Below are 227547 nucleotides of genomic sequence, written 5' to 3'. Positions count from 1 at the left end.
CCTACAAGCAATTGGCTTTTGCCCTACATTCTCAACGCTTTATTTGGCGACGAATTCGGGTATCCACGAGTAGTTTCCGTCTAAACTAACGCCCTGCCGGGATAACTCTATCGAGGGTGAAATTTACAACGGTCACCGGTTTACCTCTCAGGCTCGCTTAACCATTCATGCTTCGCCAAACGACCATCACCGCAAGCTTTACAAGTGGTTGACACAAGGAAGTACCATAACGACCGACCACCCCCTCTCGAATCCGCTCTACCCTCTGGGACAAAAGGATTTCATTCTGGTTTTTCCTGTCGGGTCCGGCATAAAGCCGGTTTATGCCGTGACTGGTTTTCGGTCCCTTTTAAAACGACTGACCTGCCGGCCTCTACGCTTAAGCCAGATTGAGGCTCAGTTCGTCGGCCAGTTGCTCCATCTCCTGTTGCAATGCATCCACCACCCCAGCCAATTGGGAGTCGTCTCGGCCAGCGCAGACCGCTTCAAGATGCTCGCAGCACTGGATCAGTCGTTGAGCCTTGATGATGCGCGCGCCCCCCTTCACCCGGTGAGCCAGGTCAGACAATGCTTTGAGGTCGTGCTTGGTGAACAACCGAATCAACCGCGCCATGTCCTCTTGATTCGCGGTGGACAGTTCATCAATCAGGCTGTTGATCGCCGCTTTATCTCCCCGAGTCAGTTGCTTGAGGCTGCCCAGGTCAATCTCATTGCTCCTCTGCACGGAGGTCTCCACCTCGCTGCGCACCACAGGCACTACGGCATCCAGGCACGCCTTCAACTCCTCCAGCCCGATGGGCTTGAACAGACAATCGTCCATGCCTGCCTCGATGCAGCGGATCCGCTCTTCCTGTTGGGCGTTTGCGGTAAACCCCAGGATCAAACACGGTACGAGGCCTTTGGCGCGCTCCTCTTCACGAATGGCATGAGTCAACTGGTAGCCGTTCATCACCGGCATGTTGCAGTCGGTGATCACCACATCGAAGCATTGATTGCGCCAGGCTTGCAGGCCACGCCCGCCATCTTCGGCATCACTCACCCGGTGTCCGAGGTGGCTTAGTTGCTGAGACATCAGAAGACGATTGGCGGGATAGTCATCGATAACCAACACATTCAGCACATGGTGCTGTGGGGCAATTTCGAGCGGCGTTATCCCGGGCAGTTCAGCCAATGGTTCCAGTGTCGGCAAATTCATGTGTACTTCAACCTTTGTACCCTTGCCGAAAACGCTGCTCATGAGCAAACGCCCGCCCATCATTTCGCACAGCGTCCGACTGATCACCAACCCCAACCCTGAACCACTGCGCCCGGACTGGGTGTTATTACTCGCTTGGGTAAACGGGCTGAACAAACTCTGCTGGTCTTCATCCGAGATGCCAATACCGGTGTCTTCAATGACAAGGACCACGGTCATGAACTGTGGATTTTTGGCGGGGCGTGCCTGCATGCTCAGTCGCACCTGGCCGTCCTGGGTGAACTTGATCGCGTTACTCAGCAGGTTGGAAACAATCTGTTTGAAGCGTAAAGGGTCAATGAGCACATCACTCTGCATTTGGAAGTCCAGATCCAGTAGCAGGCTCAGACGCTTTTGCCGGGCGACACCTTCGAACACCCGCAATACCGACTCCAGAAGCTCACGTAAATTGGCCCGCTCTGGCGACAGGGACAAACGCCCGGACTCGATTCGGGCAATGTCCAGAATATCGCCGATCAGGTCCAGCAGGCCACGAGCAGCGCCAGACGCTACCTCAATCGCAAACCGGTCCGTCACGCCTTGATCAGCCTTTTTCATCGCAAGCTCAAGCATGCCGATGATTGCATTCATGGGCGTGCGGATTTCATGGCTCATCGTGGCCAAAAACAGACTTTTGGCACGATTGGCATCATCGGCACGCTCCTTGGCCTCGTCGGCGACCGCCTTCGCCTCACGCAATTGCCCAACAAGTGCCTGGCGCTCGCTGATGTCAATCCATCCTGCAATCACACCGCCCACTTCGCCCTGACTGTCGCGATACGGCAGCATCCAGTGATAAATCTCCAGTTTACGGCCATCCTGCATCGTTATTTCACGGTCTCGAACCATAGGCGAGCCCTTGCTGATGATCCGCTGGAACTCCTCCTCGTAACTCCTCGCGTCCTCGGGGTAGAGCAACTTCACTGTTGCCTTGCCAATCACCGCCTCGCGCTCTACCCCAAAGGCCTTGAGGTAACTGGAGTTGCAAATCAGCAAAACCCCATTCCGGTCCCGGACATAAATCGGATGGGGTGTACCATCGATCAAGACCCGCATGAATTCCAGTTGCTCGTTGAGTGCACGCTCAGCCTCATCGCGCCTACGCAACGCCATCTTCATATAGGCAATCCATACCAACGCCAGCACCAACAGCACCAGAACCCCACAAATAGCCTGGATGAAGAGCGTTCTGTTACGCGTCCAATAGCTGTCTTCGATCATCACGTCGTTACGCCAGCGATTCGTGACCTCATCCATTTCCTCGGGCGGGATGCTCAACAGTGCCTTGTCGAGAATGGAGTGGAGTTCCAACGCTCCACGGCTTGTCGCGAAGGCCATGCGCGCGAGGTCGTTACCGATGGTGCTGACGACTCGCAACTGTCCGTCAAAGCGATGATTGACCGTGTAATTGCTGACGATCAGCGGACCCACCATGGCGTCAGCCTCCCCGCGTACGACCATACTCATCGCGTGTTCCGAGTCGTCAGCATCCACTAGTTGGATGTTTGGAACGTTGCTCGTCAGCCATTCGTGCATGTCATTATTGCGACTCAGCGCCAAGCGCTTGCCCGCCAGTTTTTCCAGCGAAAAAGAGATGTCGGCATTCGCTTTGGCTATCAGCACATAGGGCGAAGTCAAGTAAGGTCGTGTGAAATGCAGCATACGCTCGCGCTCCGAACTCGGAGTGAGCGTTGCTATGAATTCAGAATCATTGTTGCCAACATTTTCTACCATCGCAGAAACCGCCGGCATTACCCGAATATCAAACTTCAACCCTGTGCGGAGCGATACTTTGCTCAACACATCACTGGCAATACCTACAAACTCGCCATTTTTGTTGAAGAATGACAAAGGCGGATAACCATCCACTACATTGACCCGTACACTCGGATGCTCATCCAGCCATCGCTGCTCACTGCCACTAAAATTCAGGCGCTGTTTACCTGGCATGCTCTCCCCGCCCGCCCCCCAACGGTTCATGATTTCCATGCGAGCACTCACGGGAATCGCGTTGATCGCCGCATTGACGACACGAATCAGGGTTCGGTTTGCGTTATTCATTGCAAAACTGAAATCGCGAACCTCCATGCGGGAGAAGTCCGCCAACTCGACATTGCTAATAAAGTTATTATTGATCAGATAATTGGCGCTGACAGAATCGCCAAGATAAACATCCGCCTGGCCAAACGCAACAGCACCAATGGCGCTCAGCATCGAGGGATAAACTTGCAAGGTCGCATTAGGGTAAAAAGCCCGTACGGTATCGGGAGAAATGTAGTGGTAAAGCATGGCAATGGTCTTGCCTTGCAGGTCAACCGGCAAATCACCGCTGTCACCCTTGCGGGTGATCAATGTGGGTTTGTCATTGGCATAGGGATGACTGAGCACTATGTTCGGAGACTGCGTCTCGAACTCATTGGCCGTCCCGACAAAATCCACTTCTCCTTTTCTGACCGCGTCTAAAACCTCGCCGCGATTGGCATACCGGCGAATTTCAACCCTGACCCCCAAAAGCTCGGCAACCAACTGCGCATAGTCAACCGTCACCCCTTCCATCTGATCATTATTGTTCGTCATATCGAACGCCGCGTAATCAGGAGCGGAGGCACCCAATACCAATACGCCCTTGCCGCGCAACCAACGCCAATCTCTCCCATCGAGCGTTACGTGGTAAGCACCGTTGACGCTCGATCGGCTCAACAAGCTCAGCGTGCTTGGCTCTGCCATTACGGGAGAGCTGAAATTGGCCGCAATAACCAGCACGACCACCGACAGACAGAATGAAAGGGACTTCATCATTTAGAGCAGATCATTGCGTTTGGCGAAATCGGCGAGATACACCACTGACGTCACATTGAGCTTCTCGATCAGCCGAGCCTTGTAAGTACTGACGGTCTTGTTACTCAAGAGCATAATGTCACCAATTTCTTTATTACTGAGCCCATTTGCCAGTTGCTTAAGAATTGCCAGCTCTCTATTCGAGAGAGAATCAATCAGCTCGTCATCGGTTGCACTTCCATCACTGCGACGAACAGAAATGGCCTGCAAGTCTGGAAAATAGCTATAACCGGACATAATGACCTTGACGCCCCTGGCCAGCTCATCAAGACCATCGGTTTTGGAGATGTAACCCGCCGCACCGGCACTCATACACCTCATAGAATAAAATCGTGCAGACAACGAGGTTAATACCATGATCCTGGTGGAGACCTGCAACGCTCGAATACGTCGAATAACTTCCAGACCGTCTAGCTTCGGGATAGTGATATCAAGCACAACTATGTCGGGTTTATGCTCAATAATCAGTTGAACGGCATCGACGCCATTATCGGTTTCCGCGACGACTTCAAAACCTTCATGCGCCAGCAGCATTTTGACTGACGAACGTATAAAAGGATGATCATCTACAACGATTACTTTTAACATATTAGTCCCTGTTGACCCCCAAGATAACCACGGCGCAATGGGTGATTTGAACACCCACATCCAAGCCAACAGACAGCTTCACTACCTCTCTATGATCGGCAGGTGTGAGGCTATCATTAGCGCTTGTTACAATTCATTTACTGGAGTCTTTCGCGCAGCCAGTTTCGAAGTCCCTTGGCGTACATCGGACGTCCCAGGAAAAACCCCTGCCCCTCTTCGCAGCCCATTTGCACCAATGAGTCTCGAACCCATTTGCTGCCGATGCCTTCGATGACCAGGCTCATGTTCAGCGACTGAGCCAGCGCCAGCGTGCTGGTCACCATGGTTTTACTGAAGGGGTGATGGAGGGTATTTACAAATTTCTTATCAAGTTTTATCTGGCTGAAAGGGAGATGGCAGAGCAGTTGCAGTGAAGAAGCCCCCAACCCGAAATCGTCAATTGCCAGACCACAACCGAGCATACGCAAGCGCAAAAGGTTGTCCCGCGCCTTGGGATCCAGATCAAGCAGATCGCTTTCCGCCACCTCGAAAATCAATAACGAGCCTGGAAGTTCATATCGCTTAAGGGCGTACTGTATGTAATCAGCCAAATCGTCCGAGGCCAGCTGCGAGGCATGCAGATTGAACGCGATATCGACATTCGTGTTTTGCCTGCGCACGTCGCTTAAAAAGCTCAGGCCCTGCTCCAGAACCTGCTCGAACATTTCGTCAATCAGGTTGTGTGCCAACACCTCGGCCAGAAAATCACGAGGCAACAACAAGCCCCGCGTCGGATGTTCCCAACGGACCAGCGCCTCGACGCCTGTAAAGGTGCCCTCGCGCAAAGTGAGCTTGGGCTGATACCAAGTCTGGAACTCACCTTGCGCCAATCCCCTGCGGATATCATAGGCGCAAGGTGCTTGTTTCGACTTCTCGGGCTCTACCTTCGATTCCCCCCAGCGTTGCCGGTATTGCTGAATTATCCGATGCAAGGGGCGCATCTGCATGGGTTGGCTCATGACCCCGAGCAGCTCCAGGCCGACTAAAAGCGCCGTTCTCTCAAGTGCACGACTCACCGTAGGCTGCAAGGTGCCGCATAGCGCTACGGCCCGGACCATTCCTGTTCTCGCCGCCTGTTGAAGAAACTCCAGATGATCAAGGTCTCTGCCAGCCAAGTCACACAACACGATATCAACGCCACCGGAGGTCTCTAACTCACGCAATGCCTGCCTGGCATCAGTCGCTTGAAGGATATCTGTCACGCCCAATCGCCGGAGCATCATTACATGGATTCTGCGCGTAAACGCGTAGTCATCCAGCACCAGAACCCTCGGGTATTTCATTTTTGGTCAATCGCTCTACTAGTTCCAGGAAGCGTTGAATACTGGTTAAAAAGAAGTACGTTCGCCGTAGGAAACAGCCCCCTATCTTGTAGGGGTTTTCCCAGAGCACAGCTGCGGCGCGATCAATGAGGTACGGCCGTACGGATTTCACCCTCGACCAAGCGCGCAGCGCTATTGCCCAAAGGGTCCTCGGTATTCAAGTCAGCACCTTTGCTCACCAGGGCATCCAGCAATTCCACCCGCTTAAACAATCCGGCGTACATGGCGGCGGTCTGGCCAGCACCGTTGCGCTGATCCGGGCTGCAATCAGTCGCAAGCAAGCGCCGGGCGATTTTCATCTCGCCCTTGAAGATGCTCCCCATCAGAGCGGTATTACCTCTTTTATCCTGAGCACAGGCATCCGCACCCGCCGCCAACAATTGCTCGACCGCTTGGGCCTGACCGTGATAAGCGGCCAGAATCAACGCGGTGTAGCCCTTATCGTCCTGCGTATCGAGGGAGTAGCCCGCCGCTATAAAGGTGTTGAGCATCTCGACGTCGCCCCGGCGTGCGGCGTCGAAATAGTAAGCCTGTAACTGCGCCTTCATGACGACCGGATTCGTTGGCACCCCCCGTTCAGCACCCGCCCCGGCATAAGCGCCCAGCGACCAACAGGCTAAAAACAGCGAAACATACATGCGCATGAAGTGATTCCTCTGTCTCGGAACGACGTCATGCCCACCACGGCATGGCGTCGGATTGAGTACGATGCGATCAGTCAGTCAGCTTGGTTGCCAGAGCCTTGACTCGAGCCAGGTCGCCCTTGGCGACCTTGGTCACACCGGTGCCGTATTCCGGATCTGCCTTATAGAGGAACGACAGCATGATGTGTTTGCTCTCGTCATCGGTATTGGCCAATGAACCGCCGAAATTTTCGATCAGATCCTTACGCTCCTTCGTCGTGAAAGAACGATACAGATCGCCCGCCTGCTTGAAGTTCTGCTCGCGCTGGATCTTCGCTTGCTGGGTGCTACCCGACAACGCCAGTTGGCTGTAACGTGCGGCGTGCAGCTCCTCACGGGGCATCAGGCGGCTCGGCTGGTAGTTCACACCGGTACCGGTGCTGGCGGTATTCATCGCGCCATCCTGATTACCGTTGTTCACAGCGACTTTCGGCGCGTTGATCGGCAGTTGCAAAGCGTTGGCGCCCAGGCGATACATTTGCGTATCCGCATAGGAGAACACCCGCCCTTGCAGCAGGCGGTCTTCCGACGGTTCAATACCTGGCACCAGGTTGGCCGGAGCCATGGCCACCTGCTCGGTTTGCTGGAAAACGTTGGCTGGATTGCGGTTCAGGACCATCTGACCGACTTTACGCTCAGGCACACCCGGCCAGATTTTTGTGGCATCCAGCGGGTCGAAATCGAATGTCGACAGGTCCTGTGGGTTCAATACCTGAACATACAGATCCCATTTGGGGAAGTCGCCCTTCTTGATATGGGCAACCAGATCGTTAGTCATATGACTGTAATCACGACCTTGAACTTCAGTGACCTGTTTCGGATCAAGATTATTGATGCCCTGCAGACTTTTCCAGTGGAATTTCACGTAATGCACTTCGCCTTTGGCATTAATCAACTTGTAGGCGTGCACTCCATTGCCGTCCATTTCCCGGTAACTGGCCGGAGTCCCCGAGTTTGAATACAGCTCGGTCAAGGTACGGGTAGCTTCCGGTACATGGGAGAAGAAATCGAAACGGCGTGAGTCATCATCCAGATTGGTTTGTGGATCAGGTTTGAACGCGTGGACCATGTCCGGGAACTTGATGGCATCCCGAATGAAGAAGGTTGGGAAGTTATTGCCCACTAGATCCCAATTGCCATCCGCCGTGTAAAACTTGGTGGCGAACCCCCGTGGGTCACGCAGGGTTTCCGGTGAGTGATTGCCATGCACCACTGCCGAGAAGCGCACGAACACCGGTGTAGACTCACCCACAGCGAAAACCTTAGCCTTGGTAAGATCACTCAGGCCGTCGGTGACGGTGAAAGTACCATGGGCACCGGTTCCTCGAGCGTGCACTACCCGCTCGGGGATACGTTCGCGGTCGAAACGCTGAAGCTTCTGGATCAACTGAACATCTTGCAGCAATACCGGACCGACTGTGCCCGCAGTTTGTGAGTTCTGATTATCACCCACCGAGGCACCGTTATCACGGGTCAGCGTAGCGGCCTGTACGGAAAACGAAAGCAGACTCGCGGCAAGAGCGCCAAGTATGCGTCGTTGGGAAAAAGCCCCCAGGCCAGTCGTGGTAGTCATTGGAGTTCCTCTGATTTTATAGGGCGCATCCATATGCGCCCCCCCAGAGACTAATGACCACATGGTCAGACTATAAATTGAAAGACTTGAAGAGCGTGATAGATAAAAACATCTGGCTTGATTAGCCCAACCTGAAAGTATTGCACCACCCCCTTCAGCGCTATCAAGCGCCGCTAGTGGTTTGCGATCAGCCGTTTCCACAAACGCTGATCCTACTCTCGCAGGCAAAGACATTGCCCACTGAGCCGCTGCCAAAACCACGGCAACCCAACGCGCTCAACTTCGATGTCGGCACCCTGCTCTACCAATGGGTCGGTGTCGGTCTGACTTAGATCCACGGCATGGCGTGAATCGGCAAAGCCAAGGCGATCACAGCTACCGCTCGAAAGATCGCGGTCCTGTTCTACGACGCCATGCGTTTGTGCATGAACTATCAAGATCCCGGGGCAGATCACTACGAACGAAAATATCGGGAGCGAGTAGTAAAAGGTCTACATCGACGCGCGACTGAGTTTGGATTCACGCTGCAACCAACCGAGGGGGTTTCTCAGGAGACTGAGAATTGTCCTACAGACCGTGAAAGATTGGTGGACATACACTCGCGAATAATTGCACGGACGCAGGTCAACCATACACCCATGTCTAAGGTAAACGAGACAGAATGTGCTATCTAGTATTCATCGTCATAGCCGTAATCACTTCCACCCTTGGATTATCGCTGTATGGTTGGTATCGCCATCTTCAAGCCGAATAGGATGACGTTGCTCAGCAAGCATGCCTTGGCATCCTGCCAACCGAACACACCCCTCGTATCAGTTAGACTCCCACGTCCAAACGGCATCGGCCAGCAGCACCAACAGCCTATCGAAAATACCTCACCTCGTTTAGATGCAGCCCCCAGAGCGCCCAGACAGCCCGCCCAGTAGAGATGCCCTGCAAAAAACCCTTGGGCATTACCCGCCCTGCCGGCTCCCTGTGACCAAGGGGCTTCGCCATCCAGTAGATGAATACTGATGCCGTCGAATGTATGACGACAGGCGAAATCCAGCAGGTCAATCGGTCGGCATTGGCTGGCCCGCTGCCTTGTGGCGCAGCTATGCAGCAAACGCCACCGGATTAACGGCAGGCCGCCCCCTGGGCCTGGCCCATGACGCAGTGCTCGGCGTTATGCCAACTGCCAGTCATACTGTCGCCATTGATGCTGGTCGCTGACCTGTTTCAGCGCTGGCGCGGGATTGACGACACACGCATGCTGGACCGCGTGCAATAGCGGCAAGTCATTCACCGAGTCACTGTAGCCATAGCTGCCTTGCAAGCTGTTGCCATGGATCTGCAGCCACGCCTGCAAGCGTTCTACCTTGCCTTCCCGAAAACTGAGCACCCCTTCGGTTGCGCCGGTAAAGCTGCCGGCTACCTGTTCAAGTTCGATGGCGATTACCTCGTCCACGCCCAGCATGGCGGCGATACGGCGGACGATAAAGTCAGCCGTCGCCGAGATGATCAAGAGTTTGTTTCCCCGTTGACGATGCCACTCGATTTGTCGACGCGCGGCTGGAAATATGCGCGTGGGAATCATGCTGGAGACAAAGTCATCGGCCCATCGCTCCACTTCGCTGACGGCCACGCCAGACAACGGCTGGAGCGTAAAGTCCATGTACTGCGCCATGGACAGTTCGCCCAGATGATAGGCGTGCATCATCGCCTGCTCGGTGACCAGCATGTCGGCGGCGGCCACTCCGCGCTTCACCAGGTAGCGCAGCCAGAGACTGGAGCTGTCGCAATCGATAAGGGTGTCGTCCATGTCAAAAATAGCCAGCGTCGTCATGCGACCTCCTGCAGTTCTTCCCGATTGAACAGCAAGTCGAGTTGCGCGCCCGCCGGCAGCAAGGACCCAGAACTGCGATTGAGCAGATCGACCATCAACGAACAACCCTGCGCATCGACGTGATAACGGATGACGTTGCCGAGCAGTTGATGGTGACGTACCGTGGCGCGGCACGGTGCGCCCAGATGCGGGCCATAGCTGCGACCGGCTTGCGCCACATGGATCGCTTCCGGCCGGATTGCCAGTTGCCCTTGTATGTGCAGGCCAAGCAGTCGTTGCGCCTGGCTGGCGTCCAGCAGGTTGTAGCTGCCCATGAAACGCGCGACAAAACCATTGGCCGGTCGCGTGTAGATGGTCTCGGCGCTGCCTTCCTGTACGATGCGACCGCCATCCATGACGATGATGCGGTCGGACAGCATCAGCGCTTCTTCCTGATCGTGGGTCACGAAAATGGTCGTCAGTTTCAGCTGCGACTGGATCCGCCTGATCTCTTCCTGCAGGTGCTTGCGGATGCGTGCATCCAGTGCCGACAGCGGTTCATCCAGCAGCAGGATGCGTGGTCGCACCACCAATGCCCGTGCCAGGGCGACTCGCTGACGCTGGCCGCCGGAGAGCTGGCTCACGAATTTGTTCTCGTGCCCCTGCAATTCAACCAGGCTCACCGCTTCGGCCACGCGCTGCAAGGTTTCCTCGACACAGACGCCCTGCATGTTCAGGCCAAAGGCGATATTGCCCGTCACCGTCAGGTTCGGAAACAACGCATAGCTCTGGAACACCATGCCGATGCCACGTTTCTGCGGAGCAACATGGGTAATGTTATTCCCCGCCACATGGATCTGACCGCCATCAACCTCAGTCAACCCTGCGATACAGCGTAACAAGGTCGACTTGCCGCAACCGCTGGGGCCGAGCAGGGTCAACAGTTCGCCTTCCTTGATAGTGAAACTGATGTCGTCAAACACCCGGGTCTTGTCCGGGCTTTTGCCGAAAGATTTAGATAACTTGGAGACTTCAAGATAATTCATCGCACTGTCCTATCGGCTCAAGCGGGTGGCAATCCAGGTCACGCCCAGCGTAAATATGAAATAACTCATCACCACGGCACTCACAAAATGGCCACTGGTGGAGCGCACGGAATAGAGATAGACGTTCAAGGTTTCGTAACGGCTGCCAACCAATATGTTGGCGAACACGAACTCGCCCAGCAGGAAGGAGAAAGAGAGAAACAAGGCGGCCATCAATCCCTTGCGGATATTCGGCAAGACCACTCGTAGAAAAGCTGCGGGAGTACTTGCCCCCAGCAGATGCGCCGCATCCATCAGGTCGCGCACGTTCAGCCCTTGCAGACCATTGGCGAGTGCCCGGTACATGAACGGCAGAACAATCGTGAAATAACACCCTATCAGTACCCACGGCGTGCCAATCAGCGGTAACGGGCCGTCGGCATAAATCTGCAACAAGCCCACCGACGACACCACAGGCGGCACCGCGAACTGGATCAGAATCAGGATGTTCATCCAACGATCCAAGTGCGGAAAATAATAGAACACGACAAAAGTGGCAGGCACGATGACCACTGTGCTGAAGACCAGTGTGCCCAGTGCAATCAACAGGGAATGACTAAATGCGCTCAAGAAGCGCGGCTCTTGCCACAACTTGAGATACCAGTCGAACGTCAGCCCGTCGGGTAATATCGTTGCTCCCCAATGCTGGGAAAACGAATAAACCAGGGTCGCCAGAACAGGGACACTGAGTAGAGCCATCAAGCCATACAGCACGAACTGGTGATAACGGTTAGTGTGCATGGTAGCTTCTCTTCATCAAGAACTGGTTGACCATCGCCACGAACACCAGCATCGACACCAGAAGCACGGACAGTGCGGCCGCCAGGTTCGGTTCCAGCGAAATGTCCCCAGCGACCAGGCTGGAAATCCGGATGGTGACCAGGTTGTAGTTGGAGGTCATCAGTGCGTACGCACTGGCATACGCCCCCATGGCATTGGCCAACAACAAAATGAACGTACCGAAAACCGCCGGCATCAGCACCGGCAACGCAACCCGGCGCCAGTAACTGGCGCGACTGGCACCCAGCAAGGAGGCGGCCTCTTGCCAATCGTCCTGCAGTGCATCAAAGGCTGGATAGAGCAACAGTACCGCCAGCGGTATCTGGAAATAGCTGTAGATCAGCGTCAGCCCAGTCTGCGTGTATAGATCAAAATCAGTCAGCCAACCCCAACGCCGCAAGAGCAACGTCACAGCACCATTGGTTCCCATCACGATAATGAAGGCGAATGCCAATGACACCCCACTCAGGTTGCCCGTCATGTTGGTGAATGCCACCGTTATGTCGCGAACGGTGCAATCCACCCGTTTCAACGAAGCGGCGGCCACCAGCGCGATGGCTAATCCAATCAAGCTGGAGCAGACGGAAACCCAGAGGCTGTTGCCAAAGGCCTGACGGTAAAACGGAGAACTCAGTATTTCGCTGAAGTTCGCCAGCGACCATGCACCATCAACTTGCACGCTGTTGATCAGCAGCCATGCTGTCGGCGCCAGTGAAAACAACGCCAATACACATAACAAGGGCAGCAGGACCAGCGCCGCCCGCCAATGGCGAAAGCGTGGACAATGCCGGGTGTCGATAATCACTGGGGTGGCCAGCGGGTTCGATGCAGCTGTCATACGACTAGCAACTCCGTGTTCCTTGGGTTTTGATAAGTGATAGCGGGGCACTGCGGCAGTAAAGCTTTAGTGCGGCCAATGCCCCGAACACTGTTCTCATGGCCACCTCTAAAAACCGTAGTGAACGAGTAACGTTCGCGCAGTGGTTTGTAGAGGCGACCTAACACCATGGGCATTACTTGTTATAAATCATGACTTGCTCTTGCCACTGGCGCGGTATGGCCTTGGTGGTCCCCTCCCACGCCACGAAGTCCTGGATCGGTTTGGCGTTGCTATATTGCGAAGCAGGCAACATCTTGTCCTTTACATCTTGTGGCAGGACCACGTCGCTACGTATCGGACGCGCGAAACCGCGGGCCAGGTTAATCTGGCCGGCATCACTGAAGATGTATTCACGCACCAGTTTGGCGGCGTTCGGATGCTGCGCGTATTTGTTGATCAGGGTTGAATAGCCGGCACTCACGCTGCCATCTTCTGGAATGGAGACCGTGAACAAGGATGGATCAATCTTGTCGCGGTAGCCCAATGAGGTGAAGTCCCATAACAGCGCGACCTCCACTTCACCTTTTTCCAGGTTGGCAATACTCGCATCGGTCATGGAGAGCCGCCCTTGCTTAGCCAGCTCGGCAAATAACCGATACGCAGGTTGCAGATTCTTTTCGTTGCCGCCATTGGCGATCGCCGCTGCCAGCAGCGCACTGTTGGCCTGTGCCGAAACACCTACTTCGCCTACGGTCACCTTATAGTTGCCTTTGAGCAAATCGCCCCAGGTCTTGGGCGGATCCTTGACCAGCTTGTTATTGCTGATGAAGGAAATGGTCCCGCTGTAAGCCACGACCCAATGGCCATCTTCGTCCTTGGCCCACGCCGGGATTTCGTCCCAGTTGCTCGGTTTGTAGGCTTGGGTTACCCCCTTCCTGACGGCAATCGGACCGAACGATTGGCCAACGTCGCCAATGTCGCCTGATGCGTTCGATTTCTCGGCTTCGAATTTGGCGATTTCCTGCCCGGAGCTCATGTCGGTATCCAGGTGTACCAGGCCATATTTTTGCGTGATCTGGGTCCACGTATCTTTCCAGTTAGCCCAGTTATCCGGCATCCCCAGGCTATTGACCGCGCCTTCCTTTTTGGCTGCGGCGACTAAAGCATCCATGTCCTGTTGCGCATACGCAGCAGGAACTGCAATCGACAAGGCACTTGCAAGCAAACTCGTAATCAGGATTTTTTTCATGACTTAGCCGTGTGGTATAGACCAGATTGGGGCGGAAACTGGATACTACCCAGAGGAAATGACCGAAATATGACACTCGGGATGCTGGGACACTGCCCCCCAATGCGATGAGATATGCGCAATGCAACAGGGCTGTCGTCGCGCCAGGTAATGTCTGCCGATACCACGCTCGTTGCGCGCCCGGCTCGACCAGGAACAGGAAAGACGGCGCAATGCCAAGATGCACCAGAACGCGGACGACGGACGAGCACCCGCTGCGGGAGATCAAACGTCAGGGAGGTAGTGGGCCAGGTGTGCCCGAAGAGCATCAGTTGAGCGTCGTAAAGGGAATGAAATCATTAACTGGGATAACATCAGCGCTCGAAAATCATCCAGACCTTCACCGTGACAAAAAAAATCACCACCCAAGCCGCCACCATCCATCACGCCCTGGCAACGCAGATCATCGATGGCACGCTGGCATCCGGTAGCAAGCTCCCTTCCGAGCGAGAACTGAGCGAGCTGTTTTCCACGACCCGCATCACGCTCAGAGAAGCCCTGCAAAGAATGGAAGCGCAAGGATCGATCTATCGGGAAAGCAGGCGTGGCTGGTTTGTTACCCCTCCCCGACTGGTGTACAACCCCTTCACACACTCACTGTTCCACCAGATGGTCGAGAGTCAGGGGCGCAAGGCGATCACACAGGTCATATCGACCAGTACGGAATTGGCGAGCCCGGAGTTATGCCTGAAGTTGGCAGTGCCACCGTTAAGCAAGTTGCACTGTATACGCCGCCTGCGCTCAGTCGATGGGCGCCCCGTGATGTTTGTAGAACATTATCTGAAACCCGAGTTTTTCCCGGACATATTGAAACTGGACCTGAGTCAGTCGCTGACATTGATTTACCGAAAGCACTATGACATCCATTGCGGCCGCGCCACTTTTGATATTTACCCGACCGCGGCACAGGCCAGCGTGGCGAATTATCTCAATCTGCCAGAAGGCAGCCCGCTGCTAATGATCATTCGCGTCAACTACGATCAACATGGACAGATACTTGATTGCGATCGCGAGTTCTGGCGTCATGACGCAGTCCGAATCACCATGGATAGCCAGGCGCTGCATTCCGACAAGGTCGCTTGACCATGCTCATGGTTGAACAAAAACCATGCGCTTGAGGCTCGCGTTAGCGCTTTATCCACGCATAAAGACAGTGAATCGATACGCCAGGCGTGCCGCGACATCGGCTACTGGCAGTTGATCTTCGGTCACTTGATTGACTGCCTGGATTTTGAATTCTTCGGGATAACGGGGACGGCAGCCTTAAGTCAAATCCAAAGGCAAATACTCGGGTGCAGTCAGACAGGGTTCCCCGCTCGCCTGGCTGCTGGCATGCCTGGCCGCACGGCGCCCGGAAAACACGCAATCCGCGGCAGACAGTCCACTCACATACAGGTTCGATGGAAGTCCGATTGCCGTACGACCGGCCGCATACAAGCCGGTGATCCGGGTGCGGTCCTCGCGCAACACCTGACCGCTGTCCTCATCAACCCGCAGGCCGCCGACCGTCATGGCAGAACAGGGGAAGAGCTTGCTGGAGGCCGAGACATCCACGGCATAGAACGGTCCATCGCTAAGAGCGTGGCATTCCGAGCGACTCTTGCCGAACGCGTCTGGCTCCAGCCCTTCGGCTGCCCGGTTGTAGCGGGCCACGGCCTCCCGAAGGTTGGCCGCCGGCATCCCGAGCTTTTCGGCCAGACCTTGCAGAGTGCTCGCCTTACGGGTCTGGAAGAGCAGTGCCAGCACCAGGGGCAAACGCATGAAGGGAAACAGGTTCTCCAGCACTGCAGACTTCCAGGCACCGCGGTAAAGCGTCCGGTCGAGGATGATGTAGCCCCGGCCCTGCTGATGCTCGTTCATCTTGAGGCCGATAGCCGCGCCATAGAGTTCCTCGTTTACGAAGCGCTGCCCCTGGCTGTTGACGAGAATGCCCTTGGGCCACTGAGAGGGCGGGTTTATGAAGCGCCAGCTGCTCACCCGCTCCATCAGCGCAGCCTCTCCTCCCGCGCTCTGGCCCAGGCGGATGCCACTGCCGTTGTCCCCGCCAGGGGAACCCATCGCCATATTGGAGATGTACTTGGGGGAATGGGCGGCGAGCATCTGCCGGTTCCAGATGAACCCGCCCGCACTCAAGCACACCCCACGCGTCGCCCGGATACGCTGGACGACGCCATGTTCGCGCTGCAGCTCGTCAGCCTTGCGCCAATAACGTTCGGCCTTGCGTTCCAGACGCGCGAATCCCGGCATCGATGAGGGGAGCTTCTGCAGCAGTTGCCGGGCCCTCTCCTGCGCGTCGATGTACGCCTGGGTATGCGGCGAGCCGGGGGGCATCCGGATGACCACCAGCCCAACCACCTCCCCGCTTGCGCAAAGCACCAGGCGGCGAGCTTCGGTTCGTGGCCAGAACTCCACCCCCTGGGCCTGCGCCCGCTGCTGCAGAGGCTCGGTCAGATGAACACCGAAGCCTACCGCCTGGTTGACCGGCGGATGCCAGTACTTGTGACCCCGTGGCGCAGGCTCGGCAACTGCCGCACAGGACGCGGCCAGCGAGCTGTCGGAGTGGTAGAGAAAATAGCCGGAAGGCGGATAGAAGGTCTTCTTCGTGTAGTAGGTGCTGTCGAACCGTACCCCATGCCCCTGCAGCCATTCCAGATCGGCCACACTTCCTTCGCAGAAGCGGCGGAGTGTTTGCGGGCTGACCACGTCCTGTACCTCGAGGTTCAAGTAGCGGTACATAGCCTCGACACTGTCCGTAACGCCTGCCGCACGCTGAATCGGTGTGCCGCCCCCGGCATAGAAAATGCCGCCGTTCATCGCCGTCGCCCCGCCGCCACCAAAGGCATCGACGGCCAGCACTTTCAGACCTTTTTCCGCGGCCTGCAAGGCCGCGCTGATACCTGCGCCTCCATAGCCGACCACGGCGAAATCGGTGGTGACATCCCAGTCGACCTGGTCAGGGCTCTCGACCCGTTCCGGCGCCTCGATACGACTGAACCATTGGGGCGAGTGCGGGCCAAAATCGGACGACATGGCGTTCTCCATGATGCGGCCCCTCTATCGAAGAGGCTGGTGTGAGGATGACCGGCTGCGCTGCAGTGCCCCGCACCGAAGGCCCGCCGGAACCAGGAAATCGGGACACCGCGCTAGCGCGGTGCCCCTCGTACATCAGTCTTGCGACTTGGCTGCCGCCTGAGGTGCGTACTCAGCGAGCTTTTCGGCAGCCTGCTGCTCCCACACGGGTTGTGCGTGGCGGGTGTCGGTTTCGGCCTCGAAGCGGTTGACCATTTCCGGCTTGATATCGGCAATGTCCTCGAAGAACTGCTGGTACCAGCGCCGCAGTTGGTACAACGGGCCGTCGCTGTCGCAGAGCAGCGGATTGTCGATACGGGTCTTGGTTCGCCAGATTGCCACGTCCTGCAGGGTGCCCACGCGATACGCCTCGGCTACGGCAGCGGCGCGAGCGGCATTGTGCTCGGGCGGCAGCATCGGGCTATTGCGGGTGATAAAGCCCATGTGCAGTACGAACTTGTTCGCATGAACCGGGTAGTGCGCGAGGATTTCATAGGTCTCTATCGGCACGTTGCCCGGAATATTGGTCAGCAAGCGCGACACCAGATAGGAGGGACCATGGTAGGTCGTTTCTCCACGTGAAAAGCCATCCAGCTTGCTCAGGTCGCCGGTATAGGCGGCATCCTTCTGATAGCCGGGTTGCTCTGGTTGCGGCCCCATCTCCAGGTACTGAGTGGCGAAATGGTCCTCGAAGACGTTCTTGAAGTAGGTGCTGCCGCCGCCCATGCCCTCGCCATGCACGTAGAAGAAATGCGCGACGTCCACCAGATTGTCGACCAGCTCCCGACTGTTGGTATCGACCTCATGGGTTGACCAGGACCAGCTGCTCCATTCATCACTGAAAGCGCCTTCCAGGTGGGGAATGATCACATCCGGCGGTGGCGGATTGCCCTCGGGGTCGTGCCAGACGAACAGCTGCTTGTTTTCCTCGCAGGTCATGAAACTTTGCGTGCGCGCGCGCGGCGGCACGCGCTTGGCATAGGGGATGGCCGCGCACTTGCCGTCACCGGCCCAACGCCAGTCATGGAAGGGGCAGGCGATGGTGTCGCCCTTGATGGTGCCCTCGCCCAGGTTACCGCCCAGGTGTGGGCAGAAGGCGTTGATGACATTGAGCTGCTTGTTGTGTTCGCCCTCGAACACCACCAGCTTGAGGCCGAATGCCTCGAGGGTATGCGGTTTGCCATCACGGAACTGTTCACTCAGCCCCAGGCAGTGCCAACCGCGGGCAAAACGTTCGCACTGGTCGCTCACGATGATGTGCGGCTTCTCGTTGGCCAGGTTGCTCATAAAGACCTCCAGTCGTTTTTATTGTTTGCAGGCTAAAGACAGTGAATGTCGCTCACCGCCAGGTTGTCGCGAGACCCGTGTCCACCCTCTGTCTATCCCGGGAATACCAGTGGGTCAGGGGTATGTCCCCGACCCCGGGGCGTTACAGGAAAAAATCCAGGCTCTGCTGGCCCAACTGCACCTTGGCCCAGTTCGTGCCGAACATCTGGAACTGATTGGCGGCATGCTGGCGACAGACATTGATGTCGGCCAGAAAGCGCCCATACGGGTTTCGGGTGTAGACCGCCGCACCGCCGGCTGCCTTGAACAGGCGCGAAGCCAGCTCCGCGACGCGCTCCGGCGGGTAGCTGGCCTGGAAGCGATACTTCACCCGCTCCTCGATCGGCGGAACCTCGCCCCGTTCGGCATAACCTTCGAGCGCCTCGAAGTTGCGCTTGAGCACCAGGGTCAGCTCGTCGATGGTGTTGATCGCTTCAGCGATCGCCAGCTGCGCGACCGAGTCGTCGCTAGTCTTGGCACCCACGACGTTGACGCGGGTCTTGGCGGTCTCCACGAAGCTGTCGACCATGCCGCGCAACGCCCCGATTGAGGCCGTGGACACCGCCCGGCTGAATACCTGGCCGAATGGCATGCGATACAACGCCGCGGTATTCAACTGGTTGCCGGGGCTGTTGCAGGTAAAGCCGTCGATCATCTTGTGCGTGCGGTACTCCGGCACAAAGGCATCCTTGATGACGATATCCTTGCTACCGGTCCCCTTCAGGCCCGCGGTATGCCAGGTATCGAGGATTTCGTAGTCCTTGCGTGGAATCAGCCAGGTGCGCGCATCGATAGGTTGCCCCTCGGCGGTTTCCACCAAGCCACCGAGGAACACCCAGTCGCAGTGGTCACAACCACTGGAGTAGCCCCAGCGCCCGCTGAACAGGAAGCCGCCCTCGACAGGCTTGGCACGACCCGTGGGCATATAGGAAGAAGAGATCCGGACATTGCTGTCCTCGCCCCATACCTCCTGCGCCGCACGGTCATCGAACAGCGCCATCTGCCACGCATGTACCGCGACCACCGAGTAGACCCAGCCCACCGACATGTCGCCTTCGGCCAGGGTCATGACGATGTCGTAGAACACCTTGGGGCTCATTTCATAGCCGCCATAGCGCTTGGGCTGCAGGACGCGGAACAGCCCTGCGGCCTGCAGGTCGGCAATGGTCTCCTGCGGCAGACGGCGGTTCTCGTCGCCCAGCACCGCTCGCTCGCGCAACACCGGAACCAGGGCCCGGGCTCGGGCGATCAGCTCTTCGCTGCCGGGAATGTTCGCGGCAGGCTGTTTCATCTCGACTGTTTGCATTGTTCTCGACTTCCCAAGTAGTGAATCCCGCTTTGGCGCAAGGGTGGCCACAGGCTCATGTTCCACAACAAAAGGCCCCCCGCGCGCCCTGCATCAGGAGTAGATAACGCTAAATCACGAGGCCGGCGGAGCGGCCCACTGGTGTCCCCAATGGCTGCCACGGGTCGTTTCGAAAACCGTGTGATCGTTCTCCCAGTCCACAACCATGCCGCCACAGCCGAACTCCAGGGCGAAGCCGCCCGGTGTCCAGACGTAGAACGAAACCATATCGTCGTTGACGTGGCGTCCAAGCGTGGCCGCCAGCGGGACCTTGTGCCGGGCGATGCGGTCCAGCGCGCGCCCCACATCATCGAGCCCAGGCACCTCCATCATGATGTGCACGCAGCCACTGGGCTGGGGCATCTCGGCCAACGCCAGGCTGTGCTGGCGTGGGTTGCAGTGCATGAAGTGGATGCGCGCCCGGTACTCGGGCGAGAGCTGGACATGCAGCATGTCGGACAGTTGGAATCCGCAGACGTCGGTCCAGAACTGCTTCGTTTCTTCGAACTTCATCGACGGCAGCACCACGTGCCCCATACCCATGGGACCGGTGACGAAACGCTCGACGCCGACCGGCGAAACGAAGGGCGCGAAGTCCGAGATCGGTCCCCAGGTCACCTCTTGCCGGTTCCCGGACGGGTCCACAAAGGAAAACAGCCCGGTAACGCAACGAAGATGTCGATCCAACGGTGTCGACTCGACGATCTCCACACCCGCCCTGACGAGCGATTCTCTCGACGCGAGGTACTGCTCCTCGGAGGCCGTCTCCCAGCCCGCCGCATAAAGGCCGTCCCTCGCCCCCGGCACCACCAGGATGCGATAGCGGCGACCATCGGCCTTCAGATACAGCGCGCCGTCCTCGGCCGACTCTTCGGCCAGGCCGATAATCTGGCTGCCAAAGAAGCGCCACTTTTCGATATCAGTGGACTCGACTACCGCGTAAGCGAATTGATTGATGCTCATGACCTACTCCCTGAGTGATTGCTTGATTTCATCTGAACGTCAGCCGTCAAAGCTGACCGAGACCTTGTCGCTGAGTGGTCGAGCCTGGCAGGCCAGCACCCAGCCCTCGGCCAGATCGATGGCACTCAGCACCTCGTTGCTACGCATACTCACCTCGCCCTCCGCCACCCGGCACATGCAGGCACTGCAGCGCCCCTCGCGACAGGAGAAGGGCGCACCGACCCCCGCCCCGAGCAGGGCATCCAGCAGATCGACATCCGGACTCCAGGGCAGCATGTGATGCTCGCCGTCGAGCTGGGCCATGAGTTCAACCCGCGGGCCGTCGGCAGCCGCCGCGGGGGCATCGGCCAAGACGCCAGGGTCGCTGCTCAGCGAAACAAAACGCTCGACATGAATCCGGCTGCGCTCCACATTCAGGTCAAGCAGCGTCTGCTCCACGGCATCCATGAAGGGGCCGGGGCCACAGACGAAGGCGTGCGCATCCAGGCGCCCGCGACAGAAGCCGGCCAGTTGCGCCGCTGTCGGCAACCCCTGAACTGACTCCAGCCAGTGCATGACCGTGAGGCGTTGCGGGTAAGCACGCCCCAGTTGCTGCAACTCATCGCGGAAGATCACCGATCGCTCATCGCGGTTGGCGTAGAACAGCTGAACCCGACCGCTGCCCTGGTGTAGGCAGGACTTGATAATCGACATCACCGGCGTGATGCCGCTGCCGCCAGCGAACAGCAGGAAATCGACATCCAGGGAAGCCGGGCAGAACACCCCGGCTGGCGGCAATACCTCCAAGACATCGCCGGCGCGCAGGTTGTCGCAGATCCAGTTGGAACCCAGGCCATCGCGTACACGCTTGATGGTGACCTTCAGTGCAGCGTCCACAGCCGGCGCACTAGCCAGCGAATAGCATCGGGCGATGCTCTGCCCCTGGACAGGGATGCGCAGAGTCAAGAACTGGCCCGGCTTGTAAGCGAATGCCCGCGGCTCCACGGGAGAGGCAAACACGATCGACTTGCTATCGTGCGTTTCCTCGATGACCTCGGCCACCTGGAGCCGGAGATAAAGGGACGTCGACATAACTTCAACTCTTGCGCTAGCAACGGAGACGAGCTCCATCACGTGCTCCCCGACTGGCGAGCACCCCTGACTCAGCCGAGGAAATCCAGCACTTCCCGGTTGAAGTAGTCCGGTTCCTCGAGCATGAACCAGTGCCCGGAGCGGCCGGAGATCACCACCCGTACATCCTCGACCTGCTCCGCGACGATCAGGGCATGGCGCACCGGCAGGAAGTTGTCCTTCTGCCCCCACAGGCACAGCACTGGCATCTTCAGCTCGGCCAGGCGCTCGGTGAGCACCTCGACCTTGATCGTGGCGTACACCGCCAGGGGCTGTTCGAGCCAGATCGGCAGGCGCGAATCGATTACCTCCTCAGTGATCGTCTGTGGCGAGGCAACAATGTGATGCAGCAGCTCACGAAAGGACTCGCGATCGGTCTTGCGCCCCTGGATCAAGGCGCCCATGCAGCGCAGCCCGCTCATCTGGGCGGCCCATAATGCAGGCTCCTCGACCCCGCCCGGGCCCATCACCACGAGCTTGCTGATCTGCTCCGGGTAGGTCAGGCCGTACTGGAAGGCGATGGCCCCCCCCATGGAATTGCCGATCAGCACCGCACGGGTCACGTTCTTCTTGCTCAGCAGCTCGTGCAGCAGCTCCACTTGCATGGTGGAGGTGTAGTGGATGTCTTGCGGCTTGTCCGAAAGCCCGTAACCCAGGAGATCCGGGATCAGCACGTGAAAGCCCTGCTCGGCGAAGAACGGGAAATTCAGGTGGAAGTTGCTGTAACCGCTCGCGCCTGGACCACTGCCGTGCAGGAAGACCAGCGTCGGGCGCTCCGCCGAGGCCTGGCCAACTTCGTGACAATGCAGGCGATAGGCATCACCCACCTCGATGAAATGGCCCACCGGAATCGGCGATCGAGAAGTTTCTGGTTGCAAGGACATAACCGTTCTCCACAGGTTGTTATGGCCTGACTATGCTGCGGCAACCGCGCGCTCCGCATGATCCGCATGCAGTAGACGTTCAAATTTAGTTCGCTGCGAAAAGCCACCGGGCAGTGCCAGGAGCAGTTCATCGACGGCGGCTGCCAACCGGAGAGGGAAGCCCTACCCTGCTGGCCGATAACTTCGAGGACGGGATTTTCGAGATGAGGGATTGGTCACGGCAGCGGTGCGCGCGAGCGCGCGCACCGCGTCCTTGCCGGTGTTGCAAGTGGTTGTATGCAGGCGGGCGCGGGCCGAAGTTGACGCCGTGCCGCCCCCGCCTACCCGCTAGCCCGCCGGGCTGGGAGTCGAAAGGCAGATCACCCCATTGAGCACCAGCCTGACCAGCTCCGCCTGCCGAGTCACCCCGGCCTTGGCGAAGATCGCACGCAGGTGCGTGCGCGCGGTGTTGCGCCGGATACCCAGCAACTCTGCCGCCTCGTCCAGCGACAGCCCGTTGGCCAGCTCCATCGCCAGGTTCGCTTCAGCGGGGGTGAATTCGAACACCTGGCGCATGATTTCACGCGGTGCCGTGGTTTGTGCATCCGGGTCGCAGACGAAGATCATCCAGGCCGGGCGGCATTTACCTTCGGACCCCTCGCGCAGGGGGATGCTCCTGACCACCAGCCCCAGCTTGCGTTTGCCGGAGGCCCGGGAGATGGACATCACCTGCGCCGCCGGGCCCGCCGAGTTGATGAGCTCCTGGAGCATGCTGCGCTCGTTGCGGTAGTAGGCTTCCACACCATTTCCCGCCCGCTTCAGGCCATCGCTGTCATTGAGCAGCGACTGGGCGACATGGTTGCAGCGCAGCACATGCTGTTTCTCGTCGAGCACGATGGCACCAATGTGCAGCCGGTCCAGTGCCCCTTCGTACAACTCGCTCTGCGTCGCTTGGCACTCGAGCCGGGCCGCCAGGCTCAACGCCTTCCGGAAATGAGCAACCAGCTCGCGCAGGCGATCCTTGTCCACCTGGGTGAACGCGGGTTGCTCGGGCAGGCGGTACAGGCGGATACGGCACAAGGTGCCATTCTCGGAGACTATGTTGATGCCCAGGCCGTAACGCGCTCCGCCCTCGCCGATGATGCGCTGATAGAACTCCGAGGAAAGCCAATTGTCCGCCCCGAGGTGCTCATCGATCGTGAGCACCTGATCGATGGGTATCTCGAGAAACGGATCCTGAGTCCAGAAATGGGCACGATAGGCATGCTCGATTTCCGGATGGCGGGGATGGCAGACCAGAAAGCCAAGATCCGTGCTGGAAGATGGCCGAATCACCATGATCGCAGTGGACGCCATATAGGCGCCCAGGTGCTGGGTCGTTTCGCGCCAGGGCTCTCGACCCAGTACTCCCTGGTAGATCGAGAGGATCATGCGACTCTGGTCGACAGTCCCGAGCGCGGCTTCGACAGCCAGGTCCTCGGCCGTCAGCGCGGCCAGCTCCGGGCGGGGTATGGTAGAGGGAAGAGTGTTCAAAATTTCAATCAGGTTGAGTCTGGAGCTTGCGCCTGCACGAGGCATTTTCGCGGCATGCATCTCATTAACCTCCTGTTATTTTTTTTGTTAGTTCGAAATTATTTACGCCTAACTGACCTTATGGTCAATCTGCCACTGGTCGCCTCGCCAGGGTCGGGTCATTCGGTGCGTTCAGCACGCAGCGCACTCCGTTGGGGTCATAGATACCCATGACGCAACGATTGCAACTGGTGCAACCGGACTGAGTCAGCTCACCACTGGCCAGCTTGTTGACGAAGGCGGGGTCATGAATGAGGGCCCTGGCCAAGGCGATCAACTCAAAGCCCTCGTCGATCACCTGCCTGGCGGCTGCCAGGGACTTCACTCCGCCTACCAGCGCCAGTGGCATGGAAACCTCCCGCCGAATCTTGCGCGCACTCTCGAGGAAGTAGAGTTCACGAAACGCCAGGTCCCTCGGCTGCTGCAGCCCCAGCGCCAGGGGCCCGATACGCGCCAGCCCCCGAGCATGTGCTTGCATGTCGGCAATCGGCATGGGGCTTGCGAAGAGTGCCCAGGGGCTGTACAGGTTGTGCCCGCCACTGAGGGTGAGAATGTCCGCACCGTCACGTTCGAGAATCCTGGCGGTGACCGAGGCCTGCTTCGTATCTATGCCGCCGCGCGCCGCATCGGTCTGGTTGAGCTTGCAGCCCACGGCGAGGCGGCCGCCGACTGCGTCCTTGACCCTGCGCAGGACCATGGCCGGGAAGCGACTGCGGCCCTCGGTGCTGCCGCCGTATTGGTCGCGGCGGCGATTGCTCAGGGGCGAGAGGAACTGGTTGAGCAGATAGCCATGCCCCATGTGAATCTCGACAGCGTCGAATCCCGCCTCCCGCGCCAGTACGGCGGCGCGAGCGAAGTCGTCGGCCACCCGCTGAATCTCGGCCTCCGTCATCGCTTTCTGAAACAGGATGCCGTGCAAGAAGCCGAAGGCATTGAAGCCTGACGACGCCGACCGGGGATAGCTGTGCTCCGGGCGCAACATGGTAAAGGAGCCACCATGGGTAATCTGCAGACAGGCCGCCGCACCCTCGGCATGCACGGCATCAGTCAACACGCGCAGAGGGCGAACCACATCCCGTGACAGGTGGAACTGATGGAGAAAGGTCCGTCCCTCCGGCGATACCGCGCCATAAGCCACCGTGGTCATGCCAACCCCACCTGCGGCAATATCGCGATGATGCTTGACCAGTGCCTGGGTCGGTATGCCATCCGGGGTCATACCCTCGTTGGCGCCGGCCTTGATGAAGCGATTGCGCAGGGTGATGGGGCCAAGCTTCAGCGGCGAGAATGGCGAGATTGCGACTGCCATGCTGCACCCCCATCAACCGTGAGTGCCGCCATCGATTCGCAGGATTGCCCCATTGACGAAAGCGCCGTCGGCAGACGCCAGCATGGCAATCGCACCCGCCACCTCCTGGGGCTCACCCAGCTTTCGATCCGGGCGAGTCAGGTGCATGTACAGGGAGAGATCGGCTCCCGGCGGAAAGCTCTGCGCCTGAGCCGCAACCATCGGCGTGGCAATCCCACCCGGCGCCACGGCATTAACGCGTACACCACGCTTGATGTACTCGCGCGAGAGCGCCTGGGTCAGCGCTGCCACACCGCCCTTGCTGGCCGAGTAGGCGGCCATGTAGGCATGGCCGAAGAAGGCCGAGGTGGAGGCCGCGTTGACGATGTTGCCCTTGCTTTCCAGAAGGAAGGGCAAGGCTTCACGGCAGAAGAGGAAGGTACCGCCCAGGTTGGTCTGGACGACCCGCATGAAGTCTTCGAAGGAGGTGTCGGTGGTATGCGTGGAGCACAGCACCCCCGCCATGTTGACCAGCACATCCAGACTGCCGTGTTCCTGGGCGAAGTTCTGCACCGTGCTGCGCACCGCCTGTTCGTCGGTGATCGACAGCCTTGCCGCGAACGCCCGGCCACCCTTCTCCAGCACATTGGCCTGCGCCAGGGTTTCCTGCAGGCCGGCCTCGTCGAGGTCAACGGCAAGCACCGTGCCCCCTTCGGACACCAGTCGGATCACGGTCGCCCGGCCAATGCCGGACGCCCCGCCGGTAACGATGATGTTCTTGTTCTGGAAGCGAGATGCAAGGGTCATAACAGGTACCTTGTTGTCATTATTGACTTTGCCCGGGGAGCGACGTCGCCCCCCGGTTCCGAAACGTCTTGCTAGCGGCCGGTCAAGGCCGACTGACGCCCCGCTTCCTTGAGGGACTCTGCGGTTCGTTCCGCGTCAGCTACGGCCTGGTCTGCAACCTTGTCGACCGCCGGCTGGCGAGTCTCGCCACGCAGCAGGAAGTACGACAGCGCCGGAGTCAGCACGAGAACCCCGAGCATGTTCCAGAGAAACATGAAGGTCAGCAGGATGCCCATGTCGGCCTGGAACTTGATCGGCGAGAACACCCAGGTCAGCACACCGGTCGCCAGTGTCAAACCGACCAGTGCGACGACCTTGCCAGTAAAGCGCAGGGCGCCGGCATAGGCCTCTTCCAGACTCGCACCGCGTCGTTGCAGGGTCAGCTGTACGCTGATCAGGTAGAGGGCATAGTCCACGCCGGCGCCCACCCCCAGGGCAATGACCGGCAAGGTCGCGATCTTCACACCGATGCCCATTACCACCATGAGTGCTTCGCACAGCAGCGATGTGATGATCAGCGGAATCAGCGCCACCAGCACAGCGCGCCAGCTGCGGAAAGCGATCAGGCAGAGCAGCACCACCGAAGTGTAGAGCAACAGCAGTACCGTCAGGCTGGCGTCGGCAACGACCTGATTGGTCGCGGCTTCGATTCCTGCAGGACCCGCCGCCAGCAGGAACTGGCGGTCGTCGCTGTCGTGCTTCTCTGCAAAGGTTTTTACCGCGTCCACCACGCCCTGCAGCGTCCCGGCGCGATGGTCGGACAGATAGGCGATGACCGGCGATACAGAACAGCTGAAGTTGGCCAGCTCCGGCGATTGCACCGATGCGATCTGTGAGGCCTGTGCCGCCACTTCATCCTGGCGCGGGATGCTCATCCACTTCGGGTTCGCCTCGCCATAGCTGGCATTGATGAAGCGCACGGAACTGGCCAGGCTGGCGACCGTCTGCACGCCGGGTACGTCGCGCAACATCTGGGCGAGTCGGTCGAGCTCGGTCAGGGTCTCGAAGGTGGAGCAGCCGCCCGGCCTGGTCTTGACGATCACGGCGAACTGATCGGTGGAGCGGCCAAAACTCTGGTTGAAGAACGCCACGTCACGGTTGTAGCGAGACTCGGGACGAAGCTCCGGTGCCCCGGCATCCAGATCGCCGATCTGCAGCCCGGAACGCACCTGGTAAGCGCCGATACCCACCAGTAGCGACAGCAGCACCAGCACATGGGCATGTCCTGGTCTGGTGCATTTCACCAGCAGCGTGCCGATGGCTTCGAAGAACCGGCCACTGCCTGCCTGCGCGCCCTCGACTTCGTTGCGTACGCTGCGCCGTGCCGCCGACTGGCTGACGCCCAAGTAGGAGAGCATCACTGGCACCATAATCAGCTGCGTGAAGATCAGCACGCAGACTCCGATGCTGGTGGTAATGGCCAGGTCGCGGATCACCGGGATGTCGATCACCATCAGGACGGCAAAGCCGAAGACGTTGGCCAGCAGGGCCGACAGCCCGGCGATGAACAGGCGGCGGAAGGTATAGCGGGCGGCCACATACTTGTCGGTGCCACGGCCGATGTCCTGCATGATTCCGTTCATCTTCTGGGCGCCATGGGACATGCCGATAGCGAAGATCAGGAACGGTACCAGGATGGAGTAAGGATCGATTTGGTAATCCAGTAGCTGCATCAGGCCGAGCAGCCAGACCACGCTGCTGAGCGAAGCCATCAGGAGCAGCAGTGTGCTGCGCAGGCAGTGGGTGTAGCCAAAGATGATCAGTGCCACGATCACGGCTGAGGCGGCGAAGAAGCCCATGACCAGCGTCAGTCCGTCGATCAGGTCGCCCACCAGTTTGGCGAAGCCAATGATATGGACGCGCACCTTGGGCTGGCCATCGGCACCGGGCACCTCGTACTGCCCACGAATCTCTTTCTCCAGGAAGGTCGCGAACTGCCGGTAGTCAAACGCAACACCGGTGACCGGATCCTTGTCTATCAATGGCACCTGGATTACCGAGGAGTGCATGTCCAGGGACACCAGGTCGCCGATCAGGTTGCCACGCAACACGTTCGCCTGCAGCTGCTGCAGCTGCTGAGGCGAACCGTCGTAGTCGTTAGGCATGACCGGGCCGCCTTCCATGCCAACCTCGGTGACCTCGTTCCAGCGCACCGCCGGCATCCACAGCGAACGCATCCAGGCGCGGTCAACCCCGGGTGCCAGGTTGATCTTGTCGTTGATCTCCTGGAGCGCCTGCAGGTAGTCGGGGTCATAGAGGGTCCCGCGCGGGTTCTCCACCATGACGCGTACGGAGTTGCCCAATGCCGCGAGGTCTATCTTGTTGTTCAGGTAGTTGCGGATGAACTCATGGGAGCTCGGCATCATTCGCTCGAAGCTCGCGTTGATGCGCAGGTCGGTGGCCTTGTAGCCCAGCAGCACCGTGAGAATGAAACACAGCAACACGAAGAACAGGCGATTATTGAAGATCAGTCGCTCGATGAAATTTCCGGAGCGGACATCGAACTGAGCGCGATCCCGCATTACCGGTGTCGCATTGTTATCCTGGGATTTGGCCATTTTGTCCTTCCTCTGAGTCAGGCCCGATTGAGCACGCGCACCCCTTCTGGCCCAGCTCTACTTGAGATTCATGGTGGTAACGCCATTCAGGCCGACCAGTGCCAACTGGTGGTCGGACATCCCCACCACCCCGGAAAACAGGCTTGGGCGCTGGATGTCGAGTGGCGTGAAAGTGCCCCCTTGATCGCGGCTCATGGCTACCTGCGCGGACTGGCTGACCAGCACCACTCCTCGACCTGACAGGGCGGCACCGGCGACCACCCCGGTATTAAAATCACTCTTCACCGGGGACCAGGTGTGCCCCTCATCGGCACTGCGGAACACATGGCCGCGCAGCCCATAGGCCAACAGCGCCCCCTGACCACCCGTGATACCGAACAGGGTGCCCTCGTAACCTGTCTGCAGAGCGCTGAAGCGACCCGTGCCGGGTTCCAGGCTCCAGACATGACCACGCTCGCCGGTGATGAACAGTCGCCCGCCCACCTCGCCGATGGCGGTCAGGTGCAGCAGGTCGTTGTTGTCGATCCGGGTATTCCAGGGCTGCCAGGTCTTGCCGCCATCGTGGCTACCGACGATCAGACCGAAGGGGCCGACGGCAAAGCCGTTGCTGCCAGACTCGTCGAACCACACGCCCATGAAGAACTGGCCGGGTCCCGGCCGGCTCATGGAGAGGATTGCGGACAGGTAGCTTTCGGCTTGCGCAGGCTCCAGGCCGGACTTGTTCTTGAAGTAATCGACAACCAGGGTCTCGAGCTGGCGCCCGTCGAGCTGCTTCGTCCAGGTCTCGCCGCCGTCGCTGCTGTGGAGGATGACTGCGCCGTGGCCGACCGCCCAGCCGTGCTGCTCGTCGGCGAAATGCACCGCATTGAAGTCGACGCTGACCGGGACCTGCGCCTGGCGCCAAGTGCCTGCCTGGTCGTCGGAAAAAATGATCAGCCCGTTGTCGCCGACCGCGATCAGGCGCTTGCCGGTATTGACGATATCCCGCAGGGGCTTCTGCGCGGCCTGGAGCACCGTACTGGCCGGCTGATCAAGGGGATCGACGAAGCTCTTGGCGGTAACGCAGAGAGCGGGCAGGGATAATGCCAGTGCCAGCATTGCCCCTGACGCCAGCTTCAGGCCAGTTGAGGTGATACCCGAACTGGCAAAGGCAGTCCTCATTGCACACATGTTGTTCTCCGCAAGATCAAGTCTGCTGTTGTTATTGTTCAGCTTGCTGCTTTGCCCTTTGACCTGGCGACAGCCCGGTCAGGCATGACTTCAGTCTCGGGAAAAACCTGCTGCCCGGCATGCCCCATCTGCAGTAGGCGTTGAAAAAAAACGCGTATTGCTCAACTGGGCGCATGGACAGTGGAAAGACCGTCCAGGCGCAGGCCCGCGGCACGGGCAGATACGATGAGCTCGGCCAGGCGGCGCACATGAAAAAGCGACACCGGCCGGTGTCGCTGAGGAGGTGACTGGGTGTGGCACCGGATGTCGATGCCACCGCGCATTCAACGAATGCCGCTGCCCGCCATGGAATCCGGTGTCATCTTGCTGTTGGGCCAACGCGGAATACGAATGTAACCAGAACCACCCGCCAGATGCATGGAGCTGCCGTACTGCCCCTTGCCCAGGTCGTAGATGATCATGGGTGTGTTAGGCACGGACTTGGTATTCCAGTCGTAGGTCAGGAGGCCCTGGGCTGAACGCATCATCTTCCCAGCCTGGTCGTAGCCCTCGTAGAGAACGATCGACCAGCTGTCCTCATCCACGTAGAACACCTTCTTGCTCTGTGCATGGCGCATTCCCGGCTTCAGCGTCGCCTCTACTACCCAGACACGATGGGGTTCCCAGCGAACCAGATCAGGGTTGGCAAACTGCTTGCCATAGGCCTGCTCGGGCGAGCTATGCATGATGAACTTGTAGTTGTTGTACGGAACCAACATCTCTTTCTTGCCAACCAGCTTGAAGTCGAAGCGGTCCAGTTGCCCCTCCCACATCCCGAGCTCGTCGAAAAAGTACGCCCCGCCGGCCATGGCCATCGGGATGTCGTAGCCGAAGTCCGGAGTCAGGCGCACACGACGCTGCCCTTGGTTGTAGATCCAGTTCTTGTTGCGCCCATCCTTCTTGAAGTTCGTCACCATATAGTTGAGCGACTTTTCACCCACGCTGCGCGGCGGACCGATGTAGGTGCTCAGACGGCGTTGGAAGTACTGGGCCGGTTCATCCGGGCGCTCGTGATAAGGCGACTCCGTATAGTTCTCCAACTCATGGGTCATGATGCGATTGCCCGACGAGTCGATCAGATAACCCGAGAACGTGGAGCGATATGCCGGTCCGTAGTAGCGCAGATTGTGATTCCAGATCACCTCGGCGCCGCTCTTGGGAATCGGGAACGGATAGCCCCCCATGGCGCCGTTCAGATCGGAGCCGTCGGTCGTGTTCTGCACGCGGGTGGCGTTTTTGACGGTGTCTTCCTTCAGCCAATCGGGGAAGTCGACGACCCGATGACTCTTATAGACCTCGACCTTGAAGTCCGGCCAGCGGGAGAGCAGAACTTTGGTGCCCTCGCTGAGCTTGTCCGCATACTGCGCCATGTTGGCCGCACTGATGCTGTACTGCAGTTTTTCGCTGGGAAAGGGGTCGGGGTAGATCCCGCCCTCCTGGGGCATGTTCGGCCCCTTCCAGTTCGGCGCCCAGGCCGGAATGCTGCCATCGGTACTTCCCGCCCGCTCGGCGCCGATACTGGTCAGTTTGTCACCGCCGAGCTGCGCGGCTTCTTCGGTGGGAACAGTGGCCAGAGCGGACATCGACAGCGGCAGGGACAACGCAAGTGACAAGGCGACTTGACTGATTTTCATCTTTTTCTCCTCTTTGGGCGCGCCCACAAGCACGCGCAACCCCTCCGCCCCGTCGGGGCGCAAGGACCTTACAAACTGGTTTGGAAAGTCAGGGTGATACGACCGCGGTCCGTACTGCCCATCGCACCGAGGCGCTCTTCGGCATCTCCGGCATCCGAGTAGAGGAGGCCAACCTTGTACCGCATGTTGATGTCGGCAGTGACGCCGGTCGACCAGGCATACGCGCGCTCCGCAGACCCTGTCGGGACCGGTGAATTGCCGTGCAGGCCGTAGCCGGCCAAGATCAGGCTGCCGGTCAGGTCGACGCCAGGCAGTACCTGCAACCAGGTTGGCAGCAGGATCAACGAGAAGCTGCTGGCGTCGCGACTGCCGCAGCCAGGGCCGTCCAGGTCGGACGCACACTCGTTGTAGACAGATTGATTGTGCGTCACCTTGTCCAGATAGGTGTAGGAGAGCTCCGCAACCACGACCCCGGTGTCGTACAACGGCAACACTGGCATCGACGCCTGGGTATTGAGCAGGGCATGCCAGGTATTGCCGGTCGCACCGTCGAGGCTGCCATTTGGCAGCGGCCCCCCAGTGCTATCCAGCGCAGTGCCACGGCGATAGGAAACCTCTGCCCCCCAACTGATGTCCTGCCAACTGAAGTTGGTGAAGGCGCCGAAAAGGTCGACACCACGGTTGTACACCTGATGGAAGCGCAGGCCAGTGATTTCGCTCGGGTCAACCGCGAAATTGACCGGCCACGGCTGCATCTCGTCCAGATGGCGATACACCAGGCCGACGGTGCCGCCGTACCACTCCGGACTCAGGCTCAACTGCATGCCTAAATTGCCCTTCTGCTTGTCATCAGGTTCGATGATGTTGCCCTGGTTGATGTAGATATTGCCGAAGCCAGGCGCGGAAGCCACAAAAATCCGGCCATCGTCGCCATACAAAAAGTCTGGTCCGCCCAGGAAGGTACCGCCCTCGCTCTGCCGGTTCGGCTTCCAATCCAGGTGGTAGTAGCCGGACAGGGAAACCGTGTCACTCAGTTGGCTCTGGAACGACAGCTGCGGTAGCGGCAAAGCCAGCTCCTTCGGCGAAGCTCCGGGGATCTCCGCCCCCTTCTGGAAGTTGGCCGGCTGCTGGCTCCAGGAAATCGCATCACTGCCATTCACCTGGGACACCCCCCAAATCAGCGCGTACTGGCCTGCCTTCACCGACACCGGGATGCTGCCCAGATTGAAGGTACCGAACACGAATGCGTCGAGAATCTCGCCAGACGGGCCGTTGTAGTATCGCTGCGCCTGCCGCGAAAGCTTGCCGTCGGCGTAAGCGGAGATCCCTTGCAGGTCGGGATTGCCCTTCAGGTCATGATCGTCGTAAGCGTTGTCGTACCAACCCGTGGCACTGACGCGAACGCCATAATCGTCCTTGTAGATGACGTCCATCTCGGTCAGCACATCGAGGCGCCGCTTCCACATCTCGCCGCTGTGGGTGGAGTAATCAGACTGTTGGTTGATGGGATCGTCGCCGAGATGCGAGTCGATCGACTCCGCGCGCCACCCAAGCCCAAGACGCAAGTCCGTGGTCCAGTTGATCTGCAGGTCGGGATTGCCGGTATCGATGGATATGGCATGGGCCAAGGGGCTGGCCACTGCACCGAGCAACAGCATCGGCGCCAATAGCCTGCGACCGCCATGGGTCGCAGCCTTCTCTGTCTTGTGCATGTTGTGCTCCGCAAGTCCAAGTCTGGTTTTGTTTTTTGTTCAACTTGTCCTGATGACAGCCCTGGCCGGTTCCCCGGGCCGCGACTTCGGAGCCAGTTTCAACACAACGACCCAGTGCCAACATCAACCGTTTGCAGTAGCCAATAAAATAAATTCCCCCCTCATGTCTGCATCGTGCTCAACGAATGAGCTCATCTACTGCATACGGTTGATGATTACGTATAGGCATCGCGGTCAACCTATGTGCATCGAAGGAGCGCAACCAAAAACCGGCGGCGGCCTTCGCTCCCCAGAACAAGAAAGCGCCCCCGCTGGCGCGTGACAACGGAGATCGCATGCCATGAATGCATTCGTCGAGGACAAGCACTGCGCGGTCCTGGTGGTCGGTTCCGGGGCGGGCGCCCTGCTCGCCGCCAACCGTGCCCATGACCTCGGACTGAAGGTCATCGTCATTGAGAAGAGTGATCGCTACGGCGGTACCTCCGCGTTGTCCGGCGGCGGCATCTGGATCCCCAACAACTCAGGAATCCAGGGGCTGGACAACTACGAACAGGCGCTGACCTACTTCAGGGCCTGCACCAAAGGCCGGGTCCCGGAAGGGAAGCTTCGTGCCTATCTCGACTCGGCACCGGAAATGGTCGAGTACATGCGCCAGCGGATTGGGGTGAAGTACAACGCCGTCACCGGCTACGCCGATTACTGCCAGCACCTGCCGGGCGCCTCGGACAACGGCCGTACCATGTTCGTCGAGCCGGTGGATGCCGGAGTGCTGGGAGATGACTTCTTCGCCCTGCGTGAAGCCGATATGGGCGCCAAACTGTTCGGTCGCGTCGCTCTGGACTACTACGACGGCCAATTGCTGGGCGCCCGCGCCACGGGCTGGAAGCGCAAGATCTTCTCGCTGATCTGGAACTACTGGTCGGACATCGGCTGGCGCCTGAAGACCCGCCGTGATCGGCGCGTCACCATGGGCAGCGCCCTCATCGCCGGTCTGCGCATCGGCCTGCAGGAACGCGGGGTTGAGCTGCTGCTCAATACCCGCCTGGAGCATTTCATTGTCGAGAATGGCGTCGTCCAGGGAGCGGTCGTCAGCCAGAACTGCAACGAGTACCGCATCCTGGCCAGCCAGGCGGTGATCGTCGCATCCGGCGGTTTCGAACAGAGCCAGCCGCTGCGCACCGCCCACCTGCCGGGCCAGACACTGGTGGAGTGGAGCGTGACGCCCATGCACAACAACACCGGCGATGCGCTGATTGCCGGCCAGAGCATCGGCGCGGACACTGAGTTCCTCCACGAAGCCTGGTGGGCGCCGACCGTACGCATCCCGGCGGCGGACACGCCGAACGTGAACATGCGCAGCGCGCTTTTCATCGAACGCAGCTATGCCCACAGCCTCTGCGTCAATCGCCAGGGCAGGCGCTTCGCCAACGAGGCCATGTCCTATAACGACTTCGGCCACGCGATGATCAAGGACGGCGCCAGCACCGGCGCAAACACACCCTGCTGGTTCATCTTCGACGCCAACTATCGCAAGAAGAACATCCTCGGCCGGATCATGCCCGGCTCGATCATGCCGGACGCAAGCCTGCCTCCCGAGTGGTGGGACAGTGTGCTCTACCGCGCCGGTTCCATTGGCGAACTGGCCCTCAAGATCGCAATCGATCCCGCCACCCTGGAAGATACCGTGTCGGTCTTCAACGATTACACCAAGACCGGCGTCGACCTCGATTTCAATCGCGGTCACCACAGCTTCGACCGCTTCTACTGCGACCCCCGGCACCAGCCGAATCCGAGCTTGGGCGCGCTCGACCGGGCGCCCTACTACGCCATTCGCGTCGACCTCGGCGACCTCGGCACCAAGGGCGGCCTGAAAGTCGATCGCGACGCCAACGTACTGGACGTCGAGGGTCACCCGATCCCCGGCCTCTACGCCATCGGCAACGCCTCGGGCGCGGTGACGGCGGACTCCTACCCCGGCGCGGGCGGCACACTCGGCCCCGCGCTCACATTCGGCTACCGCGCGGCCAACCACATTGCCCGCTCAACGCAGTTCGCAGCCGCCACGCCGTCTGAGGCTCGCGTCTAGTACTGCGTTTGCGGCATGACACCCAGGCCAGGGCTCATGAAAAATGAGTGCGGCATGGGCAACAAGTGCCAGATACCTCGCAGTCGACCCATCCACGACTCAAAGAAGGAGCCCACCCGTGCTCGCGCTATTCAACGACGAACAGCAGATGTTTGAAAACTCAGCCAAACGCCTGGCGCAGTCCATTGGCATCGCCAACCCGCATGATCTCCAGACCCGCGACTTCCAACGGGACTGGCAGAGGCTCACCGAGGTGGGCCTGCTCGGCCTGCGCCTGCGTGACAACGGCACGCCCCTCGCCTCCGGCGTGGAAGTCATGATCGCCGCCCAGGCCTTGGGCGAAACCCTGGTTCCCCAACCCTTCGCCTCTGCCGTCCTGGCCAGCGAGCTGCTCGCCCAGGCAGACGCCCCGTACGAACTGATTGAAGCACTCGCCGCCGGTGAAACCCGCTATGCGCTGCTGCTGGACCGCACTCTGGAGCGCCTGGCCGCCCCCGACGAAGTCGGCTGCATCGCCTGGGATTGCGAAGGCGCCGACTATGCCCTGGGCCTGGCCGATGGCCGCCTGGTGCGTATCAGTCTGCAACAGGGTTTTGCTGCGGGCCACGACCCAGCCGACCTGACCCGTGCCGTATTGCACCTTCGCACGGTGCATGGCACAGCAGAGGTGCTCGGCCAATCGATAGACGCCGACGCCCTCAAACGCTGGTACGCCCTGGCCCTGACCACCGTGGCGGCGGACATCGTCGGCGCACTCAACGGCGCCCATGCCGGTGCAGTGGCCTACACCAAGGAGCGCGTGCAGTACGGGGCACTGATCGGCAGCTTCCAGGCCATCCAGCACCTGTGCGCGGAAATGCTCGTCCAGGCCCAGGCCGCCCACAGCATTACCTGCTACGCCGCCTGGGCGGTGGACCAGCTGGACGCCGACGAGGCACTGCTGGCCGCACGCACCGCCAAGGCCTACGCCTCTTCCGTGGCACTGCCGGTGACCGAAGCGGTGATGCAGGTCTACGGCGGCATCGGCCAGACCTGGGAGCACATTGCCCACGTCTACACCCGCCGCGCCCTGCTCGACGCCCGACTGTTCGGCGACGAGTCCCATCAATTGCAGCACATCGCCGACGCCCGACTGGGAGCACGCTGAATGGACTACCGAGATAGCCCCGAAGAAGCCAAATTCCGCCTCGAACTGCGCGAGTGGTTCAAGCACAACACTCCCGCCAACTGGCGCGAAGTCAACGACCCGCAAGGCCTGCGCGCGCTCAGCAAGAGCTGGCACAAGGCACTCTACGCCAGCGGCTACATCGGCCTGAACTGGCCGAAGGAGTACGGTGGCCAGGGGCTGTCCCCAACTTTCGACGCCATTCTCAATGACGAAGCGGGCCGTGCCGACTCCCCTCGCCTGCCGGCGATGGTGAACTACCTTGGGCGGGCGATCTTCACCTACGGGACCGAGGAGCAGAAGCAACACTTTCTGCCCACCCTGCTCAGTGGCGAGGTGCAGTGGTGCCAGGGTTTCAGCGAGCCCGGTGCCGGCTCCGACCTGGCCTCGCTACGTACCCGCGCCGAGCAGGACGACGACCACTACGTGGTCAACGGCCAGAAAATGTGGACCAGCGGCGCACTGCAGGCCGACTGGTGCCTGCTGCTGGCACGCACCGACAGCAACGCGGCCAAGCACAAGGGCATCTCCTGCCTGCTGACCCCGCTCGATGCGCCCGGCATCACCGTCAAGCCGATCGTACTGCACAGCGGCGAACCGGAAACCGCCGAGGTGTTCTTCGATGATGTGCGCATTCCCGCGAGCCAGCGCATCGGCGCGCCGGGCGACGGCTGGCGCATCGCGATGACGACGGTGTCCTACGAACGTGGCGCGTCGGACACCGGCTCCATTTCAGCGCTGCGTCGCCAACTGCGCGAGATCGAACAGATCGCCGCCGAGCGCGGCCTGCTCGCCGATACCAGCACCCGCCATAAGCTGGCGCGCGCCCATGTGGACATCGAAGCGCTGAGCCTGAACGTGGCGCAGCAACTGTCGCTGCGCCTGGCCGGACGCGACCCGGGGCCGGAAGGCTCTGTGGGCAAGCTGCTCTGGTCCAAGGCTGCCCAGTACACCCTGCATGTCGCGCTCGACGTACTCGGCGCCGACGCCCTGACCGGCAATGCCCCCCGCTGGCTGGCCGAGTACTTCACCTCGCGCCCGGTCAGCGTCTACGGCGGGTCCTCGCAAATCCAGAAGAACATCCTCGCCCGCATGCTCGACATGCCGCGCTGACCACAAGGAGCCCCATCATGCGTTTGAACAATCGCGTCGCCGTAATCACCGGCGCCTCACAAGGAATCGGTCGCGCCGTGGCCCGCTGCTATGCGGCGGAGGGTGCCAGCGTGGCCATAATCGACATCAACGTCAGTGGCGGTGAAGAAACCGCCGCGCTGATCCATGCCGAGGGCGGCAAAGCCCTGTTCGTGCGCTGCGACATTGCCAACCAGGTCGACGTCAACGCCGCCGCCGCCATCATCAAGGCCGAGCTCGGCCCCATCGATATCCTGGTGAACAACGCGGGCATCACCCGTCCGGCCATGCTGCACAAGATGACCGGCGCCGAGTGGCACCAGGTGATCGATGTGCACATGCACGGTTCCTTCTACTGGCTGCAGGCGGTGGTCCCGGACATGATCGAACGCCAGTGGGGGCGCATCGTCTTCGTCAGTTCCTCCACTGCGCAGAACGGCTCCATCGGCCAGATCAACTACGCCGCGGCCAAGTCCGCGATGCTCGGCATGGTGCGCACCGCCGCCCGCGAGCTGGGCAAGTACAACATCCTGGTCAACGCCATCGCTCCGGCGGCGGCCACCGAGATGACCAAGACCATCATGAACGACCCGAAATTCGCCGATGCCCACGCGGCAGCGCTCAAGCAGCACCCGCTGCGGCGCTCGGCGGAGCCCGAGGAGATAGCCCCGGCCTTCCTCTATCTCGTCAGCGAAGAGTCCTCCTATGTCACCGGCCAGGTTCTGTCGGTGGATGGCGGCTCGATGATGGTGCGTTAAGCGCGCAAACCGCCACGGCACAGGACAACGACAATGACTCGTATCGACACCGCAGCTCCCGATCTCGATCGCCTGCTGGCACCTCGCTCCATCGCCATGGTTGGCGCCTCCAACAACCTCTACAGCATCGGCGGCCTGCTGTTCGCCAACCTCAAGCGCTCCTTCGGCGGCGCGCTCTACCCGATCCATCCCAAGGACGACAGCGTCCAGGGCAGCCCTGCCTACGCCAGCCTGCACGATGTACCGGGAACCGTGGACCTGGTGGTCATCGCGGTGGCCTGCCAGGCCGTCGAAGGCATCATGGAACAGGCCGTGGCCAAGGGCGTGGGTGGCGTCGTGCTGCTCTCTTCCGGCTTCGCCGAGGCCGGTGCCGAAGGGACCGCCCTGCAACAGCGCATCGCAGAGCTGGCCAAGGCTGGCGACGTGCGGGTGATTGGTCCGAACTGCATCGGCTACCTGAACATCGCCGGGGGCGTCATGGCCAACTTCGCCCTGACCCCGGACGAACCTTTGCCGCCGGGCGGCGGTGTGGCGCTGGTTTCCCAGAGCGGTGGCTTTGGCTCCTACCTGACCACCAAGGGACTGCTCACCGGCCTGCGCCTTGGCTGGTTCGTCAGTACCGGCAACGAGCTGGACGTGAACGTCGCGGCCGTTTTGCGCTACCTCGTGGAGCGACCGGAGGTTCGTGTGCTGCTGGCGTTCAGTGAGACCCTGCGTGACCCGGAGGTGTTCATAGAAGCGGCCCGGCGCGCCCAGGCGCTCGACAAGCCACTGGTGGTCCTCAAGGCGGGGCGCTCCGAAGCCGCGGCCAAGGCCGCCATGAGCCACACCGCGTCGGTGGTCGGTGCCGTCGATGTATTCGATGCGGTCTGCCGTCAGTACGGCGTGATCGTGGCTCACAGCCTGGAGGAGATGCTCGATCTGGGCATGATCTTCCAGGACGGTCGCCGGGCGTCCGGCAAACGCCTGGCGATCATCACCGCCTCCGGCGGTACCGGCGTGTTGCTGGCCGACGAAGCCAGTCTCAACGGCCTGGATATCCCGACCTTCCCCGAAGCGGAACAGGCACAGATGCTCAGTGTGCTGCACACGCCCTTCTTCGGCAGCGTGGCCAACCCCATCGACACCACCGCAGCGGTGAAGCAGGAGTCACTTTTCGCACTGCAGAACCTGGTCGCCCAAAGCCCTTCGGTCGACATGCTCACCACGGTCACCTGGGCTCGCGCCATCGAGGCAGCCAGGGAACTGGCCGCGCTCTACCAGCGCACCGACAAACCCATGGCTGTGCTGTCCACCGACCTTGTGGAACCCTTGAAGCAGGCTGGCGTGCCGACCTACACCGATCCGCAGAGGATCGCCCGCTCGCTCGCCGCCCTGCAGCGTTTCTCCTCGCGACAGTCCCTCGCGGCGGATCACGCCCGGGAACCCGATGCCGAACGTGCCCGGCGCGCGCGGCAACACCTGCGGTTGCCCCAGGGGGAGCAGGTGCTGATGGAGGCCCAGGGTAAGCGCCTGTTCGCCGAGTACGGCATTCCCATCACCCGTGAAGAGTGGGTACACAGCGAGGAGGACGCCATCGCGGCGGCGACGCGCATCGGCGGCAAGGTGGTGCTCAAGGTCATGTCCTATCAGCTGCCGCACAAGTCCGACGTGGGCGCCATCCGCCTGGGTCTGCAGGGGCCGGACGCGGTGCGTGAAGCCTATAGAGACATGCTCGACGAAGTGCGGCGCCGGGCACCCCATGCCGTCCTCGACGGCGTGCTGGTGCAGGAGATGGTACCCGCACGCGTGGAACTGACCTGCGGCTTGCAGCGCGACCCGGTGTTCGGCCCCATGGTGGCGGTGGGCCTGGGTGGCGTGCTGATCGAACAGTTGGCGGAAACCACGCTGTTGCGCCCGCCGTTCGGGCTCGACACCGCCCGCGTCGCGCTCGGAAAACTGCTCCAGGGGCGCCTGGTCCAGGGGCGGCGAGGCCTCAGCGCCGAGGAACAGACGCAGATCGCCGCCATCATGATTGGCGTCGGCAACCTGGCCCTGGAGCTCGAGGAGGTCAACGAAATCGACATCAACCCGATCCGGGTCGACGACGGCAAGGTCTTCGCCGCCGACGCACTGGTGGTGCTGGCCGGGTCATCCGGGCCGGCGCACTGAAGGAGTGAACGCGATGGCAGATCAATCCCTGGTCGGTTACCAGTTCCCCTCGTTCCGCTTCAAGGTCGAGGAAGGCAAGATCGCCGAGTTCGCCAAGGCGATCCTCTGTACCGATGCCTGTTACTTCGACCCCGAGGCGGCGCGCCGGCAGGGCTTCTCCGCCCCGCCGGCACCGCCGACCTTCAGCACCGTCTCCATGCACTGGCAACCCCCGCAGGAAGGCAACCCGCTCAACCTCGACCTCAAGCGCGTACTGGCCGGCGGCAATGAATGGGAATACCTGCGACCGGTGCTGGCCGGCGAGGAATTCACCGTCCGCTCGCATATCGCCGACGTGACCTGCAAGCGGGGCGCCAAGGGCGAGATGACCCTGATCGTGCGCGAGATGGGATTCTACGACGAACACGATCGACTGGCGCTGATCGCCCGCAGCACCATCATCGAACTGCCCCCACCGCCGCCCATGGACGAGCACGAGGTACTGCCCACATGAACAGCACAAACCACGACGCTTCGCCTCGTTTCCAGATCGGAGACACCGCCCCCGTGCGCCGTGTCGGGCCGATCACCCGAACCGACATCGTTCGCTACGCCGGCGCCAGTGGCGACCTCAATCCCATCCACCACGACGAGACCTTTGCCCACCGTGCCGGCTACCGCAGCGTATTCGGCCATGGCCTGCTGACGGCGGGCATCCTCTCGGCCTACGCGACTTCCTGGCTGGGCCTGGCGGCGCTGCGCAGGTACTCGGTGCGCTACGTCTCCCAGGTCTGGCCAGGCGACACCCTGATCCTCAGCGGCCGGGTTACCGCCATCGACCCCGAAGGCCCTGACTGCATGCAGGTGAACTGTGAACTGCTGGTGCAGCGCGAAGCAGCCAACGGTCAGCGCCAGGACGTCCTGACGGCAATCGCCGTCGCCACCTACGACACCCCCGGAGGAAGCCAGCATGAATGATGTCCGTGAACCGGCGCCGTACCAGCGCTATCTCGAAGGCCTGGCACGGGGTGCCCTGGCTTATCAGCACTGCCACGACTGCGATCAGGCGGTCTTCTACCTGCGCCCCTGCTGCCCTCATTGCGGCTCGGTGGAACTGGACCTGCGCGACAGCCAAGGGCTGGGCACGCTCTATTCGTCCAGCGTGATCTACGACAAGGAACACCACTACAACCTTGTGCTGGTGGACCTGGACGAAGGCTTTCGCATGATGAGCACTGTACCGGGTTGCGATGCACCGCCTATCGGCGCCCGGGTCCGGGCGCGGGTGGAACGCCTCGAAGGCGAGGAGCCGCGCGTGGTGTTCGACCTCAACGAAGGAGAACGCCCATGACTCGCCATGATCTGCGCGGCGCTGCCGCTATCGTCGGGGTCGCCGAATCGGACCTCGGTGACGTCGGGCCACAGCGCTACCCCATCGAACTGGCCGCCCAGGCGGCGGTTCACGCGCTGAATGACGCGGGCCTGCGCACCCGGGACGTCGATGGCCTGTTCGGCTGTGTCGCCGGCCGTTTCATGTCGAACCTGGACCTGGGTGAATACCTGGGTATCCGCCCCCGTTACAGCGATAGCGGCAATATCGGCGGCAGCTCGTTCCTGTCCTACCTGTTCCACGCGGCGGCGGCCCTCAAGGCCGGGCTCTGCGACACGGCGTTGATCGTCTATGGCAGTACCCCGCGCGCGGATGCCCAACGTCGGCAGCCGCTGACCGGGCCACTGGAGATGCCGAGCTACGAAGCCCCCTACAAGCCACGCCACCCGGTGTCCGGCTACGCCCTGGCCACCGCCCGGCACATGCATCAGTACGGCACCACCCGCGAGCAGTTGGCCGCGGTGGCCGTCGCCGCGCGCGCCTGGGCGCAACTCAACCCCGTCGCCTTCTGCCATGACAAAGGGCCGCTCGGTATTACCGACGTGCTGGGCAGCAAAATGGTCTGCAGCCCACTCAGCATCCGCGATTGCTGTCTGGTCACCGATGGCGGCGGCGCCCTGGTGGTTACCCGTGCCGATCGCGCACGTGACCTGCCAAGGCCGCCGGTCTACCTGCTCGGCGCGGGCGAAGCGCACTCGCACCGCAGCATTTCCCAGATGCCTGATCTGACCACCACCTGTGCAGTCGAGTCCTGCGCCAGAGCCTACGCCATGGCCGGGGTCAGACCGGCGGACATCGGCGTGCTACAGCTCTACGACGCCTTCACTATCAACACCATCATGTTCCTGGAGGACTTGGGCTTCTGCGCCAAGGGCGAAGGCGGTGCCTTCGTCGCCGATGGCCGCATCGCCCCCGGAGGCGTACTGCCGGTCAACACCAACGGCGGCGGCCTGTCCTACTGCCATCCGGGCATGTACGGCATCTTCGCCCTCATCGAAGCCACGCGGCAACTGCGCGGTGAGGCCGGAGCACGGCAGCAGGCCGGCGTGGAGCTGGCGCTGGCCCACGGCAACGGCGGTCAGTTCTCCAGCCAGGTCACCGCCATCCTCGGCACGGGAGCAGCGCTATGAGCGCCGTCCTGCGCGAACGCCAGGGCGCGGTGCTGCTGGTGACACTCAACCGCCCTGAGGCGCTGAACGCATTCAATGCCGAGCTGCACCGCGAGCTCTCCGATGCCTGGCACGAGGCCAGTGATTCGCAGGTTCGCGCGGTGGTGCTGACCGGTTCCGGACGCGGCTTCTGCGCGGGTGCCGACCTCAACGCGCCACCCGCCTCCGGGGCACTGGGTCATAGCACGCTGCGCCATGCACTCAATGCGAACACCCTGGCAATGGCCGCGCTGGACAAGCCTGTCATCGCAGCCGTCAACGGCGCCGCAGCGGGTGCCGGACTCTCGCTGGCTTGCGCCGCCGATATCCGGATCGCGTCCAGCGGCGCCAAGTTCGTACCGGCGTTCGTCGACATAGGGCTGGTCCCGGATGCCGGTGGCAGCTGGTTCATCACCCGGTTGCTGGGTTACGCCCGGGCCTTTTCCTGGCTGGCCAGCAATCGCCGGCTGGGCGCCGAAGAGGCCCGCGAGTGGGGCCTGGTGAGCGAGGTGCTGCCCCCGGAACGGCTGCTTGGACACGCGCTGGAGATGGCCGAGCAACTGGCCACCAAGCCCGGACTCGCGGTAGGGCTGACCAAGCGCCTCCTGGCCCAGGCCGCACGCAACAGCCTGGCCGAGCAACTGGAGGCCGAAGTCACGCTGCAGAGCCTTGCAGTCCTTGATCCCGATCGTGCGCTAGCCCGCGTGGCGATGCTGGAAAAACTCGGGCGCCGCTCAATCCCATAGACAACAAGAACGGAGTTTCCCCATGACCGATTACGGACGTTTTCACAGTATCCTCGCCGAGCGCCGGGACCATGTCCTGGTGCTGACCCTCAATCGGCCCGAACGCCTCAATGCCGTAGGAGCCGACATGCATGAAGGCCTCGAAGCCATTCTTGCCGACCTGCGCCACGACACCAGCGTCCGGGCCGTGGTGCTGCAGGGTGCAGGACGGGCCTTCTGTGTCGGTGGCGACATCAAGGCGTTTGCCGAGACGCCGGCCATCGAGCAGACCCCATGCGAAGCCATGGCCCTGGTCACCCGCGGCGCCGGGAACCTGATCGAGCGCTTCCTCGATGTGCCACAGCCGATTATCGCCGCGGTGCAGGGTTACGCCATGGGGCTGGGGGCGACACTGGCCTTGCTCTGCGATGTGGTGCTTATCGCCGACGACGCCCAGATCGCCGACACCCATGTGCCCATTGGCCTGGTCGCCGGCGATGGTGGCGCGCTGGCCTGGCCCCTGAGCATGCCCCTCGGCGCCGCCAAGTACTACCTGATGACCGGCGAGCGACTCAGTGGCAGCGAAGCGGCCCGGCTGGGCCTGGCCTTGCGGGCCATGCCGGCCACGGAGCTGCATGATCAGGCGCTGCAGATGGCGGAGCGCATGGCCGCCCTCCCTCCTCTCGCGCTGCAGGGCACCAAGCGCGCGCTGAACCAGATCCTGCGCCAGCGCAGCCAGTTGGTGACCGACCTGGGGCTGCAACTGGAAGCGGCGACCTTCCTCAGCGCAGATCACAAGGAAGCCTCCAGCGCCTTCGCGCAAAAGCGCCAGCCGGTCTTTCATGGGCGCTGAGCACAGCATGTCCAGAGGCGCTGGAGACACCGGCTGGCTCGGCGGCATTTCCACGGAAGTGCGCTGCCTGTGCGTCATCAGCTTTATCTCCGCCGTGGGCTTCGGCATCCAGTCACCGGCCATTCCGGTGTTCGGCCAGGCACTAGGGGTGGGCAGCAGCATGATCGGCATGATCATCGCAGCCTTCCCCTTCGCCCGCCTGCTGATGGCTTGGCCAGGCGGCAGGCTGGTCAATCGCTGGGGCGAGTACCGGTTGCTGTGCGGCGGTCTTGGGCTCATGGCACTGGGCAGCGTTGCCGCCGGCTTTTCCGCTTCCGCCGAGCAGTTGCTGGCATTTCGCGGTCTGTGCGGGATGGGCTCGATCCTCTACAGCGTGTCGGCCATGAGCCTCATGCTGCGCACCACCGCCGCCAGCCACCGGGGGCGCGCGGCGGGGCTGTTCATGGGTGCCTATTACGTCGGGACGGTCGCCGGTCCCGCCATCGGCAGCCTGTTCGTGGACATGTCTGTGCGCCTGCCGTTCTTCCTCTATGGAGCCGGAACGGGAGCGGCGGCCCTGGTCGCGGCACTGCTGCTGCGCCACCTGCGCCACAGTCACAGCGCGGCGAGCGACTCCGGGCAAGCGGCGGTCAGCTTTGGCCAGGCGCTACGCCTGGCCTCTTACCGATCCGCGATCGCCAGCAATTTCGCCATCGGCTTTGCCGTTTACGGGGTCAGGGTTTCCGTCCTGCCGCTGTTTCTGCTGACGGTGCTCAACCAGCCGGCGAAATGGATCGGCATCGGTCTGGCCGTCGGTGCACTGACCCAGACACTTCTGCTGCCCAAGGCTGGCCGATGGGTGGACACCTGGGGCCGCAAGCCAAGCCTGATGCTGGGCATGACCCTGGTACTGGGCAGTTTTCTGCTCATCCAGGGCGGGCAAACGCTGGCAACCTACCTGGGCGGGCTCGCGCTGATGGGGCTCGGAACCGCGTTCTGCACCACCGCCGCAGCCGCCGTCGCTGGTGACGCCGCCAATGGCCGTGGGGGTACGGTGATAGCCGGCTACCAGATGGCCGCCGACCTCGGCATGGTCATCGGCCCTATTCTCATCGGGGTGCTCGCCGAGCGGCACTCCTACGCCCTCGCCCTCGGCTGCACCGCCGGCCTGCTGGCACTGGCCGCCTTGACGACACTGACCATCCCCCACGACAAGAACACGGGGAGCAACCCATGAGCGAGCGCAGCCAATCGGTCTTCATCCGCGCCAACCTGCAGTTCGCCCGTGAATTGCGAAGAGGTGGCGGCCTGGTTGTGGGAAGCCTCGGTGCATCTAACCCGAGTGGACTTCCAGCCGCTTACGCAAACTACATCCGCCATAAACCAGCAGGCAATCGCCTGAACAAGGAGCAGACATGTCAACGGAAATCCGAATGAGAAGCGCCCTTCAGGCCTACATCGACGCCTACAACCGCAATGACCTGAAAGCCATCATCGCCCTCTACCACGACGACGCAACGGTGGAAGACCCGTACGGCTCGTCGCCGCGCGAAGGCAAGACGAAAATCGTCGAGTTCTACCGCAACGTCATGGCCAACGGTGCCACCCTGCAGCTTTGCGCACCGATCCGCGCCTCTCACGGCGATGCTGCCGCGATGGCCTTCGATGCCGTGGTGAAGCTACCCCAGGGGGAGGTGCGGGTGCGGGTCATCGATGTGATGACCTTCGACGAAGCGGGGCTCATCACCTCCATGCGCGCCTATTTCGGCCCAGGCGACATCGAGATGAAGGCTTCCACCGACAGCCGCAACGACTAGCCAAAGCGATAAGCCGAGACCGCGACGAGGCCCCCCAGCCGCTCGGCGTACACGCGCCGCGCGGGCTGGTCACCTGCTGCAGCGCAAGCCACCAGCAACGGCAGCAAGTGTTCCTCGCGCGGATGGGCGAAACGCGCCTGCGGTGCCTCGACCCAATGGCGCAGGCGCTGACTTCGTTCCTCCGGCGTCCCCATCAGCGTATCGAGCAACCAGTCATCGAATGCCTGCGCCCGCGCAGCCAGGTCCTCTCCAGATGCACGGACGTTGTGGAAAGACATGCCGCTGCCCACGATCAACACCCCCTCCTCTCGCAACCCTGCCAGCGCCACCCCGGCAGCCAGGTGCGCTGCCGGGTCCAGATCGCTGCAAAGTGACAGCTGCAGCATCGGGATATCCGCCTGCGGATAGATCAGTTTGAACGGGATGAACGCACCGTGATCCAGTCCGCGTGTGTCGTCGAGCGCTGCCGACAGTCCTGCGCCGCGCAAGCGTTCGCACGCATCCCTGGCCAGCCAGGGTGCGCCGGCGACCGGGTATTGCAGTCGATAGGTGTGCGCCGGAAATCCGCTGTAGTCGTAGACCAGGCCTGGGGCCGGACTGGAAGTCAGCGTGAACCGCTCGGCCTCCCAGTGTGCGGAAACGACCAGGATGGCCTTCGGCCGTTCTGGCAGGCTCGACGCCAGGCCCTGCAGCCAGGCCCCCAGTGAATGCCACATTTCGGCCGGGCCGAAGTCCCCGCGCATGAAGAAGCAGGGACCCGCCCCATGGGGAATGAACAGACTCGGAAGGCTCATTGAAGATGCAACCTCAGGCTCAGGAACAGGATTGATGACGCTGCCAGCAGAGAGCGCGCCAGGCTCAGGACGCATGCCAGTAACGGGTTGGTTGGTCACCTGTCATTTGTCGCCAGTGTGCGGTCTTCTCGGCCCCGGACGCCTCGTCCAAACCGATTACCCCGACTCCGTAGAAATGCAGGGATGCAGAAAGAGTGCTGAAACTACTGCATGCGGGTGAGGGCACGCGCCGACACATCCGGCATGATTTGGACACATCCGACAAGAGGAGAGTCCAATGCCCCCCGTAATCGAACCGGTCTCCAGTGCCTCGCAGGACAAGACGCGACTGCGCCAGCGACTCGCCGAGCGTCTCTACAGGGCGCTACGCAATGGCGAGACGATCGAGCCGCTGACCACCACCGACTCGCTGGATATCGAAGACGCGTACCACATCTCACTGGCCATGCTGGAACAGCGTAAAGCCGACGGCGAGCAGATCATCGGCAAGAAAATCGGAGTGACGAGCAAAGCCGTGCAGGAAATGCTCGGCGTCCACCAACCGGACTTCGGCTTCCTCACCGACCGCATGCATTTCGATAACGATGCCTGCGTCAGCCTTAGCCAGGCCAACCTCATCCAGCCCCGTGCAGAAGGTGAGATCGCCTTCATCCTCAAGCACGACCTGATGGGCCCCGGCGTCACCCAGGGGGATGTGCTGGAAGCCACTGACTCGGTCATGGCCTGCTTTGAGATCGTCGATTCGCGCATCTGCGACTGGAAGATATCCATACAGGACACCATCGCCGACAACGCCTCCTGCGGTGTCTTCATCCTGGGTAGCCCGCGCGTCTCCCCTGTCGGCCTCGACCTCGCCAATGTCCGCCTGGATATGAAGCGCAACGGAGAGCCTCACTCCAGCGGGCTTGGCTCGGCCGTGCAAGGGCACCCAGCCGAGGCCGTGGCTTGGCTGGCCAATACCTTGGGCGCCTTCGGCATGCCCCTGCTCGCCGGCGAAATCATCCTGTCGGGATCGCTGGTTCCCCTGGTACCCGTAAAGGCTGGCGACCACTTCGAACTGACCATTACGGATATCGGCTCCGCCTCGATTCGCTTCACCGACTGACTCTGCCCTCCCTAGATGCGAGAGAACTGGCCATGACACGCAAAATCAGATGCGCCCTGATCGGGCCCGGCAACATCGGTACCGACCTGCTCTACAAACTGCAACGCAGCAAAGTGCTGGAGCCGGTCTGGATGGTCGGGATCGACCCCGAATCCGACGGTTTGAAGCGCGCCCGGGAAATGGGCCTGAACGTCACCTGCGAAGGCGTCGATGGGCTCCTGCCCCACGTCAAGGCCGACGACATCCGGATCGTGTTTGACGCGACCTCCGCCTACGTACATGCCGAGAACTCACGCAAGCTCAATGAACTGGGCGTGCTGATGATCGACCTCACGCCTGCGGCCATCGGCCCCTACTGCGTGCCGTCGGTAAACCTGGCCGATCAATTGGGCAAGCAGGTGCTGAACGTCAACATGGTGACCTGCGGGGGACAAGCGACCATTCCCATGATCCACGCGGTGTCACGTGTGCAGCCCGTTGCCTATGGCGAGATCGTGGCGACGGTGTCGTCCCGTTCGGTCGGCCCCGGCACCCGCAAGAATATCGACGAGTTCACCCGCACCACTGCCGGTGCGGTGGTCACGGTCGGTGGGGCCAAGGAAGGCAAGGCGATCATCGTGATCAACCCGGCCGAACCTCCGCTGATCATGCGCGACACCATTCACTGCCTGACCGAAAGCGAACCGGATCGCGAGGCTATCACCCAATCGGTGCACGCAATGATCAAGGACGTACAGAAGTATGTGCCCGGCTACACGCTGAAGAACGGACCGGTATTCGACGGCAATCGCGTGTCGATTTTCATGGAGGTGGAGGGCCTGGGCGACTACCTGCCCAAGTACGCCGGCAATCTGGACATCATGACCGCGGCGGCCGCCCGTACCGCGGAAATGTTTGCCGAAGACATGCTGAACGCCTAACCACTCTCGAATGGAAATTGCCATGACCTCTTTACGCGGCAAGCAAATCAAACTGCACGACATGTCATTGCGCGACGGCATGCACCCAAAGCGCCACCAGATCACCCTGCAGGAGATGGTGGATGTGGCCACCGGTCTGGACGCAGCCGGTGTTCAGCTGATCGAAGTCACCCACGGCGATGGCCTGGGCGGCACCTCCGTCAATTATGGCTTTGCGGCACACAGCGACGAGGAATACCTGCGTGCAGTCATTGCGCAAATGAAACAGGCCAAGGTATCGGCCCTGCTGCTGCCCGGTATCGGCACCGTCGATCACCTGCAGATGGCACATGACTGTGGCGTACACACCATTCGCGTGGCAACCCATTGCACCGAGGCCGACGTTTCCGAGCAGCACATCCAGTACGGCCGCAAGTTGGACATGGATACGGTCGGCTTCCTGATGATGGCACACATGCTCGACGCCGACGGTTTGGTGAAACAGGCCAGGTTGATGGAAAGCTACGGCGCCAACTGCCTCTACATCACGGACTCGGCCGGGTACATGCTCCCCGAAGACGTTCGCGTGCGCATCGACGCGGTTCGCCAGGCGCTGAAACCGGAAACCGAGCTGGGCTTCCACGGCCACCATAACCTCGGCATGGGCATAGCCAACTCGCTGGCAGCCATTGAAGCCGGTGCCAATCGCATCGACGGCTCCGCCGCTGGCCTAGGTGCCGGTGCCGGCAACACGCCGCTGGAAGTCTTCAATGCGGTCTGCGATCGCTTAGGCATCATTACGGGCGTGGACGTGTTCAAGCTCGCTGATGTCGCCGAAGAGAAAGTGTTCCCGATGATGGAGCACATCGTCCGGGTCGACCGTGACTCGCTGATGCTAGGGTACGCTGGCGTCTACTCCTCGTTCCTGCTGTTCGCCAAACGTGCCGCAAAAAAGTACGGCGTGCCCTCCCACGAGATCCTGTTGGAACTGGGCCGACGCAAGACCGTCGGCGGCCAGGAGGACATGATCGAGGACCTGGCGCTGGACATGGCGCGTGAACGCGGAATCAGCCACTAACGCTGACAGGTCCCGACATCAGAGATCGTTTACCCCTGCCCCCTTACGGGGGCTTTTTTTCCCATGGAATCAATGTCCAGCGCACACGAAATCGCGCCGATCAGGTCCATTTCGATCGACATCCAGACTGAGCCACAAAAATCTCATCCATGCCTGCCATCCCTGGCCCTCACGTAGTGTTGCAAACACCGTGATATCAACAAACATCGTCCGTTCTGACCATGCTGGAAAGTGCTGCACGTTAGACAATTCAAGCCACAGATACGGCTCCCAGTACCAGAGGAAAACGGGCATGAATAACAACGCACAACGCTCACAAGCCGGCCAGCAGAAACATGGCAGTACCACACTGGATCCCCGGGAGTTTCGCCACGCTCTGGGGACGTTCACCACGGGTGTCACCATCATTACGGCTCGCGACCAGGACGATGCCCCCGTCGGCGTAACGGCCAATAGTTTCAACTCGGTGTCCCTGGACCCTCCACTGGTGCTCTGGAGCCTGGCTCGCAAATCACAGAGCCTCGCCACCTTCGAAAACGCCAGCCACTGGGCTGTGCATATCCTCGCCCACGACCAGGGCGAACTCTCGGCGCGTTTCGCCCGTAGCGTCTCCGGGCCGGAGAAGTTCGACGGCATCGAGTACGAGGGCGGCCTGGGCTCGGCGCCGCTGCTAGCCGGCTGCACCACTCGGCTGCAGTGCCGCACGGCCCATATCTACGATGGCGGCGACCACATCATCCTGGTGGGCGAAGTACTCAAGTTCGACAAGTCCGATACCCCTCCGCTGGTATTCCAGAGGGGCAACTACGCCATCGCCACCAGCACCGCGCAAACCATCATGCCGCCTCCTGACGAGGACCCTCGTAACGTCAGCGAAGCCAGCCCCCTTGGCTATTTGCTGGCCAGCGCATACCTGCACTTCTCCGCCAGGACGCAGGAACATGCCTCTCAGCTCAAACTCAACAACATCGAGTACCTGGTCCTCAGTGCACTGGGTACGCGGGAAGGACGCACCTACCACGAGCTGATTTCCCTCGCCGCGTACACCGGACGCGAAGTAGGCCCTGAATCGATCAACGACCTGGCAGCGAGAGGGCTGATACGCATCGATGACGAACGCACCTCACCGGACGATGAGGACCACGCGCAAATTTTCCTGACACCCGAAGGCAGGAAATTTGTCGCTCGCATCCTCAGCCAGAGTCAGCAGGAGGAGGAAACGATGATGCGACAGCTCGGAGTCCCCGAGACCATTGCGCTACGTACTCTACTGAGCCGCTTCGTGAGGATCCACAGTCCGCTTATCCCCTATCGCTGGTTCTGAGGCTGTCCCGCGAGCTCTGCGAAAGAGACCTTGATATCACGGTGCACATCGCTGGAGCTCGCAACATTGAGTCTTTATACGAACCTGGTAAGGGGGAAACGGTGTCCTGTCTTTCATGGGGCTCGTTCACAGACCTCTAGCGCCGAGGTAAAGGCGGTAAGGATTGTGCGGGGCAGTGCTGAGTAGAGGGTGCCTAGATTTACTGGCCAGAAAAAACAGACAACAGGATTTGCCCCGTACAAAAAGCCCGCCACTGAGCGCAATACTGTTCAGTTAAGAAAGGCTTGAAGCGGGTGAGAGACCCGTGGCGAGCGAGCTTGCTCGCGCTGGTGCGCGAAGCGCACCCAACAAAGCGACTGCGGTCTTTCAGAACGAACTCGACGACAGTTTTTTGGGCTGCTCTGCAGCCCAGCGCGAGCAAGCTCGCTCGCCACGGGGGATGTATTGAGCAACCCAATCCTTAACTGAACAGCATTGCGCCACTGAGCGGGTTTTTTGCTGCCTGCTACGCTTTTCTTCGACACAGGAGAAGTGGCCATGCCCCTACCAGACGATCCTGCCCCCGCCCTGCTCCACCGCCTCAACCAGAACATCATGCCCCTTCCCTTGCCCTCTTGCGAGTCGAACGGCTAGCTACGCGGGATTCCGGACAGCTCCCTGATGCAGAACCGTATTGCGTCTATTCTGATTGCACGAAATAGCACTCCGGTTTCGTATCGCATTACTTCCTTGATTAGTGGATGTAACAGATATGACCAGCCCGACTGCTATCGCTCTGAGTGGCTTTATTGGGTGGACATTGGCGCTGCTGATTCTCATGGAACTCCTGCGTGGCGGGCTTGCAGTCCTAAAGCGCATTCCCACAAATGAGTTCAAGCCAGACAACTCCAATCTTTCACCCTTCATGCAACGCTTGGCGCGAGCACATGCTAATTGTGTAGAAGGTTTACCCCTGTTCGGCGGCTTACTTCTATTGGCCCTTGCCACGGACCAGACGTCAATTACCGATCCACTTGCCTTTCCCTTGCTTATTGCTCGAGTCGCGCAATCTTCGCTGCACCTATACTCCCTGAGCATCCCGGTAGTGAATGCTCGATTCGGATGTTTTGCCGTTCAGCTGGCTATCGCCGCCTATTGGTTGGTTCAGCTAGTGGCAGGGTGATCTGTAGTGGTCTGATGAAACCGGACACTCATTTGGGCGAGAGCGCTCGCCAGATTGAGGAGTCAGATGACCAAACAACGTCGCTCCTTTTCCGCTGAGTTCAAACGCGAGGCTGCCGACCTCGTGCTCAAGCAAAATTACAGTTTCATCGAAGCCAGTCGTTCACTCGGCGTCGGTGAGTCGGCACTACGCCGCTGGCGTCGACCAGGTTCGGCAAGAGCGCCAAGGCGTTACTCCGCAGAGCAAAGCGCTGACCATGCATATGACCGGGAACGCAGTGCCGCCGCTGGCCGGGCAGAAGATCATCGAGGCAGTGATGTCGGCATCTCAAACCTTAAACCAGGATCAGAACGCTCGCCTGCTGCGAATCAATAGTCGGGATCAATCCTGAACCCTGTTGGTGTGCGAGCCAAATCCGAGTCAGTTTCACGTCGAAGCGCCAGCCGTGGGTTTCCATCCACATAAGCGCTGTATGGGTGACTCGATAGTGTCCGCACTTCGGACAGGCTCTTTCCTGGTAATCATCGCCAACATCGACGTCCGAAGCAGGCTCGTCGCAAATTAAGCACGTCATGACCTTCTCCTTTTGGCTGATCGTTCAACTGTAGTCGATCTCAGCGAGGTATCCCCATGCCCACAGCAAACAACACTGCCGTACAAGACGAGCGGCTGGTCACCCTGCCGATGTGGATCATCGAGGCCGTACGCACAGACATCCGCCTTGAAGTACATGTCTGGTCCGAGATGCAAAAGCGGGTTGAACAGTCGCTAGCCTGCGATGTGAAGCTGCCGCCCGGCACGCTGTTCAGCAAAGGCACCAAGCTCAGCACGTTGATGTTCGGGATCCGGCAGCGACTCGACTTTCCGCCGCACGCCCGCGAATTCGCAAAGCAGTAACTCCCTCCCCCTTCAAAATCAGCCGCTATAGCGGCAAAGGACAGGTGTTGCTCTATGAAAGCACTTTCAATTCGCCAGCCTTGGGCGTGGCTGATCATCCACGGCGGAAAGGATGTTGAGAATCGCAGCTGGCACACGAAGCACCGGGGTCGGTTCCTGGTGCATGCAGCAAAAGGCATGACCAAGCACGAATACCAGGCCGCTCGTGATTACGCCAGAGAGTGCGGCGTTGAGATTCCTGCTCTGAGAGACCTGGAGTGTGGCGGAATCATTGGCTCAGTCTTTCTGGCGGATAGCCGGGATACGAGCAAATCGCCCTGGTACATGGGAGAAAAAGCGTTCCTGCTGGTTGACCCTCAGCCTTTACCGTTCGTGCCACTGAAGGGGCGGCTGAACTTCTTCGAAGTCTCTGACGAACGTGTGGCGCCATGATCATCCCAATAGCCGCCCCGCTCTACATGCTCTGGCTCATCGACAACGGGCCGTGTTGAAGCCGAGAGCCTCACTTTTCCCTCTGTATCCACCCAATCAACAATAGGGTGCACCCTGAGCTTAATACGCCAAAAGAGAGGTAACCGAAGGGCACCCCCCTAATCAAATGGTTCAGACCAACGCCAAGTCCGAAAATCACCATTGGAACGCCGGTAACAAAAATAGGGTTTCGAAACGCCTTTTGCATCGCTGACTCCCTTTCAAGATCAATTTCATTAAACCATAAGCCTGCCGGTGAACGGTTGGCGAGGAATTTCCATGCCTGAAACTAAGTGTCATCTGGGGCACACCCAGCACGTCAGCACCACCGACTGGGTGGCAACGCTGACACTCGATCTGGCGAGCATTCTGGCCCAAATGGGTGTCCGGTTTCATTAGACCACTACACACATCGTATCCCTGTGCGTTTTTCAAGTTAGGCGGCGCCATCATAGGTGCGGATGTTTTGTCGCAATGCTGCCAAGAAGGAGAAAGCATTCTCCACTCGCTCACCCTCGAATCCCTGGTAATAATTTTTCGCGGTCAACACCGTGCCGGCTCCCCGTTTATTATCTGGGTGAAGGCAGTAAGGAATCGATAGAAAACCACTGTCGAATGCGCTGAGAATTGCTTCGGACAAGTCGGCATCACGAGTCAACGTTCCTTCAATCAGCCGCCTCGAGGCGTCTAGAATGCGTGCATGCTCTTGCGCGTCAAACGGGATATCCGGCAAGACACCATCCGTGTGCAGGCAATAACTGGCGTATTCCAATGCAGCGATGTTCTCCTCCACCCGAGGAATACGACGTGACTCCACCGGAGTCTTGATGATCACACGCTGCACGCCCGTAGAGCGAATCATGCCCAGCGCATCGCCAGTGATTCGACAAAACCCGCCCAGGGTTCGTGGGAAAAAACCCATAAACACGTACCCGACGAAGTGATAGCTGCCCGGTGCGAAGTATTCGCTGGCAAGTTGTTGCAAAGCCGTCACCGCGGCACGGTCCTGCACGGGCGAGGTGCCTTGGGCGTAGGAGAACGACAACGTCTTGATCCCGTGAGAGCGCAAAAACAGTCCTTCTAAAATATTGAGCGCAACCAGAATGACCGGGTCGCACATCTGCCCCATCATGCAGCCGGCGAAGCTCTCGATATGACTGTGGTCCAGCCCTCTGGAAAGCACCTGGCAGGCTTTTTCCCAGTGGCCGAAAGCCTCACGCAGCGGCGTACGGCTGTACGGCAAGCAATAGGAAATTGGCCCACCCTCGGTGGTGGCCGAGCCGATTTCGACCATGCGCTTGAAAATGTGCAATGGATCGGGCGAGCCATGGCGAATCTGCACCGGCAGGAGGTAGCGGGCATGAATCTGCTCCAGCATCGCACGGGTTTTCGCCGCCGGATGATTCACAATCGGATAGCCATTTAGCATGGACGCACTATCAATCGCCCGTTGCGCCGCGTCGAGATCATTCACCCGGGTGAACGCATCAAGGGTGATGGTGCATACCGTGTTCGCGCGACTGGCCGCTGTGGCCTCCAGCCCTGCCTGCATCAGGACGGGGTCACTGAAGCCCATTCGCGGCTGGAGTACCGGACCGTGTACGTCAAACCGTTCAAGCACGTGGGTGTTGAAGTCGATCATTTCGACATACCTTTTCCTGTCCCTGCTTTATCTGGATCAGAGTACGCACTCATCGCGCGACCCGCTTTTCCAGGTAATGGGTTGGATACAACTGTGCGGAAACGAGCTCCTGAAAGGCATCAAAACTGTTTGCCACGCTGTCATCGAACACCTCGTCAAAACCCGCTGCCCGAAGCGTATCGCTGTGCCGGGCGATGGTCAGGGCGTCGTTTTCAGTGCAGATTTTTCCGCCGATATAGAGCCCTTTGATGTGATTCGTCTCGTTGCGAATGCGCTGGGCGAGTTCGGCGCCCTCGATGTAGCCGTGACCATTGACAGTACTGATCACAACTATTGCGCAGCCATTGCGGTTAAGCCGCGCAATAACATCATCCATTGGCGTGTTGGGCCCCAGGTTTTCGACCTTATAGCCAAGGTCATTGAGCAGGAACTCCATGAACACTAGGTTCCAGCTATGGGAGTCTGATGGTACAGTGCTGAGAAGAGCGGTTTTGTTGAATGTCACCGTTAAAATCCCTTTTAAGTTTCTGTTCTGCTTGCGTAATACGGAAGTGCCTTCTGGAACTTGCGGAAGTTAGTTGTTACCGCGTTGATATAGCCCCAGTAATCGGCGTAATTAGTGGGAAAAGGTTTCGAGCCTTCGATCCTGTCCCGCTCGCGCGCGGTGATGTAGTTCGGCCAATCCTTGGATCTTGGGCGCCGATGGTGAAAGTCGTGGCACGGTGTATCGCCGACCATCACAAACACGCGGATGAACAAGTGGTAGCCCAGCATTTTGATCAGCCATAAGCAGATGTAGGCAATGCGTCGAACAGCACCCGCAGCCTCCGGTATGCGCAACTCCTCACCAATAAATACACCGGTCGTGCTTTCGCAAATGAAGTCGATACCGCGCCGTTCCAGTACGTCCACGTTGGGCCAGGTGTGCTCGGCAGCCAGGCGGAACGTCGTGCTGATGTGATAGCCGGCGAATACCGGCACGACCCACGCCATGATGAAAAGATCGAAATACCCCATGGCTGCTGCCAGCAAACTGACCGTGGCCCAGAAGATCAGCGTCAGCGCTGCAACTCGGCCGTTCGACGCGGTTGCAGTCGCCTTCAATCGGCTCCAGAAAGAGCGCAGGATCGCTAACGGTGATAGCGCCGTGGAGACCAATTTGGTCCACATCGTGGCAACGCTGTCGGACGGTTTTAATCCCACCACCCCTTGCAGGTAAGACAGAGTGTCGTCATCCTCTGTGAGCAGGGTTTTGGAACTGTGGTGCAGAGCGTGCTCTTGCTTGTAGGTATCGAACGGTTTGAGCATCAATACGCCAGAAATAATCCGGCCTACTGTCAAGTTCATCTCACGCTGTTCAAAAACCATGTCATGAGCACAGTTATGGCAGATCATAACCTGCATCTGCTTGATACCACCGGTCGCCACTACAAAGCCCAGCAGCCAGAAAGTCACACTGCCATGCAAGTAACCGATGCCGGCCAACAACACCCCGAATGCTATTAATCCCGTTGACACAAGGATATGGTGGATGGGTTTCAGAATTCGGACCTGGTTGAGATCCTCAGGCAGAGGCTTGGCTGTCAGCCAGCTCAAAAATGGCTGTATGAACCCTGGAAGGGCGCGCATCGAGTTACGTATCATCCATGTGTCCTCTGCGGGTTTGCTCCAAGCAAAAAACTTTAACGTGACCTCTCGTTATTTCGAATAGAAATAGGTGGAGATCGATTTTCCATTTTTGAGTACTTCATCAACGTGAACTGGGATGATCTGAAAGTTTTTATCTTCGTCGCCAAGTCGAACAACGTGACCGAGGCGGGAAACTCGCTCAAGGTTTCGGCATCGACGGTGTCGCGCAAGATCGCCGCACTTGAGGATTCGCTCAGTACCGTGTTGTTCTTGAAAAAGACCAACGGCTATTTCCTGACGGAAGCTGGCAGGGCGCTGTTTCCACTGGCGTTAGAGACGGAGGAGCGCTTCAAACTCATTGAGCGGCAGATGTCGCAGCCAAGCAATCGGATGGCTGGGCAGGTGCGCATCGATTGCCCGGAGCTGATGGGCACGCACCTGATCATTCCTGGACTGGCGGATTTCCGTGATCAATACCCCGAGATCAGCTTCGACTTCATCAACACGGCGGTGTCTTCAAAACTCACGCAAAGCCATAGCGACATCATTATCCGATTGCGCAGACCCGAAAACGGCAACTTCACCATGCGCCGGGTCGGGACACTGATGCAGGGCCTTTTTTGTTCCGAAGGATATGCCGCCGCCAACAGACTGCCAGCGAAGCCTGACGACTTGAAGCACCATCACTTGATTGGTTGGACTGAGGAAATGTCTTATATGCCGCTCGCGCAATGGCTGAATGAGGTGAGCGGCGACCAGAAGCTCTGGATGCGCGTGTCCAATCTCAATGCCCAGCTCAAGGCGGTAGAAGCTGATCTTGGTATCGCCGCGCTACCGACCTATGTTGCACACCAGTCAGGCTTGCGTCAGGTCCTGGCCGATAGCCCCCTGCACAGCTCCGATATCTGGCTTCTGCGCAATCAGGCTACGCAAGGCGTAGGCCGCGTCGATCAAGTGGTGGATTATCTGACGGAGCTATTCCACAGCAAAACGGCGGAGATGCAATAGCAACCTTTGCATGGAGGGTCATGGCACCAGGATCAGTGAGCCCTGGGTTTGCCTTTCCTGCACGATGCGGTGCGCCTCCGCAGCCATGGCGAGCGGTAAGCGCGTTATCTGGGGCCTACGAATCAAACCTTTGGACAAGGCCATCAGAACCTGTGCCGAGCTGGTGGTGAGTTCGGCGTTCTGACCGATGTAGTGCTTCAAGGACGGCCGCGTCACATGCAGCGAGCCCATTTGTCCAAGCCGCGATAGATTGAACCCCGTTACGTCGCCCGACGCATTGCCAAATAGCACCAGATGACCGCGCTGGCGCAAGCTCGCCAATGACAGCTCCACGGTAGCGCGCCCGACAGAGTCGAACACGGTATGAGCGCCCTTGCCGTCGGTTAATTCACGAATGAACGACAATGTTCCCGGAGCGTCGGAGTCAAGGGCAGCGAAGCAGCCAGCATCCAACGCTTGGCGTCTTTTAGCTTCGGTTGAAGCAAGACCGATGACGCGCACGCCCCTGGCGGCGAGCCAGCCCGTGGCAATGCTCCCCACGCCGCCGGCAGCAGCATGCCAGACGACCCAGTCGTCAGGCTCGAGCGGTACGCAGCGATAAGTCAGGTATTCGGCGGTCAGTCCCTTGAACATCAACGCAGCGGCGATTTCGCTCGGTACGTCATCGGGCAATCGAATCGCGCGCATGGCTGGAAGTACAGCGTGACTGGCGTAGCTGCCCGTCGAGCTGTCGATGAATGCCACCCGGTCGCCGGGGATGAAACCTCGCACTTGCGGTCCACATTCGACGACGCGCCCCGCGCCCTCCACGCCCAAGCTCCTTGGAAAGGGAGAACCATCCTCAAGCGCGCCAGAGCGCCGATGCAAATCAATAAAGTTGACGCCGGCCGCCTCGATAGCGACGGTGATTTCTCCGGGGCCGGCGGCACGCAATTCGTACTCCCGTAGCTCGAGGACGTCCGGCTTCCCAGGAACGGCGAAGACAACAGCATGGGCATGGGTCATGGAGACTCCTTACAGAGAACCGGTACGCAGGAAAATCCAGACCGCTACCGCGATCAGCATCAGTCCAAACATCGCGTTCTGGAACACCAGCAGTTTGGGCCGCGCCTGGATCAGTTTCTGCACGGTCGACCCCATCGATACCCAGATGACGTGCGAGAAGAAATTCAGCGAAATCAGCGCAGCGCTCAAGATCAGCACAACGCTGCTGCTTGTCTCGCCAGAGGGCGTGAAGGTGGAAAACATCACCAGCAACATCACTATTCCTTGCACATTGCCCAACTGCACAACGATGCCGTCTCGAAACTGCAAGTGTATGGCTTTGTCGCCGGGCGCTTTCAGCGGGCGACGCAGCAGCCGCACCCCAAGCCACAAGATGTAGAAGCTGCCTAGCACTTGCAGTACCCAAACCAGCCTCGGGCTGTTCATCAGCGTGTGATAAAGCCCTAACCCGACCAGCACCGCGAGCAAGAAATAAGTGATGTCTAGGCCGACGATAAACCGGAACGAACGACGTACACCGCTTTGTGCGCCGGAGGTCGCAACCATCAAGTTGCCAGGACCTGCGCTCAGGGTCAGCGGTGCCATGGTTGACAGCCAAAGCAGCCAGTTGATGCTGAATATTTCTTGCACGTTTTTATCCTCAATCACGGCATGGACTGCACTCCCTCAAGTCTAATTCGCGGTCGCTTATAAGGTTATAGCGAAGAGCGCAAAGCGATATCCCATAAATGTGGGAAGCGTGACAGCGCTTTTTTTGTGTCTGGGAGGATTGGTTTTGGCACTCCTGGACGGCTGCAGATGCAAAACGACTAGCCGCAAAAATGCGACGCAACATTACGCCTCGTTCATGGACGATTTGCTGCACAGCTCGATGCTGCGCTTCCTGGAAGCCATGAGTCGCCCGGGCGATGCGCAGAAACTTGGACCGTCGCTGATACGGGAAATCTACTACCGGATCCTGACCGGCGAGCAGGGCGGCTCAATGCGTGCCGCGCTCAGTCGCCGGGGGCACTTCGGCAAGAACACCCGGGCGATACGCAAGATCCACAGCTGCTACCACGAACATCTGGACGTCGAAGCGCTCGGCCACGAAGCCAACATGAGTATCCCCAACTTTCACCTGCACTTTCGCAGCGTGACAGACTCCACGCCCATGCAGTACTTGAAATCGACACGCCTGCACCAGACGCGATTGTTTATGCTGCGCAACACCATGAGCGCTTTACGGTGGCTACCGACATCAAGGTCTACTTCTGCGATCCTCATCGTCCTTGGCAACGGGGATCGAATGAGAACACCAACGGGTTGTTAAGGCAGTACTTCCCGAAAGGGACTGACCTGGCGGAGCACTCGCAAGCCACGCTCAATGAAGTGACCAGGTAGCTAAATAGCCGCCCTCGGAAAACACTAAACTACGAAACACCTGCGGAACGATTTAGCCAATCTGTTGCATCGACCGGTTGAATCCACAGTCGATTTCTGACTGTCGTCACCGGCGGCTTTAGATGAAAGCGGTCATTTCAAAACAGCCCTCCTAGCGCTGCTGGCTCCCAGTTCATGATCACCAACTCGCCACTGACCTCGGCCTTGCCCTGTCGCTGGTTGCTCGTGGTGTAGCGGATATCCAGCGTCTCAAAGTGAAAACCTTCGAACACCCGGCGAATGTCCGGGTGGTCGTTGATGCTGACCATTACCCTACCCTTACAGCGACGCATGAAGTCGGCCATGCGTTCGTAGTTCTCGAACGGAAAATCCACCCCATAGCCTGCGGTCTGCCAGTACGGCGGGTCCATGTAGTGGAAGGTATGCGCCCGGTCGTAGCGTTCCGCGCAGTCCAGCCAGGGCAGGTTTTCCACGTAGGTGCCAGACAGACGCTGCCAGGCGGCCGAGAGGTTTTCCTCGATCCGCAGCAGGTTGATTGACGGCGTGGTGGTGGCGGTACCGAAGGTCTGCCCGGAGACCTTGCCAGCGAAGGCATGGTGCTGCAGGTAGAAAAATCGGGCGGCACGCTGGATGTCGGTGAGGGTTTCGACGTGGGTCATCTTCTGCCACTCGAACACCCGGCGTGAGCTGAGCGCCCACTTGAACTGACGCACGAACTCCTCGAGGTGGTTCTGTACCACGCGGTACAACGTCACCAGATCGCCATTGATGTCGTTAAGCACTTCCACGGGCGCAGCCTGGGGGCGCATGAAGTACAGCGCGGCGCCGCCGGCAAAGACTTCGACGTAGCATTCGTGAGGGGGGAACAGCGGGATAAGACGATCGGCCAGGCGGCGTTTGCCGCCCATCCAAGGGATGATGGGTGAAGACATGGATAGCAAGACCATTACTGTATAAATAAACAGGTGTTGGGCTCGCTCCGCTTTGTGCATAGAGCAGGAGCCTTGACTGGACTTGCAGGAACAATCTGCGGGGATGGTGGCCAGGTTGGATGTTGACGCATCCAGCCTGGCTGCTCCTTTTACTTCGAAGTTGAAACCTCTTTGACCTGGGACTACTCACGTTCCTGGGCAATCAATCTGCCACCTCGAGCACGACTTTCTGCGGCTTCCCTGACGCCTTGGCCTTGCCCTCCTTGCCGCCGTTGCACTCAACCGACACCGTCCACCCCGACTGGGTGAAGGTGTGATCCACCGACTCCACCAGGTACTCGCCATCGAGCCCGCGCTTGAAGCCCCGTGCCTCAATTATGATTTCGGCAAACAGATCGGTCCGTCCGGGTAGGTCGAGCCGCACCGAAGCGGTTGAACGGTTGAATGCCGCCAGACGTGCCTTCGCCGCCTCGTCGGCGGCGGTCCTGTCCGGATACAGATGGCGGTCGGTATGCACCGGCGGCATACCCTCGGGCACGTTGGAGAATGCCCTGAATCTCGTCGGCCTTGATGGTGAAACGCTGCGGCAGGTGTACGGTGTTGAACGGGATCATTTGGCGCTTGCTTGCACCCACCACCAGACCCGAGGTCCCGCGCTCAGACGCGACTCATAGAACTCACGGTAGGCGCGAGACTCCTGGAAGTCCGGAATACCCTCGACGGGCAATGGCGCCTGGTGCGAAACAGTGGATGGTGGTCCGTGCTCAATGGCTGGTGCCGGGGTTGGCCGTTCCGGTGTGCGCTGCGTACGTTCGCGCTCATGCCGCGCCGCCACATTGGCTTTGCTCGGGTCCGCGGTACTGAACAAGAGCCGGTCCGTTGCCTCGACATCCACCATGCCGTCCGCCATCAGAACCAGGCGCCCCATCTTGGCCAGCTTCGACACATAGGGTTCTTGAAAGGCGTCGCGCTGGGTTCACAGCAACACACGCTGCTATAAAAGCAGGTCTATCCCGCGCGGAAAAGACTTTTCTGCAGTAAATGCGAAACTGCATCCAACTTGACCATACGTTCGCATTCGCGTCGGCCATCTGATGCATGGAATTAGCCCACGACTCCTCAACCACGATTGGAAGAAAACTATGTGCTTCAGTCCTTCGTGACAGGCCGCGGCCAGGAGCCGCCGTTCACATACGTCGGCCGGAGCTCGCTGCGTTTTTATTCTATATACCACCCATTTCGGCGATTGGCCCACCGTGCGAAGTCGAAATGGTGCAACACATCTATCGATTGTTCGTTGAAGAAGGTATCACCTAGTTGTGCCGCGCCAAGCATCCGTGCCCAGCGCAGCAATTCATTTCATCACCCGCATCTTAAAAGCTGGTGCGCAGTCCGACTTGAATGCTACGACCCTCTGCAGGCGCAATATCCCGCAGGATCGAGCTGGCGTACCGAACCGTCTGATTGGTGAGGTTTTCGGCATTGACGAAGGCCAGCCATTTGCTCTGCCCAACATCGAAGTAATAACCGACATTGGCTCCGAGTGTGGTGTAGCCGTCCGTGCCGCTCTCATTCTCTGGAACGCGGTGTTGAGAACTGGCGTGCTCAACATCAATTCGTGCTTGCCAGCGATCCAGCTCCCACAACAATCCGGTATTCAGTCGCAGCGGTGCGATACGCGGCAGGGCTTCGCCACTGTCAAGGTTCTTAGCTCGGGTGTAATCGCCCGACAGCTCCAGCGCAAATTTACCGAAGGCTCCTTCAGCCAGTCTCCAATGATCCTGCGCCTCAACTCCGCTGAACTGAGCACGCACGCCCGAGTAGGTATATTCAGGCATACCATCCGCATCCTCTTCCCCTTCGTCATTGAGCGTTCGCCCCGTACCGAGCAAGCCGATGTAGTTGGAAAAGTGGCTGTAGAACGCACCGACGCTGCCCTTGTGTGTGCCATTGTCAAAGCGCAGCGCCAAGTCACTGGAGACTGCCTTCTCTTTCGATAGATCAGCATCACCCAACTCGTAGGTGCCGGTGGCGACGTGAGCACCATTGGCGTAAAGCTCATAAAAGGTTGGCGCACGTTCGGTGTAACCCAATGTGGCAGCGACCGACCAGACCGGTGTCAGTGTATAGACCGCGCCGGACGACAGGCTGCCGGCGGTGAAACTGCTGGATCGATCGGCATTGACAAAACGCTCGCTGCCCTTAGCGTCCGGATCTACGGTTGTGTGTTCCAGGCGTCCGCCGAGCGTGAGCAGCAGTCGATCAGTGGCTTGAAGCTCTTCTAGAATAAACAGTGCGCCCGCATCGGTGTCTAAATGCGGAACGAAGGCCTCTTCGCCCAAGGCCGAAAATTCATTGCGGCTGACTTGCGCCCCAACCACTCCGTTGAACGGCCCCAGAGGCTGATGACGGGCCTCGATCCGCGCCTCGTAGCCTTTGTTCTTGAACGTCGTACCGACTTCGCCACCCGCGATTTCACGGTGCTCATAGTCGGTGTGGCCAGCGTCTAGTTTAAGGGAGCTGAACGGACCATCGAGGTTACGTATCTCGGAAGCGAAGGCGTAATGCTCCTGTTCCATACGAATGCGCACGTCGCTTTCGGCCGGCGAACCGTAATTGGAGTCGTAGTTGCTGTACGACAAACCGGCGTATCCATCCTCCCAGGTATGCGAACCACCCACTGCCCCGCCACCGGGTCAGTCAGCGGCAGGTGATGCTCGACGCCAGTCGAGGTGTGCTCGGCAGGGATGTACCACTCGCGCTCAGCCAAACTGATATGCGACCAGCGTGTCTGCCGGGTTGCCGCGAGCAAGAGATCTGCAAATTGAGGTGGGATTGGGAGATTCAGGTGCCGGAACTTGGAGCCAGTGTTTTTCTGATCCCTTCCGACTTTGGCGGCCGGAGCGAACGATCCGGCGTGAAGAATGGCGACGAGCGCCTAGTGGTGCTCAATGCCGTGGCCAAGTCGGTTATCGACAAACAACGTGGGCTGAGCAAAGAGTGGGTGTTCCCGTACAACGGCACGGCCCTGCACAGGATGAACGATTCTGCGTGGAAGAAGGCGCGGGTGAGAGCGGCGAAACTCTGGCAGGAGGAAAACCTTCGCCCCGCTCACCCAGGTTATGCATCCATCAGGATTCATGACCTCAAACACACATTTGGCCGTCGGCTACGCGCAGCAGGTGTCACCGAGGAAGACCGCAAGGCACTTCTGGGCCACAAGAACGGCAGCATCACCAGTCACTACTCGGGCGCTGAGCTCGGGCATCTGATTGAGGCTGCAAATATGGTATCAGCAACTGACTCTCGGGGGCCGGTGCTGACGATCTTGAAGAGGAAAGCCGGATGAAGTCCCGAAAAACTCCCCACCAATGAAAAAGCCCAACTCGCGAAAGTTGGCCTAAGTCATTGAAAAATATGGTCGGGACGGAGTGATTCGAACACTCGACCCCTAGCACCCCATGCTGGGGACCATAGCGGCCTAAGCACTTGTTTTATAAGGATAAAAACCCTTTCTGATCGTGGCAAAACATCCTCTTTTTTGTGCTTATGCAAACGGAAACACGAGGCCTCCAGAGGAGGTTTTGCGCACAAACTTCCGCCGTCCTGCCGAACGCGTCCCTCTCCCTTCAAGCATCGCCGACTACTTCGCTGATTTTTTTTCAATTTGGAGTGAAGATTACTGAAAAGTGTGCCGATTAGCAGTTGAGAACCAGCTGCACACCAGTCGTGCAGCGCTCAAGATCGGAGTATTCATGACCTTCATCAAAATCATCGCGATCATCCTGGTGCTCGCGGCTGCCTGGTACGGCATTGTGTTTTCGGTGCCGCGTAGCAAGCGCGGCATCGCGAGCGTCATTTGCGCGTTCATCTTCGGCTGCATCATGATCGCCATTGCGATCAATCAGCTCAGTTCCTGATGCGATAGAAGCCCCGGAGCCGTGAACCTTCGGGGCTTTACATTTCTGCGCTGGAACAGAATCACACCGCGATTCTAAAGGGGTAAGCCAAAGCACTCTGGGTCAATGAAACCGGGCACTTCCTTACTTTGGAATACCCGGTTCACACACTGATTACACGGTCGGCGGTACAAAAATTGGTACAAGCTTCATCCCCCCTTCGGCGTCCTCCCGACCGTTCGTCAGTTCTTTATATTGCTGCTACGCTGAAGCCTCCATGGAGGATTTCGCGATGCCCAACTCAGACCTGCTCCCTTCCCTGCTCTTCAAGATCAACGAAAACCAGCTTGCCCTGGAGGCTGCCATCATGGAGCTAACGCTTTGGGTTGAGCAGCGCGGAGCGACCGAGGTCGGTGGCAATGTGCGCGGCGCCTTGGAAGCGATCGACAAGAATGAAGAGTTCATCAAAATGACGCTCGCGGTACTGATGACACCAGAGTGATCGCTCAAGGGTAACTATCGACCCAGGCTGTGTGAAAACGCACTGAATACGTCGAAAACTAAATTCACGTGAGCACCGCACGCATCTCGGCGCCGCCGAGGTTCTCCGCAAGGAAGTCGATCAGCTTGCGCACCGCCGGCACTTGCGCCCGGCGCGCCGGAAACATCGCATGGCAGATGCCCCCCGGCGGCCCCCAGCCGGGCAGTAACTCGACCAGTTCGCCACTGCGGATGTGGGGCAAGCACATGTAGTCCGGCAGCACCGATGCGCCGATACCGCCCAGTACCGCGAACGCCAGGGTGGCCAGATCGCCCGCCACATAGCGCGGCGAATGGTGATGCACGTAGCTCGCGCCGCCGGGCCCCTGGAGGTGCCAGCTTTGGCGGCCGTCGCTGCTCGCGGACATCGCCACGCTATCAAGGCGGGCCAGCTCCTCGGGCTTTTCGATCGGCCCGTGCAAGCGCACCAGCTCACTGCTGGCAACCAGTACCGAGCGGATGACGCCGAAGTTCTTGACCACAAGGGTTGCGCTGTTTTCGATCACGGGCCGCACGCGCAGCGCGATGTCCACGCCTTCCTCGATGGGGTCGACCGGACGGTTGACCACCATCATCTCCACACGCACCGCCGGATAACGGCTCATGAACACCGGTAACAAACGCCCCACTCTGCTGTGCGCCAGCGTCACCGGGCAACTGATGCGGATCGTGCCACGGGGCTCGATCTGGGCCTGGGCGACAGCCTCGCCGGCGGCCTGGGCCGCGTCGCGCATCGCGGCGCAATGCCGCAAGTACACCTCGCCGGCCGGGGTGAGCGAGAGACTGCGGGTACTGCGCTGCAACAGCTGTACGCCCAGTTGCGTCTCCAGCTCCGCTACCCGGCGGGACAGGCGCGACTTGGGAATGCCCAGTGCGCGCCCGGCTGCCGCGAAACCGCCGTGCTCGGCTACTTCCGCGAAATAGAACATGTCATTGAGATCCAGCATCTTTTATTGTCCTATTTTTGGAACGACTTAAGTCATTTTTGCCTACTTATCAATGAATCGCCACAAATTTAAACTACGAATCATGCCGCTGCGATTACGGCCCATTTACTTGAAGAAAGGGAAAGATCATGAAACTGCTGCACATTGATTCCAGTGTCTTGGGCGCCTATTCCGTTTCCCGCCTGTTGTCCGCCGAAGTCGTCGCGGAATGGCGCACGGCCAACTCCCAAACCACCGTCGAATACCTCGACCTGGCCGTGGACACCCCCAACCACTTCACCGCCGACGCGATTGGTATCAAGACTGGCCTGCAAGCCGAGCCAACCGAAGCCCAGCGTTTCGAAAATGCGGTGTCGGAGCGCCTGGTGAGCCAGTTCCTCGCTTCGGACGTGATCGTCATCGGCGCGCCCTTCTACAACTTCAGCATCCCGACGCAACTGAAAGCCTGGATCGACCGTCTGGCACAAGCCGGTCGCACCTTCAAGTACACCGAGACGGGCCCCGTGGGCCTAGCAGGCGGCAAAACCGTGATCGTGGTCTCCAGCCGTGGTGGCATGTATTCGACCAGCGAAGGCGGTCAGGCGATGGAACATCAGGAGAGCTACCTCAAGGTGATCTTCGGTTTCTTTGGCATCACCGACGTGCGCTTCGTGCGTGCGGAAGGCCTCAGCAGGGGCGACACCGCCAAGGCTGCCGCTCTGGAATCAGCCCGCTCGGACATCGCGGTAGCGGTGGGTCAGGCTGCAAACTAGGACCGGGCGAAGATCGCTGCCTGAGCGCGCCCCGCTCCCCGATCAATAGCTCACAGGAGCGATAAATATGATTTCCACTCCGGCACCCAACTCCAGCAGCCTGCGCTTTTCCCGCCCGGTCACGCGTGCACCGCATGCAGTTGGTGCGCACTGCGATATCCGCCAGTTTCGCCATACCGACTTCGGCGGCGCGATGAGTCCACTGGTGTTGGTTGACCATTACGTGATGACCGGTCCCACGTTCGAACTGCATCCGCATGCCGGCATGTCGGCCGTGACGGTGCTGTTCGAAGACACCCAGGAGTGGATGAGCAGCCACGACACTGTGCACAACGACCATCGCATCGACCCTGGCGATCTGCACTGGACGCTGGCCGGCAAGGGTATCGTGCATACACAGCAGCCGGAGGGTGATCACCCCCGGTTGCACGGACTGCAGTTGTTCGTCAATCTGCCGCGCCACCTGAAGCGCATCGAACCGGCGACGATGTTGGTGCGTGCCCGCGACGTGCCCGTGATCGAAAGCCCTGGCTTGCGCCTGCGCGTGCTGTCCGGCACATTGGGTGGAAAGACCTCCCCACTGAACCCCCCTGAACCGATCTTGATCGTAGATGGCTGGCTGGATGTCGGCGCCCGTACCGCGTTGCCGATCCCATCCGGCTGGAATCTGTGGCTCTACGCCATCTCCGGGAATCTGACCGCCCGTGACTTTGATGCGCCAGAAAGCAGTATTGGAGCCAAGCTGTCGTCCAGCGAAGCCGTTGCCATCTCGGCTGATGAAGTGGGAACTGTGGAACTGCGCGCTGTAGATGGCGCGGTGAAGTTTGTTGCGATTGCCGGTGCGGCCATCAACGAACCGATTGTGCAGATGGGGCCGTTTGTGATGAACAGCAGAGAAGAAGCCGAACAGGCCGTGGCGGATTTCAAAGCTGGGAAGTTTGGCGCCGTGAAGCCTTTTACGTGATTCACAGTCAAGCATGCAATGCGCTGACGGCCTAACAATTCATTCAAACCGATACCGCTTTGCGGCGCGGCTTAATTCAGGCGCTGGGCGCCTTTCTAAATCGCTCATCAAAATAGACATACACGTTGAAAGGGAATGCACATGAACGCAGGTTCTCTCATTGGGAAGAATGCCTTGGTAACTGGCGCCGGCTCGGGCATTGGGCGACAGGTGGCAATTGCGTTGGCAGCACATGGAGCTCGAGTGGTACTGGTCGGTCGCCGTGCTGTCGAGCTTCGGCTGACCGGCACCGAGATTGACAATCGGGGTGGCAGTCACCTGGTCGTGGAAGCCGACATCACGAACGAGGCCGATGTCAAAGCCTTGCTTGCCAACGCACTTGCAGGTTGCGACCGGCTGGACATTGCCGTCAACGCCGCCGGTGTCTTTCGGGGAGGCGCGATGGACGAAATGGAGCTGGACAGCTTTAGCGAACTTCTGATGACCAACACGATTGGTACATGGCTGTGTCTCAAGCACGAAATGCTTGCCATGAAGAAGCAGGGACACGGTGTTATTGTCAACATCGCCTCGAACATCGGCGATCATTTGACCCGCCCTGGTACAGGTGCCTATGCAGCTTCTAAAGCGGCAGTGTCCGTTCTTACGCGGACCGCCGCACTGGAAGCGATCGGCAATGGAATCCGTATCAATAGCGTCAGCCCGGGCCCCGTCGATACGTCGATGTCTTACCGACCTGGCGAGGACAGAGCCGCACGCGATGCGCGAGTCGCATCGACTAATCCGTCCGGTCGGGTAGCCAAGCTCGATGAGATTTCCTCTGCCGTTTTGTGGTTGTGTTCTGATGGAGCGGGCTACGTAGTCGGTCAGGATCTGGTGGTGGACGGTGGTGCTTCTATTTGATCATCGCAGCATATTGGCGCCTAAACTTGGTGAGTCCGGGCCATGAAGCGCCTACTTGAACAGGCGCCTAACCCCTACTTCCAGCGGGCCGCCTACCGCGGTCCGCTTAAGTCAAACGTTGAACCCCATCCCATGTAGCAGGCGACTGGCTGCTTCTTGAACGTGAGCAGACGCTATCGACCATTTTCGTGACGGCCCGCTTTGGCCGAGTACTTGTCGGTAGGCCGAGGTCCTGAGCGACTGGTTCACTCTCATACCTGCCGTTGAACCTCGGACTGCTTGACCGGCAGCTCAGGGTCGTTTTCTGCCTCTCGCGATGGGTAGAAAACGGCCATAAGCGCCATTCGCAAAGGGCTACTCTGGGTCGCCACAGTCAGAAAACGGCCATCAGCCGCCACTCAAACGTGTCTACGAAACCCGGGGCAGTTCATAACGATGCTTGATCTCAACGACCTGTACTACTTTACGCTCCTTGCAGAACGTGGCAGCTTCACTGCTGCTGCGGAAATGCTCTCCATACCGACCGGTACACTAAGTCGCAGGCTGAAAGCCTTGGAAAACCATCTAAGCCTGCGCCTGATTGACCGTACCACACGCCGGTTCGCTCTCACCGAGGCCGGCGAACAGCTCTATCTCTACGCCCGGAAGATTGTCGAACAGGCCGACTCGGCCGAAGTTCATCTGCGCGGCGTGTTGGGCGAACCCGCAGGGCGTGTCCGGATGACCTGCCCGCAAGGGGTCCTGCGTTCACTGCTTGTGCCACTGCTGCCGGAATTCCTTGCCCGCTATCCCCAAGTCAGCGTCGACATCATCGCAAGCAGCCGTTACACCGATCTAATTGCAGACGGCTTTGATCTTGGCCTGCGTTCGCATGAACAGGACCTGGTCGAGTCGTCGATGGTCGCGCGCCAACTGGCCACCTTGCAGATGGTGCTGGTAGCCAGCCCCAACTACTTTCGCGAGCGTCAGGCTGCCAATCCTGTCAATCCTGCCGATGTAGAAGGAATCGACGGTCTTCACCTGGCGACGCATAGCAGCTTAAGTGTCTGGACGTTGCGGGGGCCGGGCGAAGAACAGGCCACGGTACGGTTAAAAAACCGTCTCGGCTCAGACGATGTTTCGCTGCTCAAGGCAGCAGCTATTGCAGGCCAGGGCGTTGCCGTCGTGCCACTGCATACCTGCCGGACGGAACTGGCCGATGGAACGCTCGTGCGGGTCCTTCCCCAATGGGAGGTTTCTCGACGAACATTGAGCTTGATCCTGCCCTCCGCCAGAGGGCTGATGCCAGCGGTTCGGGCCTTTGCCGATTTTCTGATCGAGCGTTTGCCCCGCGCGGTTGAAGGACCGCCATAGTCGTAATGTCAAATCGGGGGAGATTTCTTCCCAAGGGAAAAAATCTTTCTCGTTTCCCCGTCTTATTCCCATGACATGTTCAAACGTACCCTACGGGCTCTTTCATTCTGGATGCCGGCGGATCATAGAGTCATCGCCGTTGAAGTCCGGTGAATTCCCGATGCGCTAGCCATTCCGCTGGCCCCTTGTTCTTGGTTGTATCCAGCGCATAGATGAGCCAGAAGCAACTTTAGGAGCAAATGATGAAGCTTGTAAACAGAATTGCGGTTGTCACCGGAGGCTCACGTGGCATCGGCGCTGCCATCGCCCGAAAGCTCGCAGCTGAGGGCGCAATCGTTGCGGTTGTCTATCAGTCCGGAGTCGATCAGGCACAGTCGGTGGTTCGGGCGATCAGGGAGGCGGGGGGGGTAGCTGAGGCTTTTGCGGCGGATGTGGCGGACGCATCCGCTGTGCGCAGTGTTATCGCCTCGATCGTCGCACGTTTCGGCCGCATCGATATTCTGGTGAACAACGCCGGCATTTTCGAGGGGCGCACTTTTGCGGACATCGACGCGGACCATGTGAGCCGGCTCTTTGCCGTCAACATGAGCAGCGTATTGCACATGATGCAGGCAGCGGTTCCGCATTTTCCGCCTACCGGCGGGCGCGTGGTGAACGTCTCGACTAACCTGATCTATTCCCCCCGCCCAGGTACAGCCATCTATGCCGCCAGTAAGGCGGCAGTGTCCGTATTGACGAATGGTTTTGCAAAGGAACTCGGCGCACGGGGGATCACGGTGAATGCGGTGGCGCCCTCGATGACAAGCACGGACATGACTGCGGCGACGCCCGACGCGCGCCGGCAAGCTGTGATCGCGGCGACACCGGCAGGGCGTATCGGTGAGCCCGAGGACATCGCGGACGTGGTCGTATTCCTTGCTTCGGACGAATCGCGCTGGATCACGGGGCGCACGCTCCTGACCGATGGCGGCTTGACTGACTCACTTTGAGTTGAACAGTTATGTATGTTCTCACGGTAGAGCTAAAGATCCGGTCTGAGCGTCTGGCGGACTTTCTGCACGAGCTGTCGAATTTGCGCACGCTGATCGAACGTGAGCCTGACTGCCTGGGGTTTGACGTGCTGCAGAGCGAGGATTGTCCCCATCATGTGTTACTCGTTGAAACATGGAGTAGTCGAGCATATTTTGAAAATGTACAGATGAAACGTCCCTATTACGCCCTCTATTTTGCGCGAGTTCACCCTATGTGGAACGCGGAGCGTCAACTGCATCACTGGTCCGCGGTCGCCCCTTGAAGACGTGATCCCGAGGGTCCGCAGGCTGCCGGGGAGGCGTTTTTTAGCATGTTACTTGCGAATGTTATTTGTTCAACCCACAAAAACCATAATAAGAAGGAAATCTTTCATGCTGCACTCTGATCATTCATCAATCGCTGAGAGACGCCGTATTCAGGCGGTGAGGTGCGTTTCGGCACTGATGCTGTCGTTAATTGCTTGTTCGAGCCACGCGGATACAACGAAGCCCTACCTCCATGCACAGGAGCCGATTGGTGACGTCGAGACTATGTACAACGGCAAGCTCAGCGAAGACATGGCCGTTAACACCTTCCGCAACATTGATCGCTTGTTCCCTGTACGCACCATCAAGGCCGGCGGTCATCCCTTTCCATTACCGCGCAGCGGCCAGCCGCTCGGGCCAGTTGCCTTTGACTACAAAGGCAAGCAATACAGCCTCGATGACTACGTCACGCTTAACCATGTAACGGGTCTGTTGGTGCTCAAAGACGGTAAAATCGTTACTGAACGCTATGAAAAGGGCAATACAGCGGACACCCGGTGGATGTCGATGTCGGTGGCCAAGTCCATCACCTCGACGCTGGTGGGCGCCGCGTTGCAGGACGGTTCGATCAAAAGCCTGGATGACAAAGTAACCAACTACCTGCCTTCACTGGCTGGCAGTGGTTACGAACAGGCGACGGTACGTCAGGTGCTGGCAATGCGCTCTGGGGTCAAGTGGAGTGAGAAATACGCCGATCCGACCTCAGACCGGCGGATGATGCTCAAGCTGCAAATCGCGCAAGTACCCGGCTCGGCCCTCAAGTACATGGCCACACGGCCAAGCATCGCGACCCCAGGTACGCTGACCAACTACAGCACCGGGGAAACACAAGTACTGGGGCAATTGGTCAGCGCCGCCACGGGCAAGCCATTGGCGAATTACTTAAGTGAAAAAATCTGGGCACCGTATGGCATGCAAAGCGACGCCAACTGGTGGCTCGACGGCCCCAATGGCAATGAGGTGGGCGGCAGCGGTATCAGTGCGACGCTTGAAGATTACGGGCGCTTCGGACAGTTCGTACTCAGCGGCGGCAAGGCCGGCGACAAGCAGGTACTGCCCAAAGACTGGATGAGTTTCGTCAGTACAACCACTGGCGCGGATGCGGCATATGGCGACTTTGCTTCCATGTGGTGGCCTGCCTGGACAGAGGCTTCGAAGGCAGATAAAGCGTTCACCGCTGCCGGCATTTTTGGTCAGTACGTCTACATCAATCCAACCCACAATGTGGTGATTGTGGTATGGCAAGCACAGACCAAATCCACCGGCGGCGAGGTCATCGACGACATGGTCGCCTTTGACGCCATCACCAAGGCAGCTCAATAAGCGCAATGCTGTTCGCTTAAGGATTGAATCCGGTAAACGAAGTGAAACCCTTGTGGGAGTTGTCGAGCCTCAGCCAGGCTGCAATAGCGGTGGCCAACGCAACATCTATGTTTGCCACGCCGGCCCCATCGCAGCCTAGCTGGGGCTCGACAACTCCCACCTTTGATCTTCGCGGCTTTGAGCGTTATCGCTTAACTGAACATTCAGACCTCCTTGCTCACGCCAATCCGGTTGCAAGCATTCATTAGCGAGATCGTGAACGTCAGGTCGGAAATTTCCTTGTCGCTGAAGTGCTTTCTCAAGTCTTTGTACAGTTCATCCGACACAGGTTGACTCGCCATGTAGGTCAAGGTTCGGCCCAGGCGCGCGGCGCGTTCCCGAGCGTGAACAGTTCGCTGATATGCCAGCCGGCCAGCCGATCCAGTTTGCTTTGTGCTCTACCGGCCTTACGCAAGATTTCAGCGAGCATGCCCAGACAGAAACACCCGTTGATTTGCGAAACCCACAGGCGAACTAACGCAACCAATGAGGCGCCCAGAGGACTTTCGGTCACCGCCTGGCTGTGGGCGAAAAAACACCCGCTTTTTTGTGCTTATGCAAACGGAAACACGCGGCCTCCAGAGGTGGTTTTGCGCACAACCCTCACGGCGTCCTACCGACCGTACACAATCCCCCGCACCCCCAGCACCTCCAGCAACATCCGGAATAATTTCCGGAATATTCTGCGTCGTTTTCTGCGTGACCTGCCTGGTTGACAGATCAGCCAAATCGCCAGGAAATTTGGTTGACGAAATTCTGAATTCGCCATAATGGGATTTTTCCCCAACAATTCCAGATAACGGAATTCGGTCGGAAGCGCCCGATTTATAGTGTTCGTATCAAGCATGTTAATTTTCGCGACCGCTAATGTAGGTCAGTGCACCACAGCTCTGACACAAGACTGGCACGCAGCCAGTGCAATCATTCCTTGGTCGCCGGTGGCGGTGATTCCGATAGTTCGTTGAGCATGCGCCGGGCAAGTCGGGAACCTATGGTTCTGTGCCACCAAGATTGAATCCACAATCAAACGCCTCTCCCTCAAAAGAGGCCACCCAATGCCGCCGGCTCCCAGTTCATGATCACCAGTTCACCACTGACCTCAGCTTTGCCTTGGCGCTGATTGGTCGTGGTGTAACGGATATCCAGCGTCTCAAAGTGAAAGCCCTCGAACACCCGGCGGATGTCCGGGTGGTCGTTGATGCTGACCATCACCCTGCCCTTGCAGCGGCGCATGAAATCCGCCATGCGCTCGTAATTCTCAAACGGAAAATCCACCCCATACCCTGCGGTCTGCCAATACGGTGGGTCCATGTAGTGGAAGGTGTGGGCACGGTCGTAGCGTTCGGCACATTCCAGCCACGGCAGGTTTTCCACATAGGTGCCGGACAGGCGTTGCCAGGCCGCCGAGAGGTTTTCCTCGATGCGCAGCAGGTTAATGGCCGGAGCCGTGGTCGCGGTCCCAAAGGTCTGCCCGGACACCTTGCCGGCGAAAGCGTGGTGCTGCAGGTAGAAAAATCTGGCAGCGCGCTGGATGTCGGTGAGGGTTTCGACGCGGGTCATCTTCTGCCACTCGAACACTTGACGCGAGCTGAGCGCCCATTTGAATTGGCGCACGAACTCTTCGAGGTGGTTCTGCACCACACGATATAGAGTGACCAGGTCGCCGTTGATGTCGTTGAGCACTTCCACCGGCGCAGCCTGGGGACGCATGAAGTACAGCGCGGCGCCGCCAGCAAAGACTTCAACGTAGCATTCGTGAGGCGGGAACAGCGGAATGAGGCGATCGGCCAGGCGGCGTTTGCCGCCCATCCAAGGGATGATGGGTGAAGACATAGATAGCAAGACCTTTACTGTATAAATAAACAGGTGCTAGGCTCGCTCCGCTTTGTGCACAGAGCAGGAGCCTTGGCGGGACTTGCAGGGACAATCTGCGGGGACGGTGGCCAGGCTGGATGTTGACGCATCCAAACTGGCCGCTCCTTTTACTTCGGGGTTAAAACCTTTTTGACCTGGGACAACTCACGCTCCCTGCCAATCAATCTGGCACTTCGAGCACGACTTTCTGCGGCTTCCCTGACGCCTTGGCCTTGCCCTCCTTGCCGCCGTTGCACTCCACCGACACCGTCCACCCGGACGGGGTGAAGGTGTGATCGACCGACTCTGCCAAGTACTCACCATCGAGCCCGCGCTTGAAGCCCTGCGCTTCAATCATGCATTCGGAAAACAGATCAGTACGTCCGGGGAGGTCGAGCCGCACCGAGGCGGTGGATCGGTTGAACGCGGCCAGGCGGGCCTTGGCCGCTTCGTCGGCAGCGCTTTTGTCCGGGTAGAGATGGCGGTCGGTGTGCACTGGCGGTAGCCCTTCCGGCACGTTGGGGTTGTCCAGGTACGATATCTGTAATTCCCCGCTGGCCGGGTCCTGGTACTGGGTGCTGACGCCCTGGTGGGTGCTGCGGTCGCTCACCAGCGCTCACATAGGGAGGTCTGTGTGACGCACCACAAAAGCCCGGGAACCCTCGGGCTTTTTTTCGCCTGCCTTTATCCGTCAGCACTCTCCCCTGCGCCCATCGGCAACCAGCATGTGGTCCGAGTGCTGACGAATACACGCAACCCAAACTGAGGAATCGCCATGAACCAAACGATCAGACAGAGCCAAGCAATCCTCCATGGGTTGCGTCTCCGGACCTCCCTGGCCACTTCCGAGATGTACCAGCACATAGGCCGCGAAGAACCGGATCAAGCACTGCGGTTCACCGTTGTACCGCGCGGCGGCAATACCTTCGAAGTGATTGAGCGCTCCACCGGTACGGCAAAGGGTGAGCTGTTTGGTCATGACAATGCCTGCCGGTTCGCACAACAGCTCGAAGACAACGCCGAGCTCTTCGCTGCCAGCCACAAGACAGCGAAAGCATTCGCTCGCACGCTTCTGCGCTGGACTGCCGGATTGGCGCTCATGTTGTTCCTGTTCGCCTACTTCGGCGCGGGCCATTGAGACCGATCAAGAAGTTGGTACGCCAACGTCGTAGCCAGCCGCAACTCAGTCTTCCCCCCAGCGGCCTAGTGGCCACCCCGGAGAAAAAACCATGTCCATCCCTACCGATACCGCAGAGTTCCTCGAAGAGCTGAACGGTGGTGCATTCGCCAACCAGATAGGCCACGCCCTTTCCGAAGTAGCCGCCGGGGTTGTTGACCACGGTAAGTCCGGGAAGCTGGTCATCACCCTGGATTTCAGCCAGATCGGCGAATCCAGCCAAGTGAAGATCAAGCACAAGCTCGACTACAAGGTGCCGACCAAGCGCGGCACACGCAGCGAGAACACCAGCCTGGATACGCCCATGCATGTCGGCTCCGGCGGCAGGATCACCCTCTTCGCCGAGAAGCACGACCAGCTCTTCAGCCGCGAACAAGCCCCTATCACTCCCCGCACGTAACTACTCAGCCACCAAGGAATCGATAAATGTCTCTGAGCAAAGAAGCGATCCAGCACATCACAGATACCGCGCTCGAAGCACACGGCAAGAGCCTAGGCACCCACACACCGACGGCGGTGCTGCCAGCAGGCTGCCAAGTGATCACCCTGGAAAAATGGCAGGCAGGCCGCAGCCGTTTCCGTGGCATCTACTCCACCCACTCGCTGGCCGACTTCAGTGCGTATGTTGCTGACCGAGCGCTTCCTGATGCCAAGGGTTTTATCGATCAGGATGAAATGACCTGCACGCTGTTGTTCAACCTGGGCAACGATGCAGTGCCAGGCCACGCCGACGACCGCGCGATACTGAAACTAAAACCATCCGCAGGCTACAAGGCGGTCCAGGCGATCGGCAGCCGCGCCATGACACAGAAAGACCTGAGCGACTGGATCGAAGACTGGCACCAGTACCTGAGCGCCATGGATGAGGCAGGCGGCAGCATGAGCATCGCCAAGGCCATCGCTGCGGTTCGCACCATCACCATCAAGGCAGCATCCGAATCGGACCACACCGTCAGCGAGACCAGCGCCAGCCGCAGCACCCTGGACCAGATCGAGGCCCGCAGCAAAGAAACGCTACCAACTTCCCTGCTGTTCAACGTAATTCCCTTCGAAGGTCTGACCGAACAGTGGATCAACCTGCGGGTTTCGGTCATTACCAGCGGCGCCCAGCCAGTGCTGAAGCTGCGCTGGGTCGGCGAAGAAGTTCAGCGCGAAGACATCGCGCAGGAGTTCAAAACGGTCCTGCAGGATAAAATCGGTAGAAATGCAGCCCTTTCGCTGGGAGCCTTCGACCCGAAGTAACCAATCCAGCGGCGCCGCGACACGAAATCACGATATATGAAAGCGTGTCGCGGAAATTGGAGCTCGCCTACTAGCGTGAGGAACTACGTCTAATTCACGATGAGTGATCTACTTGAACTGAGGATTCCAAAACTTTCCTCAGAACACCCATATAGATCTTGATGCTCATGAGGTTGTCGTAGTTGCCACCATTTTGCGCATCGGCATCTGCTAAATCGCCATCCCGGTTGATTCGGAATCGACCAACCTCCGTCTTGCCTCCACTAAGTGCTGGCACAGTCACAATCGCTTCAACACGGCCTTCCGTTTCTACAGCGATTGGAATGATTTCGATGGTAAACGCTTTACCGAGAATGGTACCGCTGTAACCACGCTCATCTGGTAGATGCTCAATTGTCACCAGTTGACCGTAGCTTCGTTCAGCTAGGAGCTTCCAGTGATCAATGTAACTGAGAAAGTTTGTCTTTGCGTGATTAGAGTCACGACCAATTTTGGCCAGATAACTCACAAATGTACCTGGGTCTTGAGCGAAATCCATTTATCAACTCCGATTTTAGGTTTGGTCATAGCTCGACTGAGCCAGATCTTAATAGACCATCCAAACCCAAATTGCCATCATGCCGTTTCCGGTCACGGAGGGCGGCGCCTGACCGAAGATACACCGTGGACAAGAACGCCATGATCCTGATTCCGGAAATCTCCGGCGATTGGAAAGAGCGCACACGCTCCGGCAACACCTGTATCTGGAACTACGCTCCGCACGGCACCTAAAGCGCTGGAGCATGGATATCAGTCGTCGCGACCGGCCTTGTCAATAACATTAGCGCACCAGCCGCAGAATCCTCCATTGTGCTTGGCCTCATATTTTTCGGACCATTCGATACCATTGCGGCATCTCTTGCATGAGCCAGGGTCGTTTTTTCGCAGGACGAAATTATCAAGAACAAATCTTTGGGGTGGCGTTAAGCCGTCGTCGCCTTCTTCCAGAAAGGCTTTTGCTGCACCAATTTCAGGCCCCTGCAAATAGCCACCCTCGAGCAGGTCACTGACGTAACCGCTTTGCCCATCATCTTCTTCGAATGACATAACCCGCTCCCTGTTCAGGCCCCGTGCCGGGCCATTAAGCATTAGCTCACAAACATACTTCACGCCAGCCGGCGAGGATCCCCTATGTCCGACAATCACATCGACGAAAAGAAACTCGAGCGGGCGATCCGTAAGATCAAGCACTGCTTGGCCCTATCCAAAAGCGCCAACGAGAACGAAGCAGCCACAGCACTTCGACAAGCACAAGCGCTGATGCGTGAATATCGACTGACCGAAATGGACGTAAAGCTCAGTGACGTCGGAGAGGTCGACTCTCAATACTCTCGCAACGAGCGTAGGCCAATGTGGGATCAGCAGTTGAGCAGCGCTGTCGCCGAAGTGTTCAGCTGCACCGCGCTGCGCAACAGGCAATGGTGCAAAACCAAGCAACGAATAGTTGAACACGCATCATTCGTCGGAGTAACCCCAGCTCAGAATATAGCGCTGTATGCCTACGAGGCACTACTGACCAAGCTAACCATGGCGCGCAAGGAGTACGCCGCTGGTGTTCGGTCGGGCAGAAATCGTAGCTCTTATTCAGCCGAAACGGCTGGTGACCACTTCGCCCTTGCTTGGGTCGGTCAAGTCTACGGAAAGCTTCGCGCTTTGATCCCGCAAGGCGAGGAAGACAGCATCGCCACGTCAAGTGATGGTCATGATCTAGTAGCTCTGCAATCACAGGACAAGGCGCTGATAGCCGAGTACCTAGCCAACAACGGCGTGGGTAAAGCCCGTAAGGCGCGTGAAACCGAACTCGATTTGAACGCCCAAATTGCGGGCATGCTCGCGGGACGAAATGTAGACCTGCACGCCGGCATTGCGCACGGCGGCGATGACGTTCTCGCTCTATGTGCGATTGCCTGACCACCAGTTCACCACCCTCCACTTCCCGGGTATGCCCCGGCATACATACCAGCCTGCCGGTGAACGGCGGGCGAGGAATTCTCATGACCAAAGAAAACGTGTACGACGAACAAATCAGCCCTCTGGTCCACAAGATCATCGCTATCTGCAGAGAGCATGAGATTGCCTTGCTGCTTTCCGCTCAGCTTGAGGACGAGGATGAGCGAGAGCTGTTCTGCACCACCATCCTGCCAGGCACGGATGAGGTGTCGTGCGAGAGGTTTGTCCAGGCGCTGAATCTCATCCGGCCACCCAGCCGCTCCGTAATGCACATGACAACCACCCATACCGACGGCAGTCAGACGCTGACCGCAATCATCTGACCACCCCCACCTTCTGCCGCCACGCGCGGCGTGGAGCAACAACGCCCAACCCGGGTAGAGGTATTCAATGAAGCGAGAACTGATAAAGATCAGCGAGTTTCAGCGTCGACGCTGGGGCGAAAACGGAACCCCGCAATGCCCCCAAGCTATCCGCAACCACATCCGTAACGGAATAGTGCCCGGCGAGCAGATTGGGAAACTCTGGTACGTTGATTGGACTGCCTTCAACCGGTCAGGCGGAAACGATCTGGTGGCAATGGTATTGAAAGGAGCAGCATGATGGCCCCAAGGCCGCGCAATACTGCGAACAAGAACCTGCCGCAGAATCTGTACTTCGATGCGCGGCGCTCGACCTATCGCTACCGACGGCCGACCGACGGGAAGTGGTTCCAGTTCGGTACCGACCGCATCAAAGCGATCGACGCAGCGAAGCAACTGAACCTTGAGTTTATGCGCGGTGCTGACCTGGTCGGCGCCGTGCTGTCCAGTTCATCGGAGTCATTCACCACCTTCCTCGACAAGTACGAAGCTGACGTACTGCCACCTCGCGAGTTGGCCAAGGGCACACTCGGCCTGTACGCGGTTCACTTTAGGCGCTTCCGCAAGCAGTTCGAGGGTAAGGCGATCGACCAGATCACAATCCGCATGATCGCGGAAATGCTGGATGCACTGACCCCGCGCACGGCGAACCAGTGCAGGGCGCTGTTGATCGATATCTTCAACCACGCCGCGGCCAAAGGCCTGTGCCCTGACAATCCCGCAGCAACCACGATCAACCGCATTGAGAAGAAACAGCGCAAGCGCCACACCGTCGAGGGCTTGAAGGCCATCAGAGAGAAAGCGCCAGCCTGGTTACAGAACGCGATTGACCTAGCCCTGATCACCGCTCAGCGCCGAACAGATATCCTCGATATGCGCTTCGACGGCGTGCGGGAGGGGTACCTGTACGTGGTTCAAAAGAAGACGGCCAAGGCCAGTGACGCGGCATGGATTCGCTTTCGGGTCACCGCGGAGCTGCAGGCGGTCATCAGCCGATGCCGTGACGACACTGCTTCGCCGTTCCTGGTGCACCGTAAGCCTGACCGCCTGAAACAGAAACAGGCGCAGACCAAGGATCACTGGACGAAGATTGAAGAGCGGTATTTGACGCGAGCGTTCAAGAACGCCAGAGAGACGGCGGAATGCTACAAGGGATGGAAAGAAGAGGAAATGCCGGGCTTCCACGAAGTGCGGGCGCTATCACTGCATCTGTACAAGAAAGCCGGAAAGGATGGGCAGAAAATCGCGGGGCATGCGAGCGAAGGTATGACCAAAAACTACCAGCGAGACCATGAGGAAATCGTCTGGTCCGAGGCGATTCCGGACCTGAATATCAGCGAAATAACTGGGTAGTTTTGCGCCAGTTTTGCGCGGGTTTTGCGCAGCCCTGAAACGAGAAAGGGGACCAAGCCGCTAAGTGCTTGATCCCCTTACGAAATATGGTCGGGACGGAGTGATTCGAACACTCGACCCCTAGCACCCCATGCTAGTGCGCTACCGGACTGCGCTACGCCCCGACTAGGCGTGAATCTGTTCCTCTTCTCGAGGGACGTTCAAGAATATAACGCAAGCTTTTGAAAACTGGAAGTATTTAAAAGCAAGAATTTACTTCTTGAGTACCACCAGCACATCTTCGAGCTCGGAGATCATCTGGCGGATCATTTGTTTGTATTGGGTGGTGTCGTCTTTGGCTTCATCGCCGGACAAACGCAGGCGCGCGCCGCCGATGGTGAACCCCTGGTCGTACAGCAACGCGCGGATCTGCCGGATCATCAGCACGTCCTGGCGCTGATAATACCGGCGGTTTCCGCGGCGTTTGACGGGGTTGAGTTGAGGAAACTCCTGCTCCCAGTAGCGTAGTACGTGCGGTTTTACCGCACATAACTCGCTGACTTCACCAATGGTGAAGTAGCGTTTGCCTGGGATGACGGGAAGCTCGTCGTTATGACTTGGTTCCAGCATAAGCCTCAACTCGGGCCTTCAACTTCTGCCCTGGACGAAAGGTGACCACACGGCGAGCCGTGATCGGGATTTCTTCTCCCGTTTTCGGATTGCGGCCAGGCCGCTGGCGTTTGTCCCGAAGGTCGAAGTTGCCGAAACCGGACAACTTGACCTGTTCGTTGTCTTCAAGAGCGTGCCTGATTTCTTCGAAAAACAGTTCGACCAATTCCTTGGCTTCCCGCTTGTTCAGGCCCAGCTCTTCATACAGACGTTCCGCCATCTCAGCTTTCGTCAAAGCCCCCATACGTCACTTCCTTAACGTGGCGTTCAACCTTTGTTCGAGCGAGGTGAGGATGTTTTGCGTCGCGGTATTCACCTCATCGTCATTAAGAGTGCGCGATGGATGCTGCCAGGTCAAGCCAACTGCAAGGCTTTTTCTATCAGGATCAATGCCTTTACCCTGATAAACGTCAAAGAGCCTGAGGTCTGTCAGCCATTCGCCTGCATTTTCACGGATTACGTCCATGACAGCACTGGCTGCAACACCCGCATCGGCCAGCAATGCCAGGTCACGACGCACTTCAGGAAAGCGCGATAACTCGTGGAATTTAGGCATTTTGCCCAAGGCCACTTCGCTCAAAACCAGCTCGAAGACGAAGACCGGACGGTCGAGACCGAGGGTTTTCGACAACTCAGGGTGAAGCGCGCCGACAAAACCGACTTCGCGGCCATCGCGCTCGATGCGCGCGGTTTGACCCGGGTGCAACGCCGGGTGCTTGCCCGGAGTGAACGTGAATGAATCCAGCGCACCGGCAAAGCCCAGCACCGCTTCCACGTCAGCCTTGACGTCGAAGAAATCGACGACATCACGACCCTGTGCCCAACCTTCCGGCAGACGGCTGCCACATACCACGCCGGCAAGCATCGGCTCTTGCTTCAAGCCTTCCAGCTGACCGACGAAGCGCAGGCCGCTTTCGAACAGGCGCACGCGATCCTGTTGACGGTTCAAGTTGTGCTGCAGTGCCTTGACCAGTCCTGGCCACAGGGACGAACGCATCGCCGCCATGTCGTTGGAGATCGGGTTGGCCAGCAGCAGCGGTTCAACACCCGGATTGAACAGTTCGAACTGTTTCGGGTCGATGAAGCTGTACGTGATCGCTTCCTGGTAACCACGCGCCACCAGCAGGCGACGCAGCTCAGGCAGATCGCTGCGCGCTTCAGCCTTGGCTTGCGGCGCCAGGCGGGCTTGCGGGTAGCGAACCGGTAGACGGTTGTAACCGTGCAGGCGGGCCAGTTCTTCGATCAGGTCGACTTCCAGGCTGATATCGAAGCGATGGCTTGGCACTTCGACGCGCCACTGCCCTGCCCCATCGGCAGAAATCTTCAGGCCCAACGCGCTGAGCAGACGCTCGACTTCGGCCGAATCCATTTCCATGCCCAGCATCTGGGTAATGCGCTGGGCACGCAGGGTGACCGGCGCCACGGACGGCAGGTGTTGCTCGCTGACGGCCTCGATGATCGGACCGGCTTCGCCACCGGTGATTTCCAGCAGCAGGCCAGTGGCGCGCTCCATGGCTTCACGGGCCAGTTGCCAATCCACGCCCCGCTCGTAGCGGTGCGAGGCATCAGTGTGCAGGCCGTAGGAACGTGCCTTGCCTGCCACTGCGATCTGGTCGAAGAACGCGCTTTCCAGGAACACATCGCGAGTGGTTGCAGACACGCCGCTGTGCTCGCCACCCATGACACCGGCGATCGCCAGGGCACGGGTATGGTCAGCGATGACCAGGGTATCGGCACGCAGGCTGACTTCCTGGCCATCGAGCAGTACCAGCTTCTCGCCCTCTTCGGCCATGCGCACGCGGATGCCACCGTTGATCTCGGCAAGATCGAAGGCGTGCAGCGGTTGACCCAGCTCCAGCATCACGTAGTTGGTGATGTCGACGGCAGCATCGATGCTGCGCACGTCGGCGCGACGCAGGCGCTCGACCATCCACAGCGGGGTAGGCCTGGACAGGTCGACGTTACGGATAACGCGCCCCAGGTAACGCGGGCAAGCCGCCGGGGCCAGCACTTCAACCGGACGCACTTCATCGTGCATGGCTGGAACACTAGCGACTACCGGACGAGTGACTTCGGCGGCATACAGCGCGCCGACTTCACGGGCCAGGCCGGCCAGGGACAGGCAGTCGCCGCGGTTCGGGGTCAGGTCGACCTCGATGCTGGCGTCTTCCAGGTCCAGGTAGACACGGAAATCCTCGCCCACCGGCGCATCGGCCGGCAGCTCCATCAGGCCATCGTTGCCCTCACCAACCTGCAGCTCGGATTGCGAGCACAGCATGCCGTTGGACTCGACGCCCCGCAGCTTGGCTTTCTTGATCTTGAAGTCACCTGGCAGTTCGGCACCGATCATGGCGAACGGGATCTTCAGGCCCGGACGCACGTTTGGCGCACCGCACACGACCTGGAAGGTTTCCGAACCGCTGCTGACCTGGCAAACGCGCAGTTTGTCGGCATCCGGGTGCTGCTCGGTGCTCAGCACCTCGCCCACCACCACGCCACTGAAAACACCGGCGGCCGGCGTCACGCTATCGACCTCAAGACCGGCCATCGACAGACGAGCAACCAGCTCGTCGCGACTTACCTGCGGGCTTACCCAGCCGCGCAGCCATTGTTCACTGAATTTCATCCTGCTCTCCTAAGAATTCGTTACGACTAGCGAAATTGCGCGAGGAACCGCAAGTCGTTGTCGAAGAACAGACGCAAGTCGTTCACGCCGTAACGCAGCATGGCCAGACGCTCGACGCCCATGCCGAAGGCAAAGCCGGAGAACTCTTCCGGATCGATGCCGGACATGCGCAGCACGTTCGGATGCACCATGCCGCAGCCCATGACTTCCAGCCAGCCGGTCTGCTTGCAGACACGGCAGCCTTTACCGCTGCACATCACGCATTCCATGTCGACTTCAGCGGACGGCTCGGTGAACGGGAAGTACGAAGGGCGGAAACGCACGGCCAGTTCTTTTTCAAAGAACACCCGCAGGAACTCTTCGATGGTGCCTTTCAGGTCGGCGAAATTGATATCGCGATCGACCAGCAGGCCTTCGACCTGGTGGAACATCGGCGAGTGAGTGATATCGGAGTCGCTACGGTACACACGGCCTGGGCAGACGATGCGGATCGGCGGCTGTTTCGACTCCATGGTGCGGACCTGTACCGGCGAGGTATGGGTGCGCAGCAACATATTGGCATTGAAATAGAAGGTGTCATGCATCGACCGGGCCGGGTGATGGCCTGGGATGTTGAGTGCTTCGAAGTTGTGGTAGTCGTCTTCGACCTCAGGGCCTTCGGCAATGCAGTAGCCGATGTGGGTGAAGAACTGTTCAATACGTTCCAGAGTGCGAGTAACCGGATGCAGACCACCGGAGGTCTGGCCACGGCCAGGCAGGGTCACGTCAATGGACTCGGCGGACAGTTTGGCGGCCAGGTCGGCCGCTTCAAACAGTGCCTTGCGGGCATTGAGAACCTCTGTGACACGCTCCTTGGCTACGTTGATCAGGGCGCCGACTTGCGGACGCTCTTCTGCCGGCAAATTCCCCAGGGTCTTCATCACCTGAGTCAATTCGCCCTTTTTGCCAAGGTAGTGAACCCGGATTTGCTCCAGGGCATTGATATCTTCAGCGCTTTGCACAGCCTCTAGTGCTTGAGAGACGAGCGCATCCAGGTTTTCCATGTACAGACTCCAGATACAAAATAGGGGAAGAGCTTGAAGGCTCTTCCCCTATTTATGACGTTTACCACCTTGGGCTACAGGAGTAACCCAGGGTGACTGTCGGGGGTACTTAAGCCAAGGTGGCTTTAGCTTTCTCGACAATCGCAGCAAACACCGCTTTTTCGTTCACGGCCAGTTCAGCCAGAACCTTACGGTCGATTTCGATGGACGCTTTTTTCAGGCCAGCGATGAAACGGCTGTAGGACAGACCGTTAACACGAGCACCAGCGTTGATACGAGCGATCCACAGAGCGCGGAACTGACGTTTTTTCTGACGACGGTCACGGTAGGCGTATTGGCCTGCCTTGATTACCGCTTGCTTGGCAACACGGAATACGCGTGAACGCGCGCCGTAGTAGCCTTTAGCGAGTTTCAGAATTTTTTTGTGACGTTTACGGGCAATGACGCCACGCTTTACACGAGCCATGAGTTACTTCCTCTATTCTTAACCAAAAATTAGCAAAGGCGCAGCATGCGCTTGACTTTTGCCACGTCAGACGGATGCAGCAAGCTGCTACCGCGCAGTTGACGCTTACGCTTAGTCGACATTTTGGTCAGGATGTGGCTCTTGAAAGCGTGCTTGTGCTTGATACCGTTAGCAGTTTTCAGAAACCGCTTAGCAGCACCACTTTTAGTCTTCATCTTTGGCATGTTCGGATACTCCGCATTCAGTTGATAAACATAATCAGAAGGCCTGCCGTGCCCTGTTGATTACTTCTTCTTTTTCGGGGCGATGACCATGATCAGCTGGCGTCCTTCCATCTTAGGATGCTGTTCGACCGAACCGTACTCGAGCAAGTCACCTTCAACCCGCTTGAGGAGTTCCATCCCCAGCTCCTGGTGGGCCATCTCACGGCCGCGGAATCGCAAGGATACCTTGGCCCTGTCCCCATCACTCAGGAAACGTACCAGGTTGCGCAGTTTTACCTGGTAATCCCCTTCCTCCGTCCCTGGACGAAACTTGATTTCTTTAACCTGAATCTGCTTCTGGTTTTTCTTGGCCGCGGCAACCTGCTTCTTCTTCTCGAAGATCGATTTGCCGTAGTCCATCAGCTTGCAAACAGGGGGTACTGCATCGGCGGAAATCTCCACCAAATCGAGCTTGGCTTCTTCAGCCTTAAGAAGCGCGTCTTCAATTGACACAATCCCAAGCTGTTCACCTTCAGCCCCAATTAACCGAACCTCGCGTGCCGAGATATTCTCGTTGATCGGGGCTTTCGGTGCAGCTCGTTTATCTTGTCTCATTTCACGCTTAATAATAATTACTCCGAATCTGGGCGACCACGCCGGGAAACCGCTTGCGCGAGAAACTCAGCGAACTGGGCGACGGGCATCGAGCCCAGGTCAGCACCTTCACGAGTACGCACAGCGACAGTCTGCATCTCGACTTCCCGATCTCCAATAACCAAGAGATAGGGAACCTTGAGCAAAGTATGCTCGCGGATTTTAAAGCCGATCTTTTCATTTCTCAAGTCAGACTTGGCACGAAAACCGCCTTGATTGAGAGTTTTTTCAACTTCAGCGGCAAAATCTGCCTGTTTATCAGTGATATTCATGATCACTGCCTGGGTCGGAGCCAGCCACGCAGGGAACGCGCCCTCGTAATGCTCGATCAGAATCCCGACGAAACGTTCGAAGGAACCCAGGATCGCCCGGTGCAACATGACCGGGTGCTTGCGGCTGTTGTCTTCGGAGACGTATTCGGCTCCCAGACGGATAGGCAGGTTAAAATCGAGCTGCAAGGTACCACATTGCCAGACACGGCCAAGGCAATCTTTTAGCGAGAACTCGATTTTCGGACCGTAGAAAGCGCCCTCGCCCGGCTGCAGATCGTACGGCAGGCCCGCACTGTCTAGGGCCGCGGCCAATGCAGTTTCTGCGCGATCCCACAATTCATCGGAACCGACGCGTTTTTCCGGACGAGTGGACAGCTTCATCTCGATGTCTTTGAAGCCGAAGTCGGCATAGACATCCATGGTCAGCTTGATGAAGGCAGCAGATTCGGCCTGCATCTGCTCTTCGGTGCAGAAGATGTGGGCATCGTCCTGGGTGAAGGCACGCACGCGCATGATGCCGTGCAACGCGCCCGACGGCTCGTTACGGTGGCACGCACCGAACTCGGCCAGACGCATTGGCAGCTCGCGGTAGCTTTTCAGGCCCTGGTTGAACACCTGCACGTGGCAAGGGCAGTTCATTGGCTTGATCGCGTAGTCGCGGCTTTCCGACTCGGTGGTAAACATGTTCTCGGCGTAGTTGGCCCAGTGCCCGGATTTCTCCCACAGGCTACGGTCAACCACTTGCGGCGTCTTGATCTCGAGGTAGCCGTTTTCACGCTGAACCTTGCGCATGTACTGCTCGAGTACCTGGTACAGGGTCCAGCCGTTCGGGTGCCAGAACACCATGCCCGGCGCTTCTTCCTGGGTGTGGAACAGGCCAAGGCGCTTGCCGATCTTGCGATGGTCGCGCTTTTCGGCTTCTTCAATACGCTGGATGTAAGCGGCCAGTTGCTTCTTGTCCGCCCAGGCGGTGCCGTAAACGCGCTGCAATTGCTCGTTCTTGGCATCACCGCGCCAGTAGGCGCCGGACAGCTTGGTCAGCTTGAAGGACTTCAGGAAGCGGGTGTTCGGCACGTGCGGACCGCGGCACATGTCGACATATTCTTCGTGAAAGTACAGGCCCATGGCCTGTTCGTTCGGCATGTCCTCGACCAGGCGCAGCTTGTAGTCTTCGCCACGCTGGGTGAACACGTCGATCACTTCGGCGCGCGGAGTGACTTTCTTGATGACGTCGTAATCTTTCTCGATCAGCAGGTGCATGCGCTGTTCGATGGCCGCCAGGTCGTCCGGAGTGAAAGGACGCTCGTAGGCGATATCGTAATAGAAGCCTTCATCGATGACCGGACCGATCACCATTTTCGCCGTCGGGTACAGCTGCTTGACCGCATGGCCAATCAGGTGCGCGCAAGAGTGGCGAATGATCTCCAGCCCCTCTTCGTCTTTGGGCGTGATGATTTGCAGGGTGGCATCGCTGTCGATGACATCGCAGGCGTCAACCAGCTGGCCATTGACCTTGCCGGCCAGGGTGGCCTTGGCCAGGCCTGCACCAATGGATGCGGCGACCTCGGCTACGGAAACCGGATGATCGAACGAACGTTGACTGCCGTCGGGAAGAGTAATGGTGGGCATGGCGCCTCCTCTCCTAGTGGTGACCCCTACCAAAGGTCACGTGGGTTGGGATGAGCAGCCAGTACGCGATTCAGCCCAGGCCATTCAATGATGAACGCCTGCCTTACAGCGGCAGGAGCCTTGCGGCCAACCGGAAACCGAACCAGAGTGACTGGAGATCAAATCAGGGTTATTCGGGTATCGACCGCGAGCGGAGAACGGATCATCCGGCGCCTGAAAATACCCGAGCACGGGATGCTAGCACAGATGAACGGTCATGGCTGCGCGGTCGTCGCGCAAAGCACCGATTCAGAGGGCGCGCCGCAGAAAAATGAACTTGGCATGTACGCCGGGCCTCAAATAGGCTGAGAATCGCGTCACTTATCGACCTCGAGGAGTTCCTGCCATGCGCCTTACCCGCCTTTTCGCCCTTGCCGCCCCACTGGTCATGTTGCTTCCGCTCAGTGCACAGGCAGCCTGGCCTGCCGGAACGCGCGACGCCTTCATGAAGGATTGCACCCCTGCCGCCGCCCAGACCATCGGCGAGGCAAACGCCAAGAAGCATTGCGCCTGCGGTGCAGACCAGCTCAACGAAAAACTCACGACCGAAGAAATCGGCCAATTGATGAGTAAGCAGACCCCGCCATCACCCCAGCTCGTCGCCAAGGCGCAGGCTGCCATTGCCGTCTGCAAGGCTAAATAACACCGGCTTCGACAGGGTGCCTTGACGCTCAGGACGGTCAAAAAAAGGCCAGGAAACGGCCAAAACCAACAAATTACACAGCTTTTACAGCTTTTTTTATCGCTTTTATTTTTGCCTCAACCCCCCGTAAACAGGGGGTTTCAGCGGTTTTCAGGGCAAAATAACATGCGCCTGGTTGGCAAACAGCGTTGCTGGGGGGGTTCCAAGTCGAACATTTCGACTATGATATCCCGGTGTGCCCAGTTGGCCTGAGCAGCACAGTACTACTGAAAATATATGTTTCTTGGAGATACACCATGTCTAATCGCCAAACCGGCACCGTCAAATGGTTCAACGATGAAAAAGGCTTCGGCTTCATCACTCCTCAAGGTGGCGGTGACGACCTGTTCGTACACTTCAAAGCTATCGAAAGCGACGGTTTCAAAAGCCTGAAAGAAGGCCAGACCGTTTCCTTCGTGGCTGAGAAAGGCCAAAAGGGTATGCAAGCTGCACAGGTTCGCCCAGAGTAATTTCTCGGCGCACTAAAAAAACCCCGTCCATGTGACGGGGTTTTTTATGGGCGCTGTAAAAGCCTGAAGCGGTCAGCCGCAATTGACCCGGGTAATCACCAGGTTGGCATCGGTGTTCAGGTTCAAACGGTCGGAGCGGTACTCCAGGGTCATCATGTCGTGAGGCTTGAGGATCCGGGCATTCTGCGAGCCAGAGCGCGTACGGGCCTCTTCCAGCAATTGCGGCGAAGCCTTCTTGCCCAAGGCAAATTCGGCAGCCTTGGCATCACAGCGACCACTGCCCGCCTGGGCCACCGCGGGGTCTTTTGCCTTCTCGGAGGTGGTGCTGCAACCGCTCAACATGACGGCGGCCAGCAATGTACCCAATGACACGAGCTTCCAAGGCATGACGCCTCCTTTTTTCAAAAAATTTAAACTGAATGCCTGCGACAACCGTTCGGGGGCTTGGTTCATGGTCGCGGCCACTACCTGGCCCTCATACGCGCCAAACGTGCAAGTTTGCCTGAGCCTTGCACACCTGTTCAGCCCACAATCGTGACTGAATATGAACAGGGCTCAGTAGATGTCGATGTAGTCAAAAGGAGGATTGGGCCAGTTCTGCTTCAAGGCGCTGAAGATCTGCATCACCCACACCGCATCACTGGCGGCGACCGCGCCGACGTAGCCCGAGCCCTTGGCCCAGGTTTCCAGCCGGAACAGCAGCCCGTCGATATCCGTTCCGCCCACGGCGCCCGACGAAATGTAGGCAATACCCGAGCGCGTAACCCTCAACTGGGTGTGCTGTTCATCGCTGGCAGACGCCAATAGCTGGCGCACGGCCTCCAGCGTCAAGCCGTCCGGGGTACTCAAATCAATCTGCACAGCCTGTTCCTCGACATCGGTAGATGTCCAAGTGTCGCATAGCTGCACATTCATGCCTAAGTCGCAGTGCCAAACGTCGCGCAAAATGCTTAACTCAACCCACTGACCCTCCCGACTTCGCGAGATTCCCATGAGTACCGTGCACATCGACGCCGACATCAAGGCCAGCTGGCCTGAAGGCCACTGCTCCTACAGCCCGGGCAGTCCGGAAGAACTGGCGATCATTGGTATCGACCTGCTGGTCAAGGAACTGGGGACCCAGGCCGCGCAACGCTTCATCGAACAGATACTCGACAAGCACCCCGCCGACCACAAGGGTGTCACGCACACTGGACAGGCGTAAAAACCCCGCAGGCTGGCACCTGCGGGGCCAGGCTCACTTGAGACGAGCCAGGCGCTCGGTCAGCAGGTCAAAGAAGCCTTGGGCATCGCCGCTTTCGACCCAGAACGCATTCTTCGGCGCCTTCAGGCCGTCATGCCAGTCAACGATGGTCTGGCCGAAGGTTGGCCCTTCACGGCTGTCGACCACCACGTTGACTGCCCGACCGCTGAACAGCTGAGGCTTGAGCAGGTAGGCAATGACCGTCGCGTCGTGCACTGGGCCACCAGGCATACCGTAGTGCTCCATGTCGCCCTTGACGTACTCGTTGAGAATGTCGCCCACCAGCTTGCTGGCATGATTGTTCAGTGCCGCGATCTGCTTGAGCCGGGCATCGCTGGTGAGGATCTTGTGGGTCACGTCCAGCGGCAGATAGGTCAGCTTCACACCGCTCTTGAGCACCACTTCAGCCGCCTGCGGGTCGGCAAACAGGTTGAACTCGGCCACCGGCGTGATATTGCCGCCGTTGAAGTGCGCACCGCCCATGATCACCACCTCCTTGATGCCCTGGGTGATGTCCGGCGCCTGGATCAGCGCCAATGCCAGGTTGGTCTGCGGCCCCAGCATGGCGATGGTGATGCTGTGAGGCCTGGCCGCTCGCAAGGTGTCAATCAGGTAGTTGACGGCATTGCCTTCGGCAAGTCCGGCCTTGGGCTCATGCACCGTGACACCGGACAAGCCCTCCTTGCCATGAATATCCTCGGCATAGATCGGCGCGCGCATCAGCGGCTTCGGCGCACCGGCATAGACCGGCACGTCTTCGCGCCCAGCCCACTCACGGGCCAGCCGCGCATTGCGCGAGGTCTTGTCCAGACGCACGTTACCGGCCACGGTGGTCAACGCGCGAACGCTCAAGGTCTCCGGCGAAGCCAGTGCAAACAGCAACGCCACCACGTCGTCGGCACCAGGGTCGGTATCGATGATCAAGTCGATTTTTTGCGCCGCATGGGCGCCTGTAGCGGTGAGCAGGGACAAAAGCAGCAGGCTCCGGATCAGGTGAGGCAGTCGTTGAGCATAGCGGTGCATAGTGCACTCCTTGTGCGTGGATAGATCCTTTTTGGGCGGGCTAGAACGTCACCCCGGCAATCAGCACGATGTTGCAGTACGGCTGGCATTCACCCGTACGCACTATCGCGCGCGCCTGTCGAGTCAGGTGCTTGAACGCGTCATGGCTGAGTAACTGTCGAGTGCCCAGCACGGCAGTGGCGGTCAACTCGTCGAGGGCTTGCAGCGCAGGCGGCCGCTTGAGCAGGATCTCGTCGGCCAGCACGTGGCTTTCCACCTGCATTTCACTCAACACGACACGCAAGGTGCTGACGAAATCCGGAATGCCCCGGGTCAGGGCCAGGTCGATGAGTTCTACACCGGGGGGCACCGGCAAGCCCGCATCGCCGATCACGAGCATGTCGCCATGCCCCAGCGACGCGATCAGCCGCGACAGCGCCACGTTGAGCAGAGGTGTCTTCTTCATGATGCAGTAAAGGCCTGTACATCGGACAAGGCAGGGATCGAAGGCTGCGCACCCGATCGCGTCACCGACAGGGCGGCGGCGGCCTGACCGAAACGAATGGCATCCGCTTCACTTTCGCCGCTCGCCAGCGCCGCGGCGAAACCACCGACAAAGGTGTCGCCAGCCGCCGTGGTATCGACGGCCTTGACCCTGGGCGCCGGAAAATGCTCGAAGCCTTGTCCGTTGGCGAACACTGCCCCCTGGGCCCCCAAGGTAATGATGACCTTCCCCGCACCCGCGGCGATCAGTTGGCCGGCAGCCCTTTCGGCGCTCTCCAGGGAGTCCACCGGCAAGCCGCTCAGTGCCGAGGCTTCGCTTTCGTTGGGAATCAGGTAGTCGATGCAGGAAAACCAGTCAGCCGGCAACGGGCCGCTGGCCGGCGCCGGATTGAGGATGACCGTCTTGCCCAGCTCACGCCCGCGCTTGAGGATATATCCGACCGTGTGCATCGGTATTTCCAGCTGACAGACGATCACGTCCGCAGCCGCCAGCACGCTGTCGTAGCCGGCAAGCACACCGGGGGTCAGCAGACCGTTGGCACCGGCGACAATCACAATGGCGTTCTGGCCATTGTCATCGACCACAATCAGCGCCACGCCACTGGAACCTTCGACCGAGGTCAGCGCCTGGCAATCGATCTGTTCAGCTCGCAGTGCGGCGCGCAACTGCCCCCCGTAGGCATCTTCGCCGACGCAACCGATCATCGAGACCTGCGCACCAAGCCTGGCCGATGCAACGGCCTGGTTGGCCCCCTTGCCTCCCGGCACGGTGGCGAACGACTCGCCAATCAGTGTCTCACCGCCCCGCGGCAACCTCGGGGCACGGGTCACCAGGTCCATGTTCAGACTGCCTACGACTACTACGCTTGCTGGCATACATCAGTACTCATCAATTCGCTTCAACGGTATTGGTCGAATACGCCGGACAACGGCGCAGTCGATTCGCGCATGACAATGCTGGGCGTCACGATCCGCTGATCGGTCGCCCGTTCCGGGGTCGCGATCCGTCGCAACAGCACTTCTGCCGCCATTTCACCCAGCTGCAGGATTGACTGGCCCACGGTAGTCAGCGCCGGGTAGACATAACGACTCATCTGGATATCGTCAAAACCGATGACCGAGAGCTCGCTGGGTACCCGGATATTGCGCTCGGCCGCCGCGCGCAGCACGCCGATGCCCATCATGTCGTTGCCGGCAAAGATCGCGCTGGGCGGATTGTTCGCCAGTAGCAGCGCGGCCGCGTTGTAACCACCGGTGCTGGTGAAATCGCTTTCGAGCATTCGCTCGGGCAAGACCTCGATGCCCGCCTCTTGCAACGCCCGGCAGAAACCGGCCTGGCGCATCCGGGCCACACTGGTATGCGCCGGGCCGCCAATGCTGGCGATGTCGCGATGACCCAGCTCCAGCAAATGCCGGGTCGCCAGGTAAGCGCCGTATTCATGGTCGATGCGCACCAGGTCCGCATTGACCCCTTCCAGGCCCCGGTCGACGATCACCATCGGCGTGCGCACCCCCGCCAACCCTTGGGCCAGGCTGCTATCTCCCCCCGCCGAAGCCACGATCAACCCGTCGATGCGTTTCTCCAGCAGCACGCGCAAGTAACTGCGCTGCTTGTCCGGGTTGTCATCGGAATTGCAGAGGATCACGCAATAGCCGTTGCGCTCGCAGTAATCCTCGATGCCCCGGGCCAGTTCCGCGAAATACGGGTTGAGACTGTTAGGCACCAACAGGCCGATGGTCGCGGTATTTTTCGCTTTCAGCGAACGGGCGACCGCGCTCGGCACGTAGTCGAGCTGCTCGATGGCGGCCTCGACTTTCACCCTGACCTCTTCACTGACCGGTCGCGTCTTGTTCACCACATGGGACACCGTGGTGTAGGAAATACCCGCGAGCGCTGCCACATCTTTAATCGTTGCCATGGCTCAGCTCCGTCGACTTGCGCGGCGGCTGCGGTAGGTGTCCAGCACCACCGCGACCACGATGACCGCACCGGTGATGATGCGCTTGGTGGGCTCTGTTGCACCGATCTGCGCCAGCCCCGCGGCCAGTACGGAGATGATCAGGACACCGAAGAAGGTGCTGATCACTGAACCGCGACCGCCCATCAGGCTGGTGCCGCCGATCACCACCGCCGCGATGACTTGCAGCTCCAGGCCGGAACCGGCATTCGGGTCCGCCGCTTCCAGGCGTGAGATCTGGAACAGCGCAGCGACACCGGCCAGCAGGCCCATCAGGCTGAACACCAGAATCTTGTAGGGCTTGGGATTGATGCCCGCCAATCGCACGGCTTCTTCGTTGGTGCCGATCCCGATCAGGTAACGACCAAATACGGTGCGGGTCAACACCGCCTGGGCGATGAAGATGATCAGCAGCGCAATCATGAACGAGGGCGAAATGCCAAAGGCGATCGGGTTGGACAGCCAGGCGAAGGCATCGCCGATGTAGGCCGTGCGCGAGCCAGTCATCTGGTAGGCCACACCACGGGCCATTTCCAGCACCCCCAGCGAAACGATGAACGAAGGAATACGCCAGGCCACGGTGATCGAGCCGGTAAGGGTCCCGGCCAATGCCGCCGCCGCCATGCCCAGCAGCGCTGCCGGAAGGACGCTCCAGCCCCAGCCGAGAATCGCCACGCTGACGGTCGATGCCGCCAGGGCCAGCACCGAACCCACCGACAGGTCGATGCCGCCGATGATCAGGATGAAGGTCATGCCGACTGCCAGCACCATCAGGTCCGGGATCTGGTTGGCCAGGGTGCTGAAGGTGTCGTAGGAAAGAAAATGGCTGCTCAGGACCGAGAACAGCGCAATCATCGCCAGCAGGGCACCGGCCAGCCCCAGGTAAGTACCGAGGCCGTAAAAGTTGGCGCTGCGGTTGCCAGCGGACAATGCAGTTGTCATGGGAAATTCCTTGGCGCTGCTTCATTGAGCAACGCATCACGTTGTTGATAGCCGGCAAACGCAGCGGCAAGCAAGTCATCCTGGGTCCAGCTGTCGCGCTCGAAGGTGTCGATCAGACGCCCGTCGGACAGCACACCAATGCGGTCGCAAATCAGCATCAGCTCGCGCAGGTCACTGGAAACCACCACCAGCGCCTTGCCCTGGCGCGTCAGCGCTGCGAGCAATGCGTAAATATCGAACTTGGCGCCCACATCGATACCGCGAGTCGGCTCGTCGAACAACAGCACCGAACACTCGCGCTCAAGCCAGCGACCGATCACGACCTTCTGCTGGTTGCCGCCCGACAACTCGCTGACCAACTGCCCGGGGCTGGAGCTGCGAATGCGCATGGCGTCGATCTGACGCTGGGCCAGCGCCGCCTCGTCACCCGCATTGACGATACCGCCCCTGGAAATGCCCGGCATGTTGCCCAGGGCAATGTTGGCGCTGATCGACTGAGTCAACAGCAGCCCCTCGCCTTTACGATCCTCGGTAATCAGCGCGATCCCATGGCCAACCGCATCGGCAGGCGAGCGAATGCTCACGACCCGCGCCGGCGAACCCAGCGCCACCGTGCCACTGTCCGCCGCATCCGCGCCGAAAATCAGCCGTAGCAGCTCCGTGCGCCCGGCCCCGATCAAGCCGGAAATCCCGAAGATCTCACCGCTGCGCACCTCGAACGACACATCGCGGACCTTGCCTGAACGGCTCAGGCCTTTGACCGTCAAGGCCGGCGCACCCATCGTCCGCGGCCCCAGGTCAATGTGCTCACCCAGCTCACGCCCCACCATCAGGTTGACCAGTTGCTCACTGTTGTAATCCGCCATGGGCTCGACGCAGACCAGGTTACCGTCACGCAACACCGCAATGCGCTGGGCCACCCTCGCCAGCTCTTCCAGGCGATGGGAAATGTAGATGATCGCCACGCCGCGAGCCTGCAGGCGGATGATTTGTTCAAACAGCATCTCGACTTCACGGGCGGTCAGCATCGCCGTCGGCTCGTCGAGAATCAGCACATGGCAATCGCCGATCAGGTTGCGGGCAATCTCGACCATTTGTTGATGGCCAATCCCCAGCTCGCCCACCAGCGTGTCCGGATCGATCCCGTCGAGACCGACATGGGCCATGGCTTCAATCGCGGCCTTGCGCAATTGCTTGCGATTGATCCATCCCGCTTTACCGGGCAGATTGTCGAGAAACAGGTTTTCCGCGACCGACAAGGTCGGCAGCAGATTGAGTTCCTGCATGACCATGCGAATACCCAGCTGTTCCGCCTGGGCCCGACTGGCGGGACGGTAATCGCGCCCCTGGAACTGCATCTGGCCGGTGGTTGGCTCGACCAACCCACCGATGATTTTCGACAGTGTGCTTTTACCGGCACCGTTCTCACCGGTCAGCGCCAGCACTTCGCCGCGCATCAGCGACAGATCAATGCCGGTCAACACCGGCTGCGCATACGTCTTGCCGATACCGCTGACCGAAAGGACTGCGCTCGGGGCACTTGCTGACATAAGTAACGCTCCATGGGCTCGCCCGGACGGGCGAGCGCCTTTGTACTGTCAGAATGATTACTGGGTGACCAGCTCAACCGGCGTTTCGATAACACCGTGGGTACCGCTGTCGACTTGTTCGCCCTTGAGTATTTTCAGTGCGGTCTCGATACCAAACACCGCCTGCCTGGCCGCGAACTGGTCGGCGGTGGCGAGCACACGGCCATCCTTGAGCATCGGCTTGATGGCATTGATGTTGTCGTAGCCGACCACTTGCACCTTGCCTGCCTTGCCCGCCGCACGCACCGCCGACACGGCGCCGACGGCCATGCTGTCGTTACCCGCCAGCAGCGCCTTGAGTTGCGGGTATTCACTGAGCATCGAGGAGGCAACCTGGTTGCCTTTGTTGATTTCCCAATCGCCGGATTGCAGCGACACCACCTTGATCTGCGCGGCCTCCATCGCATCCTTGAAGCCTGCGGTGCGGGCCTGGGCATTGGTGGTGGTGGAAACACCCTCGATGATACCGACTTCGTCGCCAGCCTTCAGCTGCCTGGCCAGGTATTCACCTACCAGGCGCGCGCCCTTGCGGTTGTCAGGGCCAACGAAGGGCACGCTGATGTTTTTGCTTTTGAGCACATCCGGATCGAGCTGGTTATCGATGTTGATGACGGTGATACCGGCATCGACGGCCTTCTTGATGACCGGCACCATCGCTTTCGAATCAGCGGGAGCAATCACCAACGCATTGACCCTGGAAACAATCATCTGCTCGACAATGCGAATCTGGTTGGCGGTGTCGGTTTCGTCCTTGATGCCGTTGGAGACCAGGTCGAAATCGGCGGGGTGTTCTTTCTGGTAAGCCTTGGCGCCATCTTCCATGGTCAGGAAGAATTCGTTGGCCAGGGATTTCATGACCAGTGCGACCTTGGGTTTTTCAGGGGTTTGGGCGAAAGCCGAAGAAAGGGGCAATGCGGTGGAGGCGGCAGCCAGCATAGCGACAGCGAGAAGACGTCCAGCGAATGGCAGCTTCATGGGTTCACTCCGATCTTATGATTATTGTGAGCAACGCTTGCAGTGCGTACGCGTGAAACCCGTTCACCCGCGCCTCATCAGGCGATGAACGAGGGGGTGCCAGCCCATTTAACACGAGCGTTGGCAGGCCGCGCAAACGTTTGCGTAAACCGGACTATGAGAACCCTGCGGGTATTTGTCAACGACTGACTGGACCTGCCGTGAGCCCGCCCACGGGTTACAGGGGCGGCGCACGCGGGCACGATACCTCAACGAAGACGGCCTCACTGACGCGCACCGTTCGCCGAATCAGGCGGTGGTGTTGACCTGCGAACCTACGCTCGAACCCGCCATGAAAAGCGCCTTGAAAATAGTCCTTCAAGTGACATCGGCCGGCATCGGGTTTTCTTTACCCCCTGATGCCCGGCACAAACGCAAGATAAGTCGACACGCACTGTAGGAATTTTCGGTCATCCGAACGCGTAGGCGCCGCATAGTCGGGATCCCGGACGCCGACCTTCTCCACACTCTCCAAAAAACTAAATTAATTCTATATAAATCAATAAGTTAAAAGATATTTCATATTCAGCGACGAATGGTACAGATCCTGCTCTTACAGACGGCCCCCGGCATTCAGATCGGCCTGGGGGCGTATCTGGATGAACCTGCAGACGCACCGTCATCACCAAGAGAGAAAATAATGAAATCTGCCTTCAACACCTTTGTTCCGGGCGCTTTGGCCCTCCTGCTGCTCCTGCCGACCGCACTGCAAGCAAAAGAAGTGGAAAACAAACAAAAGCTGGCCAACGTGGTGATCCTCGCCACCGGCGGCACCATTGCCGGCGCTGGCGCCAGTGCTGCCAACAGCGCTACCTACCAGGCCGCCAAGGTCGGGATCGAACAGTTGATCGCCGGCGTCCCTGAACTGAGCCAACTGGCCAACGTTCGCGGCGAACAAGTGATGCAAATCGCCTCCGAGAGCATCACCAACGAAAACCTGCTGCAACTGGGTCGTCGCGTGGCCGAACTGGCCGACAGCAAAGACGTCGATGGCATCGTCATCACCCACGGCACCGACACCCTGGAAGAGACGGCCTACTTCCTGAACCTGGTGGAAAAAACCGACAAGCCAATCATCGTTGTCGGCTCGATGCGTCCGGGCACCGCCATGTCGGCCGACGGCATGCTCAACCTGTACAACGCCGTGGCTGTTGCCAGCAGCAAAGACGCTCGGGGCAAAGGCGTGCTGGTCACCATGAACGACGAGATTCAGTCGGGTCGTGACGTCAGCAAAACGGTCAATATCAAGACCGAAGCGTTCAAGAGCGCCTGGGGCCCGCTGGGCATGGTGGTCGAAGGCAAATCCTACTGGTTCCGCCAGCCGGCCAAGCGCCACACCATGGATTCGGAATTCGACATCAAAAACATCAAGAGCCTGCCTGCCGTCGAAATCGCCTACTCCTACGGCAACGTAAGCGATACCGCCTACAAGGCCCTGGCCCAGTCTGGCGCCAAAGCCATCATCCATGCCGGCACCGGCAATGGCTCCGTGTCGTCGCGCGTCGTTCCAACCCTGCAAGCCTTGCACAAGGATGGCGTGCAGATCATTCGCTCTTCCCACGTCAATGCCGGCGGTTTTGTCCTGCGCAACGCCGAACAGCCAGACGACAAGTACGACTGGGTCGTGGCTCATGACCTGAACCCGCAAAAAGCCCGCATCCTGGCCATGGTCGCCCTGACCAAGACCTCCGACAGCAAAGAGCTGCAACGGATGTTCTGGGAGTACTGAGTGATTGCGTCCGGCCTGATCCGGTCGGACGCCCACCCTCTTCACTCGCCCGCCCGGGCGAGTGATCCTGCCTCGCCTGCCCCCTCCTTCGTCATTTCGACAGAAAACCTGCACCCGACTTACACCAAATGGAAAAATTCGCTGTCAGAGGATCTTCTTGAATTTTAAGCAGTTGCGAAAATGCCTACAGTTAAATACTGTATACACGTACAGCTTAATAAGGACTATCCCGTGGCCACGACCTCCTCCGCAACAAGCAACCCTCTTGGCTCCTACGAACGACTCGGTTTGCGCGTTCAAAAAATCATCAATTCCCCGACCGCCCAAAAAGCCAAGGCCGCCCTGATCTTCCGCCTCCCCGACGAACCGGTCGAGGAATGGGAGCGCCTGCTCGAGGAGATCGCCGAGAACGACAACGTCACCCTCGCTTATCGCGACGATGGCGGCGTACAGATTTTCTGGGTCGTGCCGAAGGAAGACTGAGTCAATGAGTGTTCGTTGTTTTGCCTTGTTGTTGCTCTTCGTGGCGGCCGGCGCTCACGCGCAGGCGCCACGTACCTTTAACGAGGCCAAGAAGGTCGCCTGGAAGCTCTATGCCCCGCAATCCACGGAGTTCTACTGTGGCTGCAAGTACACGGGCAATCGGGTGGACCTGAAAGCCTGCGGCTACGTACCGCGCAAAAACGCCAGCCGCGCGGCACGCATAGAATGGGAGCACATTGTTCCAGCCTGGCATATCGGCCACCAGCGCCAGTGCTGGCAAGAGGGCGGGCGCAAGAACTGTACCCGCTACGACCCGGCCTACCAGCGTGCAGAGGCCGACCTGCACAACCTGGTTCCCAGCATTGGCGAGGTGAACGGGGACCGCAGCAACTTCAGCTTTGGCTGGCTACCCGTGCAGACCGGCCAGTACGGCTCGTGCCTGACGCAAGTCGATTTCAAGGCAAAGAAAGTCATGCCCCGCCCGTCCATTCGCGGCATGATCGCCCGCACCTACTTCTACATGAGCAAGCAGTATGGCTTGCGCCTGTCCAAACAGGACCGGCAACTGTACGAAGCCTGGAACAAGACCTACCCGGTGCAGGCCTGGGAGCAGCAACGCAACCAGACGGTGGCATGTGTCATGGGGCGCGCCAACGAGTTCGTCGGGCCTGTCGACATGAAGCAGTGTGGCTGACAACTCACCTGTCCGGCCCTGAAACAGGCGCAACGCCGTTTCAGGACCGGACACCGTCACCCCACGCCAAGACGGACGACAATCACCGCCCTTCAGGAAGGTTTCACTGAGCGATCGGGTGCTCGACGACCAGCGCCTCGATGTTCTGCTTCTTCGCCTTGATCAGGGCAGCCGTCACGTCAGCCTGCCGCGCCTCGGCTTCTGCCCTTGAATTGAAAGGCCCCACCAGCACACGCTGTTTGCCATCCTGCGTGACGACGCTGGAAACGAAGCTATGCTCGATCAACCAACCGGTGAGATCACTGACAGCTTGAACAGTCTGACCTTGAACCAGCACATCCCATTGCGGCGCAGCGGCCTCTGCCGGTGCAGAAATGAAGGGGGTCCGAGACTTTTTCGGCTCATCCGCGGCTTGCTGGCCACACCCGGCCAATGCCACTACCGCGATCATCCATATCATTTTGCCCACAGTTTTCCCCTCGGAATGCCAAAACGGAGATTTTATCACTCAAAAATGCCTCGCAACCCAAGCAAACAGGGGATAAAACAACGAGAATGATGGTTGCCGCCTCTGTATAGTCGCACCCCGGGAATTAATGCCGCGTCTGCACGTCAGAAAGAAGCACCCAAACCGCAACACTTCGCACTAATCTATAGGTATCACCGACATCCGCATCGTTTGAGTCAGGTGCCCTAACAAGCTATCAAGGAGAAGATCATGCTGATACTCACCCGTAAAGTCGGTGAAAGCATAAACATCGGTGACGACATTACGATCACCATACTGGGCGTTAGCGGCCAGCAGGTCAGAATTGGTATCAATGCCCCGAAAGACGTCGCGGTGCATCGAGAAGAAATCTACCAGCGCATCCAGGCCGGCCTGACAGCCCCGGACAAACCGCAGACGCCCTGAGCCGCAACTGCAATCAGTAGCCAGCCTGCTTTACCGCCATGGCTGGCTAAAGATTATGCGCCTCCCTCCAACCTGCCCCCGTCAGCCAAACGTCACTGCGCGAGCCATACCCGTCGCGGCCACGACCATCAGCACAATCAACAACGCCTCGATATGACTGATACGGGCAAACAGCCGCGTGCGCCCTGCATCGATCGGCCTGTTGCGGCCCAGTGCGATTCGCCATTTGATCAACGCCACCATGGGTGCGATCTCCAGCAGCAGAATCAGGATGAACAGCGTCAGCTTCAGGTGGAACAATGGCTGGTGCAGATAGTAATCCGTACCTTTCTCATAACCGCCAAAAGCACGCATCCCTCCTGTGATCAACAGAATGAGCGCTGAGAGCCCCCAGACATTATCGGCCAGCAATACATGTCGGGCACCGCCACCCTCCGGGGTGACTCGACGAAAAGCCGCTCCCCGCGCCAACACCACCCAGAGTGCAAGGCCATAGGCCAGAAGATGGACCGCCGCCAGAAACCAGTGAAGCCGCATCGATAAGCCCTCCATTCAGAGCAACAGGAATTTGCCCCGTCAGTAGTAGCCCACATCACCAGGATGCGCCTGCCCCTCCCCATCAAACAACGCAACCCAGTACGCTGGAACCCACCTGCCTGGACAGGCAAAAACCTGCAAGCCGGCTAGACTGATGCCTGTCATGCCAAAACCCGGACTCATTGTGAAACCCCTGAAGCCGAGCGCTTGCCGGACCTTGAAAGCAGCGTAGTATCAGGGACAGATAGAGCTACACCCCATTACAAAATCTCCAGTTTTATCAGAACAATAAAAACAACGCCTGAGGCGAGAGATTGAATGCACACTCTATTGATCACCTGTGCAGCGGCAGCCCTCATCATCCTTTGCGGATCAATGGCCGGCTGGTATCGACACCTGAAAAATGACGAGGCCGAACTGGAGTCGCCCCTCCCCCTCGACCCCAAAATTCGATCACGCCCCCAGATCGATTCACCCTCTGCGCTCCTGCCAGGCAAACACTGACCGAAGAGGCAGGCAGCATTGCTCGCTTGCCGTGCACACCTCATTGTCGCGGGCACACATCGGCATGCGAAGCCGGTTGCTACAGACGCGAATACACTCAAGGGTATTCAGCGTCGACTTGCGCGCCTGAGCGCAAGGGCCAGGCTTGATGTGAGCCCAGCCAACCGCAAAACACCAGACCCGACAAGAGCAAGGCCGCATGCGTTATCTAGCTGCTATCGGCCAATAGCAGGCTCTGAAGACGAACCCTGCCCTTGCACAGTGGTCACAACAAATGATGGCATCGCAACTGATCAGTGGCCTTGGGCCTCCTTCATTCAAGAGCGACGCTTGCAATCCACACATCTAGGGTGCGCCGGATAATTTCAGTAGGTTCGGTTCCTGCCTGACGCAGGCGCTGACTGCTGCTCCCATCCAATGCTCCCTTATCGGAGTACGGAAATGACTCAATCAATGCGGTTCTTCCTATCGATCTTCCTCGCGACAGTATCATTGGCATCGGCGAGCCTCCTGAACAATGCAGGCGCGGCCACCGCCGAGGATCTGAACGCCGAGTCTCGGCAAGCGTTGCAAACTCTCTACAAGGCCACTCCATTTGCCGAAACCATCTCGCAAAAGGCCAAAGCTGTGCTTGTCTTCCCGAAAATCATCAAGGCAGGCCTGGTATTCGGCGGTAGCTATGGCGAAGGCGCATTATTGAGGGGTACGAAAGTAGAGGGTTATTACAACTCCGTCAGCGCGTCATGGGGGCTCCAGGCGGGCGCCCAGTCGTATGGCTATGTGGTTTTTCTGATGACCGATACGGCTGTGAAATATGTAGCTGAAACCAAGGGTTGGGAAATCGGCGTAGGACCAACGGTTGTTGTAGTTGATGAAGGGATTGCGAAGAATCTGTCCAGCTCGACGCTGAAAGACGACGCGTACGCGTTCATCTTCGACCAGCAAGGGTTAATGGCTGGTGTCAGCATCGAAGGAACGAAGATTTCCCTGATCGAACGCTAAAGCCGGTCGTTTGGCTGGGCATCGGGCGAGTGATGGCGACCCATGCCAGCGCAGGTTTGGTTGCCCATTCAGATTAGGTAGCCACTCCGTCCTCGCGCACAGACGCACCAGTACATGAAAAGTACTCTTGGCCGGAGCACGTCCAACACACGCCACGACGATCTCTGTTTTGGTCGATTTTTGCCCGTCGCGACAGGCAGCAATCGGCCAAAAGTGGACGATCACGGAAACTTGCTTTCGCCCAACAGCACCTGGTCAAGTGTCTACGAAATCAGGGTTGATTCATTAGGGCTCACGGATGAAAGTTTCGAGAAATTTTCTTCTGACTCGACGATTTGTCTCTCTGAAGTTGATAAAATCCAACGAATCTGTATTTTTCAACTTAAGGAAGTAGGTAATATGCCAGAGAGCCCAGGAAAGAGAAAGCGGCTAACTGCCGCAGAGAAACAAGACCGAGCTGATTTTGCCAGTAGGGAGGCGCGGACTAAAGAGTGGTTCTCAAGCCAAGCCTTGCGAGCGAATAAGCTTCGCTCTAAGGATAAAGAGTTTCATGGTTTAGAGCGAGAGTTCATAAACTTGCAAAGCAAAATGCTGCGCGATTATGAAATATCAAAAGACATCAAGCACCCAAGGGACGTTGGTACAGTTAGGGAAGTATTGCTCAGAGCTTTCTTTCTAGAAAACAAGCTTTTGCCTCGGCGTTATGCCGTATCAAATACGAGCGTTCGCGTTGCGTCAACTAGCGGGCACTTGAGTAACGAAATCGATATACTTTTCTACAATACCTTCGACTCTTTTACGCTCATGCAGCGGCAAGACGTCTACGAGGTTTTACCTGTAGAATATTGCTATGGAGCTGTTCAGGTTAAGTCAAGACTCTCCAAAAAAGAATTAAAGAGTGCCATTGACAATATTGCCTCATTCAAGCGGTTACGGAGGCTGAATGCCAGTCCAAATCTTGTAAGGCTAGAAGATAAAGTCCAAGATGAAGGGTTTGGAATTATATTTGCCTATGACACTGATATGGACTGGTCTGATCTAGTATCAGAGCTTAGACTTCACGCACAAAACTATGATAAGAACGTGCTACCTAACGCAGTGTTCATTCTTTCCAAGGGATACTTCCTGTTCGGGGATGAGAATTTCGCTAGCACTTATAATTCTGATATAAAGGGATTTGATAAAATACAGATATATGGATACCCGGATCGGCAAGGGTGTTGTCTGTATCAGCTTTATGACATTACTTTCGGCTTGCTTCGTAGAACTCGGACGCAAGAAGCATTTCCACATCAGTACTTTAGGCTGCCCTTAACAGCTGGCGACTACTCGTATCAGTATAATTTTGGTAGTTTTGCAGAGTTTGGGCAATGCGATGAGCATGGGGACTTTGCAAGAATCTATACCCCTGAGAAACTAGAGAAATTAATTACCTGGTGTCAGACTGCCGAACCGATTAACTGGATCAAAGCCACAGATTTAGCGTATGGCAAGCTGGGTGATAACATTGAGGCATATGAAAGGCAGCCGGGCGATGTCAGAATCTACAATCCTGAGGGTTTGGCGCTTAGCGACATTTTGGTCGCTGATAAGGAGCTAATGTTCGAAGGCAAGGAAATTATTACCAAAGCGCTTTCTTTCGATACAATAACAAGTTGCGGGTTGAATATTTTAATCCCTTACTACTACCAGATCACGCAAGATCTAGTTCAAGGGTGCTCCAAGTGTAAAAAGGGCGCAAAGGTTCGGATGGCATCGGTAGCCAAGGACTAACATATATCCGAGCTTTCGCGGTCGCTCCTAGTTTTCTGCGCACAGAGACCGTCCGCTTTGGGTTTTTTGTTGCCCGTCGCGACAGGCAGCAACCGGCCAAAGGCAGTCACTGCAAACCCATCAGCGAATTCGTAATGAGCTTCCCATTGCCCGCTCTACCTTGTTAGAGCAGGCGGGTACGGGATGAGTGACTGCAAAACTCTACTCTGCCAACCGTAACCGCAACCGGCTTCGATGGGATAAGCCTGCTTGCAAGGCAAATGCAACTATCACGGTAGATGGCGCGGAAAAGCTGCTCAGGCCGCCGCCGGAAAACATCAACGCAAGACCCAATGCGGTGGCGCCAAACCAGGCAGTCAAGCCCACCGGGTTAAACGCGACTACCCGTTCAAGCGCTGCCACGTCACTGCGTCCGTAGACAATCTGCGCCAACGCCACTCCCACCCAGGCCACCACGAAAATCCCCTGATAGGCCAACGCCTTGAGGATGTAGGCAAACACGTCCGCGAGCATCAAGCCGTAGACGATCACCCCCACCGCCACTGCCCACATCAGGTACGAACCGCGAAGGCCAAATCGACCAAAGAACGCCTGCATGTTCAGGGTCGCCAAGTAATAGTTGGCGGTGTTGATCCGGGTTTGCGTGGCCCAGACAAACAGCAATCCCCACAGGCCCATCAACTGCAAAATCGCCATCACCACCGAGACTTCGTTCAGCGCGCCTTCGTGGGGAATGCTGCTGACCAGGTAAATGCCCGCCGCGCCGTTGAGCAGAAACGTCACCGCGTAGAACGGCATGCCGAAGTTCCAGCGACCGTGGTACTCGGCGTCTTCAGGCTTGCCGAAACGCGCATAGTCGAAGGTGAACAGCATCAACACCCAGACGCCCATGTAGGCGACAAAACAATCCCACCAGCCGAATGCACTAGGCGTTGCCGGGCCGAAATCCAGCCATTGCGGCTGGTAGCCATAACGGCTGATCGATAGCCCCACCGCCACCAGCAAACCACCGAGGTACACTGGCAGCAACACGCCGTTGAGCTTGTCCAGCCAGTGCTGCACGCTGCCCAGGATCATCGGCACGCTGTAGAGCACCACCGCCAATGCCGCCAGCGGATAGACCAGTTCCGGGTACAGGTGATTGAGCGCGACGGCGATCACCGAACCTTCGAACACCGCGTAATAGATCGCGGTCGAGAAGAAAATCAACGTCGCCAGGCACGCCCCGGTGCTGCCGAATAACAGCCGTGAAAACAACGCCACCGACAAACCGCTGCGAATCGCAAAGCGGCTGAGCACGCTGTTGACCAGTCCATAACTGATCACCGACAGGACCATGCCGATCAGCGCATTGCGCGCACCGAACGACAATGCCAATGAAGCACCCACCACGATGTAAAACATCGCACTGCACACCGCCCACCAGGCCATGGTCAGGGACAGTCGACCCATGCGCGCTTCGGTGGGAACGGGATGATGCGCCGGGTCTTGCCCGGTTTGACTCGATTGCGATAAAGCAGCCATATGCGTGAACTCCAAAACCAGTCAAAGGTTGAAGCGCGGGCAGCCGTCACCGCACCGAAGTGCGGCGTTGGCGTACCGTGGCATGGCCCGCGCTAGACGGCGGGCAGAATCAGGAAGGGAGCAGCTTGCTCAGGCAGCTGAGTTTTTTCTTATAGGAACGTCGCGCTTCCAGCGCCTCTTCGAGGGTTACCGCGACAAAGCGGGCCTTCTGGTTGGGTTGCATCTGGCCGATCAAATCGAGGTCGGCGCTGATCACCGTGCCAATCATCGCGTAGCCGCCACCGGACACCGCATCACGGTGCAGCACAATGGGTTCGAGCCCGGCGGGCACCTGGATCGAGCCGATCGGGTAGCAACTGTCGACGATGTTCGACGGATCGGAACCGGCGCCGAACGGCTGCTCCCGGGGCTGAAAGCTCAGCGCGCTGCCGCCCTTGAAGCGATAGCCGATGCGGTCAGCTTCCGAACCGACCGTCCACGGCTCGGCGAAAAAGCTCTTCGCCGCCGATTCGGTCAAGCGGTGGTAGTACAAACCGGGCACCACCCGCAGGGTGATTTCGCCACCCAATGATTGCCGTAACGCCATGGGCAAACTGGCCCCGGCGCGGCTCTTGCCACTGGCGATGCCCACCGGCAATTCGTCGCCTGCAATCAGGCGTCGCCCCTGAAAACCGCCGAGCGCGCCTAGCGCATAGGTGGAGCGACTGCCGAGCACCACCGGCACATCAATGCCGCCGGCCACCGCCAAATAAGCGCGGGCACCAGCCTTGGGAAAGTCAAAGCGCAACACTTGCCCGGCCTTCACGGTGAACGCGGTGTCGTGGTGCATCTCCACGCCATCGACCCGTGGCGTCATGTGCGCGCCGCTGACCGCCACCAATGCATCCTGCTGAAACTCCAACTCAGGCCCGAGCAGAGTGCATTCCAGCGCCGCCAAACCCGCCGGATTGCCGACCAATTGATTGGCGGCGCTCAAGGCGTATTGATCAAGCGCGCCGGACGGCGGAATGCCCAAGTGGTAATACCCTTCGCGGCCCAGGTCTTGTACCGAAGTGGCGAGGCCGGGTTTGAGGACCTTGATCATGCCAACACCTCCTGCAACGACTTGGGATAGCCAACGGGATCGGCGAGGAACGCGTCCAGCGAAAACTCCACCGGCCGAATCCGCAGATCAAAGCAACCGGCTTCCACTTCGGCCACCGCGTGGTCGTAGGCTTCACGGTCCATCGGTTTGAACTGCACGATGTCGCCTGGACGGAAAAACACCATGTGTTCTTTCAGGTACGCGAGGTTCTGTTGCGGGTCGTAGATTGGCGCGGGGGTGACGCCAAACATCTGATAACCGCCGGCGCCGCGCACCGAGTAAATGCAACCAAAGCAACCGCCGTGACCAAGGGTCAATTTCGGTGTGTCGGTGCGCGGGCGCAGGTACTTGGGCACCTGCAACTGACGCTCGCGCTCGACCATCTGGAACATGAACGGCAGCCCCGCAACGAAGCCGACCATCGAGACAAACCACGGCGCGCCACTGTGGGCCGCGATGAATGCATCGACGTCGGCCAGACCGTTGATTCGTGCGGCGTATTCCAGGTCCGTGGAGCTCGGGTCTTGATGGCGGTCGCGAAAACGCATCAGGGTTTCGTGGGTCCAGGGATCATTGTAGAGCACCGGAATCTCGATAATCCGCGTCTGCAACGTGCGCTCGGCAACGGCTCCGGCCTCGGCGATTTTTACCGCTTCGAGCAAGGTGTGAGGGGCGATGCGATCCGGGTCGAAACGAATCTGGAATGACGCGTTGGCCAGGCATATATCGAGCACGCCATCCAGCGCCAGACGTTCCACGGCGCGGGTGACGGCCAGGCCTTTGAAGAACGCGTCCAGGGACATGCTGTCGCTGACTTCGGCAAACAAATGCTCATCGGCGCCAAAGCTGTAGCGGATGGGAGTACTCATGCTTCACCTCCGCTGCGGCGCTCGGCCAGCCAGGTTTCCAAGGTGCCGGTGTGAAAGTCGGCGCTGTGCAGCCACGGTTGTTCCAGCAATTCACCGTGCAACGCCAAGGTGTTGGCCATGCCGGTGAGCGTGGTGTGTGCCACCGCCATTCGCGCTCGGGCCAGGGCTTCGGCGCGATCCGCACCGTGAATAATCAGTTTGGCCAGCAGCGAGTCATAGTACGGCGGCACACGGTAGCCTTGATACAGATGCGTATCGACGCGAATGCCCTCGCCGTTCGGCCAGATCAGTTCCTCGACCAGGCCTGGACTCGGGAAGAAATCCCGCGCTGGGTCTTCAGCGTTCAGGCGCATTTGCAGGGCGGCGCCGTTGAGTCGGATGTCACTTTGCTTGAAGCCCAGCGGCTCGCCGCCAGCGATGCGCAACATGGCCTGGACCAGGTCGATGCCGGTGATCAGTTCACTGACCGGGTGCTCCACCTGAATCCGCGTGTTCATCTCGATAAAGAAGAACTCGCCAGTGGCGTCGTCATACAGGTATTCCAGGGTGCCGGCGCCCTTGTAGCCCAAAGATTCGGTCAGCCGCACGGCGCTTTCGCAGAGGGTTTCCCGTTGCTGTTGGCTGAGGACTGGCGACGGCGCTTCTTCGAAAATTTTCTGCCGGCGCCGTTGCAGTGAACACTCGCGCTCAAACAAATGCACCGCGTGCTGACCGTCGCCCAACACCTGCACTTCAATATGCCGGGCCCGGCTGATAAACCGCTCCAGATACACCGCGCCATTGCCAAACGCTGCTTGGGCTTCGCGCTGGGAACGGGGAAATTCTTCGCTCAGTTGCTCGGCGTTTTCCGCCAGCCGAATACCGCGCCCGCCACCACCGGCCGAAGCTTTGATCAACAACGGGAAGCCAACGGATTCAGCAGCCTTGAGCGCCGACTCGACGTCGAACAGTTCACCCGGCGAACCCGGTACCACCGGCACGCCAGCGGCGTGTGCGGTACGCCGTGCCTCGGCTTTATCGCCCATGCGCCGGATCGTCTCCGCGCTCGGGCCGACGAAAATGGCGCCGGCAGCCACCACCGCTTCTGCGAAATCGGCGTTCTCCGACAGAAAGCCGTAACCGGGATGCACCGCGTTGGCGCCAGTGGCTTTTAAGGCGCCGAGCAAGGCCTCGACGTTCAGGTAACTTTTGTCGGCACGGGCCGGGCCAAGAATGTGCACCTCATCGGCCATGCGCGCGGCCTGGGAATCGACGTCCGCCTCGCTGCACGCAGCAACGGTGGGAATGCCCAGTTCTTTGGCGGCGCGGATAATCCGCACGGCGATCTCGCCACGGTTGGCGACCAGCAGTTTATGAATGGCTTGGGTCATGATCGCACCCTCACTCGTCGTCTAGTGTTGCGACGACTTGACCCGGCTCCACCGGATCACCGTCTTCTACCAAAAAGGCACTGAGGCGACCGGCCGTCCCGGCGGTCAGTTCGGAGAACTGCTTCATGACCTCGATCAGGCCAATTACCGTGTCGGCGCTGACCTGCGCGCCGACCTCGACGAAGTTCGCCGATTCCGGGGTGGCTTTGCGGTAGAAGGTCCCCGGCAACGGGGTGATTACAGTGTGTTCAGCCATGTCTGTTCCTCTTGGAATAGTTGTAGAAAGGCAGGCAAAAAGTGAATCGCTGGGCAAACCCTGGTATCTGTGTGCCAGGTGTTTTCGTTCGGTCTCAGCGCGGTGCTCGGACCTCTATGCCCGCGCCATCAAGTGCATGACGCGTGGCTTCGACCAACGCCAGGGCACCCGGCGTGTCGCTGTGCAAACAGATGGAATCGAATTCAATCGCCAGGTCTTCGCCCTCGACGGTGCGCACTAAGCCTTGTTGGCAAGCACGCAGCACTCGCTCGGCGACGTGGGCCGGGTCGTAAGCCCGCACGTTGCGGGTGAAGACGATGGAGCCGCTGAGGTCGTATTCGCGGTCGGCGTAGAACTCGCGGATCACCGGTTGGCCGAGTTCCGTGGCAACCCGCCAGATCACCGAATCGGGCATGCAATACAACAGCAACTCCGGCTCCAGGCGCTGGAGGTTTTCCACCAGCAAACGGGCGGCCTCTTCGTCTCGGGCCAGGTGCATGTAGAGCGCGCCGTGGGGTTTGATGTGTTGCAGGGCCACGCCTTGAACCCGGGCGAGTTCACGCAGGGCCCCCAACTGATAGAGCATGTCGTCGACCAGTTCCTGGGCCGGCGCATTGATGTGCCGACGGCCAAAACCAACCAGGTCGCGAAACCCCGGATGCGCGCCGATGGCCACGCCCAGGCGCTTGGCCTGCTCAACGGTGCGGCGCATGGTGCTAGGGTCGCCGGCATGAAAACCGGTGGCGATGTTGGCCGAACTGATAAAGCCCATCAGCTCATTGTCGACGCCATCGCCGATGGTCCAGGGGCCAAAGCCTTCGCCCATGTCCGAGTTGAAATCTACTGCCTGCATGACGCTTGCTCCCGACGCTTGTGACTTCATGCAGGCCAAGTTAGATTCCCCCCAACCCCTTGGGAAGATCTATTATCAGATAGGCTATCTTCTGAAAAACAGATACCTCGTCGCCTGGAGTGCTCATGTCCCTGACCCTGCGCCAAGTCCGCTATTTCGTCGCCACCGCCGAGATCGGGCAAATCTCTCAAGCCGCGATTCATCTGAATATTTCCCAGTCGGCGGTGACCACGGCGATCAAGGAACTGGAAGGCATCCTCGGTACGCTGTTGTTCCAGCGCTCGGCCCAGGGCATGAGCCTGACCGACGCTGGGCGGCACTTCTTGAATCGGGCCTACGTGATTTTGCGCAGCGTCGATGACGCGTTGAACAGCCCGTTGCCGGACATCCGCGCCAGTGGCGTGTTGCGCTTGGCGGCGAGCTACACGGTGATCGGTTATTTCCTGCCGCACCATCTGCAGCGCCTGGAACACTGGCATCCGGACGTGGCCATTGAAGTTCATGAACAGGAACGGCAAGCGATTGAACAAGGCTTGTTGGAAGGTCGTTTTGATATGGCCGTGGTGCTCACCGCCAACCTCACGCACCCGGACATCGTTTCAGAGATTCTCTTCAACTCCGAACGGAGGTTATGGCTGCCAAGCCACCATCCGTTGTGCGAACGCTCGGCAGTCAGCCTCGCCGACGTCGCGAAAGAACCCTACATCCTGCTGACCGTCGACGAAGCCGAACAAAGTGCCATGCGCTACTGGGAACATGCGCATCAGCAGCCAAACGTGCGGGTGCGTACCAGTTCAGTCGAAGCGGTGCGCAGCATGGTCGCCAATGGCAGCGGCGTGGCAATCCTCTCGGACTTGGTGCACCGCCCCTGGTCACTGGAAGGAAAACGCATCGAAACCCTGACTATCACCGACAAGGTGACGCCGATGAGTGTCGGACTGGCGTGGCATCGCGAGCGCGAATTCAGCCCGGCGATGCAGGCGTTTCGTAACTATTTCCACGATGCATTTTTGGCGCCGCAACAGCTGTCCGCGCGTCGCTGAAAACAGCGAAAACCATACCCTCCTTTTGTGGATTTACGATGAGAGCTTTGGGCCATTTCCGGTCTGTTGTGACGGGAAGATTTTGGCCGTTTTCTGCCCGTCACGAATGACCGGTTGAATCCACAGTCGATTTCTGACTGTCGTCACCGGCGGCTTTGGATGAAAGCGGTCATTTCAAAACAGCCCTCCTAGCGCTGCTGGCTCCCAGTTCATGATCACCAACTCGCCACTGACCTCGGCCTTGCCCTGTCGCTGGTTGCTCGTGGTGTAGCGGATATCCAGCGTCTCAAAGTGAAAACCTTCGAACACCCGGCGAATGTCCGGGTGGTCGTTGATGCTGACCATTACCCTACCTGATCCACTATTCACCAAAGGCGCGCAGGCGCACGCAGCTCGACGCAAAGATGCACTGGAACGCGGTGACACCGGACTACCTAACTAAGTCCTTTGCCCAGGCGCGAGACGACTCGAAGGCCTATGCTGATTTACCGGCCGGCGAACGTCCTACCTTCCACGAGATCCGAGCGCTCGGCGCATGGTTGTACGAGCAACAGGGTTTCGAACAGGAATACATTCAGGCACTGATGGGTCACACAGACGTGAAGATGACCGAGCACTACCAGGCGGGGCACGGCGATAACGCGGTGGTTTACATGAAGGTGAAAGCCGATCTGACGCTTTGAGAAGTGGTTCGTTTTTCCAAACCGTTTCCAACGTTTTTCCAAACACCAGACAACAAAAAAGGGCCCACCTTTCGGTGAGCCCTTCTAGACCGCCCAGCAGAGCGGATTTTGTTTGGTAGGCGCGATTGGACTCGAACCAACGACCCCCACCATGTCAAGGTGGTGCTCTAACCAACTGAGCTACGTGCCTGCTGTGAGGCGGCATTCTACGGAATTCCGGAGGGGTGTCAACACCTTTTTTTCACCTAAGCCTATGAATATGCAAAATATTTAATATTGATCCCGCAAAGAGGCCATTCGGGTGGCTGGCAGTGGATTTTTAACTCAGGTAGGATCGGACTAATCGTAAAATATATTAAACAGAGGTTGCAGGATGGCGCACATTCCTTATCCGGAGTCCTATTACGCCGCGTCGGCCAACGCCGCCCCCTCGCGTCCGTCGCTACAGGATGATGTAGAGACGGATGTCTGCGTCATTGGCGCCGGCTATACCGGCCTGTCCAGCGCTCTGTTCCTGCTGGAGAACGGGTTTCGGGTGACGGTCCTGGAAGCGGCCAGGGTTGGCTTTGGCGCTTCGGGCCGCAATGGCGGGCAGATCGTTAACAGCTACAGCCGCGATATCGATGTCATTGAACGCAGTGTCGGCCCCAAGCAGGCGCAACTGCTTGGGCAAATGGCATTCGAAGGCGGCAATATCATTCGTGAGCGCGTGGCCAGGTACCAGATCCAGTGCGACCTGAAGGATGGCGGCGTATTCGCGGCCCTCACCGGTAAGCAGATGGGCCACCTGGAATCACAGAAGCGTCTGTGGGAGCGCTACGGCCACACGCAGCTAGAGTTGCTGGACAAGCGCCGCATCCGCGAAGTCGTGGCCTGTGAACAGTATGTCGGCGGCATGCTCGACATGAGCGGTGGCCACATCCACCCACTCAACCTGGCGCTGGGTGAAGCCGCCGCCGTTGAGTCGCTGGGCGGCACCCTGTATGAGCAGTCACCCGCCCTACGTATCGAGCGCGGCGCCAACCCGGTGGTGCATACCGCCGAAGGCAAGGTGCGGGCCAAATTCGTGATCGTGGCCGGCAACGCTTACTTGGGCAACCTGGTGCCGGAACTCGCCGCCAAGTCGATGCCGTGCGGCACTCAAGTGATTACCACCGAGCCCTTGAGCGAAGAACTCGCCCAGCGCCTGTTGCCACAAGACTACTGCGTCGAAGACTGTAACTACCTGCTCGACTACTACCGCCTCTCGGGGGACAAGCGCCTGATCTTCGGCGGTGGCGTGGTGTATGGCGCGCGCGATCCGGCCAACATCGAAGCCATCATTCGACCGAAGATGCTCAAGGCCTTCCCTGAGCTCAAGGACGTGAAAATCGACTACGCCTGGACCGGAAACTTCCTGCTGACCTTGTCGCGTTTGCCGCAAGTCGGCCGCTTGGGCGACAACATCTACTACTCCCAGGGTTGCAGCGGCCACGGCGTCACCTACACCCACCTGGCCGGCAAAGTCCTGGCCGAGGCCCTGCGCGGCCAGGCCGAGCGCTTTGATGCCTTTGCCGACCTGCCGCACTACCCCTTCCCCGGCGGCCAGCTACTGCGCACGCCTTTCGCGGCACTGGGCGCCTGGTACTACGGCCTGCGGGACAAGTTCGACTTCTGACCTTCCTCAATAGTCGGTGCCGGCCCAACCGGCACCGACGCAATGCTCCGGGGGATCAGGTGTAGACCGGCCAGGTGTCGACGATCTTGCCACCGCGCATCGCGACCAGGTCGCCAAACTGCAGCAACACCGACTCAGTCTGGGTCGGGCGCAGAAACACCTGGTCATCCACCGCCAACCCGACCGCCGCCGAACCATTGACCATCTCCTGGTTGGAACTGCGGCCATAGAGGCCGTTGCTTTGCAAACCGGGCGGCGATTCGAACTCGGCCATCCAGTTGCCACCATAGATGAAATAGGTCTCGCGCTGATTGGTGTCCCACCAGGAAAACAGCCGCGACTTGCCGTCCAGTGCCGGTATCTGCACGGCACCGGTACGTTTCACGACCGGGGTGGCGATGTAGGCTGCCGGTACATGCTCGGCCAGTGACGGCAGATCGTAATGGGTGGGCTTGAGCATCGCGGTGCCTACCGACACTTCGCTGCTCAGCGACTCACGCTCATGCATGCGGTAACTCGGGCTGCCGGCGGTGTTGAGCGTCAAACCGTCATGCCAAAGCCCCGGAAACTGCTGCCGGGTAAAGTCCACGTAGCCGTTGTAGCGCGTCATGACCCTGGCGAACAGCTCGTCCGCCGTCCCCAGAATGCCTGGCACCCCCATGCCGACAAAGGGGTCGTAACCCATGAAGCCGGCAAATTGCAGATGCTGCGCATTAGCACGAATCAGCCCGAGCATTTGCCCCAGCGTGGCAGTGTCCGCCACACCACCGCGATGCAGGCCGACGTCCAGCTCAATGTTCACCCGCAACCGCGTCCCCAGCCCTTGGGCCAATGCAAGGTATTGCTGCATGTGCCCGGGTGTGTCGAGCAGCCACTGCAACTGCCGCGCCGGGTCGAACGGACCTTTGTGCGAGCGATAGAAAAGCTCCGCCGAGCGAACCGGCAACGGCTTGCCCAGCAGGATGTCGGACCCGGGAAACCGCTGTGCGTCATGATTGAGAAAGGGCTGATGAAACGACATCAAGCGTTGTGTGCCCGCGCGCTGGCTGATGTAGGCCAGCAACCCCGGCGATGGCAGGGATTTCTCCACCAGACGCAGCTGTTTGCCGCCACGCTTGACCGACTGCATCACCACGTCGATGTTGTGGTCGAGCCGATCCAGGTCAATCAGCAGCAACGGGCGCATCGGGCCGTTGCGCTGCAGTTCCTGGTTCAAGGCGCGAAAGTAATCGCTGTAGGGGCCGCCACGGTCACCGGGCCGCAATAGCGCTCCGACACCCGCCAGCAACGCGCCAATGCCCACTACACCTCCCAGGAAATTCCGGCGATTGATGGCCATCAGCTGACTCCCAGAATGGACGACAAATGGGCGTTCAAGAACTTTCCACCCGGGTCGAGCTGCTGGCGCACCTGACGAAATTCCTGCCAGCGCGGGTACAGTGCTTGCAGATTACGGGCATTCAAGGTGTGCAGCTTGCCCCAGTGCGGTCGGCCCTCGTACTTCCAGAAAATCGGTTCGATGGCGGCGAAGAAATTGTGATGATCCATCTGGTAGTGCTGGTGGACCGAGATCGAACAGCTGTCGCGCCCCTCGAACATGCTCAAGGCGATGTCATCGGCCTTGACGTAACGGTACTCGATCGGAAACCAGGTGCGCAGGTCCTTGTCGGCGATCAGCTTGATGATCTCCCGCAAGCACGCCGGGCCATGCTCGGCCGGCACCGAATACTCCATTTCGTTGAAACGCACGGTACGCACGTTGGCATAGATGTCGAAGGAGTCGCCCACCCGGTCATCGAAACTGGCGATATGCCGCATGTTATTGAGCAACATGCGCCGGGCGCCAGGAAAGTCGCTGACGTATTTGTCGAACTTCTCGATCAGGTTGACGAATTCGTTGCCACCCTCCTCCTCGGCGCTGATGGGCGGTGTCGCCGGGTCAACGGTTTCGTTGAGGGTCATCGACAGCGCGTAGTCGGAATGAGTCACCACCAGCATCTCCCAGTGCTGGTTCTCCCGGGCGTTCTTTTCCACGTCCTCCAACAGCTCTTCGGTCTTGGCAATCCACTGGTGCTCCCGCAGACGATAGGCCTGGCGGTTCTGCATGCGCACCTTGGTGACGACACCCAGTGCCCCCAATGACACGCGAGCGGCCTTGAATACCTCGCTGTTGCGGGTGCTGTCGCAATCGAGCACCTCACCCCGGGCCGTCACCAACTGCACGCCCGTCACGCAGCCGGAGTAAGACTGGAAGTGCTTCCCGGTGCCATGGGTCGAGGTGGCGATCGCCCCGGCCAGCGTCTGGTAGTCGATGTCTGCCATGTTGGTGAGCGCCTGGCCGACGTCCTTCAATGCCGGGCCCATGCGCGACATCGGTGTGCCGGCGCCAAACTCGGCCTGCAGGGTATTGGGATCATGGCCCAGCAACCCGGTGAAGTTGCTCAGCGACAGCAGCGTGCCGTCGGTGGGCACCAACGCGCTGAACGAATGGGCAGAGCCCACCGGACGCACCTTGCCGGCGGCCTTGGCGACAACCCCGGCCAGTTCGTCCAGGTCCCTGGGCGCCAGCCGTGCCTCGGGCAGGCAGCTCTGGGCACCCGACCAATTGCGCCAGGGAATCACCCGCGGCGCGCGCATCAGTTCGGCCATCACCGGGTGGCTGCCCAAGGCGCCCAGCATGCCTGCAAGGCTGGCCCGCTGCAGTAGCTGACGTCGTGTGAGGTGCATGGTCATCAATCCCACCTTGTGATTGTTATTGGAGTGGTTGGCCGGACATGAAACCGATCAGTGCCAGGAACTCGCTTTCGGAACACTGCATGCACATCCCCATCGGCGGCATGCCGTTGTGACCGTTGATGGTGTGGTCCAGCAAGGTGTCCGCACCTTGCGCGATACGCGGTTGCCAGGCTGGCAGGTCGCCCGTCAGCGGCGCACCCGAGGCCGGGTTGGCATGGCACAATTTGCAACTGCTGTCGTAGGTACGTGCCAATCCTGCATCGATCGGCATGGCATTGGCCGCTGCCGTGCGCGAGGCGCTACTTTCCGGCTTGTCGCCACAGCCACCCAGCGCACCCAGCACCACCAATAATGCAGCCGTCCGGCACACACCACCGGGATCAGTTAACCGCCGCACGTATCGAATCGTTGCCCACATAGCGCTCCCCACGAGTGCAGCGCCTATTGCCCGGCGCATTCTGGTTGTCATTACACACCGCTGAACTCTAAGCCAGTCATCATGGCTGGTTGAGGTCATTGAGGGTCAGCAAGGGGGACTTTCGAGGCCACGCGCATCGCCCACAGACAGGCAGAAAAGCGGGCCGCACCGCTCCACGAACGCCGGGAAACTCGTCTACGCTTGCGACAACACACCACACCTCACCCCCTCTGCTCTGCCCTTCACAGGACGTTTTCAGTTAAAAAAACCTGCCGTTAAGGCGTATAACCCATAGAGCACATTCTTGACTGCAAGCCGCCTGACAACCGAGCGTCTTCAAGCCGCCTTGCACACAGCCAATACGGGGTAGCCTCATGAGTACCGAACACCTCCTCAGCACGTTGTTTCCCACTGCCGCCGAGATCCCGGAGCCATACCGCCCGGGCGAGCTGCTTGAGCAACGCGAGTACCTCGTCGAAGGCCAACTGAAAATCTGGAACGGTCCCCTGGCGGTGGTCCGCAGCCCGGTGTACCTGGCCGGCAAGCACCAGGACCAACAAGTGATTCTGGGCAGCACTCCGCTGCTGGATGCCGACACCGCACTCACCGCACTCGACGCCGCCGTCCGCGCCTACGACCGCGGCCAGGGCAGTTGGCCCACCATGCGCGTCGCGGAACGCATCCAGCATGTCGAAGCCTTCCTCGCGCGCATGCGCGAACAGCGCGCGGCCGTGGTCAAGCTGTTGATGTGGGAGATCGGCAAGAACCTCAAGGACTCGGAAAAAGAGTTCGACCGCACCTGCGACTACATCGTCGACACCATCAATGCCCTCAAGGAACTCGACCGGCGCTCCAGCCGCTTTGAACTGGAACAGGACACCCTGGGCCAGATCCGTCGGGTACCGCTGGGCGTTGCCTTGTGCATGGGGCCTTACAACTATCCGCTGAACGAGACCTTCACCACGCTGATCCCGGCACTGATCATGGGCAACACCGTGGTGTTCAAGCCGGCCAAGCTCGGCGTACTGCTGATTCGTCCGTTGCTCGAAGCATTCCGCGACAGCTTCCCGGCCGGCGTGATCAACGTGATCTACGGCAGCGGCCGTGAGACCGTCAGCGCCCTGATGGCCAGCGGCAAGATCGACATCTTTGCCTTCATCGGCACCAACAAGGCCGCCAGCGACCTGAAAAAGCTTCATCCCAGGCCCCATCGCCTGCGCGCAGCACTGGGACTGGATGCCAAGAACCCCGGTATCGTGCTGCCCCAGGTTGACCTGGACAACGCCGTCAACGAAGCCATCACCGGCTCGCTGTCGTTCAATGGCCAGCGCTGCACCGCGCTGAAAATCCTCTTCGTGCACGAAGACGTGGTCGACCGTTTTATCGAGAAATTCAACCAGAAACTCGCCGCCCTCAAGCCCGGTATGCCGTGGGAAAGCGGCGTGTCGCTAACCCCGTTGCCGGAGTCGGGCAAGGTCGATTACCTGCACGGCCTGGTAGACGACGCCGTCAGCAAAGGCGCCAACGTGGTGAATGCCAACGGCGGCCAGTCGCGCGGTTCGTTCTTTTATCCGGCGGTGCTGTACCCGGTCACCACCGACATGCGCGTGTACCAGGAAGAACAGTTTGGCCCGGTAGTACCGATCGTGCCTTATCGTGATCTGGATACGGTGATCGACTACGTGCTTGAGTCAGACTTCGGTCAGCAGTTGAGCCTGTTTGGCACCGATGCCGCCGAGATCGGGCGACTGGTCGATACCTTCGCCAACCAAGTCGGGCGAATCAACATCAACGCCCAGTGCCAGCGCGGCCCGGATACCTTCCCGTTCAACGGGCGCAAGAATTCGGCCGAAGGCACGTTGTCGGTACACGATGCCCTGCGCACTTTTTCGATTCGTACGCTGGTGGCGACCAAATTCCAGGAGAGCAACAAAGCGTTGATCAGCGACATCATTCGCGGCCGGGAGTCGAGTTTCCTGACCACCGACTACATTTTCTGACACCGCCACCGAGGGAAATCTGCCAACCCGATGACGACCTTTCGATCATCCCGAGTGTCACTGTTGCTGCGGCGCCTGCTACGCCCGGTCCTCGACCCATACCGGCGCTACCGCAACGCCCGGGTCATCCACGCCGTCCGGGTATCGCTGGGGCTGCTGGCGACCATCCTGCTGACCACGGGGATCAACCTGCCCCACGGCGAATGGGCGTCGGTGACCATGCTGGTGGTGATCGGCGGCCTGCAACACCACGGCAATATCGGCAAGAAAGCCGCCGAGCGGGCCTATGGCACCCTTATCGGGGCTGGCGTGGGCTTGCTGCTGGTGGTGCAGCACGCCTGGCTCGGCCTGCCGTGGCTGACCTACTTCGGCATGTCGGTGGTCTGCGGATTTTTCTCCTACCACGCCATCGGCAAGGGCGGTTACACCGCCCTGCTGTCGGCGATCACCGTGTTCATCGTCGCCGGCCATGGCGACAACCCGATCACCGATGGCCTGTGGCGTACGGTCGACATACTGATCGGCATCGCCCTGGCCCTGGCATTTTCCTTCGCCCTGCCGCTGTACGCGGTCTATTCCTGGCGCTACAAACTCGCCAGCGCACTGCGTGACTGCGCCAGCATCTACAGCCGGATCGTCAGCGGCCAGTCGGTAACGGACGACCACTACCTCACGCTGCTGGGCCGTCTCAATGGCGTGATGGTGCAACTGCGCTCACTGATGCCCTCGGTGTCCAAGGAAGTGCGGATATCCATGACGGAACTCGATGGCCTGCAACGCAACCTGCGGATGTGCATCAGCACCCTGGAAATCCTCGCCAACACCCGCCCCGATGCCCGCGATGCGCAGGCCATGGCGCAACTGCAATGGGCATTGAAAGCCGAACACCAACAGATACGACGGATGCTGATCGGCATGGCCCGCGCCCTGCAGTCCGGTACCACCCAGCGCCTGGAGCGCACCCTTGATGAACCGGTCGCGCCAACCGCCATGGACGAACCGGTGTACAGCGCCCTGGACGGCTACCGGCTACTGACCGGGCAACTGGCCGCCAATCTGAGCGACATGAGCCAACGCCTGGTGAAGACCGCACCGCACTGGAAGATTTGAGGCCCGGTCATTGCGTCACGGCCTTGCGCACCCCATTGCCCCAGCCCTGTTGCATGCCAGCAGCGGCCAGCAGAATCGCGATCACGCCAATCCATTGCATCAGCTCAAGTCGATGACCGAAGGCCAGCCAGTCGACGAAGATCGCCGCGATCGGGTAAATAAACGACAGGGCACCGGTCATTGCAGTCGGCAGCTTTTGAATCGCCCCGTACAGCAGTACGTACATCACCCCCGTGTGGACGATACCCAGGGTCAACAGGCTGGCCCAGGCGCCGGGCTGTTGTGGCAATGCGGACAAGTTGGCCCACGGCGCCAGCAAGAGCACGCCGGTGCAGACCTGAATCAGCGCAATCAAATGGGGCGGCGTGCCAGTCAGGCGCTTGATGATCAGCGCAGCAAAGGCGTACAGCAGCGCGGCCCCCAGTGCCAGGCCAATCCCCAACAGGTACTCGCTCCCACTTTCGCCCTGCTCGCCATGGGCGCTGACAATCGCCAGCATCCCGAGAAACGAAATCCCCAGCCAGAACAGCTTTTGCGCGGTGATTTTCTCGCCGAGGAACAGCGCCGCCAACCCCACCAGCATGAACGGCTGCACGTTGTAGACCGCCGTGCCGATGGCAATCGACGCCCTGGAATAGGAGGCAAACAACAACACCCAGTTACCGACAATGGCCACTCCGCTGAGCACGGCGAGCAAGAAGGTGGTACGGCTGAGAATACCGGGGCGCAAAAAGCCGAACCCTGCGCAAATCAGCAGCAAGGTTCCCGCGCCGAACACGCAGCGCCAGAACACCACGTCCAGCACAGGCTGGCCGGAAACCAGCACGAACCATCCGATGGTTCCGGAAATCAGCATGGCGGCGGTCATTTCCAGCGTGCCGCGACGTAAGGTGTTATCCATGATCAGGCTCCTCGAGGTGAGCCCAAAGTATGCCAATCCTCCCTGGCCACTCTCCATGGCCAAATGCAGGCTAAACTGTAAATTCACCTTTATTACCAAGGCAGATACGCGTATTTGCCTAACGGGGCGGGTATGACTGACGACATTGACCAACTGCTGATCGCGGCCCTCATGGAAGACTCACGGCGCTCGCTCAAGGCCCTGGCACAGATCAGCGGCCTGTCGTCACCCAGCGTCGCCGAGCGCCTGCGCCGGCTTGAAGAACGTGGTGTGCTCAAGGGCTACACCGTCGAGATCGACCCCAAGTGTTTTGGTTATCAGCTGCAGGCGATCGTGCGCATCCGCCCGCTGCCCGGGCAGTTGCAGAATGTCGAACGGCAAATCCAGGCCATTGCCGAGTTCACCGAATGCGACAAGGTCACCGGCGATGACTGCTTCATCGCACGCTTGCACGTGCGCTCGATGGAACAGCTGGACACCCTGCTCGACCGCCTGAACAGCTACGCCGAGACCAACACCGCCATCGTCAAGAAGACACCGGTCAAGCGCCGGCTGCCGCCGATGGCCTGAGTGCTGTTTTGACGCAAAGCGGATAGATTGGGGGTTTTCCGGCGAAGGATTGACGGTATGAAAACACAAGCAATGGCCCTGACAGCATTGCTGCTCGCAGGATGCGGCACCCTTCAGACGGTTGTACGCAGCGACGAGGCGGCAGCAAAGAGCCTCAAGGAGCAGAAAAGTTACTGTGGGGCCGTGCCACGTATCTACAGCGGCGTCACCTACGACTTCTGTACCCTGTACGCCCCCCTGAGGGAAGGCGTCGACGAGCAAAAACACGACAACGGCACGATTATCGTATTGATAGACGCGCTCATCTCCGGTGTTCTGGACACCGCGCTGCTGCCCTACACCGTCTACCGGCAACAGGCTGACGGCAGCATCATCGTGACCGAGTGACCGCCCCCGAATCAGAGAAAAAAAAACCCGCCGAAGCGGGTTTTCTGGTTCAAGGACGGCGATCAGTCATCGCGGCTCATGATGCCGAACAGCTGCAACAAGCTGATGAACAGGTTGTAGATCGACACATACAGGCTGATGGTCGCCATGATGTAGTTACGCTCGCCGCCATGAATGATGGCGCTGGTCTGGAACAGGATGCAGACCGAAGAAAACAGCACGAAGCCCGCGCTGATTGCCAGTTGCAGCCCGCTGATCTGGAAGAAGAAGCTCGCCAGCGTTGCCCCCAGCAGCACGAAGAAGCCAGCGGTAATGAAACCACCGAGGAAGCTCATGTCCTTGCGGGTGATCAGCACATAGGCCGACAGGCCACCGAATACCAGCGCGGTCATGGCAAACGCGGAACTGACAACTTCAGCGCCACCCTGCATCCCCAGGTAGCGATTGAGAATCGGGCCGAGCAGGAAGCCCATGAAACCGGTCAGGGCGAACGCCGACACCAGGCCCCAGGCCGAATCACGAAGCTTGTTGGTCAGGAAGAACAGGCCATAGAAGCCGATCAGCACCACGAAAATGTTCGGGTAGCCAACGCGCATCTGCTGCGCGACGTAGGCCATGACACCGCTGAATGCCAGCGTCAGGGCGAGTAAGCCATAAGTGTTGCGCAGGACGCGGCTAACTTCTAGCTGCTCGGCCTGCACGCTGTTGTTGACTGCGTAATCCTGTTCGCGCATGGCGACACTCCTGTAGGTTTGAAACGTTCAGTGGCAAAGATCATAGCAGACGCCCTGTAACAAGCGATGCAGAGAGTTTGACAGTGTGTTTCATTCAGGTATTATGGCGCCCGCAACGCAATACGGAGGTGTGGCCGAGTGGTTTAAGGCAACGGTCTTGAAAACCGTCGACTGTAACAGGTCCATGAGTTCGAATCCCATCGCCTCCGCCATCTTTATACGACAAAGCCCTGATTTTTCAGGGCTTTGTCGTTTCTGGAGTTTGGTTTCGGAATGCAGCGCTGATGCAATCGTTTCCGCATCTTTTTGCCTATTTCCGCAACTCTCGCTCAGAAATCATTTGAAGCAACTGGCTTCACCTCCATCTCCCTGCTGCCTCACCGACTTCAAACGCCCCTGCTACGCTGACCTCATTACCGAGGTTTCGCGATGCCAAACTCTGACCTGCTCCCTTCCCTGCTCTTCAAGATCAACGAAAATCAACTCGCCCTCGAAGCCGCCATTATGGAGCTGTCAAATTGGGTCGAGCAACGCGGCTCGGCTGAGGTCGCCGACAACGTGCGCGCGCCGGAGTAACGGCCAAAGAGGAGCGACAGATGAACAAGCAGCAGGTACCGCCCGGCCATCCGGGAGAAATGGTTATGACTTATGTTGAGATTGACGATGCGGGTACGCCAACAGGGAATCGGCTGTCGTTCACCGGGGTCGAGTTTCGTCCGCTTGGCTATTCAGACCTCGTCGATCAGCGACTGGGTAATACCATCACCATTCCGCTGAATTGGCAGAACTCCAAGGTAGTCGAAAGTACTGTCTCCGGAATCGATATCGATAGTGTTGCCTCTGGCAACGCCACTCTGCGGAGCGTCTATTCGTCCAGGACGATCGGCTTGGTGAAAGGGGGCTGGCTACCATCTGGCCTCGCAATTCAGGGGGGAATGGTCATCCTGCCGGACCGGTGCACGGTCAGCGAGTTGAATCGTCGGTTTCGCAGTGGGACGAAGACGAAGGAGGAGGATAGGGACTTTCTCGACATGTTTGCTGAGCGGGATGTTCGCATCAATCCGTTGTTGTTTGCGCTGGAGGGAAACCTCAGAGCTGAACCGTCAGCAGAAGTCGTTGAACAACAGCTTGAAGAAGCTTATGCAAAGGTTCGGGCTGCGTTGCCACAGGCCAAACTTGTGCCTGAAGGCAAGAGTGGTCTGCAGGGCGTTGTCGGTATCATTCAGGACACGAGCTTAGCCCTAGAGCGTAAGCAGGAGTTCCTGATGCACTTGGCGCCCAAGCTTCAGGCACCAGTCAGCGCTCAAAGGAAAGCGCTACTCTGGGACGAGATTCTTGGCGCTTCAGAGAAATTCGGAATACCCAGGCAGTCGCTTGTTGTACTTGCCGCGCTCAGCGCTATTGCGGTTCCCAATGGGCGTAGTCCTGCCAAGCGCATGCTGAAGTTGACAGCCAATTACACAGTGGCGGATGCCTACAACGCGCTGGCAGATCTTCGCTCATTGGAGCTGCTGATGTGCCTGTTTGCACTGTACCCCAATGAAAAGTTGATGCTTTGTACCGGCGACAGGGATTTGGCGCTTTTCTGGGCAGGCATCCAAGCGTACGAATTCACATGGTGCAATGGATTCGCGAGCTTCAAGATGTCCCCCGTAGACGCTTTGTTACCGGATGTGAGTCCAGCGCAGATGGCCACCTTTCTGGACTGAAATAAGGAGAGTTGCTTGAGAGCTAATCCCTTCACTCAGCCCACCATTGTCGCTGCAGTCGAGTCTCAGCCCAGGCATTCCAGTACAGCAAGCTCAGGAAACGACGTCAGTCTGCGCCACTGACAAAGGCAATCCTAACGATTTCCAATATTAACTCTCTCGATAGTCCTCTTTCGCCCGAAAGAACCCGGACCGACCCTTTTAGCTCGTCGGCGTGGTGTGGAAGCTACTGTATGATCCGGTAACTTTTAGGAGTTTGGGGGAGAGCAATGGGGCAGGCTAAATCACGAGGAACAAGAGAAGAGCGCGTACAGGGAGCATTAGAACGCGAAAAGGAGGCAGAGCGTGATGCTGCTGGGCGTCGGCGAGCCGTCGGTGAGCAAATATCAGAGTTCAACAAGCTGTATAAGACGAAGGTTTGCCTCGCACCTCAAGAAGATCATGAAGGGCCAATCGTCTCAGCGCACACCCTTTCACTCGAAGCATTTCTGAGACCGATCTCAAGAGAGGGTCGCGTTTACGCTATACAGAAGAGCATAAGTAACGATCGATCTAAATTTCCTTTGAGTCTGGAGCTCCAAGGTCTGAGAGACGTGTCAGTCTTCAATGGCTTTTGCCGCACACATGATCGCGATCTATTTGCGTGTGTAGAGACACGACCATTCGACTTCAACCCTGAACAACTTTTCATGCTTGCATACAGAGCTGTAGCTCGCGAAAGCTACCTCAAGCGTAAACAGCATGAGTCCTTTCCTTCGCTCGAAAAGTTTGCTGCAATGCATGGAATCAAAGAAGAATTACAACTGACAGAACTGGCGGAGCAGTACCTTACAGCAATTCTCGACGGAGCATCAGAAATTGAAACGCTGAAGAGTAAACTGGATGAGCTATTGATCGCTAAGGACTGGGGAAAACTTGTGTCTCGTGCATTAATCTTCCCTGAACCACCATCGGTAGTAGCATCTTTTGCTGTCCAGCCATCTGCTGACCTGAACGGAAATCGACTTCAGAATATGGCAGACAGGACTGTCGAACTGTCCCATGTAATGGTTTCGGTCATTCCTCTCAAAGCCGGTAGCGCGGCAATTTTTTCATGGCTAGATACAGCCAATGACGCTCCGCTGCGTCTTTTTGAATCATTGGCCCATTCAGGAGCTCCCACAAAAGCTGTCATACACGCAGCGCTCGATCTTAGTGAAAACGTTGCACTTTCTCCTGAATGGTATGAGTCGCTAGAACCCACGACCAAAAATTACATTAAGTCCCGAATATTTAATCTCTCTCAGGACGAAATCTACGCCATTCGCGGCAACCCATTGGCACGCTCACCAGATCTTGGAGACTGGGGAGAGCCGATTCACTTTTAGAATCAGCGGCCAGGCTCTCTGAGTTACATATAACCCGCGAAATGAACGGAAGGAAGCATGCTTAAGTTGGTTGAGATTGGGGCGTTTATAGAGCTGAAGAATGAGATTCTTTGCGAACGCCTTTTGCAAGGTCAAAACTCCAAGACTCGCCAGTTCACTGCTGTGCTTGAAGATGTGGAGATAGGCCTACTTATATACGAAGATTGGGGACGCCCCGAGGGCTTTATTTATGAAATTTTTGTCCTTCGCGACACTCGGAAATGTGGTGTTGGGACTTGGATTCTTTCTCAAGCTGAACTGTTCGCAGCCCAGCTTGGCCACACGAGCGTCAGATTGACTGCAAGATCTCTTTTTCAAGACGAACTAAGTGACGAAGACCTGATCGCATGGTATGAAAGTAAAGGCTATGTCCGAAGTACTGCTGAAAGAGGTGTGTTAGAGAAATGCCTCTTGCATCGAAATGACAGCGCCGTAGATTAAGGATCAAGCTAGGTTCCAGCAATCCTAACGATGGTCAATTTAGATATGCATTCGGGCGATTGTAGTCTAGAAGCGGCGTCCCACCAAAGGTGATCCTCCGCGTCTCAAAATATCGCTATAGTCTAAGCGAATTAATGCAGAATTAGAAAATGACAGAAGAATTAGAAGGTCAATTGAATACGGCTCGAAATATATTTTTCGGAGTATTAAAAGGTATCGACGCCAGTGTAAAAATAAAGCTGCCGACTCATGTCTATCATTACACCTCTTGGGACAGCTTTTGCTCAATGATAGAGACAAATTCAGTGCGATTGCATACGACCAGTAATTTTACAGACTCTTTAGAGCGAAAACATATTTTCTCTATCGAAAATCGTATCAGCGGAACAATTACAGACAAGGAAACCGGGGAAAACCATGATCTCGCAGCCATTATAAACAACGAACTTTCCAGCCATCACGTTTTCATTCAATCAAATACAACTTCAGACAAAAACGCTTACTTATGGAGAAATTACGGCGACCAAGGAAAAGGAATATGCCTATGCTTCTCCACAAAGCAATACCTAGATCTTTTAAACGAGACACTAACCGATTTTGAGCTGCTTCCAGACTACTTAAAATGTTGCTATGTATCTTACAACAATGAATGGGCTGATCGTTTCATGGAGATGATCTTTCCCGCAATCCAACAAGCCAATGCTCAACTTGGAAATGCAGGCTACTTGGTCTGGTTCTTTTTTCTTGAGTACTGGAGGAACTTCATTAAGGTATCTGACCCATACGAAGCAGAGTCCGAGGTACGATTTGTCGTATCTGATAACTATTCGATATTTCTACAAATGTGCAGCCTGCTGGCAAAGTGGGGGCATTTCACTACATGCCAACCAATTGAGTTATCAGAAGCCTTTAATAAGCAGTATATCGAGAGAAAAAACCAAATCCATACAAAGCTATCGCTTTCAGAAAATAATAAATCCAAGTTTGTATCTATACCATTAGATAAAATATTGCATTCTGTAACCATTGGACCAAATGCATCATTCACGAAAAGTGAAATTAGCATCCAGACGAATGGAAAAATAAAAAAATCCAGAATTAACAAATCCTTTGTAATGTTATAGCGATAGACCACGAAGCCCCGCCCGACTCCATCAGCAAGGCAATCTGCTGCAAGCAGACATAGTGCGCTGGGGATGACTGCCTCATCGAGCCAAGGATCGGGCAGCTCCGATCAATGCTCGCGCGGAGAAAGAAGCCCACGGTCCGTGTTTTCGCGCTATCTGGTCGCATCTGGCCAGGGTAGGTGTTCGACGTAAGTGCCAGATAGGCGCTGCCAGGCGGCCGAGAGATTTTCCTCGATCCGCAGCAGGTTAATTGCAGGGCCCGTGGTCGCGGTACCGAAGGTCTGCCCGGTGACCTTGCCGGCAAAGGCATGGTGCTGCAGGTAGAAGAATCGGGCGGCGCGCTGGATGTCGGTGAGAGTTTCTGGGCGGGTCATCTTCTACCACTCGAACACCTGGCGCGAGCTGAGCGCCCACTTGAACTGGCGCACAAACTCTTCGAGGTGGTTCTGCACGACGCGATACAACGTCACCAAGTCGCCGTTGATGTCGTTGAGCACTTCAACCGGCGCGACCTGGGGCCGCATGAAGTACAGCGCGGCGCCGCCGGCAAAGACCTCGACGTAGCATTCGTGCGGAGGGAACAGCGGAATGAGGCGATCGGCCAGGCGGCGTTTGCCGCCCATCCAAGGGATGATGGGTGAAGACATAGATAGCAAGACCTTTACTGTATAAATAAACAGGTGCTAGGCTCGCTCCGCTTTGTGCACAGAGCAGGAGCCTTGGCGGGACTTGCAGGGATCATCTGCGGGGACGGCGGCCAGGCGGGATGTTGACGCATCCAGTCTGGCCGCTCCTTTTATTTCGAATTTGAAATCTGTTTAAGCTGGGACGACTCACATGCCTGGGTAATCAAACCGGCACGTCGAGCACCACATTCGGCGGCTTGCCCGAGGCCTTGGCCTTGCCCTCCTTGCCGCCGTTGCACTCCACCGACACCGTCCACCCGGACGGAGTGAAGGTGTGATCGACCGACTCTGCCAAGTACTCACCATCGAGCCCGCGCTTGAAGCCCTGCGCTTCAATCATGCATTCGGAAAACAGATCAGTACGTCCGGGGAGGTCGAGGCGCACCGAGGCGGTGGATCGGTTGAACGCGGCCAGGCGGGCCTTCGCCGCTTCGTCGGCAGCGGTTTTGTCCGGGTAGAGATGGCGGTCGGTGTGCACCGGCGGCATACCTTCCGGCACATTGGGGTTGTCCAGGTACGAAATCTGTAATTCCCCGCTGGCCGGGTCCTGGTACTGGGTGCTCACGCCCTGGTGCGTACTGCGGTCGCTCAAACGAAACTGCCAGCGGGTCACGTCACTGCGCTGCAGGATGATGACCGCCAGGGCCTTGCCACTTGCGCTCTGCCCACCCTGTCGCGGCAGCACCAACAGCTTGCCGTCGGCCACCTTGGCGGTGCAGTCGTGCTTTTTGGCCAGGCGGGTGATGAAGTTGAAGTCCGACTCATTGAGCTGATCCATGCGCGGCACGCGGGTGTCGACCGGGCAGGATGACGGCCAGCCATTGCGCGCTGCGACATCGCCGACGATCTGCGCCAGGCTGACGTCCTCCCAGTTGCCGCTGCGGGTGGTTTTGCCGCTGCCACGCATATCGCTGGCCTTGCCACTGATCACCAGCGTGTCCGGTGGGCCGGAAACTGCCACCTCGTCCACGGTGTAGCGGCCCACCCGGCCCGCCGGTTGGGGTGGCCGTAGAGCCCAAGGCAACCAGCAGCTTTTCCCGCGCCATGTCGGCCGAACAGCTCAGGTCATTGAGGCAGGTGGAAGGCGCCAATTTGCGCAGGTCGTGACTGGTCCACTCGCCTGCCCCGAACCGGGAAAAAATGTTGAAGGCCTGGCTGCGTGACATCGGTCGCCCCGCACGTGACGTCGCCGGAAACAGGTAGGCCCCGTCGTAACCATCGGCCAGTTGTCGATCTCGGTAGCGCTCAAGATAGGCCACCACTTGCGTGGTCAATGGCAACAGGTGGTCGCGCTTGGATTTGGTGTCATCGGCCGGAATGAACCACTCCCCCGCGTCCAGGTGAACGTTCTTCCACTTGGCCAGACGGCTTTCGGTGATCCGTGTGGCATGGGTCAGCATCAACACCAGCAGCGTCACGGCCGCCGGATCCTCGGCGAACGCTTCACCCCATTCGGCCAGCAGATCCACCACGGCTACGTGTCGCAAGCGCGCGCCCTTGGGCTTGATTTTGGCCTTGGTGAAGTGACTGAACGACACCCCGAGCAGTGGATTCACGGTGATCTTTTTCAGCGTCAAGGCGGCGCCGAACACTACCTTCAGTACGTCCAACACGGACTTGACGTAGGACAGGCTGTACTCGGCCTGCATGTGCCAGATCAGGTGTCGGTCCAAGGTATCGGCATTGAGTTTGCACAAGGGCAGGTCACTCAGCGCGGGCAGGAGCTGGCAGCGGATAGCTGACAACGACGATCCCCGGCGACTTTTGGACAAGCTGTTATCGGTCTTCAGGCGCGCGGCGTACCATTCCAGCACTTGGCCAACCCGCTCCCAGCCATCCACCGTGGCCGCCGCCGTCGGATCCGCCAACAACCGGGCCTGCACCACTGGCAAGCTGTCGAGCATGACCCGCGCCGGCACATCGGGCCAGTTGGCCGCCTTTTTCCATTTAGCGCCTTTGTCGAAACGCACCAGGTGCCAACTGCCTTTGTTGCGATCGTGACGGTAACGAAAGCGCAGCGGGTGTCGCGGATCCTTCAGCTCGGTAATGCTCGGATCGTTGGCATGCTGTTTAATCGCGGCATCGGACAGTTTTACAGTCAAGGTTTTCAAAGGAGCGGTCATTGCTCATCGCCCTTTTTTGCTAAGCAAGTCGACCACTTCAAATGTCGATGGCCACATCCAAGCGCCGTAGCGCTCGGCCACCCACCATGGCGGCCGGCAAGACTTCGAAAGTGAGACATTCTTTGTGGCGCCGACGCTCGCCGGCGGCGGACGCAAGTCCGGCGGGTACAGCCTTGATGACATCCCTATCACCGCACCCGCACTTCGAGCTCAGTCGCAAAGCAGCCATCGCGCCGACTCGGAAGCGTTCATCGTGGCAGGGACGCTTAACGCCAACGGAAAGGCAGCCGGGAGCGCAACTCAGCAGGATGCAGAATCCGGCCTACTGGTGGTGCATGGAACGCAAGATCCCGGGGTCAGCAACTCAACGGCCTTCGCGCTCGGCCGCAACAACGGTCAGGAAAACGCAGTGCTAGCCTTCTCCTGCAAGGATCACGGTGCAGATGCTGGAGCGATGTCGCCAACGCTTCGAGCCATGAACCATTCGGGCAGTCACGCCAACGCTGGCGGCCAGGTGGCAGTGTGCATCACCGGTGACATCACCCATACGCTTAAGGTCGATGGCTTCGACGGCAGTGAGGACGGAACCGGGCGAGTCCAACCAATCACCCCGGGCGGTTCCGGTGTTCGGCGCTTGCTTCCCCTCGAGTGCGAACGCCTTCAGGGTATGCCCGACGACTACACACTGATCCCTTGGCGCGGCAAGCCAGCCAGCGAATGCCCGGATGGCCCGCGCTACAAGGCGATCGGGAACAGCAAGGCGGTCACCGTCGTGCGTTGGATTGGGATTCGAATTCTTCGACGGCTCGAAGCATGATCAGAGCTTGACGAAATATTCCAGTTTTTCGCCCATGTATTTGGCAATCGCTTCTGCCTGATCAAGGCTTACTCCAGGCTCAAGCTCAAAGCCATAGGTGCCATATGTTAAGGGGCTTTTGGTGGGCCCCTGCTCAATGCATATCCAGTACTGACCATCGTTAATGCTTCTTGACGGCAAAAAAAGGTCTCACATGCATTTTCATAAATAGCACTCCTCAACCAAACCTCGCGAAACTAACTGTAGCCCTGATTAAGGCTGGAGGTATCCCCATGCCCACAGAAAACAAACCGACCGAGCCGATTCCGAGCTTGGCAACCGGTCACGATCTCGACGCAGCGACCTGGACCGACTTCGTGGCGCGTCTGCGCTATGACTGCAACGGACCCCGGGTCCGGGATCACAGCACCGCGGCGGCCATCTTCATCGTGGAGCAGCGGCGCATCGTTTGTGGTCTGGACATGGACTACACCGAGCAACGCCTGGTGTATTTCCACAGCGGCGAGAGCGAATGCTTCAGCCAGAAAGAGTACTGGGGCCAGTGTGATCGGCCTGAAAAGGCCAGACTGAACAAGGCTATGCAGCTCTGGTCGGAATGCCAGTTCATGAAAGCCAGTGAAGATGATCAGTGGCGCGTCCTTGGCGAGCTGGAAGATCACACCGTCACCGGCTGGCAGGAAGAGTGGGTCTATGTGAATGCTCACCTGACCTACGCCGCGGCTGAAGCCTTCATCCAGCGCAAGAAACACGACTATCGTCGCGGTCTGCGCATCTACGTCGACAGTCAGTATTACTGCTGGGAATTCGAGGCCATCAAGGAAGCGATCCTCGACGGCACACTGACCTACACGCCGAAGGTTGCCGCATGAGCCGCTTCATCGCGGTTTTCCACTACTGGTTCGTCGATAGCAAAGGCTTTACCGTTCAAGAGTACGACGGCGACCGCCAGCGCGCCGACGAGCAGGCCGCCAAGTATCTGCGGGATACCGCAGGCGCCTTCAATCGCGGCGACTACACACTGGTCGAGATAGACGACATCGAGCACCTGCCCCGGCGCCTGACCTGGCGCGAACGGATCACCGGCAAGCTCGAACAGCAGTAACTCCCTCCCCCTTCAAAGTCATCTACCTGCTCAAGGGTAACTGGCACGACGCCGATCCTGAAGAAGACCCGGGCAGTCCGATGATAGATCTGCGGCTTTCTTGCGGAACGATCCTGACCAGGTGCGAGCGACGCTCACAGCCTTTCACCTATCACTGGGAATTCGGCGCTATCGACTTCACCAGCAAGGACTTCGGCGCTGACGTCATCGAGTGGCAAGAGTCGCCACCGCCACCCGCCGCAATGCCCTAACCCCTCTCCTACCTACCAGCCTGCCGGTGAACGGCGGGCGAGGAATTCTACATGCTCGACTTTCTTAAAAAACCCTTTCGACGCAAGCCCGCTTTAAAACCTGCGGCACCAACAGCAGCCACCCGGTCGACCAGCAGCTTCGCCGTGTCTTCATCCCAGCCGTCGAGAAGCGATCCGCCGGCAGCTCTGCTCAACCCACTGAATCCTCTCAGCCCGCTGAGTCCAATTAGCCCTTTGAATCAGGTCACCGATAAAGAGAACCCCGCCTCTGGAGTACGCAAGAACAAGGAAACCCCTCGCGATTTTTACGCCGACACGGGCATCTGGAACGCAGTTTACGGGGCGGCGTCTTCTGAATTGAAGGATGCCATGGACTTAGCCTATTTCACTGCTCAGCGCCCTGCTGACGTTCTGTCTATGCGCGCCACGGATGTAATCGACGGTTTCCTGCAAGTTGCCCAGGGAAAGACTTCGAAGAAGTTGCGCATCCGCCTCGACGCTGGGGAAATAATCAACGGCTTAGGTGAACTGATTCAAAGATTGCTCGAGCAACGAAAAGCGCGCGCCGTCCGGAATCCGTACCTGATTGTCACCGAAGATGGTCGACGGGTAACTGCGGCGATGCTTCGTCTGAGATTCGACGACGCACGCAATGTTGCATTTGTTAAAGCACTGGAAGGCGAAGACCCAGCACTTGCAGCGAGCATCCGGCAATTCCAGTTCAGGGACATCCGGCCAAAGGCGGCGAGCGAAATCGACGATCTGGGACATGCCAGCCGCCTACTCGGACATACCGACAAGCGCATCACCGAAACGGTTTATCGGCGTGTGGGAGAGATAGTAAAGCCCACCCGATAATCCCGCAAAATAGGCCAAATTCGTTTCCGCAAGTAAAGTGTCGCCCCTTGATTTTAGCGGCCTGCAGAGCAGCGAAAAACACTTACTTGCGGAAACGAACTCAATCTAACCTATTGAAATATAACGTTTAATCTTCGGACTTGAAAACCGTCGACTGTAACAGGTCCATGAGTTCGAATCCCATCGCCTCCGCCATATTTGTACGTTAGAGCCCTGATCATTCAGGGCTTTTTCGTTTCTGGGGTTTGTACTTCCTTACCAGCCCCACTGATCGCTTGCGTATCTTTTCGGCTATTTTCACACCCCCGCTCGAAAATCCGGCAGGCCCCAGCGCGTCTTTCGCCCCCCCCTTCTTTGACTTCCTGCCAACCGCCCCAATCCTCGAATCAAACCTGACAAGAACGAGCCAACAAGGGCCAAAAGCCACCCTCCTGGCCGGCCCTTCTCGACAAGCGATCCAGCTCTTGAAAAAAACCGACTATCGTTGTATTTGATCGGTCCACGACGGACCGGCGGCACGCTCATGGAGTTCTGATGAATAGGACCAATTTTGCTGCTGTTGTCACGACCTTCCTCGCGGGAACCACACCGACACTCTCAAGTGCCGCACCTCCAACCGACCCTCTCCTTGTATTCGGCGTTCTGGGAAGCTACAGCGAGCTCGAATTCAAAGGCCCTGCAAACACTGACATCGATCGAATGCCGGAAGGAGGATTGTTTCTCAACTATGGCAACAAAATGACTGCTCGGACCGGTCTTGTTTATCATGGCGAAATCAGCGGGCAGTACTCTGAAAAGGATGGTCAGAGAGTGAAGGATGGCCAGTTCGACCTGGACTTCGGCTGGAGGGTTGCGCTGGATGAACGCAATTTTATCGATGTTCTCCTGGGCGGAGGATACAAGTGGAATCGCTTCGATCCGGGCTATAACAAGTACGACATCGATCTCACCAGCCGCACACCGTTTCTTAAAGCGGCTGCTGGCTACAACCATCAGTTCAGCCAGACAACCCTGCGCCTTGAGGTGGGCGTTCGAAAGATCATGAATGGTGAATCAGAGCTCGAAATCCATGACGTCAACAACGAGACTTCCGACCTGAATGACACGACCAATCCTTTTGTCGAACTGAGCTATCTGTTCAATCAGCAAGGGGCGTACCCGCTTGTAGCCTCCCTCTACTACAACCGCTTCAAATATGAGCTGGATGGTCAATTCGAGGAGACCGATTATGACCAGCAGACCCGGGATGAGTACGGCGTCAAAATCGGTCTCGCGTTTTGATGGTGCCTTCAAGCCTTCAATGGCTGAAGCCCTTACCTGACCGAAACGACAAAAAGAATCGCTCATTAGCCCCGACAAAGGGGCTAAGGAGTCAATAGCCCGCTTATCAGGCCGTTTGCGTTCTCGAGGCTGCCCTCGGAACCAAAGGCGTTTCCGCACCTCCTATCGGTGTCCAGTCGCCCCGTCGCCCCATTGGGAAACTGTAAGACAAATGTGAAATTGTGTTAAATTTCACTGATTGCAATATGACATTACGGATGTGGCAGTGGCCATCAGCAAGCATCAGATTGACCGCAAATTCCCATGCACCATCAAGGATCTGCGCTCAACCATACACCTCGACCACACCCCCTCCACCAGCCTGTCCCAGGCACTGTTCGAGCTGATCAATCATCGACGCCACTCGAAAGTCAAAAGGCTGAGCGCTGCGGTCAGCAGTGCCGGGGCCTCTGTGTTTGCCAAAGCGCAAGCGCTGGATAACATCAAGTCCAGGATTCGAGTGACGCTGGGCAAGCCCAAGCGCAGCGGTGACTTTGACTGGCCTGTCGAAGAATTCCTGAACACGGTCGAAGCCAATGATCGCGGCGCGGATGTCGCCCCACTGATCGGCTACGGCTACAAGAAATCGCGCCTGGGGCTGATTGAAGAGTTTTTCATCATTACCCATATGCTCGAAGGCCACACCGATGGCCTCCAATGGCTTGAACGCAATCCGGCACAGATAGAACGCCTGATCAAGAAGTCCTTCGTCCTGTTGCGCTCCCTGAATGAGAGCCACATCACTCACATGGACTTCTGGGCTGCCAATCTCATGCTGTGTGAAAGCGGGGACCTGCCCGCCAAGGGCATCGACCTGGAGAACTGCTTTCACCGCAAACCCCACTACCGCAGCGAGACACTGGGGTTCCAGTTCGGCTTTTTCTATCACCGTGAGATTTACCGCTTTGTCACCGAAGCCCAATACGATGAATGGGTCGAAGAAGCACTCGGCCAATACGAAAACGTCGATCTGGAAAGCTTCAAGCGGTTTTACCAAGCCAGCAAGCACACGAAAATCGGGCGCAAGGAGCGTCGGCGCATTTTCCTTGAGGGCGTCCTGGATTTGAGCTGAGAGCGAGCATGCCGTTACATTTTCGCGGCCCCACTGGGCTAAGCTGAAAACTGGAACGGAGGGCTTTCCCATGTGCGGAAGACTTTCACAGTACCGGGGTATTCACGACTTCGTCGCGACGCTGAGCATGCCCAATGCCTTGGTCAACACCGCGGGTGACGAGGCTCTGGCGCACTACAACGTCGCCCCCACGACTCAGGTTGCGCTGCTGCACCTGGAAGGTGAGACCTTGCACGCCGATCGGGTGCGCTGGGGCTGGCAACCGCACTGGTCCAGGGAGCATTCCATCCCGGTCAACGCCAGGGTCGAGAAAGTCGCCCATGGTCCGTTCTTCCGGGAGATCTGGCCGCACCGCGCCATTGCCCCCATCGACAACTGGTTCGAATGGGTCTACGAAGGCGGCCCAAGCAAACAACCCTACCTGGTTCGCCGCCGCGACCGGGCACCGATTCTGTGCGCCGCTATCGGCCAGTACCCGGCCGGAGGCAGGGACCCGAAAACCGATGACGGTTTCGTGATCATCACCGCCGACAGCGTCGGGGGCATGATCGATCTGCATGACAGGCGTCCTGTGACCCTATCCCCCGAACTGGCTCGCGAATGGCTCAACCTGGCCATGCCCAAGGAGCTCGCCCACCAGATGCTGCTGCACCAGGGGGAGCCCGCCGAAGCCTTTGAATGGTTCAAGGTCGACAATGCCATCGGCAACGTCAGGAACCAGCAACCGGACCTGCTCACCCCCATCGGCAAAGTGTTGCGCGGGGATCGCAAGGGCAACGGTTGAAGGCACGGTTTCCCGACAAAGTGCATGGCCGGCGGCTGGCGATACAGGGCTTTGTCGACTAGGATTTTTGCGGTGCACAAGGACCCTGCCATATCCAAGCACATCTAGTCTGGGAGACGAAGATGAACCCGAATCAATCTGCCGAGCGGACCTATCGAATGTGGTCCAGCCCGATCCTGCTCGAACTCAAGGAGAGAGCTCACCAACTGGCCCCGGCCGACCGCCTGGCCCTTGAAAATGTGCTGGTGGAGCGAAGACTGCTCAATACCGGCAATCCCAACGGCGCGGATCGACGCAAGACCGTACCGCCGCAAAGCGCCAATCCTTGACCTGGGCCTTGACCCAAAGAGCCCGCCCTGCGCGGGCTCCCGGGTTCACCTCACTGGGTATTGGTCGCCCGCGAGGCACGGGGCTTATAAGCCGGTAATGATGCGGCGAATGCCAGGGCCTCCTCGCGAGAACTGAAAGAACCTAACCGGTCACGCTGGGTGCAGACCCGCCAGGGGCCGCCCTTGATGCTCACCAGCTCATAGCCGTTCATGTGCATTTTGCTCAGCATCGAATCACTCATAGCCACCTCCATTGAAGTCGATCAGCCCGACGTCAACTTACACCCGGATCCGCCCGAAGCGAGCGCCATTGGTCGAACCGCCCGCCACGGCCGCATGAAAGATCTTTCACTGTGCCTCCTGGGCCCTGCGCTTATAGTCATACGCGTCTCATTCAAGGAACATTTGGCCCACCCCTCCCGGCGGGTCTTTTTTTGCCCCTGGAAAAGCGCCAGGCCTGGTGCTGCAAAAATTGCCTTCATCACCGCGAGGTTCACAAGGTAATCTGCCCCACTCCCCCCCACCGACACCAGGACGTCGCCAATGACATTGCGCATTGAATTATCGTTGGAGCCCACGCCCGAAGAACGCCAGGCCATTCTCAACCCGCTGCGCGCCTATAACATCGCCAACGCCGGCGAAGGCCACTATCAGGAAATTGCCTTTCTGGTTCGGGATGAGCAGAGCAATGAAGTGCTCGGCGGGCTCTATGCCCGTCTGTTTTACCAGTGGATGTTTATCGATCTACTGTCCGTGCCCGAGCAGGCGCGTGGCCAGGGCTTGGGGGCCAGGTTGATGCAAATGGCCGAAGAGCAGGCACGGGAACTCCGATGCATCGGAATGTACCTCGACACCTTCGAATTCCAGGCGCCGGGGTTCTACAGGAAGATGGGGTTCAGCGAGGTTGGGCAAATAGCCGACTACCCGAGGGGCAGCAAACGCTTCTTCTTTCAGAAACGCCTGGATGGGTGAGGGGCAAGACGCCCGGCCCCTCGACGCGTCACAAACAGGTGGCCATCGCCGCGAGTCGGCGCTTGGCCACCCAGTTGTCTTCAAGGGCGTAGTACTTCAACGTGCCGCCTTGCACATCGATGAAGGACTCGGCCGAACGGGTGTAGACCGTGAAGCCGCCGGTTTCGCCGGGTTGCAGGTAACCGCTGGCATCCACGCCGAACACCGCCTCATCCTGCCAGGCGAACTGCACGCACTGGGCCACCACCAGATCAGCCTTGTTCGAGGCCAGCGTCTTGTAGGGGCTCTGGGAGCGAGCATCCTTCATGGTCGATCCCGCGCAACCGGCCAGCATCACACCGGCCAGCGCCACCATCAAAATCCGCATTGTGCTTCCTCAAGACTCGAAAAACGCAGACTGTATCACCGCCTGTCATTGACCCGAAACGACGCCGCTCTGCTTTACTGCAGATAGGACGCGACAGGCCGCACTAATGCGCGCACGCTATCGCGCCATAATCGGTGCCTCGCGCCGCCTACCCTGCTCTGGAAAGCCAATGACCCCCAATGCCGAGCTCTACAAACCGTCCACCGACTATGCTGACAAACTGATCAGCCAGATCGGCCAGACCCCTTCCTGGATTGCCAAGCGCATTGGCGTGACCGATAAACGCATTCGCTACATCCTCGACGGCGAACGCACCGTCAAAGGCGAAACCACACCGATCCAGATGACCTACACCGAGCAGTTTGCGCTGGAATGCCTGGCGGCAGAGGCCAAGGCCAACAAGAAGAAAACCTCCTGACGCGCGTCAAGGTAAACGCCAGCCAACCGCTCATACTTTCGTTTTGACCAGGATGATCCATGGCTCCGATCGAATCGCAACACGAACTCGCCCTGCAACGGTTTCTCAATGCACGTCCGGCACTGCGCGAGACCCTCGACAACCTCAACCCTCTGGCCGCCCAGGCCAAAGGCGAGACCATGGCCGAGTACCGCAATGAACGACTGCACGAAGCGTTCGAGGCCGAAGCCGAGCAACAGGGCCTGTTTGCCTGGGAGCTGACACTGCAATTGACCGCCGCCACACCGCAAGACTTCGCCGCCCAACGGCGGGAGGTGCACAAGGAAGTGGCGCAGATGGCCGGCATGGACTGGCTGGAGTACTGCGAACTGCATGGTCTCGAGCCCTGATCGATGCTGCCATCCTCCCCCCATCGCACCCCGACAAGCCGCCTTTTGCACACGCAGAAATGGCGTGGCCGGGTCGGACTCTGCCTGGTGGCCAGCCTGTCCGTGCTGGCAGGCATGACCGATGCCATAGGCTTCATGGCCACCGGCGACTTTGTGTCGTTCATGAGCGGCAATACCACGCGCCTCGCGGTGGCGATCAGTGACGGTGACTGGAGCATGACCCTGCGCCTGCTGGTACTGGTTGCCATGTTCGTCGTCGGCAATGCGCTGGGCGTGATCATCACCCGTATCGGCCGACGACACGCCCTGCCGCTGATGCTGAGCATCGCCTCGTTGTTGTGCGCAGCCGCGGCATGGCCATTCGAGGCGCGACTCCCGGCGCTGCTGGCCGCGATCATTGCCATGGGCATGCTCAATGCGGCAGTCGAACAGGTCAATGGCCTGCCCATCGGCCTGACCTACGTCACCGGCGCCCTGTCACGCTTCGGTCGCGGCCTGGGGCGCTGGCTGCTCGGCGAGCGGCGCGACGGTTGGCGAGTGCAACTGATCCCCTGGACCGGCATGTTTGCCGGTGCCGTGCTGGGCGCAATACTGGAGCACCTTTTCGGCCTGCACGCGCTGTACGCCAGCGGCCTGCTGGCGGCGGTGCTGGGGATCGTTGCGCTGAAGATTCCGCGCCGCTGGCAGCTGGGCTACATGCCGCGCTGAATCGCCCTTCGCCGCCCCGCCGATAAAGCATTATCATGGCCACAGATTTGTCGTCAGAGTTCGCCATGAAGTTCGCCATCGCGCTGTTTTCCGCCGCACACGCGCCCTCCTCGCGCCGCGCCCTGCTGTTTGCCCAGGCAGCACTGGCCGGCGGGCACGAGATCGTGCGACTGTTTTTTTATCAGGACGGCGTCTACAACGCCTCGAGCAACGTCGTCACGCCCCAGGACGAGCAGGACATCGCCGCGCAATGGCGCGCCTTCGTCAGCGACCATCAACTGGACGGCGTGGTGTGCATTGCCGCCGCCCTGAGGCGCGGGGTGCTGGATGAGGCTGAAGCCAAGCGTTACCAGCGCACCGCGATCAATGTCAGTGCGCCGTGGGAATTGTCCGGACTCGGCCAGTTGCACGATGCGGTGCAGGACGCCGACCGCCTGATCTGCTTTGGAGGGCCATGAAACATGCCTAAATCCCTGTTGATTATCAGCCGCCAGGCCCCCTGGTCCGGCCCGAGCGCCCGTGAAGCGCTGGACATCGTACTGGCCGGTGGCGCCTTCGATTTGCCGATCGGCCTGCTGTTTCTCGATGACGGTGTGTTCCAGCTGGCCACGCAGCAGAATGCCAAGGCCGTGCAGCAAAAAGACCTCAGCGCCAATCTGCAGGCCCTCGGCCTGTTTGGCATCGAAGACCTGTATGTGTGTGGCGACAGCGCCAGCGCGCGCGGCCTGACGCCGGGCGCCTTGAGCCTTGATCCGCTGAACGTACTGGCCGCCGGAGAGATCCCGGCCGTTATTGACCGTTATGACCAGGTTATTACCCTCTGATGTCGACTTTGCATGTGTTGTCTCACTCGCCGTTCACCGATAACCGGCTGACCAGCTGCCTGCGCCTCCTGGGTGCACAGGACGCCCTGTTGCTCAGCGGCGATGCGGTGTACGCCTTGCAACCCGGCACCGCGCCGTTCGGTGAACTTCAGGCCCGGCATGCCACCTTGCGCCTGTTTGTCCTGGAAGAAGACGTTCAGGCCCGCGGCTTGCACGTGCCCGAGTGGATCAAAAGCCTCGACTACCCGGCCTTCGTCGAACTGTCGATTCACTACGACAAGGTCAATAGCTGGTTATGAACTCACTGACCCTGGGGGCACGTCGCATCGAGCTGGACAAGGACGGCTACCTGGTTGACCTGGCTGACTGGTCGACGGAAGTCGCCACCGCCCTGGCCGCCGCCGAAGAACTTGAGCTGAGCCCCGAACACTGGGAAATCCTCGAGTTGCTGCGCGGCTTCTACCAGGAGTACCAGCTGTCGCCAGCCACCCGCCCGCTGATCAAGTACACCGCGCTCAAACTGGGCCCGGACAAGGGCAACAGCCTGCACCTGAACCGCTTGTTCAAAGGCACTCCCGCCAAACTCGCCGCCAAGCTGGCGGGCCTGCCCAAACCGACGAATTGTCTATGACCGATTTCGCCCCACTGATCACCGAAACACCCGCCGAACACCCGTTTGCACCGTTCGTGCGGATTCTCGGCAAAGGCAAGCGCGGCGCTCGCAGCCTGACCCGTGAAGAGGCTCGCCAAGCCATGGGTATGCTGCTCGACAAGAAAGTCGAAGACACCCAGCTGGGCGCATTCCTCATGTTGTTGCGGCACAAGGAAGAAAGCGCCGAAGAGCTGGCCGGCTTCACTGAAGCATTGCGCGAGCGCTTGCAGGCACCACCATTGGCGGTGGACCTGGACTGGCCGACCTATGCCGGCAAAAAGCGTCACCTGCCGTGGTACCTGCTGGCAGCCAAGTGCCTGGCGCAAAACGGCGTGCGCATCCTGATGCATGGCGGCGGCGCCCATACCGCCGGGCGCCTGTACAGCGAGCAACTGCTCGATCAACTCCACATCCCGTTGTGCCGTACCTGGCAACAAGTGGGCGCGGCGCTGGACCAAGGCAACCTCGCCTTCATGCCGCTGGGCGACTGGGCACCGCAACTGCAACGGATGATCGACCTGCGCAACACCCTGGGGCTGCGCTCGCCGATCCACTCCCTGGCGCGCATTCTCAACCCGCTGGGCGCGCGCTGTGGCCTGCAAAGCATCTTCCACCCCGGCTACCAGGGCGTACACCGCGATGCCAGTGGCTTACTGGGTGACAACGTGATCGTGATCAAGGGCGATGGCGGCGAAATCGAGATCAATCCAGATGCCGACAGCCACCTGTACGGCACCACCGGTGGCGAAAGCTGGGACGAAGAATGGCCGCAGCTGTCGGCGCAGCGCCACGTCAAACCGGCAACTCTCGATCCTGAGCACCTCAAAGCCGTGTGGCGGGGCGATGTGGAGGACAGCTACCCGCAACTGGCGCTGATTGCCACCATGGCCCTGGCCTTGCGCGGCCTCGGCACACCACGTGATGAAGCCTTCGCCAAGGCCCAGCAGTACTGGGAGGCCCGCGATAGATCGATTTAACCGATCATCAACGCCCAACCTTTGCGCTTTTATTTCGAAAGCATCGAAATAGACTGGACTCCAACGTTTAACAACCTTGGAGTTCGAGATGGGTTTGCTGATTGAAGGGCACTGGCGTGACCAGTGGTACGAAAGCAGCAAGGACGGTGCCTTCCAGCGCGAACAAGCGCAGCGCCGCCATTGGCTGACCGCTGACGGCAAGCCAGGCCCCAGCGGCGAAGGCGGCTTCCCCGCCCAAGCCGGGCGCTACCACCTCTACGTCTCGCTGGCTTGCCCCTGGGCCCACCGCACACTGATCCTGCGCAAGCTCAAAGGCCTGGAAACCCTGATCGATGTGTCGGTGGTCAGCTGGCTGATGCTGGAGAACGGCTGGACCTTCGACAAAGAGCTGGGTTCAACCGGCGACAAGCTCGACCACTTCGACTTCATGCACCAGCGCTACACCGCCGATGCCCGCGACTACACCGGTCGCGTCACCGTGCCCGTGCTGTGGGACAACCAGCAAAAGCGCATCGTCAGCAATGAATCGGCGGAGATCATCCGCATGTTCAACAGCGCGTTTGACGGAATGACCGGCAACGACCTGGACTTCTACCCGCAGCCGTTGCGCACGGCCATCGATGAGCTCAACGCGCGCATCTATCCCGCGGTAAACAACGGTGTGTACCGCGCAGGCTTTGCCACCTCTCAAGCGGCTTATGAGGAGGCCTTCGACGAGTTGTTTGCCGAACTGGACTGGCTGGAGGGGCTACTGGGCAATAAACGCTACCTGACCGGTGACTACCTGACCGAGGCCGATATTCGCCTGTTCACCACGCTGATTCGCTTCGACGCGGTGTACTACGGCCACTTCAAGTGCAACCTGCGGCGCATTGCTGACTACCCGAACCTGTCGAACTGGCTGCGCGAGCTGTATCAGTGGCCGGGGATTGCCGAGACCGTGGACTTTACCCACATCAAGCATCACTACTACGCCAGCCACAGGACTATCAATCCGACAGGTGTGGTGCCCAAAGGGCCGGAACAGGACTTCACCCTGCCCCATGATCGGCAGCGGTTGAGCGGAAAAGGGGTTTGGCGCAAGACCGAGGCTTGATACGACAATTGCCACGGGCTTTGAAGACCTCATCGCGGGTGGTCCCTATCGGTTCCTTGATTTGACACTCATTGATTGGGATCACTCGTTATGAGCGGCAATGCTCGGGGCGCTTGTCGGGGGATTTATGCTCTCTTGATAAACCTGTTGCCACTTTTGGCGAGCGCATCTGGGTTTTCAGATTTTCTTGCTGGCCAATGCACAATGGCGCTGCATGCTCTCTAGCCAACCATCAAATTCACAGGTGCTTTCACTTCCTTGACGACAAAGGCGGTGCACACATCCTTGACGCTGGGAAACCCATTGATATTCTTTCTGGCGAACTCACTGAATTCAGCCAGATCCTTTGCCAAGACTGTCAACTGATAATCATAAACACCCGATACACAATGACAGGCTATTACTTGCTCAAACGATGTAATGGATTCCTCGAAAGCGTCCATATGACGAGTGTCCTTTTGATCCAAGGCTACCTGTACAAAAGCAGTGATAGCGTACCCAAGCATCTCAGTGTTTATGTTTGCATGGTAGCCACGTACCAGGCCTACGTCCTCAAGCCTTTTAACCCGTCGCCAGCAGGGTGATGCACTCAGTGACACCACCTCAGCAAGCTCCGCACTCGAAAGCTTCGCATTTTTCTGGAGCGCAGCCAAAATGCGGCGATCCGTCGCGTCTATCTTTACCTTTGGAGTGACCATTTCAAAAACCCCATAAATACAGAACTCACATTCCATATCCTCTTAATAGAGTTTTGGATTCTAGCACACGTTTTTTTCCGGAAAATTGAAGTATCTATCCAACCGTTTGCCTGCTGCTTTGGGTTGGGACCCCGCTACCTTGATGCAACCCCACAAGGGACTCTGGAGGCGACACCGTTACTCACCTAATCGTACAATAAAAATCAATACCAACAGTAACAAGGGCGGATTGAACAGCGTCTTGATCAAGGCAGTACGACCCTTTATCGCACACAATAAATCCAGCTTATTCGCTAGCACCGTAAAACGACATTCATGTTTATTGTTTTTCATCTACGCCCCCCATGACTCTCCAGGCTTTGGGCAGGTTCGCACCTGGCTTTACAAACTGCCTACGACCCGGCCTTTGGTTGAAAGATTTCGAAGACACCCAGCTAAACCAGACATAAGAAGGGGGGAGCGGCACCATCAATGACGCGACGACCATAACCCCACACAACTATCAAACATAAGTCAACCAATGAGCATACGTTTGATTAGTACCCTGTGCTGCGGAGAAGTAGACCTCCTGAAGCTGCTGAGTCACAGGGCCTCGCGAGCCCGCGCCGATTGTCCGGCCATCGAGCTCGCGAATAGGTGTTACTTCAGCAGCCGTACCTGTAAAAAACGCCTCATCGCAGCAATATAGTTCATCGCGAGTGATTCGTTTCTCCCTCACTTCGAAACCCAGGCCTTGAGCGATTACCATCACCGAATCACGTGTTATACCATCAAGGCAGGACGCCAGGTCGGGGGTGTATATAACCCCGTCGCGAACCATGAATATATTCTCGCCGGCACCTTCACTTACATACCCTTCAGTATCCAGCAATAGCGCCTCATCAAACCCAAGCGAAGTAACCTCTCGGCTTGCCAAGATAGAATTTATGTAATAGCCACATGCTTTTGCACGCACCATGGAAACATTGACATGATGGCGGGTGAAGGACGAGGTTTTTACTCGAATACCATTTACCATGCCCTCCTCCCCCAGGTAAGAACCCATGGGCCATGCAGCTATTGCAACATGAATGGTATTGTTCTTTGCCGCGATACTCAGAAAGTCCGAACCGATCCAGACCAAAGGACGCAGATAGCAAGAGTCGTACTTGTTTGCACGAATGACGGCCACACACGCATCACGAATAGTCTCCTCATCAAACGGAATTTCCAACTGAAAAATCCTCGCTGAGTTGAAGAGACGACGAATATGCTCTTTCAGGCGAAAAATAGCCGGGCCTCGCGCAGTTTCGTATGCGCGCATGCCCTCGAACACACCCATGCCGTAATGAAGCGTATGGGTCAAAACATGAGTATTGGCCTCACGCCATTCCACCAACTCTCCATCTTTCCAGATTTTCCCATCACGATCTGACATCGACATTTACAACCGCCCATATAGAAAGTTAAACAACATTATTCGACGAGGCTACGCGATGATCACTCAGGTATTATCTTTTCAAGTCAAGAGCAGCCAAGGCGTCTGTCGCCCCCTTGGCCAACCATCCCGTATCAGAATGAAGTGCGATAAAGGTCACGCCTTTCTCCCTGTATTGGCGGGCTTCCTCCACAGAAGTTGCGAAGATACCTACTGCCTTCGAGTGCTTGCGAGCAGCTGCCAAGACGCTCTCTACCGCTGCCTTGACATCATCGTGCCGGGTCTGCCCCAACAACCCCATGCTGGCTGACAAGTCAGCTGTGCCGATAAACAGGCAGTCAACACCCTCGACTTCAGCTATAGCGTCGACGTTCTCTAGCCCTTCCACTGACTCGATCAGGACAATCGCACAAGCGTGGCTATTTGCAGATTTGACATAGCGGCTGTCCAACCCATAACTCCCCGCCCTGACCATTCCCGCGACGCCCCTCACACCCCTTTGCTCAGGTTGTGGGAATAACATCGATGCCACTGCGGCTTGCGCGTCAGCCGCACTATTAATGTTCGGGAAGACAATGGTCTGAGCCCCGCAATCCATGGCCCGCTTGACCAAAGAAGGATCGTTGGCGGTTACTCGCACGGCACCGGCGGCTTTTGCCCCATTAAAGGCAGCGGCATCAATGGCTCTAAGTTGAGCTGCAATATCCTGGGTATCGCTTGGGCCGTGCTCGCCGTCGATGACCAACCAATCAAAACCGCAATGAGCAATCAACTCGGCGACCGCAGGGCTAGCGAGCGTCAGCCAGCAGCCAACGGTTGGTTTAGCGCTTTTTAAACTGTGCTTGATGGGATTTATGAAACGCACGGCAGGTCTCCTGGCATCGTTGTGCGGCAGTATTCGATGGCTCATGTTAAGCAGGTGCCAGGGGTATTTTTTGCGCATTTTCATTAACAGAAACGACATGCAACAGAACGTTCATGCCACTTTTCCTGCATATGCGGAAGCTTCATGCCGATGTCAGTGAACTCCAGTGAAATTCCACCGAAATGGATTGCACGCTCAATCAGACAGAGACGTTTAAAACCCACGCCCACATTTGATGGGTGTCGTCCGCAAATCCCCTGTGGGAACGGGCTTGAACTGCCCTGATGATTTTTGACACCTCAATCGGGCGCTATGAGACGCCCACATCCGAGGTGCCTGGATATGCAGAAATCTGATTCGAGGGAGTTCAAACTCAAGGCTGCCAAGCATCACCGGACGTCGGGAGCCTCTGCGCGCGCGCACCCTGGTGTGGAGGCCTTGGTGGCGCCGCACGTACTCAAACGCACGTTCGATGTCACGGCGGTCAATCAAGTGTGGTGTGGGGGCGTGACGTAGATCAAAGTCGGTAAGCGGTGGCTGTACTTCGCAGCGGCTCTGGATTTGTACGTATGCAGGATCGTGGCCTGGTCACTGTCGATGATCGCTGATGCCATGCTGACCTGCGAAGCCCTGCGATGGGCTCTCTGGCTTGCACTATGCGGTGTTCACGACATGACTTTTCGTGCCCTGCCTGGGACAACGCTCCAATGGAGCGTTTCGTTGAAAGTTTGAAATCAGAGTGGGCACCCGAGACAGGCTACGAATCGAACATGAGGCCCGGATGGATGTGCGAAACCTTGACCGGCGTCCAAATCTCTCGACCCGTTCAGCTTGCCCGCGATGAAGACGACACAGTCTTCAGACCTGCGACTGTGCCCCTTCAAACCACGCCAGCTTCTCGCGAAGCTGCACCACCTCTCCCACAATCACCAGGGTCGGCGCATGCACTTCATGCTCCGCCACCAGTTGCGGCAGGTTGGCCAGCGTGCCAGTGAAGACGCGCTGGTTGGGGGTGGTGCCCTGCTGGATCAATGCCGCCGGCGTGTCCGCCGAACGACCGTGCCGGATCAGCTGTTCGCAGATGATCGGCAACCCCACCAGGCCCATGTAGAACACCAGGGTTTGCGCCGGTGCGACCAGGTCGCTCCATGGCAAATCCGTGCTGCCGTCTTTCAGGTGGCCGGTAATGAAACGCACCGATTGCGCGTAATCGCGGTGGGTCAGCGGAATCCCGGCATACGCCGCGCAACCGCTGGCCGCCGTGATACCCGGCACCACCTGGAACGGGATGCCCTGGGCCGCCAGTTCCTCGATCTCTTCGCCGCCACGGCCGAAGATGAATGGATCTCCGCCTTTCAACCGCACCACGCGCTTGCCCTGCCTGGCCAGATCCACCAATTGCTGGTTGATCTGGTCTTGCGGGACGGCGTGATCGGCGCGGCGTTTGCCGACGTAGACCCGCTCGGCATCGCGACGGCACAGTTCAAGAATCGCCGGGGCCACCAGACGGTCATACAGCACCACGTCCGCCTGCTGCATCAGGCGCAAGGCGCGGAAGGTCAGCAGATCCGGGTCACCCGGCCCTGCGCCCACCAGATACACCTCACCGGTCGCGCGGGCAGACTCACCGTTGATCTTGGCCTGCAGCAAACGCTCGGCTTCGGCACCCTGCCCGGCCAACTGGCGATCGGCAATCGGCCCCTGGAACACCTCTTCCCAGAACGCCCGACGCTGCTGGACATCCGGAAACAACCCTTTGACCTGATGGCGAAAGCGCGCCGCCAGCCCGGCCAGTTGGCCGTAGGTCGAAGGAATCCAGGTTTCCAGCTTGGCCCGGATCAACCGCGCCAGCACGGGCGCGTCGCCACCGCTGGACACCGCGATCACCAACGGCGAACGGTCGACGATCGCCGGGAAGATCACGCTGCACAGCGCCGGCGCATCCACCACGTTGACCGGCACACAACGCCGATGAGCATCCTGGGAGACTTGCGCATTCAGCGACTCGTCGTCGGTGGCGGCAATGATCAGCCCGCAACCGTCGAGGTCCGACTCAAGATAGCCACGCGCCACCAGCTCGCCGCCGCTGCCTTGCACCAACTCACGCAGCTGGGCTTCGATCTCGGGTGCAACGACCCGCAACAGCGCGCCGGCGTCGGCCAGTAGACGGGATTTGCGCAAGGCAATCTCCCCTCCACCGACGACCAGCACACGGCGCCCGCGCAGGTTGTGAAACAGCGGCAGGAATTCCATTTAGCCGATGACCTCGAGACCGCCCATGTAAGGCTTGAGGACTTCCGGCACACGGATCGAGCCGTCGGCCTGCTGATAGTTCTCCAGCACCGCCACCAGGGTACGGCCAACCGCCAGGCCAGAACCGTTCAGGGTGTGCACCAGCTCCGGCTTGCCGGTTTCCGGGTTGCGGAAACGCGCTTGCATGCGACGGGCCTGGAAATCGCCGCAGTTGGAGCACGACGAAATCTCGCGGTACTTGTCCTGGCTCGGGATCCACACTTCCAGATCGTAGGTCTTGACCGCGCTGAAGCCCATGTCGCCGGTGCACAGGGCCAGGGTACGGTATGGCAGCTCGAGCAATTGCAAGACTTTTTCCGCGTTGGCGGTCAGGCCTTCCAGGGCTTCCATCGAAGTCGATGGCTCGACGATCTGGACCATTTCGACCTTGTCGAACTGGTGCTGGCGGATCATTCCGCGGGTGTCACGACCCGAGGCACCGGCTTCACTGCGGAAGCACGGGGTGTGGGCCACGAACTTGATCGGCAGCTGCTTGGCGTCGACGATTTCGCCCGCCACGATGTTGGTCAGCGACACTTCGGCGGTCGGGATCAGGTACAGGTCGGCCTCGCCTTCGCGAGCGATCTTGAACAGGTCTTCCTCGAACTTTGGCAACTGGCCGGTGCCCTGCAAGGCAGGCGCCTGGACCAGATAAGGCGTATAGGCCTCTTCATAACCGTGTTCGGTGGTGTGCAGGTTGATCATGAACTGCGCCAGGGCGCGGTGCATGCGGGCAATTGGCCCACGCAGCAGGGCGAAACGGGCGCCGGACAGCTTGGCGGCGGTTTCGAAGTCCAGCCAGCCGAATTTCTCGCCCAGCGCGACGTGGTCCTTGACCTCGAAGTCGAAGGCAGTCGGCGTGCCCCAGCGACGCACTTCGACGTTGCCGTCCTCGTCATCGCCCACCGGTACCGATTCGTGCGGCAGGTTCGGGATACACAGCAGGATCGCATCCAGTTCAGTCTGGATCGCATCCAGCTCGACTTTGCCGGCACCCAGCTCGTTCGCCATGCGCTCGACGTCCGCCATCAGCGGCGCGATGTCTTCGCCGCGCTGCTTGGCCTGACCGATGGATTTGGAGCGCGCATTACGTTCGGCCTGCAGTGCTTCGGTGCGGGTCTGGACGATCTTGCGCTGTTCTTCCAGCGCTTCGATGCGCGCAACATCCAGCACAAAGCCACGGGATGCCAGGCGGTCCGCTACGTCCTGAAGGTTGCTACGTAACAGTTTGGAATCGAGCATGTCGGTCTCTCGTTTATCAAAGTTTGGTCAGGGACAGGCCAGCCCAGGTCGCGAGCAGCCCGCCGAATACGCTGATGGCCGCATAGCCCAGGGCCAGCGGCACTTGCCCGCTTTCCAGCAAACGCACCGTATCCAGTGAAAAGGATGAAAAAGTCGTCAGCCCTCCGAGGAAGCCGACGATCAACCCGGAGCGCACCTCGAACGATACCTCCGGACGAATCAGAAACAGGCCGTACAGCACGCCGATCAGCAGACAGCCCACGATATTAACGGCCAGCGTCGCGGTATAGAAGTGCCGCGGCCAATTGGCGTTGATCCAGTTACCGGTGGCGAACCGCAGCAAGGTGCCGGCAACGCCTCCGACGGAGACCGCAACAATCAGTGCAATCAAGGCTTTCTCCGCTGTCGGGGGCTCAGGCGGTCCAGCTGGGCGAGGTGATTGAGCTTCTCGCCGATCTTCAGTTCCAGGCCCCGGGGCACCGGCCGGTAGAACGCTTGCGGCTCGAGCGCTTCCGGGAAATAGTCTTCGCCGGCCGCATAGGCGTCCGGCTCATCGTGGGCGTAACGGTACTCGTCACCGTAGCCGAGCTGCTTCATCAGCTTGGTCGGGGCGTTGCGCAAATGCAGCGGGACTTCCAGCGAGCCGTGTTCGGCGGCACTGCGCATGGCGGCCTTGAACCCCATGTACACCGCGTTGCTTTTCGGCGCACACGCCAGGTAAGTGATCGCCTGCGCCACGGCCAACTCGCCTTCGGGGCTGCCAAGGCGCTCCTGCACATCCCAGGCCGCCAGGCACAGGCTCAGCGCGCGGGGGTCGGCATTGCCGATGTCTTCGCTGGCCATGCGCACCACGCGCCGGGCCAGGTACAATGGGTCGCAACCACCGTCGAGCATGCGCGCGAACCAGTACAACGCGCCGTCCGGATTGGAACCGCGCACCGATTTGTGCAAGGCCGAAATCTGGTCGTAAAACGCCTCGCCGCCCTTATCGAAACGGCGTCGGGTATCACCGAGCAGGCTTTGCAGCAGATCGATACCGATCTCGCTGTGGTCTTCGGCCAGGTCCGAGGCGTTTTCCAGCAGGTTGAGCAGACGCCGGCCATCGCCATCGGCGGCGGACAGCAGCATCTGGAAACCTTCGTCGCTGAGGCTCAGCTGTCGCTTGCCCAGGCCCCGCTCCTCGGTCAGTGCACGCTGCACCAGCTTGTTCAGCGCGGCCTCATCGAGGCTCTTGAGCACGTAGACCCGCGCACGGGACAGCAAGGCGTTGTTCAACTCGAAGGACGGGTTTTCGGTGGTCGCGCCAATGAAAATCAGCGTGCCGTCTTCGACATACGGCAGGAAGGCGTCCTGTTGCGACTTGTTGAAGCGATGCACTTCGTCGACGAACAGAATCGTGCGGCGGCCATACTGCCCGGCCTGCTGCTTGGCCACATCCACCGCCTGGCGGATCTCCTTGACCCCGGCCAGTACGGCCGAGACCGTTTCAAAGTGCGCGTCCGAGACTTCCGCCAGCAGCCGCGCCAAGGTGGTTTTACCCACCCCCGGCGGCCCCCAGAAAATCATCGAGTGCAGGGCACCCTGCTCCAGCGCCTCACGCAATGGCTTGCCGCGGGCCAACAGGTGTTCCTGACCGACGTACTCGTCCAGATTGGCCGCACGCAGACGGGCGGCCAGGGGTTGAGCGATCGGGGCACTGCGAAACAGATCCATCACGTACGTTTGAAACCTCTGTTTATTCCTGGATCACGTCAGCACCCTTGGGGATGTCGAACTTGAACTTGGACGCAGGGATCGGCTCGTTGGCCTTCACCCCAGTGAACAGGATATTGGTACGCTGGCCGACACTGTCGATCAACTGCATGTCATTGACCAGGCCATTACGGAACGACAGGCGCAGGTTGTCGAACAGGGTGTCCTTGGTTTTCGGCTTGAGCGTGAAGTCGATCACGCCACCGGCTTCCTTGGAGCTGATGTCGAAGCTCTGGCTGATCTTCGACACATCGCCGGAGAGCAACAGGGCGGGCGTCTGGGTCAGGCGTTGGTCGAGGGTCTTGATGGTGACCTGCTCCAGGTCCGGGTCCCACAGGGAGACTTTCTTGCCATCAGACACCATCAGTTGTTCCTGTGGCGCGTCGGTATGCCAGTAGAACAGGCCCGGGCGCTGCAGCGACATCTGGCCGGTGGTTTCCTGCAACTGGGTGCCGGTGCCATCGAGGGTCAACTGGGAAAAACGTGCAGTCAGGGTTTGCGACTTTTCGAGCAACTGGGTCAGGCGTGCCACGTCCTTGTCATCGGCATGGGCCGAGAGTGTGGTTAAAGCCAGTACCGGTAACAGCAACATGCGGATAAGACGCATGGGAGTCCTCTTGGATATTCGTGTGAATGGCGCGCCGCGTGAACTCACGCGGCACTGATCAGTCGCGCACCGGGCCCGGGGCCAGAACTTCACGTGAACCGTTGGTATTCATGGAGGTTACGACCCCGGCCATCTCCATGGCCTCGATCATGCGGGCCGCGCGGTTGTAACCGATCTTGAGCTTGCGTTGCACCGCCGAGATCGACGCACGGCGGCTTTCCAGTACGAACTGCACGGCTTCGTCGTAGAGCGCATCGGTTTCAGCGTCATCGTCGCCGCCGCCGCTGCCGCCTTCAAAGCCGCTACCCGCCTCTTCGACACCGTTGAGGATGTCATCGTTGTACTCCGGGGCGCCGCGCAGTTTCCAGGCTTCGACCACCCGATGCACTTCATCGTCGGACACGAACGCGCCGTGAACCCGAATCGGCAGGCTGGTACCCGGCGGCATGTAGAGCATGTCGCCGTGGCCCAGCAGTTGCTCGGCGCCGCCCTGGTCGATGATGGTCCGCGAGTCGATCTTGCTCGATACCTGGAACGCCATGCGGGTCGGAATGTTGGCCTTGATCAGGCCGGTGATCACGTCCACCGACGGACGCTGGGTCGCCAGGATCAAGTGAATGCCGGCCGCCCGCGCCTTCTGGGCGATACGGGCGATCAGTTCCTCGACCTTCTTGCCGACGATCATCATCATGTCGGCGAATTCGTCGACCACCACCACGATGGTCGGCAGCTTCTTCAGCAGCGGCGCTTCGTCGTGGATGCTCTCGCGGTTGTACAGCGGGTCGGTCAGCGGTGTGCCGGCGTCCTCGGCGTCCTTGACCTTCTGGTTGAAGCCGGCCAGGTTACGCACGCCCATCTTCGCCATCAGTTTGTAGCGCCGCTCCATCTCGGCCACGCTCCAGCGCAGGGCGTTGGCCGCGTCCTTCATGTCGGTCACCACCGGGCACAGCAGGTGCGGAATGCCTTCGTAGATCGACAATTCAAGCATTTTCGGGTCGATCATGATCAGCTTGGCGTCTTCCGGGCCCGACTTGAACAGGATCGACAGGATCATCGCGTTCACCCCCACCGACTTACCGGAACCGGTGGTACCGGCCACCAGCAGGTGAGGCATCTTGGCCAAGTCGGTGATCACCGGCTTGCCGCCGATATCATGCCCCAGGGCCAGGGTCACCGGCGACTTGGCGTTGTCGTATTCCGGGGTCGACAGCACTTCGGAGAAACGCACGATCTGGCGGTCTTCGTTCGGGATCTCGATACCGACCGTGGTCTTGCCCGGGATCACTTCCACGACCCGCACGCTGGTCACCGCCAGTGAACGGGCAAGGTCCTTGGCCAGGTTGGAAATACGGCTGACCTTGACCCCCGCCGCCGGCTGGATTTCGTAACGGGTAATCACCGGGCCCGGATGGATCGAGTCCACGGTGACTTCGACGCCGAATTCCTTGAGTTTGATTTCCAGCAGGTGGCCGACCGCCGCCAGCGACTCGGGGGAATAGTTGAGTTGTTTCTTTTCCGCCGGGTCGAGGATCGAGATCGGTGGCAAGGTGCCTTCCACGGCACTGTCGACGAACAGCGGCGCCTGCTTCTCTTTTTCCACGCGCTTGCTCGGTGCCGGCGGCTTCGGCGGCGCGGGCAGGATCACGGGCGGCACCTGTTTTTCGCGCTCGGACATGTGCTTGCTCAGGGCCTGTTCACGCTCGATCAGGCGCTCCTTGACCTTGGCCTGCTCGCGTTTGTCGGTGACGGTTGGCGCCACCACATCGTGCACCCGGTCATCGACTTCACGCAGCTGCGCAACCAGTTGCTTGCGCTCGGTGCGCGCCGCCCACCAGCGATTGGCGGCGCCCTGGAACACCTCGAACAGGTCGAGGGTGATCTTGCCGGTCAGGTCCATCACCTTGAACCATGACAGGTCGGTGAACACGGTCAGGCCGAACAGGAACAGGGCAATGAACATCAGGGTGCTGCCCTGGATGTTCAGCGCGTTCCGCGCCAGATCCCCCAGGCTTTCCCCCAGCGCGCCACCGGCGCCCGCCGGCAGCCCGGTCGGAGCATGGAAATGGATGTGAGCCAGGGCTGCGCCCGACAACACCAGGAACACCAGGCCGATCAGGCGCCAGGAGAACAGCCAGCCACTCCACTGCCACGGCTCGTGGCGCTGGCGGAAGATCTGGTAGGTCTTGACCGCCAGCAACAGCGGGAAGATGTAGGCGAAGTAACCCAGCACCATGAACAGGATATCGGCGCTGTAGGAGCCGGCCGGCCCGCCGAAGTTCTGCACATCGTCAATCTTGCTGTTGTGGCTCCAGCCCGGATCGTCCTTGCCGTAGGTCAGCAAGGCCATCATCAGGAACAGGCACAAGGCGCCAATGGCGATCAGCGCACCTTCCTTGAGCCGGTAGTGCAGGTGCTGACGCCAGAGCGGAACGACTGTTTTAGGTGCTGCGGTGGATTTCTTCAAAACGCTTCTTTTCCTGCGCCCTTGGCGCGTCCATCTGTTGAAAGACTATAAAACTGCCCAATCCAGGCAGGTAAAAAAGTGAACAGGCGCAACTGGGACTACTTTTAACACTGCACTCGGGCTTTTATAAACACGGCATGCACTGCTTTTTTTGATAAATACACTGTAACAGCCCGGTATTGTACGGGTTTGTGCGTCCGATGCCATGCTTCAAGCCTTTGGCTACAGCATAGCCAAAAGCACCGTGCGCGCGCGTCAATTGGAGCATGCATTCTCTTTTGTGACAAAGGCTTATGAGGTGTTTTTATGAGCGAACCCAAGCATTCACGCCTGATCATTCTGGGCTCCGGCCCCGCCGGTTACAGCGCCGCCGTTTATGCCGCCCGCGCCAACCTCAAACCCGTTGTCATCACCGGTATACAAGCTGGCGGCCAACTGACCACCACGGTCGAAGTCGACAACTGGCCCGGGGACGTCGAAGGCCTCACCGGCCCGGTACTCATGGAGCGCATGCAAAAGCATGCCGAGCGCTTTGACACCCGGATCGTCTACGACCACATCCACACCGCCAAGTTGCAGCAGCGTCCATTCGAACTCATCGGCGACAGCGGCACCTACACCTGCGACGCACTGATCATCGCCACCGGCGCCTCGGCCCAATACCTGGGCCTGCCTTCGGAAGAGGCCTTCGCCGGCAAGGGGGTTTCGGCCTGCGCCACCTGCGACGGTTTTTTCTATCGCAACCAGGTAGTCGCGGTGGTCGGCGGCGGCAATACCGCCGTTGAAGAGGCGCTGTACCTGTCCAACATCGCCAAAGAAGTTCACCTGATTCACCGCCGCGACAAACTGCGCTCGGAGAAGATCCTGCAGGACAAACTGTTCGAAAAGGCCGCACAGGGTAATATCCACCTGCACTGGAACCAGAACCTGGACGAGGTGTTGGGCGACGCCAGCGGCGTCACCGGCGCCCGCCTGCGTGACAGCAACACTGGCGAAACCCGCGAACTGCCGCTGGCGGGCGTGTTCATCGCCATTGGCCACAAACCCAATACGGACCTGTTCCAGGGCCAGCTGGAGATGCATAACGGCTACCTGCGGGTGCAGGGCGGCAGCGAAGGCAATGCGACCGCCACCGAAATCAACGGCGTGTTTGCCGCCGGCGATGTCGCCGACCACGTGTACCGCCAGGCAGTGACCTCCGCCGGTGCCGGTTGCATGGCCGCGCTGGACGCTGAAAAATACCTCGACGACAACTGAATCAGAGCCATGGCGGCCGGCCGGACCTGCCGCCGCCCTCCTCTTCTGTAAGCTGGATGCCATGCTGACCTGGTTACAACGCGACTCCCTGAAATTCCCGCCGCTGGAAAAAGCCATGCGCGAGCCCAACGGCCTCCTTGCCGCTGGCGGCGACCTGTCCGCCGATCGACTGATCCACGCCTATCGCCACGGCTGTTTTCCCTGGTTCTCGGAAGGCCAACCGATTCTCTGGTGGTCTCCCGACCCGCGTACCGTGCTGTTTCCCGACGAACTGCATGTTTCTCGCAGCCTCGCCAAACTGCTGCGACAACAACGCTACCAGGTCACCTTCGACCAGGACTTCACCGCGGTTATCAGCGCCTGCGCCGCACCACGGGACTACGCCGACGGCACCTGGATCACCGACGCCATGCAAAGCGCCTACACCGAACTCCATGCCCGCGGCCACGCCCACTCCGTGGAAGTCTGGGATCAAGGCGTCTTGGTGGGCGGTCTCTATGGCCTGGCGATGGGGCAACTGTTTTTTGGCGAGTCGATGTTCAGCTGCGCCGACAACGCCTCCAAGTTCGGCTTTGCCACCCTCGTCAACCACCTCAAGGACGCGGGCTTTGTGCTGATCGACTGCCAGATGCCCACCGGCCACCTGCACAGCCTGGGTGCCCGCTCGATCCCGCGCCGGGAGTTTGCCGGCTACCTGGCGCAGCATCTCGATCTACCCAACCGCGCCACATGGGTTTGCTAGGCGCCTTTGGCGCCCGTGGCTTACACTTAATTGAACAGCAAATCCCGAGGGTTGATTCATGACCGAGTTGGCGCGCCTCAAGTTTTATGCCACTCAGCCCCACTCTTGCAGCTACCTGCCAGAGGAACAGGCGACGACGCTGTTTCTCGACCCTAGCCAGCCCATGGATGTGCATGTCTATGCAGACCTGTCGGAAATGGGCTTTCGTCGCAGTGGCGACCACCTGTACCGACCTCATTGCCAGAACTGCAATGCGTGTGTGCCTGCGCGCATTCCCGTCGCGCAATTCAGCCCAAACCGGCAACAGAAACGCATTTTCAAGCGCAACGCCGACGTGCAGGTACGCCCGGCGAAACCCGGCTTCAGCGAGGAATACTTCGACCTGTACCAACGCTACATTGAACAGCGCCACGCCGACGGCGACATGTACCCGCCCAGCCGTGACCAGTTCTCGACCTTCCTGGTCCGCGACCTGCCCTTTTCGCGCTTCTATGAATTCCGCCTCGAAGGTCGCCTGCTGGCTATCGCCGTGACCGACTTGCTGCCCAACGGCCTGTCCGCGGTATACACCTTCTATGATCCCGACGAAGAGCGCCGCAGCCTGGGACGTTATGCCATCCTCTGGCAAATCGGCGAAGCCCGGCGCTTGGGCCTTGATGCGGTGTACCTTGGATACTGGATCAAGAACTGCAAAAAAATGAGCTACAAGACCCAATATCGCCCCATAGAGCTGCTGATTAACCAGCGCTGGGTGGTCCTGAACTAGCCTGCTCCCTAAATCCCTTGGCTTGAACCCCACTTTTCGGGCACAATGCACGCCGCTTTTGCCTGGCGCAGTTGCACCGGGCCATTCATTGGATACCGAGGGCTTTACTGCATGTCGAAAGAAGACAGCTTCGAAATGGAAGGCACTGTCGTCGACACCCTGCCCAACACCATGTTTCGTGTGGAGTTGGAAAATGGGCACGTCGTAACCGCGCATATTTCCGGCAAGATGCGCAAGAACTACATTCGTATTCTTACCGGTGACAAGGTGCGCGTCGAGCTGACGCCCTATGACTTGAGCAAAGGGCGCATCACTTACCGCGCTCGCTAATCAAGTCAATACAAAACGCCCGGTTTATGCCGGGCGTTTTTGTTCGTCTGTTGTTTGCGTGATCGAGTACATATCCATTTCTGCGGTAACGGCTGCTGGCGGTTTCGCTTTTACAGCTTGGGCTGTGTGCATATCCGTTCCTGCGGTTACGGCCGCTGGCGGTTTCGCTTTTACAGCTTGGGCTGTGTGCATATCCGTTCCTGCGGTTACGGCCGCTGGCGGTTTCGCTTTTACAGGTTGAGCTGTGTACATATCCGTTCCTGCGGTTACGGCCGCTGGCGGTTTCGCTTTTACAGCTTGGGCTGTGTGCATATCCGTTCCTGCGGTTACGGCCGCTGGCGGTTTCGCTTTTACAGCTTGGGCTGTGTACATATCCGTTCTTGCGGTTACGGCCGCTGGCGGTTTCGCTTTTACAGGTTGAGCTGTGTACATATTCGTTCCTGCGGTTACGGCCGCTGGCGGTTTCGCTCTTACAGCGACTCACTTTTCCAAACGCCGAAAAGTAAGCAAAAGGCTTCGCCCCGGCGTACGGTACCTCGCCAAGGCTCGGTATTCCCTCGCTACGGTGCCCATCAGGGGGCATCGCCTCCGGTCTGCTTCGCGACGACCTCCTCTCGATGTGTTCGGCTTCGCCGAACGGCGCTACGCGCCTACCCCCTGATGGCCACCTACACTCGGCCTGCCGATGGGGCGAAAGAGCAAAAGCAAGATCAAAAGCCAAAGCCAAAGCCCCCCCCCCCCGCACAAACGAACTGAACACACCAACAATCAGGCCGGCCGGCAGGCCGCCTCGCTTTTGATTTGCCCGCCCCTTCGGGAGGCTGAGCGTAGGTATTCATCTGGGGATTGGCGCGCAGCGCCGTTCGACGCAGTCGAACACATCGCATGGAGGTGCAGCGAAGCAAACCGGAGGGCGATGCCCCCAGATGGATACCGGAGCGAAGGAACGCCGAGCCTTAGCGAGGGGCCGGACGCTCGGGGCGAAGACCTTTGCTTCCTTTGGGGCGTTTGCCAAAGGGAGTCGTCGTAAGGGCGAAACCGCCAGCGGCCTTAACCGCAGCAACGGATATGCACACCAACCAACACACAACCAGCTTTCACGGACGAGCGCGCACCCACAAACCGCCAGCGGCCTCAACCGCAGCACCGGATACACCCCCCCAACCGAGCAGACAGCAAAAAGGCGCCAACAGGCGCCTTTCGCTTTACAGCAGGTCAACAACCATCAGGCCATTTCAACCGTCGTCTCGAACTCGAAGGTCAGCTCGCCATCCTTGATGTCGATGTGCACCACACCGCCATGCTCGGCCAGTTCGCCAAAGAGAATCTCCTCCGCCAGCGGACGCTTGATCTTGTCCTGGATCAAACGAGCCATCGGTCGAGCCCCCATGGTCGCATCGTAACCACCGGCCGCCAGCCAGCTGCGAGCAGCATCGGTGACCTCCAGCAGCACACGCTTGTCTTCCAACTGCGCCTGAAGCTCGGTAAGGAACTTGTCCACCACACTCTTGATAACCTCATGGCTGAGGCGACCAAACTGGATAATGGTGTCCAGGCGGTTGCGGAACTCTGGCGTGAAGCTCTTCTTGATCACTTCCATCGCATCGGACGAGTGATCCTGATAGGTGAAGCCGATCGAGGCACGGGCCGCGGTTTCAGCACCGGCGTTGGTCGTCATGATCACGATCACGTTACGGAAGTCCGCCTTGCGCCCGTTGTTATCGGTGAGCGTACCGTGATCCATGACCTGCAGCAGCAGGTTGAAGACTTCCGGATGCGCCTTCTCGATTTCATCGAGCAACAACACGCAATGAGGCTGCCGGGTGATGGCCTCGGTCAACAGGCCACCCTGGTCGAACCCGACATAACCTGGAGGCGCACCGATCAGACGCGAAACGGTATGACGCTCCATGTACTCGGACATGTCGAAGCGAACCAGTTCGATCCCCATCGCCTTGGCCAACTGGCGGGCCGCTTCGGTTTTACCGACACCGGTAGGGCCGGCAAACAGGAACGAGCCCACAGGCTTGTCAGGCGACTTGAGGCCGGCACGGGACAGCTTGATCGCGGTAGACAGCGAGTCAATCGCCGCATCCTGACCAAACACCGTCAGCTTCAGATCACGCTCGAGGTTACGCAGCAGTTCCTTGTCGGAACTGGTCACGTGCTTAGGCGGAATCCGCGCGATTTTCGCGACGATGTCCTCGACCTGTGGCACTTCGATGCGTTTCACCCGCTTCTCGACCGGCTGCAAGCGCTGATACGCACCCGCCTCGTCGATGACGTCGATGGCCTTGTCCGGCATGTGCCGGTCGTTGATGTAGCGCGAAGCCAGTTCAGCTGCGGCGCGCAAGGCCTCATCACTGTATTCGATATTGTGATGGAGCTCGAAACGCCCTTTCAGGCCGCGCAGGATGCCGATGGTGTCTTCGACCGAAGGCTCCGATACATCGACTTTCTGGAAGCGTCGGGCCAGGGCACGGTCTTTCTCGAAGATTCCGCGAAATTCCTGGAACGTGGTCGAACCGATGCAGCGGATATCGCCCGACGACAGCAGCGGCTTGAGCAGGTTCGAGGCATCCATGACACCACCGGACGCTGCACCGGCACCAATGATGGTGTGGATCTCGTCGATGAACAGGATGGCCTGCGGACGTTTTTTCAGCTCATTGAGCAGCGCCTTGAAGCGCTTCTCGAAATCGCCGCGGTACTTGGTACCCGCCAGCAGGGCACCCAGGTCAAGGGAATACACCACGCTATTGGCCAACAGGTCAGGCACCTGATTGTCGACAATGCGCTTGGCCAGGCCTTCGGCAATCGCGGTTTTACCCACGCCAGCCTCGCCCACCAGCAGCGGATTGTTCTTGCGTCGACGCGCCAGAATCTGCGCAACGCGCTCAACTTCCATTTCGCGCCCGACCAATGGGTCGATGCGACCCTGGCGCGCCAGTTCGTTGAGATTGCTGGCGTAAGCATCCAGAGGGTTGCTGGAGGAAGAAGACTCTCCGCCCTCGTCGTCCTGCATATCTTGCTCACCCTCGGAGTGATCGCCATGCCCGGGCACTTTCGAGATGCCGTGGGCGATGTAGTTGACGACATCGATACGGGCAACGCTCTGCTGTTTAAGCAGGAACACGGCCTGACTCTCTTGCTCACTGAAGATCGCAACCAGCACGTTGGCGCCGGTCACTTCGCGTTTACCCGAGCTCTGTACATGGAAGACAGCACGTTGCAGTACACGCTGGAAGCCCAGGGTTGGCTGGGTTTCGCGATCCTCGTCGTGAACAGGAATCAAAGGCGTGGTGGAGTCGATGAACTCCTGCAGGTCATGCTTGAGTTTGTCGAGGTTTGCGCCGCAGGCACGCAAAACGGTGGCGGCTGCCTCATTATCCAATAGAGCCAACAGGAGGTGTTCGACGGTCATGAACTCATGACGTTTCGAACGCGCCTCCTTGAAGGCGAGATTGAGGGTGACTTCGAGCTCGCGGTTTAACATAGCTTCACCTCATACCCAAGTGGTCGGCGTTAACCGTCCTTCTCGATTTCACAGAGTAGCGGATGCTGGCTTTCCCTGGCGTACTGGTTGACCTGCATGGCCTTGGTCTCGGCGATGTCGCGGGTAAACAATCCACATACTGCCCGTCCTTCTGTATGGACGGCCAGCATTACCTTGGTCGCCAGCTCTCGATTCAGGTTAAAAAACACCTCGAGCACTTCGACGACGAAATCCATCGGCGTGTAGTCATCGTTGAACAAAACCACCTTGTACATCGGCGGCGCCTGCAGCGCAGGTTTTGCCTCCTGTACAGCAATGCCTGCGGAATCGTCGTCGTGTAAATCCGGGCGATCCTGATTGAATGTTAGTCGAATCTGGCTGATTGCATGCATGGAAAGAAAGGTTCGTCAGTTGAGCTGAATACAGTGGTGGGGGCGGCGCTAGAGCTTTTCAACTCCGAACACCTGGACGCCTTGACTATCGGTAAAACAGTGTTACAACCAATAGAGCCCACGATGGGTAAAAAAGGTCCTTGCCGTCGAATCCAATTATGGAGGATTTGACGAGGATTAACTGGATGATACTCCAGTGATGGAGTCTGTTGCAGAGGGATATGAGCATGGCAGTCGGCAAGGTGAAATGGTTCAACAATGCCAAGGGTTACGGTTTTATCAATGAAGAAGGCAAAACGGAAGACCTGTTTGCCCACTACTCCGCCATCAAGATGGAGGGCTACAAGACCCTGAAGGCCGGCCAACCGGTGATCTTCGAGATCATCCAGGGACCCAAGGGCTTGCATGCCGTCAACATCGACACCGCCAAGGAAACCCAAGCCGTCACCCAGGCAGAGCAGACCCACACCGCCACAGCGTAATCCGACAAGCATCCGATCATAAAAAAACCGGCCGGCTCAATCACTTGAGCCGGCCGGTTTTTTATTTGCTGCCGATCCGCTTACATATGCGAGATCAGTGCATCGCCAAACGCTGAAGAAGACAGCAAGGTGGCGCCTTCCATCAGACGTTCGAAGTCGTAGGTCACGGTCTTGGCCGAGATAGCGCCGTTGGTGCCCTTGATGATCAGGTCGGCCGCTTCGGTCCAGCCCATGTGGCGCAGCATCATTTCGGCAGACAGGATCAGCGAGCCCGGGTTCACCTGGTCTTTGCCGGCATACTTGGGCGCAGTACCGTGGGTCGCTTCAAACATGGCCACGGTGTCGGACAGGTTGGCACCTGGCGCAATACCGATACCACCGACTTCGGCCGCCAGGGCGTCGGACAGGTAGTCGCCGTTCAGGTTCAGGGTGGCAATCACATCGTACTCGGCCGGGCGCAGCAGGATCTGCTGGAGCATGGCATCGGCGATGGCGTCCTTGACGATGACATTCTTGCCGGTTTTCGGGTTCTTGAACTGCATCCACGGGCCACCGTCGAGCAGGGTGGCGCCGAACTCTTGCGCCGCCACTTCGTAGGCCCATTCCTTGAAGGCACCCTCGGTGAACTTCATGATGTTGCCCTTGTGGACGATGGTCAGCGAATCGCGATCATTGTCGACCACATACTGCAGGGCCTTGCGAGCCAGACGCTTGGTGCCCTCGAGGGAAACCGGCTTGACGCCGATGCCGCAGTTCTCGTCGAAACGGATCTTGGTGACGCCCATTTCTTCTTTAAGGAACTTGATGACCTTGGTCGCCTCCGGCGAGCCGGCCTTCCACTCGATACCGGCGTAGATGTCTTCCGAGTTCTCGCGGAAGATCGTCATGTCGACGTCGCCCGGCTTCTTGACCGGGCTAGGTACGCCTTCGAACCAGCGCACAGGGCGCAGGCACACATACAGGTCAAGCTGCTGGCGCATAGCAACGTTGAGGGAGCGGATACCGCCACCGACCGGCGTGGTCAGCGGGCCCTTGATGGAAACCACGTAATCCTTGACTGCGTCCAGGGTTTCCTGAGGCAGCCAGGTGTCCTGATCGTAAACCTGAGTCGCTTTTTCCCCGGCATACACTTCCATCCAGGAAATCTTGCGCTCGCCGCCGTAAGCCTTCTTAACAGCAGCATCGACAACCTTGATCATGACCGGGCTGATATCAACGCCAATACCATCCCCTTCAATGAACGGGATGATCGGGTTGTTAGGAACATTGAGAGAATGGTCTGCGTTGACGGTGATTTTGTCGCCGACTGCTGGAACCTGAATCTTCTTGTATCCCATGCTGAACTCCGTTGTGTGGATTGAACATCTGGCTGCGTCCGAGCGTACCCCAGTTGAATCTGGACGGGAACCTCATGTTCCACTCCCCGTTAGCGAAACCTGTGCAGTTCGCGGCCTACAAGCCTGAAAGCAAAGGGAAAAGCGCCAAACTCAAGCACTTTGACTGACTCCACCCCCGGTTGCGGGTGCGACCTTTAGACCAATGGACGAGAGGAGTTGCGTATGAACCATCGGCGTTTTGCCAGCTACCTATGTATAATGCCGCCGCTGACCACAGAGTCACGACGGCCGACCGCTCTGCGACAGGAAATGTAGCCGAGACCCGAGGCCCGAAAAGCCGGACTGTTACCGCAGTCCACCCGCTTGACGCTCGACTGATGCACCCAACATCACCGCGAAGAAATCTCGACATTCGGCTCATGGATGACTTTGAACGAACGCGCTTACCCGGCGCCCCTCGAGTTTCTGCGCACGCTCTAGCAAAGAAGAGAGTTAATCCGAATATGCCCACCCGCTCGAAGATCATCTACACCTTCACCGACGAAGCTCCCGCCCTCGCCACCTATTCCCTGCTCCCGATCGTTGAAGCCTTCACCGCTTCAGCCGATATCGCTGTCGAAACCCGCGATATCTCGCTGGCAGGTCGTATTCTGGCCAGCTTCCCCGAGCAACTGGGCGACAAAGCCGTAGCCGACCACCTCGCCGAACTGGGCGCCCTGGCCGTTACGCCTGAAGCCAACATCATCAAGTTGCCGAACATCAGCGCTTCGGCTCCACAACTGCAAGCCGCGATCAAAGAGCTGCAAGCCCAGGGCTATGCCCTGCCGGACTACCCGGAAACCGTTACCAGCGATGCCGACAAGGACGCCAAGGCGCGTTACGACAAGATCAAGGGCAGCGCGGTCAACCCGGTTCTGCGCGAAGGCAACTCCGACCGCCGCGCTCCGCTGTCGGTCAAGAACTACGCACGCAAGCACCCGCACAAAATGGGCGCCTGGGCCAAGGACTCCAAGTCCCACGTCGCTCACATGAGCACCGGCGATTTCTACGGCAGCGAAAAAGCCGCCCTGATCGACGCCGCTGACGCCGTCAAAATCGAACTGATCGCCCAGGACGGCACCTCCACCGTCCTGAAGGCCAAAACCACCGTACAAGCCGGTGAGATCCTCGATTGCGCGGTCATGAGCAAAAACGCGCTGCGCAGCTTCATCGCCGCCGAGATCGAAGACGCCAAGGCCAAGGGCGTGCTGCTGTCGGTTCACCTCAAAGCCACCATGATGAAGGTCTCCGACCCGATCATGTTCGGCCAGATCGTTGCCGAGTTCTATAAAGACGCACTGGCCAAGCACGCTGACGTGCTGGCTCAAATCGGCTTCAACCTGAACAACGGCATCGGCGACCTGTACGCTCGCATCAAGGCCTTGCCGGCCGAGCAACAAGCTGCGATCGAAGCCGACATCCAGGCGGTCTACGCCGCTCGTCCGTCGCTGGCCATGGTCAACTCCGACAAAGGCATCACCAACCTGCACGTGCCGAGCGACGTCATCGTCGACGCCTCGATGCCGGCCATGATCCGTGACTCCGGCAAAATGTGGGGCACCGACGGCCAGCTGCACGACACCAAGGCAGTGATCCCGGATCGCTGCTACGCCACCATCTACCAGGCGGTGATCGAAGACTGCAAGCAACACGGCGCCTTCGATCCGACCACCATGGGCAGCGTGCCGAACGTTGGCCTGATGGCGAAAAAAGCCGAAGAGTACGGCTCCCACGACAAGACCTTCCAGATCAAGGCCGACGGCGTGGTTCGCGTTTCCGACAGCGCCGGCCGCACCCTGCTGGAGCAAGCGGTTGAAGCCGGCGACACCTTCCGCATGTGCCAGACCAAGGACGCACCGATCCAGGACTGGGTCAAGCTGGCCGTCAACCGTGCTCGCGCAAGCGGCACCCCGGCGATCTTCTGGCTGGATCCGATGCGCGCCCACGACGGCGTGGTGATCGAGAAAGTTCAGGCCTACCTGAAGGATCACGACACCGCCGGCCTGGACATCCGCATCATGTCGCCTGTCGACGCGATGAAGTTCACCCTGGACCGTACCCGCGAAGGCCTCGACACCATCTCGGTGACCGGCAACGTGCTGCGCGACTACCTGACCGACCTGTTCCCGATCATGGAACTGGGCACCAGTGCCAAGATGCTGTCGATCGTGCCACTGATGAACGGTGGCGGCCTGTTCGAAACCGGCGCTGGCGGTTCGGCTCCGAAGCACGTTCAGCAACTGCTGGAAGAAAACTTCCTGCGCTGGGACTCCCTGGGCGAGTTCCTGGCCCTGGCCGCCTCCCTCGAGCACCTGGGCGTTACCTACAACAACCCCAAGGCGCTGGTTCTGGCCAAGACCCTGGACCAGGCCACCGGCCAGTTCCTGGACAACAACAAGTCGCCATCGCGTAAAGTCGGCAACATCGACAACCGCGGCAGCCACTTCTACCTGGCGCTGTACTGGGCTCAGGCCCTGGCCGCCCAGACCGAAGACGCTGCGCTGCAGGCCCAGTTCACCCAACTGGCCAAGACCCTGACCGAGAACGAGGCGACCATCGTTGCCGAGCTCAACGCCGTGCAGGGCAAGCCAGTGGACATCGGCGGCTACTACCACGCCACCACCGAGCTGATCAGCAAGGCCATGCGCCCGAGCAACACCTTCAACGCGGCGATTGCTGCGCTGGTGTAAGGTTGTAAGGGAACATCACAAACCCCGGCCCTGTGCCGGGGTTTGTGTTTCTGGCCTTTCACAAAACCGAATGAACACACAATCCCACAGGTAAAGAATTTCAACATTCAAAATCGAGGGCACCTTATGGATTGGCTACCCCACATCACCGTCGCCACTATCGTCGAGGACAACGGCCGCTTCCTGATGGTCGAAGAACTCAAGGCCGGGCGCACAGTGCTCAATCAACCCGCCGGCCACCTGGACCCGGACGAAACCCTGATCGAAGCCGCCGTGCGCGAAACCCTTGAGGAAACCGGCTGGGACGTCGAACCGACCGGCGTGATCGGCATTTACCTCTACACCGCCCCCAGTAACGGCGTAACCTATCAACGGGTCTGCTTCAGCGCCAAACCGCTGCAACACCATCCGGACCTTCAACTGGACGACGGCATCGTCGGCGCCAAGTGGCTGACCCGCGACGAGCTCATGAATCAGCGCGACCACTGGCGCAGCGAGCTGATCATCCGCTGTATCGACGATTATCTGGACGGCCAGCACTTCGACCTCGAACTGATCCGCCCTTCTCTTTAGCCTTGTGGGCCCGGGCCTGCTAGAATCGCGTCCTTTTTCAAGACACTCATTAAACTCCTATGCGTGATCCAGCCCCTTCTGACACTCAAAAGAAGCGCGTCATTGTCGGCATGTCCGGCGGCGTGGACTCTTCCGTTTCTGCCTTACTGCTGATCGAGCAGGGTTACCAGGTGGAAGGCCTGTTCATGAAGAACTGGGAAGAGGACGACGGTACTGAGTACTGCACCGCCATGGATGACCTGGCAGACGCCCAGGCCGTGTGCGACAGGATTGGCATCAAGCTGCACACCGCCAACTTCGCCGCCGAGTACTGGGACAACGTGTTCGAGCACTTCCTGGCCGAATACAAGGCCGGTCGCACGCCGAACCCGGACATCCTGTGCAACCGTGAAATCAAGTTCAAGGCGTTCCTCGACTACGCCATGGTGCTCGGCGCCGACCTGATCGCCACCGGCCACTATGTGCGCCGCCGCGACATCGATGGCCGCACCGAACTGCTCAAGGGCCTGGACCCGAACAAGGACCAGAGCTACTTCCTGCACGCCGTGGGCGGTGAACAGATCGCCAAGACCCTGTTCCCGGTTGGCGAGCTGGAAAAACCCGAAGTGCGCGCGATCGCCGAGAAACACGACCTGGCCACCGCCAAGAAGAAAGACTCCACCGGCATCTGCTTTATCGGCGAGCGACGCTTCAGCGACTTCCTCAAGCAATACCTGCCGGCCCAGCCAGGCGAAATCAAGACCACCGAAGGTGAAGTGATCGGCCGCCACCATGGCCTGATGTACCACACCATCGGCCAGCGCCAGGGCCTGGGCATCGGCGGCCTGAAAGACGCCAGCGACGAGCCGTGGTACGTGTTGATCAAGGACCTGGAGCACAACGAGCTGATCGTCGGCCAGGGCAACGACCACCCGTGGCTGTTCTCCCGCGCCCTGCTCACCTCCGAGATCTATTGGGTCAACCCGATCGACCTGAGCGAGCCACGCCGCCTGACGGCGAAAGTACGCTACCGCCAGGGCGACCAGCCCTGCACCCTGGAAAAAACCGCCAGCGGCTACCGCGCCATCTTCGACGACCCGCAACGCGCGGTCACCCCGGGCCAGTCGGTCGTCTTCTACGACGGTGAAATCTGCCTCGGTGGCGGCGTCATCGAAGTCGCCGAACCCTGGCACAGCAAGGATTCGCGCCCATGAGCCCGACCCAGGAGCAACTGACGGCGCTGGGCGGCGTGTTTCTGGCCGCCGTGCTGGTGGACAAGATTGCCAAGACCGGCCAGGTCGGCGAGGCCGGCCTGACCTGCATGCTCGGCAGCCTGCTGATCCGCGACCCCAAGGACACCCTGGAAGTCTACGGCGGTGACGACCTCAATTTGCGCGAAGGTTATCGCGCGCTGATCGGCGCCCTCGAACGCGACCCCAACACCCTGCAACGCGAACCACTGCGCTACGCCCTGTCGATGCTGGGCCTTGAGCGACAACTGGCCAAGCGCGAGGACATGCTCGAAGTCATCGGCAAGCGTCTGCCCCAGATCCAGTCCCAGGTGGAACATTTCGGCCCGGCTCACGAAAACGTGATTGCTGCCTGTGGCGCGCTGTACCAGGACACGTTGAGCACCTTGCGCCAACGCATCCAGGTGCACGGTGACATGCGCAACCTGCAGCAACCGAGCAACGCCTCGAAGATCCGTGCCCTGCTGCTGGCCGGCATCCGCTCGGCGCGCCTGTGGCGGCAACTGGGCGGTCATCGCTGGCAGCTGGTGATCAGCCGGCGCAAACTGCTCAAAGAACTGTATCCACTGATGCGCAGCAGCTGAACCGCGCCTGAAACATCGCTCTTTTAGTCTGTAACGCGTAATACGCTGGTCAGTTGGCAACGGACCGGCGGATTTTTTCATGTATGATACGCGCCCCATTTCGTTGCCCGACTGTCCGAGAACACCCCATGCAGCTCTCTTCGCTCACTGCGGTTTCCCCTGTTGACGGCCGCTACGCCGGCAAAACCCAGGCCCTGCGCCCAATTTTCAGCGAGTACGGCCTGATCCGCGCTCGCGTACTGGTTGAAGTGCGCTGGCTCCAGCGCCTGGCCGCTCACCCCGCCATCAGCGAAGTGCCGGCGTTCTCCGCGCAAGCCAACGCTGCACTGAACACCCTGGCGGAAAACTTCTCCCTGGAACACGCCGAGCGTGTCAAAGAGATCGAGCGCACCACCAACCACGACGTCAAGGCCATCGAGTACCTGCTCAAGGAGCAGGCGGCCAAGCTGCCGGAGCTGGCCAAGGTCAGCGAGTTCATCCACTTTGCCTGCACCAGCGAGGACATCAACAACCTGTCCCACGCCCTGATGCTGCGCGAAGGCCGTGATGAAGTGATGCTGCCGCTGATGCGCCAGACCGCCGAGGCCATCCGCGAACTGGCGATCCGTTTCGCCGACGTGTCGATGCTGTCGCGCACCCACGGCCAGCCGGCTTCGCCGACTACCCTGGGCAAGGAACTGGCCAACGTGGTTTACCGCCTGGAGCGCCAGATCGCTCAGGTCGCCGCCGTTCCGCTGCTGGGCAAGATCAACGGCGCCGTGGGCAACTACAACGCCCACCTGTCGGCCTACCCGCAGATCGACTGGGAAGCCAACGCCCGCACCTTCATCGAAGAAGAGCTGGGCCTGGGCTTCAACCCGTACACCACGCAGATCGAGCCGCACGACTACATCGCCGAGCTGTTCGACGCCATCGCGCGCTTCAACACCATCCTGATCGACTTCGACCGCGACATCTGGGGCTACATCTCCCTGGGCTACTTCAAGCAGCGCACCATCGCCGGCGAAATCGGTTCCTCGACCATGCCGCACAAGGTCAACCCGATCGACTTCGAAAACTCCGAAGGCAACCTGGGGATCGCCAACGCACTGTTCCAGCACCTGGCGAGCAAACTGCCAATCTCCCGCTGGCAGCGCGACCTGACCGACTCCACCGTACTGCGCAACCTCGGCGTGGGCTTTGCCCATAGCGTGATCGCGTACGAAGCCAGCCTCAAAGGCATCAGCAAGCTGGAGCTCAACGCCCAGAAGATCGCCGCCGACCTGGACGCTTGCTGGGAAGTACTGGCCGAGCCGATCCAGACCGTGATGCGCCGCTACAACATCGAAAACCCGTACGAAAAGCTGAAAGAACTGACCCGTGGCAAGGGCATCAGCCCTGAAGCACTGCAGACTTTCATCGATGCACTGGACATGCCTGCCTCTGCCCGTGCCGAGCTGAAACTGCTCACCCCGGCCAACTACATCGGCAACGCCGTGGCACAAGCCAAACGCATCTGACTGTCGCTTGACCTCTTGAGACGCCCGGCAGCGCCGGGCGTTTTTATTCCCGTATGAAAAGTGCTTTTTTTCAATAGGTTACACATGAATCCTGACATTCCTCTTCAACTTCTGGGCGGCATCACGGCACGGGAATTCCTGCGCGACTACTGGCAGAAAAAACCCCTGCTGATCCGCCAGGCGATCCCTGACTTCGAAAGCCCGATCGACGCCGACGAACTGGCCGGCCTGGCGCTGGAAGAAGAAGTCGAATCGCGCCTGGTCATCGAACACGGCGAGCGCCCGTGGGAATTGCGCCGCGGCCCGTTCGCCGAAGACGAATTCAGCAAGCTGCCAGAGCGCGAGTGGACCCTGCTGGTACAGGCAGTGGATCAGTTCGTGCCGGAAGTCAGCGAGCTGCTGGAGCACTTCCGCTTCCTGCCGAGCTGGCGCATCGACGACGTAATGATCAGCTTCGCCGCACCAGGTGGCAGCGTCGGCCCGCACTTCGACAACTACGACGTGTTCCTGCTGCAAGGCCATGGCAAGCGCAACTGGAAAATCGGCCAGATGTGCGATTCCGAGAGCCCGCTGCTGCAACACGCCGACCTGCGCATCCTGGCCGAATTCGAAGAAACCGCAGAATGGGTACTGGAACCGGGCGACATGCTGTACCTGCCGCCGCGCCTGGCCCACTGCGGCGTGGCGATCGACGACTGCATGACCTACTCGGTCGGCTTCCGCGCCCCTAGCGCAGCTGAAGTGCTGACCCACTTCACCGACTTCCTCAGCCAGTTCCTGCCTGACGAAGAGCGCTACACCGACGCCGACGCACAGCCAGCCGTCGACCCGCACCAGATCCAGCACGACGCCCTCGACCGCCTGAAAAGCCTGCTGGCCGAGCACATGAGCGACGAACGCCTGCTGCTGACCTGGTTCGGCCAGTTCATGACCGAGCCGCGTTATCCGGAACTGGTGGTTGGCCCGGAACTGGAAGAAGACGACCTGCTGAGCAGCCTGGAACAAGGTGCCGTGCTGATCCGCAACCCGAGCACGCGCCTGGCGTGGTCGGAAGTGGACGACGACCTGCTGCTGTTCGCCAGCGGCCAGAGCCGTTACCTGCCAGGCAAACTGCGCGAACTGTTGAAAATGATCTGCGCCGCCGACTCCCTGCATATCGACAACCTCGGCCAATGGCTGAGCGATGAAGACGGCCGCAGCCTGCTGTGTGAACTGGTCAAGCAAGGAAGCCTGGGGTTTGCCGATGAATAAGATTCACGTAAGTGTCGCAGACTGGCAGAAGGATAACGCCGAGATCCGGCGCATTCGTGAAGCGGTATTCATCGCCGAGCAATCGGTTCCGCCTGAGCTGGAGTGGGATGCCGACGACGCTAGCGCCGTGCATTTCCTCGCCCTTGAAGGCGACTTCCCCATTGGTACCGCCCGCCTGCTGCCCGATGGCCACATCGGCCGGGTATCGGTACTCAAGGACTGGCGCGGCCTGAAAGTCGGCGACGCCTTGATGCAAGCGGTGATCGGCGAAGCCGAGAAACGCGGGCTCAAGCAGCAGATGCTCAGCGCCCAGGTGCAGGCCACGGCGTTCTACGAGCGCCTGGGCTTTCGCATCGTCAGCGAGGAATTCCTGGAAGCAGGGATTCCCCACGTAGACATGGTGCGCGGCGCCTGATCCCCCGTGGCGAGGGAGCTTGCTCCCGCTGGGTCGCGAAGCGGCCCAAAAATTATTAGGGCTGCTACGCAGCCCAGCGGGGGCAAGCCCCCTCGCCACAAATGCACGTCGACAACACCCCAAAACGCCCCGCCATTCTCGGATGCCGGGGCGTTTTGCTGTCTACGATTCAACTTGCCCCACCGCAGGCCGACAAACTGGCACTATCCAGCTATTTGAACGCGGAGATAACGGACATGTCCCTACGCACCCTGCTCACCACGCTGCTGCTGACCTGCAGCCTTTCGGTCATGGCCGCGACCGAGGTGCTACCCCTCAACCATCGCACCAGCGCAGACCTGTTGCCGGTTGCACAGAACTTCATCGGCAAGGACGGCACCGTCAGCGCCTACGGCAATCAACTGATCGTCAACGCCGAACCCGGCAAGATCGACGGACTCAAGGCCCTGCTAGCGCAATTGGACACCGCCCCCAAGCGCCTGCTGATTACCGTCGACAGCAGCGAAAACAACCAGCAAGACAGCGGCGACCCGCAAACCCGGATCATCAGCTACAGCACCGCCAGCCGCGAGGGCGGCATCCAGCAGATTCAGGCCAGCGAAGGCGTTCCCGCGCTGATCCAGACCGGCCAGAGCGTGCCGCTCACCAGCACCCGGACCGACACCGACGGCCGCCTGCTCAGCCAGACCGAATACCGCAACGTCACCCAGGGCTTCTACGTCACCGCCAGCGTCACCGGCGAAACCGTACACCTGGCCATCAGCACCAACCGTGACCACATGAGCCAGGAACGCCCCGATGTAGTGAACGTACAAAGTACCGACACCAGCGTCAGCGGCCGCCTGGGCGAATGGATCACCCTGGCCGGCATCAACCGCCAGAATCAGGCCGGAAAACAAGGCATGACCCGCCACTACGGGACTCAAGGCCGGGATGACATGACCTTGCGGGTGAAAGTCGACACCTTGGACTGAGACACCGAAAACTGACTGATTAGTCGTATTAGACCAAAGATGTAGTGCCTGAAAAAAAGCACTACAAAACGTTTGACGAGGCAAAAAAGCGAAGGCATGATGGCCTCGCTCCCGCTAATCAGAGGCCCTGGCAAGGGCCTTCGGATCGCCGCTCTCACCTTATCGACCTGAGCCGATTCGTGTCTGTACCGCCCACAAGGTGTGTTTGACGAGGTTGCGACTGGAACGAAGTTGTCCCGAGGGACGGAAGCGTAATAGGTAGCCCGGCACCACACTGATGATCGTATGAAGGCCCACGACGCCCGAATGCGCCCGACAGCTCGCCCTTACCTGCTCAGCCTCCTCCTCGAGTCCACCGCTCATCCCGTCGCCTCCTGCGCCAAACCGACTTGAGTCCTCAAGCTTCTGGTCAGCGAGCAGCCATCTACGCCCCACTTTGAATGTGCGTACGTGGCGGAACAGGAATTTTCCACCCAAGACCTATGCGACGAGGTTTATCTCCATGGCACTGACACGCGAACAGCAAATTGCAGCCCTTGAAAAAGACTGGGCTGAAAACCCGCGCTGGAAAGGCGTGACACGCACTTACTCCGCTGCTGACGTCGTCCGTCTGCGTGGCTCGGTTCAACCTGAGCACACCTTTGCAAAAATGGGCGCTGAAAAGCTGTGGAACCTGGTCACCCAGGGTGCCAAGCCAGCCTTCCGTCCTGAGAAAGATTTCGTCAACTGCATGGGCGCCCTGACCGGCGGCCAGGCCGTACAACAGGTCAAGGCCGGTATCCAGGCCATCTACCTGTCGGGCTGGCAGGTTGCTGCGGACAACAACTCTGCAGAATCGATGTACCCGGACCAGTCCCTGTACCCGGTCGACTCGGTTCCGACCGTGGTCAAGCGCATCAACAACGCGTTCCGTCGCGCCGACCAGATCCAGTGGAAAGCCGGCAAGAACCCGGGTGACGCTGGCTACATCGACTACTTCGCGCCAATCGTTGCCGACGCCGAAGCCGGTTTCGGCGGCGTCCTGAACGCCTACGAGCTGATGAAGAGCATGATCGAGGCAGGCGCCGCCGGCGTTCACTTCGAAGACCAACTGGCTTCCGTGAAGAAATGCGGCCACATGGGCGGCAAGGTACTGGTGCCAACCCAGGAAGCCGTACAGAAGCTGACCGCTGCCCGCCTGGCGGCTGACGTTGCCGGCACGCCGACCATCATCCTGGCACGTACCGACGCTAACGCGGCTGACCTGCTGACGTCCGACTGCGACCCGTACGACCAGCCGTTCGTGACTGGCGAACGTACCCAGGAAGGTTTCTACAAAGTACGCGCTGGCCTGGACCAGGCGATCGCTCGCGGCCTGGCCTACGCTCCGTACGCCGACCTGATCTGGTGCGAAACCGCCAAACCGGACCTGGACGAGGCTCGTCGCTTCGCTGAAGCGATCAAGAAGGAATACCCGGACCAACTGCTGTCGTACAACTGCTCGCCTTCCTTCAACTGGAAGAAAAACCTGGACGACGCGACCATCGCCAAGTTCCAGCGTGAACTGTCCGCCATGGGCTACAAGCACCAGTTCATCACCCTGGCCGGCATTCACAACATGTGGCACAGCATGTTCAACCTGGCGCACGACTACGCCCGCAACGACATGACCGCCTACGTGAAGCTGCAGGAGCAGGAATTCGCTGACGCGGCCAAGGGTTACACCTTCGTGGCTCACCAGCAGGAAGTGGGCACCGGCTACTTCGACGACATGACCACCGTGATCCAGGGTGGTTCGTCCTCGGTAACCGCACTGACCGGCTCTACCGAAGAAGAACAGTTCCACTGATCTGCTTCTGAGTAAACGGCCGTTGCGGACCGAGTAGAAAGCTAACCGCAGCGCTGCACATCTGACGCCCCGACTGGTTCGGGGCGTTTTTTTGCGCGTGATTTCTCAGTAACACAGCCCCCCCTGTAGGAGCGAGCGTGCTCGCGAAGGACTCCAACGATAACGCGTCCTGTCTGAACGACCGCGTTTTCCGGACGTTTTTTCGCGAGCAAGCTCGCTCCTACAGGGGACGGTGGCGCATGCAGTAAATCATTGATCCAGAGCGCCATCGCCACCCGAAAAATCAGCTAAAACACACGCCGTCGCTACTTACAGTTACGCGCATGTAAGACAACTTCCCGACTCTTACCTCGTTTAACAGTTTAAAAACCGACCCAAACAATATTGATTATCATTTAGCCATGACGATGTTCGTTACATTCCCTACAAAACAATATTGATGAAAACCCGGCTAATGCCCGCAACGCAAGGGCTGCGGGGGTTTGGAGCAGCGCTATGTCCTTATTCTTATAAATAATTTCGCCACAGAAAATTTACTTGCCCGGTGTTTAGCCATAAAATCAGCGGGATTGATTGCGCTGCGACATATCGTCACTGCTTTATTTCTATATCAAGCTCAGAGACCTTTGCTCTCTGTTAAGGATTACCAGCATGCCCGAAGCGACAGGACTCATGGCCCACAACTGGGGCTTTGCCATTTTCCTTCTGGGTGTCGGCGGCCTTTGTGCCTTCATGCTCGGCGTCTCCAGCCTCCTCGGGTCAAAAGCCTGGGGCCGCAGCAAAAACGAACCGTTCGAGTCCGGCATGCTACCTACAGGTGGCGCCCGCTTGCGGCTCTCAGCCAAATTCTATCTGGTCGCGATGCTGTTCGTGATCTTCGATATCGAAGCCCTCTTTCTCTTTGCATGGTCTGTGTCCGTCCGCGAAAGCGGCTGGACCGGATTCGTCGAAGCTCTCGTTTTCATAGCAATTCTGTTGGCAGGCCTTGTCTACCTATTCCGAGTGGGCGCCCTTGACTGGGCTCCGGCAGCTCGTCGTAAGCGGCAAGCGAAGCTGAAACAATGAGGCTTTGGCAATGCAATACAATCTCACCAGGATCGACCCGGATGCTCCTAACGAGCAGTACCCGATCGGCGAACGGGAAACCGTTTCCGATCCGTTAGAAGATCAAGTCCACAAAAACATCTTCATGGGCAAGCTGGAAGACGTGCTGAACGGCACGATCAACTGGGGGCGCAAGAACTCCCTGTGGCCGTACAACTTCGGTCTTTCGTGCTGCTACGTGGAAATGACCACCGCCTTCACGGCGCCCCACGACATCGCGCGCTTTGGCGCCGAGGTTATCCGGGCATCGCCGCGCCAGGCGGATTTCATGGTTATCGCCGGTACCTGCTTCATCAAGATGGCGCCGATCATTCAGCGTCTCTACGAGCAAATGCTCGAGCCTAAATGGGTTATCTCCATGGGTTCGTGCGCCAACTCCGGTGGCATGTACGACATCTACTCCGTCGTTCAAGGGGTGGACAAGTTCCTGCCCGTGGACGTCTACGTGCCTGGCTGCCCGCCCCGCCCTGAAGCTTTTCTGCAAGGCTTGATGCTTTTGCAGGAGTCGATTGGCCAGGAGCGTCGCCCACTTTCCTGGGTCGTAGGTGATCAAGGCGTCTATCGCGCCGAGATGCCTTCGCAAAAGGATGCGCGCCGCGAACAGCGTATTCAGGTCACCAACCTGCGCAGCCCCGACGAAGTCTGATCCAGATCTGTTCTTACCAAGAAACGAGAAGCTGGCTTCATTCTTTACGTTGACCGAAAGCGAAAAATAACCATGACTACAGGCAGTGCTCTGTACATCCCGCCTTACAAGGCTGACGACCAGGATGTGGTCGTCGAACTGAACAACCGTTTTGGCCCCGAGGCGTTCACCGCCCAGCCTACCCGCACCGGCATGCCGGTGCTTTGGGTTGCCCGTGCCAAACTCGTCGAAGTCCTGACCTTCCTGCGCAGCCTGCCCAAGCCGTACGTCATGCTCTATGACCTGCATGGCGTGGACGAGCGCCTGCGCACCAAGCGTCAAGGGCTGCCGAACGGCGTCGACTTCACCGTGTTCTACCACTTGATGTCGATCGAACGTAATAGTGACGTCATGATCAAGGTCGCCTTGTCCGAGAGCGACCTCAGCGTGCCGACCGTCACCGGTATCTGGCCGAACGCCAACTGGTACGAGCGCGAAGTGTGGGACATGTACGGCATCGACTTTGCCGGTCACCCGCACCTGACCCGCATCATGATGCCGCCGACCTGGGAAGGTCACCCGCTGCGCAAGGACTTCCCGGCCCGTGCCACCGAGTTCGACCCGTTCAGCCTGACCCTGGCCAAGCAACAGCTTGAGGAAGAAGCCGCGCGCTTCAAGCCTGAAGACTGGGGCATGAAGCGTTCTGGCGCGAACGAGGACTACATGTTCCTCAACCTCGGTCCTAACCACCCTTCGGCCCACGGTGCGTTCCGCATCATTCTGCAGCTGGACGGTGAAGAGATCGTCGATTGCGTACCGGACGTCGGTTACCACCACCGTGGTGCCGAGAAGATGGCCGAGCGTCAGTCCTGGCACAGCTTCATTCCGTACACCGACCGTATCGACTACCTCGGCGGCGTGATGAACAACCTGCCGTACGTGCTCTCGGTCGAGAAGCTGGCCGGCATCAAGGTACCTGAGAAGGTCGACGTCATCCGCATCATGATGGCCGAGTTCTTCCGGATCACCAGCCACCTGCTGTTCCTGGGGACTTACATCCAGGACGTCGGCGCCATGACCCCGGTGTTCTTCACGTTCACCGACCGTCAGAAGGCGTACACGGTGATCGAAGCCATTACCGGCTTCCGTCTGCACCCGGCCTGGTACCGCATCGGTGGCGTCGCCCACGACCTGCCGCGCGGCTGGGAAAAGCTGGTCAAGGATTTCGTCGAGTGGATGCCAAAGCGCCTGGACGAATACCAGAAAGCCGCCCTGGACAACAGCATCCTGCGTGGCCGGACCATCGGCGTCGCCGCCTACAACACCAAGGAAGCCCTGGAATGGGGCGTCACCGGTTCCGGCCTGCGTTCGACCGGTTGCGATTTCGACCTGCGTAAAGCTCGCCCGTACTCCGGTTACGAGAACTTCGAATTCGAAGTGCCGCTGGCGGCCAATGGCGATGCCTACGACCGTTGCATCGTGCGTGTCGAAGAAATGCGCCAGAGCCTGAAGATCATCGAGCAGTGCATGCGCAACATGCCGGAAGGCCCGTACAAGGCGGATCACCCGCTGACCACGCCGCCGCCCAAAGAGCGCACGCTGCAGCACATCGAGACCCTGATCACGCACTTCCTGCAAGTTTCGTGGGGCCCGGTCATGCCGGCCAACGAATCCTTCCAGATGATCGAAGCGACCAAGGGCATCAACAGTTATTACCTGACGAGCGATGGCGGCACCATGAGCTACCGCACCCGGATTCGCACCCCAAGCTTCCCGCACCTGCAGCAGATCCCTTCGGTGATCCAAGGCAGCATGGTCGCGGACTTGATCGCGTACCTGGGTAGCATCGATTTCGTTATGGCCGACGTGGACCGCTAAGCATGAACAGCACGCTTATCCAGACAGACCGTTTCGCCCTGAGCGAAACCGAGCGCTCGGCCATCGAGCACGAGCTGCATCACTACGAAGACCCGCGCGCGGCGTCGATCGAAGCCCTGAAGATCGTCCAGAAGGAACGTGGCTGGGTGCCGGACGGCGCCCTGTACGCCATCGGCGAGATCCTCGGCATCCCGGCCAGCGACGTTGAAGGCGTGGCGACGTTCTACAGCCAGATCTTCCGCCAGCCGGTCGGCCGCCACATCATTCGCGTCTGCGACAGCATGGTCTGCTACATCGGTGGCCACGAATCCGTGGTTAGCGAGATCCAGAGCAAGCTGGGCATCGGCCTGGGCCAGACCACCGCCGACGGCCGCTTCACCCTGCTGCCGGTCTGCTGCCTGGGCAACTGCGACAAGGCCCCGGCACTGATGATCGACGACGACACCTTCGGTGACGTACAGCCAGCTGGCGTTGCCAAGCTGTTGGAGGGCTACGTATGACCCTGACTTCCTTCGGCCCTGCCAACCGCATCAAGCGCTCGCCAGAGACTCATCCGCTGACCTGGCGCCTGCGTGACGACGGCGAGGCAGTCTGGCTCGACGAGTACCAGGCCAAGAACGGCTACGCCGCCGCACGCAAGGCCTTCGCCGACATGGCCCAGGACGACATCGTCCAGACCGTGAAAGACGCAGGCTTGAAAGGTCGCGGCGGTGCAGGCTTTCCCACGGGCGTCAAGTGGGGCCTGATGCCCAAGGACGAATCCATCGACATCCGCTACCTGCTATGCAACGCGGACGAGATGGAGCCGAACACCTGGAAAGACCGCATGCTGATGGAGCAACTGCCCCATCTGCTGATCGAAGGCATGCTGATCAGCGCTCGCGCGCTGAAAACCTACCGTGGCTACATCTTCCTGCGTGGCGAGTACACCACCGCCGCCAAGCACCTCAACCGTGCCGTGGAAGAAGCCAAGGCAGCAGGCCTGCTGGGTAAAAACATTCTAGGCAGCGGCTTCGATTTCGAGCTGTTCGTCCACACCGGCGCCGGGCGTTATATCTGCGGTGAAGAAACCGCACTGATCAACTCCCTCGAAGGCCGCCGCGCCAACCCGCGCTCCAAGCCGCCCTTCCCGGCCGCCGTTGGCGTGTGGGGCAAGCCGACGTGCGTGAACAACGTCGAGACCCTGTGCAACGTGCCGGCGATCATCGGCGACGGCGTGGAGTGGTACAAATCGTTGGCCCGCGAAGGCAGTGACGACATGGGCACCAAGCTCATGGGCTTCTCCGGCAAGGTCAAGAACCCGGGTCTGTGGGAACTGCCATTCGGCGTCACCGGCCGTGAGTTGTTCGAAGACTACGCCGGCGGTATGCGCGACGGCTTCAAGCTCAAGTGCTGGCAGCCAGGCGGCGCCGGTACCGGCTTCCTGCTGCCGGAGCACCTGGACGCACAAATGTACGCCGGCGGCATCGCCAAAGTGGGCACCCGCATGGGTACCGGCCTGGCCATGGCGGTGGACGACAGCGTCAACATGGTGTCCCTGCTGCGCAACATGGAGCAGTTCTTCGCCCGCGAGTCCTGTGGTTTCTGCACCCCGTGCCGCGATGGCTTGCCATGGAGCGTCAAGCTCCTGATGGCCATCGAGAACGGCGAAGGTCAGCCCGGCGACATCGAGACCCTGCTGGGTCTGGTCGGCTTCCTCGGCCCAGGCAAGACCTTCTGTGCTCACGCACCGGGCGCCGTGGAGCCGTTGGGCAGCGCAATCAAATACTTCCGCCCAGAGTTCGAAGCCGGCATCGCGCCTACCAGCGCCGCCGTCCCGCCTCTGGCAAGGCCGATCGTAGTCGGCGCGTAACGCTTAAAAAAGCGAAGGGTCCGTGCCCGCAGCTTTTCGTGTGATGACGCCGCAAGCGGCTGTTCTGATTCACGCGGATAACAAGATTCCATTAGCCACGCCCGCTGACACCGGGCCAACGAAGAACTTTGAACCATGGCCACTATCCACGTAGACGGCAAAGAGCTCGAAGTCGATGGGGCAGACAACCTGTTACAGGCATGTCTGTCGCTAGGCCTCGATATCCCTTATTTCTGCTGGCACCCAGCCCTTGGCAGCGTTGGCGCTTGCCGCCAGTGCGCGGTCAAGCAGTACACCGATGAAAACGACACTCGCGGTCGTATCGTGATGTCCTGCATGACCCCTGCCACCGACGGCACCTGGATCTCCATCGAAGATGAAGAATCCAAGGCCTTCCGCGCCAGTGTTGTTGAATGGCTGATGACCAACCACCCTCACGACTGCCCGGTCTGTGAAGAAGGCGGTCACTGCCACCTGCAAGACATGACGGTAATGACCGGCCACAACGAGCGCCGTTACCGCTTCACCAAGCGTACCCACCAGAACCAGCAACTGGGCCCGTTCATTTCCCACGAGATGAACCGCTGCATCGCCTGCTATCGCTGCGTACGCTTCTATAAGGACTACGCCGGCGGCACCGACCTCGGCGTATTCGGCGCCCACGACAACGTGTACTTCGGTCGCGTTGAAGACGGCGTCCTGGAAAGCGAGTTCTCCGGCAACCTCACCGAGGTCTGCCCGACCGGTGTGTTCACCGACAAGACTCACTCCGAGCGCTACAACCGCAAGTGGGACATGCAGTTCTCGCCGAGCATCTGCCATGGCTGCTCCAGCGGTTGCAACATCTCCCCGGGCGAGCGCTACGGCGAATTGCGTCGCATCGAAAACCGTTTCAACGGTTCGGTGAACCAGTACTTCCTGTGCGACCGTGGCCGTTTCGGCTATGGCTACGTCAACCGCGAAGACCGTCCGCGTCAGCCATTGCTGGCCAACGGCGCCAAGCTGAGCCTGGACGAAGCCCTGGATAAAGCCGCCGAGCTGCTGCGCGGTCGCAACATCGTCGGTATCGGTTCTCCGCGCGCCAGCCTTGAAAGCAACTACGCGCTGCGCGAACTGGTCGGCGCCGAGCACTTCTACTCCGGTATCGAAGCGGCCGAGCTGGAACGCATTCGCCTGGTCATGCAGGTGTTGAAAGACAGCCCGCTGCCGATCCCGAACATGCGCGACATCGAAGACCACGACGCCGTGTTCGTCCTCGGTGAAGACCTGACCCAGACCGCTGCGCGCATGGCCCTGTCCCTGCGTCAATCGGTCAAGGGCAAGGCCGAAGACATGGCCGACGCCATGCGCGTTCAGCCTTGGCTCGACGCCGCCGTGAAGAACATCGGCCAGCACGCGATGAACCCGCTGTTCATCGCCAGCCTGGCTGAAACCAAGCTCGACGACATCGCCGAAGAGTGCGTTCACGCCGCGCCGGACGACCTGGCTCGCATCGGTTTCGCCGTGGCTCACGCCCTCGACGCCAGCGCTCCAGCGGTTGAAGACCTGGACAGCGAAGCACTCGAGCTGGCCAAGCGCATTGCCGACGCCCTGCTCGCAGCCAAGCGTCCACTGATCATCGCCGGTACTTCCCTGGGCTCCAAAGCCCTGATCGAAGCTGCTGCGAACATTGCCAAGGCGTTGAAGCTGCGCGAGAAGAACGGTTCCATCAGCCTGATCGTGCCAGAGGCCAATAGCCTCGGCCTTGCCATGCTCGGTGGCGAATCGGTCGACGCCGCGCTGCAAGCCGTGATCGACGGTAAGGCCGACGCCATCGTCGTACTGGAAAACGATCTGTACACCCGTACCGACAAGGCCAAGGTCGATGCTGCCCTGACCGCTGCGAAAGTGCTGATCGTCGCCGACCATCAGAAGACTGCCACCAGCGACCGCGCGCACCTGGTGCTGCCAGCCGCCAGCTTTGCTGAAGGCGACGGTACCCTGGTCAGCCAGGAAGGCCGCGCCCAGCGCTTCTTCCAGGTCTTCGATCCGAAGTACATGGACGCGAGCATCCTGGTTCATGAAGGCTGGCGCTGGCTGCATGCCCTGCGCGCCACCTTGCTGAACCAGCCGATTGACTGGACCCAACTGGACCACGTCACCGCCGCCGTCGCTTCCAGCACCTCGATTCTGAATCGCATTGTCGATGCCGCACCGTCCGCCGCGTTCCGCATCAAGGGCATGAAACTGGCCCGCGAACCGCTGCGTTACTCCGGTCGTACCGCCATGCGCGCCGACATCAGCGTGCACGAGCCGCGTACCCCGCAGGACAACGACACCGCGTTCGCCTTCTCCATGGAAGGTTACTCGGGCTCCGTCGAACCGCGCCAACAGGTGCCGTTCGCCTGGTCGCCGGGCTGGAACTCGCCGCAAGCCTGGAACAAGTTCCAGGACGAAGTCGGTGGTCACATCCGCGCTGGCGACCCGGGCACCCGCCTGATCGAAAGCACCGGTGATTCGCTGAACTGGTTCGCCAATGTTCCGCGCGCGTTCAACCCGGCCCAAGGCACCTGGCAGGTCGTGCCGTTCTTCCACCTGTTCGGCAGCGAAGAGAACTCTTCGAAAGCCGCTCCGGTTCAGGAACGCATTCCGGCTGCTTATGTTGCACTGGCCAAGTCCGAAGCTGACCGCCTGGGTGTCAACGACGGTGCCCTGCTGAGCTTGAACGTCGCTGGCCAGACGCTGCGTCTGCCACTGCGCATCAACGAAGAGCTGGGCGCTGGCCTGGTAGCCCTGCCCGCCGGTATTGCAGGCATTCCGCCAGCAATCTTTGGCAAATCCGTTGACGGTCTGCAGGAGGCAGCTCAATGACCTGGTTTACGCCTGAAGTGATCGACGTGATCATCGCGGTGCTCAAGGCCATCGTGATTCTGCTCGCCGTAGTAGTCTGCGGCGCGCTGCTGAGCTGGGTCGAGCGTCGTCTGCTCGCCCTCTGGCAGGACCGTTACGGTCCGAACCGGGTGGGCCCGTTCGGCGCGTTCCAGATCGCCGCCGACATGATCAAGATGTTCTTCAAGGAAGACTGGACCCCGCCGTTCGCCGACAAAGTGATCTTCACATTGGCGCCGGTCGTGGCCATGAGCGCCTTGCTGATGGCCTTCGCGATCATCCCGATCACCCCGACCTGGGGTGTGGCGGATATCAACATCGGCATCCTGTTCTTCTTCGCCATGGCCGGCCTGTCGGTCTACGCGGTACTGTTCGCCGGCTGGTCGAGTAACAACAAGTTCGCCCTGCTGGGCAGCTTGCGGGCCTCGGCACAGACCGTGTCGTACGAAGTGTTCATGGGCCTGTCGCTGATGGGCATCGTGATCCAGGTTGGCTCGTTCAACATGCGCGACATCGTCGAATACCAGGCGCAGAACCTGTGGTTCGTCATTCCGCAGATCTTCGGTTTCCTGACCTTCTTCATTGCCGGCGTCGCCGTGACTCACCGTCACCCGTTCGACCAGCCGGAAGCGGAGCAGGAACTGGCCGACGGTTACCACATTGAATACGCCGGCATGAAATGGGGCATGTTCTTTGTCGGCGAGTACATCGGCATCGTGTTGATTTCGGCGCTGCTGGTGACCTTGTTCTTCGGTGGCTGGCACGGTCCGTTCGGCATTCTGCCGCAGATCCCGTTCATCTGGTTCGCTCTGAAAACCGCGTTTTTCATCATGTTCTTCATCCTGCTGCGCGCCTCGATTCCGCGCCCACGGTATGACCAAGTGATGGATTTCAGCTGGAAGTTCTGCCTGCCGCTGACCCTCATCAACATGCTGGTGACCGCTGCGATCGTGTTGCTCAACACGCCCGCCGTCGCGGCTCAGTGAGGATAGAGAATCATGAAGTATATTTTTGACATCGTGCATGGCTTCTTCACCCAGCTTCGCAGCCTGGTGATGATCTTCGGCCATGCCTTCCGCAAGCGCGACACGCTGCAGTACCCGGAAGAAGCCGTGTACCTGCCGCCGCGCTTTCGTGGCCGTATCGTCCTGACCCGCGACCCCGACGGTGAAGAGCGTTGTGTAGCCTGCAACCTGTGCGCCGTGGCGTGCCCGGTAGGCTGCATCTCGCTGCAGAAAGCTGAAACCGAAGACGGTCGCTGGTACCCGGAGTTCTTCCGTATCAACTTCTCGCGCTGCATCTTTTGCGGCCTCTGCGAGGAAGCCTGCCCGACCACCGCGATCCAGATGACACCGGATTTCGAAATGGCCGAGTTCAAACGTCAGGACCTGGTCTACGAGAAAGAAGATCTGCTGATCTCCGGCCCCGGCAAAAACCCTGATTACAACTTCTATCGTGTTGCAGGTATGGCGATTGCCGGTAAGCCGAAAGGCGCCGCGCAGAATGAAGCCGAACCGATCAACGTGAAGAGCTTGCTGCCTTAAGGAAGAAAGATGGAATTCGCTTTCTATTTCGCATCGGGTATCGCGGTGGTGTCCACGCTTCGCGTGATCACCAACACCAACCCTGTGCACGCCCTGCTCTACCTGATCATTTCGCTGATTGCCGTGGCGATGACCTTTTTCAGCCTCGGCGCTCCATTTGCCGGTGTCCTGGAAGTGATCGCCTACGCCGGCGCCATCATGGTGCTGTTCGTGTTCGTGGTGATGATGCTGAACCTGGGGCCTGCCTCGGTCCAGCAAGAGCGCGTCTGGCTCAAGCCCGGCATCTGGCTGGGCCCGGTCGTGCTTGCGGCCCTGCTGCTGGCTGAACTGCTGTATGTGCTGTTCAGCCACTCCAGCGGCACCGCCATCGGTCTTACCACCGTAGACGCCAAGGCCGTGGGCATCAGCCTGTTCGGTCCTTACCTGCTGGTGGTCGAACTCGCCTCGATGCTGCTGCTCGCCGCAGCCGTCACGGCGTTCCATTTGGGCCGCACCGAGGCGAAGGAGTAACTCATGCCTGCTATCCCTCTCGAGCATGGTCTTGCCGTTGCCGGCATCCTGTTCTGCCTCGGCCTGGTCGGGCTGATGGTCCGCCGCAACATTCTTTTCGTGTTGATGAGCCTGGAAGTGATGATGAACGCCTCTGCACTGGCGTTCATCGTTGCCGGTGCACGTTGGGCTCAGCCGGATGGACAGATCATGTTCATCCTGGTGATCAGCCTGGCAGCCGCCGAGGCCAGTATTGGCCTGGCGATCCTGCTGCAACTGTATCGCCGCTTCCACACGCTCGATATCGACGCTGCCAGTGAGATGCGCGGATGAACCTTCTCTATCTGACTTTCCTGTTCCCTCTGATCGGTTTTGTGCTGCTGGCGTTCTCACGGGGACGCCTCTCGGAAAACCTCTCGGCGCTGATCGGCGTCGGCTCCATCGGTCTCTCGGCAATCGTCGCGACCTATGTGATCTGGCAGTTCAACGTTGCACCGCCTGAAGGCGGCCACTACACCCAGGTGTTGTGGCAGTGGATGGCGGTAGGCGAGTTCAAGCCGAACTTCGCCCTGTACCTGGACGGCCTTTCGGTCACCATGCTGGGCGTGGTTGTCGGCGTGGGTTTCCTGATCCACCTGTTCGCGTCCTGGTACATGCGCGGTGAAGACGGCTACTCGCGTTTCTTCGCCTACACCAACCTGTTTATCGCCAGCATGCTGTTCCTGGTCCTGGGCGATAACCTGTTGTTCCTGTACTTCGGCTGGGAAGGCGTGGGCCTGTGCTCGTACCTGTTGATCGGTTTCTACTACAGCAACCGCAACAACGGTAACGCCGCACTCAAGGCCTTCATCGTTACCCGTATCGGCGACGTGTTCATGGCCATCGGCCTGTTCATCCTGTTTGCCCAACTGGGCACGCTGAACATCCAGGAACTGCTGGTGCTGGCACCACAGAAATTCCAGGCCGGCGACTTCTGGATGGTCATGGCGACCCTGATGTTGCTGGGCGGCGCTGTCGGTAAATCCGCACAATTGCCACTGCAAACCTGGTTGGCGGATGCAATGGCCGGCCCTACCCCGGTTTCGGCACTGATCCACGCCGCGACCATGGTGACCGCCGGTGTCTACCTGATCGCCCGTACCCACGGTCTGTTCGCCCTGGCGCCGGACGTCCTGCAACTGGTTGGCCTGGTTGGCGGTGTGACCTTGGTGCTGGCCGGTTTCGCCGCCCTGGTGCAAACCGACATCAAGCGCATCCTCGCCTACTCGACCATGAGCCAGATCGGCTACATGTTCCTGGCCCTGGGCGTTGGTGCCTGGGATGGCGCGATCTTCCACCTGATGACCCACGCCTTCTTCAAGGCCCTGCTGTTCCTTGCGTCCGGTTCGGTGATCGTTGCCTGCCACCACGAGCAGAACATCTTCAAGATGGGCGGCCTGTGGAAGAAACTGCCCCTGGCCTACGCCAGCTTCATCGTTGGCGGCGCGGCCCTGGCGGCCCTGCCACTGGTGACCGCCGGTTTCTACTCCAAGGACGAAATCCTCTGGGAAGCCTTCGCCAGCGGTAACCATGGCCTGCTGTACGCCGGCCTGGTGGGTGCCTTCATGACGTCGCTGTACACCTTCCGCCTGATCTTCATCGCGTTCCACGGTGAAGCGAAGACCGAAGCCCATGCCGGCCACGGCGTTGCCCACTGGCTGCCACTGTCGGTACTGATCGTACTGTCGACGGCCATTGGCGCGATGATCGTGCCGCCGCTGCACGGCGTACTGCCACAAAGCGTCGGCCACGCCGGCGGCGATGCCAAGCACAGCCTGGAAATCGCCTCGGGTGCCATCGCCCTGTCCGGTATCCTGCTGGCTGCCCTGCTGTTCCTGGGCAAGCGCCGCTTCGTGACCGCCATTGCCAACAGCGGCATCGGTCGTCTGCTCAGCGCCTGGTGGTTCGCCGCCTGGGGCTTCGACTGGATCTACGACAAACTGTTCGTCAAACCGTACCTGGCAATCGTCCACTTGTTGCGCAACGACCCGTGCGACCAAACCATCGGTTTGATCCCGCGTCTGGCCAAAGGGGGACACAACTCCCTCAGCCGTACCGAAACAGGTCAATTGCGTTGGTATGCCGCCTCGATGGCTGCTGGTGCCGTGCTGGTTATCGGCGCTGTCGTGCTGGTAGCGGTCTGACTATGAACCTTGCGAACTTGCGAAAGGAAACGAGCCCGTCATGATTCTGCCTTGGCTAATCCTGATTCCCTTCATCGGCGGCCTGCTGTGCTGGATGGGTGAGCGCTTCGGCGCCACCCTCCCCCGCTGGATTGCGCTGATCACCATGTCCCTGCTGCTCTCCCTCGGCCTCTGGCTGTGGGCCAACGGTGACTATTCATTTGCCCCGGCGCCTGGCGCCGATCCGACCTGGGCGCTTGAGTTCAAGCACGTCTGGATCGAGCGCTTCGGCATCAACGTGCACCTGGCCCTCGACGGCCTGTCGCTGCTGATGATCCTGCTCACCGGCTTGCTGGGTGTGCTCTCGGTACTGTGTTCGTGGAAAGAGATCCAGCGTCATGTGGGCTTCTTCCACCTGAACCTGATGTGGATCCTGGGCGGTGTCGTCGGCGTGTTCCTGGCCCTCGACCTGTTCATGTTCTTCTTCTTCTGGGAAATGATGCTGGTGCCGATGTATTTCCTCATCGCGCTCTGGGGTCATAGCTCCTCGGACGGCAAGAAGACCCGGATCTACGCAGCCACCAAGTTCTTCATCTTCACTCAGGCTTCCGGCCTGATCATGCTGGTGGCGATCCTGGGCCTGGTACTGGTCAACTACAACAGCACGGGCGTGATCACGTTCAACTACGCCGACCTGTTGAAAACCAAGATGTCGATGACCACCGAGTACATCCTGATGCTCGGTTTCTTCATCGCCTTCGCGGTCAAGCTGCCGGTGGTGCCGTTCCACTCCTGGCTGCCGGATGCCCACGCACAGGCACCGACCGCCGGTTCCGTCGACCTGGCCGGTATTCTGCTGAAGACCGCTGCCTATGGTCTGCTGCGCTTCGCCCTGCCGTTGTTCCCGAATGCATCGGCCGAGTTCGCGCCGGTGGCCATGGCCCTGGGCCTGGTCGGGATCTTCTACGGTGCGTTCCTTGCGTTTGCCCAGACCGACATCAAGCGCCTGATCGCGTTCTCCAGCGTTTCCCACATGGGCTTCGTGCTGATCGGTATCTACTCCGGCAGCCTGCAAGCCCTGCAGGGCGCGGTGATCCAGATGCTGGCCCACGGCCTGTCGGCGGCGGCACTCTTTATCCTCAGCGGCCAGCTCTACGAGCGCACCCACACCCGCGACATGCGTGAAATGGGTGGCCTGTGGTCGAAGATTGCGTACCTGCCCGCCATCAGCCTGTTCTTCGCCGCCGCCTCCCTGGGTCTGCCGGGTACCGGTAACTTCGTCGGTGAATTCCTGATCCTGATCGGCACCTTCGCCAGTGCGCCATGGATCACCGCGATTGCCACCTCGGGCCTGGTGTTCGGTTCGGTCTACTCGCTGATCATGATTCACCGTGCCTACTTCGGCCCGTCCAAGTCGGACGCGGTGCTGCACGGCATGGATGCTCGCGAACTGATCATGGTGCTCGGCCTTGCGTGCCTGCTGATTTACCTCGGCGTCTACCCGCAACCGTTCCTCGATACCTCTGCCGCCACCATGCATGGCGTGCAGCAATGGCTCGGCACCGCCTTCACTCAACTCGCTTCGGCCCGGTAAGAGCGCTATGGAATTCACGATTCAACACTTTATCGCGCTAGCGCCGTTGTTGATCACCAGCGCCACGATCATCGTGGTGATGCTGGCTATCGCATGGCGCCGCAACCACTCACAGACCTTCCTGCTGTCGGTGGCGGGTCTTAACCTGGCGTTGTTGTCGATCCTCCCAGCCTTGAAAGTCGCGCCCCTGGCCGTGACCCCACTGCTGCAAATCGACAGCTTTGCCTGCCTGTACATGGCGCTGATCCTGGTCGCCACCCTCGCCTGCGTCACCCTCGCCCACGCCTACCTCGGCGATGGCGGCACCGGTTACCCGGGCAACCGTGAAGAACTGTACCTGCTGATCCTGATGGCCGCCGCCGGCGGCCTGGTCCTGGTCAGCGCGCAGCACCTGGCCGGCTTGTTCATCGGCCTGGAACTGCTCTCGGTACCGGTCTACGGCCTGGTGGCCTATGCCTTCTTCAATAAGCGCTCGCTGGAAGCCGGCATCAAGTACATGGTGCTGTCGGCCGCCGGCTCCGCGTTCCTGTTGTTCGGCATGGCCCTGCTCTACGCCGAAGCCGGCACCCTGAGCTTCAGCGGCATCGGCATGGCGCTGGAAGCCACCGGCCTGCCTAGCCCGCTGGCCCAACTGGGCCTGGGCATGATGCTGATCGGCCTGGCGTTCAAGTTGTCGCTGGTACCGTTCCACCTCTGGACCCCGGACGTGTACGAAGGTGCTCCGGCACCGGTGGCCGCGTTCCTGGCCACCGCGTCCAAAGTCGCCGTGTTCGCGGTGATGGTGCGCCTGTTCCAGATGTCGCCAGTGGCCAACAGCGGTGTGTTGAGCACCGTGCTGACCGTGATCGCGATTGCCTCGATCCTGTTCGGTAACCTGCTGGCGCTGACCCAGAGCAACCTCAAGCGTCTGCTGGGTTACTCCTCCATCGCCCACTTCGGCTACCTGCTGATTGCCCTGGTGGCGAGCAAGGGCCTGGCACTGGAAGCCATCGGCGTGTACCTGGTCACCTACGTGATCACCAGCCTCGGCGCCTTCGGCGTGATCACCCTGATGTCCTCGCCGTACAAAGGCCGTGACGCAGACGCCCTGTACGAGTACCGCGGCCTGTTCTGGCGTCGTCCGTACCTGACCGCCGTACTGACCGTGATGATGTTGTCCCTGGCCGGTATCCCGCTGACCGCAGGCTTCATCGGCAAGTTCTACATCATTGCCACCGGTGTCGAATCGCACCAGTGGTGGCTGGTCGGCTCGCTGGTACTGGGTAGCGCCATTGGCGTCTTCTACTACCTGCGCGTGATGGTCACCCTGTTCCTGATCGAACCCAACCTGCGTCGCGTCGACGCTCAGCTGCACTGGGAGCAAAAGGCAGGTGGCGTCATGCTGCTGGCCATCGCCGCCCTGGCGTTCTTCCTGGGCGTCTACCCGCAACCGCTGCTGAACCTGGTTCAGCAAACCGGCCTGGTGGGCTGATCGCTCCAGCGACAGGTAGCACCAACAGAAACGGCACCCTCGGGTGCCGTTTTTGCATTCAGGGGATTTGCCTTGAGGTCAGGCGATGGCGTGCAACGCCGGGCCATAACCCTCGATGAACTCGGCCGGCATGCGCTTGGGCTTGCCGCTGGACAGTTCGATACAGACAAAGGTGGTCTGGGCCCGCAGCAGCGTGGCGTTGTCACGGGGACGGATCAGCTGGAAATGGCGCGTCATTTTCAGGCGCTGGTCCCAGTCGACGATCCAGGTCGCCAACTGCAACTCATCACCCTCATAGGCCGCCGCCAGGTAATCGATCTCGTGGCGCACCACCGCCATCGCCCGGTCCAGCCGCCGATATTCGACGAGGTCCAGCCCAAGGCGCTGTGAGTGGCGCCAGGCGCATCGCTCCAGCCAGGTGACATACACCGCGTTGTTGGCATGCCCCAGCCCGTCGATGTCCTCAGCGGCCACCTCAAGGTCAATGATAAACGGCGTTGCCCGATCCCAGCCCATGCCTCACTCCCGGTCAGATTATTCGACCGGGAGGAGTGTAACGGATGATCAGGCCGATTGGCGCGCCTGCAAGCTACGACCGGAGAGCAGCGTCAACACCCCCTCGATCAGTCGAGGGTCGGCCAGCACCCGCTGATGCCCGCCCTCCTCCAGGCGCAACAGGCGACTGTCGAACCAGGCGTCGTGAATCAGCTGCGATTCGTTGACCGGGACAAAGGTGTCGTCCTCGGCGTGCACGATCAGCCCGGGCATATCCAGCTGGTAGTGCGCGACGTCCAGCCGCGAGGCCTGGATACCAACATCCTGTTCGACCTGGCGGATAAACGCCGAGCGCGCCTTGGGCGGCAAGCCGACGTACCGCGCGAAACCGCGCAACACGCCGAGGATCCGCGCCGGCGCGGCGATACTGACCAGGGTCTCGGTGCGCAGGCCCAACTGCACCGCGAGCATGGCGCTGGCCCCGCCCATGGAGTGGCCGATAACCGCCTGCAAGGGAGGCAACTCGGCCGCCGCTTCCAGCATGGCCCGGGCGAACAGCACGACGTTGGCCTCGCGCCCTGGTGAACGACCGTGGGCCGGACCGTCCAGCGCGACGACGGTGTAACCGCTGTCCACCAACGCGCTGATCAGGCTGGCAAACTGGGTGGGCCGTCCTTCCCAGCCGTGCATCATCAGCACCGTCGGCCCCTGCCCCCAACGCAAGGCCGAGAGACCGAAGCGCAGGGTGATCCGCTCGGCCTTCGCCAGCAGCGGCATTTCCCAGTCCCGGGGAGGCAGCTCACGGGGTGTCATGAACGCCTGGCGCATCCTGCTCGCGACCCGCTGTGGTGCAATCCAGCCCAGGGTGCCATTAACGCCACGAACCCAACTTAACGTGCTCATCGCTCATCTCCAAAGGCTTGTGCTTCAGGTCATAGCACCGCCGACTTGGCGGCACGCAGCAATCGATCAGACAACTCTCCGGCACCCAGCGCCCGCGCCAGCGCCAGGCCACCCACCATCAACGCCAGGTCAGCCAGCACCTTGTCGATGTCTTCCGGGCTGTTGGCCAACTGCGCGACCATCAGCTCGACGTGCTCATTGAGCGCCATACGGAAATCATCCGGCAGGCGCCCCATCTCTCCGATCGACGCCGGAATCGGGCAGGCGTGCTCGGTGGAATCACGGTGTTTGCGCGACAGATAAAACGCAGCGACCAACGCCCGGCGCTCCTCCCCTGTCAACTCGGCGTCCATCTCGGCGATCAACGCCCGACGCTGGCCGAGCAACTGGGTGAAGGCCTCCAGCATCATCGCGTCCTTGCTGTCGAAGTGCGCATAGAAGCCACCCACCGTCAGGCCGGCCGCTCCCATCACTTCGCCCACGCTTGGCTCGGCCGGACCCCGCTGGATCAGCGCGGAACTGGCGGCCTGGAGAATGCGTTCACGGGTTTGAGCTTTCTTGTCGTTCATCGTTGCCTCCGAATATTACGATTGAAATATTATTCTCATAATAAATTTACGCAAGTCGTTGATGTGACCGTTGGTCAGAAGGACTGTCGGGGAGAATAGGGGAAAGGGGGAATTGGCCAAACGCCAGACAAACAAAAGGGCCATTCAATAATTGAATGACCCTTATAAAATCCCGCAGAGCGGGTAATCGTGGCGTCCCCTAGGGGACTCGAACCCCTGTTACCGCCGTGAAAGGGCGGTGTCCTAGGCCACTAGACGAAGGGGACACAAACCCTTCTATACACTGATCAGCGCTGAGTACTGATCGATTCAAGGCCGGTGTGGCCAGACCTTGAACTGTAAAATTGGTGGAGCTAGACGGGATCGAACCGTCGACCTCTTGCATGCCATGCAAGCGCTCTCCCAGCTGAGCTATAGCCCCGGATTTTTCGCCTCGCGGCGGAGTGACATCTTGCAACATCACTTCTGTAAAACTGGCGTCCCCTAGGGGACTCGAACCCCTGTTACCGCCGTGAAAGGGCGGTGTCCTAGGCCACTAGACGAAGGGGACACAAACCTTCTATACAACTGATCAACGCTGAGTGTTGATCGCTTCAAGGCCGGTGTGGCCAGGCCTTGAAGTGTAAATTGGTGGAGCTAGACGGGATCGAACCGTCGACCTCTTGCATGCCATGCAAGCGCTCTCCCAGCTGAGCTATAGCCCCTCATCGGTGAGGACGGGGCGAATCTTAAGGGCGTATCGAAACTCTGTCAAACTTATTTTTCAAAATTTTTAAAATTTTTTGCCGACATAACAATCACTTACCGCCCTCCCCCCGTAAATTCGGGGGTCTGGCGACCACTGCGCGCCCAACAACAGGCGTGCGCAATGGCCATCAGTCCTTCAGGTCGCTTCTCAGGCAATCGCGCCCAGCAGCTTTTCCCACTCTTTGTTTTCTTTCTTCGACACGCCACCGAGCAGGTCGATGGCCTGGCGCAGGCGGAAACGGGTCAGGTCCGGACCGAGGATTTCCATGGCATCGAGCACCGACACCGAGCTGGCCTGCCCGGTGATCGCGGCGAACATCAGCGGCATGGCATCACGCAGCTTCAGCTCCAGGGATTCGACCACCGCCTGAATCGTTGCGGTAATGTTGTCCTTCTCCCACTGGCGCAGGCTTTCGAGCTTCCACAGGATCAACTGCATCAGCTGACGCACCTGATCGCCCGAGAGCTTCTTGGATTCGAACAGCCGGGCCTCCGGGTTCACGCCACCGGCGAAGAAGAACCCGGCCAGCGGAGCGACCTGGCTGAAGGTTTCGACGCGGCCCTGTACGTGCGGCGCGATCTTCATCATGTACTCGGGGTTCAGCGCCCAGGTTTGCAGGCGGGAGGCGAACTCCTCCACCGGCAGGTCACGCAGCCACTGGCCGTTGAGCCACGACAGTTTCTCGATGTCGAAAATCGGCCCGCCGAGGGACACGCGCTTGAGGTCGAAGTTATCGACCATTTCCTGCAGGGAGAACTTCTCGCGCTCGTCCGGCATCGACCAGCCCATGCGGCCCAGGTAGTTGAGCATCGCTTCGGGCATGAAGCCCATGCGCTCGTAGAAGGTCACCGAGGTCGGGTTCTTGCGCTTGGACAGCTTGCTCTTGTCCGGGTTACGCAACAGCGGCATGTAGCACAGCTCCGGCTGTTCCCAACCGAAGTACTCGTACAGCAGGATCAGTTTCGGCGCCGAGGGCAGCCATTCTTCACCGCGCAGGACGTGGGTGATGCCCATCAGGTGGTCGTCGACCACGTTGGCCAGGAAGTACGTCGGCAGGCCGTCGGTCTTCATCAGCACTTGCATGTCCATACGATCCCACGGGATCTCGACGTCGCCACGCAGCATGTCCGGCACCACGCACACGCCTTCGCTCGGCACCTTCATGCGGATCACGTGCGGTTCGCCGGCCGCCAGGCGACGGTCGACTTCTTCCTTGGACAACAGCAGCGCGCGGCCGTCGTAACGCGGGGTTTCGCCGCGAGCCATTTGCTCGGCGCGCATCTGGTCCAGTTCTTGCGCGGTGCAGAAGCACGGGAACGCGTGACCCATGTCCACCAGCTGCTGGCAGTACTTCTGGTAGATAGCGCCCCGCTCGCTCTGGCGATACGGGCCGTGGGGGCCGCCGACGTCCGGGCCTTCGCTCCAGTCGATGCCCAGCCAGCGCAAGGCGTCGAAAATCTGCTGTTCGGACTCGCGGGTCGAACGCAGCTGGTCGGTGTCTTCAATGCGCAGGATGAACTCACCGCCATGCTGCTTGGCAAAGCAGTAGTTGAACAAAGCGATGTAAGCGGTGCCGACATGGGGATCGCCGGTAGGCGATGGCGCGATGCGAGTGCGGACGGTGGTCATGGCGTGTCTCGAAATAATATGAAAAGCGGAGATGAAACAAAGGGCGAATGGTAACAGGCGACAGCCGCCCCGCTCCAGTGAGCAGGGCATATAAGCCAAGATTGAGGCTACTGACGGCGTTAACGTCACTGAATGGCGGATTATCAATAGGTGGCATTTACCACTTGTCGGCTATGTGCCAGATTCACCTCCTGTTAAATTCACTTACACTTTATTTCGACTACAAGCCTGCCCATGCCAGCCCAACTCAAGCGTCGCCTGTCCATTTTCCTGTTTATCGCCCTGCTGATTGCCGGCGGCTTCTTTGCCGAATGGTTCTTCAAGGGGCGGTTTTACGAAAGCACCGATAACGCCTATGTCCAGGGCGAAATCACCCGTGTCTCCAGCCAGTTGAGTGCACGCATCGACGAGGTGCTGGTGCAGGACAACCAGCACGTGGAAAAAGGCCAGTTGCTGGTCAAGCTCGAAGGTGACGACTTCCGCCTCGCCGTGGATCGCGCCAATGCCGCCCTCGCCACCCGCGAAGCCGAGCGCCTGCAAGCCCAGAGCAAGCTGACCCAGCAAGCCAGCCTGATTGCCGCCAGTGAAGCTCAGGTCGCCTCCAGCCAGGCCAGCCTGGGTCGCTCGCAAATGGACCTGTCCCGCGCCGAAACCCTGCGCAAGCCCGGCTACGTTTCGGAAGAACGGGTCACGACCTTGTCCGCCGAAAACCACATCGCCCGCTCGCAAGTGACCAAGGCCCAGGCCGATGCCCAGGCGCAGCGCCAGCAGGTCAACGCCCTCAGTGCCGAGATCAAGCGCCTCGACGCGCAAATCGCCAACGCCAGGGCCGACCTGGCCCAGGCGCAGTTGAACCTGACCCGCAGCGAGATCTACGCCCCCATCAGCGGCCTGATCGGCCAGCGCGCCGCCCGCAACGGCCAAGTGGTGCAAGCCGGTGCCTACCTGCTGTCGGTCGTCCCCGACCAGGACATCTGGATTCAGGCCAACTTCAAGGAAACCCAGATCGGCCACATGCAACCCGGGCAAAAGGCCGAGCTGACGTTCGATGCCTACAGCGACACGCCCATCGAAGCCCGGGTCGACAGCCTGTTCGCCGCCTCCGGTGCACAGTTCAGCCTGCTGCCACCGGACAACGCCACCGGCAACTTCACCAAGGTCGTACAACGAATCCCGGTGAAACTGACCTTTGCCGCCAACAATCCACTACACGGCAAGATCCGCCCGGGCATGTCGGTCACCGCCAAAGTGAACATCCAAGCCCCAGCCGATGGCCGGTGATCAACTGATCCGCCCGGTCGGCGAACCGACCCGGCGGGACTGGATTGCGGTGATGAGCGTGATGCTCGGCGCCTTCATGGCGGTGCTCGACATCCAGATCACCAACTCCTCGCTCAAGGACATCCAGGGCGCGCTGTCGGCGACCCTGGAAGAAGGCTCGTGGATCTCCACCTCGTACCTGGTGGCGGAGATCATCATGATCCCGCTCACCGCCTGGCTGGTGCAGTTGCTCTCGGCACGGCGCCTGGCGGTGTGGGTCTCCGTGGGCTTTTTGTTCGCCTCCCTGCTCTGCTCCATGGCCTGGAGCCTGGAGAGCATGATCGTGTTTCGCGCCCTGCAAGGGTTCACCGGCGGTGCGCTGATCCCGCTGGCGTTCACCCTGACCCTGATCAAACTGCCCGAGCACCACCGCGCCAAGGGCATGGCCATGTTCGCCATGACCGCCACCTTCGCGCCCTCCATTGGCCCGACCCTGGGGGGCTGGCTGACGGAAAACTGGGGCTGGGAGTACATCTTCTACATCAACATCCCGCCCGGCCTGCTCATGATCGCCGGCCTGATGTACGGCCTGGAGAAGAAGAGCGCGCACTGGGAACTGCTGAAAAGCACCGACTACGCCGGCATCCTCAGCCTGGGTGTCGGCCTGGGTTGCCTGCAGGTATTCCTGGAGGAAGGCCATCGCAAGGACTGGCTGGAATCGAGCCTGATCGTCACCCTGGGCAGCATCGCCCTGATGAGCCTGATCACCTTCGTCATCGTCCAGGTGTCCAAACCCAATCCGCTGATCAACCTCGGCATCCTGCGCAACCGTAACTTCGGCTTGTCGAGCATCTCCAGCCTGGGCATGGGCGTGGGGTTGTATGGCTCGATCTATCTGCTGCCGCTGTACCTGGCGCAGATCCAGAACTACAACGCCTTGCAGATCGGCGAGGTGATCATGTGGATGGGGGTGCCGCAGCTGTTCCTGATTCCCCTGGTGCCGAAACTGATGAAGTTCGTCTCGCCGAAGTGGTTATGCACCCTGGGCTTTGGCCTGTTCGGCCTGGCGAGTTTTTACTCCGGCGTGCTCAACCCGGATTTCGCCGGGCCGCAGTTCAATCAGGTCCAGCTCGTCCGGGCGCTGGGCCAGCCACTGATCATGGTCACCATCTCGTTGATCGCCACGGCCTACATCCTGCCCCAGGATGCCGGCTCGGCCTCGAGCCTGTTCAACATCCTGCGCAACCTCGGCGGCGCGATCGGCATTGCCCTCCTCGCCACCTTGCTGGACGCACGGACCAAGACCTACTTCGATTACTTGCGTGAGTCGATCGTCCCGACCAACCCGCAAGTGGCCGAGCGCATCGCCAGCCTGACCGATCGCTTCGGCAGCGAAACCGCCGCCTTGGGTAAAATCAGCGAAATCGCCCACCAGCAGGCGTCGATCATGGCCTACAACGATGCATTCCACTTTGTCGGGATTGCGTTGGCGGTGAGCATGCTGGCGATCCTGTTGACCAGGGCATTGCCGGCGGGACTGAAGGCTGGGGAAGCGCACTAAAAGGACCTCTTCGCAGTCCGCGCAATCCGGCGCGAACACTGCCCCGTGGCGAGCGAGCTTGCTCGCGCTGGGGTGCGAAGCGCCCCCAACATGCCTATTGCAGGCTTTCAGGTAAGTCCCGGTGGCCGGTTTGGGGCTGCCATGCAGCCCAGCGGGAGCAAGCTCCCTCGCCACAGGGACCGTGTTCATCTTGTCGTGGTTTTGGGGTAAGCATGCTGGCGATTCTGTAGACCAAGGCTGTTCACGGGCCGCGCAATCCGCCGCGAACACTGCCCCGTGGCGAGCAAGCTTGCTCGCGCTGGGGTGCGAAGCGCCCCCAACACGACGATTGCAGGCTTTCAGATAAGTCCCGGTGGCCGGTTTGGGGCTGCTGTGCAGCCCAGCGGGAGCAAGCTCCCTCGCCACAGGGACCGTGTTCATCTCGTCGTGGGTCTGGGGTAAGCATGCTGGCGATTCTGTTGATCAAGGCTGTTCGCGCGCCGCGCAATCCGGCGCGAACACCGCCCCGTGGCGAGCGAGCTTGCTCGCGCTGGGGTGCGAAGCGCCCCCAACATGCCTATTGCAGGCTTTCAGGTAAGTCCCGGTGGCCGGTTTGGGGCTGCCGTGCAGCCCAGCGGGAGCAAGCTCCCTCGCCACAGGGGCCGCGTTCATCTCGTCGTGGGTCTGGAGTAAGCATGCTGGCGATTCTGCTGATCACGGCTGTTCACGCGCCGCGCAATCCGGCGCGAACACCGCCCCGTGGCGAGCGAGCTTGCTCGCGCTGGGGTGCGAAGCGCCCCCAACATGCCTATTGCAGGCTTTCAGATAAGTCCCGGTGGCCGGTTTGGGGCTGCTGTGCAGCCCAGCGGGAGCAAGCTCCCTCGCCACAGGGACCGTGTTCATCTCGTCGTGGGTCTGGGGCAAGCATGCTGGCGATTCTGTTGATCAAGGCTGTTCGCGCGCCGCGCAATCCGGCGCGAACACTGCCCCGTGGCGAGCGAGCTTGCTCGCGCTGGGGTGCGAAGCGCCCCCAACATGCCTATTGCAGGCTTTCAGATAAGTCCCGGTGGCCGGTTTGGGGCTGCCGTGCAGCCCAGCGGGAGCAAGCTCCCTCGCCACAGGGACCGCGCTCGATCGTCAGACGGTCAACAACCGTTCACGCAGCTTGGCGATCTCGTCGCGGGTCTGGGCGGCGGCTTCGAATTCCAGGTCGCGGGCGAGCTGGTACATCTTCTCTTCCAGCAGGCGGATGCGCTTGGCGATTTCGCTCGGCGAGCGCAGTTCGTTTTCGTAGCGGGCGCTTTCCTCGGCGGCCTTGGCCATGCCCTTGCGCTTCTTGCTGCGCGAGCCCGGCACGGTGGCGCCTTCCATGATGTCGGCAACGTCCTTGAACACACCCTTGGGGGTGATACCGTTGGCCAGGTTGAAGGCGATCTGTTTTTCGCGACGGCGCTCGGTCTCGCCAATCGCCCGTTCCATGGAGCCGGTGATGCGATCGGCATACAGAATCGCCCGGCCGTTGAGGTTGCGCGCGGCCCGGCCAATGGTCTGGATCAGTGAGCGTTCGGAGCGCAGGAAGCCTTCCTTGTCGGCATCGAGAATCGCCACCAGCGACACTTCCGGCATGTCCAGGCCTTCACGCAGCAGGTTGATCCCCACCAGCACGTCGAAGGTCCCCAGGCGCAAATCGCGAATGATCTCGACCCGTTCCACCGTGTCGATGTCCGAGTGCAGGTAACGCACGCGCACCCCGTGATCGGCCAGGTAGTCGGTCAGGTCTTCGGCCATGCGCTTGGTCAGGGTGGTGACCAGCACTCGCTCCTCGACCGCCACGCGCTTGGTGATTTCCGACAGCAAGTCATCGACCTGGGTCAGCGCCGGGCGAATCTCGATTTGCGGGTCCACCAAACCGGTCGGTCGCACCAATTGCTCAATCACGCGACCGGCATGCTCGGCCTCGTAGTTGCCGGGGGTGGCCGAAACAAAAATCGTCTGCGGGCTGATGCTCTCCCATTCGTCGAAACGCATTGGCCGGTTGTCCAGCGCCGAGGGCAGGCGGAAGCCGTATTCCACCAATGTTTCCTTACGGGAACGGTCGCCCTTATACATCGCGCCCACCTGCGGCACGCTGACGTGGGATTCGTCGATCACCAGCAAGGCGTCGGCTGGCAGGTAGTCAAACAAGGTCGGCGGCGGCTCGCCAGAATCACGGCCCGACAGGTAGCGCGAGTAGTTTTCGATACCGTTGCAATAACCCAGCTCGAGAATCATCTCCAGGTCAAAGCGGGTGCGCTGCTCGAGGCGTTGCGCTTCCACCAGTTTATTGTTGGAACGCAGGTAGTCCAGGCGCTCCTGAAGCTCGACCTTGATCCCTTCGATGGCGCCGAGCAGGGTTTCCCGAGGCGTCACGTAGTGGCTTTTCGGATAAAACGTGAAACGCGGCAACTGCCGGGTCACTTCGCCGGTCAACGGGTCGAAGGCGGAAATCTTCTCGACTTCGTCATCGAAGAGTTCGATGCGTATCGCTTCAAAATCGGATTCCGCCGGGTGGATATCAATCACATCGCCGCGAACGCGGAAGGTGGCGCGGGCGAAATCCATGTCGTTACGGGTGTACTGCAGGTCTGCCAGGCGGCGCAGCAAGGCGCGCTGATCGAGCTTGTCGCCGCGATCAACGTGCAGGACCATTTTCAGGTAGGTTTCCGGACTGCCCAGACCGTAGATGCACGACACCGTGGTGACGATGATCGCGTCCTTGCGCTCCAGCAGCGCCTTGGTCGCCGACAGGCGCATCTGCTCGATGTGATCGTTGATCGAAGCGTCTTTCTCGATAAAGGTATCGGACGACGGCACATAGGCTTCGGGCTGGTAGTAGTCGTAGTAGGAAACGAAGTACTCCACCGCGTTGTTCGGGAAAAACCCCTTGAACTCGCCGTACAACTGCGCGGCCAGGGTCTTGTTCGGCGCCAGCACCAGGGTCGGACGCTGCACCTGGGCAATCACGTTGGCGATGCTGAAGGTCTTGCCGGAACCTGTCACACCAAGCAACGTCTGGTGCGCCAGCCCGGCGTCGATACCTTCAACCATCAGGCGGATGGCTTCCGGCTGATCGCCGGCAGGCTCGAAGCGGGTGACTAGCTGGAATTCAGACATAACAGACCTCTGGGTTTGCGCCGAGGGATTCGCTCGGGCGCGGGCAGACACGTCACAACGGCGCAGACCGATTTCAACGGATGTCGCAGGGAAAAATCATGATAACCGTTGATGTGGTGCCCAATGCCTATGGTTTCAAGGTAAACGTCCTGCATACGCCCTAAGCGCCTGACATGACAATAAGACTAACGGTCGAAAAATAATCCGAAAAACTTGGCCGAAAAGCCCAAACGCCTGTCGCCGCGCCCGGTGATGGCCTCTATACTAGCTCCCCGTTTGTGCACCGCTCTAGTGCATTCGGCTGGAGCGCCACACGTCCCTCCACATTCCATTCAGAGCCGCCGCAATAATGAGCCTGTTCTCCGCTGTCGAAATGGCACCACGCGATCCAATCCTGGGCCTCAACGAAGCATTCAACGCTGACACCCGTACCAACAAGGTCAACCTGGGGGTCGGTGTTTACTGCAACGAGGAGGGGCGAATTCCACTCCTGCGAGCCGTTGTCGAAGCCGAGACGATTCGCGCCGCTCAACACGCCTCGCGCGGCTACTTGCCAATTGACGGCATTGCCGCCTACGACCAGGCCGTACAAAAGCTGCTGTTTGGTGCCGAGTCGCCGCTGCTGGCCGCAGGCCGGGTTGTTACCACCCAGTCCGTCGGCGGTACCGGCGCGCTGAAAATCGGTGCCGACTTCCTCAAGCAACTGCTGCCGAACGCCGTTGTGGCCATCAGCGACCCAAGCTGGGAAAACCACCGCGCGCTGTTCGAAACCGCCGGTTTCCCGGTGCAGAACTACCGCTACTACGACGCCGCCACTCACGACGTGAACCGCGCCGGCCTGCTGGAAGACCTGAACGCCCTGCCCGCCGGCTCCATCGTCGTGCTGCACGCCTGCTGCCATAACCCGACCGGCGTCGACCTGAGCCCGGCGGACTGGAACAACATACTGGACGTGGTCAAGGCGAAAAACCTGGTGCCGTTCCTCGACATGGCCTACCAGGGCTTTGGCGACGGCATCGACGAAGACGCCGCCGCCGTGCGCCTGTTCGCCGAGTCGGGCCTGAACTTCTTCGTTTCCAGCTCGTTCTCCAAGTCGTTCTCGCTGTACGGCGAACGCGTGGGCGCACTGTCGATCGTCAGCGAATCGAAAGAAGAAAGCGCGCGCGTCCTGTCGCAAGTCAAGCGCGTGATCCGCACCAACTACTCCAACCCGCCGACCCATGGCGCCGCGATCGTGGCTGCGGTACTGAACAGCCCTGAACTGCGCGCCCAATGGGAACAGGAACTGGCCGAAATGCGCCTGCGTATTCGCGGCATGCGCACGCAGATGGTTGATCTGCTGGCCAAGCACGCCCCGGATCACGACTTCAGCTTCGTCGGCCGCCAGTGTGGCATGTTCTCCTACTCCGGCCTGACCGTCGAACAAGTGACCCGCCTGCGCACCGAGTTCGGCATCTACGCCCTGGACACCGGCCGCATCTGCGTTGCCGCGCTGAACCAGAACAACATCGACGTGGTAACCAAGGCCATCGTTGCGGTGATCTAAGCCACGCCCGCGACAAGCAAAGGGGAAGCCGTCTGGCTTCCCCTTTTCGTTGTCGCCCGGAAAATCACTAGACTAAAAGATCCAGGGGCCCTGATGCTGGTCAGTCAAGAAACGTCTTGAAGTGAGTGAGAGGACCGTGGCGAGGGAGCTTGCTCCCGCTGGGTTGCGCAGCAGCCCCAAAACGATCGCCGAGTTCATTCTGAAAGACCGCAGTAACATTGTTGGGCGCGCTTCGCACACCAGCGGGAGCAAGCTCCCTCGCCACGGGGGATGCATTGAGCAACCCTAGCCTTGACTGACTGGCATAATCCAGTGGCCCGCCCTTTCGAGAGATCCCATGAAGAACGACGATTTACGCGCTGACCGCGACGATGAGCTGGACCACTTCACCCCCCGCCCCCAGGCCAGGCGCGGCAACAACCTGGTGCTGCAAGTGGCGGCCGGGGTGTTTCTCGGCGGCCTGGCCCTGTGGCTGGTGCAACTGGTGGCCACCTCGCTGTATGCCAAATTCCTGCTCGGCACCGTTACCTTCGGAGGTTAAGGCCGATCAGCCCGCCAGTTCGCTCGAGCGCTGACTGGCGGCGTCGTCATACGCCACATACAGCGATTCGGCGACCTGGCTTTTGATCGCCTTGGTGCTTTCCAGTCCCAGCACAAAACCTTCAGCCTTGCCGCCCGCACGGTTCAGTTCGTCAGCGGTGCTGGCCTGAGTGATCGCATCAAAAAGTTTCTCGGCATGCGGGCCGACGCCCTTGGGCAGGCTGATCTGGGCGATGCTCATGCAAACACCTCGCCCGGCAGGATAAACGTGAACAGTGGCTGATGAGTCATGACGCGTACCTTTTCGGCTGAGGGCCGGCAGCGCGTGAAACCACTTCCGGAGGGGCATGGTAGACCTCCATCACGTTTCTGGTAACCGCCAATGGCGGATAACCCCCTTCTCATCCCTGAATCACCACCGCTCACCCGAAAAATCTGCCATTCGAGCAACTCACGCTTGACTTGTCCTTTTTAATCAGTAACATACGGTGCATTCCGCGATAGCTCAGTTGGTAGAGCAAGTGACTGTTAATCACTGGGTCCCTGGTTCGAGTCCAGGTCGTGGAGCCAGACAGCAAGACCCAAAAGCCCCTGAATCGAAAGATCAGGGGCTTTTTTGTGCCTGACAGAAAGGCGACTGACTCCCCCTCTGCCGCTGGCTTGCCGAAGCGCGTGTCGGACAGCACAGACAAAAAAGCCGATCTGCTGACTCAGCAGATCGGCTTTGTTCACTCATGACAACCGTCAGACATGCTCACTGCTTTTGGCATGCACCGGACGCTGTCCTGGCGCGCCATGACCATGATCATCCTCCACCACCACCGGCACTTCGTTGCCGTCACAGTCGTGCAGCTTGCCATCGGCGAAGTAATCGCCTTCGCGCAAGGCGGCCAGGTCCTGGAAGCGCAAGGTGCGCTCGGTGCCGGCGGCGAATACCGATTGTTGGTCCGAGTTGCCGGTCGTGAAGTGGTTGAACGTCAGGTTCAACAGGATCGCCATGATCGCCGATGAACTGATACCGGAATGGAAGATGGTGGCGAACCAGCCAGGGAAGTGATCGTAGAAGTTCGGTGCGGCGATCGGAATCATGCCGAAGCCAATGGAGGTGGCGACGATGATCAGGTTCACGTTGTTACGGTAGTCGACCTTGGACAGGGTACGGATGCCGCTGGCCGCCACGGTCCCGAACAACACGATGCCGGCGCCACCGAGTACGGAGGTCGGCACGGCGGCAATCACCCGGCCCATGAACGGCAGCAGCCCCAGGACCACCAGGAACAGGCCGCCGGTGGCGACCACGTAACGGCTTTTGATCCCGGTCACCGCCACCAGCCCGACGTTCTGGGCGAAGGCACTTTGGGTGAAAGAGCCGAAGATCGGCGCGATCATGCTCGACAGCATGTCGGCGCGCAGGCCGTTGCCCAGGCGCTTGGAGTCCACCTTGGTGTCGATGATTTCACCGACCGCCAGGATGTCCGCGGAGGTTTCCACCAGTGTCACCATGACCACGATGCACATCGACAGGATCGCGGCGAAGTGGAAGGTCGGCATGCCGAAGTGGAAGGGTGTCGGGAAGCCGAACATCGGCCCTTCGCTGACGCTCGAGAAGTCGGCCATGCCGAGGAATACCGCGAGCAACGTACCGATCACCATGGCCAGCAGGATCGACAAGCGAGAGATGGTGGCGCTGCCGATCTTGCTCAGCAGCAATACCAGCATCAGGGTCACGGCCGCCAGACCGATGTTCGCCATGCTGCCGAAATCTTCGGCGTGACTGTTGCCCCCCATGGCCCAGCGTGCGGCCACCGGCATCAGCGTCAGGCCGATGGTGGTGATCACGATACCGGTGACCAGGGGCGGGAAGAACTTGGTGATCCGCGAGAACACCGGGGTGATCAGCAAACCGATCAACGAAGCGGCAATCACCGCCCCCAGGATCGACTGGAAGCCACCCTCGCCGCCACTGCTGACAATCGCCACCATGGTCGCGACACCGGAGAACGACACGCCCTGCACCAGCGGCAACTGACAACCGAAAAACGGTAGACCCAGGGTTTGCAGCAACGTTGCCAGCCCCCCTGCAAACAACGATGCCGCGATCAACAGACCAATGTCTGCCGGAGAAAGCCCGGCCGCCTGGCCGATGATCAGTGGTACCGCAACGATACCGCCATACATGGTCAGAACGTGTTGCAGGCCGTAAGCCATATTCGCGCCGACCCCGAGGTTTTCATCCTCGGGCCGTTGGTGTGAAACAGAGGGCGTTTTCATCGTGGGGGGTTCCCTGGGTTTTTGTTATGCGCACACTGTATTCAAGAGTCCAAACAAATGTCCATAGAGTTGTATACAACTTACCGGTCACATTATCGACAGGCGTCCAGATTCGACCCTTTTAAGCCCTCTGGCACGGGCCTGTGAGGCGATACCCTCTGTCGAAAAAAAAGCTGATCAACTGATCAGCTTTTTTGGTTTTCCCGGGCGATTCACTCCGAGGCGCTGATCAACCCCGCGATCGTCGCCTTGAGCGCCGGATGCTCAGGTACCCGCAATTCGAACTCACTGCGCAGTAATTCAATCAGCTCATCGGGATCGCAGATTTCCCGACGCTCGCTGGCGCCACCCATGTGGTGGATGGCAAAACTGCCGTTGTTCAACGTTCGACGCACGCCCTCCCCGGTACGCGCTGCCATCAAGCGCTGAAGAAAGGGGGATTGGGGATGGGTCGAGACATACCAGTTACCGATCTCGTAATCGATATCGCCCTGGCGCTGCAGGTCGAACACGTACATTGCCCGCCACTCACCGGCGACCCTGGCGCGCAAGGTGTAGCTGTCGCCGTCCCGGGTGATGCGATAGGGCTCGTGGGGCGTGGCTTGCTCTTCGTCGGTGTCGAGCAACAAGGGGGCGGTGGGCACCATGCCGCCGAAGCCGACGTCGGTGATGTAGCGCACCCCGTCCAGGGTCAACAGGGTCAGGCGATGGGTACGCGCCGCCCAGGCGTCTTCAGGCGCGTTCATCACCACGCGGCCGGTGATGCCGCGCACCTCGTACCCCAGGTGCTGCAACAGTGTCATGTAGAGATTATTGAGCTCGTAGCAGTAACCCCCCCGCCCCTCGTGCAACACCTTGCGCTGGATCGATTCAAGGTCCAGTTGCACAGGTATCCGGGCCAGCGGCGACAGGTTTTCAAACACGAAGGTGCTGGTATGGCGTAGCTGCAACGCACGCAGCGTTTCGAGGGTGGGCGCAGGTGGCGCGGCATAGCCCAGGCGTTGCAGATACAACTCGATGTCGTTGAGAACGGGCAAGCTCATCACGGACTCCTTGCTCATGTACGTTAACCGGGCCCCTGAACCTCGCGGCGCCCGACCGATGGGCGAAAGTTATACGGCATGCACCCTTGGCGCCGACAATTGATTTCACCAATCAGCCGGTTTGAAAACGCTCTGGACTCGCCAGAATCCTGGGTGCCAACACCTCAAGCGCTGCTTGCCAACAACCTTCGGCTTGCTTGTAATAGCGCCCAGCAAAGCGCCACCCGCAACCTACTCATTCGAACCCGACGATAAGGACATCGTAATGCCTTCCTCGCTCCACTACCGCCTCGGTGAGCCTTGCGATGCGCTGTGCATCAGCGGCCTGGCCACCCAGGTGTTTCTCGACACTTACGCCACCGACGGCATGCGCGCCGACCTCGCCGAGGAAGCCCTGACGGTGTATGCGCCCACGCAGTTCGACACCCGCCTCAAGCACCCCGACACCCGATTCATCCTGGTGGAACGCGACGTTCACCTGCTGGGCTTTGCCGAAATCGTGGCCCACGCCGAAGGCCCGATGCCGCACCTGTCGGCAGGCGCCGAACTGGTTCGCCTGTACGTACAGCGCCATTGCCATCGACAAGGGCTGGGGCGGACGCTGCTGGAGAAATCCGAAGCCCTGATGCGCGAAGCCGACCTGCCTTGCCTGTGGTTGAAAGCGTGGGCCGGAAACCTCCGCGCCCGGGATTTTTATCACGCGCAAGGATATGAGGACATAGGCGGTACACACTATGAATTTGGCGGTAATGCCTACGAGAACCGGGTCTTCAGTAAGCAGCTATCGACACGGTGACGAATCGACCATGAACATCGACCCACGCTTCATCGTCCACGAAACCGAGCACTGGATTGTCAATCACCGAATCAACTCGGCACTGCCGGGCTACCTCATGCTCGGCGCACGGTCGAATGTCAACGCGCTCCACGAGCTGCCGGACGCGGCATTGGCGCAGTTGGGGGGGCTGATGGCCCGCACCCAGAAAATCGTCGAGACTTGCCTGGCACCGAAACACCTGTACATCGGGCGCTACGGGCACACACCCGGGCAGCCGATCCACTTTCACTTCATCCCGGTTTTCGAGTGGGTTGAAACACTGTTCTGGCAGGACGAACGCTATCGCCTGCTCGAGCACTACGCCTCGCCGAGCCCACAGACCCTCACCGATGGCGCGGAACTCACGCTGTATGTGTGGCGCGAATTTTGTGAACGCCCTGACCCACCTCCAGCACCCGGGCTGTCCACCGGGCAGACCATTGACCTGCTGCGTACGGCCTTCGATACATCGGCGCCCTGACTACAGACGCTTCACCGCTGGCGGATTCCACTTGCCGTTCAGCGCCTCGGGTTTTGGCCCGTACAAACGCATGGTCAGGTTGAACGCCCCCTTGGACGCGAGCAGCCAGGAAAGCGCGGCAACCGTCAGCGCAACAGTCTTGAATGTATTGGGTATCGACATGAGGGTGATCGTCCGTGTCATGAAGAAGGGAGGATAGCGTGGGTAATGCCGATCAGTTAAACCAAAGACCAGCCGAACATAGTACCCGTGGCGAGGGAGCTTGCTCCCGCTGGGGCGCAAAGCGGCCCTGTTTTGGGGCTGCTACGCAGCCCAGCGGGAGCAAGCTCCCTCGCCACGGGCTGCGTGTTCGGCTTTATCTCTCTTAACTGACCGGCATTAGGGTAGCGTGGGGCGCAGTTCAACTGTCGTTGAGAACCCGCAACCTACCGGCAACAGTGACCGCCGGACACACGCCTCACTCCGTGACTGCCGCCCGCTCCTTGACCCGCGAATCGATTTCGACCGACAGCACCACGGTGCGGTTTCTGCCAAAGTTCTTCGCCTGGTACAACGCAGCGTCTGCCCGTTCGATAAACGCTTCAATACTGTCCCCGGCCCTGGGCACGAACGCAAAGCAACCGAGACTGAGCGTCAGATAGCCCGACGGTGCACCGCAATGGATGATGTGCATGTCCTTGATAGCGAGGCGAATGCGCTCGGCAATGGCAAACGCCCCCTTGATGTCGGTGTCGGGCAGCAACACGGCAAACTCTTCACCGCCGTAGCGCACCGCCAGGTCGGACTTGCGCTGGCAATGGCGCTTCACCACACCGGCCACCTGTGCCAGGCACTGGTCCCCCGCCACGTGCCCGTAGGCGTCGTTGAAGCGCTTGAAGAAATCGATATCGAGCATGATCAGGCTCAACGGGCGTTGCTGCCGGGCGCCACGGGAGAACTCGATGTCCAGCGCCCGCTCGAACAAGCGCCGGTTGGCCAACCCGGTCAGGCTGTCGTGGGTGGCGATCACTTCCAGGCGCTCCTGTGCGGCGCGCAAGTCCGCCTCGATACGCTCGCCGTTGCGCACTTGCTGCACGAACACCCAGCCAAACAGACCGACGCCAAGCACTACCAACGCGACAATGACACTCGATTGCACGGCATTGGCGTACCACACCCGAAGGATCGCCTCCTCGGGCACGGCCGCCGAGACCACCAGCGGATAAGCGTCCAGCTGGCGATAACCATACAAGCGCACCACATTATCCAGGACCGAGCGAATCAGCGCATTGCCGGACGGCGCTTGCGGCAGGTACCGGCTGAAAATTTCTCCCTGGGCCAGCGACTCGCCGATACGCTGCTCCTCATACGGACGCCGGGCCAGCAAGGTGCCGTCTGACAGCGCGAGAAACATCGAGCCGTTGTCGTGGAGGTCAAAGCTTTTGAAAAACTGCTCGAAATACGCCATGCGGATCCCGGCCAACAGCACACCCTGGAACTCGCCGTTCCGATCGTTCACGCGCCGCGACAGCGGAATGATCCACTCACCGTTCTGCCGACTGCGAACCGCCGGCCCAATATGGGCCTGCAGCGACGGGTTCTGCTGATGGAACTTGAAGTAGTCACGATCCGCCACCCCTTTGCGACGCGGTAGATCGCTGAACGAGGTCACCACCCACTGCCCGTCGCGGTCGAACAGAAACAGCCCGTGCAACGGTTCGAGGGCCTGCACCCGTCGCGCAAAGGTGTGCTGCAACAGCCCGAATTGTGCCGCGCCAAAGCCATCGGCCGAAATCCAGTCGACCAGACTGGTGACCACCAGGTCGGCTGCCAGGAACGTATCCTGGGCTTGCTGCGCCATTGCCCGGGTGAGGTTCGCCGAGGCCAGTCGAGCCTGGGTCAATTCGTGCTGCCGGGACTGCTCCAGTTGCAAGTAGAGCAAGCCACACAGGCACAAACAGACCCCGACAATGAAAGTCACTGCAGCCTTGCGCAAGGGCAAGCGCTTGAGTGGATCACCGCTGGCGTAATGGAGGTCGTGAATCGGAGTAGGCAAACGCATCATCCTTGACGGTTATGGCATGAGCAATGGCCCAGCCCCCCTAGTGCGCGGAGCTTAGCTTACGGCAGTGACGAGGGGCAAATGGTCACGCTGTCACAGTGCCTGCAATCCGCCGCAGTCCATCGGGTGCCGCCACCCTGCAAATACCGACGACTCGAAACACCTCTGCTAGGATGAGACCGCCCAAGGACGACACGCTCGCCAAGCCGATCAATGGAGGAAAAGCATGAGTACATTGAACCATCCCGCAGCCATCGACACTGTGGTATTCGACCTCGGCAATGTCCTGATCCGCTGGAACCCGAGAAACCTGTACCGCAAGCTCTTCGGCGATGACGTACAGGCCATGGAGACGTTCCTGTCCGAGGTCTGCCCGCCCGCCTGGAACGAACAACAGGACGCCGGCCGATCCTGGGAAGCCGGGATCGCCGAAGCCATCGCGCGCCACCCATCGCAAGCGGCGCTGATTCGCGCCTACCGCGAGCGCTGGGAAGAAACCCTCGGTGGCGTCCTGGAAGGCAGCGTACGGATTCTGGAGGAGTTGCATGCCAAGGGTATCCGCCTGCTGGCCCTGACCAACTGGTCGGCCGAAACCTTCCCCATCGCCCTGGAACGCTTCGCCTTCCTGCACCGGTTCGAAGGCATCCTGGTGTCAGGCGCCGAAGGCATCATCAAGCCGGACCCGGCGATCTTCCAACTGCTGAAATCCCGCTACCAGCTCGAAGGACACCATGCGGTGTTCATCGACGACCACGCCCCGAACATCGAAGGTGCGCGCCGGGAAGGCTTCAACGCACTCCAGTTCAGCAGTGCCGAGCAATTGCGCAAAGACCTGGCGGCGCTGGGCTTGCCTGTCGAACAGGCTTAGGCGGCCTGAATGCAAACAGGGAAGCGTCGCTTGCCGGGCGCTTCCCTGTTCACTTGAAAACGGCGGACCTAGCGAACCGGTGGCACCCGGATATCCCCCGCGCGACACTGGTTTTTCACCCCCTTGCCACAGGCCTGGAACGACAAGTCCTTGCCCATGCACACCCGTACCTCCGACAACTCCGGTCCCCGACAGATCACCGCAATGCCATCCTTGCTCATGCCGGGATTGCTCTGCCGGAACATCTGCGCAATGTCCTGCGCCGAGAAGTAGACCTCCTTGTGGAAGGGTTGCAACTGATCCGGGATTTTCACCGCGCCGACCGCCTTGTCCGCGGCCGCCAGGTAACCCATGGCCCCGAGGCCGCTGCAGGTCCCGTGCTTCGACCACTCATGCTTGAGCAGTGCCGGCGTCACAAACAGCGTCAGACCGCGCGCGCGCTCGGCTTGCGACAACCCCACCTTCGGCTCGCAGGACTGCGGCCAGCCGCCCTGGGCGTACTGCGGCCACAGGCCGTGGAGCACGAAGCCATAGCCCTTGCCCGAGCACTGGGCATTTTCCGGGCGAGTCAGGCAAAAAGTCGGCGACCAGGAGAGCGCCAGCACGTAATAGTCAAACGCCCCCGCCATCGACGCACTCTGCGGCTGACTCTGACGGGATTGCGGCGCCTGGTTCATGAACACACTGACAGCCGTCAGCACACAGAGCACAACCAGGGTGTACAGTTTTTTCATTAACGCACCTGAGGGCGAAACCGGGGTGGGCGTATTGTGACGGCTGGCGGCTGAAGTCCAAGAGAAATTCTTCCTGAACCGAAATCCGCCCGGCGCGAGTGACTGGCAATCGCCCCTCCAGGTGAAGTACCTTGAAGTGACAACGACCACACTTACAGCACGATAGGAAATCGGTATGAGTAAGGCAGATGAGCTCGCCACAAAACTGAAGCAAAAACAGCAGACCCGTGCGGACGCACAGGCCTGTGCGGACCTGGCGATTGAGCACTGGCCAACACAGGTCTATGAAATGTACCACCAGTTGGAGACGTGGCTGGAGCCACTGACCGAAGCCGGCCTGAACATTCGCCGGGTACCCACCCGCGTGTTCGAAAGCCTGCCGTCCGGCGAGACCTTCAACTATGCCATCGACAAGCTGCAGATCGAGGGTAACCACCACACCATCACCCTCGACCCCATTGCCCGCTTCATCATTGGCGGCACGGGCCGGGTCGATATCCTCGGCAAAACCAGGGACCTGTACATCCGCCGCTCCGAGAACGACCACGGCGAGGCGCACTGGCAGATCCTGACCGTTGCCCGTACCGGTCAGGCACGACCGGACCCGGTGGCGCTCAATGAAGACAACTTCCTCTCGGTGATCCAGGAAGGGCTGGCGCTCTAACGCTTCGAGAAGGCCCGCTTGCCGCCCCTCCCTGCCAACCCGAAAAATGAGCGACCCCTGAGGTTAATGCCAGTCAGTTAAGGCTAGGGATTGCTCAATACATCCCCCCGTGGCGAGGGCGCAAGCTCGCGCTGGGCTGCATAGAAGCCCCCCAAAAAACTATCGCCAAGTTCATTCTGAAAGACCGCAATAGCTTTGTTAGGGGCGCTTGCTTCCTGAGCGGGAGCAAGCTCCCTCGCCACGGGCCCCTACTTTTCTTGACTGAACAGAGCACTGGTGCCGCCGCTGGGCAAGCTTCGATATCGGTTACATGGCTGCCAATCCTCCGTGTTGGGTTGGTTGAACAATGCAGGTGGCCGGTATAAGCCGGGGTTTCGTGCCTCGTAACTATCGGTGGCAATATTTCTCTATGGAGGTATCGGTTAGTCCCGCCGGGCATTGAAAGGTGCTCGACGCCTGATTAGACTGCGCGGAAATTAGGACGCACAGATTTATCAAGGACTCTTATGATCAAGAAATGCTTGTTCCCGGCAGCTGGTTACGGCACTCGTTTTCTGCCAGCGACTAAAGCCATGCCCAAGGAAATGCTGCCGGTGGTGAACAAACCACTGATCCAGTACGGCGTCGAAGAAGCACTGGATGCCGGCCTGACCGAAATCTCCATTGTCACCGGCCGTGGCAAACGCGCCCTGGAAGACCACTTCGACATCAGCTACGAGCTGGAAAACCAGATCAAGGGTACTGACAAAGAGAAGTACCTGGTCGGCATCCGCAAGCTGCTGGACGAGTGCTCGTTCTCCTACACCCGTCAAACCGAAATGAAGGGCCTGGGCCACGCGATCCTGACCGGTCGCCCACTGATCGGTGACGAACCCTTCGCCGTGGTACTGGCGGACGACTTGTGCGTCAACCTGGAAGGCGACGGCGTACTGACCCAGATGGTCAAGCTGTACAAGCAGTACCGCTGCACCATCGTGGCGATCCAGGAAGTAGACCCTCAGGAAACCCAGAAGTACGGTGTGATCGCCGGCGACCTGATCGGTGATGACCTGTACCGCGTGCGCAACATGGTCGAGAAGCCAAAGCCTGAAGATGCCCCGTCCAACCTGGCCATCATTGGTCGCTACATCCTGACGCCGGACATCTTCAAACTGATCGAAGAAACCGAGCCAGGCAAAGGCGGCGAGATCCAGATCACCGACGCCCTGATGAAGCAGGCGCAAGACGGTTGCGTGATTGCCTACAAGTTCAAGGGCCAGCGTTTCGACTGCGGTGGCGCTGAAGGCTACATCGAGGCGACCAACTTCTGCTTCGAGCACTTCTACAAGACGGGCAAGGCTTACTGATAGCGGCGTCACCGTCCTGTACTGAAAAGCCACCTTCGCAGGTGGCTTTTTTATGCAAGGTGACCGGCATGTACGTTTTTATGTGGCTTGGTGATGGGAATGCTCCAGCTCCTCGCCCACTGATTGATCTAGGGAAGTTTCATGAAACGTAATTTTGAGGCAGCAAGGAAAATCCTTCTGGCTGTACAGAGTAAGGCGTGCTCAGAAGGTATCGACCAGCTTCATTTAGAAGGGCACGTAACTCGCGAGTTGGGCGTAGATCCTGACGATTATTTCTACAACTCCAAACTTCTGATCAATGACGGCTATCTCCTACTTGATCACGGAACAGTTCAGATGACTTGGTCTGGTCATGATTTGTTGGACAGCTACAGTTAGGAGTTCGGTTTTCCATTGAGCCCCGCCATCGTGCGGGGCTTTAATGAGATGGTCACCCCGACACCCTGCGGGGGCTACGCTTTCGCAGAGTGTTTTGTTTTCGGAGACCATCATCATGAGCGAGTTAGCATTGGTCGGCATCGACCTCGGCAAGCACAGTTTTCATCTTCACGATCAAGATAAATCAGGTCGAGAACTGTTTCGCAAGAAGCTCTCCAGGCAACAGATGATGAGGTTCTTCGGCAACCTTCCCGCCTGCTCGGTGGTGATGAAAGCCTGCGCCGGCGCGCATTTCGTCGCTCGCCAGCTGATAGCTACGAGACATCAATCCAAGCTGATTTCCCCGCAGTTCGTCCGACCTTTCGTCAAGGGCAGCAAAAACGATTTCGTCGATACCGAGGCCCAACAGACGCTTTCAGTACTACATCGCCTGCGTGAGTCGCTGGTGCGTGACCGCACCAAAACCACCAACCAGATGCATGGTTTCCTGCTGGATTCGGTATCAGTCTACTCAAGGGGTTGGCGACACGCTCACTCAGTGAGCAATGGCAGATAGAAAACCGATCTGCGCACGCGACGTATCAAAACAATCCAGTCATATTTGAAGAGCGGCACCGGGTCATTTCAGCGCTCAACTTCGACTGTTAGATCTCTCTCCTCAATCCCTGATACGTGGCATCACCATCAAATCAGGATGACGAATGTAATTGGATCAATACACGCGCATTACTTAACACCTGATCAAGGTTACACAGTCAAAAAATCGCACGCCAAAAAACCGACAAATAGCACACCACTTCCGGGGTTACTTGATCGAGGCGCAATAGTGCACTGACATTGAATGTAGCTCGCATTATGATAAAGTGATTTCAAGGCTGTTACCCCAACAAACCTGACCGGTACAAATCAGTGTGATACACGACAATGCAACGCCGTCATCGCGCGCCAAGCGTAAACGGTACATTCGTACCAATACCGTTCGAATTGAAAAGTCCTGTGCCCTGTAGCCCTGAATCGCCTCCCGTGAGGGGCGCGCCTTTCAGATGTCTATACACCTCAGAATCAGGGGCTTGCAAGGAGTCCACTGGTGCGATGTATCCACTCCCCCACGGCAGTTGTTGGCAATAAACCTGCTGACCGGCAGATTTGCGAACGAACAGCACGTGCACACTTTCAACATAATCAATCAACAACAACCTAATTTGACACAATGATATCACTTTGGTATCATGGTATTTGCGATACGCAACTCTATCATTTATGTGAGACTTGACTTTTCCACATGGAACTTCCTGCCATGAATGTAATACCTCCATATAGGAAAATAGGCAGCTGAATGCAGGTTGTAGGGAATGCTTCTCCCTTGACGCTAATACCACCCAGCGATTAATCTCCCCGCCCCTAGAGCAAGGAAGCTGCCTGAATCCCCCAAAACACCGCGCGGGACACGGGCTTTTCCTGAAATGAATTCACCGGCGTGCCTAGGCACGCTGCTTCGCTGTGCGGTAACTATTCTTGAAGCCTCGTTCCTCCTTCCAGATTCAAAAATCAGTCATCTTTGCCCTGATGCTGCGCGAGGCCCGTGCCCGTTTCGGCGACCGCCGCATGGGCGCGGTCTGGACCCTGATCGAGCCGATCTGCCACCTGCTGATCTTTACCCTGCTGTTCTCGCTGATTCGCGGCCGCACCGTCTCCGGCGTTGAATACCCGGTATTCGTGCTGGTGGGGATGGCACCCTTCCTGCTCTACCGCAATACCGCCCTGCGGCTGATGGACAGCTTGCGGGAAAACCGTTCGCTATTCGCCTATAAACAGATCAAGCCGCTGGATACCTATGTCGCTCGAGTGCTGGTGGAAACCTGCATCAGCGCTACGGTCTACGCGATCCTGGTGTTCGGTTTCGCCTGGTACGGCTTCGACATGTCGATACACAGCCCACTTCAATGGGTGGCGACATTGGCTCTCGGCCTGCTATTTGCCTTTGGCCTGGGCATGTTGTTAGCACTGATCACCCACGCTCTTCCCAGCCTGAAGGTGATCATCCGGATGGCCTTCTTCCCGCTCTACTTCATTTCCGGCGTGCTCTTGCCGGCAGCCTACCTGCCACAAGCCATGATGCCCCTGCTCCTGCTGAACCCGTTCTTGCACCTGGTCGAACTGATCCGTGCCGAAGTACTGCCGCACTACACCCCAGTCGATGGCGTGTCTGAAACCTACGTGATCACGTTCACCATGATCTTGCTATTCGTTGCCCTGGGCAGCTACCGCGCCCGCCGGCTGCACCTCATTTCCACGAAAAACGGCTGAGGACAGGCAACGTGTTCGAACTCAAGAATGTCACCAAATCCTACCTGACCCCTAAAGGGCGTCGGTTTGTGTTCCGCAACCTGTCACTGTCGATTCCACCGGGCAAGAACATTGGCCTGATCGGCCGCAACGGTGCAGGCAAGTCGACCCTGATGCGCCTGCTCGGCGGTGCCGACATCCCGGACTCCGGCACCATCGTCACCGACCAGAGCATTTCCTGGCCAGTGGGCCTGTCAGGTGGTTTTCAGGGCAGCATGACCGGGCGCGACAACATCAAGTTCGTCTGCAGGGTCTACGGCGCCGAAGGCGAAGCCATGCGCGAGAAGGTCCGTTACGTCCAGGAGTTCGCCGAAATCGGCGACTGGATCGATGAACCGATCAAGACCTACTCCTCCGGCATGCGCTCACGCGTGGCCTTCGGCCTGAGCATGGCCTTCGACTTCGACTACTACCTGATCGACGAAGTGATGTCGGTGGGTGACGCGCAGTTCAAGCGCAAATGCGCCGAAGTCTTCCGGGAAAAACTGCAGCAATCGAAAGTGGTGCTGGTTACCCACACCATGCCCGAAGTCGAAAAAATCTGCGACATCGTCCTGCTGGTACGCGATGGCGGCATCCAGATCTACGAGGACGTCGCCGAAGGCATCAAGGCCTACAACACCTGATCCCCCCCCTTATATCGCAGCACCGTTCCACTTCAAGGATGCATCACATATGAGCAGTACGGGTAAACTCAAGGGCTGGCGCCTGGCAATCGGCCTGGTGGTCCTGCCACTGGCCCTGGCGGCCATCTACTACGGCATATTCGCCATCGACCGCTATGTCAGCTCCGCCCAGGTGGTGGTCCGCCAGGATGGCGGCAACCAGGGTGCGGCAGTGCCCGGGCTGGCAACCCTGCTGACCGGCACCAACCCGGCCTCCCGGGAAGAGACCCTCTACCTGCGCGAGTACATCGTGTCCATGGACATGATGCTGCTGCTGGAAGAGCGCCTGCACTGGATCGAGCAATATGCCGCCCAGCGTCGCGACATGTTCTTCTGGCTGGACCAGGACGCCGAGCGCGAAGACCTGCTCAAGTACTACCAGCGCATGGTCTCGGCGCACTATGACGAAACCACCGGCCTGCTGCGGGTCGAGGTGCAAGCCTTTACCCCTGAGCTGTCGGAGCAGATGCTGCGCACCATCCTTGGCGCCAGCGAACACTTCGTCAACGAAGTCAGCCACAGTATCGCCCGCGAGCAAATGGCCTTCGCCCGAAGCGAACTGGAAACGGTGCGGACCAACTACGCCGAGCGCAAGACCGAACTGCTCGACTTCCAGTATGACAACAAGGTATTGGACGGCGGCAACACCGCACAGAGCCGTGCCACCATCATTGCCGACCTGGAAGGCCAGTACACCAAGGAGCAGGCAGTGCTCACCGAAATGCTGTTCAAGCTGCGGGCCGACTCGCCCCAGGTCAGACAGCAAAAGCAGAAAGTCACCGCCATCACCCAGCAACTGGCCAAGGAAAAACGCCTGCTGGTCTCCTCGCCCGATGGCTCCCAGTTGAACGTGGTCGCCTCGCGCTTCCAGCAACTGACCCTGGACGCCGGCATCGCCGAAGAAAGCTACAAGACAGCCGTCGCCGCCCTCGACAACGCTCGTATCGAGGCCAGCAAAAAGATCCGCACCCTGGTCACCGTGGTCAGTCCGAACACCCCACAACTGGCCCTGTACCCAGAGCGTTTGTACAACCTGGCAACCATCCTGCTGGGCCTGCTCATGCTGTACGGCATAACCCGCTTCATCCTGGCTTCGATCGAGGATCATCGTGATTAAATCCCCTGCTGTCTCCCCTAAGTTCAACCTGAAACTGGCAGCGCTGGCCCTGGCAACCCTCGGCCTGGCCGGATGTGGCGGCACGCTGTCGGGCGCAGGCCCGTACAAGGGTGATATCGAAACCAAGAACGAGTCGTACAACCTGGTCGAGATCAACGCCAACACCATCGCGCCCTACATGCGCGGTGCCGAGCGCCCCGTACAGTCGAGCATCGCCAAGCCGGTCGCCCCTTCGGCGCACCTGATGGCTGGCGACACCCTTAGCGTGCTGATCACCGACAACGCACCGGAAGGCTCGGCCCTGTTCGCGCCACTGTCCACCGGCGGCACCCAGCTCAAGACCCGCATCGACGACCAGGGCATGATCTCCCTGCCCTACGTCGGTCGTCAGTTCGTCGCCGGCATGACCCTCAACCAGGTTGAGAACATGATCCGCAAGCAGCTCAAAGGCGTGACCACCGACGTGCAGACCCACGTCGAACTGGTCGGCGACCTGTCGGGCTCGGTACTGGTCGCCGGCGCGGTCAAGTCCCCTGGCCGCTTCAGCACCCTGCAAGGTCCGCTGACCCTGCTCGACGCCGTCAACCAGGCCGGCGGCCCGGTACTGGAACCACACCTGGTCAACGTCACTGTACGCACCGGCAGCCAGGTCCAGCAGTTCAACTATGAAGACGTACTGGCCGGCAACAACATGGTGCTGCGCCCGAACTCGGAAGTGGTCCTGGACCGTGCACGCCAGCGCTTTGTTGCCATGGGCGCCGTCGGTGAGCCCGGCCTGAAGGACATGCCGGCACAGAACACCAGCCTGCTGGATGCATTGGGCAGTGTCGGCGGCCTGCGGGAAGCCAATGCCAACCCGGAAGGTGTATTCGTATTCCGCATGGGTGAAGCGTCCAACCCGAAACCTACGGTTCTTCGCTTGGACATGCGTGATCCGGCGGCAGTGTTCTATGCCCGTCAGATCATGATCAAGCCAGATGACACCATCTATGTAACCAACGCAGCAATTTACGAGTGGCAAAAGGTTATTTCGCCAATTGTGCAGACCATGCTGCTGGGTAACGCCACTGGCGCTTACAAGTAACTTTGATTTTTGATCACCATTAGGGAATTTTCATGATCCCGGCATTAGTTTCTGGCGGCTCCAGCTCCCGGTTCTGGCTGCCGTCTCTTGCGATGCACCCGAAGCACTGCCTGACACTCAGTGCTGGCCGGCTATCGCGCCTGGCGGAAATCTAGGATGGAGCACTACCCCCATTGCGACCAGCAATGAAGAGCATCATTTGCTTGTTGCCGAGCAATGCGGTGCTCTGGGCATTGTACTCAGCACCATCCTACTCGAGGTGACCGGGAGAAATACGGCGCCAGCCATCGCTGGCGCCGTACTGACTGCACTTCACGTTTCGTCCATGCTGGTCCGTCGAATACTGAACAAGGCGCTGTTCCGACCAAACAGACCTATACACCCAACCCAGAATCAGGAAATATAAATGAAGATAGGAATAATAGGGTCGGAAGCTACTCGTGGAATATTTCTGTTCAACTCTATCGGAACAACGCTGTATAAGACGGATATTTTAAGCTACCAAACGACTTGCATCAGCAATGTAAAACCGCCCATTAAAAAAGGCATCGACCTGACATCACTATCAGCTTGGGACAGGAAGATGATCGAGAACAACCTGTACAAAGTATGGATGCAGAGACTGAAAGATTTCTCGCCATCCGTCGTGATCTTCGATTTTGTCTCAGACGTGATGTATTCGAGCATCCCTTATGCAGGCAGCGAGATAACAAAGAACCCTATCATCCTGAAGCACTTTAAAAATGATCTGGCCGACCAGGCATCCATACACCTCAATGAAGAAACTTTCTTCAGTAGCTGGCTGGCTGCCGCGGAACTGCTTATCAAGACCGCCAAGGAGATATGCCCCAAAGCGCTGATTGTCCTGCACAGCGCACAACTGCTTAACACTTACGTTGACAAAGAAGGCATTCCGAGAAAAGTCCGAAACAATGACTACGAAACCAAGAATGGTCTTCTGGCAAGAATAAACATCGAAGCAGAGCGCCTGGCTGACATCACCATCAAAAGTGATCCGCTCAAGTTTCACGGACAAGAACTACATCCGTGGGGAATCGGGGTTGCGAAGTATGAAACCAAGTACAATACGCACATGCTTGGAGTCCTTGCCAACAAATTACTAGAACACAAATTCGGCGAGATTGAATAAGAATGGAAACGACAAAAGTTGCAGTTGTTGGAGCATGTGTAACCAGAGACTGCTTCAACAGGAGCTTCGTCCCTTTCTATCGGGAAAATTTCGAGTGCGTCTCCACTGTCTGGCAATCATCCTTTATTTCTCTTGTCTCGCCGCCGACTAAGGTAGCCGACCAAGAGCTTGCTGGACGACTGAATGACAAGCAGTTGGCTTACCTGAAAGAAGACATCGAGAAGGAGCATATCAGGAAGCTTGTTGCGCAGAAGCCGGATTACATCATCCTGGATCTATATGCCGATACGCATTACGGGACCTGCCTCATCAATGGCACCCCTGTGACATGCAACCCCAACAGCCTAATGAAGACAAATTTCTACAAACTGAACAAGGACAACCTGACCGCTAGCAACCTGCTCAACTCTCCGGAACAATTTTCAAAGGTCAAGGATGCGTTCTACCGATTCATAGAGCTCATGCAGCACTCGCTGCCTAATGCTCGCGTTATCCTTCACCTATTCGAGTTCACGGACGCCTATATCAACAAGAAGGGAGAGAGCATCAAGTTTGAAGGTTCGAAATACGCGTACATAGAGAAAGCCAACACTCTATTGAACAAATTTTATGCTGAAGTTCTTAAGGAGAGAGAAATCACTACCATAGATATGCGCGACAGGTACTACCTGGGTGACGAAGGCTACCCATTTGGCTTGGAGCCCTATCACTTCGAAAGACAGTACCAACTAGATTTCATCAGTAAATTTTCACTCATCTGCCACAAAGATAAACTGAGTAGCGGAAAATAATCGGTGCTCTGGCGAGTTCCAGCTCCGCACCCTTTTGTCCCTGTAATAAAATTTGAAGGATCAAGCATGTCTAATGAAAGCGACTTTTTCGGCGAATTCTCAGCCGTAGGCAACACATTTGACGGAGTACCTCCCACCTTCCATGGCAAAAACTCTCTTAACTTCAAGGGGTTGGATTGCCGCATAATACTAGGTGAAAACGTTACTTTCGAAAATGTTCGCATAGAAATGCTTGGCGGCAGCGCATCCCTAATCGTGGGTGACAACGTCAAACTCAATGGACTGATTCAAATAGCCCCGAACAGTAAGATTGAAATCGGGGAAAATACTGTCTTCAATCGACTGTCTCATCTGAGCGCTTGGGAAGGCGCCTCGATACAGATAGGTAAAAGCTGTCTCTGCTCCAATGTGGAAATCAGAACATCTGATATGCACTCCATCGTGGACCTGATCAGTGGTGACAGGATCAACCCTGCCAAGAGCACCGTCATTGAAGATCACGTTTGGCTCGGTGAAAGCGTAACCGTTTACAAAGGCGTCACTGTCGGCCATGGCTCTATTGTGGGCGGCCATTCCGTCGTAACCTCCTCCGTGCCGAGTTATACAGCGGTTACCGGTGTTCCGGCCAAGATCATCAAAAGCCGGGTGAGTTGGCAGCGAGAGCTGATCCCGACTTTCCCACTGGAGGCCACACCATTGCCTCAGAAGATAGCGAGCAAAGAAGATATGGCGCAGATCATCAAGGATGGTCAGGCCAAAGAGCTCATTTTCGATATCGATTTGTTCATGAAGAACACAGGCACCAACTTCGAGGATCTCGAGGGGTACGCGCAGTTTTATTATGCAAGATCCCAGTATCTTTTCGGAAACTTCAAGACTGCAAGAAAGCTTCTGCAGACCGTCATATACAAAAATCCCAAGCACAAGACCGCCATCGAACTGCTTGGAAAAATACCTGCTGAGCTATAAGCTTCCGAGAGCGAATGCTTGGCGAGTCAATCGCCAAGCATCTCAACGGCATGGAAATCTAAAGTTTCGACAAAGCTAGCGATAGCTCAGAGTTCGGACCAATCCATTGTTCTCAAGAACGGAGTTCTTTAAATATGGGCGAAGTGCTCGGAAAAGCCCCTCTCAGCGCCAAAAGCATAGTAACGTTCGAGTTCACCGCCACGGGGATCAGGATCCTCATCCCATCAGATCAAAAAGCCAAAGATCCAGCTTTGGCTCTTGAGCATACAAAGTCCGGAAAAACCTGGAACATAGAGAAAACGGCAAGTGGCGTACACAGTGAGACCTGGCTAGTACCGTTCAAGGCACTTGAACTCAACGGTTCTTATCAGTTTCGTTATATCGACAAGAGCAGTAGCTCCAGTCGCGTGCTCGGAAAAGAATTAGCACCCTCTTTGAAATCGGATGCCGAGCGCTTTATGCAACGCACGTTTTTCCCGAGAGCGGGCGAACTTCACAATGCGGAATTATATGTTCCCTATACAAAAAAAAGCGCTAGACTGCGCGTCCGCAAAGCCTTCGCTCACGTTGAAAACGTAAAGTCCCTGGAACACCTCACCGTCAAGTCCATCACCCAGAAAAATGACGAATTCAGAATTATCGGAACCGCCTTTGTTCCGGGAATCCCCTCTCTTGATCTGAAGCCCTTTCTTATTTTGAGAAATGAATCGGAAGATGAAGTTCTGCGTATTCCTGGGGAAAGAAAACGCAGCATGGGCAATCAAAATCGATACGGCTTCCCCGATTGTGACTACACCGACTCTGGCTATCTGTTCCGCATCCCCAAGACGGACTTCTCCACCAACGAAAGATTGAAAGCCCCCAGTCGATTGAAGGTCTGCATCTCTCTTGTTTCCGAAGATGGCGCGAGCTACGAAAAGACGCTGAAATCCACACCCGCGTCCTTGAATTCAAAGCTACGCACAATTGTTTCAATGAAAGGTTTTGCAAGCAATCATATTCTATCCGTCATTTCGGCAGCGGCGAACGATGAGATTTTCATCACTCACCGGATTGAAGAAGATGTACTGTCTCGTTTCAACAAATTCAAACGAGCTCTGGCATACAAAGCCTACAACACGCTAGGGAAGCCGGAGTCAGACGCTTGGCTGCTGTATGAATTCGAGTCTTCCGCAGCGCAAGATAATGCCTTGGCACTGTTTGAGAGCCTGCGAAGCAACAGAAAGGACCTGAATGTAAAGTTCATCATTGATCGCCGCAGCCCTGATGCAGCCAAGCTGAAGAGGCATGGGCGTAACGTCATTGCCAAATATAGTCTCAGGCATTACTGGTCACTTCTAACCGCACGAATTCTCGTCTCCTCCCAATCTCGCTACCATGGATACCGCCTAGCCCCGCCCAAGAGTGACCCCATTGGCAGGCAAATGGCCAAAAAGCCTTTCGTCTTTCTGCAGCATGGCGTTATCGCCCTGAAGAAAATCTCGTTCCATAGAAGCAATCCGCGAGTAGCCTGCGACCTATTCTTTTCCTCAACAAAGCTCGAGCAGGGAATCATATGTCGTGAATATGGATATGAGCCACACGAGGTTCCAGTGGTAGGGCTTCCTCGATTTGATAAGCTCGTAGACAGGTCTGACTCGGCCAATGAAATCTTGATCATGCCGACATGGCGGAAATGGCTACAGCGCGCGAATAGCCATAGCTTTAAGTCCAGCGACTTCTTCAGAAACTACATATCCTTCCTAAAGAACAAGGAGCTCTCCGATACTTGCAGCCGCCATGGAATAAAACTCAAGTTTTATCTACACCCCATGATCTCCAAACATATCGACTGCTTTACGGATCTACCTCCACATGTCGAGATCGTGTCAAACGGACAAGAGCCGATCAACGAACTCATGATGAAGGCGAGAATGCTGGTAACCGACTACTCTTCGATTGCCTGGGACTTCATGTATATGAAAAAACCCGTGGCTTTTTTTCACTTCGACTTGCCGGCCTATGACGAAGCCCATGGTGCCTATTTCGACTTGAAAAATGACTTGGGGCGTTCTTCAGCAAAAAACCCGAATGAGTTGACTGCATTAATCAATAGCTGGGCGCACGGTGAAACATGGCCTGCGCCTACGATAAATGAATTCCTTCACACGGACCGAAACAACTGCTCACGGGCGATTGAAGTCATTGAGGAACTGTTGGCAAAAGGCTGACCGCAAACGGGGCAGGTCCGGGATTTGCCCCTCTGACCTGCAAGCGCGCCATACCTCCAATTGTCATGATGGACAGCACAGTCAGCCAAGCATATTGGCAAGTAACTCCATGGCAGTACGCACATCATATATTCCACTGAAGCCATGTGTGGAGTTCGCTCTAGTGCGTGGTCTTGCTCTGCGTATCGTAGATTGTTTCAGTTGCTAGTCAGATAGCCGATGGCATTGCCCAAGGCGTTTTGGGCGGCAACCTGGGGCTAAGCCGCCCTCTCAACTGGCCCAGCACCTGCAGGCTGCGCTCCTGGCGACCGACTTGCCGTAGTACCAACTCTGAACCTTCCACACGGTACCTGCCGTCAGCAGCACTAGCAGCATGCCAGCAATGACCGCCTTCTAGCGCTGCGGAACTCACGGCACACCCTTGAAAAAGATATGGCGACCGAGCTTCAGTATCTGCCTGGTACCGATAACCCAGACCGAGTGCTTTGGGCATGGCGGTAGCGTAATAGTGTGTGACCCCACCGGCACGGTACCGACGATAACCTGGTCAGCAACAATCTTTGTTTGAGCAAACTCGCGGGAGGGATCAGCTTCGACCCGCTAAGATAGGCGCAATCCGGGTCGCTCTTGCTCCAACAACTGAACTGCTACGGCTTCTGACACACACCGGCATAACCTTCCCCCTGCCAGGACCTGCCCGTGCCTTCGTTCAAGCGGCTGCAGATCGTCCAGGTCACTACAAGTCCGACCTGCCACCCCCTCCCCGCGCGCCTAACCCCGCAACGCGCGCGAATGTCCCGCGCACTATCAGTAGAGACCCTGTTTTTCTCCAGACAAAAAATACCACTGAGTGGCGGGCATTGGTCATGACGTGTAATAATCGACCTCAATTATCGACGAACAACATTGGCAATTTAGGGCTTTAAATGAAGCAAAATCCAATCACCTTAAATTCAATCTCATCATACAAAGATGAAAACAACAACGAAATAATATGCGAAGAAGAAATACCAACCTGCAAGGTAGTATTTCTCGGGAAAAACAATAAGCTCATTGTAAAAAAAGGCTCAAGAATAAAAGGGGGTGTTTATTTCGACTGTGACAATGGAGTTTGCAACATAGGAAAAAATCGATTTAAAGGGGTTATAAGACTAGGGCAAGACTGCACAATCAACATAGATGACCAAGTAACATGCACAAATACTTGCTTAATCACCACAGCAGAAGGAATTACTGTAACAATTGGTGAAGACTGCATGCTGGCGTCCGAAATACAGATACGCGCAGATGATGGACATCCAATTTTTGACGTCTCCACTGGAAAGCGTGTGAACATGCCGAAATCGGTTTCTATTGGGCCGCACTCATGGATAGGAGGTAGAGTGGCGATCTTAAGCGGTGCCCAGATTGGCGAAGGGAGCGTAATAGGTTTCGGTAGCGTCGTGAAAGGGAAGATTCCTAATAACTGCGTTGCAGTTGGCGCACCTGCAAAGGTAGTCAGAAAAAACATTGCATGGGAGCGCCCTCACTTGAGCCATGTCGAGCCTTACTACAAACCAGACGCGTCATTCGTCAAGAAGTCGAAGTACTGGAAAAACACCGTTGACAATCCACAATACTCATAAAACTTGGATGAATCACGCTACTATTGAAGAGTTTTGAATTGCACCTGCAGGCGAAGGCGAGTAATTGTCGAACAGCTACAGCACCCCATTGGTACCATTTACAATAAAATTGTAGCTGTCAACCGATCTGCGCAGGTAATCTCTGCCTAGCTCCGACCAGATTAGCAGACCCAGGAAGACGTGCACGTTCCGTGCGCCAGCAGTAGACTTTGAAGTTAATGGCATATACTTACTTCCATGTCTAGTCCTGAAATCGGGTTACATCTGCTTCAGTCGTAAACGCCCGATGCACCGTATCCGATCCATGAACTACACCTACCGCCAGAAGCGCTTCGTGTTTACCGTGGCATTTCTGGCGAGCAGTTCCATGGCAGCAGCGCTTCATAGTCTTCAATCGACTGCGCATGCGGCAAGCGCTCC

Annotated in this window: 213 protein-coding genes, 8 tRNA genes and 18 pseudogenes; 132 read left to right on the top strand and 107 right to left on the bottom strand. The window is 59.0% G+C overall.

Translation table 11 applies throughout. The features are described 5' to 3' along the window. Positions 1-379 precede the first annotated feature (379 nt). From CKW25_RS12375 to CKW25_RS12325, 10 genes are all read right to left on the bottom strand, one after another. A complete protein-coding gene (locus CKW25_RS12375; protein WP_095079524.1) occupies positions 380-4033 on the bottom strand; it encodes a transporter substrate-binding domain-containing protein in 3654 nt (1217 codons plus the stop codon). Next, positions 4034-4660: a response regulator transcription factor gene (locus CKW25_RS12370; protein ID WP_095079522.1), complete on the bottom strand. Its 627-nt coding sequence runs from the start codon at positions 4658-4660 to the stop codon at positions 4034-4036. A 137-nt stretch (positions 4661-4797) separates the two neighbouring features. Continuing rightward, on the bottom strand, positions 4798-5961 hold the full coding sequence (locus tag CKW25_RS12365; RefSeq protein WP_172736495.1) for an EAL domain-containing protein: 1164 nt from the start codon (positions 5959-5961) through the stop codon (positions 4798-4800). Positions 5962-6104: 143 nt separating this feature from the next. Next, on the bottom strand, positions 6105-6665 hold the full coding sequence (locus CKW25_RS12360; protein ID WP_095079520.1) for an ankyrin repeat domain-containing protein: 561 nt from the start codon (positions 6663-6665) through the stop codon (positions 6105-6107). Positions 6666-6735: 70 nt separating this feature from the next. After that, positions 6736-8277, bottom strand: a complete 1542-nt coding sequence (locus tag CKW25_RS12355; RefSeq protein WP_095079518.1) for a catalase — start codon at positions 8275-8277, stop codon at positions 6736-6738. A gap of 1165 nt (positions 8278-9442) precedes the next feature. Then, positions 9443-10102 carry an HAD family phosphatase gene (locus tag CKW25_RS12345; RefSeq protein WP_095079517.1) on the bottom strand — a complete coding sequence of 220 codons (660 nt, stop codon included), beginning with the start codon at positions 10100-10102 and terminating at the stop codon, positions 9443-9445. Continuing rightward, positions 10099-11127, bottom strand: coding sequence for an ABC transporter ATP-binding protein (locus CKW25_RS12340; protein ID WP_095079515.1), 1029 nt, complete (start codon positions 11125-11127; stop codon positions 10099-10101). The genes CKW25_RS12345 and CKW25_RS12340 overlap by 4 nt, the downstream gene beginning before the upstream one ends. 9 nt (positions 11128-11136) lie before the next feature. Further along, positions 11137-11907 (bottom strand): ABC transporter permease, encoded by a 771-nt coding sequence (locus CKW25_RS12335; protein WP_095079514.1) that lies wholly within the window; start codon positions 11905-11907, stop codon positions 11137-11139. Then, positions 11897-12784 (bottom strand): ABC transporter permease subunit, encoded by an 888-nt coding sequence (locus CKW25_RS12330; protein ID WP_095079512.1) that lies wholly within the window; start codon positions 12782-12784, stop codon positions 11897-11899. Before CKW25_RS12330 ends, CKW25_RS12335 begins: the two co-directional genes overlap by 11 nt. 175 nt (positions 12785-12959) lie before the next feature. Next, the gene (locus tag CKW25_RS12325; protein ID WP_095079511.1) at positions 12960-14015 is read right to left on the bottom strand and encodes an ABC transporter substrate-binding protein; all 1056 of its coding nucleotides are present in this window, start codon (positions 14013-14015) and stop codon (positions 12960-12962) included. Positions 14016-14399: 384 nt separating this feature from the next. On the opposite strand from CKW25_RS12325, the gene CKW25_RS12320 reads away from it, so the two are divergent. After that, positions 14400-15137 (top strand): UTRA domain-containing protein, encoded by a 738-nt coding sequence (locus CKW25_RS12320; protein ID WP_095079509.1) that lies wholly within the window; start codon positions 14400-14402, stop codon positions 15135-15137. 46 nt (positions 15138-15183) lie between these two features. On the opposite strand, the pseudogene CKW25_RS12315 reads toward CKW25_RS12320, so the two are convergent. The 14 genes and pseudogenes from CKW25_RS12315 to CKW25_RS12250 all read right to left on the bottom strand — a co-directional run. Beyond that, positions 15184-15284: pseudogene (locus tag CKW25_RS12315) on the bottom strand (transposase); the annotation flags it as partial. A 33-nt stretch (positions 15285-15317) separates the two neighbouring features. Then, entirely contained in the window at positions 15318-17096 is a 1779-nt protein-coding gene (locus tag CKW25_RS12310; RefSeq protein ID WP_095079507.1) for an FAD-binding protein, read from the bottom strand. Between the two features lie 123 nt (positions 17097-17219). Beyond that, positions 17220-18410 (bottom strand): Rieske 2Fe-2S domain-containing protein, encoded by a 1191-nt coding sequence (locus CKW25_RS12305; RefSeq protein ID WP_095079505.1) that lies wholly within the window; start codon positions 18408-18410, stop codon positions 17220-17222. A gap of 142 nt (positions 18411-18552) precedes the next feature. Then, positions 18553-19740: a flavin-dependent monooxygenase gene (locus tag CKW25_RS12300; protein WP_256577966.1), complete on the bottom strand. Its 1188-nt coding sequence runs from the start codon at positions 19738-19740 to the stop codon at positions 18553-18555. A 129-nt stretch (positions 19741-19869) separates the two neighbouring features. Beyond that, positions 19870-20757 (bottom strand): VOC family protein, encoded by an 888-nt coding sequence (locus CKW25_RS12295; protein WP_095079501.1) that lies wholly within the window; start codon positions 20755-20757, stop codon positions 19870-19872. Positions 20758-20796: 39 nt separating this feature from the next. Then, positions 20797-21828, bottom strand: a complete 1032-nt coding sequence (locus CKW25_RS12290; protein WP_095079499.1) for a ferredoxin--NADP reductase — start codon at positions 21826-21828, stop codon at positions 20797-20799. A 71-nt stretch (positions 21829-21899) separates the two neighbouring features. Further along, on the bottom strand, positions 21900-22751 hold the full coding sequence (locus tag CKW25_RS12285) for an alpha/beta fold hydrolase (RefSeq protein ID WP_095079497.1): 852 nt from the start codon (positions 22749-22751) through the stop codon (positions 21900-21902). 327 nt (positions 22752-23078) lie between these two features. After that, positions 23079-24263: a helix-turn-helix transcriptional regulator gene (locus CKW25_RS12280; protein ID WP_143497311.1), complete on the bottom strand. Its 1185-nt coding sequence runs from the start codon at positions 24261-24263 to the stop codon at positions 23079-23081. Positions 24264-24387: 124 nt separating this feature from the next. Beyond that, on the bottom strand, positions 24388-25611 hold the full coding sequence (locus CKW25_RS12275) for an NADH:flavin oxidoreductase (RefSeq protein ID WP_095079494.1): 1224 nt from the start codon (positions 25609-25611) through the stop codon (positions 24388-24390). A 12-nt stretch (positions 25612-25623) separates the two neighbouring features. Next, positions 25624-26397 (bottom strand): SDR family NAD(P)-dependent oxidoreductase, encoded by a 774-nt coding sequence (locus CKW25_RS12270; protein ID WP_095079492.1) that lies wholly within the window; start codon positions 26395-26397, stop codon positions 25624-25626. A 71-nt stretch (positions 26398-26468) separates the two neighbouring features. Next, positions 26469-28994 carry an RND family transporter gene (locus tag CKW25_RS12265; RefSeq protein ID WP_095079491.1) on the bottom strand — a complete coding sequence of 842 codons (2526 nt, stop codon included), beginning with the start codon at positions 28992-28994 and terminating at the stop codon, positions 26469-26471. 57 nt (positions 28995-29051) lie between these two features. After that, positions 29052-30164 carry a YCF48-related protein gene (locus CKW25_RS12260; RefSeq protein WP_095079489.1) on the bottom strand — a complete coding sequence of 371 codons (1113 nt, stop codon included), beginning with the start codon at positions 30162-30164 and terminating at the stop codon, positions 29052-29054. Positions 30165-30487: 323 nt separating this feature from the next. Continuing rightward, complete coding sequence (locus CKW25_RS12255) at positions 30488-31837, bottom strand: DUF1329 domain-containing protein (RefSeq protein WP_095079488.1); 1350 nt, start codon at positions 31835-31837, stop codon at positions 30488-30490. A gap of 68 nt (positions 31838-31905) precedes the next feature. Next, positions 31906-33549: a DUF1302 domain-containing protein gene (locus CKW25_RS12250; RefSeq protein WP_095079486.1), complete on the bottom strand. Its 1644-nt coding sequence runs from the start codon at positions 33547-33549 to the stop codon at positions 31906-31908. A gap of 340 nt (positions 33550-33889) precedes the next feature. Here CKW25_RS12250 and CKW25_RS12245 point away from each other — a divergent pair, with 340 nt between their 5' ends. The 14 genes from CKW25_RS12245 to CKW25_RS12185 all read left to right on the top strand — a co-directional run bounded on the left by CKW25_RS12245 (position 33890) and on the right by CKW25_RS12185 (position 46731). After that, a complete protein-coding gene (locus tag CKW25_RS12245; RefSeq protein ID WP_095079485.1) occupies positions 33890-35635 on the top strand; it encodes an FAD-dependent oxidoreductase in 1746 nt (581 codons plus the stop codon). A 118-nt stretch (positions 35636-35753) separates the two neighbouring features. After that, positions 35754-36782 (top strand): acyl-CoA dehydrogenase, encoded by a 1029-nt coding sequence (locus CKW25_RS12240; protein ID WP_172736494.1) that lies wholly within the window; start codon positions 35754-35756, stop codon positions 36780-36782. Further along, a complete protein-coding gene (locus CKW25_RS12235; protein WP_095079482.1) occupies positions 36783-37913 on the top strand; it encodes an acyl-CoA dehydrogenase family protein in 1131 nt (376 codons plus the stop codon). A gap of 17 nt (positions 37914-37930) precedes the next feature. Beyond that, positions 37931-38689 (top strand): SDR family NAD(P)-dependent oxidoreductase, encoded by a 759-nt coding sequence (locus tag CKW25_RS12230; protein ID WP_095079480.1) that lies wholly within the window; start codon positions 37931-37933, stop codon positions 38687-38689. A 33-nt stretch (positions 38690-38722) separates the two neighbouring features. Continuing rightward, a complete protein-coding gene (locus CKW25_RS12225; protein WP_095079478.1) occupies positions 38723-40840 on the top strand; it encodes an acetate--CoA ligase family protein in 2118 nt (705 codons plus the stop codon). Positions 40841-40853: 13 nt separating this feature from the next. Then, complete coding sequence (locus tag CKW25_RS12220) at positions 40854-41333, top strand: MaoC family dehydratase N-terminal domain-containing protein (protein ID WP_095079476.1); 480 nt, start codon at positions 40854-40856, stop codon at positions 41331-41333. Further along, positions 41330-41797 carry a MaoC/PaaZ C-terminal domain-containing protein gene (locus tag CKW25_RS12215; RefSeq protein ID WP_095079473.1) on the top strand — a complete coding sequence of 156 codons (468 nt, stop codon included), beginning with the start codon at positions 41330-41332 and terminating at the stop codon, positions 41795-41797. The genes CKW25_RS12220 and CKW25_RS12215 overlap by 4 nt, the downstream gene beginning before the upstream one ends. Next, positions 41790-42170 (top strand): Zn-ribbon domain-containing OB-fold protein, encoded by a 381-nt coding sequence (locus CKW25_RS12210; RefSeq protein ID WP_095079470.1) that lies wholly within the window; start codon positions 41790-41792, stop codon positions 42168-42170. Before CKW25_RS12215 ends, CKW25_RS12210 begins: the two co-directional genes overlap by 8 nt. Next, positions 42167-43339: an acetyl-CoA acetyltransferase gene (locus tag CKW25_RS12205; protein WP_095079468.1), complete on the top strand. Its 1173-nt coding sequence runs from the start codon at positions 42167-42169 to the stop codon at positions 43337-43339. The genes CKW25_RS12210 and CKW25_RS12205 overlap by 4 nt, the downstream gene beginning before the upstream one ends. Further along, positions 43336-44103 carry an enoyl-CoA hydratase/isomerase family protein gene (locus CKW25_RS12200; protein WP_095079466.1) on the top strand — a complete coding sequence of 256 codons (768 nt, stop codon included), beginning with the start codon at positions 43336-43338 and terminating at the stop codon, positions 44101-44103. The genes CKW25_RS12205 and CKW25_RS12200 overlap by 4 nt, the downstream gene beginning before the upstream one ends. Before the next feature lie 22 nt (positions 44104-44125). Further along, positions 44126-44935 (top strand): enoyl-CoA hydratase/isomerase family protein, encoded by an 810-nt coding sequence (locus tag CKW25_RS12195; RefSeq protein WP_095079464.1) that lies wholly within the window; start codon positions 44126-44128, stop codon positions 44933-44935. A 7-nt stretch (positions 44936-44942) separates the two neighbouring features. Then, on the top strand, positions 44943-46151 hold the full coding sequence (locus tag CKW25_RS12190) for an MFS transporter (protein WP_172736492.1): 1209 nt from the start codon (positions 44943-44945) through the stop codon (positions 46149-46151). Further along, complete coding sequence (locus tag CKW25_RS26220; protein ID WP_143497309.1) at positions 46148-46351, top strand: hypothetical protein; 204 nt, start codon at positions 46148-46150, stop codon at positions 46349-46351. Before CKW25_RS12190 ends, CKW25_RS26220 begins: the two co-directional genes overlap by 4 nt. Beyond that, positions 46348-46731, top strand: coding sequence for a nuclear transport factor 2 family protein (locus CKW25_RS12185; protein WP_256577965.1), 384 nt, complete (start codon positions 46348-46350; stop codon positions 46729-46731). The genes CKW25_RS26220 and CKW25_RS12185 overlap by 4 nt, the downstream gene beginning before the upstream one ends. Here the strand turns inward: CKW25_RS12185 and CKW25_RS12180 are convergent. Next, entirely contained in the window at positions 46728-47525 is a 798-nt protein-coding gene (locus CKW25_RS12180) for a class III extradiol ring-cleavage dioxygenase (protein ID WP_095079458.1), read from the bottom strand. The two genes, CKW25_RS12185 and CKW25_RS12180, sit on opposite strands and share 4 nt — an antisense overlap. A gap of 277 nt (positions 47526-47802) precedes the next feature. Between CKW25_RS12180 and CKW25_RS12175 the strand changes: the two genes are divergently transcribed. The 8 genes and pseudogenes from CKW25_RS12175 (at position 47803) to CKW25_RS12135 (ending at position 54422) form a co-directional block, all read left to right on the top strand. Next, positions 47803-48630, top strand: coding sequence for a fumarylacetoacetate hydrolase family protein (locus CKW25_RS12175; RefSeq protein WP_095079456.1), 828 nt, complete (start codon positions 47803-47805; stop codon positions 48628-48630). A 32-nt stretch (positions 48631-48662) separates the two neighbouring features. Continuing rightward, entirely contained in the window at positions 48663-49550 is an 888-nt protein-coding gene (locus tag CKW25_RS12170; RefSeq protein ID WP_095079454.1) for an acetaldehyde dehydrogenase (acetylating), read from the top strand. 22 nt (positions 49551-49572) lie between these two features. After that, entirely contained in the window at positions 49573-50607 is a 1035-nt protein-coding gene (dmpG, locus tag CKW25_RS12165; RefSeq protein ID WP_095079452.1) for a 4-hydroxy-2-oxovalerate aldolase, read from the top strand. 292 nt (positions 50608-50899) lie between these two features. Beyond that, positions 50900-51931 carry a flavin reductase gene (locus tag CKW25_RS12160; protein WP_095079450.1) on the top strand — a complete coding sequence of 344 codons (1032 nt, stop codon included), beginning with the start codon at positions 50900-50902 and terminating at the stop codon, positions 51929-51931. Between the two features lie 751 nt (positions 51932-52682). After that, positions 52683-53093 (top strand): MAPEG family protein, encoded by a 411-nt coding sequence (locus CKW25_RS12155; protein ID WP_095079448.1) that lies wholly within the window; start codon positions 52683-52685, stop codon positions 53091-53093. A gap of 66 nt (positions 53094-53159) precedes the next feature. Beyond that, positions 53160-53349: pseudogene (locus CKW25_RS12150) on the top strand (transposase); the annotation flags it as partial. A gap of 374 nt (positions 53350-53723) precedes the next feature. Next, complete coding sequence (locus tag CKW25_RS12140; protein ID WP_095079444.1) at positions 53724-53990, top strand: hypothetical protein; 267 nt, start codon at positions 53724-53726, stop codon at positions 53988-53990. A gap of 54 nt (positions 53991-54044) precedes the next feature. Next, positions 54045-54422 (top strand): ASCH domain-containing protein, encoded by a 378-nt coding sequence (locus CKW25_RS12135; RefSeq protein WP_095079442.1) that lies wholly within the window; start codon positions 54045-54047, stop codon positions 54420-54422. Positions 54423-54897: 475 nt separating this feature from the next. Here CKW25_RS12135 and CKW25_RS12130 read toward each other — a convergent pair whose 3' ends face one another. From CKW25_RS12130 to CKW25_RS12120, 3 genes are read right to left on the bottom strand one after another with little or no spacing between them, the layout of a single operon-like run. Further along, a complete protein-coding gene (locus CKW25_RS12130; RefSeq protein WP_095079440.1) occupies positions 54898-56103 on the bottom strand; it encodes a methylaspartate mutase in 1206 nt (401 codons plus the stop codon). A 49-nt stretch (positions 56104-56152) separates the two neighbouring features. Next, entirely contained in the window at positions 56153-56608 is a 456-nt protein-coding gene (locus CKW25_RS12125; RefSeq protein WP_095079438.1) for a cobalamin-dependent protein, read from the bottom strand. Positions 56609-56622: 14 nt separating this feature from the next. Further along, positions 56623-57747 carry a fatty acid desaturase gene (locus CKW25_RS12120; protein WP_172736490.1) on the bottom strand — a complete coding sequence of 375 codons (1125 nt, stop codon included), beginning with the start codon at positions 57745-57747 and terminating at the stop codon, positions 56623-56625. A 111-nt stretch (positions 57748-57858) separates the two neighbouring features. On the opposite strand from CKW25_RS12120, the gene CKW25_RS12115 reads away from it, so the two are divergent. Then, positions 57859-58740 (top strand): LysR family transcriptional regulator, encoded by an 882-nt coding sequence (locus tag CKW25_RS12115; protein WP_095079437.1) that lies wholly within the window; start codon positions 57859-57861, stop codon positions 58738-58740. 18 nt (positions 58741-58758) lie between these two features. Here the strand turns inward: CKW25_RS12115 and CKW25_RS12110 are convergent, their stop codons facing one another. Next, entirely contained in the window at positions 58759-59745 is a 987-nt protein-coding gene (locus CKW25_RS12110) for a quinone oxidoreductase (RefSeq protein ID WP_256577001.1), read from the bottom strand. A 9-nt stretch (positions 59746-59754) separates the two neighbouring features. Then, positions 59755-60375, bottom strand: a complete 621-nt coding sequence (locus CKW25_RS12105) for a LysE family translocator (RefSeq protein ID WP_095079639.1) — start codon at positions 60373-60375, stop codon at positions 59755-59757. 145 nt (positions 60376-60520) lie between these two features. On the opposite strand from CKW25_RS12105, the pseudogene CKW25_RS12100 reads away from it, so the two are divergent. Together CKW25_RS12100 and CKW25_RS12095 are read left to right on the top strand one after the other, a co-directional pair. Continuing rightward, positions 60521-60967 (top strand): annotated as a pseudogene (locus CKW25_RS12100) (AraC family transcriptional regulator N-terminal domain-containing protein); the annotation flags it as partial. Then, a pseudogene (locus CKW25_RS12095) lies at positions 60958-61209 on the top strand (IS30 family transposase); the annotation flags it as partial. The pseudogenes CKW25_RS12100 and CKW25_RS12095, both read left to right, overlap by 10 nt. 56 nt (positions 61210-61265) lie before the next feature. Here the strand turns inward: CKW25_RS12095 and CKW25_RS12090 are convergent. The 5 genes and pseudogenes from CKW25_RS12090 to CKW25_RS12070 all read right to left on the bottom strand — a co-directional run. Then, positions 61266-62060, bottom strand: coding sequence for a DNA adenine methylase (locus CKW25_RS12090; RefSeq protein ID WP_095079435.1), 795 nt, complete (start codon positions 62058-62060; stop codon positions 61266-61268). A gap of 202 nt (positions 62061-62262) precedes the next feature. Then, positions 62263-62595: pseudogene (locus CKW25_RS12085) on the bottom strand (late control protein); the annotation flags it as partial. A 10-nt stretch (positions 62596-62605) separates the two neighbouring features. Beyond that, positions 62606-62725 (bottom strand): annotated as a pseudogene (locus tag CKW25_RS12080) (major capsid protein); the annotation flags it as partial. Further along, positions 62671-63006: a hypothetical protein gene (locus tag CKW25_RS12075; RefSeq protein ID WP_095079433.1), complete on the bottom strand. Its 336-nt coding sequence runs from the start codon at positions 63004-63006 to the stop codon at positions 62671-62673. The gene CKW25_RS12075 and the pseudogene CKW25_RS12080, both read right to left, overlap by 55 nt. A gap of 427 nt (positions 63007-63433) precedes the next feature. Further along, positions 63434-64750 (bottom strand): annotated as a pseudogene (locus tag CKW25_RS12070) (TonB-dependent receptor domain-containing protein); the annotation flags it as partial. 107 nt (positions 64751-64857) lie between these two features. On the opposite strand from CKW25_RS12070, the pseudogene CKW25_RS12065 reads away from it, so the two are divergent. The 3 genes and pseudogenes from CKW25_RS12065 to CKW25_RS12060 form a co-directional block, all read left to right on the top strand. Next, a pseudogene (locus tag CKW25_RS12065) lies at positions 64858-65409 on the top strand (tyrosine-type recombinase/integrase); the annotation flags it as partial. A 406-nt stretch (positions 65410-65815) separates the two neighbouring features. After that, positions 65816-65980: a hypothetical protein gene (locus tag CKW25_RS26670; protein ID WP_172736489.1), complete on the top strand. Its 165-nt coding sequence runs from the start codon at positions 65816-65818 to the stop codon at positions 65978-65980. Positions 65981-66251: 271 nt separating this feature from the next. Then, positions 66252-66461 (top strand): hypothetical protein, encoded by a 210-nt coding sequence (locus CKW25_RS12060; protein WP_095079431.1) that lies wholly within the window; start codon positions 66252-66254, stop codon positions 66459-66461. A gap of 64 nt (positions 66462-66525) precedes the next feature. Here the strand turns inward: CKW25_RS12060 and CKW25_RS12055 are convergent, their stop codons facing one another. After that, on the bottom strand, positions 66526-67446 hold the full coding sequence (locus tag CKW25_RS12055; RefSeq protein WP_095079429.1) for a LysR family transcriptional regulator: 921 nt from the start codon (positions 67444-67446) through the stop codon (positions 66526-66528). Positions 67447-67574: 128 nt separating this feature from the next. Here CKW25_RS12055 and CKW25_RS12050 point away from each other — a divergent pair, with 128 nt between their 5' ends. The 7 genes from CKW25_RS12050 (at position 67575) to CKW25_RS12020 (ending at position 74078) form a co-directional block, all read left to right on the top strand. Continuing rightward, entirely contained in the window at positions 67575-68198 is a 624-nt protein-coding gene (locus CKW25_RS12050; RefSeq protein ID WP_095079427.1) for an FMN-dependent NADH-azoreductase, read from the top strand. Positions 68199-68265: 67 nt separating this feature from the next. Next, positions 68266-69162, top strand: a complete 897-nt coding sequence (locus CKW25_RS12045; protein WP_095079426.1) for a pirin family protein — start codon at positions 68266-68268, stop codon at positions 69160-69162. Positions 69163-69303: 141 nt separating this feature from the next. After that, on the top strand, positions 69304-70065 hold the full coding sequence (locus tag CKW25_RS12040; protein ID WP_095079637.1) for an SDR family NAD(P)-dependent oxidoreductase: 762 nt from the start codon (positions 69304-69306) through the stop codon (positions 70063-70065). A gap of 435 nt (positions 70066-70500) precedes the next feature. Continuing rightward, positions 70501-71418 carry a LysR substrate-binding domain-containing protein gene (locus CKW25_RS12035; RefSeq protein ID WP_095079424.1) on the top strand — a complete coding sequence of 306 codons (918 nt, stop codon included), beginning with the start codon at positions 70501-70503 and terminating at the stop codon, positions 71416-71418. Between the two features lie 242 nt (positions 71419-71660). Further along, complete coding sequence (locus CKW25_RS12030) at positions 71661-72407, top strand: SDR family NAD(P)-dependent oxidoreductase (RefSeq protein WP_095079422.1); 747 nt, start codon at positions 71661-71663, stop codon at positions 72405-72407. A gap of 11 nt (positions 72408-72418) precedes the next feature. Further along, positions 72419-72712, top strand: a complete 294-nt coding sequence (locus CKW25_RS27400) for an antibiotic biosynthesis monooxygenase (protein WP_095057962.1) — start codon at positions 72419-72421, stop codon at positions 72710-72712. A 109-nt stretch (positions 72713-72821) separates the two neighbouring features. After that, positions 72822-74078: a serine hydrolase gene (locus tag CKW25_RS12020; protein ID WP_095079420.1), complete on the top strand. Its 1257-nt coding sequence runs from the start codon at positions 72822-72824 to the stop codon at positions 74076-74078. A gap of 913 nt (positions 74079-74991) precedes the next feature. Here CKW25_RS12020 and CKW25_RS27030 read toward each other — a convergent pair. From CKW25_RS27030 to CKW25_RS12005, 3 genes and pseudogenes are all read right to left on the bottom strand, one after another. Further along, positions 74992-75093, bottom strand: a pseudogene (locus CKW25_RS27030) (lysis protein); the annotation flags it as partial. A gap of 62 nt (positions 75094-75155) precedes the next feature. Next, on the bottom strand, positions 75156-75950 hold the full coding sequence (locus CKW25_RS12010; RefSeq protein ID WP_095079418.1) for a DNA adenine methylase: 795 nt from the start codon (positions 75948-75950) through the stop codon (positions 75156-75158). Positions 75951-76152: 202 nt separating this feature from the next. Beyond that, positions 76153-76581, bottom strand: a pseudogene (locus tag CKW25_RS12005) (late control protein); the annotation flags it as partial. Positions 76582-76746: 165 nt separating this feature from the next. Here CKW25_RS12005 and CKW25_RS12000 point away from each other — a divergent pair. The 3 genes from CKW25_RS12000 to CKW25_RS11990 all read left to right on the top strand — a co-directional run bounded on the left by CKW25_RS12000 (position 76747) and on the right by CKW25_RS11990 (position 78390). Continuing rightward, on the top strand, positions 76747-77109 hold the full coding sequence (locus CKW25_RS12000) for a hypothetical protein (RefSeq protein WP_095079416.1): 363 nt from the start codon (positions 76747-76749) through the stop codon (positions 77107-77109). A 91-nt stretch (positions 77110-77200) separates the two neighbouring features. After that, the gene (locus CKW25_RS11995; protein ID WP_095079414.1) at positions 77201-77548 is read left to right on the top strand and encodes a hypothetical protein; all 348 of its coding nucleotides are present in this window, start codon (positions 77201-77203) and stop codon (positions 77546-77548) included. Positions 77549-77574: 26 nt separating this feature from the next. Then, a complete protein-coding gene (locus CKW25_RS11990) occupies positions 77575-78390 on the top strand; it encodes a DUF2303 family protein (RefSeq protein ID WP_095079412.1) in 816 nt (271 codons plus the stop codon). A 94-nt stretch (positions 78391-78484) separates the two neighbouring features. On the opposite strand, the gene CKW25_RS11985 is transcribed toward CKW25_RS11990, so the two are convergent. Together CKW25_RS11985 and CKW25_RS11980 are read right to left on the bottom strand one after the other, a co-directional pair. Further along, positions 78485-78928 (bottom strand): hypothetical protein, encoded by a 444-nt coding sequence (locus CKW25_RS11985; protein WP_095079410.1) that lies wholly within the window; start codon positions 78926-78928, stop codon positions 78485-78487. A gap of 251 nt (positions 78929-79179) precedes the next feature. Then, the gene (locus CKW25_RS11980) at positions 79180-79476 is read right to left on the bottom strand and encodes a hypothetical protein (RefSeq protein ID WP_095079408.1); all 297 of its coding nucleotides are present in this window, start codon (positions 79474-79476) and stop codon (positions 79180-79182) included. A gap of 84 nt (positions 79477-79560) precedes the next feature. Here CKW25_RS11980 and CKW25_RS11975 point away from each other — a divergent pair, with 84 nt between their 5' ends. From CKW25_RS11975 to CKW25_RS11960, 4 genes are all read left to right on the top strand, one after another. Next, positions 79561-80340: a DUF2786 domain-containing protein gene (locus CKW25_RS11975; protein WP_095079406.1), complete on the top strand. Its 780-nt coding sequence runs from the start codon at positions 79561-79563 to the stop codon at positions 80338-80340. 83 nt (positions 80341-80423) lie between these two features. Next, positions 80424-80702: a hypothetical protein gene (locus CKW25_RS11970; protein WP_095079404.1), complete on the top strand. Its 279-nt coding sequence runs from the start codon at positions 80424-80426 to the stop codon at positions 80700-80702. Positions 80703-80769: 67 nt separating this feature from the next. Continuing rightward, positions 80770-80982 (top strand): hypothetical protein, encoded by a 213-nt coding sequence (locus CKW25_RS11965; protein ID WP_095079402.1) that lies wholly within the window; start codon positions 80770-80772, stop codon positions 80980-80982. Further along, positions 80982-82094, top strand: a complete 1113-nt coding sequence (locus CKW25_RS11960; protein WP_095079400.1) for a phage integrase Arm DNA-binding domain-containing protein — start codon at positions 80982-80984, stop codon at positions 82092-82094. Before CKW25_RS11965 ends, CKW25_RS11960 begins: the two co-directional genes overlap by 1 nt. 87 nt (positions 82095-82181) lie before the next feature. Here the strand turns inward: CKW25_RS11960 and CKW25_RS11955 are convergent. The 9 genes from CKW25_RS11955 to thrS all read right to left on the bottom strand — a co-directional run bounded on the left by CKW25_RS11955 (position 82182) and on the right by thrS (position 89635). Then, positions 82182-82258: transfer RNA gene (locus CKW25_RS11955), tRNA-Pro, on the bottom strand. 88 nt (positions 82259-82346) lie between these two features. Continuing rightward, the gene (locus CKW25_RS11950; protein ID WP_027620568.1) at positions 82347-82703 is read right to left on the bottom strand and encodes a MerR family transcriptional regulator; all 357 of its coding nucleotides are present in this window, start codon (positions 82701-82703) and stop codon (positions 82347-82349) included. After that, on the bottom strand, positions 82684-82986 hold the full coding sequence (gene ihfA, locus CKW25_RS11945; protein ID WP_002553164.1) for an integration host factor subunit alpha: 303 nt from the start codon (positions 82984-82986) through the stop codon (positions 82684-82686). Before ihfA ends, CKW25_RS11950 begins: the two co-directional genes overlap by 20 nt. A gap of 3 nt (positions 82987-82989) precedes the next feature. After that, positions 82990-85368, bottom strand: coding sequence for a phenylalanine--tRNA ligase subunit beta (pheT, locus tag CKW25_RS11940; protein ID WP_095079398.1), 2379 nt, complete (start codon positions 85366-85368; stop codon positions 82990-82992). A gap of 26 nt (positions 85369-85394) precedes the next feature. Continuing rightward, entirely contained in the window at positions 85395-86411 is a 1017-nt protein-coding gene (gene pheS, locus CKW25_RS11935; RefSeq protein ID WP_095079396.1) for a phenylalanine--tRNA ligase subunit alpha, read from the bottom strand. 109 nt (positions 86412-86520) lie between these two features. Continuing rightward, entirely contained in the window at positions 86521-86877 is a 357-nt protein-coding gene (gene rplT / locus CKW25_RS11930) for a 50S ribosomal protein L20 (RefSeq protein WP_003174975.1), read from the bottom strand. Between the two features lie 29 nt (positions 86878-86906). Next, a complete protein-coding gene (rpmI, locus tag CKW25_RS11925) occupies positions 86907-87101 on the bottom strand; it encodes a 50S ribosomal protein L35 (protein ID WP_003442181.1) in 195 nt (64 codons plus the stop codon). A 60-nt stretch (positions 87102-87161) separates the two neighbouring features. Further along, positions 87162-87713 carry a translation initiation factor IF-3 gene (gene infC / locus CKW25_RS11920; protein ID WP_172668659.1) on the bottom strand — a complete coding sequence of 184 codons (552 nt, stop codon included), beginning with the start codon at positions 87711-87713 and terminating at the stop codon, positions 87162-87164. Then, complete coding sequence (thrS, locus tag CKW25_RS11915) at positions 87713-89635, bottom strand: threonine--tRNA ligase (protein WP_095079394.1); 1923 nt, start codon at positions 89633-89635, stop codon at positions 87713-87715. The genes infC and thrS overlap by 1 nt, the downstream gene beginning before the upstream one ends. Positions 89636-90020: 385 nt before the next feature. Here thrS and CKW25_RS11905 point away from each other — a divergent pair, with 385 nt between their 5' ends. Further along, positions 90021-90317: a hypothetical protein gene (locus CKW25_RS11905; protein ID WP_095079390.1), complete on the top strand. Its 297-nt coding sequence runs from the start codon at positions 90021-90023 to the stop codon at positions 90315-90317. Positions 90318-90613: 296 nt separating this feature from the next. Then, positions 90614-90826 (top strand): cold-shock protein, encoded by a 213-nt coding sequence (locus CKW25_RS11900; RefSeq protein ID WP_003179963.1) that lies wholly within the window; start codon positions 90614-90616, stop codon positions 90824-90826. A 72-nt stretch (positions 90827-90898) separates the two neighbouring features. Here CKW25_RS11900 and CKW25_RS11895 read toward each other — a convergent pair whose 3' ends face one another. Then, a complete protein-coding gene (locus CKW25_RS11895; protein WP_095079388.1) occupies positions 90899-91213 on the bottom strand; it encodes an I78 family peptidase inhibitor in 315 nt (104 codons plus the stop codon). A gap of 168 nt (positions 91214-91381) precedes the next feature. Then, positions 91382-91687: a hypothetical protein gene (locus tag CKW25_RS11890; RefSeq protein ID WP_095079386.1), complete on the bottom strand. Its 306-nt coding sequence runs from the start codon at positions 91685-91687 to the stop codon at positions 91382-91384. A gap of 130 nt (positions 91688-91817) precedes the next feature. Here CKW25_RS11890 and CKW25_RS11885 point away from each other — a divergent pair, with 130 nt between their 5' ends. After that, positions 91818-92030 (top strand): hypothetical protein, encoded by a 213-nt coding sequence (locus CKW25_RS11885; protein WP_095079384.1) that lies wholly within the window; start codon positions 91818-91820, stop codon positions 92028-92030. Positions 92031-92063: 33 nt separating this feature from the next. On the opposite strand, the gene CKW25_RS11880 is transcribed toward CKW25_RS11885, so the two are convergent. The 7 genes from CKW25_RS11880 to CKW25_RS11850 are packed head-to-tail and all read right to left on the bottom strand — an operon-like array spanning position 92064 to position 99039. Beyond that, positions 92064-93092, bottom strand: a complete 1029-nt coding sequence (locus CKW25_RS11880) for a nucleoside hydrolase (RefSeq protein ID WP_095079382.1) — start codon at positions 93090-93092, stop codon at positions 92064-92066. A gap of 40 nt (positions 93093-93132) precedes the next feature. Continuing rightward, entirely contained in the window at positions 93133-93537 is a 405-nt protein-coding gene (rbsD, locus tag CKW25_RS11875; RefSeq protein ID WP_095079380.1) for a D-ribose pyranase, read from the bottom strand. Beyond that, the gene (gene rbsK, locus CKW25_RS11870; RefSeq protein WP_095079378.1) at positions 93534-94451 is read right to left on the bottom strand and encodes a ribokinase; all 918 of its coding nucleotides are present in this window, start codon (positions 94449-94451) and stop codon (positions 93534-93536) included. Before rbsK ends, rbsD begins: the two co-directional genes overlap by 4 nt. 23 nt (positions 94452-94474) lie before the next feature. Beyond that, positions 94475-95494, bottom strand: a complete 1020-nt coding sequence (locus tag CKW25_RS11865) for a LacI family DNA-binding transcriptional regulator (RefSeq protein WP_095079376.1) — start codon at positions 95492-95494, stop codon at positions 94475-94477. A gap of 3 nt (positions 95495-95497) precedes the next feature. Next, complete coding sequence (locus tag CKW25_RS11860) at positions 95498-96475, bottom strand: ABC transporter permease (protein WP_095079374.1); 978 nt, start codon at positions 96473-96475, stop codon at positions 95498-95500. Continuing rightward, positions 96472-98025, bottom strand: a complete 1554-nt coding sequence (locus tag CKW25_RS11855; protein ID WP_095079371.1) for a sugar ABC transporter ATP-binding protein — start codon at positions 98023-98025, stop codon at positions 96472-96474. The genes CKW25_RS11860 and CKW25_RS11855 overlap by 4 nt, the downstream gene beginning before the upstream one ends. Before the next feature lie 57 nt (positions 98026-98082). Next, on the bottom strand, positions 98083-99039 hold the full coding sequence (locus CKW25_RS11850) for a sugar ABC transporter substrate-binding protein (RefSeq protein ID WP_095079369.1): 957 nt from the start codon (positions 99037-99039) through the stop codon (positions 98083-98085). Positions 99040-99718: 679 nt separating this feature from the next. Between CKW25_RS11850 and CKW25_RS11845 the strand changes: the two genes are divergently transcribed. The 3 genes from CKW25_RS11845 to CKW25_RS11835 all read left to right on the top strand — a co-directional run bounded on the left by CKW25_RS11845 (position 99719) and on the right by CKW25_RS11835 (position 101984). Then, a complete protein-coding gene (locus tag CKW25_RS11845) occupies positions 99719-100807 on the top strand; it encodes an asparaginase (protein ID WP_095079367.1) in 1089 nt (362 codons plus the stop codon). Positions 100808-100987: 180 nt separating this feature from the next. Then, positions 100988-101290, top strand: a complete 303-nt coding sequence (locus CKW25_RS11840) for a DUF1654 domain-containing protein (RefSeq protein ID WP_095079366.1) — start codon at positions 100988-100990, stop codon at positions 101288-101290. A gap of 4 nt (positions 101291-101294) precedes the next feature. Then, on the top strand, positions 101295-101984 hold the full coding sequence (locus CKW25_RS11835; protein WP_095079364.1) for an endonuclease: 690 nt from the start codon (positions 101295-101297) through the stop codon (positions 101982-101984). 103 nt (positions 101985-102087) lie between these two features. Here CKW25_RS11835 and CKW25_RS11830 read toward each other — a convergent pair whose 3' ends face one another. Next, the gene (locus tag CKW25_RS11830) at positions 102088-102453 is read right to left on the bottom strand and encodes a penicillin-binding protein activator LpoB (RefSeq protein WP_095079635.1); all 366 of its coding nucleotides are present in this window, start codon (positions 102451-102453) and stop codon (positions 102088-102090) included. Positions 102454-102702: 249 nt separating this feature from the next. Here CKW25_RS11830 and csrA point away from each other — a divergent pair, with 249 nt between their 5' ends. After that, positions 102703-102897 (top strand): carbon storage regulator CsrA, encoded by a 195-nt coding sequence (gene csrA / locus CKW25_RS11825; RefSeq protein ID WP_007938114.1) that lies wholly within the window; start codon positions 102703-102705, stop codon positions 102895-102897. A gap of 81 nt (positions 102898-102978) precedes the next feature. On the opposite strand, the gene CKW25_RS11820 is transcribed toward csrA, so the two are convergent. Further along, entirely contained in the window at positions 102979-103434 is a 456-nt protein-coding gene (locus CKW25_RS11820; RefSeq protein WP_095079362.1) for a DUF2214 family protein, read from the bottom strand. Between the two features lie 945 nt (positions 103435-104379). Between CKW25_RS11820 and CKW25_RS11815 the strand changes: the two genes are divergently transcribed. Beyond that, entirely contained in the window at positions 104380-104940 is a 561-nt protein-coding gene (locus CKW25_RS11815; protein WP_095079360.1) for a YSC84-related protein, read from the top strand. Positions 104941-105054: 114 nt separating this feature from the next. Continuing rightward, complete coding sequence (locus CKW25_RS11810) at positions 105055-106713, top strand: DUF6602 domain-containing protein (RefSeq protein ID WP_218192552.1); 1659 nt, start codon at positions 105055-105057, stop codon at positions 106711-106713. Positions 106714-106914: 201 nt separating this feature from the next. Here the strand turns inward: CKW25_RS11810 and CKW25_RS11805 are convergent, their stop codons facing one another. The 6 genes from CKW25_RS11805 to CKW25_RS11780 all read right to left on the bottom strand — a co-directional run bounded on the left by CKW25_RS11805 (position 106915) and on the right by CKW25_RS11780 (position 112669). Next, the gene (locus tag CKW25_RS11805) at positions 106915-108237 is read right to left on the bottom strand and encodes a cytosine permease (RefSeq protein WP_095079357.1); all 1323 of its coding nucleotides are present in this window, start codon (positions 108235-108237) and stop codon (positions 106915-106917) included. A 109-nt stretch (positions 108238-108346) separates the two neighbouring features. After that, entirely contained in the window at positions 108347-109321 is a 975-nt protein-coding gene (locus tag CKW25_RS11800; protein ID WP_095079355.1) for a biotin-dependent carboxyltransferase family protein, read from the bottom strand. After that, positions 109318-110190, bottom strand: coding sequence for an allophanate hydrolase subunit 1 (locus CKW25_RS11795; RefSeq protein WP_095079354.1), 873 nt, complete (start codon positions 110188-110190; stop codon positions 109318-109320). Before CKW25_RS11795 ends, CKW25_RS11800 begins: the two co-directional genes overlap by 4 nt. Then, positions 110187-111560, bottom strand: coding sequence for an acetyl-CoA carboxylase biotin carboxylase subunit (locus tag CKW25_RS11790; protein ID WP_095079352.1), 1374 nt, complete (start codon positions 111558-111560; stop codon positions 110187-110189). Before CKW25_RS11790 ends, CKW25_RS11795 begins: the two co-directional genes overlap by 4 nt. 10 nt (positions 111561-111570) lie before the next feature. Beyond that, positions 111571-111816: an acetyl-CoA carboxylase gene (locus tag CKW25_RS11785; RefSeq protein WP_095079351.1), complete on the bottom strand. Its 246-nt coding sequence runs from the start codon at positions 111814-111816 to the stop codon at positions 111571-111573. A gap of 94 nt (positions 111817-111910) precedes the next feature. After that, complete coding sequence (locus CKW25_RS11780) at positions 111911-112669, bottom strand: 5-oxoprolinase subunit PxpA (RefSeq protein WP_095079349.1); 759 nt, start codon at positions 112667-112669, stop codon at positions 111911-111913. Between the two features lie 125 nt (positions 112670-112794). Between CKW25_RS11780 and CKW25_RS11775 the strand changes: the two genes are divergently transcribed. Then, positions 112795-113712: a LysR family transcriptional regulator gene (locus CKW25_RS11775; protein ID WP_095079347.1), complete on the top strand. Its 918-nt coding sequence runs from the start codon at positions 112795-112797 to the stop codon at positions 113710-113712. Between the two features lie 174 nt (positions 113713-113886). Here the strand turns inward: CKW25_RS11775 and CKW25_RS11770 are convergent. Continuing rightward, a pseudogene (locus CKW25_RS11770) lies at positions 113887-114066 on the bottom strand (DNA adenine methylase); the annotation flags it as partial. A gap of 50 nt (positions 114067-114116) precedes the next feature. Here CKW25_RS11770 and CKW25_RS11765 point away from each other — a divergent pair. Further along, positions 114117-114395 (top strand): tyrosine-type recombinase/integrase, encoded by a 279-nt coding sequence (locus CKW25_RS11765; protein ID WP_256577964.1) that lies wholly within the window; start codon positions 114117-114119, stop codon positions 114393-114395. A gap of 113 nt (positions 114396-114508) precedes the next feature. Here the strand turns inward: CKW25_RS11765 and CKW25_RS11760 are convergent. Continuing rightward, positions 114509-114585 (bottom strand) — tRNA-Val (locus CKW25_RS11760). Between the two features lie 183 nt (positions 114586-114768). Between CKW25_RS11760 and CKW25_RS11755 the strand changes: the two genes are divergently transcribed. Next, positions 114769-116052 (top strand): FAD-binding oxidoreductase, encoded by a 1284-nt coding sequence (locus CKW25_RS11755; RefSeq protein ID WP_095079345.1) that lies wholly within the window; start codon positions 114769-114771, stop codon positions 116050-116052. Positions 116053-116107: 55 nt separating this feature from the next. Here the strand turns inward: CKW25_RS11755 and CKW25_RS11750 are convergent, their stop codons facing one another. The 3 genes from CKW25_RS11750 to CKW25_RS11740 form a co-directional block, all read right to left on the bottom strand. After that, complete coding sequence (locus CKW25_RS11750; protein ID WP_172736504.1) at positions 116108-117316, bottom strand: DSD1 family PLP-dependent enzyme; 1209 nt, start codon at positions 117314-117316, stop codon at positions 116108-116110. Between the two features lie 74 nt (positions 117317-117390). Continuing rightward, complete coding sequence (locus tag CKW25_RS11745; protein ID WP_371855060.1) at positions 117391-118731, bottom strand: D-arabinono-1,4-lactone oxidase; 1341 nt, start codon at positions 118729-118731, stop codon at positions 117391-117393. Between the two features lie 73 nt (positions 118732-118804). Then, on the bottom strand, positions 118805-119206 hold the full coding sequence (locus CKW25_RS11740; RefSeq protein WP_095079340.1) for a c-type cytochrome: 402 nt from the start codon (positions 119204-119206) through the stop codon (positions 118805-118807). A 374-nt stretch (positions 119207-119580) separates the two neighbouring features. Here CKW25_RS11740 and CKW25_RS11735 point away from each other — a divergent pair, with 374 nt between their 5' ends. Together CKW25_RS11735 and CKW25_RS11730 are read left to right on the top strand one after the other, a co-directional pair. Continuing rightward, positions 119581-121206: an NADP-dependent glyceraldehyde-3-phosphate dehydrogenase gene (locus tag CKW25_RS11735; RefSeq protein WP_095079339.1), complete on the top strand. Its 1626-nt coding sequence runs from the start codon at positions 119581-119583 to the stop codon at positions 121204-121206. A 63-nt stretch (positions 121207-121269) separates the two neighbouring features. After that, positions 121270-122316 (top strand): FUSC family protein, encoded by a 1047-nt coding sequence (locus CKW25_RS11730; RefSeq protein ID WP_095079632.1) that lies wholly within the window; start codon positions 121270-121272, stop codon positions 122314-122316. 7 nt (positions 122317-122323) lie between these two features. Here CKW25_RS11730 and CKW25_RS11725 read toward each other — a convergent pair whose 3' ends face one another. After that, a complete protein-coding gene (locus CKW25_RS11725) occupies positions 122324-123217 on the bottom strand; it encodes a DMT family transporter (protein WP_095079337.1) in 894 nt (297 codons plus the stop codon). A gap of 132 nt (positions 123218-123349) precedes the next feature. Here CKW25_RS11725 and CKW25_RS11720 point away from each other — a divergent pair, with 132 nt between their 5' ends. Together CKW25_RS11720 and CKW25_RS11715 are read left to right on the top strand one after the other, a co-directional pair. Beyond that, entirely contained in the window at positions 123350-123787 is a 438-nt protein-coding gene (locus CKW25_RS11720) for an Lrp/AsnC family transcriptional regulator (RefSeq protein ID WP_095079335.1), read from the top strand. A 57-nt stretch (positions 123788-123844) separates the two neighbouring features. Further along, on the top strand, positions 123845-124174 hold the full coding sequence (locus tag CKW25_RS11715; RefSeq protein ID WP_095079334.1) for a YceK/YidQ family lipoprotein: 330 nt from the start codon (positions 123845-123847) through the stop codon (positions 124172-124174). Positions 124175-124236: 62 nt separating this feature from the next. Here the strand turns inward: CKW25_RS11715 and CKW25_RS11710 are convergent, their stop codons facing one another. Further along, positions 124237-124908, bottom strand: a complete 672-nt coding sequence (locus tag CKW25_RS11710; protein WP_095079332.1) for a Bax inhibitor-1/YccA family protein — start codon at positions 124906-124908, stop codon at positions 124237-124239. Positions 124909-125032: 124 nt separating this feature from the next. Here CKW25_RS11710 and CKW25_RS11705 point away from each other — a divergent pair. The 7 genes and pseudogenes from CKW25_RS11705 to CKW25_RS27395 form a co-directional block, all read left to right on the top strand. After that, positions 125033-125120: transfer RNA gene (locus tag CKW25_RS11705), tRNA-Ser, on the top strand. A 217-nt stretch (positions 125121-125337) separates the two neighbouring features. Continuing rightward, positions 125338-125484, top strand: coding sequence for a hypothetical protein (locus tag CKW25_RS26665; RefSeq protein ID WP_172736487.1), 147 nt, complete (start codon positions 125338-125340; stop codon positions 125482-125484). A gap of 20 nt (positions 125485-125504) precedes the next feature. Continuing rightward, a complete protein-coding gene (locus tag CKW25_RS11700; protein ID WP_095079330.1) occupies positions 125505-126617 on the top strand; it encodes a hypothetical protein in 1113 nt (370 codons plus the stop codon). A 269-nt stretch (positions 126618-126886) separates the two neighbouring features. Further along, positions 126887-127984, top strand: coding sequence for a hypothetical protein (locus CKW25_RS11695; protein ID WP_095079329.1), 1098 nt, complete (start codon positions 126887-126889; stop codon positions 127982-127984). Positions 127985-128041: 57 nt separating this feature from the next. Further along, complete coding sequence (locus CKW25_RS11690) at positions 128042-128464, top strand: N-acetyltransferase (protein ID WP_095079327.1); 423 nt, start codon at positions 128042-128044, stop codon at positions 128462-128464. Between the two features lie 149 nt (positions 128465-128613). Continuing rightward, positions 128614-129588, top strand: coding sequence for a DUF2971 domain-containing protein (locus CKW25_RS11685; protein WP_095079326.1), 975 nt, complete (start codon positions 128614-128616; stop codon positions 129586-129588). Positions 129589-129607: 19 nt separating this feature from the next. Next, positions 129608-129763: pseudogene (locus CKW25_RS27395) on the top strand (DUF159 family protein); the annotation flags it as partial. Here CKW25_RS27395 and CKW25_RS11675 read toward each other — a convergent pair. The 3 pseudogenes from CKW25_RS11675 to CKW25_RS27020 form a co-directional block, all read right to left on the bottom strand. After that, a pseudogene (locus CKW25_RS11675) lies at positions 129762-130238 on the bottom strand (DNA adenine methylase); the annotation flags it as partial. The pseudogenes CKW25_RS27395 and CKW25_RS11675 sit on opposite strands and share 2 nt — an antisense overlap. Before the next feature lie 202 nt (positions 130239-130440). Further along, positions 130441-131277: pseudogene (locus CKW25_RS11670) on the bottom strand (phage late control D family protein); the annotation flags it as partial. 97 nt (positions 131278-131374) lie between these two features. Then, a pseudogene (locus CKW25_RS27020) lies at positions 131375-131926 on the bottom strand (tyrosine-type recombinase/integrase); the annotation flags it as partial. Between the two features lie 568 nt (positions 131927-132494). Between CKW25_RS27020 and CKW25_RS11660 the strand changes: the two are divergent. The 8 genes and pseudogenes from CKW25_RS11660 to CKW25_RS11615 all read left to right on the top strand — a co-directional run. After that, positions 132495-133217, top strand: a pseudogene (locus CKW25_RS11660) (DNA cytosine methyltransferase); the annotation flags it as partial. Positions 133218-133489: 272 nt separating this feature from the next. After that, positions 133490-134086, top strand: a complete 597-nt coding sequence (locus tag CKW25_RS11650; RefSeq protein ID WP_095079323.1) for a hypothetical protein — start codon at positions 133490-133492, stop codon at positions 134084-134086. Then, positions 134083-134319: a hypothetical protein gene (locus tag CKW25_RS11645; RefSeq protein ID WP_095079322.1), complete on the top strand. Its 237-nt coding sequence runs from the start codon at positions 134083-134085 to the stop codon at positions 134317-134319. Before CKW25_RS11650 ends, CKW25_RS11645 begins: the two co-directional genes overlap by 4 nt. Before the next feature lie 494 nt (positions 134320-134813). Next, a pseudogene (locus CKW25_RS11635) lies at positions 134814-135428 on the top strand (tyrosine-type recombinase/integrase); the annotation flags it as partial. 534 nt (positions 135429-135962) lie between these two features. Then, positions 135963-136709 (top strand): hypothetical protein, encoded by a 747-nt coding sequence (locus CKW25_RS11630; protein ID WP_095079321.1) that lies wholly within the window; start codon positions 135963-135965, stop codon positions 136707-136709. A gap of 265 nt (positions 136710-136974) precedes the next feature. Then, the gene (locus CKW25_RS11625) at positions 136975-137820 is read left to right on the top strand and encodes a lipopolysaccharide kinase InaA family protein (protein ID WP_256577962.1); all 846 of its coding nucleotides are present in this window, start codon (positions 136975-136977) and stop codon (positions 137818-137820) included. Between the two features lie 70 nt (positions 137821-137890). Further along, the gene (locus CKW25_RS11620) at positions 137891-138604 is read left to right on the top strand and encodes an SOS response-associated peptidase family protein (RefSeq protein WP_095079320.1); all 714 of its coding nucleotides are present in this window, start codon (positions 137891-137893) and stop codon (positions 138602-138604) included. A 122-nt stretch (positions 138605-138726) separates the two neighbouring features. Beyond that, positions 138727-138933, top strand: a complete 207-nt coding sequence (locus CKW25_RS11615) for a hypothetical protein (RefSeq protein WP_095079319.1) — start codon at positions 138727-138729, stop codon at positions 138931-138933. A gap of 50 nt (positions 138934-138983) precedes the next feature. Here CKW25_RS11615 and CKW25_RS11610 read toward each other — a convergent pair whose 3' ends face one another. Further along, a complete protein-coding gene (locus CKW25_RS11610) occupies positions 138984-139175 on the bottom strand; it encodes an SPOR domain-containing protein (RefSeq protein ID WP_095079318.1) in 192 nt (63 codons plus the stop codon). 301 nt (positions 139176-139476) lie between these two features. On the opposite strand from CKW25_RS11610, the gene CKW25_RS11600 reads away from it, so the two are divergent. Next, on the top strand, positions 139477-139905 hold the full coding sequence (locus CKW25_RS11600) for a GNAT family N-acetyltransferase (RefSeq protein WP_095079316.1): 429 nt from the start codon (positions 139477-139479) through the stop codon (positions 139903-139905). Positions 139906-139933: 28 nt separating this feature from the next. On the opposite strand, the gene CKW25_RS11595 is transcribed toward CKW25_RS11600, so the two are convergent. After that, a complete protein-coding gene (locus CKW25_RS11595; protein WP_095079315.1) occupies positions 139934-140272 on the bottom strand; it encodes a hypothetical protein in 339 nt (112 codons plus the stop codon). 169 nt (positions 140273-140441) lie between these two features. Between CKW25_RS11595 and CKW25_RS11590 the strand changes: the two genes are divergently transcribed. From CKW25_RS11590 to CKW25_RS11550, 9 genes are all read left to right on the top strand, one after another. Next, positions 140442-140690 (top strand): hypothetical protein, encoded by a 249-nt coding sequence (locus tag CKW25_RS11590; RefSeq protein ID WP_095079314.1) that lies wholly within the window; start codon positions 140442-140444, stop codon positions 140688-140690. A gap of 59 nt (positions 140691-140749) precedes the next feature. Continuing rightward, entirely contained in the window at positions 140750-141079 is a 330-nt protein-coding gene (locus CKW25_RS11585; protein ID WP_095079313.1) for a DUF6388 family protein, read from the top strand. Positions 141080-141082: 3 nt separating this feature from the next. Continuing rightward, positions 141083-141787, top strand: coding sequence for a YoaK family protein (locus CKW25_RS11580; protein WP_095079312.1), 705 nt, complete (start codon positions 141083-141085; stop codon positions 141785-141787). A 65-nt stretch (positions 141788-141852) separates the two neighbouring features. Beyond that, on the top strand, positions 141853-142245 hold the full coding sequence (gene tusD / locus CKW25_RS11575) for a sulfurtransferase complex subunit TusD (RefSeq protein ID WP_095079311.1): 393 nt from the start codon (positions 141853-141855) through the stop codon (positions 142243-142245). A gap of 3 nt (positions 142246-142248) precedes the next feature. After that, positions 142249-142611 (top strand): sulfurtransferase complex subunit TusC, encoded by a 363-nt coding sequence (gene tusC, locus CKW25_RS11570; RefSeq protein WP_095079310.1) that lies wholly within the window; start codon positions 142249-142251, stop codon positions 142609-142611. Then, on the top strand, positions 142611-142910 hold the full coding sequence (gene tusB, locus CKW25_RS11565; RefSeq protein ID WP_095079309.1) for a sulfurtransferase complex subunit TusB: 300 nt from the start codon (positions 142611-142613) through the stop codon (positions 142908-142910). Before tusC ends, tusB begins: the two co-directional genes overlap by 1 nt. Further along, a complete protein-coding gene (locus CKW25_RS11560; protein ID WP_095079308.1) occupies positions 142907-143242 on the top strand; it encodes a TusE/DsrC/DsvC family sulfur relay protein in 336 nt (111 codons plus the stop codon). Before tusB ends, CKW25_RS11560 begins: the two co-directional genes overlap by 4 nt. Further along, complete coding sequence (locus CKW25_RS11555) at positions 143239-144240, top strand: glycosyl transferase family protein (RefSeq protein ID WP_095079307.1); 1002 nt, start codon at positions 143239-143241, stop codon at positions 144238-144240. The genes CKW25_RS11560 and CKW25_RS11555 overlap by 4 nt, the downstream gene beginning before the upstream one ends. Positions 144241-144328: 88 nt before the next feature. Next, positions 144329-145336: a glutathione S-transferase family protein gene (locus CKW25_RS11550; RefSeq protein ID WP_095079306.1), complete on the top strand. Its 1008-nt coding sequence runs from the start codon at positions 144329-144331 to the stop codon at positions 145334-145336. 221 nt (positions 145337-145557) lie between these two features. Here the strand turns inward: CKW25_RS11550 and CKW25_RS11545 are convergent, their stop codons facing one another. The 9 genes from CKW25_RS11545 to CKW25_RS11500 form a co-directional block, all read right to left on the bottom strand. Continuing rightward, positions 145558-146034: an Lrp/AsnC family transcriptional regulator gene (locus CKW25_RS11545; RefSeq protein WP_095079305.1), complete on the bottom strand. Its 477-nt coding sequence runs from the start codon at positions 146032-146034 to the stop codon at positions 145558-145560. A 502-nt stretch (positions 146035-146536) separates the two neighbouring features. Continuing rightward, positions 146537-147457, bottom strand: a complete 921-nt coding sequence (locus CKW25_RS11540) for a branched-chain amino acid transaminase (RefSeq protein ID WP_095079304.1) — start codon at positions 147455-147457, stop codon at positions 146537-146539. A 67-nt stretch (positions 147458-147524) separates the two neighbouring features. Then, positions 147525-148415 (bottom strand): HpcH/HpaI aldolase/citrate lyase family protein, encoded by an 891-nt coding sequence (locus CKW25_RS11535; protein ID WP_218192551.1) that lies wholly within the window; start codon positions 148413-148415, stop codon positions 147525-147527. 759 nt (positions 148416-149174) lie between these two features. Further along, entirely contained in the window at positions 149175-150569 is a 1395-nt protein-coding gene (gene cysG, locus CKW25_RS11525) for a siroheme synthase CysG (protein ID WP_095079303.1), read from the bottom strand. After that, the gene (gene serS, locus CKW25_RS11520) at positions 150570-151850 is read right to left on the bottom strand and encodes a serine--tRNA ligase (RefSeq protein WP_095079302.1); all 1281 of its coding nucleotides are present in this window, start codon (positions 151848-151850) and stop codon (positions 150570-150572) included. A gap of 16 nt (positions 151851-151866) precedes the next feature. Further along, positions 151867-152241: a fluoride efflux transporter CrcB gene (gene crcB, locus CKW25_RS11515; protein WP_095079301.1), complete on the bottom strand. Its 375-nt coding sequence runs from the start codon at positions 152239-152241 to the stop codon at positions 151867-151869. Then, positions 152238-153563, bottom strand: coding sequence for a replication-associated recombination protein A (locus CKW25_RS11510; RefSeq protein ID WP_095079300.1), 1326 nt, complete (start codon positions 153561-153563; stop codon positions 152238-152240). Before CKW25_RS11510 ends, crcB begins: the two co-directional genes overlap by 4 nt. 22 nt (positions 153564-153585) lie before the next feature. After that, positions 153586-154209 carry an outer membrane lipoprotein chaperone LolA gene (gene lolA, locus CKW25_RS11505; RefSeq protein ID WP_095079299.1) on the bottom strand — a complete coding sequence of 208 codons (624 nt, stop codon included), beginning with the start codon at positions 154207-154209 and terminating at the stop codon, positions 153586-153588. 58 nt (positions 154210-154267) lie between these two features. Next, complete coding sequence (locus CKW25_RS11500; protein ID WP_095079298.1) at positions 154268-156673, bottom strand: DNA translocase FtsK; 2406 nt, start codon at positions 156671-156673, stop codon at positions 154268-154270. A gap of 306 nt (positions 156674-156979) precedes the next feature. Here CKW25_RS11500 and trxB point away from each other — a divergent pair, with 306 nt between their 5' ends. The 4 genes from trxB to infA all read left to right on the top strand — a co-directional run bounded on the left by trxB (position 156980) and on the right by infA (position 159768). Beyond that, on the top strand, positions 156980-157930 hold the full coding sequence (trxB, locus tag CKW25_RS11495) for a thioredoxin-disulfide reductase (RefSeq protein WP_095079297.1): 951 nt from the start codon (positions 156980-156982) through the stop codon (positions 157928-157930). Positions 157931-157991: 61 nt separating this feature from the next. Further along, complete coding sequence (gene aat / locus CKW25_RS11490; protein ID WP_095079296.1) at positions 157992-158672, top strand: leucyl/phenylalanyl-tRNA--protein transferase; 681 nt, start codon at positions 157992-157994, stop codon at positions 158670-158672. Between the two features lie 58 nt (positions 158673-158730). Next, complete coding sequence (locus CKW25_RS11485; RefSeq protein WP_095079295.1) at positions 158731-159438, top strand: arginyltransferase; 708 nt, start codon at positions 158731-158733, stop codon at positions 159436-159438. A 111-nt stretch (positions 159439-159549) separates the two neighbouring features. After that, entirely contained in the window at positions 159550-159768 is a 219-nt protein-coding gene (infA, locus tag CKW25_RS11480) for a translation initiation factor IF-1 (protein WP_002553999.1), read from the top strand. A gap of 24 nt (positions 159769-159792) precedes the next feature. On the opposite strand, the gene CKW25_RS26205 is transcribed toward infA, so the two are convergent. The 3 genes from CKW25_RS26205 to clpS all read right to left on the bottom strand — a co-directional run bounded on the left by CKW25_RS26205 (position 159793) and on the right by clpS (position 163656). Beyond that, positions 159793-160200, bottom strand: a complete 408-nt coding sequence (locus tag CKW25_RS26205) for a hypothetical protein (protein WP_143497303.1) — start codon at positions 160198-160200, stop codon at positions 159793-159795. Between the two features lie 793 nt (positions 160201-160993). Further along, on the bottom strand, positions 160994-163264 hold the full coding sequence (clpA, locus tag CKW25_RS11475; protein ID WP_095079294.1) for an ATP-dependent Clp protease ATP-binding subunit ClpA: 2271 nt from the start codon (positions 163262-163264) through the stop codon (positions 160994-160996). A gap of 29 nt (positions 163265-163293) precedes the next feature. Then, the gene (gene clpS / locus CKW25_RS11470; RefSeq protein WP_095079293.1) at positions 163294-163656 is read right to left on the bottom strand and encodes an ATP-dependent Clp protease adapter ClpS; all 363 of its coding nucleotides are present in this window, start codon (positions 163654-163656) and stop codon (positions 163294-163296) included. Between the two features lie 227 nt (positions 163657-163883). On the opposite strand from clpS, the gene cspD reads away from it, so the two are divergent. Beyond that, complete coding sequence (gene cspD, locus CKW25_RS11465) at positions 163884-164138, top strand: cold shock domain-containing protein CspD (RefSeq protein ID WP_095079626.1); 255 nt, start codon at positions 163884-163886, stop codon at positions 164136-164138. Between the two features lie 80 nt (positions 164139-164218). On the opposite strand, the gene icd is transcribed toward cspD, so the two are convergent. Further along, complete coding sequence (gene icd, locus CKW25_RS11460) at positions 164219-165475, bottom strand: NADP-dependent isocitrate dehydrogenase (RefSeq protein ID WP_095079292.1); 1257 nt, start codon at positions 165473-165475, stop codon at positions 164219-164221. 503 nt (positions 165476-165978) lie between these two features. Here icd and CKW25_RS11455 point away from each other — a divergent pair. The 22 genes from CKW25_RS11455 (at position 165979) to nuoN (ending at position 192144) form a co-directional block, all read left to right on the top strand. After that, entirely contained in the window at positions 165979-168204 is a 2226-nt protein-coding gene (locus CKW25_RS11455; protein ID WP_095079291.1) for an NADP-dependent isocitrate dehydrogenase, read from the top strand. A 126-nt stretch (positions 168205-168330) separates the two neighbouring features. Continuing rightward, complete coding sequence (locus CKW25_RS11450; RefSeq protein ID WP_095079290.1) at positions 168331-168777, top strand: NUDIX hydrolase; 447 nt, start codon at positions 168331-168333, stop codon at positions 168775-168777. A gap of 59 nt (positions 168778-168836) precedes the next feature. Then, positions 168837-169970, top strand: coding sequence for a tRNA 2-thiouridine(34) synthase MnmA (gene mnmA, locus CKW25_RS11445; RefSeq protein ID WP_095079289.1), 1134 nt, complete (start codon positions 168837-168839; stop codon positions 169968-169970). Beyond that, on the top strand, positions 169967-170590 hold the full coding sequence (gene hflD, locus CKW25_RS11440; protein ID WP_095079288.1) for a high frequency lysogenization protein HflD: 624 nt from the start codon (positions 169967-169969) through the stop codon (positions 170588-170590). The genes mnmA and hflD overlap by 4 nt, the downstream gene beginning before the upstream one ends. Before the next feature lie 128 nt (positions 170591-170718). Then, entirely contained in the window at positions 170719-172089 is a 1371-nt protein-coding gene (purB, locus tag CKW25_RS11435) for an adenylosuccinate lyase (protein WP_095079287.1), read from the top strand. A gap of 84 nt (positions 172090-172173) precedes the next feature. After that, entirely contained in the window at positions 172174-173340 is a 1167-nt protein-coding gene (locus CKW25_RS11430) for a cupin domain-containing protein (protein WP_095079286.1), read from the top strand. Further along, entirely contained in the window at positions 173333-173755 is a 423-nt protein-coding gene (locus CKW25_RS11425; RefSeq protein ID WP_095079285.1) for a GNAT family N-acetyltransferase, read from the top strand. The genes CKW25_RS11430 and CKW25_RS11425 overlap by 8 nt, the downstream gene beginning before the upstream one ends. Before the next feature lie 236 nt (positions 173756-173991). Next, positions 173992-174729, top strand: a complete 738-nt coding sequence (locus CKW25_RS11420; RefSeq protein WP_095079284.1) for a secretin N-terminal domain-containing protein — start codon at positions 173992-173994, stop codon at positions 174727-174729. 502 nt (positions 174730-175231) lie between these two features. After that, positions 175232-176557, top strand: coding sequence for an isocitrate lyase (gene aceA, locus CKW25_RS11415; protein ID WP_095079283.1), 1326 nt, complete (start codon positions 175232-175234; stop codon positions 176555-176557). A gap of 651 nt (positions 176558-177208) precedes the next feature. Then, complete coding sequence (locus CKW25_RS11410) at positions 177209-177622, top strand: NADH-quinone oxidoreductase subunit A (protein ID WP_095079282.1); 414 nt, start codon at positions 177209-177211, stop codon at positions 177620-177622. Positions 177623-177632: 10 nt separating this feature from the next. Beyond that, complete coding sequence (locus CKW25_RS11405) at positions 177633-178307, top strand: NADH-quinone oxidoreductase subunit B family protein (RefSeq protein ID WP_095079281.1); 675 nt, start codon at positions 177633-177635, stop codon at positions 178305-178307. Positions 178308-178379: 72 nt separating this feature from the next. Next, positions 178380-180164 carry an NADH-quinone oxidoreductase subunit C/D gene (nuoC, locus tag CKW25_RS11400; RefSeq protein WP_095079280.1) on the top strand — a complete coding sequence of 595 codons (1785 nt, stop codon included), beginning with the start codon at positions 178380-178382 and terminating at the stop codon, positions 180162-180164. A 2-nt stretch (positions 180165-180166) separates the two neighbouring features. Beyond that, positions 180167-180664, top strand: coding sequence for an NADH-quinone oxidoreductase subunit NuoE (gene nuoE / locus CKW25_RS11395; protein WP_007970445.1), 498 nt, complete (start codon positions 180167-180169; stop codon positions 180662-180664). Next, entirely contained in the window at positions 180661-182016 is a 1356-nt protein-coding gene (nuoF, locus tag CKW25_RS11390) for an NADH-quinone oxidoreductase subunit NuoF (protein ID WP_095079279.1), read from the top strand. Before nuoE ends, nuoF begins: the two co-directional genes overlap by 4 nt. Positions 182017-182151: 135 nt before the next feature. Next, positions 182152-184866: an NADH-quinone oxidoreductase subunit NuoG gene (nuoG, locus tag CKW25_RS11385; protein WP_095079278.1), complete on the top strand. Its 2715-nt coding sequence runs from the start codon at positions 182152-182154 to the stop codon at positions 184864-184866. Further along, entirely contained in the window at positions 184863-185870 is a 1008-nt protein-coding gene (gene nuoH, locus CKW25_RS11380) for an NADH-quinone oxidoreductase subunit NuoH (protein WP_095079277.1), read from the top strand. Before nuoG ends, nuoH begins: the two co-directional genes overlap by 4 nt. A gap of 12 nt (positions 185871-185882) precedes the next feature. Further along, positions 185883-186428: an NADH-quinone oxidoreductase subunit NuoI gene (gene nuoI / locus CKW25_RS11375; protein ID WP_218192550.1), complete on the top strand. Its 546-nt coding sequence runs from the start codon at positions 185883-185885 to the stop codon at positions 186426-186428. A 9-nt stretch (positions 186429-186437) separates the two neighbouring features. Further along, positions 186438-186938, top strand: coding sequence for an NADH-quinone oxidoreductase subunit J (nuoJ, locus tag CKW25_RS11370; protein WP_095079275.1), 501 nt, complete (start codon positions 186438-186440; stop codon positions 186936-186938). A 3-nt stretch (positions 186939-186941) separates the two neighbouring features. Next, on the top strand, positions 186942-187250 hold the full coding sequence (gene nuoK, locus CKW25_RS11365) for an NADH-quinone oxidoreductase subunit NuoK (protein ID WP_003180046.1): 309 nt from the start codon (positions 186942-186944) through the stop codon (positions 187248-187250). Further along, positions 187247-189100 carry an NADH-quinone oxidoreductase subunit L gene (gene nuoL, locus CKW25_RS11360; RefSeq protein WP_095079274.1) on the top strand — a complete coding sequence of 618 codons (1854 nt, stop codon included), beginning with the start codon at positions 187247-187249 and terminating at the stop codon, positions 189098-189100. The genes nuoK and nuoL overlap by 4 nt, the downstream gene beginning before the upstream one ends. A 40-nt stretch (positions 189101-189140) precedes the next feature. Next, a complete protein-coding gene (gene nuoM, locus CKW25_RS11355) occupies positions 189141-190673 on the top strand; it encodes an NADH-quinone oxidoreductase subunit M (protein ID WP_095079273.1) in 1533 nt (510 codons plus the stop codon). A 7-nt stretch (positions 190674-190680) separates the two neighbouring features. Further along, the gene (gene nuoN, locus CKW25_RS11350; protein ID WP_095079272.1) at positions 190681-192144 is read left to right on the top strand and encodes an NADH-quinone oxidoreductase subunit NuoN; all 1464 of its coding nucleotides are present in this window, start codon (positions 190681-190683) and stop codon (positions 192142-192144) included. Between the two features lie 78 nt (positions 192145-192222). On the opposite strand, the gene CKW25_RS11345 is transcribed toward nuoN, so the two are convergent. The 8 genes from CKW25_RS11345 to gltX all read right to left on the bottom strand — a co-directional run bounded on the left by CKW25_RS11345 (position 192223) and on the right by gltX (position 196488). Continuing rightward, positions 192223-192660, bottom strand: coding sequence for a thioesterase family protein (locus CKW25_RS11345; protein ID WP_095079271.1), 438 nt, complete (start codon positions 192658-192660; stop codon positions 192223-192225). A gap of 48 nt (positions 192661-192708) precedes the next feature. Beyond that, complete coding sequence (locus CKW25_RS11340; RefSeq protein WP_095079270.1) at positions 192709-193542, bottom strand: alpha/beta fold hydrolase; 834 nt, start codon at positions 193540-193542, stop codon at positions 192709-192711. A 29-nt stretch (positions 193543-193571) separates the two neighbouring features. Next, positions 193572-194111 (bottom strand): TetR/AcrR family transcriptional regulator, encoded by a 540-nt coding sequence (locus CKW25_RS11335; RefSeq protein ID WP_095079269.1) that lies wholly within the window; start codon positions 194109-194111, stop codon positions 193572-193574. A gap of 190 nt (positions 194112-194301) precedes the next feature. After that, positions 194302-194377: transfer RNA gene (locus CKW25_RS11330), tRNA-Glu, on the bottom strand. Positions 194378-194456: 79 nt separating this feature from the next. Continuing rightward, positions 194457-194532: transfer RNA gene (locus tag CKW25_RS11325), tRNA-Ala, on the bottom strand. A 53-nt stretch (positions 194533-194585) separates the two neighbouring features. After that, positions 194586-194661 (bottom strand) — tRNA-Glu (locus tag CKW25_RS11320). A gap of 78 nt (positions 194662-194739) precedes the next feature. Beyond that, positions 194740-194815: transfer RNA gene (locus CKW25_RS11315), tRNA-Ala, on the bottom strand. Between the two features lie 191 nt (positions 194816-195006). After that, positions 195007-196488 carry a glutamate--tRNA ligase gene (gene gltX / locus CKW25_RS11310; protein ID WP_095079268.1) on the bottom strand — a complete coding sequence of 494 codons (1482 nt, stop codon included), beginning with the start codon at positions 196486-196488 and terminating at the stop codon, positions 195007-195009. 234 nt (positions 196489-196722) lie between these two features. Here gltX and CKW25_RS11305 point away from each other — a divergent pair, with 234 nt between their 5' ends. Together CKW25_RS11305 and CKW25_RS11300 are read left to right on the top strand one after the other, a co-directional pair. Further along, positions 196723-197769, top strand: a complete 1047-nt coding sequence (locus tag CKW25_RS11305) for an HlyD family secretion protein (RefSeq protein ID WP_095079267.1) — start codon at positions 196723-196725, stop codon at positions 197767-197769. 49 nt (positions 197770-197818) lie between these two features. Further along, positions 197819-199309, top strand: coding sequence for an MDR family MFS transporter (locus CKW25_RS11300; protein ID WP_172736500.1), 1491 nt, complete (start codon positions 197819-197821; stop codon positions 199307-199309). Positions 199310-200425: 1116 nt separating this feature from the next. On the opposite strand, the gene uvrB is transcribed toward CKW25_RS11300, so the two are convergent. Beyond that, positions 200426-202441, bottom strand: coding sequence for an excinuclease ABC subunit UvrB (uvrB, locus tag CKW25_RS11295; RefSeq protein ID WP_095079265.1), 2016 nt, complete (start codon positions 202439-202441; stop codon positions 200426-200428). Between the two features lie 349 nt (positions 202442-202790). On the opposite strand from uvrB, the gene CKW25_RS11290 reads away from it, so the two are divergent. Beyond that, the gene (locus CKW25_RS11290; protein ID WP_095079264.1) at positions 202791-203987 is read left to right on the top strand and encodes an amino acid aminotransferase; all 1197 of its coding nucleotides are present in this window, start codon (positions 202791-202793) and stop codon (positions 203985-203987) included. Positions 203988-204324: 337 nt separating this feature from the next. Next, a complete protein-coding gene (locus tag CKW25_RS11285; protein WP_095079263.1) occupies positions 204325-204528 on the top strand; it encodes a hypothetical protein in 204 nt (67 codons plus the stop codon). 6 nt (positions 204529-204534) lie between these two features. Here CKW25_RS11285 and CKW25_RS11280 read toward each other — a convergent pair whose 3' ends face one another. Beyond that, positions 204535-204768: a hypothetical protein gene (locus CKW25_RS11280; RefSeq protein WP_095079262.1), complete on the bottom strand. Its 234-nt coding sequence runs from the start codon at positions 204766-204768 to the stop codon at positions 204535-204537. A gap of 253 nt (positions 204769-205021) precedes the next feature. Here CKW25_RS11280 and CKW25_RS11275 point away from each other — a divergent pair. Further along, a tRNA-Asn gene (locus CKW25_RS11275) sits at positions 205022-205097 on the top strand. Between the two features lie 174 nt (positions 205098-205271). Here the strand turns inward: CKW25_RS11275 and CKW25_RS11270 are convergent. Both CKW25_RS11270 and CKW25_RS11265 read right to left on the bottom strand, forming a co-directional pair. Next, entirely contained in the window at positions 205272-206798 is a 1527-nt protein-coding gene (locus CKW25_RS11270) for a nucleobase:cation symporter-2 family protein (RefSeq protein WP_095079261.1), read from the bottom strand. Between the two features lie 212 nt (positions 206799-207010). Then, positions 207011-207841 carry an arylamine N-acetyltransferase gene (locus tag CKW25_RS11265; RefSeq protein WP_095079260.1) on the bottom strand — a complete coding sequence of 277 codons (831 nt, stop codon included), beginning with the start codon at positions 207839-207841 and terminating at the stop codon, positions 207011-207013. 265 nt (positions 207842-208106) lie between these two features. Here CKW25_RS11265 and CKW25_RS11260 point away from each other — a divergent pair, with 265 nt between their 5' ends. Both CKW25_RS11260 and CKW25_RS11255 read left to right on the top strand, forming a co-directional pair. Beyond that, positions 208107-208637, top strand: coding sequence for an N-acetyltransferase (locus CKW25_RS11260; protein ID WP_095079259.1), 531 nt, complete (start codon positions 208107-208109; stop codon positions 208635-208637). A gap of 10 nt (positions 208638-208647) precedes the next feature. Then, a complete protein-coding gene (locus tag CKW25_RS11255; protein ID WP_095079258.1) occupies positions 208648-209139 on the top strand; it encodes an HIT family protein in 492 nt (163 codons plus the stop codon). On the opposite strand, the gene CKW25_RS26660 is transcribed toward CKW25_RS11255, so the two are convergent. Together CKW25_RS26660 and CKW25_RS11250 are read right to left on the bottom strand one after the other, a co-directional pair. Continuing rightward, positions 209140-209301, bottom strand: coding sequence for a hypothetical protein (locus tag CKW25_RS26660; RefSeq protein WP_172736485.1), 162 nt, complete (start codon positions 209299-209301; stop codon positions 209140-209142). 295 nt (positions 209302-209596) lie between these two features. Beyond that, complete coding sequence (locus CKW25_RS11250) at positions 209597-211174, bottom strand: GGDEF domain-containing protein (protein ID WP_095079625.1); 1578 nt, start codon at positions 211172-211174, stop codon at positions 209597-209599. A gap of 232 nt (positions 211175-211406) precedes the next feature. Here CKW25_RS11250 and CKW25_RS11245 point away from each other — a divergent pair, with 232 nt between their 5' ends. Continuing rightward, positions 211407-212048 carry an HAD family phosphatase gene (locus CKW25_RS11245; RefSeq protein ID WP_095079257.1) on the top strand — a complete coding sequence of 214 codons (642 nt, stop codon included), beginning with the start codon at positions 211407-211409 and terminating at the stop codon, positions 212046-212048. A gap of 68 nt (positions 212049-212116) precedes the next feature. Here CKW25_RS11245 and CKW25_RS11240 read toward each other — a convergent pair whose 3' ends face one another. After that, positions 212117-212782, bottom strand: a complete 666-nt coding sequence (locus CKW25_RS11240; RefSeq protein ID WP_095079256.1) for a ribonuclease T2 — start codon at positions 212780-212782, stop codon at positions 212117-212119. 175 nt (positions 212783-212957) lie between these two features. On the opposite strand from CKW25_RS11240, the gene CKW25_RS11235 reads away from it, so the two are divergent. The 13 genes and pseudogenes from CKW25_RS11235 (at position 212958) to CKW25_RS11170 (ending at position 227127) form a co-directional block, all read left to right on the top strand. After that, positions 212958-213446 carry a hypothetical protein gene (locus CKW25_RS11235; RefSeq protein ID WP_095079255.1) on the top strand — a complete coding sequence of 163 codons (489 nt, stop codon included), beginning with the start codon at positions 212958-212960 and terminating at the stop codon, positions 213444-213446. A 506-nt stretch (positions 213447-213952) separates the two neighbouring features. After that, positions 213953-214792: a UTP--glucose-1-phosphate uridylyltransferase GalU gene (gene galU / locus CKW25_RS11230; protein ID WP_095079254.1), complete on the top strand. Its 840-nt coding sequence runs from the start codon at positions 213953-213955 to the stop codon at positions 214790-214792. Positions 214793-214933: 141 nt separating this feature from the next. Further along, complete coding sequence (locus CKW25_RS11225) at positions 214934-215170, top strand: hypothetical protein (protein WP_095079253.1); 237 nt, start codon at positions 214934-214936, stop codon at positions 215168-215170. Positions 215171-215285: 115 nt separating this feature from the next. Further along, positions 215286-215695, top strand: a pseudogene (locus tag CKW25_RS11220) (IS110 family transposase); the annotation flags it as partial. A 990-nt stretch (positions 215696-216685) separates the two neighbouring features. Next, on the top strand, positions 216686-217477 hold the full coding sequence (locus CKW25_RS11215) for an ABC transporter permease (RefSeq protein WP_256577961.1): 792 nt from the start codon (positions 216686-216688) through the stop codon (positions 217475-217477). Between the two features lie 11 nt (positions 217478-217488). After that, entirely contained in the window at positions 217489-218142 is a 654-nt protein-coding gene (locus tag CKW25_RS11210; protein WP_095079252.1) for an ABC transporter ATP-binding protein, read from the top strand. A 49-nt stretch (positions 218143-218191) separates the two neighbouring features. Continuing rightward, positions 218192-219298, top strand: a complete 1107-nt coding sequence (locus CKW25_RS11205; protein ID WP_095079251.1) for an ABC transporter permease — start codon at positions 218192-218194, stop codon at positions 219296-219298. Beyond that, positions 219291-220382, top strand: coding sequence for a polysaccharide biosynthesis/export family protein (locus CKW25_RS11200; protein ID WP_095079250.1), 1092 nt, complete (start codon positions 219291-219293; stop codon positions 220380-220382). The genes CKW25_RS11205 and CKW25_RS11200 overlap by 8 nt, the downstream gene beginning before the upstream one ends. Positions 220383-220788: 406 nt before the next feature. Continuing rightward, the gene (locus CKW25_RS11190) at positions 220789-221532 is read left to right on the top strand and encodes a DUF6270 domain-containing protein (protein WP_095079248.1); all 744 of its coding nucleotides are present in this window, start codon (positions 220789-220791) and stop codon (positions 221530-221532) included. A gap of 2 nt (positions 221533-221534) precedes the next feature. Further along, on the top strand, positions 221535-222323 hold the full coding sequence (locus tag CKW25_RS11185) for a DUF6270 domain-containing protein (RefSeq protein WP_095079247.1): 789 nt from the start codon (positions 221535-221537) through the stop codon (positions 222321-222323). A 66-nt stretch (positions 222324-222389) separates the two neighbouring features. Beyond that, positions 222390-223292 carry a hypothetical protein gene (locus tag CKW25_RS11180; RefSeq protein ID WP_095079246.1) on the top strand — a complete coding sequence of 301 codons (903 nt, stop codon included), beginning with the start codon at positions 222390-222392 and terminating at the stop codon, positions 223290-223292. A 134-nt stretch (positions 223293-223426) separates the two neighbouring features. Further along, a complete protein-coding gene (locus CKW25_RS11175; protein WP_095079245.1) occupies positions 223427-225502 on the top strand; it encodes a CDP-glycerol glycerophosphotransferase family protein in 2076 nt (691 codons plus the stop codon). Between the two features lie 926 nt (positions 225503-226428). Beyond that, positions 226429-227127 (top strand): acyltransferase, encoded by a 699-nt coding sequence (locus CKW25_RS11170; protein ID WP_095079244.1) that lies wholly within the window; start codon positions 226429-226431, stop codon positions 227125-227127. Positions 227128-227547 lie beyond the last annotated feature (420 nt).

Origin of the sequence: Pseudomonas sp. Irchel s3h17, from assembly GCF_900187505.1 — a bacterium.
GTDB lineage: Bacteria > Pseudomonadota > Gammaproteobacteria > Pseudomonadales > Pseudomonadaceae > Aquipseudomonas.
This window is presented reverse-complemented; position numbering and strand designations above follow the sequence as displayed.

What these genes read in the sequence shown, in the direction of transcription:
- CKW25_RS12375 (WP_095079524.1), bottom strand. Translation starts at nt 4,033, where the DNA reads ATGATGAAGTCCCTTTCATTCTGTCTGTCGGTGGTCGTGCTGGTTATT.
- CKW25_RS12370 (WP_095079522.1), bottom strand. Translation starts at nt 4,660, where the DNA reads ATGTTAAAAGTAATCGTTGTAGATGATCATCCTTTTATACGTTCGTCA.
- CKW25_RS12360 (WP_095079520.1), bottom strand. Translation starts at nt 6,665, where the DNA reads ATGCGCATGTATGTTTCGCTGTTTTTAGCCTGTTGGTCGCTGGGCGCT.
- CKW25_RS12355 (WP_095079518.1), bottom strand. Translation starts at nt 8,277, where the DNA reads ATGACTACCACGACTGGCCTGGGGGCTTTTTCCCAACGACGCATACTT.
- CKW25_RS12345 (WP_095079517.1), bottom strand. Translation starts at nt 10,102, where the DNA reads ATGACGACGCTGGCTATTTTTGACATGGACGACACCCTTATCGATTGC.
- CKW25_RS12340 (WP_095079515.1), bottom strand. Translation starts at nt 11,127, where the DNA reads ATGAATTATCTTGAAGTCTCCAAGTTATCTAAATCTTTCGGCAAAAGC.
- CKW25_RS12335 (WP_095079514.1), bottom strand. Translation starts at nt 11,907, where the DNA reads ATGCACACTAACCGTTATCACCAGTTCGTGCTGTATGGCTTGATGGCT.
- CKW25_RS12330 (WP_095079512.1), bottom strand. Translation starts at nt 12,784, where the DNA reads ATGACAGCTGCATCGAACCCGCTGGCCACCCCAGTGATTATCGACACC.
- CKW25_RS12325 (WP_095079511.1), bottom strand. Translation starts at nt 14,015, where the DNA reads ATGAAAAAAATCCTGATTACGAGTTTGCTTGCAAGTGCCTTGTCGATT.
- CKW25_RS12310 (WP_095079507.1), bottom strand. Translation starts at nt 17,096, where the DNA reads ATGGAGAACGCCATGTCGTCCGATTTTGGCCCGCACTCGCCCCAATGG.
- CKW25_RS12305 (WP_095079505.1), bottom strand. Translation starts at nt 18,410, where the DNA reads ATGAGCAACCTGGCCAACGAGAAGCCGCACATCATCGTGAGCGACCAG.
- CKW25_RS12300 (WP_256577966.1), bottom strand. Translation starts at nt 19,740, where the DNA reads ATGAAACAGCCTGCCGCGAACATTCCCGGCAGCGAAGAGCTGATCGCC.
- CKW25_RS12295 (WP_095079501.1), bottom strand. Translation starts at nt 20,757, where the DNA reads ATGAGCATCAATCAATTCGCTTACGCGGTAGTCGAGTCCACTGATATC.
- CKW25_RS12290 (WP_095079499.1), bottom strand. Translation starts at nt 21,828, where the DNA reads ATGTCGACGTCCCTTTATCTCCGGCTCCAGGTGGCCGAGGTCATCGAG.
- CKW25_RS12285 (WP_095079497.1), bottom strand. Translation starts at nt 22,751, where the DNA reads ATGTCCTTGCAACCAGAAACTTCTCGATCGCCGATTCCGGTGGGCCAT.
- CKW25_RS12275 (WP_095079494.1), bottom strand. Translation starts at nt 25,611, where the DNA reads ATGGCAGTCGCAATCTCGCCATTCTCGCCGCTGAAGCTTGGCCCCATC.
- CKW25_RS12270 (WP_095079492.1), bottom strand. Translation starts at nt 26,397, where the DNA reads ATGACCCTTGCATCTCGCTTCCAGAACAAGAACATCATCGTTACCGGC.
- CKW25_RS12265 (WP_095079491.1), bottom strand. Translation starts at nt 28,994, where the DNA reads ATGGCCAAATCCCAGGATAACAATGCGACACCGGTAATGCGGGATCGC.
- CKW25_RS12260 (WP_095079489.1), bottom strand. Translation starts at nt 30,164, where the DNA reads ATGTGTGCAATGAGGACTGCCTTTGCCAGTTCGGGTATCACCTCAACT.
- CKW25_RS12255 (WP_095079488.1), bottom strand. Translation starts at nt 31,837, where the DNA reads ATGAAAATCAGTCAAGTCGCCTTGTCACTTGCGTTGTCCCTGCCGCTG.
- CKW25_RS12250 (WP_095079486.1), bottom strand. Translation starts at nt 33,549, where the DNA reads ATGCACAAGACAGAGAAGGCTGCGACCCATGGCGGTCGCAGGCTATTG.
- CKW25_RS12245 (WP_095079485.1), top strand. Translation starts at nt 33,890, where the DNA reads ATGAATGCATTCGTCGAGGACAAGCACTGCGCGGTCCTGGTGGTCGGT.
- CKW25_RS12235 (WP_095079482.1), top strand. Translation starts at nt 36,783, where the DNA reads ATGGACTACCGAGATAGCCCCGAAGAAGCCAAATTCCGCCTCGAACTG.
- CKW25_RS12230 (WP_095079480.1), top strand. Translation starts at nt 37,931, where the DNA reads ATGCGTTTGAACAATCGCGTCGCCGTAATCACCGGCGCCTCACAAGGA.
- CKW25_RS12225 (WP_095079478.1), top strand. Translation starts at nt 38,723, where the DNA reads ATGACTCGTATCGACACCGCAGCTCCCGATCTCGATCGCCTGCTGGCA.
- CKW25_RS12220 (WP_095079476.1), top strand. Translation starts at nt 40,854, where the DNA reads ATGGCAGATCAATCCCTGGTCGGTTACCAGTTCCCCTCGTTCCGCTTC.
- CKW25_RS12215 (WP_095079473.1), top strand. Translation starts at nt 41,330, where the DNA reads ATGAACAGCACAAACCACGACGCTTCGCCTCGTTTCCAGATCGGAGAC.
- CKW25_RS12210 (WP_095079470.1), top strand. Translation starts at nt 41,790, where the DNA reads ATGAATGATGTCCGTGAACCGGCGCCGTACCAGCGCTATCTCGAAGGC.
- CKW25_RS12205 (WP_095079468.1), top strand. Translation starts at nt 42,167, where the DNA reads ATGACTCGCCATGATCTGCGCGGCGCTGCCGCTATCGTCGGGGTCGCC.
- CKW25_RS12200 (WP_095079466.1), top strand. Translation starts at nt 43,336, where the DNA reads ATGAGCGCCGTCCTGCGCGAACGCCAGGGCGCGGTGCTGCTGGTGACA.
- CKW25_RS12195 (WP_095079464.1), top strand. Translation starts at nt 44,126, where the DNA reads ATGACCGATTACGGACGTTTTCACAGTATCCTCGCCGAGCGCCGGGAC.
- CKW25_RS12190 (WP_172736492.1), top strand. Translation starts at nt 44,943, where the DNA reads ATGTCCAGAGGCGCTGGAGACACCGGCTGGCTCGGCGGCATTTCCACG.
- CKW25_RS26220 (WP_143497309.1), top strand. Translation starts at nt 46,148, where the DNA reads ATGAGCGAGCGCAGCCAATCGGTCTTCATCCGCGCCAACCTGCAGTTC.
- CKW25_RS12185 (WP_256577965.1), top strand. Translation starts at nt 46,348, where the DNA reads ATGAGAAGCGCCCTTCAGGCCTACATCGACGCCTACAACCGCAATGAC.
- CKW25_RS12180 (WP_095079458.1), bottom strand. Translation starts at nt 47,525, where the DNA reads ATGAGCCTTCCGAGTCTGTTCATTCCCCATGGGGCGGGTCCCTGCTTC.
- CKW25_RS12175 (WP_095079456.1), top strand. Translation starts at nt 47,803, where the DNA reads ATGCCCCCCGTAATCGAACCGGTCTCCAGTGCCTCGCAGGACAAGACG.
- CKW25_RS12170 (WP_095079454.1), top strand. Translation starts at nt 48,663, where the DNA reads ATGACACGCAAAATCAGATGCGCCCTGATCGGGCCCGGCAACATCGGT.
- dmpG (WP_095079452.1), top strand. Translation starts at nt 49,573, where the DNA reads ATGACCTCTTTACGCGGCAAGCAAATCAAACTGCACGACATGTCATTG.
- CKW25_RS12160 (WP_095079450.1), top strand. Translation starts at nt 50,900, where the DNA reads ATGAATAACAACGCACAACGCTCACAAGCCGGCCAGCAGAAACATGGC.
- CKW25_RS12155 (WP_095079448.1), top strand. Translation starts at nt 52,683, where the DNA reads ATGACCAGCCCGACTGCTATCGCTCTGAGTGGCTTTATTGGGTGGACA.
- CKW25_RS12140 (WP_095079444.1), top strand. Translation starts at nt 53,724, where the DNA reads ATGCCCACAGCAAACAACACTGCCGTACAAGACGAGCGGCTGGTCACC.
- CKW25_RS12135 (WP_095079442.1), top strand. Translation starts at nt 54,045, where the DNA reads ATGAAAGCACTTTCAATTCGCCAGCCTTGGGCGTGGCTGATCATCCAC.
- CKW25_RS12130 (WP_095079440.1), bottom strand. Translation starts at nt 56,103, where the DNA reads ATGATCGACTTCAACACCCACGTGCTTGAACGGTTTGACGTACACGGT.
- CKW25_RS12120 (WP_172736490.1), bottom strand. Translation starts at nt 57,747, where the DNA reads ATGATACGTAACTCGATGCGCGCCCTTCCAGGGTTCATACAGCCATTT.
- CKW25_RS12110 (WP_256577001.1), bottom strand. Translation starts at nt 59,745, where the DNA reads ATGACCCATGCCCATGCTGTTGTCTTCGCCGTTCCTGGGAAGCCGGAC.
- CKW25_RS12090 (WP_095079435.1), bottom strand. Translation starts at nt 62,060, where the DNA reads ATGTCTTCACCCATCATCCCTTGGATGGGCGGCAAACGCCGCCTGGCC.
- CKW25_RS26670 (WP_172736489.1), top strand. Translation starts at nt 65,816, where the DNA reads ATGACCTTCATCAAAATCATCGCGATCATCCTGGTGCTCGCGGCTGCC.
- CKW25_RS12060 (WP_095079431.1), top strand. Translation starts at nt 66,252, where the DNA reads ATGCCCAACTCAGACCTGCTCCCTTCCCTGCTCTTCAAGATCAACGAA.
- CKW25_RS12055 (WP_095079429.1), bottom strand. Translation starts at nt 67,446, where the DNA reads ATGCTGGATCTCAATGACATGTTCTATTTCGCGGAAGTAGCCGAGCAC.
- CKW25_RS12050 (WP_095079427.1), top strand. Translation starts at nt 67,575, where the DNA reads ATGAAACTGCTGCACATTGATTCCAGTGTCTTGGGCGCCTATTCCGTT.
- CKW25_RS12045 (WP_095079426.1), top strand. Translation starts at nt 68,266, where the DNA reads ATGATTTCCACTCCGGCACCCAACTCCAGCAGCCTGCGCTTTTCCCGC.
- CKW25_RS12040 (WP_095079637.1), top strand. Translation starts at nt 69,304, where the DNA reads ATGAACGCAGGTTCTCTCATTGGGAAGAATGCCTTGGTAACTGGCGCC.
- CKW25_RS12035 (WP_095079424.1), top strand. Translation starts at nt 70,501, where the DNA reads ATGCTTGATCTCAACGACCTGTACTACTTTACGCTCCTTGCAGAACGT.
- CKW25_RS12030 (WP_095079422.1), top strand. Translation starts at nt 71,661, where the DNA reads ATGAAGCTTGTAAACAGAATTGCGGTTGTCACCGGAGGCTCACGTGGC.
- CKW25_RS27400 (WP_095057962.1), top strand. Translation starts at nt 72,419, where the DNA reads ATGTATGTTCTCACGGTAGAGCTAAAGATCCGGTCTGAGCGTCTGGCG.
- CKW25_RS12020 (WP_095079420.1), top strand. Translation starts at nt 72,822, where the DNA reads ATGCTGCACTCTGATCATTCATCAATCGCTGAGAGACGCCGTATTCAG.
- CKW25_RS12010 (WP_095079418.1), bottom strand. Translation starts at nt 75,950, where the DNA reads ATGTCTTCACCCATCATCCCTTGGATGGGCGGCAAACGCCGCCTGGCC.
- CKW25_RS12000 (WP_095079416.1), top strand. Translation starts at nt 76,747, where the DNA reads ATGAACCAAACGATCAGACAGAGCCAAGCAATCCTCCATGGGTTGCGT.
- CKW25_RS11995 (WP_095079414.1), top strand. Translation starts at nt 77,201, where the DNA reads ATGTCCATCCCTACCGATACCGCAGAGTTCCTCGAAGAGCTGAACGGT.
- CKW25_RS11990 (WP_095079412.1), top strand. Translation starts at nt 77,575, where the DNA reads ATGTCTCTGAGCAAAGAAGCGATCCAGCACATCACAGATACCGCGCTC.
- CKW25_RS11985 (WP_095079410.1), bottom strand. Translation starts at nt 78,928, where the DNA reads ATGGATTTCGCTCAAGACCCAGGTACATTTGTGAGTTATCTGGCCAAA.
- CKW25_RS11980 (WP_095079408.1), bottom strand. Translation starts at nt 79,476, where the DNA reads ATGTCATTCGAAGAAGATGATGGGCAAAGCGGTTACGTCAGTGACCTG.
- CKW25_RS11975 (WP_095079406.1), top strand. Translation starts at nt 79,561, where the DNA reads ATGTCCGACAATCACATCGACGAAAAGAAACTCGAGCGGGCGATCCGT.
- CKW25_RS11970 (WP_095079404.1), top strand. Translation starts at nt 80,424, where the DNA reads ATGACCAAAGAAAACGTGTACGACGAACAAATCAGCCCTCTGGTCCAC.
- CKW25_RS11965 (WP_095079402.1), top strand. Translation starts at nt 80,770, where the DNA reads ATGAAGCGAGAACTGATAAAGATCAGCGAGTTTCAGCGTCGACGCTGG.
- CKW25_RS11960 (WP_095079400.1), top strand. Translation starts at nt 80,982, where the DNA reads ATGGCCCCAAGGCCGCGCAATACTGCGAACAAGAACCTGCCGCAGAAT.
- CKW25_RS11950 (WP_027620568.1), bottom strand. Translation starts at nt 82,703, where the DNA reads ATGCTGGAACCAAGTCATAACGACGAGCTTCCCGTCATCCCAGGCAAA.
- ihfA (WP_002553164.1), bottom strand. Translation starts at nt 82,986, where the DNA reads ATGGGGGCTTTGACGAAAGCTGAGATGGCGGAACGTCTGTATGAAGAG.
- pheT (WP_095079398.1), bottom strand. Translation starts at nt 85,368, where the DNA reads ATGAAATTCAGTGAACAATGGCTGCGCGGCTGGGTAAGCCCGCAGGTA.
- pheS (WP_095079396.1), bottom strand. Translation starts at nt 86,411, where the DNA reads ATGGAAAACCTGGATGCGCTCGTCTCTCAAGCACTAGAGGCTGTGCAA.
- rplT (WP_003174975.1), bottom strand. Translation starts at nt 86,877, where the DNA reads ATGGCTCGTGTAAAGCGTGGCGTCATTGCCCGTAAACGTCACAAAAAA.
- rpmI (WP_003442181.1), bottom strand. Translation starts at nt 87,101, where the DNA reads ATGCCAAAGATGAAGACTAAAAGTGGTGCTGCTAAGCGGTTTCTGAAA.
- thrS (WP_095079394.1), bottom strand. Translation starts at nt 89,635, where the DNA reads ATGCCCACCATTACTCTTCCCGACGGCAGTCAACGTTCGTTCGATCAT.
- CKW25_RS11905 (WP_095079390.1), top strand. Translation starts at nt 90,021, where the DNA reads ATGCGCCTTACCCGCCTTTTCGCCCTTGCCGCCCCACTGGTCATGTTG.
- CKW25_RS11900 (WP_003179963.1), top strand. Translation starts at nt 90,614, where the DNA reads ATGTCTAATCGCCAAACCGGCACCGTCAAATGGTTCAACGATGAAAAA.
- CKW25_RS11895 (WP_095079388.1), bottom strand. Translation starts at nt 91,213, where the DNA reads ATGCCTTGGAAGCTCGTGTCATTGGGTACATTGCTGGCCGCCGTCATG.
- CKW25_RS11885 (WP_095079384.1), top strand. Translation starts at nt 91,818, where the DNA reads ATGAGTACCGTGCACATCGACGCCGACATCAAGGCCAGCTGGCCTGAA.
- CKW25_RS11880 (WP_095079382.1), bottom strand. Translation starts at nt 93,092, where the DNA reads ATGCACCGCTATGCTCAACGACTGCCTCACCTGATCCGGAGCCTGCTG.
- rbsD (WP_095079380.1), bottom strand. Translation starts at nt 93,537, where the DNA reads ATGAAGAAGACACCTCTGCTCAACGTGGCGCTGTCGCGGCTGATCGCG.
- rbsK (WP_095079378.1), bottom strand. Translation starts at nt 94,451, where the DNA reads ATGCCAGCAAGCGTAGTAGTCGTAGGCAGTCTGAACATGGACCTGGTG.
- CKW25_RS11865 (WP_095079376.1), bottom strand. Translation starts at nt 95,494, where the DNA reads ATGGCAACGATTAAAGATGTGGCAGCGCTCGCGGGTATTTCCTACACC.
- CKW25_RS11860 (WP_095079374.1), bottom strand. Translation starts at nt 96,475, where the DNA reads ATGACAACTGCATTGTCCGCTGGCAACCGCAGCGCCAACTTTTACGGC.
- CKW25_RS11855 (WP_095079371.1), bottom strand. Translation starts at nt 98,025, where the DNA reads ATGTCAGCAAGTGCCCCGAGCGCAGTCCTTTCGGTCAGCGGTATCGGC.
- CKW25_RS11850 (WP_095079369.1), bottom strand. Translation starts at nt 99,039, where the DNA reads ATGAAGCTGCCATTCGCTGGACGTCTTCTCGCTGTCGCTATGCTGGCT.
- CKW25_RS11845 (WP_095079367.1), top strand. Translation starts at nt 99,719, where the DNA reads ATGAAATCTGCCTTCAACACCTTTGTTCCGGGCGCTTTGGCCCTCCTG.
- CKW25_RS11840 (WP_095079366.1), top strand. Translation starts at nt 100,988, where the DNA reads ATGCCTACAGTTAAATACTGTATACACGTACAGCTTAATAAGGACTAT.
- CKW25_RS11835 (WP_095079364.1), top strand. Translation starts at nt 101,295, where the DNA reads ATGAGTGTTCGTTGTTTTGCCTTGTTGTTGCTCTTCGTGGCGGCCGGC.
- csrA (WP_007938114.1), top strand. Translation starts at nt 102,703, where the DNA reads ATGCTGATACTCACCCGTAAAGTCGGTGAAAGCATAAACATCGGTGAC.
- CKW25_RS11820 (WP_095079362.1), bottom strand. Translation starts at nt 103,434, where the DNA reads ATGCGGCTTCACTGGTTTCTGGCGGCGGTCCATCTTCTGGCCTATGGC.
- CKW25_RS11815 (WP_095079360.1), top strand. Translation starts at nt 104,380, where the DNA reads ATGACTCAATCAATGCGGTTCTTCCTATCGATCTTCCTCGCGACAGTA.
- CKW25_RS11810 (WP_218192552.1), top strand. Translation starts at nt 105,055, where the DNA reads ATGAAAAGTACTCTTGGCCGGAGCACGTCCAACACACGCCACGACGAT.
- CKW25_RS11805 (WP_095079357.1), bottom strand. Translation starts at nt 108,237, where the DNA reads ATGGCTGCTTTATCGCAATCGAGTCAAACCGGGCAAGACCCGGCGCAT.
- CKW25_RS11800 (WP_095079355.1), bottom strand. Translation starts at nt 109,321, where the DNA reads ATGATCAAGGTCCTCAAACCCGGCCTCGCCACTTCGGTACAAGACCTG.
- CKW25_RS11795 (WP_095079354.1), bottom strand. Translation starts at nt 110,190, where the DNA reads ATGAGTACTCCCATCCGCTACAGCTTTGGCGCCGATGAGCATTTGTTT.
- CKW25_RS11790 (WP_095079352.1), bottom strand. Translation starts at nt 111,560, where the DNA reads ATGACCCAAGCCATTCATAAACTGCTGGTCGCCAACCGTGGCGAGATC.
- CKW25_RS11785 (WP_095079351.1), bottom strand. Translation starts at nt 111,816, where the DNA reads ATGGCTGAACACACTGTAATCACCCCGTTGCCGGGGACCTTCTACCGC.
- CKW25_RS11780 (WP_095079349.1), bottom strand. Translation starts at nt 112,669, where the DNA reads ATGCAGGCAGTAGATTTCAACTCGGACATGGGCGAAGGCTTTGGCCCC.
- CKW25_RS11775 (WP_095079347.1), top strand. Translation starts at nt 112,795, where the DNA reads ATGTCCCTGACCCTGCGCCAAGTCCGCTATTTCGTCGCCACCGCCGAG.
- CKW25_RS11765 (WP_256577964.1), top strand. Translation starts at nt 114,117, where the DNA reads ATGCACTGGAACGCGGTGACACCGGACTACCTAACTAAGTCCTTTGCC.
- CKW25_RS11755 (WP_095079345.1), top strand. Translation starts at nt 114,769, where the DNA reads ATGGCGCACATTCCTTATCCGGAGTCCTATTACGCCGCGTCGGCCAAC.
- CKW25_RS11745 (WP_371855060.1), bottom strand. Translation starts at nt 118,731, where the DNA reads ATGCTGGGCGCCTTGGGCAGCCACCCGGTGATGGCCGAACTGATGCGC.
- CKW25_RS11740 (WP_095079340.1), bottom strand. Translation starts at nt 119,206, where the DNA reads ATGTGGGCAACGATTCGATACGTGCGGCGGTTAACTGATCCCGGTGGT.
- CKW25_RS11735 (WP_095079339.1), top strand. Translation starts at nt 119,581, where the DNA reads ATGAGTACCGAACACCTCCTCAGCACGTTGTTTCCCACTGCCGCCGAG.
- CKW25_RS11725 (WP_095079337.1), bottom strand. Translation starts at nt 123,217, where the DNA reads ATGGATAACACCTTACGTCGCGGCACGCTGGAAATGACCGCCGCCATG.
- CKW25_RS11720 (WP_095079335.1), top strand. Translation starts at nt 123,350, where the DNA reads ATGACTGACGACATTGACCAACTGCTGATCGCGGCCCTCATGGAAGAC.
- CKW25_RS11715 (WP_095079334.1), top strand. Translation starts at nt 123,845, where the DNA reads ATGAAAACACAAGCAATGGCCCTGACAGCATTGCTGCTCGCAGGATGC.
- CKW25_RS11710 (WP_095079332.1), bottom strand. Translation starts at nt 124,908, where the DNA reads ATGCGCGAACAGGATTACGCAGTCAACAACAGCGTGCAGGCCGAGCAG.
- CKW25_RS26665 (WP_172736487.1), top strand. Translation starts at nt 125,338, where the DNA reads ATGCCAAACTCTGACCTGCTCCCTTCCCTGCTCTTCAAGATCAACGAA.
- CKW25_RS11700 (WP_095079330.1), top strand. Translation starts at nt 125,505, where the DNA reads ATGAACAAGCAGCAGGTACCGCCCGGCCATCCGGGAGAAATGGTTATG.
- CKW25_RS11695 (WP_095079329.1), top strand. Translation starts at nt 126,887, where the DNA reads ATGGGGCAGGCTAAATCACGAGGAACAAGAGAAGAGCGCGTACAGGGA.
- CKW25_RS11690 (WP_095079327.1), top strand. Translation starts at nt 128,042, where the DNA reads ATGCTTAAGTTGGTTGAGATTGGGGCGTTTATAGAGCTGAAGAATGAG.
- CKW25_RS11685 (WP_095079326.1), top strand. Translation starts at nt 128,614, where the DNA reads ATGACAGAAGAATTAGAAGGTCAATTGAATACGGCTCGAAATATATTT.
- CKW25_RS11650 (WP_095079323.1), top strand. Translation starts at nt 133,490, where the DNA reads ATGCCCACAGAAAACAAACCGACCGAGCCGATTCCGAGCTTGGCAACC.
- CKW25_RS11645 (WP_095079322.1), top strand. Translation starts at nt 134,083, where the DNA reads ATGAGCCGCTTCATCGCGGTTTTCCACTACTGGTTCGTCGATAGCAAA.
- CKW25_RS11630 (WP_095079321.1), top strand. Translation starts at nt 135,963, where the DNA reads ATGAATAGGACCAATTTTGCTGCTGTTGTCACGACCTTCCTCGCGGGA.
- CKW25_RS11620 (WP_095079320.1), top strand. Translation starts at nt 137,891, where the DNA reads ATGTGCGGAAGACTTTCACAGTACCGGGGTATTCACGACTTCGTCGCG.
- CKW25_RS11615 (WP_095079319.1), top strand. Translation starts at nt 138,727, where the DNA reads ATGAACCCGAATCAATCTGCCGAGCGGACCTATCGAATGTGGTCCAGC.
- CKW25_RS11610 (WP_095079318.1), bottom strand. Translation starts at nt 139,175, where the DNA reads ATGAGTGATTCGATGCTGAGCAAAATGCACATGAACGGCTATGAGCTG.
- CKW25_RS11600 (WP_095079316.1), top strand. Translation starts at nt 139,477, where the DNA reads ATGACATTGCGCATTGAATTATCGTTGGAGCCCACGCCCGAAGAACGC.
- CKW25_RS11595 (WP_095079315.1), bottom strand. Translation starts at nt 140,272, where the DNA reads ATGCGGATTTTGATGGTGGCGCTGGCCGGTGTGATGCTGGCCGGTTGC.
- CKW25_RS11590 (WP_095079314.1), top strand. Translation starts at nt 140,442, where the DNA reads ATGACCCCCAATGCCGAGCTCTACAAACCGTCCACCGACTATGCTGAC.
- CKW25_RS11585 (WP_095079313.1), top strand. Translation starts at nt 140,750, where the DNA reads ATGGCTCCGATCGAATCGCAACACGAACTCGCCCTGCAACGGTTTCTC.
- CKW25_RS11580 (WP_095079312.1), top strand. Translation starts at nt 141,083, where the DNA reads ATGCTGCCATCCTCCCCCCATCGCACCCCGACAAGCCGCCTTTTGCAC.
- tusD (WP_095079311.1), top strand. Translation starts at nt 141,853, where the DNA reads ATGAAGTTCGCCATCGCGCTGTTTTCCGCCGCACACGCGCCCTCCTCG.
- tusC (WP_095079310.1), top strand. Translation starts at nt 142,249, where the DNA reads ATGCCTAAATCCCTGTTGATTATCAGCCGCCAGGCCCCCTGGTCCGGC.
- tusB (WP_095079309.1), top strand. Translation starts at nt 142,611, where the DNA reads ATGTCGACTTTGCATGTGTTGTCTCACTCGCCGTTCACCGATAACCGG.
- CKW25_RS11560 (WP_095079308.1), top strand. Translation starts at nt 142,907, where the DNA reads ATGAACTCACTGACCCTGGGGGCACGTCGCATCGAGCTGGACAAGGAC.
- CKW25_RS11555 (WP_095079307.1), top strand. Translation starts at nt 143,239, where the DNA reads ATGACCGATTTCGCCCCACTGATCACCGAAACACCCGCCGAACACCCG.
- CKW25_RS11550 (WP_095079306.1), top strand. Translation starts at nt 144,329, where the DNA reads ATGGGTTTGCTGATTGAAGGGCACTGGCGTGACCAGTGGTACGAAAGC.
- CKW25_RS11545 (WP_095079305.1), bottom strand. Translation starts at nt 146,034, where the DNA reads ATGGTCACTCCAAAGGTAAAGATAGACGCGACGGATCGCCGCATTTTG.
- CKW25_RS11540 (WP_095079304.1), bottom strand. Translation starts at nt 147,457, where the DNA reads ATGTCGATGTCAGATCGTGATGGGAAAATCTGGAAAGATGGAGAGTTG.
- CKW25_RS11535 (WP_218192551.1), bottom strand. Translation starts at nt 148,415, where the DNA reads ATGTCGTTTCTGTTAATGAAAATGCGCAAAAAATACCCCTGGCACCTG.
- cysG (WP_095079303.1), bottom strand. Translation starts at nt 150,569, where the DNA reads ATGGAATTCCTGCCGCTGTTTCACAACCTGCGCGGGCGCCGTGTGCTG.
- serS (WP_095079302.1), bottom strand. Translation starts at nt 151,850, where the DNA reads ATGCTCGATTCCAAACTGTTACGTAGCAACCTTCAGGACGTAGCGGAC.
- CKW25_RS11510 (WP_095079300.1), bottom strand. Translation starts at nt 153,563, where the DNA reads ATGGATCTGTTTCGCAGTGCCCCGATCGCTCAACCCCTGGCCGCCCGT.
- lolA (WP_095079299.1), bottom strand. Translation starts at nt 154,209, where the DNA reads ATGCGTCTTATCCGCATGTTGCTGTTACCGGTACTGGCTTTAACCACA.
- trxB (WP_095079297.1), top strand. Translation starts at nt 156,980, where the DNA reads ATGAGCGAACCCAAGCATTCACGCCTGATCATTCTGGGCTCCGGCCCC.
- aat (WP_095079296.1), top strand. Translation starts at nt 157,992, where the DNA reads ATGCTGACCTGGTTACAACGCGACTCCCTGAAATTCCCGCCGCTGGAA.
- CKW25_RS11485 (WP_095079295.1), top strand. Translation starts at nt 158,731, where the DNA reads ATGACCGAGTTGGCGCGCCTCAAGTTTTATGCCACTCAGCCCCACTCT.
- infA (WP_002553999.1), top strand. Translation starts at nt 159,550, where the DNA reads ATGTCGAAAGAAGACAGCTTCGAAATGGAAGGCACTGTCGTCGACACC.
- CKW25_RS26205 (WP_143497303.1), bottom strand. Translation starts at nt 160,200, where the DNA reads ATGTACACAGCTCAACCTGTAAAAGCGAAACCGCCAGCGGCCGTAACC.
- clpA (WP_095079294.1), bottom strand. Translation starts at nt 163,264, where the DNA reads ATGTTAAACCGCGAGCTCGAAGTCACCCTCAATCTCGCCTTCAAGGAG.
- clpS (WP_095079293.1), bottom strand. Translation starts at nt 163,656, where the DNA reads ATGCATGCAATCAGCCAGATTCGACTAACATTCAATCAGGATCGCCCG.
- cspD (WP_095079626.1), top strand. Translation starts at nt 163,884, where the DNA reads ATGGCAGTCGGCAAGGTGAAATGGTTCAACAATGCCAAGGGTTACGGT.
- icd (WP_095079292.1), bottom strand. Translation starts at nt 165,475, where the DNA reads ATGGGATACAAGAAGATTCAGGTTCCAGCAGTCGGCGACAAAATCACC.
- CKW25_RS11455 (WP_095079291.1), top strand. Translation starts at nt 165,979, where the DNA reads ATGCCCACCCGCTCGAAGATCATCTACACCTTCACCGACGAAGCTCCC.
- CKW25_RS11450 (WP_095079290.1), top strand. Translation starts at nt 168,331, where the DNA reads ATGGATTGGCTACCCCACATCACCGTCGCCACTATCGTCGAGGACAAC.
- mnmA (WP_095079289.1), top strand. Translation starts at nt 168,837, where the DNA reads ATGCGTGATCCAGCCCCTTCTGACACTCAAAAGAAGCGCGTCATTGTC.
- hflD (WP_095079288.1), top strand. Translation starts at nt 169,967, where the DNA reads ATGAGCCCGACCCAGGAGCAACTGACGGCGCTGGGCGGCGTGTTTCTG.
- purB (WP_095079287.1), top strand. Translation starts at nt 170,719, where the DNA reads ATGCAGCTCTCTTCGCTCACTGCGGTTTCCCCTGTTGACGGCCGCTAC.
- CKW25_RS11430 (WP_095079286.1), top strand. Translation starts at nt 172,174, where the DNA reads ATGAATCCTGACATTCCTCTTCAACTTCTGGGCGGCATCACGGCACGG.
- CKW25_RS11425 (WP_095079285.1), top strand. Translation starts at nt 173,333, where the DNA reads ATGAATAAGATTCACGTAAGTGTCGCAGACTGGCAGAAGGATAACGCC.
- CKW25_RS11420 (WP_095079284.1), top strand. Translation starts at nt 173,992, where the DNA reads ATGTCCCTACGCACCCTGCTCACCACGCTGCTGCTGACCTGCAGCCTT.
- aceA (WP_095079283.1), top strand. Translation starts at nt 175,232, where the DNA reads ATGGCACTGACACGCGAACAGCAAATTGCAGCCCTTGAAAAAGACTGG.
- CKW25_RS11410 (WP_095079282.1), top strand. Translation starts at nt 177,209, where the DNA reads ATGCCCGAAGCGACAGGACTCATGGCCCACAACTGGGGCTTTGCCATT.
- CKW25_RS11405 (WP_095079281.1), top strand. Translation starts at nt 177,633, where the DNA reads ATGCAATACAATCTCACCAGGATCGACCCGGATGCTCCTAACGAGCAG.
- nuoC (WP_095079280.1), top strand. Translation starts at nt 178,380, where the DNA reads ATGACTACAGGCAGTGCTCTGTACATCCCGCCTTACAAGGCTGACGAC.
- nuoE (WP_007970445.1), top strand. Translation starts at nt 180,167, where the DNA reads ATGAACAGCACGCTTATCCAGACAGACCGTTTCGCCCTGAGCGAAACC.
- nuoF (WP_095079279.1), top strand. Translation starts at nt 180,661, where the DNA reads ATGACCCTGACTTCCTTCGGCCCTGCCAACCGCATCAAGCGCTCGCCA.
- nuoG (WP_095079278.1), top strand. Translation starts at nt 182,152, where the DNA reads ATGGCCACTATCCACGTAGACGGCAAAGAGCTCGAAGTCGATGGGGCA.
- nuoH (WP_095079277.1), top strand. Translation starts at nt 184,863, where the DNA reads ATGACCTGGTTTACGCCTGAAGTGATCGACGTGATCATCGCGGTGCTC.
- nuoI (WP_218192550.1), top strand. Translation starts at nt 185,883, where the DNA reads ATGAAGTATATTTTTGACATCGTGCATGGCTTCTTCACCCAGCTTCGC.
- nuoJ (WP_095079275.1), top strand. Translation starts at nt 186,438, where the DNA reads ATGGAATTCGCTTTCTATTTCGCATCGGGTATCGCGGTGGTGTCCACG.
- nuoK (WP_003180046.1), top strand. Translation starts at nt 186,942, where the DNA reads ATGCCTGCTATCCCTCTCGAGCATGGTCTTGCCGTTGCCGGCATCCTG.
- nuoL (WP_095079274.1), top strand. Translation starts at nt 187,247, where the DNA reads ATGAACCTTCTCTATCTGACTTTCCTGTTCCCTCTGATCGGTTTTGTG.
- nuoM (WP_095079273.1), top strand. Translation starts at nt 189,141, where the DNA reads ATGATTCTGCCTTGGCTAATCCTGATTCCCTTCATCGGCGGCCTGCTG.
- nuoN (WP_095079272.1), top strand. Translation starts at nt 190,681, where the DNA reads ATGGAATTCACGATTCAACACTTTATCGCGCTAGCGCCGTTGTTGATC.
- CKW25_RS11345 (WP_095079271.1), bottom strand. Translation starts at nt 192,660, where the DNA reads ATGGGCTGGGATCGGGCAACGCCGTTTATCATTGACCTTGAGGTGGCC.
- CKW25_RS11340 (WP_095079270.1), bottom strand. Translation starts at nt 193,542, where the DNA reads ATGAGCACGTTAAGTTGGGTTCGTGGCGTTAATGGCACCCTGGGCTGG.
- CKW25_RS11335 (WP_095079269.1), bottom strand. Translation starts at nt 194,111, where the DNA reads ATGAACGACAAGAAAGCTCAAACCCGTGAACGCATTCTCCAGGCCGCC.
- gltX (WP_095079268.1), bottom strand. Translation starts at nt 196,488, where the DNA reads ATGACCACCGTCCGCACTCGCATCGCGCCATCGCCTACCGGCGATCCC.
- CKW25_RS11305 (WP_095079267.1), top strand. Translation starts at nt 196,723, where the DNA reads ATGCCAGCCCAACTCAAGCGTCGCCTGTCCATTTTCCTGTTTATCGCC.
- uvrB (WP_095079265.1), bottom strand. Translation starts at nt 202,441, where the DNA reads ATGTCTGAATTCCAGCTAGTCACCCGCTTCGAGCCTGCCGGCGATCAG.
- CKW25_RS11290 (WP_095079264.1), top strand. Translation starts at nt 202,791, where the DNA reads ATGAGCCTGTTCTCCGCTGTCGAAATGGCACCACGCGATCCAATCCTG.
- CKW25_RS11285 (WP_095079263.1), top strand. Translation starts at nt 204,325, where the DNA reads ATGAAGAACGACGATTTACGCGCTGACCGCGACGATGAGCTGGACCAC.
- CKW25_RS11280 (WP_095079262.1), bottom strand. Translation starts at nt 204,768, where the DNA reads ATGAGCATCGCCCAGATCAGCCTGCCCAAGGGCGTCGGCCCGCATGCC.
- CKW25_RS11270 (WP_095079261.1), bottom strand. Translation starts at nt 206,798, where the DNA reads ATGAAAACGCCCTCTGTTTCACACCAACGGCCCGAGGATGAAAACCTC.
- CKW25_RS11265 (WP_095079260.1), bottom strand. Translation starts at nt 207,841, where the DNA reads ATGAGCTTGCCCGTTCTCAACGACATCGAGTTGTATCTGCAACGCCTG.
- CKW25_RS11260 (WP_095079259.1), top strand. Translation starts at nt 208,107, where the DNA reads ATGCCTTCCTCGCTCCACTACCGCCTCGGTGAGCCTTGCGATGCGCTG.
- CKW25_RS11255 (WP_095079258.1), top strand. Translation starts at nt 208,648, where the DNA reads ATGAACATCGACCCACGCTTCATCGTCCACGAAACCGAGCACTGGATT.
- CKW25_RS26660 (WP_172736485.1), bottom strand. Translation starts at nt 209,301, where the DNA reads ATGTCGATACCCAATACATTCAAGACTGTTGCGCTGACGGTTGCCGCG.
- CKW25_RS11245 (WP_095079257.1), top strand. Translation starts at nt 211,407, where the DNA reads ATGAGTACATTGAACCATCCCGCAGCCATCGACACTGTGGTATTCGAC.
- CKW25_RS11240 (WP_095079256.1), bottom strand. Translation starts at nt 212,782, where the DNA reads ATGAAAAAACTGTACACCCTGGTTGTGCTCTGTGTGCTGACGGCTGTC.
- CKW25_RS11235 (WP_095079255.1), top strand. Translation starts at nt 212,958, where the DNA reads ATGAGTAAGGCAGATGAGCTCGCCACAAAACTGAAGCAAAAACAGCAG.
- galU (WP_095079254.1), top strand. Translation starts at nt 213,953, where the DNA reads ATGATCAAGAAATGCTTGTTCCCGGCAGCTGGTTACGGCACTCGTTTT.
- CKW25_RS11225 (WP_095079253.1), top strand. Translation starts at nt 214,934, where the DNA reads ATGAAACGTAATTTTGAGGCAGCAAGGAAAATCCTTCTGGCTGTACAG.
- CKW25_RS11205 (WP_095079251.1), top strand. Translation starts at nt 218,192, where the DNA reads ATGAGCAGTACGGGTAAACTCAAGGGCTGGCGCCTGGCAATCGGCCTG.
- CKW25_RS11190 (WP_095079248.1), top strand. Translation starts at nt 220,789, where the DNA reads ATGAAGATAGGAATAATAGGGTCGGAAGCTACTCGTGGAATATTTCTG.
- CKW25_RS11185 (WP_095079247.1), top strand. Translation starts at nt 221,535, where the DNA reads ATGGAAACGACAAAAGTTGCAGTTGTTGGAGCATGTGTAACCAGAGAC.
- CKW25_RS11180 (WP_095079246.1), top strand. Translation starts at nt 222,390, where the DNA reads ATGTCTAATGAAAGCGACTTTTTCGGCGAATTCTCAGCCGTAGGCAAC.
- CKW25_RS11175 (WP_095079245.1), top strand. Translation starts at nt 223,427, where the DNA reads ATGGGCGAAGTGCTCGGAAAAGCCCCTCTCAGCGCCAAAAGCATAGTA.
- CKW25_RS11170 (WP_095079244.1), top strand. Translation starts at nt 226,429, where the DNA reads ATGAAGCAAAATCCAATCACCTTAAATTCAATCTCATCATACAAAGAT.